Origin of the sequence: Serratia sp. JSRIV004 (genome assembly GCF_019968705.1) — a bacterium.
Taxonomy (GTDB): domain Bacteria; phylum Pseudomonadota; class Gammaproteobacteria; order Enterobacterales; family Enterobacteriaceae; genus Chania; species Chania fonticola_B.
Window position 1 is genome coordinate 5,168,308 of record NZ_CP074140.1, and the last position, 229,986, is coordinate 5,398,293.

The window sequence follows — 229,986 nt, forward strand, 5'->3', positions numbered from 1 at the left end:
CAAGAGGGTAATATCATGAGTGAGATAGCATCATCCGCCAATAAAAGCCCCGGGCGTATTTTTTACTGGGTAGAACGTATCGGTAATAAAATCCCCAATCCCTTCCTGTTATTCGTTTATTTAATCGTGGTGTTAATGCTCGCCACCGCGCTCATTTCCTGGTTGGGTCTGGTGGTGAAAAACCCGGCTACCGGGGAGATGATCCAGGTAAAAAATCTGCTGAGCGTGGAGGGAATACAATGGATCCTCCCCAACATCATCCACAACTTCAGCGGATTTGCGCCATTGGGGGCGATCCTGGCGCTGGTGATCGGTGCCGGTCTGGCGGAAAAGGTCGGCCTGTTGCAGGCGCTGATGTACAAAATGGCCTCACACGTCAGCGCCGGCTACGCCAGCTATATGGTGCTGTTTATCGCCTTCTTCAGCCATATTTCCTCCGATGCCGCACTGGTGGTAATGCCGCCGCTGGGGGCGTTGATCTTCCTGGCCGTCGGGCGTAATCCCATTGCCGGGCTACTGGCGGCGATCGCCGGTGTCGGCTCGGGGTTTACCGCCAACCTGCTGATTGTCACCACCGATGTGCTGCTTTCCGGCATCAGTACCGAAGCGGCCAAAGCGGTTGACGGCGCAATCCACGTCAGCGTGATCGACAACTGGTACTTTATGGCCACCTCGGTGATCGTCCTGACCATTACCGGCGCGTTGCTAACGGATAAGTTTATCGAGCCACGGCTACCAAAATGGCAAGGCACCGCCGAAGACAAGCTAGAGGTGCTCACTCCATTACAAAACCGTGGCCTGATGATGAGCGGGATCGCCGCGCTGGTATTTATCGCCGTGATGGCAGCGCTGGTGGTGCCGGAGGGTGCCCCGCTGCGCGATCCGCAAACCGGCTCGGTGATCCCCTCGCCCTTTATTAAAGGCATTGTGCCGATCATCATCCTGTTCTTCTTCACCGTCGCCATCACTTACGGCGTCGTCACCAAGACCATCCGCCGCCCGGACGATATCCCCAACCAGCTGGTGGAGCCGATGAAGAACATGGCGGGCTTTATCGTCATGGTGTTCCCGCTGTCGCAGTTTGTAGCGTTCTTCAACTGGAGCAACATGGGCAAGTTTATGGCCATCGGCCTGACGGATCTGCTGGAGGCGGCCGGAATGAGCGGTGCTCCTGCGTTCCTCGGCCTGATGTTCCTGTCTGCCTTCCTGTGCATGTTTATTGCCAGCGGCTCCGCCATCTGGTCGATCCTGGCCCCGATCTTCGTGCCGATGTTTATGCTGTTGGGCTTTCACCCGGCCTTCGCCCAGATGATTTTCCGCATCGCAGACTCATCCGTGCTGCCGCTGGCACCGATGTCGCCATTCCTGCCGCTATTCCTTGGCTTTCTGCAACGCTACCTGAAAGACGCCAAACTCGGCACCTACTACGTGCTGATCATGCCCTATCCGCTGGTGTTCTTCGCCGTCTGGACCCTGCTGCTGGTGGTGTGGTACATGCTGGGGCTGCCTATCGGGCCTGGGGTCTACCCGAAAATGGGGTAAACCAATGCCGAAAAAATTGTGCTCAATACCCCGTCTTTTGGCGTAAGCTGAACCGATTATCCCCGCCGGATGCTTGCCAGCCGGTGGGGACACTTATTTCAATGCGCTAAGGGCCTGCTATGAGTCGTGAAATCAACAAAGATACGCAGCTGTGTATGTCACTGGCCGGTCGGCCAGGCAATTTCGGCACCCGTTTCCACAACTATCTGTATCAGGAACTGGATCTGAACTTCATCTACAAGGCGTTCACCACCAAAGATATTCAGGCAGCGGTCGGCGGCGTGCGCGCTTTGGGTATTCGCGGCTGTGCGGTTTCCATGCCGTTCAAGGAGAGCTGTATTCCGTTCCTTGATGAGCTGGATGCATCGGCCACGGCCATTGAGTCAGTCAATACCATCGTCAACGACGACGGCTTCCTGCGGGCCTATAACACCGACTATATCGCCATCGCCAAACTGCTGGCGAAATACCAGATCCCCCCGGCCACCTCGTTTGCCCTGCGTGGTAGCGGCGGTATGGCCAAAGCGGTGACCGCCGCCCTGCGCGATGCAGGGTTCAAGAACGGCCATATCATTGCGCGCAACCCACAGGCGGGCCAGGCGCTGGCAGCGCAGTATGGTTATCAGTGGCTGCCAGAAGTGGGCGATTTACAGGTTGAGATGGTGATTAACGTCACGCCGATCGGCATGGCGGGCGGTAGCGAAGCCAAGCAGTTGGCCTTTGAACCAGCCACCATTCAGGCTGCCAAGATCGCTTTCGACGTGGTTGCACTGCCAGCAGAAACCCCGCTGATCCGCTATGCACGGGAGCAGGGTTTGCAGGTGGTGACCGGTGCAGAAGTGATCGCTTTACAGGCTTTGGAGCAGTTTGTGTTGTACACCGGCGTGCGTCCTTCCGATGAGCAAATCTCTCGCGCTGCGGCACATGCTCGTGGCTAATGGTATCCCCTCACCAGAGGGGATACGTCATACCAGCAGCGATTAGAACGACAGGGTCAGGCCCGCGTAATAGGCCCGGCCCGGTTCGTTGTAGGTCGAAGCCCCTTCATTTTCACGGTAGATCTGCTTGTCGAACAGGTTGGTGACGCCGGTTTTCAGGCTCAGATCCTTCATCAGATCGTAATTGACGCCAATGCCCACCACCGAATAAGCCCCGACTTCCTGAGTGGAAAGCGTGCCGGCTTCGTTACGGATCTCCGCATATTCGCGCGGCTTTTGCCGACCATACATCGTCCAATTCAGGTTGGTGGAGAGCTTATCGGTGACCTGATAATCCAGCAGGGTATTCACCGTATACTTGGGGATCACCGACAGAGGATTACCGGTATCCTTGTTTTCGGAGGTGATCATATAGGTCGCGTTGGTGCGCCAGGTGAGCATGTCCTCAACCAATGGCACCACCAGGTTACCCTCCAACCCTTCGACCAGCGCTTTACCGCCGTTTTCCCAACGCAAGATGTTGTAACCGTTAGAGGCATAGCCAACAATCTCGGTGCCCGCCACGATCTTGTTTTTATAGTCGTTGCGGAAATAGGTGATGCCTGCATCGTAACCTGCCCAGGTAAATTCCAGGCCGATCTCTTTGTTAACGCTGGTTTCCGGATCCAGATCGTTATTCCCCAGCAGATAGCAGCTGCCTGAAACTATGTCCTTCGGGCACCCGTTACCACGGGTGGATAACAGATAGCCTTCGCTGGACTGGTATAGGTTTGGCGCTTTAAAGGCTCGGGCAATACCGGCCTTCAGTTTGAAATACTCGCCAAGCTCCTGCGAAATGTTCAGGCTTGGGCTCCAGTTAGCGCCATATTTATTGTGATAGTCGAAGCGCAGCCCAGGGATCACAAAGGTTCCCGCCAGCGGCTCGATGTTATCCTCAAAATAAAGTGAACTGATGTCGGCGCTATTTTTAGCGCTGCGCTCGGAGGGATCGCCAGAGACGCCGCCGATGATGATGCCACTGGAGTCGGTCATCTGCATGGATGCCGGATCGTTGAGCTTTTCACGGTTCCACTCGGCACCCAGCGTGACGTTCTGCTCAAACAGCAGATCCAGCGGGATATTCAGCTCACCGCCGGTGCGATAATTCTCCAGCCGGCTGGTGTTGTAAGTATCGTCGTTGATCATCCCCTCGATGCGGCCAGTTGTGCCCTCCGCCAGACGGGTATTGTTGGTTTTCTCATAGTTAAAGTTCAGCCGGGATTGGCCCCAGTCCCAGATGCCATTATGGGTAATGCCGTAGCTCTGACGATACAGGCGGTTAGTTTCCTGGCCGTACAGCGAAGCCACCAGACCGCCTGGGCTGAGATTGCCATTGCTGTATTGGGTATCGCCCGCGTAGATATTGCCTTGGCGGCTGTAGGCATAGTCAAAGTCGAGGATCTGCTGCGGGTCTATTCTCCAGGAGAGTGAGGCATTGATATCTTTGTTTCTGACGCCTTCACGCCCTGCGGCATAGGAACCGTTCTGCTGGGTGTTGATGTCATAGGCATCGGCATCGGTTTTATTGAGGTTACCGAACAGGCGCATGGTCAGCACGTCACTGACCAGCGGGCCGCTTAAACTGAAGTTGGCGCGGTTGGTCGCCCCTTCCTTGCTGTTTTCAGGCTGGTTGGTAAACAGCGAAAGCGTGCCATGCCAATCTTTGGTTGGGCGTTTGGTAATGATATTAACTACTCCGCCAGCTGCACCCGAACCATAGCGGGCTGCCGCCGGGCCACGTAACACCTCAATGCGTTCAACCATTTCTGCGGGTACCCAGTTGGTATCGCCACGAGTATCCCTTTCGCCACGCCAACTATAACGCACTGAATCACGTGAGGTTGCCGGGACACCGTCGATCAGGATCAAGGTGTTTTCCGGCCCCATTCCCCTTATATCAATCTGCCGATTATTACCTCGGCTACCGCTAGCGCTGTTGCCGGTAAGGTTGACGCCTGGCATTCTGCGGATAATGTCGGAGAGGTCGTTGACCGGTGGCGTTTTGCGTATATCCTCGGCGGTGATAATCGAAACCCCGGGCTGTTGTTTCAGTTCTTCCGCCGCGGTGGCACGCACCACCATGGTCTCGCTGTCTTCTGCTGGCACCTCCTCTGCCGCCATCCCACCGCTACTGAAAAGCCCCGCCAACAAGATCGCACAAGGTCGCAGTCTGCTGTTGTTAGGTATAACCATCGTAATAATCCCTTTTATTTAAAGTAGATAATAATAATTGTAACCATTTTTGTAATTGCGAATTGTAATGATAATTATTACCACTTAAACGCAGGAAAGCGTAAATTCACAATTTCTCCATACTTCTGGCGGGTTATTTTTTAAGCGGAAGAATGGCAAATATGGCTATCGAGGGTTATGCAACAGGCGGCACATCAGGGAGCAGCGAGGATAGCTGGCAAAGCCAACACTTGTCAGTTTTGTGTCAGTTACGGCACAACTGAGAATCATTATCATTCACTGAGTTGCTCACTGGAAACGAATATCATTCTCAATACTGTATATAAACACATATACAGAGCTCAACCTAATTGTGAACAAGAAGAGGAACTCATATGATTGATGAAATTGTTGGCTACGATCCCTACAGTTGGAATAATGGAGTAGCTCCAGAACCGGGACTAGCATGGGACGGTGGCGCTTGGGGGTTGGCCTACAACAGGTATTGACTCTGGCGATCTAATGATTGTTTGGCCTGCAGGAGATAACTCAGTATCTGACCAAACCAAGGAGTTATTAGACAATAATATTTGCCTGCGCTGCGGACAGAAAAACTGTCCCTATATAAAGAATGGAAAAGATTATAAAGAGCTCAGAAGTGCATTGAGCAAAGGTAATATGCCTTTAGCCAAAAAAGTATACATGACTCGATTTGCTCAATTTGGTGGAATGAATAAGGGCACATTTAAAGAGGCACTTAAAAAACAAAAGGAGGCAAAGGCCAAAGCAGAAAAAGCGTTTTTGCTAAACATTTCTACCATTGTTTCCAGCTCAGCAGAAGGGATCAGTAAACGTTTGGGTAAAAATTACCAACTTGCTGCTGATGAAATTGCCAATAACATTAAAAATTTCCAAGGAAAGAGAATAAGAAACTTTAATGATGCAATGGCATCTTTAAATAAAATTATGTCAACCCCTGGTATGAAAATCAACAAAGGAGACAGAGATGCTATTATTCATGCCTGGAGGTATACGAATGTTAACGACATGGCAAACAAGCTCAGTAATTTTGGCCGATTCTTTAAAGTCGCAGATCTGGTGATTAAGGCTGAGAAAATACGCGAAAAAAGTATAGAGGGCTACGAATCTGGGAATTGGAAGCCACTGATGTTAGAGGTTGAGGGCATGGTGTTGAGTGGGGTAGCGTCTAGTGTTGCCTTGGCAATAGTGACTGGAATACTCTCTTTATTTTCAATGTCTGTATTACCAGTAATAGCCGCCATCCTGGTAATTAGCATTGCGTCATCTTTTATTGACGCGTCACTTGCCGAAACACTGAACAATAAAATCATAGAGTTATTAAATTGATATAAAGCCCGGCACTCTTATCGTCGGGTTGCGTACTCTGATGGGAACCTCACCAAAAACCATAGGAAAAGTGAAGTAAATAAATATATCCCAGTAAAAGTAATCACGTAATAGACAAAAAGAAAATAATCATTAGAAGATAAGAATTTAAGCAGTCTGTTTCCATGTGATACATCAAGTGAGCAAAAAATAAACATATAAATATATATAGCGTAAACGATAGAGAAGAGAAAAAATCTGACTATTATCGAATACAAACCGACACCACTAAGCTTAAGCCTTAGATGACTTCTGTATTTAATGACAAAGTAAAAGGCAAAAAATAACGCTAACTTGCAATACAATCCTAAGACTGAACTTAATAAAATATTATCAGAGGATATATTTATCGGGTGAATTTTAGTTATCTCAACGCCAAGTTCAAATAGTTGGGCAGTTGGGTTTAATTTAAAGTAACAGAAAAGTAAAAACAAGGGACATAGCCCAACAGCTAATGTCATAAACAGTTTTCGCTCAGCGATACCGCTTTCCCCTTCCCGCATCACGCCCCCAAATTTTGCAATTAATACTAATTATTCTCTATACCATTCTTGAATACACTCAATTGATAAAGAGTATCATTATCAATTGTAACATGCCAGAATTTCTGCAAGAAATGTTCAATGCCGGAATACCACAGGCACCATTCAGGCTATTGAAGCGCAATCACTGAGTAGCGTAGGAATTTTCAGGTTGGTATCTAGATAAGACAAAGGGGCTAAACAGCCCCTTCAGATGTTTTTAACAGCGGTGTTAAGCGTTACTTGGCCACACCTTCCATTCCCACCAGCCCCACTTTCAGGTAGCCGGCTTTGCGTAGCGTATCCATCACGCTCATCAGCGTTTCATAATCTACGGTCTTGTCCGCCTGGAAAAAGATGGTGGTTTCTTTATTCGCCTGCGTACGTTGATCCAGCACCGCCGTCAGCTGTTCCGCCGTCACCGGCTCATCGCCCACGTACAGCTGCTTGTCTGCCTTCACCGACAGGAACACCGGTTTTTCCGGACGCGGCTGCGGTTTAGCGGAAGAAGCTGGCAGATCGACACGAATATCTACCGTTGCCAGCGGCGCAGCCACCATAAAGATGATCAACAGCACCAGCATGACGTCGATAAACGGCGTCACGTTGATTTCATGCAGTTCGCCGCTGTCGTCCAGATCTTCATTTAAGCGCATCGCCATAACTCACCCCACCCGCAGTTGGTGCGCATGCTGCGAACGTTTGGCATCGGCCGAGGCCGCCAGATCCAGATCGCGGCCCAACAGCAGCAGCACCTGTGCCGCCACATCGCCCACCTGAGCACGGTGGCCGCCGATGACACGAGCAAAGATGTTGTAGATCACTACCGCAGGGATTGCTGCAACCAGACCGAGCGCAGTGGCCAGCAAGGCTTCCGCAATCCCCGGGGCAACGACCGCCAGGTTAGTGGTTTGCGAATGGGCAATGCCGATAAAGCTGTTCATGATGCCCCATACGGTACCAAACAGGCCGACAAACGGTGAAATGGCGCCGATGGTGGCCAGGAAGCCATTGCCGCGCCCCAACTGACGCCCGTAGGCCGCTACACGGCGTTCCAGACGGAAACCGGTACGCTCTTTAATACCGTTATTGTCGTTAGAGGCCGCCGACAGTTCCAGTTCGTTCTGCGCGTCTTGCAGCAGCACCGCAGTGATGCTCTCTTGTGAGAAATCTTGCGCCAGTTCGGAGGCATCGTCCAGCGAACGCACGTCGGCCAGCGCCAACTGCTCACGGCGCAGACGGCGCTTGGAACGAAACAGCTCGCTGCCTTTGGCAAACAGAATGGTCCAGGTGACAATTGACGCCAGCACCAAGCCAATCATCACGATTTTCACCACGATGTCGGCGTGCTGATACATGCCCCAGACGGAAAGGTCCATGCCGCGCGTTTCAGGCGGTTGGATGGTCGGTTCAGGATTAACCGGGGTGATATTTTCCGGGGTACCCGCCACTGGGGTTACCGCTGTTGGTGTGGCCGGTGTCGTTGCCGCGCCAACGCTTTCAGCGACTGCTGGTGCAGTGGCCGGTGCCGCCTGAGCGTTGCCCGCCAACCCCACCACCAATACCAGTGAGGCGATCACACTGCGCCCCAATGCGCCCCATTGCCCACGGCCTGCGCCCTGAGCACTTTGATTTGTCATTTTGCCAGCCGTTTTCACGCTGTGCCTCCACCCATTTCAACATTGAAGGAAGAATTCAGCGTGCGATCATATCAAACCAATCAGGGATTGATAGTAGTTATCATTATTATTTGAAGAATTACGCATCGACGAGCAAAAAATGATACAACCCCAGTCACTATCAGGGTTTGCGCGTCGTTTGGCATAACATTGCCCCCCCATAATGCTAACAAAATCATCACTCAAAATGCTGCTTTTTACCCCAACAGGCCTCAAACGGTGTGAATAGCTCAGCCATCACTGCGGGAAAACGTCTGCAAGCGAGGCATGCATTCCCCTACGTAAGGGCTAGATAAAATCACACAGCAAGGTACAAGGTTTTACGGCGTTTTTACTTGGCCATACCGACGGTCGCCTGTACTTTTTCCGAGTTTTACGGCCTTTACCACATTTTCTATGCTCTGTTTAATGTCCGCTTAAGCTAATAGCGGTACACTATATGGTGCTCAAGGGCCTCACCGCCGTGTGTGGCCTATATTTACCGGTGAGCATGGCTATAACAGCACGGTAGCCTATAGAAAGTCAGCCCAGGCACCCCAGGATAAAGAATGGATGTATTAAGAGAAATTGTTCACGCACTGTGGACGCAAGACTTTACTGCACTTGCCGATCCCAGCGTGATTTGGGTGGTTTATGCCGTCCTTTTTACCACCTTGTTTTTGGAAAACGGTTTGTTGCCCGCTTCCTTCCTGCCCGGAGATAGCTTACTGCTGTTGGCCGGTGCCTTGATCGCCAAAGGCGTGATGAACTTTATCCCCACGCTGATTATTCTGACGGTCGCCGCCAGCCTTGGCTGTTGGCTCAGCTATCTGCAAGGGCGATGGCTTGGCCATACCTCGGTGGTGAAAGGCTGGTTGCTACAGCTACCAGCGCAATACCACCAGCGTGCGCACATGCTGTTTAACCGCCACGGCTTGGTCGCTTTGCTGATTGGCCGTTTCCTGGCGTTTGTACGCACCCTGTTGCCTACCATGGCCGGTATCTCGGGCCTCAATAGCGCCCGTTTTCAAATCTTTAACTGGCTCAGCGGCTTGCTGTGGGTAGGCTCGGTAGTCACGCTAGGCTATGCCTTTAGCCAAATCCCACTGGTGAAACGCCACGAAGATCAGGTGATGGCCGGGCTGATGATCCTGCCGATGGTGCTGTTGGTCGTTGGGCTGCTGGGCGTGATGCTGGTCGTTTGGCGTAAAAAACGCGCTTCCTGAATCGGGTGGCGGTTTTGCCCACCGCCACGGTAACCAATATCAAGATGCCTCTTACACCTGCTTATAAAGTTGGGCGCAGATAAAATCTACAAATACGCGGATCTTTGGTGATAGATGCCGACTTGAAGGCCAGAGCGCCCAAAAGAGCCCTTGCTCCTTGGTGTGAGCATCAAGCAACGTCTCAAGATCGCCCATGGCCAACGCCTCCTTGACTAAAAAATCAGGCATGTAAGCAATGCCATACCCGTCAATGGTCGCCATCAGCATTGCCTCCATGTTATTCAACGTCAGGGAAGAATTTAGGCGCAACCGGGTTATTTCGGGGTCTGCCGTTAATGTCCAGTCCATGATTTTACCTGTCGTGACAAAACGGTAACGAAGGCAATCGTGCAACTCCAGATCGGGCAATTTCTCAGGTCGCCCTTTACGTTGCAGATAAGCAGGGGCGGCACAAAGAACAAAACGGAAAGGCCCAAGCCTACGCGACATCAGCCGCGAGTCCACAAGGTCACCGCTTCGTATCACCACATCAAACCCATCATCGATGAGATCAACAAGTTGATCGTTGAAATCCAACTCTAACTCAACTTCCGGGTAGGCTTTGCGAAAGTCAGGCATTATTGGTAACAGAAAGCGGTACCCGATAGTGGGCAGACTGACCCGCAAGCGACCTCGGGGAGCTTGAACCGCATGCGACAGCATAGCCTCAGCGTCCTGTAAGTCATCAAGGATTTTCCGGCATCGTTCGTAGAACATTTCGCCTTCAACAGTGAGGCTAACCTTACGGGTACTACGCTGAAACAAGCGAACGTTCAGAGAGGCCTCCAGCCTCGCAACATTCTTTCCAACCGCCGTCGCGGAAATGCCTATGGCACGTGCGGCAGAGACGAAGCTCAACGATTCTGCGGTTTTCACGAACGAGAGGATGCCGGTGAGACTCTCCATATGATTAAGACCTTTTTGTTCATTATAAGAGGAGTTTTAACCCATTTATTCAACATTACGACCTCTATAGATTTAGTTTCCCAGATTGCTATAAAAATGAGGGATTACGCAATGGGTAACAATTCCAAAGGCCGTTACTACGTTCTAGGCGCTATTTGCCTAGCCGCTCTGGTATTACCGCTGAGCTTCACCGGGGGTGCCGTCGCTACCCCAACCATCAGCAAGGTTTTCAACGCCGGCCCATCTGCCCAAGCCTGGGTAACCAACGCATTCATGTTGAGTTTCGGTAGCCTACTTATGGCCGCCGGAACACTTTCAGACATTTACGGACGTAAACGCTTATTCACCTGGGGCCTTCTGCTATTCCTCATCGTAAGCTTACTTCTGGCCAGTGCTACCAGCATTGTCTGGCTGGATATATTGCGGGCAGTTCAAGGGATAGCCGCTGCAGCAGCGCTCGCTAGCGGTTCGGCCGCTTTGGCGCAAGAGTTTGAAGGATACGATAGAACCCGAGCCTTTAGCCTGCTGGGAACGACCTTTGGCCTAGGCTTGGCATTTGGCCCAATGATTGCTGGTGCGCTGATTGAACAGTTCGGCTGGCGCTCGATCTTCATTACCACCGCAATACTCGCTGCAACGGCGCTCATCACCTCCGTTTCACAGATGCACGAAAGTAAGAATCAGCAGGCTCAAAAGCTGGATCTCCCCGGTTTGGCGAGTTTTTCAGCGATGCTCGTACTTTTCACCACCGGGATCATCCTCGCCCCACAAGCGGGATGGGGTTCATCGTTGATCGTGGGCATACTTATCAGCGCGCTGACTTGCCTGATAGCGTTCGTGGTTATTGAGCTACGCTCAAAGGAGCCGATGCTCGAACTCAGCCTGCTCAGGCACCCACGTTTCATCGGTGTCCAGATACTTCCTTTAGGAACCTGCTATTGCTACATCGTTCTGATAGTGCTGCTGCCATTCAGGCTGATCGGCGTTGAAGGCGTTTCCCCCATCCAAAGTGGCCTGGTCATGCTGGCACTTTCGACGCCAATGCTGGTGGTGCCATTACTGGCCGCTTGGTTAACCCGTTGGATCACTGCTGGAACCCTCTCTGGCGTCGGTTTTCTGCTGGCAGCCTCAGGGCTGTACATCCTCAGTCGCGTCCCCATTGGCGATCATCTGCAGCTAATCTTGTCCATGCTGATCATCGGTATAGGAACAAGTTTTCCCTGGGGACTGATGGATGGGCTAGCGGTAAGTGTGGTGCCCAAAGAACAAGCGGGCATGGCGGCTGGAGTTTTTAACACGACCCGTGTAGCAGGTGAAGGCATGGCTCTTGCGATCTCCATTGCCATGCTCATAACCCTGGTCAACAGCAGCCTCCTTCGTCTGCAACCGCAGAGTAATAATAGCGAGCTTGTCCAACGCCTGGTTATGGGGGATATGAGCCTCTCTCAAAACCTAGACCCTGCTCTGGTAATGGCCGCATACCAGGAAGGCTTTAGCGCCCTAATGTTGATACTCACGCTCTTTACTATTATTTCAGCTGGCGCGGCATTCTTTTTGCTGAGCCGAAAGGCGCGGCTATAGCGCCATCCTCGCGGGCAGGTGGCTGACCAGCGCATCCACCGCCAGCCGCACTTTCAAGGGTAAATGCGGCGTAAGCGGCCAGACGGCATGCACCTCAAAGTCTTTCCCCGGTACCTCCCCCAATACCTGCTGCAATCGGCCTTCCAGCAAGGCATCACGGATTAGCCAGCATGGCAGCCAGGCAATGCCAAACCCGGCCACCGCCGCGTCGGCAATCGCCTGCAGATCGTCCATCAACAAACGGGGTTTAGGCATCACTTCTCGCATTGTTCCGTCTGCCTGCGGGATCAACCAGCTACGTATCATTGCGGCGTAGCGATAAGCGATGGCATCGTGCTGGGGCAGTTCCTCAATGCTGTCTGGGGCACCACAGCGAGCCAGATAATCCGGCGAGGCGCATAGGGTCATACGGTTATCCCCTAGCCTTCTAGCCACCAGCCCGGCACTGTCTGGCAATGGGCCGTTACGCACCGCCAGATCGAATCCTTCCTCGGCCACATCCACCACCCGATCGCTGAATGACAGATCGAGTTCCAATCCTGGATGCTCACGCGCCAACGCGGTAAGCACCGGCGCGATACACAGGCGGCCAATCAGCACTGGCATCGAGACCCGCAACCGACCACTGACCTGCCGCTTACCGCTTTCCAGCAGGTTCTCTGCGACGCGGATCTCCTCCAACGCCCGTAAACAACGCTCATAGAACAGCGCGCCATCGTCAGTCAGATTCAGGCTGCGGGTGGTGCGGTGAAACAACCGCACGCCCAGCCGTTGTTCCAGCCGGGCGATAGTTTTACCCACCGCCGAACGGGAAAGATGCAGCCTGTTGGCCGCCAGCGCAAAGCTGCCCGCCTCCACCACGCTGACCAATACCGAGATACCGCTTAATCGGTCGCTCATTTTTTGTAGCCTTTAAGAGAACAAAGTGGTAATGCTGTTGAAATTGTAGAGGAAACCATATTTTTTACATGATAATCAATTGATTAGAATGCCCCCCCTACGCAGCGAAACTGTGGATCGGTGGATCGGTGGATCGCAGCCACTTATCCATTCTTGAATAGTTGACTGCAAATATAATCAACAAATACCCGAATCTTTGGTGATAGATGCCGGCTAGAGGGCCAGACCGCCCAAAAAACCCCCTGGTCCTTAGTATAAGCATCAAATAACGTTTCTAGCTCACCTCTAGCCAACATGTCTTTAACCAGAAAATCAGGCATGTAAGCAATGCCATGTCCGTCAATGGTCGCCATCAGCATTGCCTCCATGTTATTCAATGTCAGGGATGAGTTTAGGCGCAACCGGGTTATTTCCGGGTCTGCTGTTAATGTCCAGTCCATGATTTTACCTGTCGTGACAAAACGGTAACGAAGACAATCGTGCAACTCAAGATCGGACAACTTCCCTGGTCGTCCTTTACGTTTCAGATAATCAGGGGCAGCACAAAGAACAAAACGAAAAGGCCCAAGCCTACGCGACATCAGCCGCGAGTCCACAAGGTCACCGCTTCGTATCACCACATCAAAACCATCATCGATAAGATCAACGAGTTGATCGTTGAAATCCAACTCTAACTCAACTTCTGGGTAGGCTTTGCGAAAGTTAGGCATCATTGGTAACAGAAAACGGTACCCGATTGTAGGAAGACTGACCCGTAAACGACCTCGGGGAGCCTGAACCGCATGCGAAAGCATGGCTTCAGCTTCCTGCAGATCATCAAGGATTTTCCGGCATCGTTCGTAGAACATTTCCCCTTCCACAGTAAGGCTAACCTTACGAGTACTACGCTGAAACAAGCGGACGTTAAGAGACCCTTCAAGCCTCGCAACATTCTTTCCTACCGCCGTTGCGGAAATGCCTATAGCGCGTGCGGCAGAGACAAAGCTCAACGATTCTGCCGCTTTCACAAACGATAGGATGCTGGTGAGACTCTCCATATGATTAAGACCTTTTTGTTCATTATAAGAGGAGTTTTAACCCATTTATTCAACATTACGACCTCTATAGATTTAGTTTCCCAGATTGCTATAAAAATGAGGGATTACGCAATGGGTAACAATTCCAAAGGCCGTTACTACGTTCTAGGCGCTATTTGCCTAGCCGCTCTGGTATTACCGCTGAGCTTCACCGGGGGTGCCGTCGCTACCCCAACCATAAGTAAGGTTTTCAATGCTAGCCCATCTGCCCAAGCATGGGTAACCAACGCGTTCATGTTAAGCTTCGGAAGCCTACTCATGGCCGCCGGAACACTTTCAGACATTTACGGACGTAAACGCTTATTCACCAGGGGCCTTCTGCTATTCCTCATCGTCAGCTTACTTCTGGCGATTACCACCAGTATTGTCTGGCTTGATATATTGCGGACCGTTCAGGGGGTAGCTGCTGCTGCTACACTTGCTAGCGGTTCGGCCGCTCTGGCGCAAGAGTTTGAAGGATACGATAGAACCCGAGCCTTTAGCCTGCTGGGAACGACCTTTGGCCTAGGCCTGGCATTTGGCCCAATGATTGCTGGTGCGCTGATTGAACAGTTCGGCTGGCGCTCGATCTTCATTACCACCGCAATACTCGCCGCAACAGCGCTGATCGCCGCCGTTTCACAAATGCACGAAAGCAAGGATCCGCAGGCTAAGAAACTGGACCTTCCCGGTTTGGCGAGTTTTTCAGCGATGCTCGTGCTTTTCACCACCGCAATCATCCTCTCACCACAAACTGGATGGAAGTCCTCGTTGATCTTGGGATTATTTATCAGCGCACTGGCTTGCCTGATAGCATTCGTAGTTATTGAGCTACGCTCAAAGGAGCCGATGCTCGAACTCAGCCTGCTCATGCACCCACGTTTCATCGGTGTCCAGATACTTCCTTTAGGAACCTGCTATTGCTACATCGTCCTGATAGTTCTGCTGCCATTCAGGCTAATAGGAGTTGAAGGTATTTCCCCCATGCAAAGTGGTCTGGTCATGCTGGCACTTTCAACACCGATACTGGTAGTACCGTTACTAGCCGCATGGTTAACCCGCTGGATCTCTGCTGGAACCCTTTCTGGCGTCGGTTTTCTGCTGGCAGCCACAGGACTGTATATCCTCAGTCGAGTACCCATTGGCGATCACCTGCAGTTGATTTTGGCCATGCTGATCATCGGCATCGGAACAGGTTTTCCCTGGGGGCTGATGGATGGGCTAGCGGTAAGCATAGTACCCAAAGAACAAGCGGGCATGGCTGCTGGAGTTTTTAACACCACTCGTGTCGCTGGCGAAGGTATTGCACTTGCAATCTCCATTGCCATGCTAACTACCCTAGTCAATAACAGACTTATTCACCTACAACCGCAAAATGATAATGGCGAGCTGGTCCAACGCTTGGTCATGGGAGATATGAGCCTCTCTCAAAACCTAGACCATACGCTTGTCATTGCCGCTTATCAGGAAGGATTCTGTAATCTACTGCTAATGCTGATCATTTTTACCATCATATCAGCTGGTGCAGCATTCTTCTTTCTGGGCCACTCTCATACAATTACCGTTTCACAAGTACAAAGAAAAACTCCGCCCACATCTGACACAGACAGGGGCTGAGACGAGTATGGCTTCTAAATCAAGCATCGAACTTTCTCCTTTAATTCTGACAGGGCTGGCCTTGATTTGTGGCCTGTCCGTCACAAACGTTTATTTCAACAAAGCACTGCTTCCTGTATTTGCCGATACCATGAGGATAAGGTTACTGAAGTCAGTTGGATAGCCACAGCTTCCCAACTAGGCTACGCACTCGGCATATTAATGATCGTTCCACAGGGAGACGGCTTCAACCCGCATCGGCTTTGCCGGGTCTTGATCTTCTGGACTACACTAATGGCAGCCATAGTCTTATTTAGCATGTTACACCTCCCCCCAAAAAAAGCCCTAATAACTGTAAGGCATCTACACTACTCATTTCCCCACTTCTTCTCACCTTACATTTTGACATTCCTCCCTACGGGAGAATATACGCATGCACATAATCATCAAACGTCATGACCTGCTCCCCGTTGATTAATACACCGCGATGTTAGTAATGTCTTCATAAGCCACATGAGGACATGCCCATGAAGAAGCGTTTTTCCGACGAACAGATCATCAGTATCCTCCGCGAGGCTGAAGCCGGGGTTTCTGCCCGTGAGCTCTGCCGTAAGCACGCCATTTCCGACGCCACCTTTTACACCTGGCGTAAGAAGTATGGCGGTATGGAGGTGCCCGAGGTTAAGCGCCTGAAGTCGCTTGAGGAAGAGAACGCCAGGCTCAAGAAGCTGCTTGCCGAAGCCATGCTGGATAAGGAGGCGCTTCAGGTGGCTCTGGGGCAAAAGTACTGACGACAGGCCAGAAGCGGGAAGCCGTGGTGTTGATGTGTGATGCGACCGGTCTGTCGCAACGTCGTGCCTGCAGGCTTACAGGTTTGTCCCTGTCGACCTGCCGTTATGAGGCTCAGCGTCCGGCTGCTGATGCACATTTATCAGGGCGTATTACTGAGTTAGCGCTTGAACGCAGACGTTTTGGTTATCGGCGCATCTGGCAGTTGCTGCGTAGGGAGGGCCTTCACGTCAATCACAAGCGGGTATACCGTATTTACCACCTTAATGGACTGAGCGTAAAATGCAGACGACGCCGTAAAGGGCTGGCGACCGAACGGTTTCCGCTTCTGCGCCCGGATGCGCCGAACCTTACATGGTCGATGGATTTTGTTATGGACGCACTGGCCAACGGTCGCAGGATCAAGTGCCTGACCTATGTGGATGATTTCACGAAGGAGTGTCTGACGATCACCACTGCTTTCGGTATTTCAGGTGTTCAGGTCACGCGTATTCTGGACAGCATCGCGTTGTTTCGGGGCTATCCGACGACAATAAGAACCGATCAGGGCCCGGAATTTACCTGTCGCGCGCTCGATCAATGGGCCTTTGAGCATGGTGTGGAACTACGGCTTATCCAGCCAGGTAAGCCAACGCAGAACGGATTTATTGAGAGTTTTAACGGACGCTTTCGCGATGAGTGCCTGAATGAACACTGGTTCAGGGATATTATTCATGCCCGGAAAACGATTAATGACTGGCGGCAGGATTATAACGAGTGCCGTCCCCATTCATCGCTGGATTACCAGACACCAGCTGAATTCGCAACGGACTGGCGAAACAGGAAATATGAAGAAAAACCAACCGACATTACTAACTGAAGGTTGTATCTAATCCTGGGGGCAGGTCTGTCTTCCTCCTCATCCCATAATATAGTGATATCAAATCTATAACACCCAACTTATAGTTATTACTCTTTGGAAAAAAAATCTCAAATGACATCATTCATTATGAAATATACTTAAAAAAGTAAGATTAAAATCCAACTTAAAATTAAAAAACCTAGCCGTCATAGTGAGAATACAACCACTAAGACTGACTCTTAAATCGATACATAACAGAATGATAATCATGATTCATTATTCACATGACGAATATAATATAACCAAAAATGCATTCCTAAAAACATTACAAACACATCAAGAACCACTAAATAAACAACAACCTACAGAGATGAAAAATGGAAAGAATAGCTTTAGCCTCAAAAGACCTAACCTCCCTATTTTCTAGTACCAATACCTGTATAGAAAACGACTCTACGCTCAGAAAACATTATGTGATAGTAGGTAACAGAATAAAGGAACAATGCAACAGTGATATGTTTATCTCAGCCGCAACAGCAGAGTCCATTGCTCATTCATATCGTTCACCTTTGACGCTGTACATTGGTCAAGGTCTCAACGATGAACAACTTACCCATTTATATGGCTCATCACAGCTAAAACAGATACATGTTGATTTGGTACCGGAACAGAGACCACAAAGAGCATCATTGAGAGAAACGCACAAACATGAAAACTATAATGTTGCTATTTCGAAAGTGTTCGATAATGGCAACGGCACCTATTCTTCCGCTTTGATGATAGACGATATCAACGCAGAGCTTAGTGATCATCTGACTGGTCAACATATCTCGGGAATGATGATCGTCGAAGCAGCCAGGCAAATGGCTATTGCCACCGCAGAACAATTTTACGTCAATCCATTGGCTCGCAAGAAAGTCAACTTTCTCACAAACAGGATGAACGTTACTTACCATGATTTGATGCTTCCCGTTCAGACAGAAATCCTATGTATTCCAGTCATTTTAAAACGTTCCGGCCCGATCAACTTTCGATTTACCGTCAACATCCACTTCAGACAGAGGAACAAAATATTGGCAACGCTCGAATTCGATACATCAGTAATAGATGCTCGTTATTTCCACCTGAAAGAAATGCAACTTCTGCACCGCTGTATCAATTTATTGAGTTAATAATAAGGAAACGCCCTATGAAGTCACATATTCTAAAAATCATCTACACCGCAATCGAACATGAGAACAATAGCCTAGCTCATCCTATAGACCTGGCAACTGGCGAGGAAACTTCCCTCTATGGTCTTAAAGGCTATCTCGACTCGATAAGCTTGGTATCTATCGTTGTGGATGTGGAAGCCATGTTGGAAAAACAACTCGGCATCAGTATTATTCTAGTGAATGACAGTGCCATGTCCGCAGCAAATAGTCCATTCGCTACAGTAGGCTCATTCGCCAATTATATCAGCAAGCGCTGTGCTGAGGCTAACCATGCAATTTAAACCGATCACACTGATCACTGGCGCACGCAAGGGTATTGGCAGACACCTCGCACAACACTACCTATCCCTCGGACATCGTGTCATCGGTTGCAGCAGGCAACCAAGCGATCTTGAAATTCCCGGTTATGAACACTTTATAGTAGATGTCGCAAATGAAGCCTCCGTGTTAGAGATGATTAGCAAAGTACGCCAGCAATACGAATACCTGGACAATTTGATCAACAACGCCGGTATTGCCAGTATGAACCACTCTCTGCTCACACCTTATAGCACGGCCAAACTGCTCGTTCAGACTAATTTTCTAGGTACTTTCCTACTTAGTCGTGAAGCAGCCAAGCTGATGAAAGGTAATAAACAGGGAAGAATCGTTAATTTATCCACCGTAGCCAAGCCTCTCAAGCTTGAAGGAGAAGCGCTATACGCAGCATCAAAAGCTGCCGTTGAAACACTAACCACAGTGATGGCCAAAGAGCTTGCCAGCTACAGGATAACAGTCAATGCTGTGGGACCAACACCGATCGACACCGATCTAACTCGGGCTATCCCTGCGGCAAAAATGAAGTCCCTGATCGAACGGCAATCCATAAAACGTTACGGAACCTTCGACGATGTTAATCACGTTATCGATTTCTTCCTATCAGCCCAAAGTAACTTCATCACCGGCCAGATCATTTATCTGGGTGGACTCTAAAACTTGGCTATACCAATGGTTTAACTTATCAGGAGATATAAACATGGACAAACTCGCCCTTAAAAAAGAATTAGCTGCACTTCTTGAACTGCACGAATCGAAACTCGACGACGCACTCCTACTGCAAGCACTAGTTAACTGGGACTCCCTGACAAAAATCACTCTACTAGGCATATTGAACGATCAGTCCGGCTTAACATTATCCCCAGATATTCTCGACGAAGTGCAAACCCTCGGCGAATTATACGAGGCTATTTCCCGCAGTATGCCTGAACCTATGTGAGTGTTTACGATGATCTCCATCCTTCATGGTCTTTCCATCCGTGCGGTATCTTCTGCCCTACCCACCCGGAGGCTAACACTTGATGACTTCTCTGCCTTGTTCGGTGCAAGGGAGTGTGCGCGTATAACTAAAAGCACCGGTATCAACAGCGTTCGAATAGCTGGTGATCTGACCAGCGTCGATCTTGCTGCGGCTGCGACACATAATCTGTTCAGTAATGCGGATATTGATCCCAATAGCATCGATGCACTGGTTTTAGTGACCCAAACCCCTGACTCACTAATGCCAGCAAGTAGTGCTCTGTTGGCGGCTCGTCTGAGGTTGAAGAAAAACATCGCCGCCTTCGATCTTAACTTCGGTTGCTCTGGTTACGTTTACGGTCTTTATCAGGCAGCCATGTTGGTTTCGGCTGGTGGCTGTCGAAGAGTTCTATTGTGCACCAGTGACGTTATCAGCAAGCTACTAAGGCCCCATCACCATCACGTAAGAATGGTCTTTGGTGATGCGGCTAGTGCCACCTTAGTAGAAGCGGGCTCACACAGCTTCAGTTTTTCGTTTAGCACCGATGGAAAAGGGGCTGCGTATCTGAATACCCCACTGAATTATCTGGTAGAAAGTTCCTGCAGCGCCGAGATCGGCAGCTTGTTTATGGACGGGGCACAAGTGATGAATTTCGCCTTGGAGAAAGTGCCTGCAGCCATACTCGGCTTCCTGGAGGAGCTCCAGATCGATGCCAACAGCGTACCATTCTTTCTCCTACATCAAGCCAATGCTTTTATGTTGCAGTATCTGGGAAAAAAACTCGGTATCGCCCAAGAACGTATTCCTTGGCAAGTGGCAGAAACCGGCAATACCGGCCCGTCCTCGATCCCTGTATTGCTCTCAACAGCACCACATGCACAGCAGTTATGCCGCGACAACCTAGTTACCTGCGGTTTCGGGGTTGGGCTCTCCATTGGAGTTGCTCATATATCCCTGAGCAACACCCAGCTCATTCCCCCTTTGGATCTGGATCAACCTCAAACACAAGGAAAAAACGCATGAACATTCAGGCAATCTGGTTCGACTTCGGTGGTGTGTTATCTCCATCTATCGACGAGCTCTATCGAGTCTACGAAGGTAAAACCGGGATCAGTCGCCAACAGATGGAAGCAGCCATGCACGAAGTCGCTCATCCGTTAGGTGTTCAGTTCCAGGCACCTATTGAACTAGCCCTGATGACCCAAGTGGAATGGGGGCGGGCGATGAGTGAAGCACTCAAAAAGCTTTATCCAGACATAAACATCAGCCGCTGTGATTTCGATAACCACGGCGAACAGTGGTTCGCAGGCCACGAAGTCAACATACACATGTTTAACTTATTCCATGAAGTCAAGAGCAAAGGGATCAAGGCTGCCATCCTCACTAATAATGTTGTCGAGTGGGAAGCATCGTGGAGACGAATGGTCGGACTGGACAGCGTTGCCGATTGTATCGTTGACTCCTGTAAGGTCGGCCTTCGTAAACCCGATCCGCGTATATTCGTTCTAGCTGCTGAGTGCCTGGGGCTCCCCCGCGAAAGCTGTGTGCTGATCGATGATGTAGAAGAGAACTGCGAAGCTGCACGTTCGGTTGGTTGGCAAGCTATTCATTTCGTCGACAACATTGAGACTCGAGACGCAGTTCGCCTGTTGCTCAACTCGCCGCAGGCTACTAACCAGGTAGGTAAAAACCATGAACTCTAACAACTATCCCCATGTCACAGATATTCCCAACTTGGATGCAGTGCCTTACTACCAGGTCATCGAAAGCAATCATGATATTCAGCAAATACAACTTCCAAGTGGACATATTGCAACACATCTGACCACCTATGACGATTGCCGGAAGTTCCTTGCCGACCCCAGCATTAGCAGAACATTGTGCAACGTTGAGGGCGGCCCAACCTTCTTGCCTGGCCCAACCCAGCCGGAGCTCTTACTTAATCTCGACAACCCAGCTCATATGCGCTCACGTGCAACAGTTACCCGCACCTTCAGCAAACGCAGTGTAGAAAATCTTAGACAGCACGTTCAGCAGACCACGCGCAAAAACATTCAACTTATGCGTAGTGAACAATTGCCTGCTGATCTGTTCGCTTCCGTGCTCGAAGACCTAACCTCGTCAACAGTCTGTAACATCTTAGGAATCCCTTTGCAGGATCGCGAAATTTTTCGCCCCTGGAGCCAGATCATCCAAACGGCTCCAGCAGACGATATTGCTGGTATCGAAGTGGCTGTTAAGGCAAGTTCCAATTATTTGATGGATTTCGTACAGGGGCGCCGAAATGCTGAACCTGATGGTTTCATCCAGCAGTATGTCAACCATCGTTCAAGTATTCGTGACCCTCTGAGCGACGAAGAGTTCGTCGGAGTCCTATCGGGTATTCTCTTGGGTGGCGACCACAATGCCCTATGTGTAATGACCAAGTCTATCTACACGCTACTTTGTGCGCCATCCCTATGGGATTACGCTAAAAACAACCGGGAACTGATACCTACGCTAATCGAAGAACTCATCCGACTTATTCCAATCGGCAGGCTATCGACATTTCCCCGGATCACCACATGTACTGTAGAAACCAGCCGTGGGGAAATTCCCGCAGGTACCTGCGTCTACGCAAATGTATTTCTAGCCAACCGAGATCCGTCAGTCTTCACCTCACCGCTTTTAATCAATCCCCAGCGGCAAGACAAAGCTAAACATATCCAGTTCGGTCATGGGATCCACGGCTGCATGGGGCCTGCCCTGGCGCGCCTAGAGATTTCCATCGTACTGGCAACCTTGATAGAAGAACTGCCGGGTCTCGAACTTAGCCAGTCACCGGAGACACTAGACTGGATCAACGGCACTGTCCTCAGACGGCCGAATGAACTGCCGATACGCTTTTGAGCACACCATATAAAAGGAGTATTTAGATGAATATCAAACCATTGATTGCCAATCTTGACGTTTTTACGAACAATCCATTCCTAAATACCGAAACACATACTTATAGCTATGCAGATCTCAAGAAGGAAGTCCTACGTCAACTAAACTATCTGAAGGAGAATGAAGTGGCACAGCATAGCACGGTGTTCATCCAAGGAGATTTTTCACTCTCCAGCATAGCCTTATTCCTTGCCCTGTATCAAAACGACAACGTAATTGCACTGAACACTGCGGCCAACGAACAGGAAATGGCAAACAAGATCGCCGTGGCGCAGGCACAATACCTGATTGATACTGAGACGGCTCAGATTATACGTTACCCAATGAGCACACAGGAAAACCCATTGATGGAATCGCTTAAAGCCTGCGGGCATGCTGGCCTGATTTTATTCAGCAGTGGAACCACGAGCGAACCTAAAGCGATGCTTCATGACCTGAGCCGTCTAGTAGAAAGCTACCAACATAAGCGCCCACGCCGTCTGAGTATCTTCTTATTCTTACTTTTCGACCATATTGGCGGGATCAATACCCTGCTCAATATTCTCTCGATAGGTGGGACTGCAACCATCGCCAGAATCAAGAGCCCGGATGTTGTTGCTAGTCTCATTGAAAAATATCGCATCACAGTCCTGCCGACATCACCGACCTTCCTTAACCTGATGCTCATCAGTAATGTATTCATCCATTACGATCTTGGTGCGCTGCGTATGATCACCTATGGGACTGAGCCTATGCCGGAAAGTCTGCTCGTCACTCTTCGTGCATACCTGCCCCATGTCAAGTTCCTGCAAACTTTCGGCACTAGTGAAACCGGTATCATGAACACCGACTCCCTGTCATCCGATAGCCTGTTTATGCGCTTTCAAGAAGGTGATACGGAATACCGGATCGTTGACGGTGAGTTGTGGTTGCGCAGCGGCACACAGATTATGGGCTATCTGAACTACAGTATGGATAACTTCACCAAAGATGGCTGGTTCAAGACCGGAGATCTGGTCGAAATCAATGCGGATGGCTACCTAAAGATACTTGGCAGGAGTAAGGAAATTATCAACGTCGGTGGTGAGAAGGTTTATCCCGCTGAGGTCGAGTCGGTACTAATGCAACATCCCCAAGTGAAGGACTGTAAGGCCTATGGTGAACAAAACGGGTTGACAGGACAGTTCGTTGCCGCCGAGGTGGTGCTAGACGCTGATTACGGCGAAACCTCAAACGACGTTCTCCGTGCCATACGACAATTCTGCCGTGAGCATATGGACAACTACAAGGTTCCGATCAGGCTCAAGATCGTCGAAGCAATACGATATTCCTCACGTTATAAGAAACTGCTAATCGCTTCTTGATACTGTAGCAACGCCTGCAGACCAGACTCAGTTGGCGTTGCTCATCAAACCGTTTTCCCCTAGAAAATCGATAAAAGCGCGCGTCTTCGGTGACAGTAACCGACTAGGAGACCAAACGACCCAAAAGTTGCCAGCGAGGCTAAGTTCCGGAATGACTAGCATCAATTCAGTACTGTCTAAGTATTCTTGGATCACAAAGTCAGGTAGATAAGCCAGCCCCATGGCATTACGACAGGCGGCTAACACCGCGTCAACACTATTCATGACCATTGCTGACTCCAGATTGACCCGAACTCGCTCACCATTCGATTCGAGGATCCAAGGTTGAAGCTTTCCACTCGAGGGAAGTTTATAAGCAATACCCTTATGACTGTTCAGATCTTGCAAGTTTTGAGCTGTGCCATATATACATAAATACTCTGGTGCTGCACATAGAACGAATTTGAAAGTACCGATTTTCTTAGCTACTAGACTAGAATCCGGTAATGTTCCACTACGAATGACCACATCGAACCCTTCATCCACTACATCAACCATTCGGTCACTAAAATCCAGATCGAGTTCTATTTCTGGATAGCGACTGCAAAACTCACGCATGCTTCCGGTTATTAGACGATATCCCACTGCTGGTAGGCTTACACGTAACACACCTTTAGGGCGGGCCTTCGAATTAGCCAAAGCGGCTTCAGCATCCTCTAATTGTTGTAACAGAGAACGGCAACGACCGAAGAAGTCCAAGCCCTCACTGGTCAAACTAATCTGTCTTGTGCTTCGGTGGAAAAGACGCACCCCAATGCGTTCCTCCAATCGACTAACGCTCTTACCCACTGCAGAAGGTGATATACCTAATGTTCTACCAGCTAAAGTGAAACTATTATTTTCGGCTGCACGAACAAATGCTATTAGCCCACTCAGATTATCCATGTCAACGCGATCTCCTTGAGATTAAAAAATAAAAAACACAAACCTATAACTTTAATATCATCACATAAAACCGTTTGTTTTTTTAAGTAATACTATACCAATTACACGCTGATTTTTTCCCATTTAGCCACATAGTCACACTGCAATTATATAAGTAATCAATAAACCCCTTCAATTAATATAAATCTACTATACAATTAGTGCATGAATACGGAAAAATGCTTTCGCGTTCAAAGGGTATCGATAATTCGACGTAGCTCATTGAGAAACAAGCAATAGGCATATTTCTGATAAGAGTTACTTAGAAATTAAGCTAAACCGTGAGTTATACCAAAGTATTCAATCTTATTCTTTGTAGCCTTTCAGAACACAATCTTGGGAAAAATTATCGCCACTGGTGATTTTAAATCAACGTTATTATCTGTGAATATCTTCAACCCATCAGGAGCACCACATGGCCGATACCATGCAACGTTGGACGATGAACGCCGTGGCGCTGAACTACCGCGATAAGATGGTGATAGAAGGCACCATGCCGTTGGATCTGCCGCTGCCGTTTACCCCTGCCTCGGATATGGCTGGCGTGGTAGACGCGGTGGGAAGCGGCAGCACGCGTTTTCGCCCTGGCGATCGGGTGATCTCTACCTTTAGCCCAGACTGGATCGACGGAAAACCTGACGGTGATGCCCGCACTCCGCCTTATCGTGCATCAGGCGGTACTTATCAAGGGATGCTGGCGGAATACGTGGTGGTTGATGAGAGCTGGCTGAGTGCGTCACCTACTACATTAGACGATGCCCAAGCCAGTACCCTGCCCTGCGCCGGGCTGACGGCCTGGTTCGCCTTGGTAGAACGCGGCCATTTGCGTGCTGGTGAATCGGTATTGGTGCAAGGCACCGGTGGTGTTGCCCTGTTCGCGCTACAGATTGCCAAAGCCCACGGAGCGCAGGTCTTTATCACCTCCGGCAGCGAAGAGAAACTGCTACGTGCCAAGGCGTTAGGGGCCGATCACGGCATTCATCGCCTGCAAGGGGATTGGGTGGAGTCGATCTATCAACTGACGCAGGATCGCGGTATCGATCATATTGTCGAAACCGTGGGTGGCAGCAATCTGCTCAACTCCCTACGTGCGGTGGCGATCCACGGGCGTATTTCCGTGATCGGCATGCTGGAAGGCGCGGAGATCGCCATCCCCGCAGGCCTGCTGTTGCTGAAGTCGCCACAGATCCAGGGGATTGCCGTCGGCCATCGCCGCGCATTGGAAGATCTGGTTCGCGCCGTCGACGCCAACGGCATCAAGCCCGTCATCGACCAGCGTTACCGTTTCGATCAGCTACACGCGGCGCTCGATCACCTAGATCGCGGTCCGTTCGGCAAAATCGTCCTGACGCGCTAACCCTGCATGATGGCGCTATTGTCCCGCAGCCGGGCGATTTCATCGCTCGGCGTAATGCCAAACAGCCGCTTAAACTCGCGGCTGAACTGCGAAGCGCTCTCGTAGCCCACGCGGATCGCCGCCGTGCTGGCCTTAAGACCGTCATGCAGCATCAGCAAACGCGCCTTGTGCAGACGATACGACTTCACATATTGCAGCGGCGAGGTGTTGGTCACCGCCTTAAAGTTATGGTGAAACGCCGACACGCTCATGTTCACTTCATACGCCAACTGTTCGACGTTGAGGTTCTCGGCATACTGGTTCTCAATCCGCCGTAACGCCTTGGCGATCTGGCTGAAATGGGTATGCCGGTTAACCAGCTCCTGCAACGAAGCACCGCAGCTGCCACGCAGCACGTAATAAAGCAGCTCACGCACGATTTGTGGCCCCAGCACCCGCGCATCCAACGGTTTCTCCATCACGTCCAACAGACGTTCGGTGGCGCACAGCATTTCATCGCTAAGCACCGAGAGGTTAACGCCGCAGCTTTCACCCCTAGGCTGCATCAGGTAATCGTCATCACCGATATCGATCAGCAGATCCTGAAGCATCTGGGTGTCGATATTGACCGCCAGCCCCACCAGCGGCTGTTCCGGGCTGGCAAAGGTTTCACACTCAAACGGCAGCGACACCGTCATCAGCAGGTAATTGCGCGGATCGTACTGAAACACCTTGCTGCCACAGTAGCCCACCTTATGACCCTGAAAGATGATGACAATGCCTGGCTCATACATCACCGGCTGACGCGGGTAATATTCGTCGGAATACAGCACCTTCACCATGGGTACGGGCGTTGGGCTATAGCCTTTGGTAGTGGCAAAGCGCATCGCCTGGCGCGCCATACGGCTACGTAGTTCAACGTTCTCCATCAGCAAGCCCCTCTGGTCGTCTGAATAATTCGACACGGATAATAACCATAAACATGCATTTTCTACAGTGTAGTGTAGGAATAGGCAAGACACCGACAGGAATGTGCATTGTGCGATCGTGCCAGGTTGCCGACAATAGACCCCAGTTATTTTGCGCCGTTGGCGCTTCCCTGACCCGAAAAGAGAATACGATAATGCAAAACTTCATCCTCCATACCCCAACCAAAATCCTGTTCGGTAAAAACCAGATTGCCGAATTAGGCAAACAAATCCCGGCAGACGCCCGCATCCTGATCACCTACGGCGGTGGCAGCGTGAAGAACAACGGCGTGCTGGATCAGGTCTATGCCGCGCTGGCTGGCCGCAACGTGCAGGAGTTCTCCGGTATCGAGCCTAACCCGACCTATGAAACCCTGATGAAAGCGGTGGAAGTCGTGCGGGCAGAAAAGATCGACTTCCTGCTGGCGGTCGGCGGCGGTTCAGTGGTTGATGGCACCAAATTCATCGCGGCAGCGGCCGACTACCAGGCCGATCGCGATCCTTGGCATATCCTGAAAACCGTGGGCAGCGAGATCGTCAGCGCAGTACCGATGGGTTGCGTACTGACCTTGCCAGCGACCGGCTCCGAGTCCAACAGCGGCGCGGTGATCACCCGTAAGAGCAGCGGCGACAAACAGCACTTCTTCTCCCCGCTGGTGCAGCCTCTGTTCGCCGTGCTCGATCCGGTGGTGACTTATTCGTTACCACCGCGCCAGATCGCCAACGGCGTAGTGGACGCCTTTGTCCACACCATTGAGCAATACCTGACTTACCCGGTCGATGCCAAGGTGCAGGATCGCTTTGCCGAAGGCCTGCTGTTAACGCTGCTGGAAGATGGCCCACGTGCGCTGGCCGAACCGGAAAACTATGCGGTACGTGCCAACGTGATGTGGAGTGCCACCATGGCGCTGAACGGCCTGATCGGTGCCGGTGTGCCGCAAGACTGGGCAACGCATATGCTCGGCCATGAGCTGACCGCCATGCACGGTCTGGATCATGCGCAAACCCTGGCCGTCGTCCTGCCTGCCTTGCTGGTAGAGAAAAAAGCCCAGAAGCGCGAAAAACTGCTGCAGTACGCCGATCGCGTCTGGGGTCTGCGTGAGGGTTCCGAAGAAAGCCGTATCGACGGCGCGATTGCCGCCACCCGTGCCTTCTTTGAGCAAATGGGCGTGCCAACCCGCTTGTCTGATTATCAACTCGACGGTAGCTCCATCCCTGCGCTGCTCGACAAGTTGCACCAGCACGGCATGACCGCTCTGGGCGAGCATGGGGACATTACGCTGGAAGTCAGCCAACGCATTTATCAAGCGGCACGCTAATTGCTGGCGCACGATTTCATCGCAACATCACAGTTTCCTGCTAGGCTTTAGTTTCTACTTACCGTGCCCGACCGATCATCGGGCACGGTTGTGCGCCTTGTCCGCGCTTTCGATCGCATCGCATAACATCGTCTCGTTAACTCATGGGAGAATTTTATGGCGAACCAATCCAGCTCCGTATCTGACAATAGCATTCGTGCCTGGGCCGCGCCCGGCCAGGGACAGCCGCTTGAACCCTTTACCTTCGACGCCGGTGCATTAGGCGACGAAGAAATTGAAGTTGCTATCGACTACTGTGGCGTCTGCCACTCCGACCTCTCCATGCTCAATAATGAATGGGGCATGACCCACTATCCGTTCGTGCCCGGCCATGAGGTGGTGGGCAAAGTCACCAAGCTCGGTGCCCATGCGCAGAACAAAGGGCTGAAGATTGGCCAGGTGGTGGGCGTTGGCTGGAACCGCGGCAGTTGTATGCACTGCCACCCCTGTATGTCTGGCGATCAGCATCTGTGCAACGAGGTACAACCTACCATCATTGGTCGCCACGGCGGTTTTGCCGATCGCATCCGCAGCCACTGGGCCTGGGCGATCCCACTGCCGGAAGGCGTTGACGTGACCAGCGCCGGGCCGCTGTTCTGCGGCGGGATCACGGTGTTCAACCCGCTATTGCAGTACGCTGTCCGCCCGACACAGCGCGTTGGCGTGGTCGGTATCGGCGGCCTGGGCCACATGGCGATCCGCTTTATGCATGCCTGGGGCTGTGAAGTCACCGCCTTCACCTCGTCCAACAGCAAACGTGACGAAGCGCTTTCGTTGGGTGCACACCGCGTGGTGGCCAGCAATGACGGCGCCGCATTACAGGCCATCGCCAATCAGCTCGACTTTATTCTGGTCACCGCCAGCGCCTCTTTAGATTGGGATGCCTTTATCGGCACCTTGGCCCCGAAAGGCCGCCTGCACTTCGTTGGGGCGATCCCCGACCCGGTGCCGGTTCAGGTATTCTCGTTTATCAGCAAACAGGCTGAACTTTCCGCTTCACCTACCGGTGCCCCTTCACGCCTGGCCGATATGCTGGCGTTCTGCGCCCGGCATGGCATTGAGCCGCAGGTGGAGCATTTCCCATTGAGCAAGGTCAACGATGCCATCGCGCATCTTGAAGCGGGCAAGGCCCGTTATCGTATCGTACTGGATATGCACGCTTGAGCTCGCAAACTCGGCAAGCGCTGAGGTGGCGAACTAAAATTCATGTAAGCAGGCTTTGGCCTGAAAGCAGTCATAAGGAGATAGCGCATGCAACCCATCATCAAACTCCACGATGGTAATCTGATGCCGCAGTTGGGACTCGGCGTATGGCAAGCCAGCATTGAAGAAACTACGCAGGCCGTCACCAAGGCGCTGGAAGTCGGCTATCGCTCCATCGACACCGCCGCGATTTACAAAAACGAGGAAGGGGTGGGTGCCGCGCTGCAAGCCACCGCGATCCCACGTGAAGAGCTGTTTATCACCACCAAGCTGTGGAACGACGATCAGGGCGATCCGCAGGCAGCACTGGAAACCAGCCTGAAAAAGCTGAAGCTGGATTACGTCGATCTCTACCTGATCCACTGGCCGAAACCGGCACAGGATCGGTATGTCGAAGCCTGGCGCGGCTTGATCAAACTGCGTGAGCAAGGGCTGGTGAAAAGCATCGGCGTCTGTAACTTCCACACGCCACATCTGCAACGCCTGTTGGATGAAACCAGCGTCGCGCCGGTGATCAACCAGATCGAACTGCACCCGCTGCTGCAACAGCGCCAGCTGCGGGCCTGGAACGCGACTCATCACATAGCCACCGAATCCTGGAGCCCATTGGCGCAAGGGGGTGAAGGCGTCTTCGATCAACCTCTGATCAAGAAGCTGGCGGAGAAGTACAACAAGACGCCAGCACAGATCGTCGTGCGCTGGCATCTGGACAGCGGCCTGATCGTGATCCCGAAATCGGTGACGCCCGCGCGCATTCGTGAAAACTTTGAGGTGTTTGATTTCAAACTGGATAAGGACGAACTGGGCGAAATCACCAAGCTGGATATCGGTAACCGCCTGGGGCCGGATCCAGACTCTCTGTAAACATCACGGGGTCGCACTGTCGGCCCTGTTGCTTTATTGTTGGCAGCCTCTCGCGTTAATTGGCTTTTAACCCAAGATCTTATCGGTCACTGGCGCTATGATATGGCGCAGCGATCCGATCACAGCAGCTTGGAGTTTCATGACCTTCTCTTTCTCATCTTTGCCGCGCCTGACCATGGTGTTAATGCTGTTGGTGCTGGCAGGCTGTTCCAGTAAGCACCAGCGTACTAGCCACGATCCTCACGCCTATGACGATGAAATCGAAGACGCGGCCGACGAGTATGATGTCGATGAAAAGCTGATCGCCGCCATTATTCAGGTAGAGTCCGGCTTTAACCCCAAGGCTGTCAGCCCTTCCAACGCCATCGGCCTGATGCAGCTCAAGGCGAATACCGCCGGTTGTGATGCCTACCGCTTTAAAGGCAAACGCGGCTGCCCGGATGATGACGATCTGTTGGATCCAGAAACCAATATCGATCTGGGGGCAGCCTATATCGGTGCGCTGCAACAGCAGCAACTGAAGTGGATTGACGATCCGGTGACCCGCCGCTATGCCACTGAAGTGGCCTATGCCAACGGCGCAGGAGCCTTGCTACGTACCTTCTCCAGCGATCGCAAAAAAGCCATCAGAATGATCAACAACCTGTCACCCGAGGCCTTTCACTGGCATGTGCGCCAGTACCATCCCTCACCGCAGGCACCGCGCTATATGCTGAAGGTCGAGGCGGCGTATAACAGTTTGTAGCCTGGCAATAGCTAGCTCCATAGAGTCTTTCCTGAAAGGGATAATAAAATAATATCCTCACCAAGGGATAATTTATGGAATATCCCCTAGAGGGGATAAAAGAGAGGGAGCCACTTGGGCTCCCTGCTCTATCAGGCCTTACCGTTGCGGATAGGCTTGCGCGGTGGCTTGTTGGACGGCGTGCGCTGGCGGGTAATGTCCGTGTGCTTGGTCAACGCCGGGCGGGTATGCCGCTGTAAGCGCTTGGCCTCGCGCTGCTCGTCAATGCTCGGTGCTGGCACCAGGCATTCGCGACGGCCACCAATCAGGTGCTTCATCCCCATCTCTTCCAACGCGGTGCGGATCAGCGGCCAGTTGAGCGGATCGTGATAGCGCAACAATGCCTTATGCAGGCGGCGCTGGCGATCGCCCTTCGGAATAAACACGTCTTCGCTCTTATACCCCACCTTACCCAACGGGTTCTTGCCGCTGTAATACATGGTGGTGGAGTTCGCCATTGGCGACGGGTAGAAGTTCTGTACCTGATCGAGACGGAAACGGTTTTTCTTCAGCCACAGGGCCAGATTCACCATGTCCTCATCGCGGGTACCCGGATGCGAGGAGATGAAATAAGGGATCAGATACTGCTCTTTACCTGCCTGTTTGGAATACTGATCGAACAGCTGCTTGAAGCGATCGTAGCTGCCCATCCCCGGCTTCATCATCTTGGACAATGGCCCGGTTTCGGTATGCTCCGGCGCGATCTTCAGATAGCCGCCCACGTGATGGGTCGCCAGTTCCTTGATATAGCGCGGATCTTCAACCGCCAGATCGTAACGCACCCCGGAGGCGATCAGGATCTTCTTGATCCCTTCCAGCTCACGGGCGCGGCGGTAAAGTTTGATGGTCGGCTCATGGTTGGTATCCATATAGGTACAGATTTCCGGATACACACAGGAGGCGCGACGGCAGGTTTGCTCGGCACGAGGGTTGGTACAGCGCAACATATACATGTTGGCCGTTGGACCACCCAGATCGGAGATCACCCCGGTAAAGCCCGGCACCTTGTCGCGGATCTCTTCGATTTCACGCACGATCGAGTCTTCCGAACGGCTTTGAATAATGCGCCCTTCATGCTCGGTGATTGAACAGAACGAACAGCCGCCGTAGCAGCCACGCATAATGTTCACCGAGAAACGGATCATATCGTAGGCCGGGATACGCTCTTCGCCATAGGATGGGTGCGGCACACGCTGGTACGGCAGGGCAAACACGCTGTCCATTTCCGGCGTGGTGAGCGGGATCGCCGGTGGGTTGATCCACACGTAGCGGTCGCCGTGTTTTTGCATCAACGCACGCGCGCAGCCCGGGTTGGTTTCATGGTGCAGGATGCGCGAAGTATGGGCATACAGCACCTTGTCCGCCTTTACCTTCTCAAAGGAAGGCAGCAACACATAGGTTTTTTCCCACGGTTTGGGTTTGGCGGCACGCACGGTGACGGGTTTTGCCTCTGGCTCTGGCGTGCTGCCATCGGCACAGGGCAAATCTTCACCGTAAGGATTAGGGATTGGCTCGATGCGGCCCGGTTTGTCCAGGCGAGTAGAATCCACCCCGCTCCAGCCCGGCATGGCCCCTTTACGCATCACGGCGGTGTTACGGATATCGTGGATGTCCTGAATTTTTTCACCCGCCGCCAGGCGATGCGCCAACTCCACCAGCGGGCGTTCGCCGTTGCCGTAGATCAGCATATCGGCCTTGGAATCCACCAGCACCGAACGGCGCACGGTATCCGACCAGTAATCATAATGGGCAATACGGCGCAGGCTGGCTTCGATACCGCCCAGGATGACCGGAACATCTTTATAGGCTTCTCTACAGCGTTGGCTATAGACCAGCGTCGCGCGATCCGGGCGTTTGCCACCCACGTTACCGGCGGTGTAGGCATCGTCATGACGCAGCTTACGATCGGCGGTATAGCGGTTGATCATCGAATCCATATTGCCGGCGGTCACACCAAAGAACAGGTTCGGTTTGCCCAAACGCATAAAGTCTTCTTTGTTGCTCCAGTCCGGCTGGGCAATGATCCCCACGCGGAAGCCCTGAGCCTCCAGCATGCGGCCCACAATCGCCATGCCAAAGCTTGGGTGATCGACGTAAGCATCCCCGCTGATCACAATCACATCGCAGCTATCCCAGCCTAATTGGTCCATCTCCTCACGCGACATCGGTAAAAACGGCGCGGGGCCAAAACATTCGGCCCAATAAGGCTCATAGGAGAACAATTCACGTTCGGGTTGGATCAGGCTGGTAGTGCTCATTCGGGTGCTCTTGTGCAGGTTAATTTATCGCCGGGCGGCGATTATACGCACTCGCCGCCAAAAGAGCATGGTTATTTCTCAGATTACTCAGCTTTTGACCTCAAACTCGTACACATCGCTGCGGCACAGCGTTTCGCTGAACTCCAGCACTTCGCCCTGAACGTTGCGGCTGATCTGGACAATGCGTAACAGCGGCGTGCCGCTTTGCACATTGAGCAAGCTGGCGTTTTCATCATTGCTGGCAACCGCTTTCAATAAAAAATGCCTGCCCTCTGGCACAATCCCTCGCGACTTCCATAGTGCATACAGCGAGTGTTCCAGCTCTTCGGGATCGGGCAAAAAACGGGTCGGGATATAGGTGGTCTCCAACGATACCGGATTGCCATCCATCAACCGCAGGCGGCGTAGCTTGACCACGATACTGTCGCTTGCCAACTCCAGCGCCTTGGCTACCTCACTGGGTGCCTTTATGCAGGAACGCAACAGCCATTGGTTGCTGACGCTGCTGCCACTGCGCAAAACCTGCGCGGTAAAGCCGCTATCCTGATTGAGGGAATAACCGATGTGCATGGCCACTCGAGTACCAATGCCCTGTTGGCGTGAGACCAGCGCTTGTTCCTCCAGCAACCTCATCGCCTTACTGACCGTAACGCGTGACAAATCCAATGCTTCAGCCAACACGCGTTCCGGCGGTAAAAAATCGCCGACGCCCAGCACACGCTGCTTGATGGCAATTTCCAGGGAATTCGCCAGTTGGATGTAACGTGGTGCCGCCGCTGCCTGTGAAAGCTGCTGACGCAGCCAGGCAATAAAATCATTCATCGGACCCACCTCTGATTTGTTCGCATTCCTCAACCGCCTCGTTTTTACCATATTTGTCACATTCAGGGTAATTACACCATGCGCACTTGCATTGGACTTAGATTGGAGTCACATTTTTCGACTATTGGACTTTAATTGGATCCATTTTACGACTAACATTAGCAACACTGATGTTTTACATCGGTTAGCACCAACACCAGGGAACACCCATATAAATGAAAAATATAAAAAATCCTCACCACGCCATACTCGGGGCGCTCTATGGGCAAGCCGTAGGCGATGCGATGGGGATGCCGTCAGAACTGTGGCCTTTACAACAGGTTAGTGATTATTTTGGTTGGATCACCAGCTTCCTGCCTGGCCCGGCAGAAAATATTGCAGCAAACGGCTTTATCGCCGGGGAATACACGGACGACACCCAGCAGGCCGTGGCCTTGATGGATGCGCTCTTGGCCGCCGAGGGCCGGGTCGAGCCGGAACGTATTGCTCACCACATCATGCTGTGGGCAGAACGGATCGGAGCCTTTGAGAAAAATATCCTCGGCCCCAGCTCCAAAGCCGCGCTGTTGGCGTTCCGCGCCGGTACACCGGTGGCAGAGATCGCCGCTAACGGCGTGACCAATGGAGCGGCCATGCGTATAGCTCCGTTAGGTTGCCTGCTGCCAAGTAGCGATTTGCCAGCCTTTATCACAGCGGTAAGGCTGTCTTGCAGCCCGACCCACAAGTCGGATATCGCCGTGGCTGGCGCTTTTGCCATTGCCTGGGCCGTTAGCCGGGCTGTCGAAGGCGCGGATTGGGCCACCATCAAGCAAGAACTGCCTGCACATGTGGAGCAGGTGCAACAGCAACATATCACCACCTTCAGCCCTTCGCTCAGTCGCCGTCTGGTTTGGGCGCTGGAGTTCACCGCTAACCTGGGCCATCTGCCGGATAGCGAAGCATTGGCGGAGCTTTATCATACCGTCGGTGCCGGGATGGACACTATCGAGTCGATCCCAATGGCATTAGCGTTGGTTGAACTGGCAGACACCGATCCGCAACGTTGTGCGATCCTGGCGGCCAATCTGGGTGGAGATACCGATACCATTGGCGCCATGGCAACGGCGATCTGCGGAGCCTTACGCGGCATAGCCGCCTTCCCGGCGGAGTGGATTGCCACGATCAATAGCGCCAATCAAATAGATTTTGAGCCCTACGCGGCCGCTCTCCTCAGGCTGCGCAAACAGGAATAAATCGCACCATGAGTGAAATCAACCGCAGTGAGACATGGAAAGTAGAAAGCACGGGGATCGATCGCGTGCCGGATGCAGAGCAGACCGGTAAACCGCTCGAGCTGTTCTGGATATGGTCTGCCGCCAACATCGGTATTCTCGGCGTGGTGTACGGGGCAATTATTGTCGCGTTCGGCCTGTCCTTTATCCAGTCAATCCTGGCCGCATTGGTCGGCGTAGCCAGTTTTGCTTTGGTAGGCTACACCAGCTTCGCCGGGAAACGTGGCCGCACCTCTACTTTGACCTTATCGCGGGTGATTTTTGGCCTGAAGGGCAACATCGCGCCCACCACCTTCAGTTGGATCAACCTGATGGGTTGGGAAGCAGTGAACGTCATCACCGGCACGCTCACCCTGGCCGCGCTGTTCCAGGCCATAGGCCTGAGTGAAAGCCACTCCCTTACCGCTTTCAGCCTGTTGCTGTTTGGTGGCTTGACCATCGTAGTCAGCCTGCTGGGCCAGAACACGGTAGTCTGGATGCAGAGCTGGTTCAGCCGGATATTCGGCACCATGACGCTGATTGTGGTGCTATATATCGTCTTCACCACCGAATGGGGCAAAGTGCTGTCACTGCCTTCCGGCAGTTGGTTGACCGGCTTCCTGCCCGCCGTTTCGGTGATCGCCGCCGGTACCGGGATCAGTTGGGCCATTGCCGGGGCCGATTACAGCCGTTATCAAAGGCCAGAATCTTCAGATAAAAGCATCTTTGCCGCCGTGGTGGGCGGTGCCTGCCTGCCCCTGATCCTGCTAATGTTCACCGGCATTCTGCTTTCGGTACAGCTGCCGGATCTGGCCAGCGCCGCCAACCCGATTGCGTTAATCGGTTCGGTGCTGCCAAAGTGGATGGCTATCCCTTATCTGCTGGCTGCGACCGCCGGTATCGTCACTATTGCCGTGCTCAGTCTCTACTCCGCCAGCCTTAACCTGCTAACGCTAGGCGTGAAGGTGAAACAGTCTCTGGCCGTCTCCATTGACGCCGTGGTCATCCTTGGCATCGCCATCTATGTGCTGTTTATCTCTGGCGACTTTATGGGGCCATTTATCTCTTTCCTGGTGTTCTGCGGGGTATTCCTTGCCGCCTGGGAAGCCATTTTCATTCTCGATTATGCTAAAGTGCGCCGTCATCATGGTTACGACGGTAATGCCCTGTACGGCCTGAACGGCCAGAACCGCGGCGTGCGTAAGGTGCCACTATTCTGCTGGTTCCTCGGCGCCTTGTGCGGGCTGCTGGTGACCAAAACCGGCTTTATCGATGGCCCATTGGCAAAAGGCCTGTTCGCTGATTCCAGCCTGGGGCTGTTCGTTTCCTTCCTGGTCAGCCTGGTTGCCTATGGCCTCTATCTGGCAAGCAACAAAGGACATCAATGAGTGAATTTGTCGCAGTAAAACCTATTCTGGTGGTAGGCGGAGCCGTGGGAGACGTGGTCCTCACGCTGCCAAAGCTGCCGGTCAGCGGTGAAGATATCGAAGCGCAGCCGCAAGAGCGTCAGATTGGCGGTTGTGCCTTCAACGTAGCGCGGGCACTACGCCGCCTGGATGTCCCCGTGATTAACGGTATGCCGGTGGGCAACGGAGACTGGGGAGCGGCCATCGAAGCCGCCATGCAGGAGCTGGATTTGCCGGTGCTGTTACGCCATGGCCAGTTAGATAATGGGTGGTGCCTGGCGTTGGTGGAACCCAACGGTGAACGTACTTTTGTTACCGTGACCGGTTGTGAAGCCCATTGGAATAAGGCGCAGCTGGCTACCCTACCGCTAACGCCGGAAACGGTGGTCTATGCCAACGGCTATGAACTGGTGGGGGAACCTGGTGAAGCACTGCGCGACTGGCTTACCCGCTTGCCGTTCGATCAATGGCGGCTGCTGGATCCCGGCCCACGCGTCGGTCAACTGGGTGAAGAGTTTTTCGCCATGCTTAGCGACAGCCACACCTTGCTCACCCTCAACCGCGACGAAGTTGCGATCTTGTGTGGGGAAGGTGATGCTGTCAGCGCTGCGCAACGTTATGCCACAGCGCATAACATTACCCTGATCTGCCGGTTGGATCGTGACGGTGCCTGGGTCTGTGATGGCCGCAATGAGCCGCAGCATGTGCCCGTTTACCCGGTTGACGTCGTCGATACCATCGGTGCGGGGGATGCCCACTGCGCGGGTGTGCTAGCCGGGCTTTCCGCTGGCCTGCCGCTGGTACAAGCCGTCGATCTTGCCAACCGCGTGGCCGCCTGCGTGGTGGCCAGCCGTGGTGCATCCGGAGCACCAGACTGGCAACAGCTGCAACAGCGTTTTCCTGCCTGATATCACAGGGGCTGAACTCAGCCCCTGTGTTTTACCTTAATGCGCCTTCTGTAGCTCGCCGTTCATCTCTTCCGGCCGATGTTGGTAGTTGAAAGACAGGGCAAAAATCACCCCCAGCACCAGCGTATAGGCGGCAAACACCAGCCAGATACTCTGCCAATCTTTCACCCCGTTATGGGTGAAGAAGTCCACAACCTCGCCGCTGGCAATGGCTCCAACGTAAGCCCCTGCACCGTTAACCATGGTCATAAACAGCCCCTGAGCGCTGGCACGAATGCGGTGGTCGGTCTCTTTCTCCACAAAGATGGCACCGGAAATATTGAAGAAATCAAACGCGCAGCCGTAAACGATCATTGAAAGCAGGAGCAGCAGGAAGCCGAACCCGGCAGGCGTACCATAGGCCAGGAACAGGAAACGCAGCGTCCAGGCTGCCATGCTGATCAGCATCACCTGCTTGATGCCGTATCTACGCAGGAAGAACGGGATGGTGAGGATGAAAAACACCTCAGAGATTTGCGACAGGGAGAGCAGCACCGAAGGATAGCGCACGCTCAGGCTGTCCTGATACAGCGGGTTAAGAGAGAAATCGTGCAGGAACGGGTTGCCGAAGGTATTGGTGATTTGCAGCGCCGCCCCCAACAACATGGCAAACAGGAAGAATACCGCCATGCGCTTTTGCTTGAACAGCACGAACGCATCCAGCCCCAACAGGCTGACCCAGCTTTGCGAGCGTTTCACCTTGTTGGTCGGGCAATTTGGCAACGTCAGGGAGTAGACCGCCAGCAGCAGCGACACCGCGGAAGCCAGATACAGCTGCATATTGCTCAATTCAATGCGGCTAAAGCTGATCAACCACATCGCCAGAATAAAGCCCACGGTGCCATAAACCCGCACCGGTGGGAAATCCTTGACCGTATCAAAACCGTGCTTTTCCAGACAGAAGTAAGAAATGGCGTTGGAAAGCGCCATGGTGGGCATATAGACCATCGCGTTGAACAGCATGACCCAGAACATCACCATCGGCTGATCGACCTGTGCGGCGTAGTACAACGCCACCGCCCCCAGCAGATGACAAAGGCCATACAGACGGTTGGCCTTGATCCAGCGATCGGCAATGATCCCTGCCAGGCTTGGCATGATCAGCGCGGCGATCCCTTTCGAACTGTACACCATGCCTACCTGCGCCCCGCTGAAGTGCAGGGTGTTGATCATGTAGGATCCCAACGTCACCAACCAGGCGCCCCAGATAAAGAACTGGAGAAAAATCATCACCTTCAATCGTGTTTTTATTGCCATTACCATCACCTATTGTTGTGATTTACGCGGCAAGGTAGGGCTTGCCGCGGGGTAGTCGGATGGAAATAAGAATTACAGCGTTTTGAAGAACTCACGGATCAGGCGCATAAAGTCGTCTGCCGCCAGCGCAGCGCAGCTCAGCGTCTGCTCATGGGAAAGCGGCGTATCGGATAACCCTTCGGCATAGTTGGTCATCGCCGAGACCACCAGCACCTTCAGGCCGCAGTGCCGGGCCGAAAGCACTTCTGGCACGATCGACATCCCCACTACGTCGCAGCCCAGCGTCTGCATCATGCGGATCTCGGCCGGGGTTTCAAAGTTCGGGCCGGTGTAGGCGGCAAACACCCCTTCAGCCAGTGGGATACCGGCCTTGGCCGCTACCGCCGCCAGCTGCGCACGCAGGTCACGATCGTAGGCGTTAGCCAGGCTGAAGAAGCGTGGGCCAAAACGCTCGTCGTTGGCCCCCACCAGCGGGGATTCCGGCATAAAGTTGATGTGGTCGGTCAGCGCCACCAGGCTACCCGGAGCTACCGATTTACGCAGTGAGCCAGCAGCATTGGTCGCCAACAGGAATTCGCAGCCCAGCAGTTTGAAGGTGCGCACGGCAGTGGTCATCACCTGCATGCCACGGCCCTCATAGAAATGCCCGCGCCCTTTCATGCACAGTACCGGCACGCCTTCCAGCCAGCCCGCCACCAATTGCCCTGCGTGGCCCACTACGCCGCTCACCGGGAAACCTGGTAATTCGGTATAGTCGATGGTTACGGCGTCGGTCATTACGTCTGCCAGCGCCCCCAGTCCCGATCCCAGAATCAGTGCGGCGCGGGGTTGAAAGCCTGGTAGTCTGGTCCGCAGCACATCGGCACAAGAAAAAGCATCGTCTTGATTAAACATAGTATTCTCTTCTGTAGGGGAATAATTTAATTCCCATAGTAGAGAGCGACGGCGGGTGGCGACCAATACATTGTTGCCCGCTGATTTATTCCGTTTACCTATAAATACCCCGCATCGGGAGGCCCGAACAACCATGAAAAAGCCACTACCCGACCCTAGCCGGATCAATTTTCGCCTGCTGCACTATTTCCGCGTAGTGGCAGAGGAGATGAACTTTACCCAGGCCGCACAGCGGCTGAACATGTCCCAACCGCCGCTCAGCAAACATATCAAAGAGCTGGAAAACCAGTTGGGGGTGGAACTGTTCAAACGCACCACCCGCTCCATGGCGCTGACGCAGGCTGGACGCACGCTGTTCCATAACGTCGAAACGTTGCTGGATCAGGCGGGCAATGCACTCAATCAGGTACAGCAACTGGGCCGTGGCGAGGCCGGCCATATGGTGATTGGCATGGTAGGCACTTCGGTCTGGGGCGGTTTGATCCCGGCACTGAAACGCTTTACCGGGCAGGAAGAGAAGGTCACCTGGACGTTGAATGAGCAAACGCCTAGCCAGCAGATCGTCTCATTGCAGAAGCGACATATCGATATCGGGGTCTGGCGTGAGGCAAAACAACAGGCCCTGCCGGGGCTGGCCTGTCAATTATTGGCGCGGGAGAAGATCTCGGTGGTGCTGCCGGAGGGGCATCCACTGGCAACGGGGGAGGAAATCCAACTCCCCGCCCTGAAGCATGACAAATTTATCGTGCTGCCGCCCAACGAGGCCAGCCTGGGGCTGTATCTGCACAACCTGTGTCTGCAACATGGCTTTGCGCCAGACATCGTCCATCAGGTCAATGAACCGCAAACCTTGATGGCGCTGGTGGCGGAAGGCTTTGGCATTACGTTACTGCCGGATAGCTACGGGCGCATACCGTGGCCCGGCGTGCGTTTCTGCCCGTTGCAGGCGGCCCCTTCGGCGGATCTGTATGCGATCTACCACGCCGAAAGTGCCACACCGGTGGTGAAGGCGTTCCTGAAAATGCTGCGAACGCCCGGGGCTGTTTAAGCGGAAGCCTGGACCACAAACTGGCCGGTCGAACCGCGATCGGCCATTTCCAACGTCTGGCTGTAGAACAGGAACGGGAAGTGCTCCGAGGAAACCTGGTTGAAGTACACCAGCAGCTCCACGTCACCGTCGACCCAGACGGTATCCTTCCAGCCGCGATCTTCCGCCATCGGCTGCGCGCCATTGACGCGTTTCACCAGGAACTGCACGCCCTGAATGTGGAACGCCTGCGGCGTATCGGCATGAATGGTCCAACGCTCCCAGGTGCCCTGCATCGTTTGTACGTCGATGCGGTTCATATCCCAGATGGCCCCGTTGATGCCAGCCATCTTGTCTCCCAGACGGAATTCACGCGAGCGGCTGACGTTACCATCCAGCAGTTGATCCGCCAGCAGGCGCATTGGCAGATTGTCGGTGACCAACGGCAACAGGCCCGTCGGTTTCAACGTCAGTACCTGGGTGGAAACCAGCATGCTGGAAGGTTCAAACAGACCGCGCAAACGATCCATGATCCCTGCTGCTTCACCGGCGGTGAGGGTCACTTCGGCCCCCTGCGACATGTCGATCAGCACTTCGCGGCGCTCACCTGGAGCCAGAGAAAGTTGTTGTACCGCAACCGGTGCAGGCAAGAATCCCTGATCGCTGGCGATCACGTTGATCGGCCGCCCGTCGCTCAACTGCAACGAATAGCGCCGTGAGTTCGAGGCGTTCAGCAGGCGCAGGCGAACCCAGCCACGTGAGACTTCGATAAACGGGTTCTGCACGCCGTTGACCAACAGCGTATCGCCAATAAAGCCCCCCTGCGCCGGAGGATCGTATTCCGGCGTACCGAAGTTATCCAGGCGCTTGTCCTGAATGATCAGCGGGAAATCATCGACGCCGTAATGGTTCGGCAGCGGCAGGTTCTTACTGATTTCATCCTCGACCAGCCATAGGCCAGCCAGGCCGTTGTAAACGTGTGGTGCCATACGGTTCGGCGTGTTGGCGTGATACCAGCAGGTGGCCGCCGCCTGACGAATAGGGATCACCGGCGACCAGTCAACGTTGGGCGACATCATGCGCGGCGCACCGCCCATCAGGGTACCTGGCACCTGCAACCCGCTGATGGTCATCGATACCGGCTCGGGCAGGCGGTTGCTGTAGATCAGTTTGACATCGTCGCCGTTGTAGACCCGCACCGTCGGCCCCAGATACATGCCGTTGACGCCCCAGACGGATGCTTTACGGTTGTCCATAAAGGCCCAATGGGCACGTTGCAGGGTTAAAAACAGCGGCTGGCCACGGCGGGATTCCAGCAGTGGCGGGATCGGTAACGGAGTTGGCATCCCGCTCGCTTCGGCCCTCAGCGGCACGGTTCCTGCGCATAGCGCCAAGCCCGATGCCTGAATAAACTGACGTCGACTGAGTGACATATCTTCTCCATGAAAACAAAGCTGAACCGTGTGCAAAGCCCCGCTAAAGCGGGGCATAAACGGCATGAGGCCGTATGAAAATAGCTAACTGCGTTCTATTATTTTTTGGCGGCGTCTAGCTTGGCGACTTCCGCATCCAACTGGTCAATCTTCGCCTTCATCAGCTCGCGACAATGGGCCGCCAGCTCACGCACCTGTTCTTTACTGTAATGACTGGTATCGACAGGTTCCAGCATCTCCACAATCACATGGCCGTTGTTCCAACGGTTCAGCTTGATCTTGTCGGTAGAAGAAACACAGATCGGCACAATCGGCACACCGGCAGCGATCGCCGCGTGGAACGCACCGGTTTTAAACGGCAGTAAACCACGGCCACGGCTGCGGGTTCCTTCCGGGAACATCCAGATCGAGATGTCCTGTTTCTTGAAGGCATCTACTACCTGAGCAATGGTGCCATGGGCTTTAGCGCGGTTATCCCGGTCGATCAGCAGGTTACCGGTCAACCAGTAAAGCTGGCCGAAAAACGGGATCCACACCAGGCTTTTTTTGCCCACGGTCACGGTGCGTGGCTGTACCGCATTAGAAACCGTCACCATGTCGTAGTTGTTCTGATGGTTGGCAATGTAAATACATTTGCCGTTGTTGTCCGCGCCAGTAGGCTTACGGAGTTCAACCTTGATGCCGAACACTGTCGACAGGCGGCCGAACAGATGGCCAAAGGTCGCTACATGGCGGGGGTTACGCGGGCTGAACAAGCAGTAAAGCGAACCGAAAAAACTCACCAACAGGCAATAGACCGTGACAATGATCGCACGTAATATCAATAACATAACAACCTCATTAGCACACTGCCAACCCGGCCGCTGAACGGCAGGGAAGATTTCTTTTTGTATGAGGAGCGCAGGCTGAAGAACGCGCGGCGCTTCTAAGTTCTCTATTTTCCCGCCAGCCAGCGATCGGCACAATAAATTTATAGCCGGAAAAATTAACTCACTTAAAAAAAAAAGATCAGGATAAAAAAGCCCTGAACGGGTACGGGCGCAGCATGCAGCGCCCCTACGTAAGAATACCTGCGATCGCTTGGGCGCAGTTTATTGCGCCCAAGCAGGGTATATCACCGCTTTACTCTTCGCTATCACCCAACGATTCGCGCTCTGGCATATCCACCTCAACCCGATCGATACGCTGCAGGCCACGTGGCAACAACGTGCCCTTACGGCCACGCTCGGCGCGGAATTTCTGCAGATCTTCCGGGCGCAGTTTCAGCTTGCGCTTGCCTACGTGCAGGGTGATCGAGGTCTGCGGCGGCAGTACGAACAGCCAGGCCAGTTTATCTTCCCCACTGGCAGCCTGCGCCGACGGTATCGAGATAATCTTGTTGCCCTTACCCTTCGACAGCTGTGGCAGATCGGCGACCGGGAACATCAGCATGCGGCCAGCGGTGCTGATAGACAGCAGCATATCGTCGCTGCCGTGAATTTCCATCGGCGGCAGTGCCTTGGCGTTGTCCGGCAGGGTGATCATCACCTTACCGGCGCGGTTACGTGCAACCAGATCGTTAAAGGTACACACGAAGCCGTAGCCAGCATCGGAAGCCATCAGCAGTTTCTGATCGTCCGCAGCCATCAGCACCTGCTCGATGGTGGCACCTGGCGGTGGCGTCAGCTTACCGGTTAACGGTTCACCTTGGCCACGTGCCGAAGGCAACGTCAGCGGATCAAGCGCGTAGCTGCGGCCAGTCGAGTCGATGAACACCACCGGCTGGTTAGTCTTGCCGCGTGCGGCGGCAAGGAAGCTATCTCCGGCCTTGTAACTCAGGCCGCTCGGATCGATATCGTGGCCCTTGGCGCTACGCACCCAGCCCATTTGCGACAGCACAATCGTCACCGGCTCGGAAGGCACAAAATCGTGCTCGCTCATGGCCTTGGCTTCTTCACGTTCGGTCAACGGTGAGCGACGATCGTCGCCATAAGCCTGCGCATCGGCCTGGATTTCTTTCTTGATCAGGTTGTTCAGCTTGCGCTCGGAAGCCAGCAACGCCTGCAGATGATCGCGCTCTTTTGCCAGCTCATCCTGCTCGCCGCGGATCTTCACTTCTTCCAGCTTGGCCAAATGGCGCAGCTTCAGCTCGAGGATCGCTTCGGCCTGGGTATCGGAGAGGCCAAACCGCTGCATCAACACCGGCTTTGGCTCATCTTCGCTGCGAATGATGTGGATCACTTCGTCGATATTGAGGAACGCGACCAGCAAACCTTCCAGGATGTGCAGCCGTTTGAGCACTTTTTCCAGGCGATAATTCAGGCGGCGGCGCACCGTATCCCGGCGGAAAACCAGCCATTCGGCAAGGATCTCCACCAGCCCTTTGACCTGCGGGCGGTTGTCCAGACCGATCATGTTCATGTTGATGCGGTAGCTGCGTTCCAGATCGGTGGTGGCAAACAGATGGTTCATCACCTGTTCCAGATCGATACGGTTCGAGCGCGGTACGATCACCAGACGGGTCGGGTTCTCGTGGTCGGACTCATCGCGCAGGTCTTCCACCATCGGCAGCTTTTTAGCACGCATCTGACTGGCGATTTGCTCCAGCACTTTGGCACCGGAAACCTGGTGCGGCAAGGCGGTGATCACCGCGCTGCCGTCTTCTTTCTTCCAGATGGCACGCATGCGTACCGAGCCACGGCCATTCTGGTAAATTTTGCGGATCTCTTCACGCGGGGTAATAATTTCCGCTTCCGTCGGGAAGTCCGGCCCCTGCACAAACTCCAGCAAATCGTCGAGCGATGAGCCTGGTTTGTCGATCAGGGCTACTGCCGCGGCGGCAATTTCACGCACGTTATGCGGTGGAATATCCGTTGCCATCCCTACCGCGATACCGGTTGTCCCGTTGAGCAGGATGTTCGGCAGGCGTGCAGGCAGCATCTTCGGTTCTTGCATGGTGCCGTCGAAGTTGGGCACCCAATCCGTGGTGCCCTGGCCCAGCTCGCCCAGCAGCACTTCGGCGTATTTCGACAGGCGCGATTCGGTATAACGCATCGCGGCGAAAGATTTAGGGTCATCCGGTGCCCCCCAGTTCCCTTGGCCATCTACCAGCGGGTAGCGGTAAGAGAAGGGTTGCGCCATCAGCACCATAGCTTCATAACAGGCGCTATCGCCATGCGGATGATATTTACCCAATACGTCACCGACGGTACGGGCAGATTTTTTGAATTTGGCGTTGTTGCTAAGCCCCAGCTCCGACATGGCATAGATAATGCGGCGCTGTACCGGCTTTAAACCATCGCCGATATACGGCAGCGCCCGATCCATGATGACGTACATGGAATAGTTCAGATAGGCGTTTTCAGTGAATGTGTGCAGCGGTAGACGCTCAACACCGTCATGAGTCAGTTCGCTCATTACTCAGATATCCTCAGACGACAAAGGGTCGATTCTGCCCGCGATAGTAACTCATCTGCGGGGTGGCTGTCACAGATGCTGCGTGGATCGGCCATTGATGCTGGCGATCTCCCCGGTTTATGCGAAATTTTGCCATCAGTGGCTGCCTTTCTTGACTCACAGTCAACACTGTTGTGCGCTAGATCGCATTTTTCCCTGCTGCAAGAAGGATTACACTCCGTTTCAACGATATGCCTTACGGCCATCACATTCTACATTCTGACAGGAACCCAGTATCCATGAGCAACATCCTGATTATTAACGCCAAGAAGCAATTCGGCCACTCCAACGGTGAGTTGAACCAGACCCTGAGCGACGTAGCGGAAAGTTTCCTGCGCGATGCCAAGCACGATGTACAGGTCACCGTAGTCGATGACGGCTATGATATCGACGCCGAAGTGCAGAAATACCTGTGGGCCGATACGGTGATTTACCAGATGCCAGGCTGGTGGATGGGCGAGCCCTGGATCCTGAAAAAATACCTCGACGAAGTGTTCACCGCTGGCCACGGCAGCCTGTATGCCAGCGACGGCCGCACCCGTTCCGATGCCAGCAAAAAATACGGTTCTGGCGGGCTGATCCAAGGCAAGACCTACATGCTGAGCCTGACCTGGAATGCCCCGTTGGAAGCCTTTACCGACCCTGACCAGTTCTTCCACGGCGTGGGCGTAGACGGCGTTTATCTGCACTTCCACAAGGCCAACCAGTTCCTCGGAATGGAAGCACTGCCGACCTTTATCTGTAACGATGTGATTAAACAACCGGATATCGCCAGCGATATCGCACGTTTGCGCGCACATCTGGGCGAAGTGTTTGCTTAACTGTGATGGGTTTTATAAATCATACCGTTAACCAGTGAGGCCGTCATGATCACCGTAATTGCAGAAATCAGAACCAGACCGGGTCATCGTGAAAGCGTATTACAAGCGATTGAAAAGCTGTTACCAGCGGTGTTGGCGGAAGAAGGCTGCGGCGGCTATCAGCCAATGATCGACGCCGACACCCAGGCACCGTGGCAGAAGCGTTCGCCGGATTCCATCTTTATGTTGGAGAAGTGGCAGAGTCAGGCGCATCTGGAACAGCACCTGCAGATGGATCACATGCTCAAGCACCGTGAAACCATCAAGGACAGCGTGCTGGACACAACCATTTACGTGCTGGATAACGCCTGACTCACATCTGTGCATCGGTGATATGCGCGCTGACATAGTCCAGAAAACAGGTGATCCGTGCGGCCAACTGGGCATTGCGATAATACACCGCGTTAATCGGCTGGCGGACATCCAACGTTTCTGCCGCCAGCAACTGAACCAGACGCCCTTTCCGCTGATCTTCCCGCGTCATAAAATCGGCCAATTGGGCAATCCCTTCCCCGCGTAGCGCCAGTTGCCGCAGCGTTTCGCCGCTGGAGGCCGATAGCGTTGGGGTAATGGCAAAGCGCTCCGCCTGCCGATGGCGCAACGGCCACAGATTGAGCGACTCGGGCTGCGTAAAGCCCAGCAGGCTATGGTGGTTAAGCTCTTCGACACTCTGCGGTGCTCCAAAGCGGGCAATATAGTCCGGGCTGGCAAGGATGCGTAACCGGCTGGCCCCCAGCAGGCGCGCGTGAATGGTGGAGTCTCGCAATGCGCCAATACGAATGGCGATATCGGTGCGCTTCTCCAACAGATCGATAATCAGGTTATCGGTGTTCAGTTCCAGCTCAATCTGTGGGAAACGTTGGCGGAAACCGGCGACCAGCGGCACGATCACATGTTCCATAAAGGGCGCGGCAGCGTTGACGCGCAGCCTGCCCGCCGGGTTCAGACGGCGTAACGCCATCTGCTCTTCGGCATGTTCCACCGAGTTGATAATTTCCCGCGCATGGGCCAGAAAGCTCTGCCCCTCTTCGGTCAATTCCAGACGACGTGTGGTGCGGCGCAGTAAGGTGGTATCGAGTTTTTTTTCCAGACGGCTCAGCGCTCGGCTGATGCCAGAGGTGGTTTGGCCAAGCTGCTCGGCGGCGGCGGTGATAGAGCCGCTATCGATTACGGAGGTATAGGCCAAGAGTTCTTCGAGGGTAATTTTCATGCATTCCGCCCAGGGTTATCGGGCGCAGCACGCAGTGCGCCAGGGATGGCACAATGTAAAAACTTGGGGCCGCGGTTGCGGCCCCACAGGCATCAGACTGAAAGCTCGGCGGTATCGCCCTTGTCTTGCAGCCAGTTGCGGCGGTCTTCCGAACGCTTCTTCGCCAACAGCATGTCCATAATGGCCATGGTCTGATCGGTATTCTCGTCATCGATGGTCAACTGCACCAGACGGCGAGTGTTGGGATCGAGCGTCGTTTCACGCAGTTGCAGCGGGTTCATCTCACCCAGCCCTTTAAAGCGCTGTACGTTCGGCTTGCCCTTCTTACGCTTCAACTGCTCAAGCACGCCGGCTTTCTCTTCCTCGTCGAGGGCGTAATAGACTTCTTTACCCAGGTCGATACGGTATAGCGGTGGCATCGCAACGTGCACATGGCCACCCTTTACCAGCGAACGGAAGTGGCGAACAAACAGCGCACACAGCAGCGTGGCGATGTGCAGGCCGTCGGAGTCCGCATCCGCCAGGATACAGATTTTGCCGTAGCGCAGTTGGCTGAGATCTTCGCTGTCGGGATCGATGCCGATCGCTACCGAGATATCATGCACTTCCTGCGAAGCCAGCACTTCGTCTGAGGAAACTTCCCAGGTATTGAGGATCTTGCCCTTCAGCGGCATGATCGCCTGATATTCGCGATCGCGCGCCTGCTTGGCCGAGCCGCCCGCCGAGTCCCCTTCCACCAGGAACAGTTCGGTCATGCTCAGGTCCTGCGAGGTGCAGTCCGCCAGCTTGCCCGGTAACGCAGGCCCGCTGGTCAGCTTCTTACGCACCACCTTCTTCGCCGCACGCAGGCGACGTTGAGCGCTGGAGATCGCCAGTTCGGCCAGTTGCTCGGCCGCCTGGACGTTCTGATTCAGCCACAGGCTGAAGGCATCTTTCACCACGCCGGAAACAAACGCCGCGCACTGACGGGAAGAGAGCCGCTCTTTGGTCTGGCCCGCGAATTGCGGATCCTGCATTTTCACCGACAACACGTAGGCACAGCGATCCCAGATATCTTCCGCAGACAGCTTCACGCCGCGCGGCAGGATATTGCGGAATTCACAGAACTCGCGCATCGCATCCAGCAGCCCTTGGCGCAGGCCGTTGACGTGCGTGCCGCCCTGCATGGTGGGGATCAGGTTGACGTAGCTCTCCGTCAGCAGTTCCCCGCCCTCCGGCAGCCACAGCAGCGCCCAGTCCACCGCTTCGGTATCACCGGCAAAATTGCCGACAAACGCCTTTTCCGGCAGGGTGATCAGGCCGTTCACCGCTTCCATCAGGTAATCAGTCAGGCCGTCCTGGTAGCACCAGCGCTGCTCGGTATTGTTCAGCTTGTCGATAAAGTAGATTTCAACGCCGGGGCACAGCACCGCTTTGGCTTTCAGCAGGTGTGACAGGCGGGAAACCGAGAAGCGCGGGCTGTCGAAGAACTGCTCGTCAGGCCAGAAGTGAATGCTGGTGCCGGTGTTGCGTTTGCCGCAGCTACCGGTCACCGCCAAATCCTGCACCTTGTCGCCGTTCTCAAAAGCGATGCTATAGACGTTACCGTCGCGCTTGACGTTGACTTCCACCCGTTTGGACAGGGCGTTAACCACCGAAATCCCCACGCCGTGCAGGCCGCCGGAGAACTGGTAGTTCTTGTTGGAGAATTTACCGCCCGCGTGCAGACGACACATGATCAACTCAACCGCCGGTACGCCTTCTTCAGGGTGGATATCCACCGGCATACCGCGGCCGTCGTCGATCACTTCCAGTGACTGATCGGCGTGCAGGATCACGTCGATACGCTTGGCATGGCCCGCCAACGCTTCATCGACGCTGTTATCTATCACCTCTTGACCGAGGTGGTTCGGACGCGTCGTGTCGGTATACATACCGGGACGACGGCGCACTGGTTCTAGACCGCTGAGTACTTCAATGGCATCAGCGTTATAGCTGGATTGAGTCATCGTTGATTATTTTTTCGTGGTTGAGGGAAGGTGCCGAAATCGCCCGCTGCCTGTTCAGTATATCTGTGATAGCTGAAGTTGCTGCGGCGTCATAGCCCTAAAAAATCCACAATCTGGGGGAAGTAGTGCTCGAAACCGACGAAAGCGTGGTTTCCGCCCGACTCCACCGTTTGCCGGCAGGCGGTGTAATAAGCCACTGCCTGACCGTAATCGAGAATTTCATCGCCCGTTTGCTGTAGCAACCAGATTAAATCCGGCGACTCCAAGGGATCGACCTGCATCACTTTCAGATCATAAACGTGGCGTGACTCTAACACATATTGCTGCCCGGTGTAGGGGTTCTCGTTGCTTCCCAGATAGTCGATCAGCAGCTCATACGGCTTCACCGCAGGGTTTACCACTACCGCTGGCAACGCAAAACACTGCGATAACCAGGTGGCATAATAACCGCCCAACGAGGAGCCTACCACGCCCATCGTCTGGCCTGCCCGCGCCATCACCAAATCTTCCAGCATTTCCGCCGCCTCCGCCGGGTAAGGCGGCAACTGCGGTACCAGCATGTCGATATGGGGATGATGTTCCGCCAGCCAGGCTTTGAAAGCCGTGGCCTTGGCCGAAAGCGGCGAGCTGTTGAAACCGTGCAGGTAAAGTAAGGTTGAAGGCATCAGTAGCCGTCCGAATCCATGTCGGGGCGGAAGTCATCGTTTTCCAGCCGGAATACCTGGGTTTCCACCCGGCCATCCGGCAACAGGTCAAGATAGCGCCAACCTGGGGAAACGTCGTCGATGGTAAAATTGGTGCAGTGCGGCTTGAATTGCACGCAGGTGGACGGCGTAGCCAACAGCCGACGCCCGTGCCAGCCCAGATCCAATTCCTGGTGGATATGCCCGCACAGCAGGGTATTCACTTTCGGATAGCGCCACAGCACGGCCGCCAGCGTATGCGGGTTACGCAGACTGTGTTGATCCAGCCAGGTGCAGCCGGAAGGCAACGGATGGTGATGCAGTAACAGCAGCGTGTAGCGCTCTGGATGAGCTTCCAGACAACGTTCCATCCACTCCAGCTGGTATTCACTCAGCTCGCCGTGCGGCACGCCAAACACCTGGCTATCCAGCAATAGCACCTGCCAGTTGTCCCCCAGCAGCACCTGCTTGGAAGGTGAGATACCGGCTGCGGCCAACGCATCTACCATCGCAGGCTGAAAATCGTGGTTCCCCGGCAGCCAGACACAGGGCGCGGGCAAACGGGTGATACCATCGGCAAAGTGCCGGTATGCCGCCTGGGAGTGATCCTGCGCCAGATCGCCGGTTGCCACGATCAGGTCGCACTCACGCTGCTGCGCGATCACCGCATCCAGCACCGCGTGATAGCTGGCATAGGTATTGATGCCGAGCAAGGTCTCACTCTTGCCAGCAAACAGGTGGGTATCTGTTATTTGTAAGATCCTGACCTTGGCCCCACTCGCCACGGGCAGTCTAAACAGGCTTTCCAAATGGTGTCCTTTGTTATCTCCGTCGACCTAACAAGCCGGAACCGCCATTGCTCCATGCGCTAAACAGTAGCGCAACCAATCAGCAAGAAACTGGTTAATTTGATGCTTTTCGTCGCGTTGATGCAACTTTTTGTTCGGATAATCATAACGCGCTTTAAACCGATAGATCTGCTGACTGGAACACACTTCCGCAACCATCGCGTCGTGGTACAGCCGCACCGTCATCGCGGGCAGGCTCCAGTAGCTGACCGCAGGCGCAGTCTGTTCAATCTGCACCAGCGTGGTGTAACGGGTAGATTCAACAATAGTCAGACGATAATGGGCGCCATTCACCTGATAAGTGACGGTTTCATCAACTTCGTCGTTACGCGGCATCAAACGCCGCAATTGCGCGAAGTTGGTTTCACACAATCTCATCATTTCGGGGAAGTCAGGGGTATAGCGCTTTTGCATTTAGTTGGCCCATTCTGCTTTAAGCGATTCATGGTGCAACGCCAGCCACTGCAATGCAATCACTGATGCGGCATTATCAATCGCGCCTTCTTCAACCCAGCGGTAAGCCTGTTCGCGGCTGACCACGTGGACACGGATATCTTCATGCTCTTCGGGCAATCCGTGGATCCCTTCGGCCGTCAGGGCATCAACCTCACCGACCATAATAGACAGACGTTCGCTGGTGCCACCAGGGCTGGCCAGATAGCTCAGCACCGGCTTGCAGCGCCCGACCACCACGCCAGCCTCTTCCAACGCTTCGCGGCGGCACACGTCCTCAACGCTTTCTCCCGTTTCGATCATACCCGCAACCATTTCCAGCAGCCAAGGGGAAGCTGAGCTATCGATGGCCGGGATCCGCAGTTGTTCAACCAGCACCACTTCGTCCCTGATGGGATCATAGGGTAGCAACACCGCCGCATGACCGCGCTCAAAAACCTCGCGAGTGACCTCACCGCTCATCTCACCGTTGAACAGACGATGGCGAAAGCGATATAAGTCGAGTGAAAAAAAACCACGGTATCGTGTCTCTCGTGCAATAATTTCTACATCATTTTTGTCGAAAGTAACGGGTGAAGGTTGCGAGCGGTTCATCTACGAATTCTCCTGTGTGATTATGCCGGCAAAATAAAGGGATTTGATGACAGAAACGGCGGGATTATCTTCACCCGCTTTGTGTTAGATTGTGAACCATGATATCAGGTAGCGCCGATGCAAATAGCCCAGTGTCAGTAAACGTAGCGTACACCAAGGTAAAAGTTCTGTGAGATGGCACATTAAGCCACCCTCAGCGCTCGGCAGACTCTGCTAGAATTGGCAACTATTCGTCTATCGTCAGCGCTAACATAGCAATATTGCTGCACAACAAGGAATGCAAATGAAGAAACTGCTCCCCCTTCTTATTGGTCTGAGCCTCGCAGGCTTCAGCACCATGAGCCAGGCAGAGAACCTGTTGCAGGTTTACAAACAGGCCAGGGAAAGTAACCCGGATCTGCGTAAAACCGCTGCCGATCGTGATGCGGCGTTTGAAAAAATCAACGAAGCACGCAGCCCGTTGCTGCCGCAGCTTGGCTTATCTGCTGGTTATACCTATAACAACGGCTTCCGCGATGCCAATGGGCTTAACAGCAATACCACCCAAGGCTCGCTCGCGCTGACCCAGACTATCTTTGATATGTCCAAATGGCGCGCGCTGACGCTGCAGGAAAAGACCGCCGGTATTACCGATGTCACTTTCCAGACGTCATCCCAGAAATTGATCCTGGATACGGCCACCGCCTATTTCAACGTACTGCAGGCGATCGACGCCCTGTCCTATACCCAGGCGAATAAACAAGCGGTCTACCGTACCCTGGATCAGACCACCCAACGTTTTAACGTGGGCCTGGTTGCCATTACCGACGTGCAGAACGCCCGTGCCAACTACGATACCGTATTGGCCAACGAAGTGACTGCCCGTAACAACCTGGATAACGCGGTAGAATCGTTACGCCAAATTACCGGCACCTTCTACCCGGAACTGGCCTCGCTGGATACCAACAAGTTCAGCACCAAGCGCCCGGATGCCGTCAACAGCCTGTTGAAAGAAGCGGAAAGCCGCAACCTGAGCCTGCTGTCTGCCCGCCTGAACCAGGATCTGGCCCGTGAGCAGATCAGATCGGCACAAACCGGCTATATGCCAACGGTTGATTTAAATGCTTCTACCGGGATCACCAATTCCAAATACAGCGGTTCCAGAGCTAACACAGGGACCAGTGGCAACGACTCGATTAATGGCCAGAACCAGGTCGGCATCAGCGTTAGCGTGCCGCTGTACAACGGCGGCGTAACCAACTCACGGGTAGAACAGGCGCAGTACAACTTCGTCGGTGCCAGTGAGCAGTTGGAAAGCGCCCACCGCAGCGTGGTGCAAACCGTGCGTTCCTCCTTCAACAACGTTTCTGCGTCCATCAGCAGCATCAGCGCTTATAAACAAGCGGTGGTTTCTGCCCAGAGTTCTCTGGATGCGACCGAAGCCGGTTACGAAGTAGGTACCCGTACCATCGTTGACGTGCTGGATGCGACAACCACGCTGTATAACGCCAAGCAACAGCTTTCCAATGCGCGTTATTCTTACCTGATCAACCAGCTGAACATCAAATCGGCGCTCGGCACGCTGAACGAAAACGATCTGATGATGCTTAACGGAACACTAGGCAAGCCAATCTCCACCGCGCCAGATGTGGTAGCCCCCCCAACAGCGGCGCAAGATGCCTATGTTGACGGTTCCAGCACCACTCGGCCAACGGCTAGCAGATAACCTGCTCCAGCTTTGAGCTACCGAATAACGGGGCCCGGCATTTGCCGCGCTCCGTTTTTTTATCCAATAATCCCGCATCTGCCCCTCACCTCACAGCCTCTCTAAACAGGTTAATGTTATGATTGGCTCCCTATTGGGGTTTATCTGCTGAACGGGATCTGATGGACAACGCTTCACTCTGGCAACGGTTGATCACCGAAGGCGCGTTACCGCCACAGCTGCGCCCCTCCCCGGCCATTTATGCCTCCTGGCTACGCTGCAGCCATCTGATGCAACCCGCCGTGTGGAAAGCCCCACATCGCGCCCTGGGCACTACCTTCGACTCTATCTGCCGGCGTAAGGATGATTTCATTACGCTCGGCCAGGCGGCGTTGGAAGATGCTTGGGAATATATGGAGCAGCGCCAATGCGTGTTGCTGATCCTCGATGAAAGCGGCTGCACGCTGTGGCAATGCGGCGACAAGGCGACCGGCGAGCAACTGCTCGAACTGGGTTTTGCGCCCGGTGCTTATTGGGCAGAAGGCGATATCGGCACCAATGCCCCTTCCCTGGCCGCATCCGAGGGCCATCCGGTACAGATCCATAGCGATGAACACGTGCGCCAGGCGCTGCATGGCTGGTCATTCTGCGCCGCACCGGTACATGACAATAGCGGCCGCCAGCGTGGTATGTTGGCTTTGGGTTGCCAGTTGGCCGATTGCAATGCGGGCGATCTTTCCCTGATCCTGGCGATCGCCCGAGAGATCGGCAATGCCCTGAACGCCGACGGCTTGCTGGCCGAATCCAATCGCCATCTCAATCAGCTCAACGGGCTACTGGACAGCGTAGACGACGGCGTTATGGCCTGGGATCACCGGGGTTATCTGCAATATATCAACCCGCGCGCCGCCACTATGCTCAAGCTGCATGAACAGCAGAGCCAAGGCAAACCACTGGCACAGTTGCTGACGTTACCGGCCTTGCTTAACCGCGCCATCAGCCAACGCCAGCCGTTACAGCATGTGGAAGTCACCTTTGAAAGCCAGGGCCAGTTTATCGCCGCGCTGCTCACCCTCAAACCGATATTGGACGGTGAGCACTGTAGCTTCATCGCCTTGCTGCATCCCTTGGAAAGGCTGCATCAATACGTCAGTAGCCAGATCGGCCGGGTCAGCCACACCTTCGAACAGATGCCTTCAGGCACCCAGGAAATGCGCCGCCTGATCCGCTATGGCCAGCAGGCGGCGAAGGGGCATCACCCGATTTTGCTGTGCGGTGAAGAAGGTGTGGGGAAAGAGCTGCTCAGCCAGGCCATCCACAATGCCAGCGAACGTGCCGCCGGGCCTTATATCGCCTTGAACTGCCAGTTGCTGCCCGAGGCACAAGGGTTGAAGGAGTTACTCGGCAGTGATGCCAACGAAGAACAGGCGGGCCAGCTCAGCAAGTTCGAACTGGCCAACGGCGGCACGCTGCATCTTGAACAGGTCGAATACCTGCCGCTGGCCATGCAGTCCGCCCTGTTGCAGGTGCTAAAAACCGGCGTGGTAATGCGTATGAATTCCAGCCGCGTGATCCCGGTGAACGTGCGGGTGATCGCTACCAGCGCCGCCAACCTGGCACTGCTGGTGCAACAGAATCGTTTTCGTCGCCAGTTGTTCTATAGCCTGCAGGCCTTCGAAATCCAAATTCCGCCGCTACGCCAGCGCCTCAGTGACATCCCTTTGCTGGTTCAGCACCATCTGCGCGCTCTGGAGCAACACTTCCAGTGCCGCTTCCGGGTAGACGACGAGGTAATGACCCAGCTTGGTCTGTACCTGTGGCCGGGTAACGATCTGGAACTGAAAGGAGTGATAGAGCGCGCCGCGATGATTTGCCACGGCCATCATATTCAACTGGCCGATCTGCCCTCTCACTTGCTCAGTCATCAGCCGCTAGTGGAAAGCGACACTCAACCAGCCATGCCGCTGCTGACGCTGGCGGAAATGGAGGTGCAGGCGATTATCCGCGTGGCCAACGTCAGCCACGGGCAGCTTAACGAGATGGCGCAGCTGCTGGGTATCAGCCGCACCACGCTGTGGCGTAAAGTCAAACAGTTGAATATCGATATCAGCCAGTTCAAGCTGCGGGGTTAATGGCTGAGTTGTAAGGTGCCACGTGCCGCATCCAGCATCGCTTTCTGGCCGTTGCGGGTCTTGCTCATACATTCGCTCATGCCGACCACCATCGGGATCCCCATCGCCTTGGCCAGGATCGCGGTATGCGACAAGGCGTTGCCGCCGCTCAGGCAAATACCGAGTACCATGCGCCGATCGAGCATCACGACGTCGGAAGGCATCAGCTCATCCATCACCAGGATCGCAGGCTCATTGAGCACGATCGCCGGGATAGGCTGCCGTGCCAGATGGCTCAGCGTACGGCGCAGCATGTCACGTACGTCCAGTTCCCGCGCCTGCAAATACTCATCATCCAGCGCCCGATAATCGTCGGCAATCTGCTCCAGTTCCTGCCGCCACGCCTGTTCCGCGCTGCATTGCTGTTGGGCGATACGGGTAAAGGCGGCCTGTTGCAGGTCGGGATCGTCTAGCAGCATGCTGTGCGCACCGAAGATCGCCGCCTGCGGTTTGCCGATCAGATTGCCTGTGCGATCCGCCAGCTTGTTCAGATCGTCTAACGTCTGCTGTAATGCGATACGCAGGCGCTGCTGTTCATTGAGCACGTCATCGGCCCCTAGCTGGCGTTCTTCCGTTTGCGGCCAGAAGCTCGACACCTGGAATATCGGACCACTGCTGACGCTTTCCTCCACGGGAATACCGTGCAGTGAAGGCAATTGCTGCTCAGATACGGTTTCGCCAAAGTGCTGCTCTGCCAACGCCTTGAACGCTGCCAGGGCCTCATCGGCCTGTGCACCATCGGCAATCAGGCGGATAGTGTCACCGTGGCGAACCTGCAACAAAGCCAATTGATTCAGGCTGCGTGGGTTGGCGCATTGGCCATGCTTTTCCAGCACCAGTTCCGCTGCAAAAGGAGCCAGAGCCTCTGCCAGACGCGCCGCCGGGCGAGCGTGCAACCCGTGCGGATTCTGTACCGTCCAACTCAGGCTTTTCCCCTGGCTCAGCGGTAAATTCAGTGGCTTGCTGGCGGGTATCTCCTCACCAAGCTGTGCCTGCTTGACCTGCAAGGCTCCTTGCGCCTCTGCCAGTACCTGCTCCAGGCTACCGCCCGCGTTAGCCGCTACGACCGCGGCCAGCGTGCCTTCCACCAACGGTGCCGCACACAGTACCACCTTGGCCGCCACCTCTGGGTCGAGCAGCTCAAGCGCGGTTTCCGCACTCAATAATGCGCTGCCGAGATCCATCAGCACCACGATCCCCGCTCCGTCCGCCACGGATTCGATCGCTTCCATCACTTTCACCGCATCGGTGCCGATCGGGTGGAGCTCATCATCGACCCCCGCCGCCAGCACCAGTTTGCACCCCTCGCCGCGCATCATCTGGCGGGCGAGTTGCTCAACACCCTGCGCCAGTTGTGCACTGTGCGAAACCACAACGATGTTGATCATCCTGCCTCCTCGACCACTTGGGCCAGCGTTTGTATCATCAGCATGACGGAGGTTGCGCCCGGATCCTGATGGCCGATACTGCGTTCGCCCAAATAGCTGGCTCGCCCTTTACGGGCCTGCATCACAATGGTGGCCTGTGCGGCCTGCTCCGCCCGAACGGCGGCCTGTTGTAGCGCCTGGGTCACGCTGAGCTGCTGATGTAGCGACTCGCCCAGGCTTGCAACGACCGGCCCCCAGACATCACACATGGTTTTATCGCCCGGTTCTGCCTTGCCGCGCATCGCTACGCCTTCCGCGCCTTCCTGGATCACCTGCTTCAATTCCGCCAGATCCAGGCTCTGCTTGGCATTGGCCGCCTGAGCCGCACGGATGAAGAAGGTGCCGAATAGTGGACCACTGGCACCGCCAACGCTGGAAAGTAGCGTCATACCGGTGTTCTTGAGAATAAAGCCGATGTCCTTATCCGCCACCGAAGGCAGCTTTTCTACCACCTTGCTAAAGCCACGGTTCATATTCAGGCCGTGGTCGCCATCACCAATATCGCTATCCAACTGAGTCAAGAAATCGCGTTCGCGGGTAAAGACCTCACCACAACGCATCAACCACTCAACGACCTGCTGTTTGCTTAATGTCATGATCCCTCCTCAGCCCCAACGCAGCGCTGGCGTGTTCACCGGCGCATCCCACAGCGATAACAACTCGTCATCCACTTGCAGCAAGGTGATGGAAACCCCCTGCATATCCAATGCGGTGCAGTATGATCCCACCAGGTTACGCTCGATCACGATCCCGGCTGCGGCGCAACGCTGCGCCAAACGGTGGTAAACCCCGTACAGTTCGGAAAGCGGCGTCGCCCCAAGGTTATTGACCAGCGCAATCACCCGATCGCCCTGCGTCAAAGCTCGTTTGCTCTGGCTCTCTTCACGCCACTCCCCCTGCTGACGATCCCAAACGCGGATCGAGCGCTGGTAATCACCGTGATCGATCAGGGTATGGAACATGTCATCTACCGTTTGATCGAGGGTGGTGAACGTCCGCCGTTCGATCCCCGGTTCGCCGTGGATGCCAACGCCGAACTCCATCTCGTTATCCGCCAAAGTAAACGACGGTTTACCTGCCGCAGGCACGGTGCAAGCGCCCAGAGCAATCCCTAGCGAGTGGCCTTGGTTGTTGATTTTGTGCCCCAGCGTGACCAGTGCGTCCAGATCAAAGCCCCGTACCGCTGCCGCGCCGAGCAGTTTTTCCATCAGCACCGTGTTGGCAACCCCACGTCGGCCAGCGGTAAATAGGCTGTCTTTCACCGCCACGTCATCATCCACCAGCACCGTTGCCACTGGCACGCCGCTGTCATGCAGCAATTCGGTCGCCGTTTCAAAGTTGAGGATGTCACCGGTGTAGTTCTTGATAATCAGCAATACCCCGGCACCGCCGTCGATGGCCTGGCCGCAGTCGTACATTTTATCCGGCGTCGGCGAGGTGAAAATCTCCCCTGGGCAAGCACCATCCAGCATTCCCTCGCCCACGAAGCCACAGTGCATCGGCTCATGGCCGCTACCACCGCCTGACAGGATCGCCACTTTGTCTGGGATCGGCCCCGCCGTGCGGGTCACAAACACCGGATCCTGATGCACCCGCAGTTCCGGGTGAGCGGCAGCCATGCCGAGTAGTTGTTCATTGAGTACCGAATCGACCTGATTGATTAGCTTTTTCACGGTTAATTCCTCTGTAGGAAACAGCGGGCGCGCTAACCGCGCCCGATGATTTATACGCGTTGCAACCAGGCGCTGCCCAGTTTATCCGCCGTCAGGATGGCCGCCTGTACGCTTTCCGGCGTCACGCTAAACGGCATGTTGTGGATGGTTTCACCCTTGGCACAGCTGGCCTCTGCCACCTTGCCGATTTTTTCTGTCAGTTCACCGGTAATGCCCATTTGCGCCAGGGTAATCGGCAGCCCGACCTGCTGGCAGAAGTTCAACACCGTTTCAATCTGCGCCATTGGGCTGTTTTGCAGCACCAGTTGAGACAGGGTGCCGAACGCCACTTTTTCCCCGTGATACAGATGATGGCACTCTTCCAGCACGGTAAAACCGTTGTGTATGGCGTGCGCCGCCGCCAGGCCGCTGCTTTCAAAACCGATACCGCTCAAATAGGTGTTAGCTTCAATGATGCGCTCCACCGCTTCGGTAACCACACCAGACTCCGCCGCCAGCTTGGCCTTAACCCCTTCAGCCAATAGCGTTTCATAGCATAGACGTGCCAGATTGAGCGCCGCCAGCGTAGACTTGCCGCCCGCCATGCTGGTGGCCTGGGCATCGAAACAGGCCTGAGCTTCAAAATAGGTGGAGAGCGCGTCACCCATACCCGCCACCAGCAGGCGTACCGGCGCTTTGGCGATAATCGCGCTGTCCATCACCACCATATTCGGGTTGGCGGGGTATATCAGGTATTCTTCAAACTCGCCGCTTTCGCTGTAGATCACCGACAACGCGCTGGTAGGCGCATCCGTCGAAGCAATGGTCGGCATCAACACCACCGGTACATGCTGGTAATAGGCGATCGCCTTGGCGGTATCCAGCGTTTTACCACCACCGATACCGATCACACCTTTGCAGCCGTGGCTTTTCAGCTCCCGACCAAGGCGGTCGATTTCCTTGCGGCAGCATTCGCCATTAAACGTACCAGCGTGATACTTCACCCCGTGCTGATGCAGGCTGCCCATCACAGTATCGCCCGCCAGTTTCATGACGAAATCGTCGGCGATCACAAAGTAATGATCGGCAAGGGCTTTGGCATATTCGCCCACTGAGGCCGACGCATTGGCACCTTGGATGTATTTGCTTGGGGATTGAATGATTCTCAACATAACTGACTCCTTGTAGGGACGTTAACCCAGTAACGTTCAGATTTCAGAGGATGATATCGACGTATTATTCTGTTGCTGACTATACGACCTGCCGACTGCTTGGCGAGTAAGGAAAAAAACGTTACATAATGGAACGTAGCTTCGGACAAAACGTTCCATTATGTAACGCTTTTGCTGCAGTTATGCTCCGTAAAGCGAACTGGCGCACACCGTAACGTATAAGTGCGTAAAGAGTGGATCCTGCGGGTGTTTCAGCTTTAATTTTGAGCATCTTTCCCCTATCCTATCGACCACTACTGGGCAAGGGCGAATACAGCCCGCATGATGGGATAGATATCGATGAAACGGACCAAAAACATCAACAAAGACACCTTCCGCAAATCCTGGAGCAGCTACCGTGTTGCTCCCGTAGCTTTGGCGATCAGCGCAGTGTTTATGCTGGCCGGCTGCGAACAGGCGGATGAGACGGTTTCCCTGTATAAAAATGCCGACGATTGTTCAACCTCCAACCCATCGATGAGCGAGCAGTGCACCACCGCGTATAACAACGCGCTGAAGGAAGCGGAAAAAACCGCGCCTAAATACGCCACTCGTGAAGACTGCGTCGCCGAATTCGGTGAAGCGCAATGTACTCAGGCTCCAGCACAGGCTGGCATGGCCGCAGAATCACAAAGCAGCGGCAGCATGTGGATGCCGCTGATGGCGGGCTACATGATGGGCCGCATGATGGGTGGCGGGGGCTACGCTCAACAGCCGCTGTTTACCTCTAAAAACGCCGCCAGCCCGGCAAACGGCAAGTTTGTTGACGCCAGTGGTAAAAGCTATGGCCCGGCAACCGCAGGCGGCCGCTCCATGACGGTACCTAAAACCGCCATGGCACCTAAACCAGCGGTGACCAATACCGTTACCCGTGGTGGCTTCGGTGAATCCGTGGCCAAACAGACCAGCATGCAGCGCAGCAGCGCCACTTCCAGCAGCTCACGCAGCATGGGTGGTTAATGCATGAAACGCGTTGCGATTAGCGAGCGCCCAGATTGGCGCGAAAAAGCCACCGAATTTGGTTTCGCCTTTCACACCATGTACGGCGAACCTTACTGGTGTGAAGATGCCTATTACCAATTCACATTGGCGCAGATCGAAGAGATTGAAGATGCCACCGCCGAGCTGCACCAGATGTGCCTGAAGGTGGTAGATAAGGTGGTCAATAGCGATCAACTGATGACCAAATTCTGCATCCCCAAGCACACCTGGGAATTTGTTCGCAGCTCCTGGCGCACTAATCAGCCTTCGCTGTATTCACGCCTCGATCTGGCCTATGACGGCATCAATCCGCCCAAACTGTTGGAAAATAACGCCGATACGCCAACCTCACTGTATGAGGCAGCATTTTTCCAATGGTTGTGGCTGGAAGATCAGATCAATGCCGGCAAGCTGGATCCCGCCGCGGACCAGTACAACAGCCTGCAAGAAAAACTGATTGAGCGTTTCGCCGATCTGCAAGCCAACCACGGCTTTGGCCTGCTGCATCTGGCCTGCTGCCAAGACAGCGAGGAAGATCGCGGTACGGTGCAATATCTGCAAGATTGCGCGCTGGAAGCGGGCCTGCCGACCGAATTCCTGTATATGGAAGAGATTGGCCTTGGCGAGAAAGGCCAGTTCACCGATCTGCAAAATCAGGTGATCGGCAACCTGTTCAAGCTCTATCCGTGGGAATTTATGCTGCGCGAGATGTTCTCCACCAAGCTGGAAGACGCTGGCGTACGCTGGCTGGAACCAGCCTGGAAGAGCATTATCTCCAACAAGGCTCTGCTGCCGCTGTTGTGGGAAATGTTCCCGGATCATCCAAACCTGCTGCCAGCCTACTTTGCCGAGGACGATCACCCGCAGATGGATCATTACGTCACCAAGCCGCTGTTCTCACGCGAGGGTGCCAACATCCAGATCGTCCAGAACGGTCAGGAAGTGGCGCGCGTAGATGGGCCATATGGTGAAGAAGGCATGATTGTGCAGCAGTTCCATCCGTTGCCACAGTTTGAGGGCAGCTATACGCTGATCGGCAGCTGGCTGGTCAACGATCAGCCTTGCGGTATTGGCCTGCGTGAAGATCGCGAGTTGATCACCCAGGATCTGTCGCGCTTCTATCCGCATATTATTCTTGGTTAATCCGTAGGATCGAACCTATTCGATCGTAGAGGCGCGAATTTTTCGCGCCTTTTTTATTCAACCAACCTGCACCGAAAGCATACTCAACGCGGCCATTTCAATCCCATCGATTGGCACCGAAATCGGCTCTTTACCATCCCAGCCGCCCAATACATACAGCAACGGCAGATAATGCTCTGGTGTCGGGTTCGACAACGCTGCGCCTTCATGCTGCATAAAATTCACCAGCGGGTGATGTTCGCCCTGATAGTCCAGGTTATCACGTACGTACTGGTTGAATGACTCCGCCCAAGGATACGGGCTGGTGTCACCCTGCCATTTCACCATGCGCAGGTTATGCACCACGTTGCCGCTGGCCACGATCATGATCCCCCGATCGCGCAGCGCCGCCAGCTTACGGCCCAGCTCAAAATGGTATTCCGCTGGCTGAGTCCCATCGATGCTCAGCTGCACCACCGGGATATCGGCTTGCGGATACATCTTGATCAGCACGCCCCAGCTACCGTGATCCAACCCCCACTCACTGGTATCGGCCATCACCTGCGCCGGGGCCAACAGGCTTTGCAGCTCTGCCGCCAGCTCCGGTGAACCCGGTGCCGGGTACTGCGTATCAAACAGCGCCTGCGGGAAGCCGCCAAAGTCGTGAATGGTTTTTGGATGTTCCATCGCCGTCACTGCCGTCCCACGAGTGTACCAGTGGGCAGACACAGCAACGATCGCCTTTGGCCGTGGCAATTGCTCACCCAACGCACGCCAGGCCTGGGTATAGCGGTTATCTTCCAGCACGTTCATCGGGCTTCCGTGGCCAAGAAAGAGTGCAGGCATACGAGAGGTGGTCATAAAATATCCTTGGTTAGCGTGACAAGTGTTCTGCTGACTACATTACGCTGTTTACCCAACCAAGGCAGCCGGATAACCCTGATGGTGATCGTCAAGAAATTTGAATGGCTGGAGCGATTGAAACCATCAGCCAAATCCACTCGATTTATACCTTGGCTCTGTTAGTATCGGAAATGGGTATATTTTCATTAGCATACAAGGAGAATGCATGTCTGTACCGCTGATCCTGACCTTGTTAGCCGGGGGCGCTACCTTTGTCGGTGCCCTGCTCGGCATTATTGGCCAGAAGCCCTCCAACCGCCTGCTGGCGTTTGCGCTCGGCTTTGCCGCAGGGATTATGCTGTTAATTTCATTGATGGAAATGCTGCCCGCTGCGCTGCACACCGTCGGCATGTCGCCCATGCTTGGCTACGGCATGTTTATGCTCGGGCTGTTAGGTTACTTTGCGCTGGATCGCATGCTGCCACACCAGCATCCGCAAGACCTGGTGCAAAAGCCCATCAAGCCCCATAACCTGAAACGCACCGCAATGCTGCTGACGCTCGGCATCAGCCTGCACAACTTCCCGGAAGGGATTGCTACCTTTGTCACCGCCAGCGCCGATCTGGAACTGGGGATGGGCATTGCGCTCGCGGTCGCCATCCACAATATTCCAGAAGGATTGGCGGTCGCCGGGCCGGTGTATGCGGCAACCGGCTCCAAAACCAAGGCGCTGCTGTGGTCTGGTATTTCCGGCATGGCAGAAATTCTGGGGGGCGTACTGGCCTTCCTAGTGCTCGGCCCGATGGTTTCACCGGTGGTGATGGCGTCGATTATGGCTGCGGTGGCCGGGATTATGGTGGCGCTGTCGGTAGATGAATTAATGCCGTTGGCCAAAGAGATCGATCCACACAATAATCCAAGCTATGGCGTGCTGTGCGGCATGGCGGTGATGGGATTTAGCCTGACGCTGTTGCAAAGCGGCGGCATCGGATAAAGAATTTTAAGCACAAAAAAGCCGCTTCATCAGCGGCTTTTTCATTTCAGTCAGCGACTCAGCTGGCTTTCTTTTCGTGCGACTGGCGATAGGCCACCAGATCTTCGATAGTCAGCACCACCATGTCATGCTGCTTGGCAAAGGTGATCACTTCTGGCGCATGCGCCATGCTGCCGTCATCGTTAGTCAGCTCGCACAGCACGCCAGCGGGTTTGAAACCGGCCATTGAGACCAGATCGATGGTCGCTTCGGTGTGGCCACGGCGGTTCAATACGCCACCAGGCTGAGCACGCAGCGGGAACACGTGGCCTGGGCGGTTCAAATCGCTCGGCTTGGCACCGTCTGCAATGGCCGCACGGATGGTCGTCAGGCGATCGCTAGCCGATACGCCAGTGGTCACGCCCTGCGCCGCTTCAATCGTCACGGTAAAGGCAGTCTGGAACTGGCTGGAGTTGTTGGTGACCATCATCGGCAGCTCAAGCTGCTGGCGACGATCTTCAGTGATACACAGGCAAACAATGCCGCTACCGTGGCGAATGGTCAGCGCCATCTGTTCAACGGTCATGGTTTCTGCGGCGAAGATCATGTCACCTTCGTTTTCACGGTTTTCATCATCAAGCACCATCACACCGCGCCCGTTGCGCAGTGCATCAAGAGCGCGTTCAACGCGTTCTTCCGGCGTGCCGAAATCTGAAAGTAGAGTCTGATTCATGGTAAAAAACCTCATTAAAATTATGGATTACCAGAACCAGGGCGATCTTGAGGAGTGGCTATGCCAATAGCCAAAAAAATAACGCAAGCGGGGCATACGCCCGACAGGTGTCGTTACTCTCTCCCATCCGGACTATAACCGTCGGCCCCGGAATTACACCGGATCTGCTGACCTCTAACCCACTCCTGAGAGATAGGCTGAGCGCTCGCGGGCTTTCACCGTGAATGGTGATTTACCGCCGGTGGGGACTTGCACCCCGCCCTGAGAATAAGCATCTCGACTATAACCCCATCGCTTTAGTGTTTCAAGCCATCCGGTCGCGTAATGAGGGATCGCGCAGCAAACACGGTAATGGTTTATCCGGCGAGCAACTCGCATTACACTAGGCATCTGCCACCAAATATCAGAAAGGGAAACGCCATGATTGACCCGAAAAAAATTGAACAGATCGCACGCCAGGTCCAAGAGTCGATGCCTAAAGGCGTACGTGAATTCGGGGAAGACGTTGAGAAAAAAATCCGCCAGGTACTGCAAGCGCAGTTGACCCGTCTGGATCTGGTTAACCGCGAAGAATTTGACGTGCAGACTCAAGTCCTGCTGCGCACCCGCGAGAAGCTGGCATTGCTGGAACAGCGCCTGACTGAATTGGAAGGCAAGCTGGATACCGCACCGGTAGCCAAGCCAGCAGACGAATAAGTTTATTGTAAGGGGCGCATCAATGCGCCCTTATTGCTTGGAGACCACCGCCGGCGTTTTACGCGGCAGCACCAGCCAAATCAGCACCAACATCGCCAGCGCATACAGGCTTTTCCAGCCGATAATCACTAGTAACAACAAGCACAAAGCGGATCCGACGATCGCCATCAGCCGCGAACGCCCCTGCAAGATCCGCCAACCCGCCAACATACACAGCAGATAAATCAGCACAAAAATACCATTGGCATACACCAGCAACGTATCCAGCGGCAGCTTCAGGGTATAGATCAGCAAAGTGAACAGCAGGCAGCAACCTACCACTGCGCTCAATGCATTGACCGGCACCTGACCCGCAGAGAGTTTGGCTAAGCCGCTAGCAGGCTTTTCCTGGGCCTGTGACCAGACCAGGCGGGCAAAGCTCTGGGTGTAGATATTCACGCTGGCAAAACAGGCCAGATAGCCGATGATGCAGGCGATCCACAGCGCATGTTCGCCAAACAGTTGCACCACAATCCCCGGCAACGAAGCGGCCGCCGCCTGATGTTCGCCGTAAGCATGGAAGTGCAGCACCGCTACGGTACAGCCCCAATAGACCGCCCCCGCCACCAACAGCCCGAGCATTAACGCGCGCGGAAAGTCCCGCTCTGGATGGCGAAACTCGGTCGCCAGATGAGCAAAAGCCTCCAGCCCAACAAAGCACCAGAACATCACCGCCAACGCGTGGAACATATTAGGAGGAGAAATATCGCTGACCGCAGGCCATGGGATTTGGGATGGGGTAATGCCGCCTTGCCACCAGATAGCCCCCACCAGAGCTATCACCAGAAGGGCAATCAAGGTCTGAATATTGGCACTGGAACCGGCGCTGCGTGTGCCAAGCAGCCAAATCACCACCAGCGTAACAATTTGCACCAGCAACAGGCCGTTGGCATCCCAACCAAAGGTGGCCTGCCAGAATCCTGCGGCGATTTGTAATGCGGCAGGCAAGCCAACGGGGATCACAGAGAGGAACAGCCAAGCGGTTACCTTTGCCATGCGTGGCCCAAAAGCCAGGCCGACAAAATGCGCGGCACCACCGGCGCTGGGGAAATGGCGGCCCAACGCCGCAAAAGCGATGGCGATTGGGAATACCAGCACAATCAGTATTGGCCAGGCCCACAGGCTGTCGCCCCCCGCCACCTGCGCCGCCAATGCCGGAACGGCAAAGACCCCGGTACCCAGCAGTGAAGTGGACAATAGCCCAACGCCCTGCGCTAAACTCAGCTCCTGCTTAAGTCCACTCACTGCAAACCACCCTGTTTACCCGTCGTCTTTTTCGGGCGCAGTGCTCAGCGCCCCTACAGTCAAAAAATATTAACCGCGCCCATCCTTGATGGCCTTGATGATGTTGGTGGTGGATAACCCATCTTCAAAGTTCAGTACCCGCACATCGCCACCGTTGGCCCAGACTTCAGCACTGCCAGCAATCTCATGCGGCTGGTAGTCACCGCCCTTCACCAGTAGATCTGGCAGAACTTCGGCGATCAGGCGTTGCGGCGTATCTTCTTCAAACGGCACTACCCAATCCACGGCTCCCAGCGCGCCCAACACCACCATACGGTTTTCCAACAGGTTAACCGGGCGGGTTTCCCCTTTCAGGCGTTTGGTTGACGCATCGCTGTTCACCGCCACGATCAGGCGATCGCCCAATTTGCGCGCATTCGCCAGGTACGAGACATGGCCTGCGTGCAGAATGTCGAAGATGCCGTTGGTCATCACCACTTTCTCGCCGCGTTGGCGCGCCTGCGCTACCGCTTTTTTCAGCTCGGCTTCTGTCATTACACCAAAGCCGGTTTCGGCGCGGCCACGAATGGCGTTTTCCAGCTCGACTGGCGAGACGGTCGAGGTGCCCAACTTACCCACCACCACACCGGCGGCGGCGTTAGCCAGGAAGCAGGACTCTTCCAGAGTATTACCCGCCGCCAGGGCGGTGGCCAGCACACCGATCACCGTATCACCGGCACCGGTCACGTCGAACACTTCCTGCGCCTGGGTTGGCAGATGCAACGGCTCACGGCCCGGTTGCAGCAACGTCATCCCCTGCTCGGAACGGGTGATCAGCAGTGCAGACAGTTCAAAGTCCGCCACCAGCTTCATCCCACGTGTCACCAGCTCTTCTTCACTTTGACAATGACCGACCACGGCTTCAAATTCGGACAGGTTTGGGGTCAGCAGCGTGGCACCGCGGTAACGTTCAAAATCGGTGCCTTTCGGGTCGATCAGTACCGGAACCTTCGCCGCACGCGCCAATGCGATCATGCCTTGCACCTTGCTCAGCGCGCCCTTGGCGTAATCCGACAGTACCAGTGCGCCAATCTGCGGCAATGCCTGCTGGATACGCTCCATGATCGGCTGCGGATCGACGTTGGAGAAACCTTCCTCGAAGTCCAGGCGGATCAGCTGTTGGTTACGGGAAAGTACGCGCAGCTTGGTGATAGTTGGGTGCGTAGGGACCGAGACAAAGTCACAGCGCACGTTAACTTCGTTGAGCTTGGCGCTCAGCGCACGCGCCGCGTCGTCGATCCCCGTCAGGCCCACCAGGCGCGAATTGGCCCCTAACGAGGCGATGTTCATCGCGACGTTAGCCGCACCACCGGGACGCTCTTCGATGGTTTCAACCTTGACCACCGGCACCGGCGCTTCCGGTGAAATACGGCTGGTCGGCCCATACCAATAGCGATCCAACATGACGTCACCAACCACCAACACACCGGCGCGGCGAAAATCAGGTAGTGTAACTTTCATCCGATAACTCCAAACAAGTCATAAAAATAAATTCGGCAGATATTAGCATAATAGCCCGCAATACCCGTAAAAACTGCCTACCAGCTCAATGCTTAGGCAAACAATACGTCTCCCTCAGCCCAGCCATTTGCTCCAACTGGCGCGCACCTGCTCACGCTCGGCAGCAAACAGCTCGCTGCTGACTTTGCTGGAGTGTTCCTGTAACGCCAGATGGTGGATCTCATCACGCATGGTGACATAAGCCTGGGTCAACGCCTGGGCCTCGTCTTCCGGCATGATGTCGTAATTAGCCATCAGCTCAAAGATACGCACGTTATCCGACCAACGCGTCAGGCGCGGTTCGCCCGCGGCATAACCTAAGACCAGGTATTGGGCAATAAATTCGATATCGGTGATCCCGCCTTCGTCCGCTTTGATATCAAACAGATCGCGCTGTTTGCTGCCCAGATGGTTGCGCATTTTCTCGCGCATTTCACGCACCTCCTGCTGCAGCTTGTTCACTTCACGCGGTTTGCACAAAATTTCGCGGCGGATCGCATCGAACTGCTGATGCAGCGCCGGATCGCCATACACGATGCGCGCCCGCACCAGAGCCTGATGCTCCCAGGTCCAGGCTTCGTTACGCTGATAATCGGCAAAGGCTTCGACGGTGCTGACCAGCATCCCGGCAGCTCCGGAAGGACGCAGACGGGCATCCACCTCATAGAGAATGCCGGAAGAGGTGCGGGTGCTGAACAAATGCATCACCCGCTGCGCCAGGCGCAGATAGAACTGACGGCCATCGATGCAGCGATCGCCATCCGTCATGACGTCTGGTGGACAATCCAGCAGGAACACCAGGTCTAGATCCGAGCTATAGCCCAGTTCCCAGCCCCCCAGCTTACCGTAGCCGATCACCGCGAACCCTAACCCCTCCCGCTCATGTAGATGAGTCGGCTGACCGTAGCGCGCGACCATGTCTTTCCACGCCTGCTGCACCACCGCATCAATGATCGCCTCGGCCAGATAGGTTAAGTGATCGCTCACTTTCATCACCGGCAGCACCTCGGCGATATCCGCAGCGGCAATGCGCAAGTGTTGTGCCTGCTTGAACTGCCGCAACGCTTCCAACTGCTGTTCTTCATCGTCTTCCGGCACCCGCAGGCGGTATTGGCGCAGTTCGCTACGATAGGCATCCGGAGCCACCGGTTGGTACAGCGTGGCCGGATCCAACAGCTCGTCGAGCAACAGTGGGTAACGCGCCAGTTGGCTGGCCACCATCGGGGATGCGGCACAAAGGCGGATCAGGTGGCTGAGAGCGGCATGGTATTCCACCAGCAGCTCGAGGTAGGTGGTGCGGGTCACGATGCTTAGCAACAGCTGGGTCAGGCGCGTCAGAGCCGTGGCCGCGTCCACGCGCGAACACACTTCGGCCAGCAAGCGTGGCATCAGTTGATCCAGCACGTCACGGCCACGCGGGCCAATGGTGCGTTTGTCCACGTCGTGGCGGAAGTCGGCGATGGAACGCAGCATCTGCCGCCGCGCCTCTTCGTCCAGATGGGGCGTCAGTGGCTCTAGCTCGCTCTCATCCAACGCATCCTGCCACAGGCTGTGGTAATGCTGGTAGTTGGGATCTTCGCCTACGTCTGGGCTATCGTCGCCGATCAGGTCATCAAATACCGTACGGACCTGGCGCATGTGCTCGTCCAGCACCATCATCAACGACGGCCAGTCCGGCTGGTCCATTCCCCAGGCCAGTCGCGCCTGATCCAGCTCGTCCTGCGGCAGGGTCTGGGTCTGCTGGTCGGCAATCGCCTGCAACAGATTCTCCAGCCGCCGCAGGAACAGATAGCCGTCACTCAGCTCTGCGACCTGCTGCGCGGTCAACAACCCCAGTTCACCCACCGCCTGCAACGTCGGCAGCAGTGATCGCCCCTGCAAACTGGGCTCACGCCCACCACGGATCAGTTGGAAGACCTGGGTGATAAATTCGATTTCGCGGATGCCACCGGCACCCAGCTTGATGTTGTCCTTCAGCCCCCGCCGCCGCACTTCGCGGGCAATCATGCCCTTCATATTACGCAGCGACTGGATCACGCTGAAATCGATATAGCGACGGAACACGAATGGCCGCAATGTCTTACGCAGCTCCTGGCTGTAGGCATCTTCATGCCCCCCCATCAGGCGCGCCTTGACCATCGCGTAGCGTTCCCAATCGCGCCCCTGCTCCTGATAATAATCTTCCAGCGCGGCAAAGCTCATCACCAGCGGGCCGCTATCGCCAAACGGCCGCAGACGCATATCGACGCGGTAGACAAAGCCGTCGATGGTTTGCTGATCCAACGCTTTGATCAGCCGTTGCCCCAGGCGGGTAAAGAATTGGGCGTTATCCAGCTCACGCCGCCCGCCTTGGGTGTGGCCGTTTTCCGGATAGGCAAAGATCAGATCGATATCAGAGGAGAAGTTCAGTTCACCACCGCCGAGTTTGCCCATCCCCAGGATCAGCAAAGGCTGCGGCACGCCATCGGCATTGCAAGGCGTGCCCCACTCGCGGCAACAGGTTTGATAGAGCCAGTCACGAGCGCTGACGATCAGCGTTTCTGCCAGAGCACTCAGCTGTTGTAGCGTTTCTTGCGTGGTACATAGCTGCTGAGCCTGCGCCCAGGCAATACGCACCAGGCTCTCACGGCGAAACAGGCGCAGCACGCGCATTAGCTGCGCTTCGTCCTGCACCTCTTCAAGCTCATCCTGCAACCAGGCGGCATAGTGCTGCCACTCATCGGCCACCGGCGGCTGCTGGCGTAACGTTACCAACCATTCAGGATGGCCGAGCAACATGTCGCTGACAAAATCACTCGACGCCAGAACGCTTTGTTCTGCGGCGCTGAGCATTAACTCCGCGCCCTGAGTTTCCTGAAATCGCTGCACGATGTTCTGTGCCTGAAGCTGTAACGCAGCAGAGAGTGGCAACATAGTGAATGACCCGTTCTATGGCCTGCAGCCGGCAGGCCCGCTGGAGTTAACGAACCGCGCCGTTTAACCAGAATGGCGCATGGGATAATGCCTGTTTGCGGCTGGCTTCGTACCAACCCTGACGACGCTCGGCAATGGCTGATTGCAGTTCGCGCCAACTGTCGATATACGGCCCGGTTTCGCTATCCGGATAGGCACCAGAAAGCAGGATAAACGCCAGCACCTGGCGCGTCAGGCGTGGCAGTTGCTCTTGATATTCATCTTCATTCAGGGTGCGCGTAAAGGCTTCTTTCAGCTCTGCGGCGCTACGGCCCAGCATGATATCGCTAAAACGCTTGAATGAACCATCCAGCTTAGCCTGCGATTTGGCATCGATAAACGGCCGCCATGCGCCGGTGATCAACCACGATGTGAGTGCCAACTTACATTGCAGATACTCCGTGCCGTAGCACAGCTCCTGCGGCTGGGTGGTTTTATCCACCAGCAAAGGCTCCAAAGCCGTCAGCCGAGCGCGCAGATCGGTGCTTGCCTTGCGCGGAACCAAGCCGCCAAAGATCACCAGCGCCTGGCGGATCAGACCGATGGCTTCCATTACCGCACGGCGTGCCTGCTTGTCGCCACGCAGCCACAGCTCTTCGTGATACTGCCAATGGCTCAGCGCCAGCTCGAAAGCGGCAACCATGCCTTGTTCTACCGTGGACTTAGGTGCAGGCTTCATCACGCTTAATGGGCGTAACTCACGTTCGGCATTGCCCTGCGCCAGATGATAGCCCCGAGCCGCTTTACTGAGGCTACCCTGGCGTAAACCACCCTGTTCCGCCAATGCGGCTGCCAATGCCAGCAAATCAGCAGTCTCACCGCTTTTCAGCTCCAGTTCCAGCTCGCATAACGGTTCAGCGAGGTCACCCGCGCGCACTTCACCCTGGTCGAGGCCAATCTCAATCTCGCTTGCGCCGTAAGTGACCACCCACTTTTCACGCACAAAGTCAGTACGGAACAGCGGCTGCAACGCCTTTTGCAACGGGGCCAGCTTGCAGCCCTCCGGCCAGATATCCGCCGGGAATTTTTTCAGCGCCAGCGCGGGTTTGGCGATGGCGACGTTAAATTCCGGCCGCTGGTGCAGCCCCCCCACAACCGAACCGGCGGTTTTGATGGTCATTTCATAGCTATCGTCAAAACCGCGAATACGCAGGCCCATATCATGGTTGCGCAGGAAGTTGTCGGCGGTTTCATAGTAGATATTGGTCAGCTTCTGCGGCGCAGAATGCTGATTAGGCCAGGCGGCAATCCGCTCCGGTAGGCTGGCAATCGCTGCGGGGGAAACAATAAACTTCAGTTCTATTTCAACGCTCATAGTTCTTTTACACCAATAGGTTAGGCATTCGCGTGAGTCTTCACGGCGGCGGAGTCTGCCGGCCGCACTCAGCCCGACGACGCACAGTGAGAGTATCTTACCGCGATTCCCCCTGACTTGACTCTGCCAACTGCAGAAAAAACCTGTTACGTTATAGAATGCTGCGCAACTGACGGGATTTAGCATAGTAAGATAGTTCCCATTCCGGTTTTGGCGTTGCGCCGTCAGACTGAACGCTCTACTATCGTTCCATAAATCCACGCAGAAACGATGACATAATGCAGAAATTACGCCTGATTTGCCTTGCCGTGCTAAGTTTTAGCATCACTTGGGGCGCACATGCCGAAGATAAACGCTATATCTCCGATGAATTAAATACTTATGTCCATAGCGGCCCAGGTAACCAATACCGTATCGTCGGCACCTTGAATGCCGGTGAAGAAGTCACGCTGTTGAGCGTCAATGACAGCACCAGCTACGGCCAGATCCGCGATTCCAAAGGACGCAGCGTCTGGATCCCGCTGGATCAGCTGAGCCAGACGCCAAGCCTGCGCACCCAGGTGCCAGAGCTGGAACAGCAGGTGAAAACCCTGACCGACAAGCTGGCCAATATTGATAATAGCTGGAACCAGCGCACCGCCGAAATGCAGCAGAAAGTGGCCGCCAGCGATAGCACCATCAGCGGCCTGCAGCAGGAAAACCAGGATCTGAAAAATCAGCTGGTTGTGGCGCAGAAGAAGGTGAACGCGGTGAATCTGCAACTTGATGACAAACAGCGCACCATTATTCTGCAATGGTTCATGTACGGCGGCGGCGTTGCCGGCGTTGGTTTGCTGCTCGGCCTGCTGTTGCCGCACCTGATCCCACGCCGCAAGAATAACCGCTGGATGAACTGATTGCTGTTCCGCCAGTTTAAGCGCCTACGGGCGCTTTTTTATTGCCTGACGCATCCGCTGCCCAATTGATGTAATCTGATCAAACGAGCTATTGATAGGAGTTAAACCGTGAAAATTTACCTGGTCGGCGGTGCCGTCCGTGACACCCTGCTTAACTTACCGGTAGTGGATCACGACTGGGTGGTGGTCGGCGCAACGCCTGCCGATCTGCTGGCTCTTGGCTATCAGCAGGTAGGTAAAGACTTCCCGGTATTCCTCAACCCGCAAACTCATGAGGAGTATGCGCTGGCCCGCACCGAACGTAAATCCGGCCAGGGTTACACCGGATTTACCTGCTACGCCGCCCCGGACGTGACGCTGGAAGAGGATCTGCTGCGGCGCGATCTCACCATCAACGCCATGGCGCGGGGTGATGATGGAGTACTGGTTGACCCCTATAACGGCAAGGCCGATCTCGACGCCCGCCTGTTGCGCCATGTCTCCGACGCTTTTGGCGAAGATCCGCTGCGAGTGTTACGCGTGGCGCGTTTTGCCGCCCGCTTTGCCTCCCTGGGTTTTACCGTTGCCCCTGAAACCAGCGCGCTGATGCAGCAGATGGCCGAAAGCGGTGAACTGGCCACCCTGACGGCGGAGCGCGTGTGGAAAGAGACCGAGAAGGCATTACAGAGCCAGAGCCCGCAGGTGTATTTCCAGGTGCTTCGCGACTGCGGAGCGTTGAAAGTGCTGTTCCCGGAAATCGACGCCCTGTTTGGCGTGCCAGCCCCAGAGAAATGGCACCCGGAAATTGATACTGGCGTACACACGCTGATGACGCTGGCGATTGCCACCCAGCTCAGCCCCGAGGTAGATATCCGCTTCTCGGCGCTGTGCCACGATCTCGGGAAAGGCATCACGCCGCAAGAACTCTGGCCACACCACTATGGCCATGGCCCTGCGGGCGTCAGGCTGGTAGAGAAGCTTTGCCAACGGCTGCGTGTTCCTAATCCAGTACGTGAGCTGGCGAAGCTGGTGGCGGAGTACCACGACCTGATCCACACGGCCAATAAACTGCGGCCAGAAACGCTGTTAAAACTGTTTGATGCCATCGACGTGTGGCGTAAACCGCAGCGGCTGGAGCAGATGATCCTCACCAGCGAAGCCGATGCCCGCGGGCGTACCGGTTTTGAAAACAACCCTTATCCGCAGGGCGATTACCTGCGCCAGGCCTATCAGGTCGCCAACGCGGTTTCGGTCAAAGAAGTGGTGGAAAGTGGCCTGCAAGGGCTGGCGATCCGCGACGAGGTCAAACGCCGCCGTCAGCAGGCGTTGGCGGACTGGAAGAAACAGCAAGAACCTCAGCCTTAGGTAAAACGGGCGCGGTATGCGCCCCTACCTACCCCTCCAGCACCAACGAATCACGGCTGATTTCAGCGATACTTTTCGCCCCCGTGAGCGTCATCGCTACGCACATCTCTTTTTTGATCAATGCGAGCAGATTTTCTACCCCAGCCTGGCCCGCTGTCGCCAGCGCATAGAGATAAGCACGCCCAAGCAACACACTGTCCGCCCCAAGCGCGATCATGCGCACCACGTCTAATCCGCTACGTATCCCGCTGTCTGCCAGGATGGTGATATCCCCTTTCACCGCATCGGCAATCATCGGCAACGCACGAGCAGAAGAAAGCACCCCATCCAGTTGGCGACCACCGTGGTTGGAAACCACAATCCCGTCAGCACCAAAACGCACGGCATCACGTGCATCGTCGGCGTCGAGAATGCCCTTTATCACCATCGGTCCCTGCCAGAAATCACGGATCCATTCCAAATCACTCCATGAAATCGAAGGGTCAAAGTTGGCCCCCAGCCACCCGATATAATCTGCTAGTCCGGTGGGCTTTCCGAGGTAAGCGGAAATATTGCCCAGATCGTGCGGGCGCCCATTCAGGCCAACATCCCACGCCCAGGCAGGATGGGTAACGGCTTGCCAATAGCGCCGCTGGGCGGCATAGGGGCCACTCATTGCCGAATGTGCATCGCGGTAACGGGCGCCTGGTGTCGGCATATCCACGGTGAAGACCAAGGTGGTACAGCCCGCGGCTTTCGCCCGCTCCAAGGCATTACGCATGAATCCGCGATCTTTCAACACATACAGCTGGAACCACATGGGCCGCTTGATGGCCGGCGCCACCTCTTCGATTGGGCACACCGATACGGTGGAAAGCGTAAACGGAATGCCTTGTTGTTCTGCGGCCCTTGCAGCCTGCACCTCCCCACGGCGGGCATACATGCCACATAACCCTACCGGGCCAAGGACAACAGGCATGGCCAAAGTTTCGTTAAACAGTTTGGTTTCCAGGCTGAGCGCCGACATGTTCTTAAGAACACGCTGCCTCAATGCGACCTGAGCCAGATCTTCCACGTTACGCCGTAAAGTGTGTTCGGCATAAGCGCCGCCATCAATGTAGTGAAACAGAAACGGCGGCAGTTTACGTTGTGCCGCAGCGCGATAATCCGTGGCTGCTGAGATAATCATCAAACGATCTCCCTTTGTTACGGTGAATTGTCATCAGGAAGGCGGGTTATACGCGCCTGCCTGGCCTCATCTTCATGCAGATTTTTAATGGTGGAATGCACGAATCCCAGGTGAGATTTGGCCGCTTTACCCGCCCGTTCAGGATCGCCTGCCAGGATCGCCAGCAGCAGTTCCTCGTGCTGTTCAGTCAGCCGGGTGAAAATCGTCGGCTGGGTGTACATACGCTGGCGGCTATGCATGACGGAGGTGCGCATTAAATCGAAAAAGCCGCGCATGGTTTGCAGCAACACCACGTTGTGTGAAGCCTCGGCAATCGCCAAATGGAAGCGCACATCCGCCTGAGCGGCAAGTTCAGGATGATCGCTCTCCTGAAGCGCTAACATGGCGTCAAAGCAAGCCTGTAGCTTCTCTTTGTCTGCGGCGGTGGCGCGCATTGCCGCGTGCCAGGCGGTGCTGGCCTCAATGGCATGGCGAGCTTCCAGAATGTCATAGCGATAGTCAGGATCGTCGGCAACCAAGGTTCTCAGCGGTTCCACGATGCATTGCTCCGACCAGGGGGAAAGCTCGTCGCAGACATAGGTTCCGCCGCCACGTCGGCTGATAAGCGTTTTTTCACCAATCAGCTTTTGAATCGCCTCACGTAAAGAGGAACGCGAGACGCCCAACTCGTTGGCCAACTGGCGCTCGGCGGGCAAGCGCATCCCCATTTCCAGTTGGCGTTCACGGATCATCACCTTGATACGCTCAACCAAACGATCGGCCGAGCGGAGTGGATCAGTAGGTTGAAGATTTACAGTCATGGGATCATCCAGGTTAGCCAGTAAGCCTGAAGCGTAGTAATAACTCCCACCATACAGGTGAAGATCAGGCTGTGTTTTACCGTAAAGCGGAACAGGTCAGACTCTTTCCCCACCAACCCCACGGCGGCACAGGCAATCGCGATAGACTGTGGTGAAATCATTTTGCCTGTGACTCCGCCGGTGGTGTTAGCCGCAACCAACAGCACATCCGAAACGCCAATCTGCTGGGCGGTGGTGGCCTGCAGAGCGGCAAACAACGCGTTGGACGAAGTGTCTGAGCCGGTCAGGAACACGCCCAACCAGCCAAGGAACGGTGAGAAAAAGGTGAACGCGCTGCCGGTATGCGCCAATGCCAGTGCCAAGGTTGCCGACAGGCCGGAATAGTTGGAAATAAAGGCAAAGGCTAACACCATGCCAATGGAATAAATGGGCAACATCAACGCCTTTAGCGTTTCAGCCAGCGTGGTGAGCGCGTCTTTGGGCTTCATGCGCAGGTAAATCACAGAGGCGATCGCAGCAACCATAATGGCGGTGCCGGTGGCAGAGAACCAGTCAAGTTTGAAAACGGCGACATAAGGCGTGATGTTTGCCACCACCGGCGGCATTTTGGCCACCAGCTTATCCAGAAAAGGCACCGGAATAGAGAACACCCACTCGTACAGCGCACCACCTTGCGCGAACAACGCTTTAAACGGCGGGATGCTCCACAGGGTGACCGTAGCGGTCAGGAAAATAAACGGCATCCAGGCGCGAATAATCTGCCCTAAACCATAGTGCTGCTGCACCAGCTTTTGGTCGGCGACGGCCCCCTCGGCATTATCAAAGCGGAACAGGCGTTTTGGCTGCCAAACCCGCAGAAACAGCGTCAGGCATACCAGTGAAACCAGCGAGGAGATGATGTCTGGCAACTCTGGCCCAAGAAAGTTGGAGCTGAGATACTGCGCCAAGGCAAAGCTGCCCCCCGCCACGACCACCGCAGGCCAGGTTTCTTTAATGCCGCGCCAACCGTCCATAATCGCCATGATCCAGAACAGCACGATAATCGTCAGGAACGGCAATTGGCGCCCGACCATCTGCCCAATTGCAAAGCTGTCCAACCCGGTCACCTGGCCCGCAACGATAATCGGGATACCCATAGCGCCGAAAGCCACCGGTGCAGTGTTGACGATCAGGCAAAGCCCTGCGGCATACAACGGATTGAACCCCAGCCCAACCAACAAGGCGGCGGTAATGGCTACCGGTGCGCCAAACCCGGCGGCACCTTCCAAAAAGGCACCAAAACAGAAGCCAACGATCAGCATCTGTAAACGTTGGTCGGGGGTGATAGAGAGAATGGAAGAGCGGATGATGTCAAACTGCCCGGTTTTCACCGAAATCTGGTAGACAAATACTGCGGCAATAATGATCCAGGCTATCGGCCACAGCCCATAGAAAAAACCATAAACCACCGCAGCGAGCGCTCGATCGATGGGCATCCGGTAGAGGAATAACGCCACCAGCAAAGCTATACCAACGGTTAACGTTGCTGCAATATGCCCCTTGAGCTTCAGTTTAATCAACGCCAAGAAAAAAAACGCAATGGGCAGCGCCGCGACCGCACTTGATAGCCAGATATTACCAATGGGATCATAAACTTGTTGCCAGACTTCCATGTAGATAACTCCCGCGATTATTTACATACTCCTCCGCTTAATGGGTCGTACTAACAGGGCGAAGTCATATGATTGATAACCGATAGTTAACTTACTGTTAAAAACATGCAATGTGTCTGTTTGGGTTTTTGCCGTTTATGTGCCAGAGGTTCACATTTTTCCGGCATTGGTCGGACCAAAAGTGGGGAGAAGGGGGGCTAAATGAGCAAGATTAAGCAGCACCATTATTTGGGGACCCCTCGCGCTATCGCCTTTTTAAATATGTGTATGATGTGGTGCAGACAACAGCAGGAGTACATACATGACAGTAAATAATAGACTTATTAACAATATGGGTATTAACCTTAACGCCAGCTTTGCTGCCAAACTACATAATCACGCAACGAAAAAATGGCAGGAAGAAAACAAGGGAACTCTCGAGGCATTAAATCGTTTTCATGATGAACACGGCTGTTTCAGCGATGAGTACAGAACGTTTTAACAATGCAATTCACCGTCTACTGCAAAAACGGCAATAGATTTCCTCATTGATGGAATTTGAAGCCACTGGTAGCGACCAATCGAATGCGCCAACACAAGTAATATGAACATAGTGGGCCAAGAGCCCACTATTGGAGAAGAGAAAACGTTCGAGTTGGTGCCAGGATTAATGAATAAACACCATGTAGACCGCCGCCGCGACGATAAAGCGGTAGATGGCGAAAGGCACAAACGAGATACGCTTGATCAACTGCAGGAAGGTCTTGATGGCGATTAGTGCTACCACAAACGCGGTAGCGAAACCGACGGCAAACATCGGCAGGTCACTGAGCGTCAGGAAGTGCAGGCTCTTGTACAGATCCAGACCGCTGGCCCCGATCATCATTGGCACTGCCAGAATAAAGGAGAACTCCGAGGCCGCAAAACGGCTCACGCCCACCAGCATGCCCCCCGAAATGGTAGAGCCGGAACGGGAAAAGCCAGGCCACAGCGCCAGACACTGGAAGCAACCGATCAAAAAGGCCTGCCGATAGGTAATATCATCCAGCCCGACCGCGCTTGGTTTTTTCGGTTTCAGCCATTCGGCGGCCAACAGCAACAGGCCCCCGACCACTAACGCATACATCACGTTTTTCGGTTCAAATAGCGATTTGATCATATCGTGGAGCAGCAACCCCAGCGCTACCGCCGGGATCATCGCCAGCAGGATATGGCCCAACTTCAATTGCCCTGCCGTCTGCCCTTCATGAGGAACAGGTTTGCCACCAAAGTGAATGCCGATCAGGCCAAACAGACGGCGCCAGAACACCACTACCACCGCCAGGATCGAACCCAGTTGGATAATAACTTCGAAGGTTTTCGCCTTATCGCCGGTAAAACCCAGTAACTCACCAACGATAATCATGTGCCCGGTAGAGGAAACCGGCAGGAACTCTGTCAGCCCTTCGACTACCCCAAGCACGAATGCCACAAACAATGAATGCATGTCCGCCATCAGACCACTACCCCATTTCAAATTTAACGCTATTAAAGGTACGAGCACAAAAAAGCGGCAGTGTTCAATACCTTGCCGCTTAAACAATTCTAGTTACAGACCAGCATATCGGTCTTTAGTTGCATATTGGTGACAACTTGTCAGGCTGGGCGCTGACCGCGTTCGATGATCACCCCAACCCGGCTGGCGTGCGCGACTGCACCCGGCTTGCTGACCTTAATACGGACCCAGGGAGATTTAAAGCGCCGTAGCAAAATTTCGGATACCTCCTCTGCTACCCGCTCCACCAACGCAAAACGATTGGGCTGCACATGCTGAATGACCGCATCGCTGATATCGGCATAGCTCAGGCAATCATTCACATCATCGCTGGCGGCTGCCTGGCGGTTGTCCCACGCCATTTCGATATCGAACACCAGCTTTTGCGCAATGGTTTGTTCCCAATCATAAACGCCAATGGTGGTGATCACGGTAAGCTCTTCAATAAATACGATATCCATCACGTCATTCTCAGTTTTTGGCCTTGCCGGATACCACTTCCGACGGAATATGCGTATTATCCATAGATGTTGCGAGTAAAACGACCATTATTAGACGGAACCGCGTTATGAGTGCTACCGCGCTTGGCATGATTATCTTCGCGTATCTGTGTGGCTCAATTTCCAGCGCGATCCTGGTTTGCCGGATCGCCAGGCTACCGGATCCGCGTGAACATGGATCGGGAAATCCAGGGGCGACTAACGTCCTGCGTATCGGCGGCCGCCTGGCGGCGGCTACGGTGTTGGTGTTCGATATACTAAAAGGGATGCTGCCAGTCTGGTTGGCCTATGCGTTCAACGTCCCACCGCTGTATCTGGGCCTGACGGCAATCGCCGCCTGTCTTGGGCATATCTACCCGGTGTTCTTCCACTTCCGTGGGGGCAAGGGCGTGGCAACGGCGTTCGGTGCCATTGCGCCGATCGGCTGGGATCTCACTGGCCTGATGACCGGCACCTGGCTGTTGACCGTGCTGCTGAGCGGCTATTCCTCGCTCGGGGCGATCGTCAGCGCGCTGATTGCACCGTTCTATGTCTGGTGGTTCAAACCGCAGTTTACCTTCCCGGTAGCAATGCTCTCTTGCCTGATCCTGATGCGCCATCACGACAATATCCAGCGCCTATGGCGCGGCCAGGAAGGGAAAATCTGGGGTAAGTTCCGCAAGAAGAAAGACGGTGTTTTAGAACAGGAAGAACACAAAGAAGAATGATTGAAAGGCCGGAAATTCCGGCCCTTGGCTTTTACACCGCAGGCAGCTCTGCCAGCGGCCAACGTGGGCGTACGGTAACGCCCAACTCCGGGTTACCCCCGTTTTTCATTCGAACCATCCCAGCATAAGCGATCATGGCCCCATTGTCGGTGCAGAATTCCGGGCGGGCATAGAACACTTCGCCACCGCGTTTTTTCATTAGGTCTGCCAGCTTGCTGCGCAACGTGCGGTTGGCACTGACGCCACCGGCCATCACCAGGCGTTTAAACCCGGTCTGCTCCAGCGCGCGTTTGCATTTGATCGCCAGCGTATCCACCACCGCATCTTCAAAAGCACGGGCAATATCGGCACGGGTTTGATCGTCGTTGCCGTTAGAGCGGATGGTATTGGCGGCAAAGGTCTTCAGGCCGGAGAAACTGAAATCCAGCCCTGGGCGATCGGTCATTGGGCGTGGGAAGGTAAAACGCCCTTCAGTGCCCTGCTGCGCCATTTTCGACAGCATCGGCCCGCCGGGATAATCCAGCCCTAACAGCTTGGCCGTTTTGTCGAACGCTTCGCCTGCGGCGTCGTCAACCGACTCCCCCAGCAAAGTATATTCACCGATCCCGGTCACGCTGATCAGTTGGGTATGGCCGCCAGACACCAGCAGTGCCACAAACGGAAACTCCGGAGGGTTGTCTTCCAGCATCGGTGCCAGCAAGTGGCCTTCCATATGATGCACCGGCACCGCAGGCACGCCCCAGGCAAACGCCAACGCGCGGCCAATGGTTGCCCCAACCAACAAGGCCCCCACCAGACCCGGCCCGGCGGTATACGCCACGCCATCGATATCGGTAGGCTTCAGGTTCGCCTCTTTCAGTGCGGCCTGGATCAGCGGCACTGTCTTGCGCACGTGATCGCGGGAAGCCAGTTCTGGCACCACACCGCCGTAATCGGCATGCAGTTTCACCTGGCTGTAGAGTTGGTTGGCTAACAAACCGGCTTGATCGTCATACACTGCAATACCGGTTTCATCGCAGGACGTTTCTATACCCAATACGCGCATTACATTTCCCATCATTCACGTGCGGCCGCCAGTTTATCACAATCAACGCCATTTACCGCCAGCCTGCAGCACCCTGGCCGCGATGGTGCGCTATGTCGATGATTCACAAGGTTGCCCGCCGGGTGATTAAAAACGAGCAATTTTTTCTGATTAGTCTATAATCGGCGGCCGATGCATAATTGCGCGAGTTTGCCGGAACGCGGCGTGTTTCAATTTGCTATGGTGCTTTACAAAGCAGCATCCATTGAAGTAAAATTCCGCACCATTTTGAAAAGGCTGGCGCTTGGCCAGCAGCAAACCGAATTCTATTGAGGTGAGAGGCACATGCCGGTAATTAAAGTACGTGAAAACGAGCCATTTGACGTTGCACTGCGTCGTTTCAAGCGTTCCTGCGAAAAAGCGGGTGTTTTGGCTGAAGTTCGTCGTCGTGAGTTCTATGAAAAACCGACTACCGAACGTAAACGCGCTAAAGCTTCTGCAGTAAAACGCCACGCGAAGAAACTGGCTCGCGAAAACGCACGCCGCACTCGTCTGTATTAATCCTTCGGGGGTAACCCCACCGCGTGATTTTTTTCTTTTTCAAGAACACGCAGACCGAGTAGTTGCATACGAAGGCCGTGCTTTCCGAAAGGAATGCGCGGCTTGTTCTCGTTTATAGGCAATCGTAACAGGGGCTTATGGCTGGACGAATTCCGCGTGTATTTATCAATGACTTGCTGGCTCGCACCGACATCGTCGATCTGATCGACGCCCGGGTAAAGCTTAAAAAGCAGGGCAAAAACTATCACGCGTGCTGTCCGTTCCACCACGAAAAAACGCCTTCATTCACCGTTAATGGCGACAAACAGTTTTATCACTGTTTTGGTTGTGGAGCGCACGGTAACGCCGTCGACTTCCTGATGAATTACGACAGACTCGAGTTTGTCGAAACCATCGAGGAACTGGCCACCATGCACGGGCTGGAAGTGCCTTACGAGGCAGGCACCGGACCGACGCCAATCGAACGCCATCAGCGTCAAAGCCTATATCAACTGATGGAACAGCTCAGCGCGTTCTATCAACAGTCACTGCATCAATCCAACGGGACGCAGGCGCGCAACTACCTGCAACAGCGCGGATTGAGTGACGACGTTATCCGCCATTTCGCCATCGGCTTTGCACCTGCCGGTTGGGATAATGCGTTAAAACGTTTCGGGCGTGATACCGACAGCCGGGCAGCACTGAACGATGCCGGAATGTTGGTGACTAACGATCAAGGGCGCACTTACGATCGCTTCCGCGAGCGTGTGATGTTCCCCATCCGCGACAAACGCGGGCGGGTAATCGCTTTTGGTGGACGCGTACTGGGCGACGGTATGCCCAAGTACCTGAACTCGCCGGAAACCGAAGTATTCCACAAGGGCCGTCAGTTGTACGGCCTGTATGAAGCACAGCAGAGCCACGCCAACCCGCAACGTTTGCTGGTGGTCGAAGGCTATATGGACGTGGTGGCGTTAGCGCAATATGGCATTGATTATGCCGTTGCCTCACTCGGAACCTCGACAACGGCTGAACATATTCAGCTGCTGTTCCGCGCTACCGATAACGTTGTCTGCTGTTACGACGGCGACAGGGCTGGCCGTGAAGCCGCCTGGCGCGCGTTAGAAACCGCACTGCCCTATCTGAACGACGGGCGCCAGTTACGGTTTATGTTTTTGCCAGACGGTGAAGACCCGGACACCCTGGTCCGTAAAGAAGGCAAAGACGCCTTCGAACAGCGAATGGAGCTGGCGCAGCCGCTTTCCACTTTCCTGTTCGAAACGTTGATGCCACAGGTCGACCTGAGCAGCCCGGATGGCCGTGCTAAACTGAGTACCTTGGCGCTACCGCTGATCACTCAGGTGCCGGGCGAGACATTACGTCTCTACCTGCGCCAACAACTAGGCAGCAAACTGGGCCTGCTGGACGATAGCCAGCTCGACAAGCTGATGCCCAAACAGGCGGAAAATGCGAATACTTATCAGGCGCCCCAGCTAAAACGCACAACCATGCGTATACTGATAGGATTACTGGTGCAAAATCCGCGTTTGGCTACACTTATCCCTTCTCTGGAAGGGCTCGAGCAAACTAAACAGGCGGGTTTACCGCTATTTGTTGAACTGGTGCAGACCTGTTTAGCGCAGCCGGGCCTGACTACCGGCCAGTTGTTGGAGCTGTACCGAGATAACAAATTGAGCCAGCAGCTTGAAACCTTGGCGACATGGAACCATATGATCGTTGAGGAACAAGTTGAGCAACACTTTTTAGATACTCTGACGAATCTCTATGACTCGGTGCTGGAAAAACGTCAGGAAGATTTGATCGCACGTGACAGAACGCATGGCCTGAATGCAGACGAACGCAAGGAACTCTGGTCATTACAACTGGCATTGGCGAAGAAAGACTGAATACCAAACGGCTTAAGTGCCGATAAATGCGAGGGCAGAGCCCTGCAATATGCCGCCACAGTGGGCCGCGGCAACAACAAAAACGCCCCAAATGCTATTGTTGGCGGTTTCGCCGACCGACACCAACCCAAATACTCTGAAGTGTGGATACCGTCTTATGGAGCAAAACCCGCAGTCACAGCTTAAACTTCTTGTCCAACGTGGTAAGGAGCAAGGCTATCTGACCTATGCTGAGGTCAATGACCATCTGCCGGAAGATATCGTCGACTCCGATCAGATCGAAGACATCATCCAGATGATTAACGACATGGGCATCCAGGTGATGGAAGAAGCACCGGACGCCGATGACCTGCTGCTGGCTGAAAATACCAACAGCACAGACGAAGATGCGGAAGAAGCTGCCGCTCAGGTGCTGTCCAGCGTAGAATCTGAAATCGGGCGTACCACTGACCCAGTGCGCATGTACATGCGTGAAATGGGTACCGTTGAATTGCTGACGCGTGAAGGCGAAATCGACATCGCCAAGCGTATCGAAGACGGCATCAACCAGGTGCAGTGCTCGGTTGCTGAGTACCCTGAAGCCATCACCTATCTGCTGGAGCAGTACGATCGTGTCGAGGCTGGCGAAGCACGCCTGTCCGATCTGATCACCGGCTTCGTCGATCCTAACGCGGAAGAAGACATCGCCCCTACCGCTACTCACATCGGTTCTGAATTAACCACCGAAGAGCAGGACGACGACGACAAAGACGAAGATGAAGAAGACGAAGCTGAAGACGACAACAGCATCGATCCTGAACTGGCGCGCCAGAAGTTTACCGATCTGCGCGATCAGTACGAAGCCACTCGTCTGGTTATCAAAAAGAACGGCCGCAGCCACGCCAGCGCAGCAGAAGAGATCCTGAAGCTGTCTGAAGTGTTCAAGCAGTTCCGCCTGGTGCCAAAACAGTTCGACTTCCTGGTCAACAGTATGCGTACCATGATGGATCGCGTTCGTACGCAAGAACGTATCATCATGAAGCTGTGCGTTGAGCAGTGCAAAATGCCGAAGAAAAACTTCGTCACCCTGTTCGCCGGCAACGAAACCAGCGACACCTGGTTCGCAGCGGCACTGGCAATGGGTAAACCCTGGTCAGAGAAGCTGAAAGACGTTAATGAAGATGTTCAGCGCAGCCTGCAAAAACTGCGTCAGATCGAAGAAGAAACCGGCCTGACCATCGAGCAGGTGAAAGACATCAACCGTCGTATGTCGATCGGTGAAGCAAAAGCCCGCCGCGCGAAGAAAGAGATGGTTGAAGCCAACTTGCGTCTGGTTATCTCGATCGCCAAAAAATACACCAACCGTGGCCTGCAGTTCCTGGATCTGATCCAGGAAGGCAACATCGGCTTGATGAAAGCGGTAGACAAGTTTGAATACCGTCGTGGCTACAAGTTCTCGACTTACGCCACCTGGTGGATCCGTCAGGCTATCACCCGCTCTATCGCCGACCAGGCACGTACCATCCGTATTCCTGTGCATATGATTGAGACAATCAACAAGCTCAACCGTATTTCGCGCCAGATGCTGCAAGAGATGGGCCGTGAGCCAACGCCGGAAGAGCTGGCCGAGCGTATGCTGATGCCAGAAGACAAAATCCGTAAGGTACTGAAGATCGCCAAAGAGCCGATCTCCATGGAAACGCCGATTGGTGATGATGAAGATTCACATCTGGGCGACTTCATCGAGGATACCACCCTCGAGCTGCCACTGGATTCTGCTACTTCTGAAAGCCTGCGTTCTGCCACGCATGACGTCCTGGCTGGCCTGACCGCACGTGAAGCGAAGGTGCTGCGTATGCGTTTCGGTATCGATATGAACACTGACCACACGCTGGAAGAAGTGGGCAAACAGTTCGACGTTACCCGTGAGCGTATTCGTCAGATCGAAGCCAAAGCGTTGCGTAAACTGCGCCACCCAAGCCGTTCAGAAGTGCTGCGTAGCTTCCTGGATGACTAAGGTTTAACAACCTCGTAAGAACCCCGGCTCGCCGGGGTTTTTTTATGCCTTATTTTAACGCCAGGAATAGCTCGCGGTAACTCTCGGTAAGCTGCTCCAGCGTGGCACGATTCAATCCACTGGGATTAGGCAATACCCACACCTCGGTTTTACCCAGCATCATCTCCTGACGCCCCCAAGCGGCATTTCGCACGCCAAACGCACTGCTGAACGCCTGTTTCCCCAGAATTGCCAAAGCTCGCGGTTGGTAACGCAGAATTTTTTCTTTGAGCACCTCACCGCCACCGCGCAGTTCATCACGTGAAAGTTCGCTGGCCGCCACCGTTGGCCGCGCGACCAGAGCGGTGATCCCACAACCGTTATCTTGCAGCTGTAGCCACTGTTCCGGTGCCAGCTGGCGATCGGTGAAGCCCGCCTGATGGATCACCTTCCAGAAACGGTTACTGCCATTGGCAAAAGGATAGCCCTGATGGGCAGAGGAAAGGCCAGGATTGATGCCGCAGAACACCACCTGCAGGTTTGGCGCCAAGAGTTCCATGAGTATCACCAGTCCGTTAAAAGGAATTAACCGCGGTTATCGCAAAATCTGCCTGCAATTACAACAGGCTAGAACTGTGCATAAAAACATCATATGGTTTTATGGGTGTAGACCTGCATCCCATGATTACCGTATAATCACGCCGCCTGGCCCCTTAGCTCAGTTGGTTAGAGCAGGCGACTCATAATCGCTTGGTCACTGGTTCAAGTCCAGTAGGGGCCACCAAATTTTAGCTTTAAATTCATATGATTAAGCCACTTCTGACGAAGTGGCTTTTTTGTATCTGCGAACAAGTGGCAACAAAATGGCGGCGGGCTTTTTGCTGTCGTTACAGCAGCTCATTCCCCACTTGAATACAGCGCAGAATTACAATGCTAGCGCAAAAAATACCGACCAAACGCAGCCTCGCAAGCCGTTACACTTGGGCAAATAGTTCAAATGACACACTGACCCCAGCCTAAAACCTCGTCTTTTTCAACGCCAGTAAATACAACAACTGTTTCACCACAAAAGCACTCAACAAGAAAATAACCAAGATCAGCGCGGCTGACATTGCAGGCAACTTAAAATAGAGGGTATAGGCCAGCGTCACGCCAATAGCCGAATCTATCTGATCGCCGAAGATAAAAAAGGCACGGTTGCGAACCGGCAGCGTGCCCGGTGGAATGCCCAACTTTCTTTTCATCCATGAGTTAGGCAACTCCGGCAAAATATAACCCAATCCGGCAAGCAGTCCTGCAAGGCAGCACTCCTCAATCAGTATCGGTAATATTTCCTGTGGTGAATGAAGCTGACCAATGGGGAGCCATAAAAGAGCAAACAGTGCGGTTAACAGAGGAACCAGCAGCAACCCACGCCAGGTTTTATTCGCACCAAAGCAGGAAACCGCCAAAGGAACATTCAAAACCGAAAAGTAGTTATACCTAACAATTATCATATGGGTACAGCCTCCCAATATGACGGGGATCATCAGATACCACGCATATAACATGTCATACCACATAGAAGCCTCTGAAATGGAGTAAAGCGAAGCTGAAGGCACCAGACAGGGTAATCAAGATAATGATGCTCAGATGTTTAAACTTATAAAACGGCCGCCGCCACAGCATGGCTATGCTAAACAACAACAGCGCAACGCTGAGCAGCAGATAACCTGGCAGCGGTGGTAGCACCAGGCGCAGCAGCAAATAGGCTCCAAGGATAAACAGGCTCCAGAATACCGGCATACCGGGGTAAGAAAGCCCGCTGCTTCCTTCTATATTACCGACGTCATTAAACACCGAAAGCCGGATAGAACCACAGGCCATCATCAACAGTAAAAATAGCGACCAGTAACCATCAAAGCCTGAAAGATAGAACACTACTGCGGGTGAAATCAGGTAGATCAACTGATCCATAAACCCATCAAGATAGCGGCCAAAGGCGCGAACCAGCTTATTACGGCGAGCCCAGATGCCATCAAGTGCATCCACCAGCATGGCGAGAAACAACCAGGCAACCGATAAAAATAATTGTTTGTGCAGGGCGCAACCCATTGCAACTGCGCTAAAAAGTAGCCCAACCAGCGTAATGCAATCGGCGGAATTTAAACGTATCAGGAAAGGAGACTTATTCATAAAGACGCCCTGTTCAACCTACATACCTTCAAAGCATTTTTTGCCAGTAAACGTTTCAACTTCAGACGGTTAATTTTGCTGTTATGCCGAACGTCAACAGGCATCTCCGATAATTGGTACACTTGGGTGACGTCTATAAGCTGTAGCTCTGCCAGAATTGCCGATAACTCTTGCGGTAGGCTGGTGCATTGCAGGATCAGGGCCGCATTGCCTTGCGGATGAGCAACCAAAGCACAACGTTCTATTTCCTTGAGGTCATTAAGCCTTTTTTCAATAATATAGGGGTGAATTACCCGGTATTGATCAATGGCAATGCTGTCATTAACTCTGCCTAGTAGCCATATTTGCCCCCCCTCATCGAAGTACCCCACATCCCCGGTACAGTGCCAAATGCCGCCCTGTTTACGCGGAATTTTGTACCGCCGGGTTGCCTGCGGATTATCAATATATTCAGACAATACATGAGGGCCAGCTACCAGGATCTCACCAATATCTCCGGGAATGGGTGGCTTCAGCGTACCTGATTCTCCGTTAGGCATGATGTCCCGCAGACAGATTTCAGCAACCTTGATCGGCTTGCCGACCAGGTAGCCATCATGCTGCGACCAACGTTCCGTTAAGGTTTGTATATCGACACAGGCAATCGGCTCTGCTTCCGTTGAGCCATAAATCACCATCTGCTGCGCCAAAGGAAAAACCTGCAGGCAGCTCTGATAAAGAGCTTTACTGCCCGGAGCACCACCAATAATGATTTGGCGCACCTTGGAAAAGGTCAGCCGCCGTGCCTGAGCATAACCAATGATTTTCTGCATATAGGCAGGCGCACCACTGATGCGCGTGACACCAAAGTGGCCAATTTGTTGAATAACATCAGCAGGATTAACGCAAGCCGGTCTGGCGAAGTCAAAGTAGGGCAGAATGCTCTGTTGCCCCATGCTCAACGTCTGCAAAACAAGCACGGGAAAACTAAATAAATCAATATCATGATCTGTTGTAAGCATCAGGCTTTCGAGGGCGCGCTGTTGCTCCATCAGGCTACCATGAGTACGATTTGCCCCTTTGGGGATCCCGGTAGTACCCGAAGTAAAGGTAATCAGCCCGGTGGCATCTGGTGTCAGCGATTGACAGATAAAACCGCCATCCGGCGCATTAACGCTGACCTGTAGTTGCTGCATACCCAGCACCGGGTGGCCAACCACAAATCGCTTTAACCACCAAAGCTCGGGGATCAGCGGCCACCACTTGCCAGTTGTTGCTACAGTAATGATAGCTTTGGGCCGACAGTGCCTCAGCGTCGCCCGAAACTGCGCTCTAGTGAGCCCCCTCTCCGGCATAACGGCAACAATCCCTATTCCCAGCATAGCCATCAGCAAAGGATAGAGGTACAGGCCAGGGGGGATCAGCAACACCAGACGATCGCCACGGGTAAAACCGGACTGGATCAGCTGGCGCTGAAAATGTCCTGCCAGATTGATAAAGTCCCGATAGGTCAGAGTGGAATACTCGCCGTTGGATAGCGGAACATTGAGCGCGACCCTGTCGGGATAGCGTTCAGCAGACTGAACGATGAGCTGACAAAGGTTCATCAGAATAGCTCCTTGCCATACAGTGCGTAGTCGTGATGACGCCGATCGGTTCCTCTAAACAGCGATTTGGCCATGAGCAGGCTGGCGTTATCATCACGCATCATCGCCCCACCCGCGCGGGGATAATGTTGGCTAGTATATTGAAGATACTGACCACACAGATGGCCAAGCACACCAGTACGCCGATAGCGGGGATCTATCGCTACGGTTTTCCACAAATTGGCCTCTGCTTTACCGTCCCGATAGACCGGAAGCACCATGGACAAACCGGCAATCTCTCCATCCGTGGTTTGAGCCAACATAGATGAATGGGGGCAAAAGCGCCGGATAAAGTGTTCACCACAACGTTGCTGAAACTCATCCCACTTTAGCGGGGTGTAAGCGAAGCCATCACCAAACAGACGATCGGTAAATGCAAACACTCGGCGTTGCTCTCGCATCCATAAAGCCGGAGTCAGCGGACGACTTTCGATATCTATGGGGAGCTTTTTCATCCGCAGGTATCGCTGTGACCAGTTATCCGCCGCCAAACTGGCATCATCGAAAGTCGAGAGATAGCGGTGCTTAACGCTGAACCCTAACTGTTCCAGTAAAGTGCCATAGTAAGGCGGATTGTAGGGCTCCCCAGTGAAAGCCCCCTTTTCAAACTGATTCAGGCGAATGCGGTACTGACCAAAAGTGGAAAAATTGATCGGCCCGTACAGCTGAGTAATACCGTACTTTTTTACCCACACCGCCAGGGCGTTGAACAGGTGTTGATTGCAGGACAAGTCGTTAATGCTTTCCCAGAAACCAAAAAACGCCACCTTCTGTCCTTCAACCAAATAAGGGGGGAGAAAACCCACCAGGCGAGCCTTTCCCGGTATAGTGCCAGTCCACGCCTTACCTTGTTCAAACCATGAGTTTTCCTGGCTGAACTGCTGTTTGAGCGATGCTTGATCTTCTCCCGGCCAGAGAGGATCGTGGCGATAGATTTGCTGCGGGAGAGACAGAAACGCCTCGGATAACTGCTGGCTGGGCCGCCATTCAGAGACGTTAATCATGGTAGAACCTCCTCCGAGTCTACACATGCGTCCTTTTTAAACGGCTCCAGCCGTGTCACCGTACCTGCCCCACCATCCATACGCACATACTCACCGTCGCGTATCAAGCGGGTGATATTGGGAATGCCGACAATGGCGGGGATCCCCATCTCCCTTGCCACCACGGCAGAGTGGGACAACGTAGATCCCCTTTCTATCAACAACCCGCCTGCCGTTGGGAACAGCGGCGCCCAACCGGGATCGGTCCGCTCGGTACAAAGGATCTGCCCAGACAGTGACATCTCATCTTCGGGAGATTTGATTAAGCGTACGCTGGCCTCCACGATCCCGGGATAGCAGCCGATACCCTGCAGTTGATTTTCATCTGATGGGAGTGTTTCCACCTGGTAAGGGTTGGCAAAGTCATGCTTCTGAAACAGGGAGCCATGACAACAGATGTGATGGGCCAGCTCTTCCGCTTCATAGCTGGCATATTCCCCTTGGCGGGCTCCAACCAGCGGTTTTAACTGGGTTTGAACGGCGGTTCCTTCATAGCCACTATAGATCTCATCCAGCGTGAGATAAAAGATGTCACGGGCCTGAGAGAGAATGCCTTCCTGAGCATACTGTCGGCCAAGCTGATTAAACAGATCGCGATAAATCCCGAGCAACCTGGTACGGGTAAAGCGCATATTTTCCCGATGACGGATAGCCTGACGAAGCCTGGCCAGATGACGTTTAAACTGCCGCATGCGACGCGTGCCCAGCTCGTACTCCACGATGCTAAAAGCACGCTTTTCCGCTTCGCTGCGTAATCCCCGTTCTCTGGCAGCCAGTGATTCTGGCGTTAAGTCGTCCAGCGTCAGATAGTTTTTCAGGATGGTAAACAGAAAGCGGGGATCATAACGAAGCGTTAAGGTTTCCAGCTTCATTTCGCCCATGGTGCGGTCGCCATATTTATCGATATAGCCAATACACTGCCGGTGGAAATGAGCGTCTTGGGTCTTGAGCTGGTTTAGCAGCGTGGCGCCCTGCCCCTGTTCAATAAGTTTACGCAAGGCGGGTTTAGAGCGGACGTACTGGCACATGACCAACAGTTCTTTGGTCGGCTGAGTACTTTCAATACCCTCTTCTCCAGAGAGTAAATCCCCCATCAGGGCAGCAGTTTTTTCACCTCCCGCAGCAGCCAAAGTACGGTATACCCGCCCGTTGTACATCATGACGTAAAAGTCATTGAGGATCGGCGTAGTCCAGCGCCGTAGCAAGTGTGTATCCAGATACCTAAGCAGTTCTGTCAGTTGGTTCGCCGTGAGCGTATGCAGGCGGTCGCGCGGAATGTTTGCCGTGAGGGTCCTGAACTGCTGTAAAAACTGTTCAACGTGGTTATCCATATTGCGAAACGAAGCCAGCAGGCGGACCAAAGCCTTCACCATGCCCGGCAGTTTGGCCGCTTTCTCCCACAGGGTGAACTGCCTGGATTGGACAAAATCCACCTGTTCCGTCAGCCCCATCATCCGTTCCATATCCTGCTTGTTGGTTTTGAATGATGGCAGTATCAGCAAGCAGCGATACCAGTTATTGATATTGTAATAAACCCGCCCCTTAATCAGCCCCAGCATGTTATCTAACATGTCCTGAGACTGGCTAACTTGCTTATCAGAACAGCCAAGAATACGCATAGTTTGCTCATATACCGTCGCATAGGCGGCTCTGGCAAACGAGAACGTCAACGGCGTGGTTACCCCACAATAGGATTCCTGAATATTGGCGTTGTTAAATACCAGACAGCGGTCAACCGGTTCGGCGACTTTCGGCAGGCGGGTAATCGGACGGGTTTGTAAAATATAGAGCAACTGGTCTTTAATGGTCCACTCAATATCCTGCGGGCAACCGCAGTGGCGGGCAATGCTATTGCCTATATCCCGTAACGCATAAATTTGTACATCGGTGAGCGTTTCGGCCCACTGGCTGGCTTGATCAATATGCTGAGTGACCGTACCCCGCTGACGGGTTTTATCAAACACTAACGCAACGCGCTTTTCGACAATACGGCGCTCAATCTCATCCTTGAACAGATGGACACTAAACTCATCCGTATCACATTCACCAGAAACCACCCCTTCACCGACACCCCAGGCTGAGGAGATCAATCCATGCTGGCGGCTCCCTGTCACCGGATTTGCAGTAAACATCACGCCGGAAACCTCACCGTCCACCATTTTCTGAATAATGACGGCACTGCGGATATTATCCACAGGTATTCCCCTGTGCAGCCGATATTGCAGTGCCCGGGTATTAAAAGCAGAAGCCATCACGGCACAAATGCTTGCGCTAATCGCTTCAACCCCCTGCTGGAACAGATAGCTGTCCATCTGTCCGGCAAAAGAGGCATTATCCGCATCTTCACCAATGGCTGACGAACGAACAGAAAAGAAAGTATCGGGATAGTCCGCCAACAGTGCCGACAGGGGTTTTCGTAGACCCGCAGGCAACTGTGCCTGCTGTATCCGTTGCCGCAACGGGGTGGCAAGCTCTTCCAGTGCCTCAAAGGTGATATCCGCTGTGACGGTGGTTAACCGCTGCACCATTTCGGCAGTAACCGGATCCTGAGTGACCAGTTGAGTAAGGATATCGCTTGGCACCACCCACCATTCTGGTACGGGATACTGTTCCAACGATAACCATAAAAGATTTTCGGCTTTTCCACCCAATTGATCCTGAGTTAATTGTACTGCCTGATGCTGAGAGTATAAGTTTGTCATAGAGTCCATTTGAGCGATCCGATCGGGTCAGTTGCCCAACAGAAGAACCGCTGAGTAAACTGACCAATCTTGCACGCCTCTCCTTGGCTAAAATGAATTAAGTGGTGCTATGAGCTCGTGTCAGTTCAATAAGTTTGCGCAGGGTCTGCATAGCTCTATCGATAAACGGATAGGGGCTGACGTGGTGTGCCATTAAATAGAATGGAATACGCCGTAGCCAAAAATCATGCAGCGCCAGCACATAACCTCTCTGCCACTGAATGGCATCAACAGCGCTTTGGCTATGGTGCTCTAACTGCTGGCGATGAAATTCGAGGTAGTGCGCCACCGTCTCAGCGCTAATATCTGCCTGCTGCGTGAAAACCAACAGCTCGACCAGATCCCGCTGAGGCAGGTGCAGCGTGGCCAGTTCCCAATCCCAGCAGCACAGTTCCAGCCTCTCATCACACTGCCGGAAGGCAATATTGCGCGGATTAAAATCGTTATGTACCAGCGTGCGTGGCATCTGCTCTATTTCGCTGCACCAGATTTCTATGCTGGCTATCCATGACAAGAAATAGTCATGCTCTGACGGGGTAAAGTAGTGGGCTACGTTTTGGGCCATAAAACCCGCAAATGCCTGTAACAGGGGACGTTGCGCCAGAGTGTTCTCTTTGCCCTGCAGGCAGATTTCAGGGAATTGCTGTAACAGCGCACCCTCCTGCCCCAGCCAAACGGCATGGATTTCTGCAATACCCGCGATGGCCACTTCAATATGGCGGGGTTGCCATAAGCCGATGCCGTTGGTGGAATCCATCAGCACTAAATCGTGGAGGTGCTCTTCAATCAAGGCATAGGTGCGCGTTTTGTCATCACGAATAACGCCATAAACCTTTGGCATATACCGCGTCAGGCGTGGATCATGCTGATTCATTACCGCCACTTCGCGGCTGTGGGTGTTAACAAACTCTATCAGGTGTATCGCATCTGAAAGAGCCTGAAGCAGAGCCGGTGAACACTTCCCGGCAAAAAACTTCATCATGGTGAAGATGTCTTGATCCAGAGGCTTGAGCTTCAACATCACCGGAATATCCTGCCGTGCCGCATTGGTCAAAGTACCGGGAAACAGCCCCATCAGCCTGTACGAATGTTGGGCGCTGAGGGTGGTCAACAGACTGTATTTTTCGTCTGAACCTGCCGATATAGCCGCGGATACCGGCAGTTTACTGCCCCAGACCGGGTTATAGGATGCGGAGTGGAAGAAAGCGAGATTGAGCTCCGCCAATGTGGTGGGAGCGGCGGCAAGGTGTGGGCGGTTGCGCCCCAGCTTCTCATGGGATTTGGCAAATTCATCTGCCGCGATAGCGGACAGCGTGGAAATATCCAGGGCAAGGCAATAGCTGGCAATAATTTCCGCCAGCTTGCTGGTACCGTCCGGCCCGCTACAGCCTAACATGTTCAAACATTCACGCTGATGAGGGAGATAAGTGCCGCCGCCAACGGTACCTATGACCAGAGAAGGCAATGTGATGCTGCAATAAAGCGCCCCCTCGTTGTTCAGCTCCATGCGTAAATGAGCGACGGAAGATTCATGGATGCAGGCAATATCCTGCCCCAGGGCAGTAAACAGTGCCGCAATGACATTAGCAACGTTGATATTCATACCGACCATACCGGCGGCTATGGCGCCTTCCACAGCATGGTGGTAAGCATTAACTAACTGAACAGGAGTGACCCGCAGGATGGATTGACACACTCTGGCACTCAGGTACACCTCGGCAATCACCCGCGTACCCCGGCCGTGGATCAGCGACTGATAAGAGACTTTCTTATCGCTGGATAAATTACCATCGATCATAAAGTGATGAGGCTTAAGGTCCGTGGTCGTCGCCAGCTTCTCCTGGATCCACCGGCAGACATGCCAGGTACAGGTTGTCGTCATATTCTGCCCGGCGGCAGCACCTGTTTCATAGATAAAGTGTAGGTGTACACTGCGCCCGATAATCTGAGGTGTTAAGGCCACCAACTGCGCATAACGAGAGTGGCTGGAAATTTCGCTGCGTAACTCATCGAGATAGTTGACTACCCAATGACTGAACTCCAGCGCCTCTGTCACACTGAGAAATTCAAAGTGTGGCACACGCATCATACGCTGGCCCAGCACCCTGGCCGTGGCACCACCAGAACGGGTAATCGCCGTGGCGCCCCGTGAAATAGAAGCGATCAATGCCCCTTCCGTTGTCGCAAACGGGGCGTAGAACAGCCCCTGAGCGTGCAGCCCGTTGATTTGCAGCGGGCCACCAATACCTACAGGGACTTCTACCGAGCCAATAAACCCTTCAATGTTGTTGGATAGCGCGGTGGCATCAAACGAGTTCTGGGCAACCTTATCCAGCGAACACTGCATGTGCTTTGACAGATAGGCTAAACGCTGCTGCCGGGCTTTTTCCGTATAGGTATACAGATGACGTGGTGACAGACCTTTTATCGACATGATAATATCCTTAAATATCAAACGATTACGGCAGTAAAAATCGTTATTGCACACACCAGATAACCAACGGCCAGGTAGAGACCAACAATGGCTTCATTGCGCTTTCGGTTGCGAATACAGGGGTGATGTAAAAACGTAACGAGCTGATACAGGGTTAAAATATAGAAAATCACTAACGGGATCAGGGATAAGAAAGGAACATTCCCGATAGTCGCCATAATCAACCCTAGCTGGATGAGCAGCATCACAGAAATCAGTATGATCAGAATGATGAAAATGGTTTTTATCCCATAGATTGAGGAGTAGGTAGGGATCTCTTGCCGATCTTCATCCGGGCCTTTAAATTTACGAGTGATTTCGAAAATAAATCCCGCAGTAAAAGAGAGAAGCATCAATATTTGCATCGGAGCACTGAGCGTAACGCCAGGAACCGCTATATTGGCCAGCCACCAGATGATTAAAGGCATCACCAACATATGGGAGATGGCATAACAGGTCAGATATTGATTGAGCCACTGACCAATAAAGAACTCTTTACCCATCAGGCAGGTCCAGGCGAATAGCAGTACCCACGCCAAGGTCGCCCCAGCGATACCCCCATCAATGGCCATACTGGCGAAGAGCTGTAGTGCAATACAACCTGCACCGACAAATTTAAGATGTTTGAGCGTGATCAATCCCCGTTGAAGTACCCGCTGAGGATGATGCTCACAATCGATGAGATAATCCTTATGTTCGTCAAAAACTCGCAACAGCAGAAAATAGGACCAGGATAGTAGGCAGCCTATAATAATATTCCATGAGAAAATCACTTCCCTCTTTTCTGAACTGGCCGCCACGGCATACGCGACAATAAACAGCAGAACAAAGAAGGGGGCATTAGGCAGAGGAAAACGTTCGTGTATCCATAGCATAAAGCGCCGTACCAGCGGCTTTTCATATAATCCATTATCTTTCATAAATCACTTCCATCGGGTTTTGAAATCGTGATAGCGGTATTAGTTAATCTAGAGTGCGGTGATAGAAATAGAGGCCGAGGAGCATAAATCCGCAGGTGAATCCGATCAGCGGCCAAACATCTGCCCCCATCTCAAAGATGGTGTTGCCTTTCAGGATCACGCCACGGGCCAGCCGGAGAAAATAGGTCATAGGTAAAAAATAGCCAATAACCTGCGCCCACTCTGGCATCCCCCGGAATGGGAACATAAACCCGGTCAACAACACCGAAGGTAAAAAATAGAAAAAAGTGAGCTGCATTGACTGTAACTGGTTTTTAGCAAAGGCAGACAGCGCAATACCCACCGCCAGACTAGAGACGATAAACAGTAAGATAGCGATAAACAGCGAGAACAGATCCCCCAGGATCGGCACATTAAACAGGTAAACGATCATCAAACAGATCACAACGGACTGAAGCCCGCCAATCATCACATAGGGCGTAATTTTTCCGGTCATCACCTCTAAGGGCATCGCAGGGGTCGCCAATAGGCTCTCCATCGTGCCGTTTTCGCTTTCTCGGGCAATGGCAAGGCCAGCCATCAGTACCAGCGTCATAGTCAGAACAATGCCCAATAATCCGGGGACAATATTGTATTGAGTGTTCCCTTCGGGGTTAAACAGCCGATGCTGACGCACATCAATAGAAACCCGTGATGCCGCTGGCTTTAGCGCTTCAGGCAAATTTCTGTTTAACACCCGTTCCGACAGCATATTCGCGGCTATCAGCGGTTGAATAATGGCTACCGGATCGGTGGCATCAGCCTCAATCAACATACTGGCTTTTTCACCGCGCAATAATTTATGACTAAAGTCAGAGGGGAAATTAATAACAAACTGTACTTTTCCCTGTGCCAACGCCTCTGCCGCTTGTTGCTCCGTGGCCCATTCCGTTTGAAAAGAGAAATAACCGGAATTATGTAGTGCATACAACATACTGCGACTCATTACGCTTTTGTCCGCATCAATAACCGCAGTAGGCAAGCGGTGAGGATCGGTATTAATGGCGTAGCCAAACATAATAACCTGCATCAGAGGAAGGATAATCAGCATCCCGGCGCTCAACTCATCGCGCCGTAGCTCCTGTAATTCTTTGACGACAATTCCCCACCAGCGGGTTATAGAAAATAGAGGCATGGGTTAATTCCTGACAGCGGTACTTTGTTGGTGCTGTTTAATTAAGCGGGCAAAAATATCCTCTAGCCCGGTATCCACCTGAGCCAGACGATAATCCTGATGAAATCGAGCCAACGACTGCTTAAGCAACAAGGGATCACTACCGGTGACGTGCAGCACATTGCCCAACAGAGTGGTATGTTCAACGCCAGGCAGCGGTATCAATTGTTGTTCCAGACGGCTGAGCTTTTCCCCACGCACCGCCCAGGTGATAAGCCGCTGCTGCTTAATCACCTCATCCACACTGCCCTGGACCAGTAGGTTGCCGTAGGCGATATAGGCAATCTGATGGCAGCGTTCCGCTTCGTCCATATAGTGAGTGCTAACCAAAATTGTCACGCCGCTGTCTGCCAAGCGATGCAATATTTGCCAAAACTCCTGCCGGGCGTTAGGGTCAACCCCTGCGGTGGGTTCATCCAGCAACAAAAGTTTCGGGTTATGCAGCAGGCTGGCGGAGAGTGCCAACCGCTGCTTCCAACCGCCGGATAGCCGTTTAGCCAATTGATGACGGTGATCCTGTAAACCCATTTGTTGCAGGATCTCCTCAACTTTTTTCTCCCGCTGGGGGATGGTTTGCAGCCGGGCGATGAAGCGCAGATTTTCTTGCACCGTCAAGTTTTCCCACAGGGAGAAATGCTGAGTCATATAGCCCACATGCTGTTTGATCGTGTCCTTTTCACGGTAGAGATCAAAACCCAGGCAGTGGCCGGTGCCAGAATCAGGCGTCAACAGGCCGCACAACATACGAATGGAGGTCGTTTTACCGCTGCCGTTAGGGCCGAGAAAACCACAAATCTTGCCGGTATTAATTTCCAGAGAAAGATCGTTGACCACGTGGCGATCGCCAAAATACTTATTCATATTCTGGACACTGATAGCCAACCTGCTCATGATGAAAGATCCACCGTTACCGGCATTCCGGGATGTAAATCCCCCGCCAGACTTTGGGTGGCTTTAGCTTCGATAAGGAAGATCAGCTTTTCTCTTCGCTCATTGCTGTAGATGACAGGCGGAGTGTACTCCGCCTCGGCAGAGAGATAATCAATGGTTGCCGCAACCGGTACTGAACCAGGCTGTAGAATAACTTTAATTTCTTTTCCGACGTTTACCTGAGGTAGCAGTGCAGCAGAGATAAAAAAGCGGATTTTATGCTTACCCGGCGGTAGCAGGCTAACGACGGGGCTCCCTGCTGGAACCCACTCCCCGACCTGATAAAAAGTGTCAAATACTTGTGCGTTTACCAAGGAAGCGCGTGTCATTTGATCCAGTGCCCACTTGCTTTGATTAAGCACCGACTTTGCCGCTTCAATACGGGCTGTTTGAGCCCGTTGTTGAGCATCGCGGGCGGGGAGTTCATCAGCGGAAAGGCGATTTTGTAACTCCTCAACTACCGCTGCTTTTTGATTATAGTCCGAGCGGTAGGTTTCCAGTTCAAACTCAGAAATAGCCCCGCGTTTTGCCTGCTTTTCATTACGTGCCAGTTTTGAATGGGCGAGCCGCGTTGCAATAATGGCACCGTTGAGCTGGGCTCGCAAAACATCTAATTCCGTTTTTCTTCTACCAGACTGTAAATCAACAAGCGTGGATTGTTCTATATCTAACTGATGTTGCGCCTGTAAGTAGCGCTGGGTTTCACGTTCATTATCCAAAGCAAACAATAAAGCATCAGAGTGAATTCGATCGCCTTTTTTGACATGGAGTTTTTTTAGCACACCAGAGGCTGGGGCAGCAATATACATAAAGTCCCCCTCGACATACCCCTGGATCAACAGATCATTCTTATTATCACAGGCAGAAAGCAACCACGACAATAGAGTGCACACTATTATTTTTTTAAATCTAATAGCGATAGTCAACAACAAATAGAGCATCAGGGAATTATCCTTTTCCATAACACCATAATAATTAAGCAGTAAAACCAAACTATTTTACATACTCGAGCTATTCCCCCGTTAAACAACTGGTCGAGGCCGCGTCCTAAATGCAGTATACGATGTCAGGGTGCAGACTGCTTATATCAATTCACCAGCAATGAATAGAGTGCCAAGAATAACCATGTTATCCATGTCGGTCAACATTATTAGTTAATGAAATTATTATCGATTACGGACAGTCCAATATCCACCACCTGGAGATTCCGAATACATGAGAATTAATTAGAATACTCTTTAAATCAGGAGTCAGTTACTTTAATCAATGGCAGGTTATTAATTTTCAGTGGTTTTATTAGGGTGTTTAGCTATTAGTACCGAAATAAAAATGCCCATACATCAATATATATCAGACCCAACTGAGGTAAAACTGATCCTACCTACGAACAATGGGCACCATCTTTACAGGATAGCGCCTTAGCCTATAGGGCGCTTCTATATCTATAAATGCACAAGGGGCAACGCCACCGCGTCACCCCTTGTTTTCTATCCTAACAGCCAGCAATCACTTGCCCTATTGCGGCTTCTGCTGAACCTCTTTCCACAACTTCAGCGCCAGCAACACCAATCCCCCCGCCCCCACAACCAGCAGCAGCCAGAGCAGGCCTTTCTTCCACATACTGGCCTCTTCTGCGGCATCTACCGCGCTCAAGCGTTCGGTGCCGCCCAGGGTCACTTGGGATTGCAACCCAGCTTCTGGCAACGCATCGGCATCTATCGTTTTACGCAGCTCTGCCGGGATCAGGCTATCTAAAGGGATCGCCTGAGGCTGGGCGGCTTTATTTCCCCACGCCAGCAGGAATGGCGTGGTTCCCTGGGCATTGAATATCAAAGTTTGGCTATCGCGCTGTGCCGAGACTTCTGGCAGTGAATCGCCCCATTGCTGGTTGATGCCTTTCAAACGAATACCCTGCACCAGCAAGCCGTTCAGCGGGATTGCCTCTGCGGTGCGGCCATTCACCGAGAACACCACCTGCTTGGTCAGAGGGTGCCAATTGTCACTTGCTGCGCTGCGGTAATCGATCTCGAGCGGCAATACCGTATTGCTCTGCGTCGGCCGAATGCTGATATTGTTCAAGGGTTGAGGATTCGGCCAGCTATATTCCGCCTCACTGGCCGAAATGGCTTTTTGGTTGAAGGTCAGGCCGATCCTTTGCTGTTCGGTGTGTCTGGACGCCGCAATCCCCTGCACTGACTGGATCTTCAAATCAGGGGCCGTTTTGGCATCGTTGAACACCAATAGCAGATAACGAGGTCTGGCATAGTCATCAAGATCGATGGTATCCAACAGCAACCGATCGCTGCCAGAGACCAGATCCATCAAGGGCACATCCTCAGCGCTGCTCGACCAGTCTTTTAAATCGCGGCTAGAAAACAGGCTAACGCGGGTCTGCCAATTCTCGGGCAGACGCTCCCAGGCCAGTTTTAACTGGGTCAGTCGGGGATAGTTGCCCTCATGCTGCGGGATCTCCAGCAGATAGGTGTTCCCCATTGGCTGGTCGCTATCCACAGGCAAGGTAACTTCAACACCACCTGCGGATTTTAACGAAATCACCTGTTGTTCCTGATTAGTGACCCTTTTACCCTTCATCGGGAACAGGCGCAGAGGGAAAGTCTGGCTATTGTCCTGAGTAGTGACGTTCGCGGCCAATGCAAAGGGGACGGCCTGCCCCTGATTGTTGAACACCCGCACATCGCGCAGATCCGGCCAAACGCTCTCGGTATACACTGCCTCAGGCAGTTCAATACGGAAAAATGGCGCGCTGCCTTCAGTGGTTAGCGAGATGCCATAGGCGAAATCTTGCGGTTTTTCAGCCACCGGCTCCGCATTGGCCGCACCGGCCAGACAAAGCGACCCCAGCAGCAACCAGTTATTCAGTTTTACTTTCATACATTCCCTCGTTCGCTTGCCACATTGGGTTCCTTACCGCGCACCGCTTTGGGTGGCAATGGGGAAAAATATCCCACGATCAACACCAGTATCGCCACGCCGATAAACGCGATGGCACGAGCCAATCCCCCACCCCGGGCGCTATCAACCAGCATCAGCTTAACAATGACGATTCCGAGCAACGCCGCACCGCCAAACCAGACCTCACGCTGCCCACGGCGAGTTGACAACACCATGACGATCAGCGCTATCAGCATCCACAGCAAAGCGAAGGTGGTCTGCACCAGGCGGGAGCCCCAGAGCGTATCAACCCGCCAGGCAATATCGGCGTAATAGGCCAGTGCACGCAGGACCGCCCCATTGCCCCACCAGAACAGCATCGCGAGGGTAAACAGCGGTAGCGCCTGTTTCAGCAATGCAGCAAACTGCGGGTATTCCCGCCGGACAAACAGCCCCAGAGTCACCAGTGCCAAGAGTGCAAAACCAGCCCCCTCTTCCAACGGGTTCAACAGTGGTAAATAACGCCAGCCTATACTGACCCCATCGAACACGTTGCCTACCAGCAACAGCAGCAAAGCCAACGCCGCCAATGGGGCCAAGGCAATCGCACCATACAGCTGACGATGTTCGGCAAACGGCCAGCATCCTTTGCGCAGCGCACCATGTGTAGCCAAGATGATCAGGGAGAGGAAGCCCATTTGCAGGCCCAATTGCCATTCATCCATGCCCCACGGCAAGCGCATCGTGCGCCAAAAGACTTCATAACCCAGCGCAAACACCACCATCCAGAACAGAGACAGGTGTAATCCTTGCTGCAGGCGCAGTAACGGCAGGGAGCCCGCTTCGAGCTTCAGCAGCCAGTACGCCACCGGCAAGGCCAGTAACCAGACCAGATTCGGCCAGCCGAAGGACAATAAAGAATCAAAGTCGACCAATTGGAACAACAGCATGGCCAACATACCCGGCCACAGTAGCCAAATGCTATAACCTAGTTCGAGCCAGGCCAGCCTTTGTGCCACCCAACGCCACAGCACTACGGATAGCGTCAACAAGACCAACGCCAGGAAAGCCCCGTAGCCATAATCAAGCGGCAATCGCCCGGCAAAACCGAGCAGGCAAACCAGCCAGAGCAGGATGCCGCCAGCCAGGAAGGAGCGGCTGACAACCAGCCTGAATGCAGCCTCGCTCTCCAGATCGCGCCAGAGGAATGCCACCGCTAGCCAAGTTAATGCCAGTACGGCGAACACCAGCGTGAAGGAGAGCGTCGTCATTCCAGCGCCAAGAGCCACCAGGGCGGAAGCCAAGGCCAGCACCAGCAGGCCAGAACCGCTGAGGCTCATGCGGATTTGCTTTTGCTCACGACCAAGCCACAGAATGCCCAGCCCTTCCAGCGCCCAAGCCATGGATGTCCACTCAGCAGACAGTGCCAATGGGATAGCCAGCGTAGTGAACACCCCGCCTAGTGCCAAACCGGAAACCGCCAACATGCGGCCCAGGGATGGGTAGCGCTTCAATGCGGCCCAGGCCAGTAACAGGTAAGCCAAACCGAAGCCCAGCGCCGAGAACGCCGGGCCAAACTCCCACTGGCGAACGATCAGATACTGCATGCCGAAACCGATTAACGGTGGGCCAAACAGCAGCGCGCCATCGATAATCTTCTCGCCAGGCAACTGTGCACGTAGAGTCAACGCCAGGCATAGCACGCCAAAAATCACGATATTGGCAATCAGGAACAGCTGGCAGCCCAGGTAGTATTCCGGCAGGTAGTTGTTTACTCCCCACAGCCCAGCGACGCCAAAGGAAAAAACAAAGCCCAGCAGGTTAAGTGGCCGCCATGGCTGCCAGACGCTGATCGCCAGAATGCCCAGCGAGAGCAGCAGATAATAGGAGAATAGCGCGATATAACTGCCGCCACCGGTGGACAACAGCAAAGGTGAAAGATAGCCGCCAATGCTGGCAAGCATCGCCAGGCTGAGGGCACGCTGCAATACGGCCAAGCCCACGCTGGCGGCGCAGATCACCAGCATCAGGCCAAATGCCAGCATATGTGGCAACAGTTGATAAAGCCGGAAGGCACCAAATACGGTGATATAGAGCGCGCCAACCGCGCCCCCTTGCAGGATCAGGGCATACATCGTCTGTTTAACACGCAGACGCCAGCCAAACCACAGTAAAACGCCGCTAGCTACCGCCGCGCCCATTAACCTGAACTCAATAGGCAGCATGTCACGTTCAACAGTGTATTTCATCAGGTAGGCCAAACCGAAGAACAGCAGCAAGACACCCAGCTTCGCCAGCGGATTACCTTGCATAAACCAGCCCACCAGCCCGCTGAGCAGGTCGTTTTTCGGTTGCTGTGGTTTATCAATGGCAGGTCTATCAGCAATAGGCGGGCGAGGAATGGTTGTTACTGATGCGGCTGGTTTTGGAACTGCGGGCTCCCAGGCGGATTTAACCGGTGGAGGCACGGCTATTTCAGCAGTTGGCTGCACGGCAGACTGTTGGGCAGCATGCGCAGCAAAGTCATGCGTTGTCTTCGCAGCCACAGGTGGCACCTGGGGAGTTGGCGTTGGCGGCGGCCGTGATCTCCCGGTTTCCTCGAAGCGGAGATCATCCACCTGTTTCTGCAACTGGGTGATGGTCAGTGTCAGTTGGGCAATTTCCCGCTGGTTGCGGTTGCCACGGCCGAGCGATACCACCACAGAAATAGGTAATACCACCAGGCACAGGAACAACGCCAAACCAGCGATAAATATCAATCCATCCATGGTGCACCTTTAGATCATTTATCGTGGCATCAGTCTTACACCAAAACATAACCGCCGACAATGGATTGATACTGCCAACCCGGCTCAGTCCAATAAAATACCGTTAGCTTGGCGACTGTTCTTCGGCTGATTCAGGCTGGTTTTTTCTGAGCCGTGGATATTTCCATAGCCAGCGCCCGCTGACCATACGCCAATAGAAGAAGACTCCGCGAACGGCCCAGTCCAAGAACATCCCCAGCCAGACCCCCACTACGCCCATGCCCAGCACGATGCCCAGGATATAACCGGCGACTACTCGGCAGCCCCACATACCCAACATCGTCACCCACATGGCAAATCGGACATCACGCGCGCCCTTCAGCCCAGCGGGTAACACCCAGGACGCGGCCCAGATCGGCATAAACGCGGCATTGAGCCAAATCAGGATTTTGACCACCTCTTTAACATCGTCTTCCTGGGTATAAAATGAGGCAAACAGCCCCGCAAAGGGAGCGGTTCCCCAGGCAATCACCGTCAGGCCAATCGTTGCCAGCCAAAAGACGTGCTTCATCTGCCGTTCGGCCTGAGCAATTTGCCCTTTCCCCAGACGCTTGCCGACGATAATGGTCGAAGCAGATCCCAAGGCATTCCCCGGCAGGTTAATCAGGGCCGCGATAGAGAAAGCGATAAAGTTACCGGCGATGACGTTGGTCCCCATCCCGGCGACAAACATTTGTGTCAGCAGTTTGCCAGCGTTGAACAGTACCGATTCGATACTGGCGGGAATACCAATCCCCAGCACCTCACGCAGGATGCTGCTGTTGAGTGGCGTAAAATAGCTTTTGAGCGTAATACGCAGCGCCGGATTAAAGCCCACCGCCAGAACAGTAATAATGGCGATCGCGCCAATATAGCGGGCAATCGTCAGCCCCAGCCCCGCGCCAACAAAACCCAGGCCTTGCCAGCTAAATACCCCATAAATCAGCGTACTGCTGATGAGGATGTTGAGGATATTCATGCCGCCATTGATCAGCAGCGGGATCTTGGTGTTGCCCGCCCCACGCAGGGCACCGCTACCAATCAGGGCGATGGCGGCTGCCGGGTAGCTCCAGACGGTGGTTTGCAGATAAGAGAGTGCCAGCGCTTTGACTTCGGGCGTGGCTTCACCGGCGATCACGTTAATGATCTGTTGCCCGGCCAAATGGATCCCAACCGCCAGCAGCACCGCCAGCACGGTCATTAATACCAGCGACTGGCGTGCAGCCGCCCGCGCTCGTTTACGATCGCGAGTGCCAAGGCTAAAGGCCACCACCACCGTGGTACCCAGATCCACCGCCGCGAAAAAGGCCATGATGACCATGTTGAAACTGTCTGCCAGGCCAACACCCGCCATCGACTCTTTGCCGAGCCAGCTCACCAGGAAGGTGCTGAGCACCCCCATCAGCAGTACGCAGGTGTTCTCTAGAAAGATCGGAACTGCCAGTGGCGTGATCTCCCGCCAAAAAAGCACCCGATAGCTTTTTCGCTTGGCATACCAATGCGTCTTGGCAACGTGCTGGGGCAGTAGCCCGTGTAAGTTCAAGATTGGCCTGTAGCAAGGAAGTGAAACATCGTTTCAAATGATGGGTTATCAACGCTTACTCTGCAAGCGTTTTCTTCTCACTATACGTTGCCAAAGATGACTGCGACTCAGAGAAAAACATCCTGCTATTGGTTTAACACTTATCCCGTAACCAAACCAAATAACGCCCCTATCCCCGAGGACACCCCCATGGCCAGTGCACTCCAGAAAGTAATACGCATCACTCCAGGGCCGATGGGTGCACCGCCCACTTTGGCCGAAACGCCCCCAAGTACTGCCAGTGAGATCAATGCTGAGCAGGCAATGGCGGGGATGGCCCATTCCGTTGTCGCGATGGCCGCTACACATAGCGGTAATATTGCCCCGGCAGCAAAACTCAACGCTGAAGCCCACGCGGCCTGTAAAGGACGCGCGGTGGTGATTTCTGAGATCCCCAGTTCATCACGCGCATGGGCGCCTAGCGCATCATGGTGCATCAGTTTTTCTGCCACTTGTTTAGCCAGAGCCAAATCAAGCCCCCGATGGACATAAATCGAGGTTAACTCGCGGTATTCCCCCTGAAAATCGCTATTCAGCTCAGCTTGCTCTTCAGCCAGCGCGGCCTTTTCAGTATCAGCCTGGGAAGACACTGAAACATACTCACCGGTTGCCATCGACATCGCACCAGCCACCAAACCCGCCACCCCGGTCAAGAGCAAACTTTGCTGAGTGACGTTAGCCGACGCTACGCCCAACAGCAGACTGGCGGTAGACACTATCCCGTCATTAGCCCCGAGAACGGCAGCCCGCAGCCAGCCTATTTTTTCCATGCTGTGTCGTTCCCGGTGCATTTTGTTTCCCTTTATGGACCCGTAGTCTCAAAGTTTATCGAGTCGTTGTTGAATGTCCTGATGGCGGCCTTTATCGGCTAATTCTCTGCCTGGACGGGCCGGAGCCGCCAGTGCTTTCTGTAAGTAGAGCTTGCCCTGTGCCTTATGCCCTTGATCTATCAGAAAGTCACCGTAGAAATAGTTGGGATCGATACCCGTTGGATTAATCTGTAAAGCCTGTTTCAACAACAGCTCAGCCTGCTTGTCATCACCAAAACCAATCGGCCAGCCAGGAACCTGATAATAGAGGGCGCCTAGACTGGTATAGGCGGAGCCGTCCAGCGCCTTGGCATCCAACTTTATTGCCAGTTCCAGCTTCATTTTCGCCTGTTTGGCCAGTTCCAAAGCCCCCAGCCCCCCCTTCTCACCGGCCCAACTACTCTTGACGATCGCAGACCAGATCAGCAGATCTGCGCGTGAACCGTTAGCTGAACTGGCTTTATCCGCAACGGCGCTAAGTTGCTCCAGACAGCTTTCTTTCTGTTTCGCCGCCACCTGATACTGGCAAACCGCCCATTGGTTCTGAATATCGGCCAAATCACTCTGGGCAATAGCGGTTGTACTACCAAAGAGCGTCAACACCAACAATAACTTTTTCATCGTGAGTCCTTCTTCTCAAGGGCAGCTTTGGCATGGCGGGCAATAATATGCCGCTGTTTAGCCAGCGCTTTATCGACCACTGCGGGGAACAGTGCATTCAGTTTGACAAAGAACCGCTCTGGCCACCCCAGCCATCGTCGTTTTATCTGTTTGTTCAGCGCAACAATCACCTCATCAGCGACCCTTTCAGCGCTGTCACTTTTGGTGCCTAATTCAGCATTCATGGCATTAACAGCCGCAGAGTTAAGCGTGGTTTGTGTCGCCCGGGGGGCAAAATAGAGCACGTTAATCGATGAGCCGGCAAGTTCCCTGCAGAGAGCTTCACTGAAGCCACGCAAAGCAAACTTGCTAGCGCAATACACGCTATAGCCAGCATAACCAATACTGCCAAAGCTGGAACCGATATTCATAATGATGCCGGGTCGGTCTATATAAGGTAGCAAAGCCCGGGTCAGTAATATTGGAGCCTGAATATTTATGGCTAACTGCTGTATTATTTGTTGTTCGCTTTGATCCTCAAGCCAGGCAAAATGATTGGCGCCGGCATTATTGATCAGGATATCAATATTCTGCTGTTGGAAAAGTAGCTCAACTTGCTTTGTCAATTGCGTAAAATCGCCAAGATCGGCGATCCAAACCTGATGATTTTCCGGGTGAGGCAATGTATTAACCAGCGTGGTGAGCGCCGTTTCATTACGCCCATGTAATATCAGACAAGCCCCCTGCTTTGCCAAAGCATGAGCCAGTGCCTGGCCAATACCACCGCTGGCACCGGTAAGCAAAATACGGCTGTTGTTGAGCCTCATTGCGCTGGCTCCATCAGCCCACGCAGCATGTCGCCATAAAGTTGGTAGACCACTTTGGCAGTATGGATAATCGCGGCACGATCTTCACTTTTTTCCACCTGGTCCATTAATGATGCAAAAAAGGCCAGATGTTCTTTGTCCAGTTCACCATGCGAGCTGAGATAGCTCATGGCTTTCTCCGGTAATCCCAGGCCCTGCTTGAGCTGCTCGGCAACGGTGGTGGCAATGGCGACGCTGGTGCCCTCAAGGACATGTACCATACCGAAAATACCCATCGGGTTGAGGCGAGAGACGTGGTCGTAGAGGAATGCAATCATCAACTCGATTGCCAATACCGGCTGACCATGACGAACCGCCTCGGCATCTCCGCCGCACGTCCTGATATCATTTAATATCCATTCCTGATGGCCATACTCTTCATCAATATATTCGGCAATGGCTCCGCGAACCCATTCATACTCTGAGTTCATCCGGCCCCCCGCAGTCATCAATAAAGGCACGGTATGGCTGACGTGATAAAAAGCCTGTGTCAAAAAGGCGATATACATTTCAGCATTAATATTTCCGCAGCGGCAAGCCTCTATGACCGGGGCGGAAAGGAGCTTCTCTCTGTCCACCGCCGTCTCTCGCTGTAATAATTGATAAAAACTCATAGGGTATCTCCCGCGATTAACTGATGAATACGTGTGTGATAGGTGGACAGAATCTGCTGTCTTTTCGGACGTCCATTAGTGGTTAATAAACCGTTTTCAACCGTTAACTGTGCCAAAAAATAATGATGGATCCGTGCATAATCAGGTAGCCTCCCATTAAGTTGGCATAGCTGATCGGCAAGGCTACTTTCATAACCGGGTGTCACTTGGATCAGCGCAACATTTACGGGTAATCCATCACCAAAGATGACCATGCGGGATATTGCCGGAAAAAGCTGCGCTTCCGCCTCAATCCATTCCGGTGAAAAATTGCGGCCAAAGGCGGTGATCTGAATATTCTTTTTGCGGCCAGTGATATGAAGGAAGCCTTGGGCATCAAAATGACCGAGATCGCCGGTTGCCACCGGGGGTTTTGCAGCGGGTTCCCCCAGATATCCCAGCATTGTCGCGCCAGAAATCAAGATCTCCCCATCCGGTGCGATGGCTATCTGGCAGTGCGGTAGTGGTTCACCCACCGAGCCAGGCAAAGCGCGCCCCGGCGCATTGAGAGCAACAACCGAGCCGCATTCTGATAAGCCATACCCTTCAAAAACCGGCAAACCCAACTGGTGCGATTTAACCACTATATCCGCAGCAACTTTTCCCCCGCCGACGGCGACAAAACGCAGGCTCTCCGCAAGCCCTGGGTTCTGGGTGCATAACATGACGAATAGACGCAGCAATTCAGGCACCAATACCAGGCTGTGCGGCCGCCATTGTGCAATGGCTTGGGCCAGGATCTGAGCGGAGAACTGGCTAGATCCTGTCAGTCCCACTTCAGCCAGCGAGGGGATACGGCTGCATACGCCACTGAGCAACGGAACATAGAGCCCGGTAATGTTTTCAAGCAAGGTCGACAGTGGCAGCAAGGTCAGATGCTGCTGTATGTTTGCCGCAGCAACCCGCTCGGCAAGCGCCAGGCTGACCTGCATCAAATGCTCCTGACTCAGACATACCCCTTTGGGATGCCCGGTGGTCCCTGATGTATAGGTGATTTTGGCCGTATTAGCGGGTAATTCAGCAACAGAGAGTGGCTGCCGACGTTGCAAAGGGTAATCAAGGAAAGGGATCGTTATCCACCCTTGCCGGGCAGGCCCAATCAAGGCATCGGCACCGCTACTTTCCAGCAACCAGTCTTGCTGTTCAGCACTGAAAAAAACGGGCACCGGTATAATGACAATATTGGCTAACAGGCAAGCCAGATCGATCATGGCCCACTCCAGGCCATTATTCAAAAAAAGGGCCAGCCGCGATATTTTCTCATTACTGAGTTGCTCAGCCAGAGAGGTGGTTTGCCGCAATAAATCAGCGTAACTGATGCTGTGCTGACTATCACATAACGCAGGGCGAGAACCATCTGTCACCGCAATGTGTTCAATACGCTCAAAAAGGATCATAGCTGCACGCTCATTTGCACGGGAAATATATCCGGCATGGGGCCAAACAATGAAAGCAATAAGCTGGTTTCACTCAGAATTTGGCGGCCTTGTTTAAGATCGCCAACCATGACGCAGGGCTGCCCCTGATAATATTCTCCCCAGGCCTGAGCATCCTCACCCATTCGATCCGGCAATGCAGGGGCCAGTTCCAGAGGGGTCAGGTGCAACCGGTGGAAGATATTTCTCAACTTTTTGGTCCCGGTAAATGCCACATAGTCGAGTTGGTTTTCGCAGAGTAGCCGACAAATTGCCGCAAACATGATCCGGGCATTTCCAGATTCAGAGCAGGCAAAGTTTCCTATTTCAACCAGGCGGTTACGTGGCAAGATTGTTCCCGTCTGAGTGGCGACCACCTCTTCAATCGGCGCATCCAGATAACGCTCAAGGTACAGCGGCGCATTATCAGCACGGTTCAGACCGCAGGCACCAACCAGAACGCCGTCAGCGCGGTACATACCTAACAGGTAAGGCAGAAAGTGAGGAATGAGCGCATTAAACTGCCGACCGTATTCGTGCTGTATATAAGCCTGCAATAAGGCCCTATGGTCATGATCCTCAGCAAACGACAGCTGGTACGGTGCCTGGATATGTATACTCATAATCGCGCCCCTCTGACTGATAATGAGCAGTGTAGCGATATAAGCTTAAGAAAGAGTTAAGGCAATGAGAGCACAGACCGCTATTTAAAAAGCCCGTGGCCATCAAGCAACATGGCTGTCTTACACGCTATTTCCCTTCCCTGTCTTCCTCAGGTAGTATCACCATAAGCTGTATAAAAAAACAGGTAATTATATGCAACCTTTACTGCTGCAATCCGTCAAAATTGCCCATGATCAATTCCGTGGTGAAACCATCACCAACGGCAAGTTTCTGAACTGCGATTTCTCCGGCACCGATCTGACCGATACCCAGTTTATCGGCTGCGTTTTCTATGACGAAGAGACCCAACTCGGCTGCAACTTCAGCCGCGCGGTGTTGAAAGATGCCAGCTTTAAAAGCTGCGATCTCTCGCTGGCCGATTTCAGAAATGCCCAGGCCCTCGGCCTGGAGATCCGCGAATGCAAGGCACAGGGGGCCGATTTTCGTGGCGCAAGCTTCATGAACATGATTTCTCAGCGCAGCTATTTTTGCAGCGCCTTTATCATCAAAAGCAATCTGAGCTACAGCAATTTCTCCAAGGCGGTACTGGAGAAATGTGAGCTGTGGGAAAACCGCTGGAGTGGCGCTAACGTGCTGGGTGCCAGCTTTATTGGCTCCGATCTGTCCGGCGGGGAGTTCAACCAGTTTGACTGGCGGGCCGCCACCTTCAACCACTGCAATCTGACCGGCGCAGAGCTGGGGGAGATGGATATCCGCCAGGTTGATCTGGAGGGGGTACAGCTGGATAGTCAGCAGGTCGTTGGGCTAATCGATCGGCTGGGGATAATCCTGGTCAGTGATGATTGACGAATAGGTCATTGAATAGCACTTTTAAAGGTGCTATTGTCGATATTCCAAACAGGAGATCACCATGGCCTTTCAAATTTTAACCACTATCGCTGCCAGCATCACCGACCTGAAAAAGAACCCGATGGGAACCGTTGCAGACGGAGAAGGTGAAGCGGTTGCCATCCTGAATCGTAACGAACCGGCTTTCTACTGCGTGCCCCCTGAGCTGTATGCATACTATCGGGAGCTTGCCGAAGATGCAGAATTAAACCGTATTGCAGATGAACGCATGGAAGATGCGGAGTTTGTGAGCGTAGATCTTAATGACTTATAAGCTCAAATTTGAAAAGCGCGCACTGAAGGAATGGGAAAAGCTAGGTTATCCCGTTCGGGAACAACTGAAAAAGAAGCTGGCCGAGCGTTTAGAAAACCCGCATGTGCCGGCATCCCGCCTAAGTGGCCGCCCGAACCGTTACAAAATCAAACTGCGCTCATCAGGCTATCGGTTGGTTTATGAAGTACGTGATAATGAAATTGTTCTATTGGTGATCGCCGTTGGAAAACGAGCTGGGGAGGAAGTCTATTTTGCTGCCGATAAGCGATAGAATTAATCACTGAGTATCCCCTTCACAAATCAACAAAACCGGCTTGAAAGCCAATTAAGGTATTACTAGGCCTAATACGCCATTACGCTTAATCATTGGCCATCGCCTTGATTTTATTACGCCGTTCGCCAATGATCCCAAATACCTTTCCCATCCCCAAGGATCCGTATGAACTCATCGGCCACTGTTCTCTACACTGATAGCAACTTTTTCAGCCCCTATGCCATGTCGACCTTTGTGGCGCTCACGGAGAAAGGCATGCCGTTTACCGTCAAGCCGGTAGATCTCTCACTGGGAGAACAGCAAAGCCAGGCCTACGGCAGCCTGTCGTTAACGCTGCGGGTGCCGACGTTGGTGATGGGCAGCTTCCAGCTTTCCGAGTCTTCCGCCATTGAGGAATATTTGGAAGAACTCCACCCAGCCCATCCGCTCTACCCGCGTGACATCAAACAGCGCGCCAAAGCCCGTGAGATCCAGGCATGGTTACGTAGCGATCTTTTACCGCTGCGGGCCGAACGCCCAACCGAGGTGATTTTCAGCGCGGTCAAATTTGCCCCATTGAGTGCAGATGCCCAACGGGCAACCAACAAACTGCTGACTGCGGCGGAAAAGTTACTGAGCCATGGCCAGGATCATCTGTTCCAGGAATGGTGCATCGCCGATACCGACCTGGCCCTGATGCTCAACCGGCTGGTGATGCATGGCGATCAGGTACCGGAACCGCTGCGCCACTATGCACAAAAACAGTGGCAGCGCCCATCGGTGCAGGCGTGGTTGGCATTACCAGAGAAAATGCGGAGCTAAAAAAACCGGCGGCCACGACGCCGCCGTTCTCAACGGTGAGAAACATCACTTCTTGCTCGGAGGAAGCGCTCCCCAGCGTAGGCCACCGGGGAGCGTTCAAGTCTTGAGGGTTAACAGCTCACGTCAATGCACAGATATTTCAGTTCCAGATATTCTTCAATACCGTAGCGAGAGCCTTCGCGCCCCAGCCCAGATTGTTTGATACCGCCGAAAGGCGCTACCTCGTTGGAGATCAAACCGGTATTGATACCCACCATGCCGTATTCCAACGCCTCTGGCACCCGCCATTGACGAGCGGCGTTTTGCGTAAACAGGTAAGCGGCCAGGCCAAATTCGGTATCGTTGGCCATCGCGATAGCTTCCGCTTCGTCATGGAAACGGAACAGCGGCGCAACCGGGCCAAAGGTTTCTTCTTTGGCAAAGCGCATCTGCTGGGTCACCCCAGTAACCACCGTCGGCTGGAAGAAAGTACGGCCCAACGCATGCGGCTGCCCACCGGTCGCGATCTGCGCGCCTTTGATCAGCGCATCATCAATGTGGCTCTGCACTTTCTCTATCGCGGCCTCATCGATCAGCGGCCCCTGCGTCGTCCCTTCTTGTGTGCCATCACCGACTTTCAGTTGCTCAACCGCGGCCACCAGCTTATCCACCAGGCGATCGTAGATGCCGTCCTGAACGTAAATACGGTTGGCGCAAACGCAGGTCTGCCCGCTGTTGCGGAACTTGGAGGCCATAATACCGGCAACGGCCGCGTCCAGATTGGCATCGTCAAACACGATCACCGGAGCGTTGCCGCCCAGTTCCAGCGAAAGCTTTTTAATGGTTGGCGCACATTGGGCCATCAGGATGCGCCCAACCTCGGTCGAGCCGGTAAAACTCAGCTTGCGCACTACCGGGCTGTCACACAGCACTTTACCCACCTGTGCGGCTTCGCCGGTTACCACTTGCAATACGCCTGCGGGAATACCGGCATCCTGCGCCAGTTTGGCCAGTGCCAATGCGGTCAGCGGCGTTTGCTCAGCCGGTTTGACGATCATGGTGCAGCCTGCGGCCAGCGCAGGAGCCGCCTTACGGGTGATCATCGCTGCCGGGAAGTTCCACGGCGTGATCGCCGCGCAGACACCGATCGGCTGTTTCACCACCACCAGACGTTGCGAAGCCTGTGGGGCCTGTAATACGGCACCGTCGACACGCTTGGCCTCTTCGGCGAACCAGGTAATAAATGAGGCGGCATAGGCCACTTCGCCACGCGCTTCCGCCAGCGATTTACCCTGCTCAGCGGTCATCAGCTGCGCCAGATCTTCCTGTGCCGCCATGATTTTATCAGCCCAGGCCAGCAGCAATACGGAACGCTGCTTGGCGGTCTGTTGCTTCCAGCCGATTTGTGCCTGCTGTGCGGCGTTAATTGCCTGCTGGGTTTCCTCTGCGCTCACCAGAGGCACCGTTGTCAGCTCCACACCGTTGGCCGGGTTGATCACGGCTTCACGTTTGCCGCTGCGGGCATCGCACCACTCGCCGTTAATCAGGCATTGGCTACGCAGCAGATCGGGATTTTGCAGTTTCATGGATATTGCTCCTTATTGGGCCAGCGCGCGGGAAAGGATTGCCAGCGCCTGGTTAAACTGGGCATCAGGAATGGTCAGCGGGTACAGGAAACGGATCACGTTACCGTTCACCCCACAGCTGAGTAGCAACAGTCCTTCTTCCTGGGCTTTTTGCTGTACCTGACGGGTAAACTCCGGCGACGGTTTACCGGTTGCCGGGTCGTTGAATTCTACTGCCACCATGGAACCCAGCGCGCGAATATCCACAATCGCCGGGCAGTGGCTGCGTGCCTGTTGCAGCACTTCCACCAAATGTTGCCCCAAACGCTGGGAGCGTTGGCACAGCTGTTCTTCTTCAATCACGTCCAAGACCGCCAGAGCGGCAGCAACGGCTAATGGGTTACCGGCGTAGGTACCGCCAAGGCCACCAGGTGCGGGGGCATCCATCACGTCAGCACGGCCCGCCACGGCAGACAACGGCATACCGCCAGCCAGGCTCTTCGCCATGGTGATCAGGTCCGGTTTCACCGCATAGTGGTCCATTGCAAACAGCTTGCCGGTACGGGCAAAGCCGGTTTGCACTTCATCGGCGATCAGCAGGATACCGTGTTGGTCACACAGCGTACGCAGCGCCTGCATGAATTCTGCCGGAGCCACGTTAAAGCCCCCTTCCCCCTGCACCGGCTCCAGCACTATCGCGGCAACCTGCTTGGGATCGATATCGGCTTTAAAGATGCGCTCCAGGCTGTTCATGGCATCTTCGGTGCTGACGCCATACAGCGCATTCGGATACTGGCCATGGTACACGGAGCCAGGGAACGGGCCAAAGCCCAACTTGTAAGGGGCCACTTTGCCCGTCAGCGCCATGGTCATATAGGTACGGCCATGGAATCCGCCGCCGAAGGTGATCAGGCCTGGACGCCCGGTGTATGCGCGGGCGATCTTCACCGCATTTTCTACCGCTTCTGCACCGGTGGTGAAGAAGGCGGTTTTACAGGTGCCTTCGATTGGAGCACGTTGGTTGATACGCTCTGCCAGCGAAATATAGCTCTCATAAGGCACGATCTGGTATGCCGTATGGGTAAACGCCTGCAGTTGCTTTTCAATGGCGGCGATCACCTTGGGATGACGGTGGCCGGTATTGAGCACCGCAATGCCTGAGGCAAAGTCGATCACCTCATTGCCTTCTACATCCCACAGGGTGGCATTTTCTGCACGCTCGGCGTAAAAACCACACATCACGCCAATCCCTCTTGGGGTAGCGGCCAGACGACGTTGATTCAGTTCTGCGTTTTTCATGCTGTTCTCTCCGGGCGGGACCAGTTATCGGTTTTGTTCACAAACGTGAAACATTGCGTTTATTTACACCTGATGTGGCCCTATAATCGAGTGCCAGTTACGATTAATTGAGGGATCCAATTGCGCTCATTGAGTGGTGACCTGCTGCTGCAACGCCTCGGCGAGCAGCCCGATGATAAACTGCACAAGCGGTTATACAATGCCATTCGTACCAGTATTCTGGACGGTAGCCTGCCCCCTTCCAGCCGCCTGCTGGCCTCACGCGATCTGGCACAAGAGCTGGGTCTCTCACGTAATACGGTTTTAACCGTTTATGAACAATTGCTGGCGGAAGGATATGTGTTTTCGCGCCAGGGAAGTGGAACCTTCGTCGCAGAAACGGTACCCGACAGCTGTTTATCCACCGCCAGCCAGCCGATTGGCGGTGACGGCGAGCCACGGCGTGCCGAGCTGTCACAACGTGGCACCACGCTACTGCAACACGCCAGCGCCAGCCCTAAACAGTGGGGAGCCTTTCTCCCCGGCGTCCCCGACGTGAATGCATTCCCGCATCACATCTTCAGCAAACTCCAGGCTCGTATCAGCCGCCGCCCAACCTCACAGCGTTTGACTTACAGCAACCAGGGCGGCAGCCCGGAGCTGCGGCATGCGCTGGTGGACTATCTGCGGGTGTCACGTTCGGTGCGCTGCTCGCCGGAACAGATCCTGATCACCGAAGGCATTCATCAGGCGATCGATCTGGTCACTCGCATGCTGTGTAATCCAGGAGATGACGCCTGGATCGAGGAACCCGGTTATTGGGGGATCCGCAATATCCTGCGCATGAACGGCGTCAATATCTGCCCTTGGGCGGTGGATGAAGCCGGGATGGTACCACCAGAACAACCGGCAGCCTTGCCACGGCTGATTTTTGTCACTCCTTCGCATCAATACCCGTTGGGATCGGTGATGAGCCTGGCACGTCGGCAACGGCTGCTGGCTTTGGCCCGTGCGGCTGGCGGCTGGATCGTGGAAGATGATTATGACAGCGAATTCCGCTTCTCAGGCCAACCGATCCCGGCCCTGCAGGGGTTGGAAGCCGATGCGCCGGTGATCTACATTGGCACCTTCAGCAAAACGCTCTATCCGGCCCTGCGGCTAGGTTATGTAGTGCTTCCCAAGCCATTGATGGACGAGTTAAAAACGGCTCACGCCGAGCTTTATCGTGGTGGCCATTTGATCATCCAGGCGGCGCTGGCGCAGTTTATTCAGGAAGGCCACTATACGGCACATATCCGCCGCATGCGGTTATTGTATGCCAAACGGCGCGGGTTCCTTACCGCGTTGATTGAACAGCATCTGGGTAAGCAGGCGTTGAGCGAGTTCAACAGCAACGCTGGGCTGCATCTGGTGCTCAACCTGCCAAATGATGCCGACGATGTCGCCATCGCTGCGGCAGCCAATGAACGTGGAGTGCTGGTAAGAGCATTGTCACGATATTACATGCTACCAAATGCGCGACGCGGGCTGCTAATGGGCTTTGCCTGCGTGCCCGAAGAGCAGATGGCAGCGGCGTTTGACGTGTTGTTGGAGTGTATAGGTCCCTCACCCTAACCCTCTCCCACAGGGAGAGGGAACCGATCGAGTGGGCTGAAAGTATCGTGATCCTTCATGAGCACCGGCTGATTCGCCTTGGTTGAAGGGACATTCGCGTTTGCTGAGATTGCCTATTTACTGCCAAAAGAGCAGGGACTAACAGCTCCCTCTCCCTGTGGGAGAGGGTTGGGGTGAGGGGCATCAATCCAGCAGATCGCCGATATCATCCTGGGTGGATGGGGGATCCTGACGCATCCCCTTGGTCAGCCACAGCAGATAAATAAAGCCGGCAAACAGCCAGGTGAAGCCCACTTTCAGCGCTTCGGGATCCAGGTTGACCCACAGCCACACCGACATACCGAAGCCAATCAGCGGCAGCAGGCCGTATTTGAACATCGCGTTCAGCCCACGGCGTTTTTGGTTAATCAGGAAGTGTTTGATCACGCTGAGGTTAACGAAGGTAAATGCCCCCAGTGCGCCAAAGCTGATCATCGACACTACCATGCTCAAATCCATCCACAGCGCCAACAGCGAGATGATGGCAACAAACACGATCGCGCGCCACGGAGTGCGGAAACGAGGGTGCAGATGGTAGAACACTTTGCGCGGCAACACGCCTTCACGCCCCATGGCGTAGAAAATACGTGAGACGCCGGTTTGCGCAGACATGGAGGAGGCATACACCCCAGTGAGGTAAGTGGCCATAAAGAAGTTGTACATCCACTTGCCACCCACGTGCTCCGAAATAATCAGGCTGGCGGTGTCCTGATGCGGGATCAGCGATTGCCAGTCAGGATAGGCCAGATGCGCGGCGTAGGAGACGGCAACAAAGATGCCACCGGCACAGATCACGGTGATCAGGATCGCGCGCGGCAGAGTACGTTTGGCGTCGGCGGCCTCTTCGGCCATGGTGGCAATAGCGTCAAAACCCAGGAAGGCCAGGCACAGCACCGCAGCCCCGGCGATCAGACCAGAGAAGTCACCAGCATCCACCAACAGCGGTTTCATCAATGACGCCGGGCTGAGATCGGCCTCGCTAAATGCCAGTACAATAAACAGCACGATGAACACCATCTGCAAGGCAATCAGCGTGAAGTTCACCGAGCTAAGCAGGCGCACGCCCAGAATATTCAGCGCGCTGACGCTGGCAATGGAGCCAAGAATAAACACGTAAGCAGGGATCGACGGGAATGCCTCGTGCAAGAAGATACCTAAAACCAGATAGTTAAGCATTGGCAGGAACAGATAATCGAGGATCTGCGCCCAACCTACCAGGAAACCGGTTTTACCACCAAAACTGCGCTGTACGTAGGAATAGGCCGAACCTGCCAACGGCATGGCGTTGGTCATCCGGCAATAGCTCAGGGCGGTAAACAGGATGGTCACGATGGTAACCAGATAAGCGATGGGTAAGTGGCCCTGGCTTAACACGGTAACCTGACCGTAGGTGGTAAACACGCCCAGTGGCACCATATAGGCAAGGCCAAACGCAACCAGGGCGGGGGTTTTAAGAACTCGTTGCAACCGAATGTTTTGCGGCATTACCGTATCATCTCCTGGCGCAGCTCAGCGCTATTCAGGGCCAATCCCAATAGGCTATTTGATTCGCTGCGGTAAAAACAAGGGGACGGATTCTGGCACAAGTTAGGCTGCCGGGGAAGCTAACAATCCGCTTTCAGAAAACCAGGTGGCAATAGGTAAAGAACTGGGGCATAACCCGTTGATTTATTGTTTGCAGGATGAGGAAAAGCGGTAAAAATTCCCCTTCATGGCAATGTTGCCGAATTTGTCGAGGCGCTGCATGCAACGCCTCCAGGTAAAAATGACCGCTTAATTCACATTGCTATCAGGATTGATAGCTGATCTTCCCACCCACCAACGTCCGCTCGATGCGGGTTTGGTACAGTTTCTCTGCCGGTTGCTCAAACAGATTATGGTGCAGGACGATCGCATCAGCAAATTTGCCCACTTCCAGCGAACCAATATACTGCTCTTTGGCGATCATATAGGCCGCATCGATGGTGGCTGCGCGCAGCGTTTCGATCAGGGTCAGATCGCGATCGTTGTCCAGGCGTGGCCCGGCAGGATTACCTTCGCTATCCCAGGCCCGGCGGGTCATCCCCACCTGCAGGTTATACCACTCATCCAGGCGATCGATTGGCCAGTCGCTGCCATAGGCCAGCCGCGCACCGGCATCCAGGAAGCGTGCCGCGGGCTCCAGGTGAGGGAAACGGGCTTCACCCAGCATCTCGCGCTCTTCATCGATCAGCACGCCCGGTAAACCGGCCCACTGGAACGAAAGCACTGCCGTTGCCGCCAAAGAGGCAAAACGCGCATACTGATGCGGCGCAACCAGTTCGTTATGGGCCAACCCTGGGCGGATATCCTTGCCCGGGCAGGCCGCGCGCATCAGCTCAACCGCATCCAGCACCTGCTCGATTGCGCCATCGCCGACCGTGTGGGTATGCGGATGCAGCCCAGCGCGGCCACACTCGACGATCAGCGCGTTCAGCACCGGCGTGGTGAAGTAGAGATCGCCATAACGCTCACTCTTGGCTTCCCCATGATGTTCACGGTAAGGCTCCAACAGCGCCGCCGTCATGGTCGGTGGCTGCAACACTCCGTCGACGAACAGTTTGAGATGGCCAACAGAGATCCCGGCCTGCGGTGTCCAAGGCTGGCTGCTCCACTGTTCGGCAAAGGCGACAACTTCCTGCACCGCACGGGCAGCGTCTTCCGGCCCTTGTACGCTGTCTGGCGTGACTTCTTTGGCCCCCAGCACGCGTAAGGTCAGCTCACCGCGATCGCGCAGTACGGCGAAAGCCTCCAGTTGCTCCGCAAATACGCGGGTGTCCATCACCGTGGTTACGCCCTGCTCATGCAGTACCTGCTGCACATGAGCCGCCACCTGCACGTTCTGTTCCGCCGTGCCGGAAGGAATGCTGTCGAAGGCGCGCATGGCCGGAGCATCTTCCAGGATCCCGGTCAGTTGACCATCGGCATCGCGGGCGATCTTGCCATCTGGCGGCACTGGCGTATTTTCATCAATGCCCAACATCTCCAACGCACGGCTGTTAGCCGCCAGCGTGTGGCAATCGTTAGCAAACAACGCTACCGGGCGGCGGGTGTTCAGAGAGTCCAGCAGAGCACGACTCATGTCCGCCCCCACCGGGATCATCGCCTGACGCTGCCAGGCGCGCACCGTCAGCCATTCGTCATCGCCAGCCGGATATTTATCCAGATGGTCCTGTATATGCTGCAAGGTCTGCTCTACCGTCAGCGCCGCATAGTGCAGGCTGCATCCCTTAAGCTGTTTGCCCCCCCAGAATGGGTGCATATGGCTGTCGATCAGGCCCGGCATCATCATTTTACCGTGCAGATCGATGCGTTCGGTGGTGGGTGTCGCCAGCGCAAGCACCTGCTCATCAGTCCCTACCGCAAGAATGTATCCCTGCCCTATCGCCAACGCACTACAAACACGATTTTCCGCATCTGCGGTGAAGATAGTGCCGTTGTAATAAATTACCTCGGCTGCTGTTGCCACTGGAGTCATAGTCATTGTCTCGAAACCTCACAAAATGACCTTAAGTATACCAAAAACTCCCCAGCTTGGCCCCTCAGGCGGGGTTACATTGCTTGAAAGCACCAACCCGCTGCCGACCAAGACAAGCGATGGGTCAATCGCAGCGCCTGTAAGAAGTCCTCATCGTGCGACACCACCAGCATCGCACCAGGAAACTCCGCCAAGGCCGCTTCAATTGCCTGCGATGAGGCCAGATCCAAATGGTTGGTCGGTTCATCCAGCAGCAGGAGTTGCGCAGGCTCATGCCGCCACAGCACACAGGCCAGCGCCGCTTTCAACCGCTCTCCACCACTCAATGCCGCCAACGGCAGCGTGACCCGGTCGGCATTCAGTTGCAGCTGCGCCAGTTGGCTACGCAATACTCCTTCGGCCAGCGGGGTATCCTGTAAACCCAGATGATCGACCACCGAACGCGTCAGATCGAGCTGGGACAGGTTTTGATCGAGATAGGCCAGCGATACCGAGCAATGGCAGTAACCAGCGCTGGCAGCCAGTTGCCCCAGGATCACCTTCAACAGCGTGGATTTGCCACAACCGTTCGGGCCGGTGATGGCGACGCGCATCGGGCCATCCATCCGCCAGTCGAGCGGCGGTAAGCTGACAAACGGCAGCTGTAACTGTTCCAGTACCAGCACCTGCTTACCTGCAGCCACCGTGCTGCCCGGTAAAGTCAGCATCACCGGGTTATCCTCTTCAACCCGTTCCCTCGCCTCGCGCACCGCTTCATCCAGTGTGTTCTTTTGCCCCTGATGCTGTTTACGCAAGGTACCCATCGTGTCGCGCGCAGCCCCTTTGAGGGCCGCTTTTTCAAAAGAGGCGATATTCAGCGAGTCCACGGTTCTCAGCGTACGGGCGGAGTGGCGCTGGTAATTGTCATGTTCTTTCTGCTGGCGGGCGCGGACGCGCCGTCTTTCCAACGCCGCATGTTCCAGTTGGGCACGCGCCGCCTGTTGCTCTTGCTCCCGCAGCCGATGGTATTCGTGATAATTGCCGCCGTAGCTGCGCAGTGCTTCGGGAGTCAGTTCGACGATCCGCTGCATCCGTGCCAGCAGTTGCCGATCGTGGCTGGCAATCAACAGGCCACCACGCCACTGCGCCAATTGCTGATACAGCCATTCGCGGCCCGTGCTATCGAGGTGATTGGTCGGTTCGTCCAGCAACAGGAAATCGGCCCCCGACATTAACGCACCACACAAAGCCGCACGCATACGCTCGCCGCCACTCAGCGCTCCGGCTGGCCGTTGCGGGTCAAAATCAGGCAATCTAGCCGCCGCAAAAACCGTGCTCAGGCGATCCCCCAGATCCCACTGGCCCTCAAGACGATCGATATCGTCCAGCCGTGGGCAACCTTGCTCAAGACGGGCCTGGGCGGCAAACACCTCGCCGTAGCCCAGCAGCGTAGCCAGGGTTGTCTGTTCGGTGAAGTGCGGCTGCTGCGCCACATAGGCAAAGGTTGCCTGCGTTTCAATATGGCCTGAGGCGGGTTGATCCAGCCCGGCAATCAGACGTAGCAGGCGAGTTTTTCCCACGCCGTTACGCCCCACCAGGCCACAGTGCTGCTGTTCAACGGCCAGATTAAGCGGGCCAAACAGCGTTTCGCCATTGGCAAACTGACAGGTTAATTGATGTAAAACGAAATAAGGGGACTGCGCAAAATGAGCCATAAACACTCCTGTATGAAATCAAAACATCCCCATACGGCACGGGCGTGCTCGGTATAGGGCCAGATATCAGCAGGTGTGGTTGTTCATTTTCGGTAATGGCTCCGCAGAGAGAAAAGGGATAAAGCGAGCCGATGTTAGCCGATCTTTTATACCGATTGCAAACATGAGGTCTATCACATTCAGCACATCCGCGTTTCCCAAGTGCGCCAACAACGGCTAGATTTATCTCATCCGACCACTTGAGTGGTCGTCAAAACTATAACGATAAATATTGTGGAGACTGCAATGCGTGCTTACCCCAACCTGCTTGCGCCGCTGGATCTCGGCTTCACTACCCTGAAAAACCGGGTGCTGATGGGATCGATGCACACCGGCCTGGAAGAACTGCCTGATGGCCCCGAGCGTATGGCGGCATTCTATGCCGAGCGGGCCGCTGCCGGTGTCGCCCTGATCGTGACCGGCGGTATTGCCCCTAATGAGAAAGGCGTGGTGTATCGTGGAGCATCGGTTCTGAACCAGCCACAGCAGGTTGCCCATCACCGAATTGTGACTGAGGCAGTCCATCAGGCTGGGGGCAAGATTGCCCTGCAAATCCTGCATACCGGGCGCTATAGCTATCAGCCACAGCCGGTAGCCCCTTCTGCGCTGCAAGCACCGATTAACCCATTCAGCCCAGCAGCACTTACCCATCAAGAGGTCGAACAGACTATTGCCGACTTCGCCAACTGCGCGGCTTTGGCTCAGCAGGCTGGCTATGACGGCGTGGAAGTCATGGGGTCTGAGGGCTACCTGATTAACCAGTTCCTGGTCTCGCGCACCAACCAGCGCACCGACCAATGGGGCGGAAGCTTCAGCAACCGCATGCGTTTCGCCGTGGAAATTGTGCGGGCCGTGCGCGAGGCAACCGGGCCAGAATTTATTCTGATCTACCGCCTGTCGATGCTCGATCTGGTGGAGGATGGCTCCAGCTGGCAGGAGATCGAACAGCTTGCCGTGGCGATTGAACAGGCTGGCGCAACGCTGATCAACACCGGCATCGGCTGGCACGAAGCACGTATTCCCACCATCGCCACCATGGTGCCGCGCGCCGGGTTCAGTTGGGTGACGCGCAAGCTGATGGGCAAAGTGAAGATCCCGCTGATCACCACCAACCGCATCAACGATCCGGCGGTGGCGGAACAGGTGTTGGCCGATGGTTGTGCCGACATGGTGTCCATGGCACGCCCGTTCCTGGCGGATGCGGCGTTCGTGCAGAAGGCCGCAGAAGGCCGTGCGGACGAAATCAACACCTGCATCGGCTGCAATCAGGCCTGTCTGGATCAGATTTTCGATCACAAGCTCACTTCCTGCCTGGTCAACCCTCGCGCCTGTCGCGAAACCGAAATGCCATTGATCGCCACGGCAACGCCTAAAAAATTGGCCGTGGTGGGGGCCGGGCCAGCCGGGTTGGCGTTTGCCACCACCGCCGCCAGCCGTGGGCATCAGGTAACCCTGTTTGACGCCGCCGAGCAGATCGGTGGCCAATTCAATATCGCCAAGCAAATCCCCGGCAAGGAGGAGTTTCACCAGACGTTGCGCTATTTCCGCCGTCAGTTGGCGCTCAATGAAGTGGAGCTGAAGCTGGGGCAGCAGGTGCAACCGCAGGATCTGGCGGATTTCGATGAGGTGATCCTGGCCTGTGGCATCGTGCCGCGTATGCCAGCCATTGCGGGCATCGAGCACGCCAAGGTGGTGAACTATCTCGATGTTTTACGCGATAAAAAGCCGGTTGGGCAACGGGTCGCCATCATCGGGGCCGGGGGAATTGGCTTCGACGTCGCCGAATACCTTAGCCAGCACGGCACCTCCAGTAGCCTGGATCCGGCAGCGTTTAACCGCGAATGGGGGATCGATTCGCAGCTCGAGCAGCGCGGGGGCCTCAGCCCTCAAGGGCCGGAAGTGCCAGCCTCACCACGCCAGATATTCCTGTTGCAACGCAAAACCAGCAAGGTAGGTGAAGGGCTGGGTAAAACCACCGGTTGGATCCATCGCACCAGCCTGGCGGTACGTGGCGTGAAAATGCTCAATAGCGTGAGCTATCAACGCATTGACGATGAAGGGCTGCATATCCTGCGCGCCGAGCAGGAAAGCTGCTTGCCGGTGGATACGGTGGTGATTTGTGCTGGGCAGGAACCGCGCCGTGAATTGCAGCAACCGCTGCTGGAGATGGGGAAAACGGTGCATCTGATTGGCGGTGCCGACGTGGCCGCCGAGCTGGATGCCCGCCGCGCTATCGATCAGGGCACGCGGTTGGCAATCGCTCTGTAACCCATTGATTAGACGGGCGCAGTATAATGCTGCGCCCCTACATCAATAGCGCGCGCCAGACTTGACCGCTTTGAGGATCAAGAACTTCTGGTTGGAGGCCACGGTGGTGCAGTTGCCGAATAAACGCCTCAGCTTCTGGTAGTAATCCAGATGGCGGTTGCCCACGATCCACAGCTCACCACCTACTTGCAGGCAGCGCTTGGCGTCGCAGAACATCTGCCAGGCGGTGTGATCGGTGATCGCATGCTGCTGATGGAACGGTGGATTGCACAGTACCGCCTGCAGGCTTTCACGCTCAATGCCCGCCAGCGAGTTGTTCACTTCAAACTGACAGCGATCCATCTCTTGCGGCAGGTTGTGTTCCACGTTCAGTTCACTGGACGCCACCGCCATGTAAGACTCATCGACGAAGGTCATCTGCGCTTGCGGGTTCTGCACCAAGGCACGCATCCCGATAATACCGTTGCCACAGCCGAGATCGACAATGTGGCCCTGCAAATCCTTCGGCAGATTTTCCAGGAACAGGCGTGCACCAATATCCAGGCTACCGCGTGAGAACACGTTGGCATGGTTGTGGATCAGCCAGTCCGTGCCGTCGAGCAGCCAGTCGGTGGTTTCCGGCGCTGCCGGTGGCACGATGTCAGCGACCTGGCAATAAATCAGGCGGGCCTTTTTCCAGGCCAGGCTGGTGCGGGTTGGGCCTAGCACCCGCTCAAACACTTGCATGGTCGAGGTATGCACGTCACGCGCTTTGGCACCCGCCACGATCAGCGTATCGGGTGCCACCACGTCACGCAGGGCACGTAATTGCTGCTCCAGCAGCGCCAGCGCTTTCGGGATGCGGATCAATACCACCGCCGGGTTGGCAGGCAGTTCGGCCAGGCTGTCTTGCAAGGTGACCTGCTCAACATCGAGCTCATTGAGCTTGAGGTTATGGCGCGTCGCCAACTGGCTCATGTATGAATCGCTGATGCTGTAAGGCTTATAACCATGCAGAGCACAAGCCAACGTGCCAAAGTTGTCGTTGAAAATCAGTACCGGGCGTTCACCGATATCGACATTTTCCAACTGTTGCAGCAGATATTCGTCCGCCGCTTCCCACGCCTGCAGCTGGGTGGCTTCTTCCTGTTGGGGATAACGCTCCAGCTCAAGTTGCTGTGTTCCCAGATCGAGTTGGCTCATTGCCCCTCCTGAATGATAAATTTGGGCTGTTTATCCCCTAAAAACGCTCGGCAGTAAAATGTTTTTTGGGATTAATTACCCTTTAAGGGATTTGAGCAAGAAAACGTCATACAATGCTCACCCCGGTTTACCACTGAATACTGAATAACATGTCTGAACTGAGCTACCTGCAAGGCTACCCCGATCATCTGCAAATGCAGGTGCAACAACTCATCCAGCAACAGCGTCTGGGCGAGGTTTTGTTGCAACGCTATCCGCAGGTTCATGGCTGCACCACCGACAAATCGCTTTATCAGTTTACCGTCGATCTGAAAAATCAGTATCTGCGTAATGCTCAACCGCTGAGCAAGGTGGCCTACGACAGCAAAATCCAGGTGATGAAGCACGCCTTGGGGCTGCATACCGCCATTTCCCGGGTGCAAGGTGGCAAGCTGAAGGCCAAAGCCGAGATCCGCGTGGCGACGGTGTTTAAAAACGCCCCAGAGCCTTTCCTGCGCATGATCGTGGTCCACGAGTTGGCGCACCTGAAAGAGAAAGACCACAACAAGGCGTTTTACAGCCTGTGCTGCCATATGGAACCCAGCTATCACCAGTTGGAGTTTGATACCCGTCTGTATCTGACTCATCTCTCATTATTCGGTGAACTCTATGAATAATCAGCCTTTTTAAGCAAATATTCGCCTAATCTTTGCGGCGTGATAATCTGGTCCCCTGAGCTATCTTCCTGTGGAAACTGGAGTCACCCATGATTCGCTTTGCTGTTGTCGGCACCAACTGGATCACCGAACGTTTTATCGATGCGGCTCACGAAAGCGGCAAGATGAGGCTGACCGCCATCTATTCGCGTAAGCTCGAACAAGCGCAGGCCTTTGGCGCCAACTATCCGGTCGAACACTTCTTTGACTCGCTGGAAGCGCTGGCGCAATCCGACGTGATTGATGCGGTATATATTGCCAGCCCCAACTCTCTGCACTGCCAACAATCTCTGCTATTCCTCAGCCATAAAAAACACGTGATTTGCGAGAAGCCGCTGGCGTCAAATCTGCGCGAAGTGGAACAACTGGTGGCCTGCGCACGGGAACATCAGGTAGTGCTGTTTGAAGCGTTCAAAAGCGCCCACTTGCCCAATTTTCTTATCCTGCAACAGGCATTGCCGAAGATTGGCAAACTGCGTAAGGCATTTATCAACTATTGCCAATACTCCTCTCGCTATCCCCGTTACCTGGCCGGTGAAAATCCAAACACCTTCAATCCACACTTTTCCAACGGCTCGATCATGGACATTGGCTATTACTGCGTGGCCAGCACCGTGGCGCTGTTTGGTGCACCGCAGTCGGTATTGGCTAGCGCAACATTGCTCGATACCGGGGTCGATGCCCACGGCAGCGTGTGCCTGAACTATGGTGACTTTGACGTGGTGATCAGCCATTCCAAGGTCAGCAACTCTGACATTCCGAGTGAGATCCAGGGCGAAGAAGGTACGCTGGTGATCGAAAAAATCTCCGAAGCCCAAGGCGTGGTGCTGACGCCGCGCGGTGAAAATAGCCAGGTGCTGACCCAGCCACAACACATCAATACCATGCTGTATGAAGCGCAAGTGTTTGCCGAACTGGTGGAAAAACGGCAGGTCGAGCATGAGGGCCTGGAAAATTCCCTGATCGTCGCCAGCCTGCTGACGGAGATCCGCCGCCAGACCGGCGTAGTGTTCCCCGCTGACGGAGAATGAGATGAAACCGCTGTTGTTGATGCAAACCGGTGATGCACCGCAGATGATCCAGCAGGAGCAGGCCAACTTTGAGCAGATGTTCATGCGACAGGGGAATATCGCCGCAGATCGAGTACATATCGTGCACGTTCTCGCCGGCGAGACGCCATTGCCTCCGGAAGATTACTGCGGCGTGGTGATCACCGGTTCAGCCGCGATGGTGACCGAACGGCTTCCCTGGAGCGAACGGGCGGCAGAATGGTTGCGCCAGGCAATGCAAATCAATCTGCCGATCTTTGGCGTGTGCTACGGCCACCAGCTTCTGGCTTATGCGCTGGGCGGCGAGGTGGGCTACCACCCGCAGGGCATGGAGGTTGGCACTCTCGAGATCGAATTATTACCCGCTGCCCGCTCGGATAAACGTCTTGCCACCCTGCCTGCACGCTTCAACGTGAACCTGATCCATGCGCAAAGCGTACTAACGCCGCCGCCAGGGGCTGAAGTGCTGGCCCGCTCGCAACAGGACGCCTGCCAAATCCTGCGTTACGGCGATAACGCTCTGACCACCCAGTTCCACCCGGAGTTTAACGGGGCGATCATGCAGCGCTACCTGAGCTGGCTCAGCGAGTTGGAACCGGCCAAACAGCAAATTTATCAGCTTAAACAACAACAGGTTAGCGATACCCCGTTCAGCCAGTTGTTGCTGCAGGACTTTGTCGCCAGCCTCGGGGCCCAGCAGCCGTTGGCCGGGCTCGGTTGAGGTTAGTCACCATAATCTGTTATCCGGGGCGCTAGACGCCCCGCGATTATTTGGCAAATAGCCATAAACGCCAAATGTTATGACGATCACACAAATGTAAACAGCATGTTATCAATCATTGATCCATGCAGGTAATTTCATCTTCTCCCCTTTCCAAGATCCCCCGTTTACTGAATACTGGCATGGCAAACATACTTAGTTACAGATATGACGATAAGTTGCCCGGCCACGTTTCAGCCGAGGCGCAGCAATCTGTACATCACATTCTCAGGGAGCGGAAACGCAAGCGCATCATGAATAAACTATTACGACGCATCACTCAGGGCAGCCTGGTTAAACAAATATTGATCGGCCTGGTAGCGGGCATTGTGGTGGCACTGGTTTCGCCAGCCGCAGCAGCAGCCGTTGGCCTGCTCGGCTCGCTGTTCGTTGGCGCGCTGAAGGCGGTGGCACCGCTGCTGGTACTGGTGTTGGTCATGGCCTCCATTGCCAACCATAAGCAGGGCCAAAAAACCAATATCCGCCCCATCCTGTTCCTCTACCTGCTGGGTACCTTTGCCGCCGCGCTGACCGCCGTGGTGATCAGCTTTATTTTCCCCTCAACGCTGGCGCTGGCCGTGGGCACCACCGACATCAATCCGCCGGGTGGCATCGTTGAAGTGCTCAAAGGCTTGCTGATGAGCGTGGTGGCGAACCCATTCCATGCGCTGATCAACGCCAACTATATCGGCATCCTGGCCTGGGCCGTGGGTCTGGGGCTGGCGCTGCGCCATGCCTCTGATAACACCAAATCGTTAATCACCGATATGTCCCATGCCGTGACTATGGTGGTTCGTGCGGTGATCCGCTTTGCGCCGCTGGGTATCTTTGGCCTGGTGGCATCGACCCTGGCCGATACCGGCTTCAGCGCACTGTGGGGCTATGCTCAACTACTGTTCGTGCTGATCGGCTGTATGCTGCTGGTGGCGTTGGTGCTGAACCCGCTGATCGTTTACTGGAAGATCCGCCGTAATCCTTATCCACTGGTGTTCACCTGCCTGCGCGAAAGCGGCGTTACCGCCTTCTTTACCCGCAGCTCCGCAGCCAACATTCCGGTGAATATGGAACTGAGCAGAAAGCTGAATCTGAACGAAGATACCTATTCGGTTTCTATTCCGTTAGGGGCGACCATCAACATGGCCGGTGCCGCGATCACCATCACCGTGTTGACGCTGGCGGCGGTTCATACGCTGGGCATTCCTGTAGATGTGCCGACTGCACTGCTGCTGAGCGTGGTTGCGGCGATCTGCGCCTGTGGGGCTTCCGGCGTGGCCGGTGGTTCACTGCTGTTGATCCCGCTGGCTTGCAACATGTTCGGTATTCCCAATGAAATTGCAATGCAGGTCGTTGCCGTCGGCTTTATCATCGGCGTACTGCAGGACTCGGCTGAAACCGCGCTCAACTCCTCCACCGACGTGCTGTTTACCGCAGCAGCCTGTCAGGCAGAAGACCAGCGTTTGGCCAATGAAGATCCGCTGAAAATTCGCTAAGTCCCCTCACCCCAACCCTCTCCCACAGGGAGAGGGAGCTGTTAGTCCCTGCTCTTTTGCAAGTAGAAAGGCAATCTCAGCAAACTCGATCCCCCCTCATCCAATGAGTCACTACAATTTCAAATCCACTCGATCGGTCCCCTTGTGCGAAAGGGAACTGATAGCCCCTACTATTTCAACTCCAGGAGTAAGAACAAGAAAGGCAAGGTAGTACTCAAAGCAATCAACGAACTCGATCGGTTCCCTCTCCCTGTGGGAGAGGGTTAGGGTGAGGGGTCTGGCACTCTTCATCAGACGCCTTTTTTTCGACCGCAAAAGGATCGATGCCGCGCAGTTGCAGGCGGCGGAAGCGGATAATGTTGAAACCGTTCATCAGCAGGAAACTGCCTTCAATCAGCGAACCCCCGATCGAGCCAAGCCAGATGTTGTGGGTGACCCAACAGGCCGTTGAGCACCACATTACGCAGCGGGTGGTCAAACCCCGGGTGCGGAACAACGCCCAGGTGCTGACGGTCGTACCGCAGATCGGGAGTATTTCGATCCAGTGGTGAAAACGGGATAAACCGATAATGAGCGTGAGGGAGATAAAGATCCACATCACCCATAGGCTGCGAGTCTTCATCGAAACCAGGTTGCGGCAGGCGCTAAGCAGTGCGCTACTCCCTGCGGCATTCGCCCCCATCAGGATAAAGTGAATGCCGATAATCAGGCTGTAGCCCGACAGCTGCAGTTTGAAACGCTGGTCATCGCGATTAAAAAAGCTGGTGATACCGACCAAAAAAGCCAGCACGCCAACAGACTGCGCAAACCAATAAAACGTCATTAGGGAGATCCTGGGGCGGTAGTAGCAAGGCGTTTAAAACAAAACGCCGTTTTATGCTACTCCCGCCGGCTAGGCTTTACAACGTGACACCGCTTTTAAAGATCGCCAACTCGCGGAAATCATTCACTTCATTACGCGCCGGTGCCCCATCGGCAATGTCCACGATCAGATCGACAAACTGCTCCAGCATCTGCACCATCGGCAAGCCGTGGATCAGGCGGCCTGCGTCAAAATCGATCCAGTGCGGCTTCTTCGCTGCCAGCTCCGAGTTGGTCGCCAGCTTCACCGTTGGCACAAAGCCACCGTAAGGCGTCCCCCGCCCGGTGCTGAACAGCACCATATGGCACCCGGCTCCCGCCAGCGCGCTGGTAGCGACCGCATCATTGCCCGGCGCACTCAGCAGGTTCAGCCCCGGCAGACGCAGGCGTTCACCGTATTTCAACACGTCCACCACCTGGCTCTGCCCGGCTTTTTGGGTACAGCCCAGAGATTTCTCTTCTAACGTGGTGATGCCACCCGCCTTGTTGCCCGGCGAAGGGTTCTCGTAAATCGGTTGGTTGTGGGCAATAAAATACTGTTTGAAGTCGTTGACCATGCTGACGGTTTTTTCAAAGGTCTCTTCATCACGGCAGCGGCTCATCAGAATGCGCTCGGCACCAAACATTTCCGGTACTTCGGTCAGCACCGTGGTGCCGCCGTTGGCAATCACATAATCCGAGAAGCAGCCCAATAACGGGTTAGCCGTGATCCCCGATAAACCGTCCGATCCCCCACATTCCAGGCCAAACTTCAGCTCGCTGAGTTTTCCCAGCTGGCGACGATCGTCGCGCATAATCTGGTATAACGCATGCAAATGTGCCAATCCGTCGGCAACTTCATCATCCTGTTGCTGGCAGACCATAAAGCGTACGCGCTGCTCATCAAACTCACCCAGGGTACTGCGGAAGGCATCCACCTGGTTGTTCTCACAGCCCAGGCCAATCACCAGAACCGCACCCGCATTAGGGTGACGCACCATATTTTGCAGCATGGTACGGGTATTTTCATGATCCTGCCCGAGCTGTGAGCAGCCGAAGGGGTGGCTGAACAGATGCACGCCGTCGATCCCTTCTGCTTCCCCGGTTTCCTTCAGAAAACGCTGCAGGATCTGACGGGCGATGCCGTTTACACAGCCCACGGTCGGGATGATCCACAGTTCGTTGCGGATCCCTACCTCACCGTTGCTGCGGCGGTAAATCTGTACGTCACGATCTGCCGCCTGCGCCGGTAAGGTCTGGAACTCCGGTTGATACTGGTAGCTATCGAGATCGCTCAGGTTGGTTTTGGCATTTTGCGAATGAATATGTTCGCCCGCAGCAATGGCCTCCAGCGCATAACCGATCGGCAAGCCATACTTGACGATCATCTCACCGGCAGCGATCGGTTCAAGGGCAAACTTGTGCCCCCGAGCAACGTCTTGCGCCAGTGTGATCGCCTGCCCTTCCCAGACAGGCTGGTCACCAGCCGCCAAATCACACAGTGCAACCGCCACATTATCTTTTGCATGGATTTTTATGATGCTTTGCATAAACCAACCTCGAGCTGTAACTACGCTAATTCGATAGCAAAATAGTGTTTGGCATTATCGAAGCAGATGTTTTTCACCATCTCACCCAGCAACGCAATATCCGCCGGTGCTTCGCCATCTTCCACCCAGCGGCCAATCATCTGGCACAGGATACGGCGGAAGTATTCGTGACGCGTGTAGGAAAGGAAGCTGCGGCTGTCGGTCAGCATGCCCACAAAGCGGCTAAGTAGCCCAAGCTGCGCCAACTGCGTCATCTGGCGCTGCATGCCGTCTTTCTGATCGTTAAACCACCAGCCTGAACCAAACTGGATCTTGCCCGGCGTACCTTCCCCCTGGAAGTTGCCGACCATGGTGCCGATCACTTCGTTATCCCGTGGGTTCAGGCAGTAAAGAATGGTCTTCGGCAACGCCCCCTGCTTGGCTTGAGCATCCAGCAGGCGCGACAGTGATTCGGCTACCGGCTGATCGTTAATGGAATCGAAGCCAATATCCGGGCCGATAGTAGTGAACATCCGGCTATTGTTATTACGCAATGCGCCGATGTGGTATTGCTGCACCCATTCGCGGCGCTGATATTCAGCAGCCAGGAACAGCAGGACGGCGGTCTTGAACTGGGCTACCTGCTGTGGCGTTGGCAACTCTCCGCTGAGGCGCTGGGCCAGGATCTTGTCTAGCGTTGCCTCATCGGCCTCGCCGTACATCACCACGTCTAACGCGTGATCCGAAACCTTGCAACCCTGAGCGGCAAAGTGATCCAGGCGTTTTTTCAACGCATCGCACAAATCGCTGAAGCGGCTGATGGACGTGTCTGCGGCGGCTTCCAGCTGTCGCATATAGTCATTAAACCCGGCGGCTTCAATATTGAAGGCCTTGTCTGGGCGCCAGCTTGGCAATACTTTGATATCGAAGCTGCTGTCGGCGGCGATGGCTTGATGGTGGCGCAGATCGTCGATCGGATCGTCGGTGGTGCCCACCATTTTCACCTTCATCTGTTTCATGATGCCGCGAGCGCTGAAAGCTTCCTGCGAAAGCAGTTCATTACCACGCTGCCAGATTTCATCTGCGGTAGTCGGGGAGAGTAGCTTACCGGTGATGCCAAACGGACGGCGCAGTTCCAGGTGTGTCCAGTGATACAGCGGGTTGCCAATGGTATGTGGCACCGTTGCCGCCCAGGCATCAAATTTTTCCCGGTCAGAAGCATCGCCGGTACACAGGCGTTCAGCCACGCCGTTGGTACGCATCGCGCGCCACTTATAGTGGTCGCCCTTCAGCCAGATATCGTACATGTTTTTAAAACGAGTGTTTTCGGCAATCTGTTGCGGTGGCAAATGGCAGTGATAGTCGAAAATAGGCTGATCCGCTGCATAGTCATGATATAGGCGGCGGGCAAATTCACTGTCTAACAAGAAATCATCGCTCAAAAACGTGGCCATAGTGGGTTCCTCACCTTTTATCCTGGCTAACCTTGCTGTCAACTTTCTGAAAGTTATCACACCAATTTATCGTAGAGTCTAGCTAAATTTCACCTGGGTTAACCCATCATGAGGGCTTCCAAATGCCTATTCAAACAACCCCCTATTAAATCAATGCCATATGATGCCAAGCATTATCACTTAAAAAAATAATGGTTTTTGTGATATCACTCAACTTTTAAATCTGTATGACAAGTTATCTTCTCGCCACCCTGCTACTGGTTTATAACCACAGATTAATGGCAACGCGCAGGGCGGCGTCGGTAAGCGGAATACCGGCAACCAGATGAAAGGGAATCACCACCATGACCGCCACGGGCTTGCCGGTGGCCGAAATATTAAGACTGGGAGAGATTTGGGATGCGTAAAATTAAAGGCTTACGCTGGTATATGATCGGCCTGGTGACTATCGGCACCGTGCTCGGTTATCTGACCCGCAATGCGATGTCCGTCGCCGCCCCCTCGCTGGAAGGTTCACTGGGGATCACGACCCAACAGTATTCCTATATTGTTGCCGCCTATTCAGCCTGCTATACCCTGATGCAGCCCGTTGCAGGCTATATCCTCGACGTGCTAGGCACTAAAATCGGCTATGCGATGTTTGCCATCCTGTGGGCCATCTTCTGTATGGGTACCGCGCTGGCCAACAGCTGGGTCGGTCTGGCGATGGCCCGTGGTGCGGTCGGTATGGCCGAAGCGGCGATGATCCCTGCCGGGCTGAAAGCCAGTAGCGAATGGTTCCCGGCCAAAGAGCGCTCCATCGCGGTGGGTTACTTTAACGTCGGCTCCTCGGTGGGCGCGATGCTAGCTCCCCCGTTGGTGGTCTGGGCGATTGTGGCACATAGCTGGGAAATGGCGTTTATCATTACCGGTGTCCTGAGCCTGATCTGGGCCATCTGCTGGCTGATCTTCTATAAACACCCGAAAGACCAGAAGAAACTCAGTTCCGAAGAACGCAGCTACATTCTGGATGGTCAGGAAGCGCACCACCAGACCAGCAATGCCAAGAAGATGTCCGCCTGGCAGATCCTGCGTAATCGCCAGTTCTGGGGTATTGCGTTACCGCGTTTCCTGGCAGAGCCCGCCTGGGGGACCTTCAACGCCTGGATCCCGCTGTTCATGTTCAAGGCTTACGGCTTTAACCTGAAAGAAATTGCCATGTTCGCCTGGATGCCGATGCTGTTCGCCGATTTCGGCTGCATCCTGGGTGGCTATCTGCCGCCATTCTTCCAAAAGCATTTCGGCGTCAACCTGATCGTCTCACGCAAACTGGTGGTCACCCTGGGCGCTGTACTAATGATTGGCCCAGGCATGATCGGCTTGTTCACCAGCCCTTATGTCGCCATCGCCTTACTGTGCATCGGGGGCTTTGCCCACCAGGCACTGTCCGGCGCGCTGATCACCCTGTCGTCGGACGTCTTTGGCCGCAACGAAGTCGCTACCGCCAACGGGCTGACAGGTATGGCTGCATGGACGGCGAGCACCATGTTCGCTCTGGTGGTCGGCGCATTGGCTGACACCATAGGCTTCAGTCCGCTGTTCGCCGCCCTGTCGGTGTTCGATATTCTGGCCGCCATCGTGATCTGGACCGTGCTGCAAAACAAGCCGGTTTCCGAGCTGGAACAGGAGCGATTACAAACGGCAAATGCCAGCAGTTAACCCCCACAGCCCGGCCTTTGTGCCGGGCTTTTCGCATCTGACTCGCTAGCAGCCACAACGGATAAGTGGTATAACAGGTCCTATGGCATCACGCCCTTCTACCACCGAGTATTCACTATGGAATTCACTGAAACCAGACGCCTTTATCAGCAATTGGCCGCCGAACTAAAACGGCGCATTGAGGGCGGGGTCTACCCTGTCGGTGAGAAACTGCCAGCCGAGCGTTATATCGCAGAAGAGATGAACGTTAGCCGCACCGTGGTGCGTGAGGCGATCATCATGCTGGAGGTAGAAGGTTACGTAGAAGTGCGCAAAGGCTCGGGCATCCATGTGATCTCCAACCAGCAGAAGCACCTGGTGGTACCGGGCGAAAGCCTCGAATTCGCTACGTCTGGGCCTTTTGAACTGCTACAGGCCCGCCAGTTGATCGAAAGTAACATCGCCGAGTTCGCCGCCACCCAGGTGACCAAGCAGGATATCGTCCAACTGATGGAGATCCAGGAGCAAGCGCGCAAAGAGGATCGCTTCCGCGATTCGCAGTGGGATCTCAAATTCCATGTGCAGGTCGCGCTGGCGACCCAGAATACCGCCATGGCCACCATAGTGGAAAAAATGTGGGCTCAGCGTGTCAGCAACCCTTACTGGATCAAACTGCACGAACACATCGATGAGCGTTCCATTGCCAGCTGGTGCGACGATCACGATGAGATCCTTAAAGCGCTGATACGTAAAGATCCTCACGGTGCCAAACTGGCCATGTGGCAACATCTGGAAAATACCAAGCAGATGCTGTTCAATGCCACCACCGACGATTTCGAATACAACGCCGATCGCTACCTGTTTGCCGAGAATCCGGTGATCCATTTGGATAACATGGCCACCCCCACCAAATAGGATTTTGGCGTCAAGAAATCGTACCGAATGTCAGGTATTGTAAAAACGGCTGAATCGATCCCGGTACAGCCGCCCACTGCGCGATATTTCCCCAGCGACCGCGTAGATTTCCCTGTTGCCAATCGTGCTATTTTGGTAGAGTTAGCCCACTTTTTTATCGACTGACTTTGGGGTGGAACGCGAATACATGCGCTGGTTGTTTGCCATGCTTATTGCTCTTTCCTGCTGGACCGGTTCGGTCTCCGGCCCAAAGCTCTATGCAGCACAAACCACAGCCTTAGCCTCCGCGTTAAATGCTCAGGCATTACTTGATGAGCATGTGGTTTCCCCCTACGATCAGGATTACCGTCCGCACAGTGAACTCCGCCGCAAGCCCCTCAGCAAACTACTGCTGTCTTTGCCCCGGATGCATTCCTACCCCAGCTCGTTGCAGGCCCCGTCCCAGTCGGTTCCGGCCTATACTTTAGCAACGGATCTGGGCTACCGCCTGTGGCCTCAACCGCAGGCAGATAACCCAGCCCCTAACCGGTTGCGGCAGGTCAATTGGACGCTGAACTTCCCGCAGCAGCAAAGCAGGCTCGGGGGTTGGAAAGAAAGCAACATACTTTACCGTGGCTCGCTAACGTATCACTCATGATCCGGTGTCGCCCCATTAGAACCAAAGAATAAAGCAACACCGTTCATCATCTTCAGCAGCCAGGGCCTCCGCGAGCTTACCGCCCCCAGCCGCTGAACGAAAATAACAATGACGTTTTTAGGAACACCGGATGGATATCATTAAGCAACTATTGGATGCCTTATGGCAGCAAGACTTTGAAACGCTGGCCAACCCCTCGTTGGTCTGGACGCTGTACGTCTTGCTGTTTATGATTTTATTTCTGGAAAATGGCCTGCTGCCCGCCGCCTTCCTGCCGGGTGATAGCCTGCTGATCCTGGTCGGCGTCCTGGTCGCCAAAGGCACCATGAATTTCCCGGTAACCATTCTTATCCTGACCACCGCAGCCAGCCTGGGGTGCTGGGTTAGCTACATACAAGGCCGATGGCTAGGCAATACGCCTACGGTACAGGGTTGGCTAGCTCATCTACCGGCCCATTACCATCAGCGTGCCCACCAGTTGTTCCACCGTCATGGCCTGTCGGCCCTGCTGGTTGGCCGTTTCCTGGCTTTCGTCCGTACGCTGTTGCCTACCATTGCCGGGTTGTCTGGTTTGAGCAACGCACGCTTCCAGTTCTTTAACTGGATGAGCGGCCTGCTGTGGGTTCTGATCCTGGTATCGGTCGGTTTTGCCCTCGGGAAAACCCCGATGTTCCGCAAGTATGAAGACCAGTTGATGTTCGGCCTGATGATGCTGCCACTGGTGCTATTGGTCGCCGGGCTAGTCGGTTCTCTGGTAGTACTGTGGCGTAAAAAGCGCGCCGACCGTGCAGGGAAAGACGCGTGATAGCCAAACGCCCCCGCTGGCAATACGCACTGCTGCTTTCATTGCTATTGCTGGCATTGGCCGCCGTGCTGGCGCCATACATTTTACGTACGGAAAACGAGCTGCGTATTCATGCGGCTCAGCAGGGTCTATCGTTGCCAGATGGTTTTTACGTCTATCAGCGCCTGGATGAACGCGGTATCCGCATCAAAAGCATTACGCCTGAGGGCGATGGCCTTGTGATCCGTCTGGATTCCCCTGAGCAACAGTTGCTGGCCCGCGAAGCCCTGGAAAACATCCTGCCCCCCGGTTATACCATTGCCCTGAACGAGTCTCCTTTCCCCGGCCGCTGGGTGCGTAAATTTGCACGTACGCCACTTGATCTGGGATAATCCCTTCACATTGCAGGGATTGCCTTAGCGGGCGCAGCATACAGCGCCCCTTCACATTGAGCCGAATGAGAAATACCGGCAGTCTCAACTTTTGGGGTTCTACGCAATTTATGACTATGCTGTTTGTCTGCATGGGTCAGCCGCGTAGGCCACCTATCGCACTGTCCCTTGGGCAGCAGGAAACCGGGAGCATCCTTGTTATCTCCCAGCATTAAGGAATTGAAATCATGAAATTACGCCACACTTTGTTACTGGCTATTCCCCTGTTCACTTTTTCTGCGCTTTCACAGGCAGCGGCCGAGACTTGTGCCAGCAAAGCCCAGGAGATCCAGACCCAGATCGATTATGCCACTAAACACGGCAACAGCCACCGCGTGGCAGGCCTGCAAAAAGCCCTGAGCGAAGTACAAACCCACTGCACCGAGTCCGGTTTACAAGCCGATCGCCAGAAGAAGATTGCTGATAAGCAGGAGAAAGTGGCCGAGCGTGAGCAGGAGCTGAAAGAGGCTCAGGAAACCGGCAAGGCAGATAAAATCGCCAACAAACAGAGAAAGCTGGCAGAAGCTCAGGCTGAGCTGAAAGCCGCGCAGGCCGAATAATTTTTTATATTAGCGGATTTATCGCTAAGAGCCCCATCTGGCGGGATTTTACCAGCCTATAATGACATTGGTTAGTGATATCCACCGGGGATAAGCCCTTTGCTTAAGTGAATAAATCCGCTATGTTAAAAGTCTGTCGAAGTTAATGTTAAGGAGTTATCGAAATGGCACATGATTCACATGCAGAAAATTTACGCGCTGAACTGAAGTCCCTGGCCGATACGCTGGAAGAAGTGCTGAACTCTTCCACCGATAAACCTAAAGCTGAACTGGACAAACTGCGCTCCAAAGCAGAAGGCGCACTGAAAGAAACCCGTGCCCGTCTGAGCGATGCTGGTGACAAACTGGCTCACCAAACCAAGCAGATGGCTGGCCAGGCCGATGATTACGTGCGTGAAAACCCGTGGACCGGTATCGGTATCGGCGCCGCGGTTGGCGTGGTGTTAGGCGTTCTGCTCGCGCGCCGCTGATTATGGCAGAGCAGCCGCAAACGCGCGCTCAGGGCCCCGGTAAAGGGGTCCTGGATATCGCCCAACGGATTGTCACCATTATGGTCGGCATGGTGGAAACCCGGGTGCGTCTGGCCGTTATCGAGCTGGAAGAGGAGAAAGCCAACCTCATTCAGTTGCTGATGATGGCGGGGCTTACCCTGCTGTTTACCGCATTCGGCCTGATGAGCCTGTTAATCCTCATCTTCTGGGCCATCGACCCCGCTTATCGCCTGATGGCGTTGGGCACCACTACCGCCGTTCTGCTGTTCCTGGCCGTTGTGGGGCTTGTCTGGACACTGTCCAAGGCTCGCCGTTCGACACTGTTAGGGGCAACACGTCAGCAATTGGAACTCGACCGTGCTGAACTGGAGGAGAAACATGAATCGCCGCCAGTACCGTGAACGCAGAAAAGAGCAACTCATCCGGCAGATCCAGCAACAACGTCTGGATCTGGCCGCCAACAAAAGCCAGTGGCTGCAAAAGACCGAATCCTTTGATCGCAGCTGGCAGACCTTATATGGGCTGCGTAAATATATGGCTATTGGCTCCAGCGTGATTGCGCTGTACGGCATACGCCATCCTAGCAAATTGATCCGCTGGTCACGGCGGGCGCTCAGCGTCTGGGGCACCGTTCGTCTGATCCGTAACACCCTTCCCAAAAAATAACCGCGCCGTAACAGGTTCAATTATCCCGTTGGTAATCCCTTTTATTTACGTGGATTTTATCCAAGCATGCCTTAACAATCGTTAATTAAATGATTTATAACTACTTTTATCGATTTTTTAATATTCAGATTTTTTGAAAAAATACGACAGTTTTACTTGCTAACAACCCGCAGCATTCCCGTCTAACATTCACTCCATCAACCGGACATGGCGGCTACAGGCCCCCTGGCGGTACCAATGCCAAGATTGGCAAGCAACAACACTTTTTGGAGTTAATGATGAAGAAATTAGAAGATGCAGGTTTGCTGGTTGCTCGTATTCTGATGCCAATCCTGTTTATCGTTGCAGGTTACGGCAAAATGGGTGATGCCTATGCTGGCACCCAACAATACATGCAGTCGATGGGCGTACCTGGCTTCTTGTTGCCACTGACCATCCTGCTGGAGTTCGGCGGTGGCCTGGCAATCCTGTTCGGCTTCCTGACCCGTACCGTGGCGCTGTTCACGGCCGGTTTCACCATTCTGACCGCTCTGCTGTTCCACACCAACTTTGCCGAAGGCGTGAACCAGCTGATGTTTATGAAAAACCTGACCATTGCCGGTGGCTTCATCGTGCTGGCGGTTGCAGGCCCTGGTGGCTTCAGCATTGACCGCATTTTGAACAAAAAGTGGTAAGCTTATAGTATCGACGAAAGGCTCGGCTCAACGCCGGGCCTTTTGACTTTTTCTCTCAGACACATTGGAGGATCTCATGGGACAACTCGTTGATGGCGTTTGGCAAGACACCTGGTATGACACCAAATCCACCGGGGGCCGTTTCAAACGTTCAACCTCTCAGTTTCGCAATTGGGTCACGCCGGACGGCGCGGCGGGAGAACATGGCAAGGCAGGTTTTAAAGCCGAGCAAGATCGCTACCATCTGTACGTTTCCCTGGCTTGCCCTTGGGCACATCGTACTCTGCTGATGCGCAAGCTAAAGGGAGTGGAGCAAATCATTCCGATTTCCGTGGTACATCCATTGATGTTGGAAAACGGCTGGACCTTCGGCCAGGATTTCCCTGCTGCAACCGGTGATGCGCTGTATCACTCCGATTTTCTTTATCAGCTCTATCTACGGGCCGATCCGCAGTACAGTGGCCGCGTTACCGTGCCAGTGCTGTGGGATAAACAGCAACAGACCATCGTCAGCAATGAGTCTGCCGATATCATCCGCATGTTCAACAGCGCTTTCGACGCCGTCGGCGCACGAGCTGGAGATTACTATCCGGCAGAGCTGCGTGAAAAGATCGATTCGCTCAACGGCTGGATTTACGATTCGGTGAACAACGGGGTGTACAAGGCCGGTTTTGCTACCAGCCAGGAGGCCTATGACGAAGCGGTGAACGGCGTGTTTGCCTCTTTGGAGCAGTTGGAGCAGATCCTCGGCCAGCACCGTTATCTGACCGGCGATCGACTTACCGAGGCCGATCTCCGCCTGTGGACTACACTGATCCGTTTCGATCCGGTCTACGTCACTCATTTCAAATGCGACCAGCGCCGCATCAGCGACTATCTCAACCTGTACGGCTTCCTGCGCGATATCTACCAGATGCCGGGGATTGCCGAAACGGTGGATATGGCGCATATCCGCAACCACTATTATCGCAGCCATGCCACCATCAACCCCCACGGGATCATTTCGATCGGCCCCGCGCAGGATCTGGATGAACCCCACGGGCGCGATGTACGTTTTGGTTGATTGCAGATTGCTGCGAGTCAGGGGAGCCGGCAATCGCAGTTCCCCTGACTCACACAAGGCGAAAATGCGAAGAAGTTACTGATTCTCCTCGCGTGCAAACAGACGCGGGATTTCGCGTAGGAACCAGGATTTAGCCTCGCCCATACTGTCGCGCCGCCAGGCCATGATAATGTCTGCCTCACGGCTATATTCCGGCCCCACCACGCGTAAACGCCCCTGCTCGATATCCTTCTCCACCATCTGATAAGGCATGGTGGCAACCCCCAGCCCAGCCAGCAAAGCGCGGCGCTTATCTTCGATGGTGCTCACCGTCAGGCGCTGCTGTTTATCCAGCAATTGCACCGTCAACACTGGCCGCTCCCGCGCGGTATCCGCCACCGCAATGCCACGGTATTTCACCCGCGTCAGCTCCGACAGCGGCTCCGGCTCCAGGTGGATCGGATGTTCCGGTGCGGCAACGTACACGCTCATCACCTTATACAGCTTGCGGGTGTTGATTTCAGAAGAGGCGCGAAAGTGCATATCCGGCGCAATAACGATATCGGCCCGCCCTTGCTCCAGCCGCTCCCATGCCCCGGCCAACACTTCTGTAAAAATCGAAACCTGAGTATTGGCTTTCAGCGCCAGCTTATCGACCAAAGGGAACAGCTTATAGGCAGGAGATAGCGCTTCGCTGACGATGGTGAGATGGGTTTCCCACCCCCGCGCCAATGCTTCTGCATCTGTCGTCAGCTTGTCCGCCGCCTCGAGCAGTACGCGGCCACGCTCAAGCAGCATGCGACCAACGTTGGTAAATTTGGTGCGATGCCCAGATCGGTCAAACAGCACCACATCCAGTTCTTCTTCCAATTTTTGCATGGTGTAGCTGAGCGCCGAAGGCACTCGCCCCAGTTCATCGGCGGCGGCGGCAAAGCTGCCACGGCGGTCGATCGCATCCATAACCCTAAGCGCTTCAAGCGTTAACGCCCGATCTCTGGCCATCGAAACTCTCTATCAGGAAATTTGAATATACCGACCAGATTAACTGGCTAACAATCCGCCGTCCAGATGCTTACCATCAAGAGATTGAATTTAGAGAGCCGATTGCCATGATCACATGCAGAACAGCACAACAATGCGGGCAAGCTGACTTTGGTTGGCTGCAGGCTCGTTATACCTTTTCCTTTGGCCACTACTTCGATCCCAAGCTGATGGGCTATGCGTCGCTGCGGGTACTGAACCAAGAGGTATTAGCACCGGGTGCCGCCTTCCAGCCACGCACCTATCCCAACGTAGATATCCTGAATCTGATCCTGCAAGGTGAAGCCGAATACCGGGACAGCGACGGCAATACCGTACGCGCGGGTGCAGGAGAGGCGTTATTGCTGGCTACGCAACCGGGGCTTAGCTATAGCGAACAGAACGTCAGCAGCAGCACGCCACTGACCCGGATGCAGCTGTGGCTGGATGCCTGTCCGGAGCGCAGTAACGAACGTGTGCAGCGTTTGAGCCTGCCAGATCAGCCCTATACGCTACTGGCCTCACCAGATGGTGCCCAAGGCAGCCTGCAACTGCGCCAACAGGTCTGGATACATCATTTGAACTTACCGGCGGGAGCACAGCAGACGCTTACTCTGCATGGGCCACGAGCCTATCTGCAATCGATCCACGGTACCGTTGAGGTCAATGGCGACCATCACCAGAGCCAGCGCCTGACCTGTGGAGACGGTGCGTTTATCCGCGAGGAAAACCGTCTCACCATCCAGGCCGAAGCGCCGCTACGTGCGCTGCTGATTGATTTGCCGGTGTAGGGTACAGATAAAGAAAAACCCCGCGCGACTCTCGTCACGCGGGGTTATCTGTATAGAGGGAGCTGACCGGTAAGCCGGGTTCTGTCGTGGACAGTCATTCCTCTAGGCCAGCAATCGCTCACTGGCTCAAGCAGCCTACCCGGGTTCAGTACGGGCCGTACCATGTGAACCCCTATTTGGCCTTGCTCCGGGTGGAGTTTACCGTGCCACGGACTGTTGCCAGCCGCGCGGTGCGCTCTTACCGCACCCTTTCACCCTTACCTGATCCCGCTTGCGCGGGCCATCGGCGGTTTGCTCTCTGTTGCACTAGTCGTAGGCTTGCGCCTCCCAGGCGTTACCTGGCACCCTGCCCTATGGAGCCCGGACTTTCCTCCCCTCCATCTGTCTCCCCCGAAGAGGACGGCAATGAAGCGGCGACTGTCTGGTCAACTCCGGCGCGGATAGTAGCGTTGCTGCGCCAGCAGGTCAACCGCTTTACTGTTCCTGCTGCTCTAGAGCATGTTTATACAGCGCATTTTTCTTCACGCCGTGGATCTCTGCGGTTAACGCCGCCGCCTTTTTCAACGGCAGCTCTTTTTGCAGCAGAGCCAGGGTACGCAGCGCTTCGAGCGGCAAATCGTCCTCCTGCGCCTTGTGCCCTTCCACAATCAGCACCATCTCCCCCCGCCGGCGCATCTCATCTTCCAGCACCCAGGCCAGCAGTTCCCCCACCGGGGCACCGTGAATCGATTCCCAGGTTTTGGTCAGTTCACGCGCCAGCACCACGTAGCGCTGTGGCCCCCACACGGTGACCATGTCCTGCAAACTTTCCAGCAAACGGTGGGTTGATTCGTAGAAAATCAGCGTTCGCGGTTCCTCTGCCAGCGCCAGCAGGGTATCCTTACGGCCTTTGGTTTTGGCTGGCAGGAAGCCTTCGTAGCAGAAACGATCGGAAGCCACACCGGCGGCACACAACGCGGTGGTGGCAGCACAGGCGCCCGGCAGCGGCACGACGCGGATCCCCGCTTCACGGCAACGGCGCACCAGGTGATAACCCGGATCGTTAATCAGTGGCGTGCCTGCGTCACTCACCAATGCTATGCTTTGGCCTTCCTGCAGTTTTGCCAGCAGTTGGTCCGCCTTCTGCTGTTCGTTATGGTCGTGCAGCGCAAACAACCGCGCGCTAATAGCAAAGTGTTGCAGCAGCAACCCGGTATGGCGCGTATCTTCCGCCGCAATCAGATCGACGCTTTTCAGTACCTCTATGGCCCGATGAGTCATATCCCCCAGATTACCGATGGGGGTGGGCACCACGTACAGTGTCGATGCAGAAATAGCTGATTGTTGGTGTTGATTCATTGTTTCATCCGGATTGCCGATTTAATATTGAGCATCTTGAAAAAAACATCACTGGATACAGTATGCTTTCCTCAACATTCCTTCGTACCAAAGCAGGGCGATTAGTACCTGTTGTACTGGCAGCCTTGCTGTTAGCTGGTTGTCCAAGTCAGGTTCCACAAACTCCGCCCTCAAATATCCAGGACGAAGCCAGTGCCAACTCTGATTACTATCTGCAGCAGTTGCAGCAAAGCAGCGATGATAACAAGGCTGACTGGCAATTACTTGCGATTCGCGCATTAACTCGCGAAGGCAAACTGCCACAGGCCAACGAGCAACTGAGCACCCTGCCGCAAAACCTGACGAGTACACAGCAGCTTGAGCGCCAACTATTAAGCGCAGAACTGCAGGTGGCCAACAAGAATTTGAGCGCAGCCCGCGATGCGCTGAATAACATCGACAGCAGCGCGCTGTCACCAAATCAACTGGTTCGCCTGTATCAGGCGCAGATCGCGGCAAATCAGGGCCAAGCCTCACTGCCGCTGATCCGTGCCTATATTGCCCAGGAGCCGTTACTAAGCGGCCAGGCTCATCAGGATAACCTGGATAAAACCTGGCAAACGCTGCTTGGCCTGAAGCCGGCCGACATGAACAGCCTGGTGATTAACGCCAACGAAAACGTGCTGCAAGGTTGGCTGGATCTGTTACGAGTCTATCAGGACAACCGTCAGGATCCCGATCTGCTGAAGGCCGGGATCAAAGACTGGCAGAACCGCTATCCGCAAAATCCGGCGGCGAAAAGCCTGCCAACGCAGTTGAATCAGGTGCTGAATTTCACCCAGGCTTCGACTTCGCATATCGCCCTGCTGCTGCCGCTGAACGGCCAGGCCAAGGTGTTTGCCGATGCGATCCAGCAGGGCTTTAACGCTGCGCAAAGTGGCATCGCACTCACTGCGCCCGTTCAGGCAATGCAGCCGACCAATAACCCTGACCAGACCGCGGCAGCAACGCCAGACAATGCCAACGGTGCCGTAAGCACTTCAGCCCCTGCGGCGGATACAACTCAGGTAGCCGCAGTACAACCCGCTACTCCTGCTCCGGTACCCGTCACTCCAGCCCCGGCAACCGGCGGGCAGGTGAAGGTCTACGACACCACCAGTCAGCCTCTGCCAGCGTTGTTGGCTCAAGCCCAGCAGGATGGCGCTACCCTGGTCGTGGGCCCGCTATTGAAGGCCGAAGTCGATCAACTCGCCACTACCTCGACGACGTTGAACGTGTTGGCACTCAACCAGCCTGAGCAACCGAAGGACAGCCCGAATATCTGTTACTTCGCCCTGTCACCGGAAGATGAAGCCCGTGACGCCGCCCGCCATATCTGGGAACAGCAAAAACGCCAGCCGTTACTGCTGCTGCCACGCGGCTCGTTTGGCGATCGCATTGCCAAAGCCTTCACCGAAGAGTGGCAGAAACTCGGCGGCCAGACCGTGCTGCAGCAAGGGATCGGTTCTGCCGGTGAGCTACGCCAGATGGTCAACAGCGGCGGCATTCGCATGAGCGGCACCCCGGTGGCCTCACAGGCTCCGGCGCAGCAGTCGGTGACTATCGCTGGTCTGACTATTCCAGCGCCACCAAGCGATATCCCGGCCTCTACCGGCGGTGGCGTGGACTCGGTGTATATTGTCGCCACGCAGGACCAGCTGACGCTGATCAAGCCGATGATCGACATGACCACCAGCTCTCGTAGCAAACCTGCCATGTTTGCCAGTTCACGCAGCTATCAGGCCGGTGCTGGCCCGGACTTCCGTCTGGAAATGGAAGGCCTGCAATTCAGTGATATTCCTCTGCTGGCAGGGGCCAATCCACAGTTGCAGCAGCAAGCCACCGCCAAATTCCGTAACGACTATTCCCTGGTGCGCCTCTACGCCATGGGGATGGATGCCTGGACATTGGCCAACCACTTTGCTCAAATGCGCCAGTTGCCAGGATTCCAGATTTCAGGCACCACCGGTGTGCTGACATCTTCACCTAACTGTGTGATCACCAGGAAACTGACTTGGCTGCAATACCGCCAGGGCTCGGTCGTTCCGGTCTCCTGAGTCAACGCGCCAAGGGGGCGGGCTATGAGTTCCAGGCCCGCCAATACCTGGAGCGCGCGGGGCTTACCTTCACCGCCGCCAACGTGGTGGTACGTGGGGGTGAGCTCGATCTCATCATGCGTGATGGTCAAACCTGGGTATTCGTCGAAGTCCGCTACCGACGCAACGCCGCCTTTGGTGACGCAGCGGCCAGCGTGACTTACCGCAAGCAACGGCGATTGCTGCATGCCGCCGCCGTTTGGCTGGCAGGGCGAGGAGCCAGTTTTGACACATCATCTTGCCGTTTTGATGTTTTAGCCATTACCGGTAGCCAGTTAGAATGGATACCCAATGCCTTCAATGCGGATTAAACCCTGTTGACCGGTGTATGCCGGCCCTTTGACCTAGTGGATTAAAACAACGTGCTGGATAGAATCAAAGTCTGTTTTACCGAGAGTATCCAAACCCAGATTGCGGCGGCGGAAGCCTTACCTGACGCGATATCCCGTGCCGCGATGACCCTGGTTCAATCGTTATTGAACGGCAACAAGATCCTGTGCTGTGGCAACGGCACTTCGGCGGCTAACGCTCAGCATTTTGCCGCCTGCATGATCAACCGCTTTGAAACCGAACGCCCCAGCCTGCCCGCGATCGCGCTAAACGCCGATAACGTGGTGCTGACCGCCATCGGCAACGATCGTCTGCATGATGAAATGTATGCCAAACAGGTGCGGGCACTCGGCCACACCGGTGACGTACTGCTGGCGATTTCCACCCGCGGCAATAGCCGTGATATTGTAAAAGCGGTCGAAGCTGCGGTAACGCGTGATATGACCATTGTTGCGCTTACCGGCTACGATGGCGGAGAGTTGGCGGGTTTACTCGGCCAGCAGGATGTGGAGATACGTATCCCCTCTCACCGCAGTGCACGCATTCAGGAGATGCATATGCTTACCGTCAATTGCCTATGCGACCTGATTGATAACACATTGTTCCCCCACCAGGACGATTAAAGGAACTGAGATGAAGCTAAGAGCCACATTTGCAGTGCTGTTCAGCGCCCTACTGTTGCAGGGTTGCGTCGCGGGCGTTGTCGTTGGCAGCGCCGCGGTTGCCACCAAAACGGCGACCGATCCACGCACCGTAGGCACACAGGTCGATGACGGCACGTTGGAAGCCCGGGTCGAAAATGCCATCAGCAAAGATCAGCAACTGAAGAAAGAAGCCCGTGTCGTAGCCACCGCCTATCAGGGCAAAGTGCTGCTGACCGGCCAGGCTCCTACCACCGAGCTCGCCAGCCGGGCGAAACAGATCGCACTTGGCGTCGATGGTGCCGCTGAGGTGTATAACGAAATTCGCCAGGGCACGCCGGTCAGCCTGGGCACCGCCTCTTCCGATACCTGGATCACCACCAAGGTGCGTTCGCAGATCCTGACCAGCGATACCGTCAAATCTTCAAACGTGAAGGTCACTACCGAAAATGGCGAAGTGTTCTTGCTAGGTTTGGTGACACAGCAGGAAGGCCAGTCTGCGGCGCAGATCGCCAGCCAGGTTAGCGGCGTGAAGCACGTGACAACGGCGTTTACCTACGTTAAATAATCTCGTGAGTCGGGTCTTGGGGTGATCCAGATACCCCATAGACCCTGTATCACGATCACTTCAGATCGTTCGCCTTGAGAAATCCTTCGCCACCCAACTGGCGCATCTGACGCATAATCCACTGTTGGCGCTGGATCACGTACCCCGAAGGGGCACCGGCCTTGAAACGATGTGGATTAGGCAGCACCGCCGCCAGCAGGGCCGCTTCCGAGGCCGTCAGACGGCTTGCCGGCTTGTGGAAAAAGTGCTGAGCCGCCGCTTCCACGCCAAAGATACCGTCACCAAACTCGACGATATTCAAGTACACCGTCAAAATACGCCGTTTGGTCCATACCAGCTCAATACCTGCCGTTAGCCCAGCCTCCAGCCCCTTGCGCAGCCAGCTGCGCCCATCCCACAAAAACAGGTTCTTTGCCGTTTGCTGGGAAAGGGTAGAAGCACCACGGATGCGCGTTGGCCGTTTTTCATTATGGCTGATCGCCTTTTCAATAGCCGCCACGTCAAACCCCCAGTGATCGGGGAATTTCTGATCCTCTGCCGCCATCACCGCCAGCGCCATCGAGGGGGCAATATCGTCCATCGCTACCCAGTCGGAATGCGCCACATAGCCGAAATCCCCACTCAGCCAGGCACCGAGCTGCCGCTCCACCATCACCGCAGAAAACGGCACCGGCAGAAAAGCGAATAGAATGATCCCCACCAGCCACAGGCCAATAACCGCAAGAACGCCTCGTTTAAACCAAAACCACAGGCGAACAATCCACGATTTACGAGAAAACCTTATCATTCCACCAGATCCAGCACTCGTGACACCAGCTTATCAATTCCCTGCGCTGCCTCGCCGATCGACTGGGCCAACATGTAGGCCGGGGTCGTGACAACCTTGTTTTCAATATCAACTACGATGTCATCTACCGGGCAGATCACCGGCTCACCGCCCATAGCATCAATCACTTCCCCCAGATCGGGATCGTTACCAATGGTCAATCGCAACGGTTGATCGAGAACTTTCGGCAACAGCGTGGGCGCAATGCACATCAAACCCATTGGTTTGTTTCTCTTATGCATTTCCAGAATAAGCTTAGACAAATCGGGATCCACTGAACATTCCGCCCCTTGCGTGGCAAAGCTGCTCAAATTCTTCGCCGCACCAAATCCACCGGGCACAATCAGGGCATCCAACTGCTCGGCATCGGCCTGTGAAAGCGCCTGAATTTTGCCACGAGCGATGCGCGCCGACTCCAGCAAAACGTTGCGACTCTCTGGCATTTCTTCGCCGGATAAATGATTAATAACATGTAGTTGTGCCTTATCCGGTGCAAAGCAGACCGCTTGCGCACCGGCACGATCCAGAGCCAGCAAGGTGAGCACCGCCTCATGGATTTCTGCCCCGTCATAAACACCACAACCACTCAGCACTACAGCGACCTGTTTCATCGACATTCTCCCAGCCAGGACCGCCGGCAAAGGCAGGCCCAGAGGCGACAAATACTAACTACATCACATATTTTAATGATTCTTCTAACAAGAGCGCTTACATTTGCTATGTTGTTCGCTGTATGATGTATACGAATTTCGTACCACCTGCTCTACCAGAACGCTAAAAACCAATACGCAGGTTAATGATTTCCCTGGTGTTGGCGCAATATTCGCGCACCCCGGCCTCGGCTGGGGTCATTTTTTTTCAGCGTTCTCTACCCAAGCTCGCAGCACCGCCACGTCATTGCGCCACTCCTGCTTCAGCTCATCGACCCATTCTTGCACGTTGTCTTGCCAGGCTGGTAACGTTGGCGTCTGGATCTGCTGGGCCAGCTGTTGCAGATGTTTTAGCCCGACGGAGCCAGCGGCACCCTTGATTTTGTGCCCTTCTTCGGTGATCCCTTTCTCGTCCTTCGCGGTCATGTTGGAATCCAGCACCGCCAGATACCCCGGCATAACCTGTTCAAACATCGCCAGGCTCTGATGGATCAGCTGCGGCCCCACCAGATCCATGTACTGCTCCAGCATTGCGGTATCCAACAACGATTCATTAATCTGCATCGACTTTTGCTCCGTTTTCTTTGTGGTATGTTGGGGTTGATGATCCCAGTAATGTTTGATCATCTTGGTCAAGGCCGGTACCGACAACGGCTTACTCAGCACATCGTCCATGCCCGCTTCAAGATACTCTTTCTTGTCTTTCAGGACATTAGCTGTCAACGCAATCAGCGGCGGCAACGAGCGGCCCGCATAACGCTCGCGCAGCTCACGGGCGATATCCAGCCCGCTCATGTCCGGCAATTGAATATCCAACAGAGCCAGATCGAACTCGTCCGGGTCGAACATGGCTAACGCATCGCTGCCGTTCATGGCTACCGCAACGCTGTTACCCAGCTTCTCCAACACCGAACGCGCCACGATCACGTTCAGTTCGATATCTTCCACCAGCAGGATATGCAACGCCGGTAGCGGCATTTCTTCCACCGCCTGGACCTCATTGACCACTTCGTCCACCGCTGGCGCCTTGATGGTCAAGGTGAAGCAAGAACCGTGCCCTTGTGCGCTGTTTACCGTGATATCTCCGCCCATACTCTGCGCCAGCCGTTTGGAGACCGCCAGACCGATCCCGGTGCCGGTCGCCGGACGCCCGCCGTTCTGGTCTTTGACCTGATAATACATGGCGAAAATCTTGTCTTGCTCATCCTGCGGGATCCCCATGCCTGAGTCTTCAACCTCAAACACGATCTGTTCCTGCTCTTCGCGCCTGACGCGCACCACGATCTGGCCTTGCTGGGTGAATTTCACCGCGTTGCCGATCAGGTTCCACAGGATCTGACGCAGGCGTGTGCCGTCCGTGATGATTTTCTCCGGTAGCGGTAACTCGGGCTCCATCACGAACTGCAGCCCTTTCGGCTGTACCAGCAGGCCGGAGAGGTTCTCCAGATCCGCCAGGAAGCCGGTAAAGTCGACCGGCTGATTGTCCAACTGGACCTTACGCCGCTCGAGTTTATCCATCTCGATGATGTCGTTGAAAATATTACCCAGGGTGATGGCACTGACGTGGATGGTTTTCAAATACTTCAGTTGCTCATCGTTCAGTTCGGTATCGAGCAGAATACGGCTCAGGCCGACGATGCCATTAAGCGGCGTACGAAGCTCGTGGCTGATCGTTGAGATAAAGGTAGTCTTCTCCCTGCTGGCGTTCTCCAGCGCGTCCTGATAGCGCTTACGCTCGGTTATATCGCGGCCAAAGCCCATCAGCCCGTGACGTTTGCCCACGCGGTCGTAAAACGGCACCTTGCGCAGTTCAAAACAGGCCTTGCGACCGTCTGGGTACACCAACCATTGTTCATAGGTCAGGGAGACGTTATGGCGGAATACTTTCTCATCGGTTTCGATGACTTTTTCGGCGATCTCTTTGCTGTAGACATCAAAGGGGGTCAGGCCGATCAGCTGTTTTTCACTCTTGCCGGTCAGCAGTTCCATCGCCCGGTTGCAGCCGGAAAACTCTTTTTCTTCGTTGCGGTAGTAAACCAGATCGGGGGAGGCATCGAGGAAAGAGCGTAGCAATGCTGATTGTTGGCCCAACTCCACCTGCGCCTGTTCGCGCTGCTCCATCTCTTCGGTCAGCTTATCCATCACCTGTTGGCGATCTTGCTCCGCCTTGATACGGTCGGCAATTTCCTGATTGAGCTGGCTGATGTTCTCTTGCATCTGCTGGTTCAGCGCGAGATCGCGATTGCGCATCTCCTCAAGCTTATCCACCAGCCGAGCCAGGCGCTGGCGCGACTCTTCCAGTTGCTCTACCACCACCGAAAGGAAATAAACCGCCCACGGCGTGATCAGTAGACCGAAGAAGATGGAGCGCACCACGTCGATGCTTTCCACTTCACCACGCAACAGCATGGTGACCGCCATCTGCACCACCATCGCCAGTATCACCAGCGCTGAAGCCAGCAACAGTGAAAAGCGCACCAGCCCCAGTTTTACCATCAAATCAACGTAGTACTGGGCTAACACCCGGATTTGCTTCATGAGCCATTCCCAACAGACATAATCTCTCAAATCATACCGTAAAATGCGGTTAAGATAAGAAACCTTACTGTGAACTGTGGGAATGGTTGCAATTCGCAACCTGAGAACAGGGTTTTAAGGCTGGTATTGCTGGCCTACTGCCAAAGCCGAACCCTGACCACCATGCCGCTGAAGATAGCCGCCGACGGCCTGCATGCCGTTCCAACGGTTTTCGCACCATAATGGTGCCAACAGGGTGGGCCGACGGGCGCTGGCCGAGATGCGGTGGTAGATAATCTCCTTCGGCGTATGGCGGATCATTTCCCCGGCGCTGAATGCGTAATCTTCCAGCGACAGCTCGGGCAAACGCCCCGCCTGCCAGGCTCGCGCCATGGTACTACCGGTGACAATGTGCAGCGGGTGCAGCTTGATGCCGTCTACCCCGCTCTCAGCCACCGCTTGCAGCGTAGCCAGATGATGTTGATGAGTCTCACCGGGCAGGCCAACGATCAGGTGGCTGCATACCTTCAGGCCGCGCTCCCGCGCCAGGCGGCTGGTCTGCTGGTAACAGGAGAAATTGTGGCCACGGTTGATGCGCTTTAGTGTTTTATCGTGCGCCGTTTGCAGCCCCAGCTCCAGCCACACCTCGAAGCCCTGCTCACGGTAGCCTGCCAGCAGATCGAGCGCCGCTTCCGGCACACAGTCTGGCCGGGTGCCGACACAGATACCCACCATCTCGGCCTGCGTCAGCGCCTGCCGATACATGTTGGCCAACAGTTCGACTTCGGCATAAGTGCTGGTATAGGCCTGGAAATAGGCCAGATAGCGCTTGGCCCGGTTAACCTTCTGCGCCTGAATGGCCAGTTGCTCCGCAATGCTTTGCTGCTGCATCTGTTCATCGGCAAAAGAGGCCACGTTGCAGAAAGTGCAGCCACCGCGCCCCAGCGTGCCGTCGCGGTTCGGGCAGCTAAACCCACCGTGCAGCGTGAGTTTGTGGATCTTCTCCCCATAACGGCGCTGAAGATCGCTACCAAACATATTGACTAATTGCGGCAACTGCATAATCTTGGTGTCTCTCTGTGTTTGAAGGCCGTTATGCTAATAAGAAACGGCTTTTCCCGCGATGACAGGGATCAACGCTTTTCCCCAAAGGCCGCCGTAGGCATAACTATTCATTATTAGTGCAAATAAAATCATTTTTATCTCGATGAAAGTTTCTAATCCTCAGCGCACTGTTAACAGCTTTATGACAAAGCGGTGAAAAATAGTTATAAACAACAATAAATATAAATTTACCAGAATAAAACTCTGGCATTGCCGCCAGCACTAGCATGGTGCAGAGATTCAGGCATTGCACTATAGTGAGACAGCTCACATTTTTGCGGCACTCCCCCTGCCTTTCCATCGAGCCAAAACCGTCTGAAAAAACTTATTTTTCATCATCATAAACCTCATGCAAGCCATCAAAATCCCTGTTAAGCCCATATTTGACCTGCGTATTCTTTCTCGCTAAGTTGGAGGTCCGCTGGAAGCTTTCTGGACGGGCAAACGTCTCGTCATAATTATGCAGTAATTTAAGACTCCCTCTTAAAACAAGTCATTTACCACTTGTGAGAACCGTCACGAGAGGCCATTGATGGAGGGCGGAAAAGCAGATTGGCGATATTAACCTTGCTGATTGGACTTCTGCCTGAAATTGAGCAGGCCCTTCGCAGTGGGTTGTAAGAGTCACACAGAGCCTGGGGAGGTTCACTGATATGCTGTACGATAAATCCCATGAGAGGGACAACTGTGGTTTCGGCCTGATCGCCCACATAGAAGGCGAACCTAGCCACAAAGTGGTGAGGACCGCTATTCACGCACTGGCCCGCATGCAACACCGTGGTGCAATTCTTGCTGACGGCAAGACTGGCGACGGTTGCGGCCTGTTATTGCAAAAGCCCGATCGCTTTTTCCGCATGGTGGCGGAAGAGCGCGGCTGGCGTTTAGCCAAGAACTACGCCGTTGGCATGATGTTCCTCAGCCAGAACGAAGAGGAAGCCCGTGCCAGCCGCCGCATTGTTGAAGAAGAGCTGCAGAACGAAACGCTGTCGATCGTCGGCTGGCGCGAAGTTCCTACCAACCCGGACGTTCTGGGTGAGATCGCCCTCTCTTCCCTGCCGCGTATTGAACAGATTTTCGTGAACGCCCCTGCGGGCTGGCGTCCACGCGATATGGAGCGCCGCCTGTTTGTAGCCCGTCGCCGTATCGAGAAGCGCGTCCAGGATGACAGCTTCTATGTGTGCAGTTTCTCCAACCTGGTGACGATCTACAAAGGTCTGTGCATGCCAGCCGATCTGCCACGCTTCTATCTGGATCTGGCCGACCTGCGGCTGGAATCGGCCATCTGCCTGTTCCACCAGCGCTTCTCAACCAATACCGTGCCGCGCTGGCCTTTGGCACAGCCGTTCCGCTATCTGGCGCACAACGGTGAGATCAACACCATCACCGGTAACCGCCAGTGGGCACGTGCCCGTACCTACAAGTTCCAGACCCCGCTGATCCCGGATTTGCAGGCCGCTGCGCCTTTCGTTAACGAAACCGGCTCCGACTCCAGCTCACTGGATAATATGCTGGAACTGTTGCTGGCAGGCGGTATGGATCTGATCCGTGCCATGCGTTTGCTGGTGCCACCGGCCTGGCAGAACAACCCGGATATGGACACCGATCTGCGCGCTTTCTTTGACTTCAACTCGATGCACATGGAGCCGTGGGACGGCCCGGCAGGCATCGTGATGTCCGATGGCCGCTACGCCGCCTGTAACCTGGACCGTAACGGTCTGCGTCCGGCGCGCTACGTCATCACCAAAGACAAGCTGATCACCTGTGCCTCAGAAGTCGGCATCTGGGATTACCAGCCGGATGAAGTCATCGAAAAAGGCCGCGTCGGGCCAGGCGAGCTGATGGTGATCGACACCCGCAGCGGCAAGATCCTGCACTCAGCTGAAACCGACAACGATCTGAAAAGCCGCCACCCGTATAAAGAGTGGATGGAGAAGAACGTTAAGCGTCTGGTGCCGTTCGAAGACCTGCCAGAAGATCAGGTGGGCAGCCGCGAGCTGGATGACGCCACGCTGGAAACCTACCAGAAGCAGTTCGGCTACAGTAGCGAAGAGCTGGACCAGGTGATCCGCGTACTGGGCGAGATCGGCCAGGAAGCCACCGGTTCGATGGGTGACGATACCCCGTTCGCCGTGCTTTCCAGCCGTCCACGCATCATTTATGACTACTTCCGCCAGCAGTTCGCTCAGGTCACCAACCCGCCGATCGATCCGCTGCGTGAAGCCCACGTCATGTCTCTGGCCACCAGCATCGGCCGCGAGATGAACGTATTCTGCGAAGCCGAAGGCCAGGCGCATCGTCTGAGCTTCAAATCGCCGATCCTTCTGTATTCAGACTTCAAGCAGCTCACTACGCTGGAAGGCGAATATTATCGTGCCGACACGCTCGATCTGACCTTCGATCCGGCGGAGCAGGATCTGGAACAGACCATCCATGCCCTGTGCAATGAAGCGGAACGTAAAGTCCGTGACGGCGCAGTGTTGCTGGTACTGTCCGATCGTGCCATCAGCAACCAGCGCCTGCCGGTGCCGGCGCCAATGGCGGTGGGGGCAATCCAGACCCGCCTGGTGGACAAAAACCTGCGCTGTGATGCCAACATCATCGTTGAAACCGCCAGCGCCCGCGACCCGCATCACTTCGCCGTGTTGCTGGGCTTTGGTGCCACCGCCATCTACCCGTATCTGGCCTACGAAACGCTGGCCAAGCTGGTCGACAGCCAGGCGATCGACAAGAAATACCGCGACGTGATGCTGAACTACCGTAACGGCATCAATAAAGGGCTGTACAAGATCATGTCCAAAATGGGCATCTCGACTATCGCCTCTTACCGCTGTTCCAAACTGTTTGAAGCCGTTGGCCTGCACCGTGACCTGTCCGATCTCTGCTTCCAGGGCGTGGTCAGCCGCATCGGCGGTGCCAGCTTCAGCGACTTCCAGCAGGATCTGCAAAACCTGTCCAAACGCGCCTGGCTGAAACGCAAGCCGCTGGATCAAGGTGGCCTGCTGAAGTTCGTCCACAACGGCGAGTACCATGCGTATAACCCAGACGTGGTGAACTCGCTGCAAAAAGCGGTGCACAGCGGTGAATACAGCGATTACCAGGCTTATGCCAAGCTGGTGAACGAGCGCCCGATTGCTACATTGCGCGACCTGCTGGCGATCACCCCGAAAGGCGCGCCGATCCCGGTCGATCAGGTTGAGCCCGCCGAATCACTGTTCAAACGCTTCGATACCGCCGCCATGTCCATCGGGGCACTCAGCCCGGAGGCTCATGAGTCGCTGGCGATTGCCATGAACAGCCTGGGCGGTTTCTCCAACTCCGGTGAAGGCGGTGAAGATCCGGCGCGCTACGGCACCAACAAGGTGTCCCGGATCAAGCAGGTGGCCTCTGGCCGCTTCGGCGTGACGCCAGCCTATCTGGTGAACGCCGACGTGATCCAGATTAAGGTCGCCCAAGGTGCCAAGCCGGGTGAAGGCGGTCAGTTGCCTGGCGATAAGGTCACGCCGTATATCGCCAAACTGCGTTATTCGGTGCCGGGCGTGACCCTGATCTCACCTCCGCCGCATCACGATATCTATTCGATTGAAGATTTGGCACAGCTGATTTTCGATCTGAAACAGGTGAACCCGAAGGCAATGATTTCGGTGAAGCTGGTTTCCGAGCCGGGCGTGGGCACCATTGCCACCGGCGTAGCGAAAGCCTATGCCGATCTGATCACCATTGCCGGTTACGACGGTGGCACCGGTGCAAGCCCATTATCTTCAGTTAAATATGCTGGCTGCCCATGGGAGCTTGGCCTGGTAGAAACCCAGCAGGCACTGGTGGCCAACGGCCTGCGCCACAAGATCCGCCTGCAGGTGGATGGTGGCCTGAAAACCGGCGTGGACATTGTCAAAGCAGCCATTCTGGGTGCAGAGAGCTTTGGCTTCGGCACCGGCCCGATGGTGGCGCTGGGCTGTAAATACCTGCGTATCTGCCACTTGAACAACTGCGCGACCGGCGTAGCAACTCAAGATGAAAAACTGCGCCGCGATCACTATCACGGCCTGCCAGAGCGCGTGACCAACTACTTCCAGTTTATCGCTCGGGAAACCCGCGAGATCATGGCTACGCTCGGCGTCAGCCAACTGGTCGATCTGATTGGCCGCACCGAGTTCCTGACCGAGCTCGACGGGATCTCCGCCAAGCAGAACAAGCTGGACCTGTCTCCATTGCTGAAAACTGCCACACCGCACGCGGGTAAAGCCCTGCACTGCACCGAAAGCAGCAACCCACCGTTCGATCAGGGCGTGCTGAACAAGGAGCTGATGGCACAGGCGCAACCGCATATTGAGGCCAAGCACAGCAAGACCTTCTATTTCGATATCCGTAACACCGATCGTTCCGTCGGCGCGACCTTGTCAGGGGCTATTGCCACGCTGCACGGCGACCAAGGGATGGCCGCCGATCCGATCAAGGCGCATTTCTCCGGTACTGCAGGCCAGAGCTTCGGCGTGTGGAATGCCGGCGGCGTTGAGCTGACCCTGACCGGCGATGCTAACGACTATGTCGGTAAAGGGATGGCCGGTGGCCGTATCGCCGTGCGTCCTCCGGTGGGCTCTGCCTTCCGCAGCCACGAAGCCAGCATCATCGGCAACACCTGCTTGTACGGCGCAACCGGTGGCAAGCTATTCGCTGCAGGCCGTGCCGGGGAGCGTTTCGCCGTGCGTAACTCCGGGGCAATTACCGTGGTTGAAGGCATTGGCGATAACGGCTGTGAATACATGACCGGTGGCATCGTCTGCGTCTTGGGCAAGACCGGCATCAACTTTGGTGCGGGTATGACCGGCGGCTTCGCCTATGTACTGGATGAAGATGGCGAGTTCCGCAAACGCGTCAACCCGGAACTGGTGGAAGTGCTGGACGTCGATCAACTGGCGATCCATGAAGAGCACCTGCGCGGTTTGATCACCGAACACGTGCAGTTGACCGGTTCATCACGGGCAGAAGAGATCTTGGCTAACTGGCCGGTTTGGGCGCCGAAGTTTGCGCTGGTCAAACCGAAGTCCAGTGATGTCAAAGCATTGTTGGGTCACCGTAGTCGTTCCGCAGCCGAGCTGCGGGTTCAGGCGCAGTAAGGGGTCATTGAATGAGTCAGAACGTTTATCAATTTATCGACCTGCAGCGCGTTGATCCGCCAAAAAAACCGCTGAAGATCCGCAAAATTGAGTTTGTAGAGATCTATGAACCCTTTTCGGAAACCCAGGCGAAATCGCAAGCCGACCGTTGTCTGTCCTGTGGCAACCCCTATTGCGAATGGAAATGCCCGGTTCACAACTATATTCCGAACTGGCTGAAGCTGGCGAATGAAGGCCGCATCATGGAGGCGGCGGATCTGGCACACCAGACCAACAGCCTGCCGGAAGTGTGTGGCCGCGTTTGTCCGCAAGATCGCCTGTGCGAAGGTTCCTGTACCCTGAACGACGAGTTTGGCGCGGTGACCATCGGCAATATCGAGCGTTACATCAGCGATAAAGCCATCGAGATGGGCTGGAAGCCGGATATGTCCCACGTGCACCCAACCGGTAAGCGGGTAGCCGTTATTGGCGCTGGCCCGGCGGGCCTGGCCTGTGCGGACGTATTGACCCGTAACGGCGTCAAAGCGGTGGTTTACGATCGTCATCCAGAGATCGGAGGTTTGCTGACCTTCGGCATCCCGGCCTTTAAGCTGGAAAAAGAGGTGATGGTAAAACGCCGTGGCATCTTCAGCGAGATGGGTATCGAGTTCCAACTCAATACCGAGGTCGGCAAAGACATCACCATGGATGCGCTATTGAGCGAATACGATGCGGTGTTCCTCGGCGTAGGTACCTACCAATCAATGCGTGGTGGATTGGAGAACGAAGATGCACCTGGCGTGTACGATGCGCTGCCGTTCCTGATCGCCAACACCAAGCAGCTGATGGGCTACCAACCAGAACAACACGAGCCGTATGTCAGCATGGAAGGCAAGCGTGTGGTCGTGCTGGGCGGTGGTGACACCGCCATGGACTGCGTACGCACCTCCATTCGTCAGGGCGCGACTCAGGTCATCTGTGCCTATCGCCGGGATGAAGCGAACATGCCGGGTTCCAAACGCGAAGTGAAGAATGCGCGTGAGGAAGGGGTCGAGTTCCAGTTCAACCTACAGCCGTTGAGCATTGAGCTTAACAGCGCGGGGCGCGTTGCTGGCGTCAAGATGGTGCGCACTCAGTTGGGTGCCCCGGATGCCAATGGCCGCCAGGTTGCCGAACAGGTACCTGGATCCGAGCACGTGATCGACGCCGATGCGGTGGTGATGGCCTTTGGCTTCCGCCCACACCAGATGGACTGGTTGGCCGCGCACGATGTGCAGTTGGACAAGCAGGGCCGCATCGTCGCACCGGAATCGGTCGATAACGCCTTCCAGACCAGCAATCCGAAAATCTTCGCTGGTGGCGATGCGGTTCGCGGTTCCGATCTGGTGGTTACCGCGATTGCCGAAGGGCGCAAAGCTGCCGAAGGCATCATGTGTTATCTGGAAGTGTGATTTAAACCTCTACGTTCTCCCAAAGGGTCGGCTTGCCGGCCCTTTGCTTTTACCTTCCAGATAACCAACTTGCCGATCGACAGACAATAAAAAAGGCGCAACCTGAGTTGCACCTTTTTCCCTGCCTGCCGTAGCTTACTTCACGACACGCAACGCCGGACGTCCACCACCGCGTGGCGGCTGAGGCGGTTCATCATCAGGGCCGTTATCGTCTTCCAAGCTATCCTGACGATCGCTATCAACCACTGACATCAGGCTACCCGTAGGGCTAGACACCTCTTCCAGCCCTTCGAAAGCCCCTTCATCTTCATACTTGGCTTCCGGTTCAAACAGGGTACCAGCCCCGTTCTCCCGCGCATAAATCGCCAGCACGGCCGCCATTGGCACCAGCACCTGACGAGGAACGCCACCAAAGCGCGCGTTGAAGGTCACTTCGTCGTCGCCCAATTGCAGGTTGCCTACGGCACGCGGAGCAATGTTCAGCACAATCTGACCATCGCGTGCAAATTCCATCGGAACCTGCACGTCTGGGCGCATCACGTCCACGACCAGATGCGGAGTCAGTTGGTTATCCAACAGCCAGTCATAGAATGCCCGCAAAAGATAAGGACGGCGCGGGGTCATCTGAGACATATCCATGATGCTTAGCCCCGAGTCTGCAGGCGCATTTCGCGCTCGGCTTCGGTCAGAGAGGCCAGGAATGCATCACGCTCGAAGACACGGGTCATGTAACCTTTCAGTTCTTTGGAGCCAGCACCGCTCAGTTCGATACCCAGCTGCGGCAAACGCCACAGTAGCGGGGCCAGGTAGCAGTCTACCAGGCTGAACTCTTCGCTCATGAAATACGGGGTCTGGCCGAAGATTGGCGCAATCGCCAGCAGTTCTTCGCGCAGTTGGCGGCGTGCTGATTCAGCTTCCTGGCCGCTGCTCTGCTCGATTTTGTACATCAGCGTGTACCAGTTTCTCTCGATACGCAGCATCATCAGACGGCTTTCACCGCGTGCCACCGGATACACCGGCATCAACGGCGGGTGAGGGAAACGCTCATCAAGGTATTCCATGATGATACGGGATTCATACAGCGTCAGCTCGCGATCGACCAACGTCGGTACCGTTTGGTATGGGTTGAGGTCGATCAGATCCTGCGGCAGATTATCGGGTTCTACCTGCTCGATCTCGACGCTGACGCCCTTTTCCGCCAGTACGATACGTACTTGATGGCTAAAGATGTCGGTCGGGCCAGAGAACAGCGTCATTACCGAACGTTTGTTGGCAGCGACAGCCATGAAAACCTCCAAGTTATCTAGAAAATACGGCGAATAGCCAAAATATCCATCACTCCACGAGCCATTGCGTTGTTGCCGCCTGGCTACGACGTGAAATTGATTGGGTATCTCAGGCTGCTATCCTGAATAATCGTGACCGCAAGCCCGCAGCTCACAGATAAACCTTAGGTCTGGAAAACGGCCTCGGAGGTAGACTGACAGCACTGCACGGCGAACAGGCGCAAAAGTGGGTGATAGTTTACCAGATTTTGACTGTTTTGTGGTGGCTATGCGTTGATTTATCACCTAGCCCACTGATTTTAATAAAGTTTAATCTGATTGCAGGCATAAAAAAACCCGCCGAAGAGGCGGGTTTTTCGCGTAAATCGTCCTGCCGAAGCAGAAAAAATTAACGCTTGGAGAACTGCGGACGGCGACGTGCTTTACGCAGACCGACTTTCTTACGCTCAACTTTACGCGCGTCACGAGTGACGAAGCCAGCTTTACGCAATTCACCACGCAGAGTCTCGTCGTACTCCATCAGTGCACGGGTGATACCGTGACGGATAGCGCCAGCTTGACCAGAGATGCCACCACCTTTAACGGTGATGTACAAATCGAATTTGCCAACCATGTCGGTCAGTTCCAGCGGTTGACGAACTACCATGCGGGCAGTTTCGCGACCGAAGTACTGTTCCAGGCTACGCTGGTTAATAACGATGTTACCACTGCCCGGCTTGATAAAAACGCGAGCGGCGGAGCTTTTGCGGCGACCAGTGCCGTAGTATTGATTTTCAGCCATTGCCTATAATCCCGATTAGATGTCAAGAACTTGCGGTTGCTGTGCCGCGTGAGTGTGCTCGGTGCCCGCGTAAACTTTCAGTTTACGGAACATTGCACGACCCAACGGACCCTTTGGCAGCATGCCTTTAACCGCGATTTCAATCACGCGCTCAGGACGGCGGGCAATCATCTCTTCAAAGGTCGCTTGCTTGATACCACCGATGTGGCCGGTGTGGTGGTAATACACCTTGTCTGTACGCTTGTTGCCGGTTACAGCAACTTTTTCTGCGTTCAGAACGATGATGTAGTCACCGGTATCAACGTGCGGGGTGTATTCCGCTTTATGCTTGCCGCGCAGACGACGAGCCAGTTCAGTAGCGAGACGGCCTAAAGTTTTACCGTCTGCATCAACAACATACCAGTCACGTTTTACGGTTTCTGGTTTAGCTGTAAAAGTTTTCATTAGAAAGCTTACCCAATAATTTAGTTACACGTAGGTGTTCACCCAACGCTCGAAAACAGTTGAGGCTCACACGACCATACAAGTCCAGCAAACCTACCCCTTCGAATAGCCATTGCCGGCACTATACAAAGTTTTGGGAAAAAAACTTTGTTGTAACGTGGGGTCGCAAGATTATAGAGAAGTCGCTCACAAAGGTCGACCTGTTTTTACCGGGAAAACGGATTTAGCGCAGGGGACCGATTTGGCAACGATAATCGGGGGCGAAACTGGGCCTGAAAGCCAGGCCCGAACGCCGTTTACGGCAGATGAGGCAGCTTCAGATACTCCTCGCTCTGCATCTCCTGCAGGCGGGACAGGCAACGCTGAAACTCGAACTTCAGCTGTTCACCCTGGTAGATCTCGAACATCGAGGCTTCGGCGGCGATCACCAGTTTGACATGGCGCTCGTAGAATTCGTCCACCAGCGCCAGGAAGCGGCGGGCGGTATTTTCCTTCAGCGGCCCCATAATGCGCACATTATACAGCATCACGCTGTGATAGAGGCGTGACAACGCGATGTAATCCAGTTGGCTACGCGGCTCTTCACACAGGGTATGAAAATCGATCGCCAATACCCCTTCCACCGCGCGCAAGGTGGGCATTGGCCGGTGATTGATTTGCAGCACCGGAGCTTCTTCCCCGGCGTGGCCCGCCAGCTTGAGGAAGATGTGGTCCATCGTGTCCTGCGTTTGCTGGTTGAGCGGGGTCAGATACAGATGGGCCTGCGTCAGGGTACGCAAGCGATAATCGATGCCTGCATCCACGTTCATCACGTCGCAATACTCGTTGATCAAATCGATCGCCGGTAGGAAGCGTGCGCGTTGCAGCCCGTTACGATACAGATTGTCCGGAATAATGTTAGAGGTAGCCACCAGCGTAATACCGCGAGCGAACAGCGCCTGCAACAGCGTTGCCAGCAGCATGGCGTCGGTAATGTCGGAGACAAAGAACTCGTCAAAACACAGCACGTCCGTTTGCGCCTTGAAGCCGTCTGCGACGATCTCCAGCGGGTTTTCCTGCCCTTGCAGCTCCGTCAGCTCTTCGTGCACCCGCAGCATAAAGCGGTGAAAGTGCAGCCGCAGTTTGCGATCGCCGGGCAGGCTGTGGAAAAACAGGTCCATCAGCCAGGTTTTACCCCGGCCAACGCCGCCCCACATATACAGCCCCTGCACCGGCCGCTGCGTGGTGGTTTCCTCACTCTTACCTAACCAACGGCTAAGCAGGTTACGACGCTTGCCAGCGTTAGCGGCGGCAGGAGCCGGGAGCTGCTGCAACGCCTGATAGATCTGATCCAACTGCGTGACGGCCTGGCGCTGAACCGCATCGGCCTGATATTCCCCCGCATCCAGCGCCTGCTGGTAGCGTGATAACGGTGACTGTGCCTGCATGTATTCGCAATCCCTAACAACGCTGAGAATTTATTTATCCAATTTTCGCGGCGGATGGCAGCCGCTTAGCACCCTGATCGCCACATTTATCGGCGTTGTACCCCAAGAAAACCCCTGCAAACTGCAGGTATTGGCTTATCAGGATTCCACTCGGACAAGGTTAACGGTTATAGTGGATATTATTAAGTGAAAAATCCCTGCGGAACAACGAAGTCAAAATAGGAGTCATCATGACCTGGGAGTATGCGCTGATTGGTTTGGTGGTCGGTATCGTGATCGGTGCGGTAGCGATGCGTTTTGGTAACAGTAAATTACGTCAGCAACAGGTGCTGCAAAACGAACTGGATAAAAGCAAAACCGAGCTTGAAGAGTACCGTCAGGAGCTGGTTGGCCATTTTGCCCGCAGTGCTGAACTGCTGGATAACATGGCGCGCGACTATCGTCAGCTGTATCAGCATATGGCGAAAAGCTCCAACAACCTGCTGCCGGATCTGCCGATGCAGGACAACCCGTTCCGCTATCGTCTGACCGAAGCGGAAGCGGATAACGATCAGGCGCCAGTGGAAATGCCACGTGATTACTCCGAAGGGGCCTCCGGCCTGCTGCGCGGCGCTCCACGCGGTAACTGATTCCCCGTTATACTGACCCGTGGGGCGATCCCACGGGTTGTTCACTTTGTTCGTCCCTAATTCCCCGCCCTGACCATGCTTACTCTTGACGATTAAGTGAACTTTTCGCGTAAATTCATTGTCCTAGACTACACAAATGGTATTGCTATGGCAGTATCGTAAAAAATTTCACCGGCAGATTTTGAGAGAGCTATAACCAATGATGAAAAGATCTTTAATTCTTAGTGCATTAGCAATGAGCATTAGCCTGGCATTTGCCTCCGTCCCGGCAGCCAACGCAGCCATGCCGGCCGCCGTTGCGGGTGAATCGCTGCCGAGCCTGGCACCCATGCTGGAAAAAGTGCTGCCCGCCGTGGTTAGCGTGCGTGTAGAAGGCACCCAGGTACAACGCCAGCCACAGCTGCCAGAGCAGTTTAAATTCTTCTTTGGCCCGAACATGCCTACACCGAAAGAAAGCACTCGCCCGTTTGAAGGGCTGGGTTCCGGTGTGATTATCGACGCGGCGAAGGGCTACATCCTTACCAACAACCACGTCATCAACAACGCCGACAAGATCAGCGTGCAGCTCAATGATGGCCGCGAATATGACGCCAAGCTGATTGGCCGCGACGAACAGTCTGACATTGCCCTGCTGCAGGTCAGCGATGTCAAAAACCTGACGGCGGTAAAAATCGCCGATTCCGACAAGCTGCGTGTTGGTGACTTCGCCGTAGCCGTCGGTAACCCGTTCGGCCTTGGTCAGACGGCAACCTCCGGCATCATCTCCGCACTGGGCCGTAGCGGCCTGAGCCTGGAAGGGTTGGAAAACTTCATCCAGACCGATGCCTCCATCAACCGTGGCAACTCCGGCGGCGCGCTGGTGAACCTGAACGGTGAGCTGATCGGTATCAACACCGCGATCCTGGCACCGGGCGGCGGCAACATCGGTATCGGCTTCGCCATTCCAAGTAACATGGCACAGAGCCTGAGCAAGCAGCTGATTGAGTTTGGTGAAGTGAAGCGCGGCCTGCTGGGCATCAAAGGCAGTGAAATGACCGCCGATATGGCGAAAGCATTCAATACGGATGCCCAACGCGGAGCCTTTATCAGTGAAGTAATGCCAAAATCCGCCGCAGCCAAAGCCGGGATCAAAGCCGGCGATATTCTGGTCTCCCTGGATGGCAAGCCGATCAGCAGCTTTGCCGAGCTGCGTGCCAAAGTGGGTACCACCGCACCGGGCACTACCGTTAAAATAGGCCTGCTGCGTGAAGGCAAACCCATGGACGTTGCCGTCACCCTGGATAACAGCGAAAGCGTATCAACCAATGCCGAAACGCTGTCGCCTGCGCTGCAAGGTGCCTCCCTCACCAACGGTGCGCTGCCAAACGGTGATAAAGGCGTGAAGATCGACAAGGTGGATAAAGGCACTCCGGCGGCGCAGTTTGGCCTGCAGAAAGGGGATGTGATCATCGGCGTCAACCGTCAGCGCGTTGAAAACATCAACGCACTGCGTAAACTGCTAGAAGCTAAACCGGCGGTGATGGCGTTGAACATCGTACGTGGCGACGAAAACATTTATCTGTTGCTGCGTTAATTTGTTGCGAAACCGGGCGCGTCAGCATACTGCGCCCGGTTAACTCGTGCTATCCTCCGTTCATCTTCCTCAACACTAACTAAAACTCTATGTTTGCTAAGCTCTTGCGTTCTATTGTTATTGGTTTGGTCGTTGCCGGTATACTGCTGGCTGCCCTGCCCGTATTGCGTTCTACCAATAACATATTCGCCAGCAAATCTGAGAATACCAGCGATCAAACGCCGGCCAGCTATAACACCGGCGTGCGCCGGGCTGCCCCTGCCGTCGTCAACATCTACAACCGCAACATCAGCGGCGCGACCAACGTGCTCTCCCTGGGTTCCGGTGTGATCATGAACGATCGCGGCTACATCATTACCAACCGCCACGTAATCAAAGATGCACAACAGATCACCGTCGTACTGCAAGATGGCCGCCGCTATGAGGCATTATTGGTCGGCTCCGATAGCCTGACCGACCTGGCCGTGCTGAAAATCGATCCGGGCAACTTGCCAGTGATCCCAATTAATACCGCACGCCCCGCACGCATCGGTGATGTGGCGCTGGCGATCGGTAACCCGTACAACCTTGGGCAAACCGTTACCCAGGGTATTATCAGCGCTACCGGGCGTATCAGCCTGAGTACCACCGGGCGCCAAACCTTCCTGCAAACCGATGCTTCCATCAACCGGGGTAACTCCGGCGGTGCGCTGGTTAACTCCCTGGGTGAGCTGATGGGCATCAACACGCTGACCTACGACAAGATCACCGATGGCGAAACGCCAGAGGGGCTAGGCTTTGCCATCCCGGTAGAACTGGCGACCAAGATCATGGATAAGCTGATCCGTGATGGCCGGGTGATCCGCGGCTACTTTGGTATTCAGGGCAAAGAGATTATCCCGGTGCGCACCTCGGCGACCGGCATCGATCGCCTGCAGGGGATCATCGTGACCGAAATTACCCCTAACGGCCCGGCCGCCAATGCGGGGTTCCGTATTAATGACATTATCATTAACGTCGATAACAAACCGGCGGTGTCGGTATTAGAGACGATGGATCAGGTGGCGGAGATCCGCCCTGGAACGGAGATCCCGGTGGTGGTGCTACGCGATGGGCAACGCATTACGCTGCATATGGCGGTGGGTGAGTTCCCAGAGGATAATAATTAGTCAGCAAAAAGCCCGGCGAGCCGGGCTTTATTCGCACAAACAGGCTAAAATTCTCGATTACTCGCCTTTCACACGTTCAATATTGGCACCCAGCGCACGCAGTTTGTCTTCAATGCGCTCGTAGCCACGGTCGATGTGATAAATACGATCCACCACCGTTACGCCTTCGGCAATACAACCTGCCAATACCAGGCTGGCAGAGGCTCGCAGATCGGTCGCCATCACCTGTGCACCAGAAAGTTGCTCTACGCCGTGGCAAATCACGGTGTTGCTCTCGATTTCCGCGTGTGCGCCCATACGGATCAGCTCAGGCACGTGCATAAAGCGGTTTTCGAAGATCGTCTCGGTGATCACACCGGTCCCTTCCGCTACCAGGTTCAACAGGCTGAACTGCGCCTGCATATCGGTTGGGAAACCAGGGTGTGGAGCCGTACGCAGGGTTACCGCTTTCGGGCGTTTGCCATGCATGTCCAGGCTGATCCAGTCTTCACCCACTTCGATATCGGCCCCTGCTTCACGCAGTTTGGCCAACACCGCATCCAGCGTATCTGGACGGGTATTGCGGCACAGCACCTTGCCACCGGAAACGGCAGCGGCAACCAGGAAGGTACCGGTTTCGATACGGTCTGGCAGCACACGGTAAACCCCGCCACCCAGGCGCTCAACGCCTTCGATGGTGATCCGGTCCGTGCCCGCGCCGCTGATTTTGGCACCCAGCGTGTTGAGGAAGTTGGCGGTATCGACGATTTCCGGCTCACGTGCCGCGTTCTCGATGATAGTGGTACCGGTCGCCAGGGTTGCAGCACTCATGATGGTGACGGTTGCGCCTACGCTGACCTTATCCATCACGATATGTGCGCCCTTCAGGCGCCCTTCCACAGAGGCCTTGACGTAGCCCTCTTCCAGTTTGATTTCCGCACCCAGCTGCTCCAGGCCGGTAATGTGCAGGTCAACCGGACGTGCGCCAATGGCACAACCACCTGGCAGTGATACCTGGCCACGGCCAAAGCGCGCTACCAGTGGCCCCAATGCCCAAATGGAGGCACGCATGGTTTTCACCAGATCGTAGGGAGCACAAAACTCGTTCACGCCGCTGGCATCAACATAGACCGAGCCATTACGCTCGATCTTGGTACCTAACTGGCTGAGCAGTTTGATGGTGGTGTCAATGTCCTTCAGCTTCGGGACGTTTTGCAGTTCGACAGGCTCTTCCGCCAACAAGGCGGCAAACAGGATCGGCAGGGCGGCGTTTTTCGCCCCGGAAATGGTCACTTCACCGCTAAGACGGGTCCGGCCATGCACACGAAATTTATCCATTTAACTACTCTCTGTTATCTGTTCTGAGCTGCCTGCCCGCTGGGCAAACAGCCTTAAAATCCGTTGAGTTTGCGATCCCGCTGCCACTCTTCTGGGGTATATGCCTTGATCGACAAAGCATGAATGCGGTTGTCCGCGATGTATTCCATCAGCGGCGCATAGACGGCTTGCTGTTTCTTGACGCGGCTCATGGTGGCGAACAGTTCACCCACGGCGATCACCTGAAAATGGCTGCCATCGCCGGTCACATGCGCTTCTTCCAGTGCCAGCGCCTTCATCAGCACGTCTTTAATTTCGCTATTTTCCATAGTATCCAATTCTGCATCGAAGGATCATAGTCACCAGTGGCGACTTCTTGGCGTCTATCTTAGTGGAATCCGCCGCTTTCTTAAACCAAAGAAAAAGCCCCCGAGTAACAGGGGCCTTTAACTGATTTTTTCCGGTCAACCCGCCGAAAATGTGGCTAACTAGCGGTTTCGACAGGCATTATTGCTGACAAATTGTAGAGCGTGATCAGCGTTTGCAACCGTTCTGTGATACCGGAAATTTTTATCTCAATTCCCTGCTGGCGCCGTTGCTCACGTAAATGCAGCAGCAGGGCCAGGCCGGCAGAGTCCACGCGCTGCAGTTGAGCCACATCAATCACGGTTTTGTCTGCCAACAGCGTCTCACGTTGCTGCCACAGCGGCAATAACGTCTCACGATCCAGCTCGCCGCTCAGCACCAGCGTTTGCTGTTGTGATGTCCAACTCAGCGCTGCGACCATCAGTTTTTCTGATCCAGAGTGATTGGCTGTTTGGCGGCCGCTTGCAGCTGCTGGGTCAAACCGTCTACGCCTTTGAGGCGCAGAGTCGATGCCCACTCATTCTGCTTGGTGGTGATCATGCTGACGCCTTCGGCAATCATGTCATACGCCTGCCAGTGACCGGTTTTGCTGTTCTTACGCCATTGGAAATCCAGACGCACCGGCGGGCGCCCCCCTTTATCGATGATGGTCACGCGGATCGCGATGATATCGGCATTGCCTAGCGGCTGCTCCGGTTCGATCTGATAGGTCTGGCCCTGGTACATGGCTAACGCCTGGCCATACGCCTGCTCCAGATAAGCCTGGAAGGCGGCGAAGTAAGCTTCGCGCTGGGCTGGCGTGGCGTCTTTGTAGTAACGGCCCAGCACCAACGCACCCGCGTATTTCACCTGCACGAACGGCATCAGCTCTTCATGCACGATGGTGCGCAGGTAGTTGGGATCCTGCTTGATTTTTGGCTGCTCACTTTTCAGGCGGGTGAAGGTTTTCTGCGCAGCGTCTTGCATCAGGCTGTATGGGTTAGTCTGATCGACCGCATTAGCCAGCGGTGCAACCACCAGCAGGGCAACCATTAAAAAACGTTTAAACATGCAGGTTTCCTCGATTAATGACTTGTAGCGGAATGCGCAGCGGCATCCGGAACTGATGTAGGTGCTGCTGCAGCGTCTGGTGAGTTCGGGCTATCCTGACCACCGCTCTTATAGAGGAACTGGCCGATCAAGTCTTCCAGCACCATGGCTGATTTGGTGTCCTGAATGGTCCCACCATCCTTAAGGATAGTCGTGCCCATCTCGGGATCTTCAAAACCGACATTCAGCGCCAGATACTGTTCACCCAGCAGGCCGGAGGTGCGGATCGCCAGCGAACTGGTGTCCGGGATCTGGTTGTATTGTTGCTGGATATCCAACGCCACGCGTGGCGTGTAGGTCTTCGGGTCGAGCGAGATAGCTGCAACCCGACCAATCATCACCCCACCAATCTTCACCGGTGAACGCGCTTTCAAACCACCGATATTATCGAAGGTGGCGTAGATACGGTAAGTCGGTTCATTACCGATCGATTTAATATTGGCCACCTGGAGGCAGAGGAAGATGATGGCGCACAGCGCAATCAGCATAAACGCCCCAACCCAGATTTCACTCTTCTTCGTTTGCATCACATCAATTCCCAAACATCAGTGCAGTCAGCACGAAATCCAATCCCAACACAGCCAGTGACGAATGTACCACGGTCCTTGTCGTTGCCTGACTAATCCCTTCAGAGGTCGGTACGGCATCGTAACCATTGAAGATCGCAATCCAGCTAACGGTAATGGCAAACACCACGCTCTTGATCAGGCAGTTAAGTAAATCCTGACGCCATTCAACGGCCCCTTGCATCGCCGACCAGAAGAAACCACTGTCGATCCCCTTCCAGTCCACGCCAACAATCGCGCCGCCCCAGATGCCGATGGCCACGAAAATAATCGTCAGCAGCGGCATGCTGATAAGACCGGCCCAGAAACGTGGGGCAACAATACGCCGCAGCGGATCGATAGCCATCATTTCCAGGCTGGAAAGCTGCTCAGTGGCCTTCATCAGACCGATTTCGGCCGTCAGAGCCGAACCGGCGCGGCCAGCGAACAGCAGAGCGGTCACTACCGGCCCCAGCTCACGCAGCAATGACAACGCCACCATCATGCCCAGGCTGGCCTCGGCACTGTAGGTGGTGAGGACGATGTAACCTTGCAACCCCAACACCATGCCGATAAACAAGCCGGAAACCATGATGATCAGCAGCGACTGAACGCCCACGCTGTGTAGCTGTTTGAGCAGTAGCGGCCATTGTTTACGCGGCTCCGGGCGCCCGATCAGCGCGTGGAACAGCATCAGCCCGGCGCGTCCAAAGGCTGCGCTGGTGTTGATGCCACGGCGTCCTAACGACGCTAACGCCTTTAAAAACATGAGGTTATTTACTCCCTTCCCCTAAAAGCTCTGTCTGATAATCACCGGCCGGGTAACGGAACGGTACCGGCCCATCGGCAATACCATCCAGAAACTGACGCACTCGCGCATCAGGATTGTTCTGTAATTGCGTTGCCGAGCCTTCGGCAATCACATGGTGATCCGCCACAATATAGGCGTAATCCGCGATACTCAAGACTTCTGGCACATCATGGGATACCACGATGCAGGTGATCCCGAGCGCGTTATTCAGCTCATCGATCAGCTTGACCAGCACGCCCATGGTGATCGGATCCTGGCCAACGAAAGGTTCGTCGAACATGATCAATGTCGGATCTAACGCGATAGCACGCGCCAAGGCCGCTCGCCGTGCCATACCGCCAGAAAGTTCGTTCGGCATCAGATCTGCCGCGCCGCGTAGCCCTACGGCTTCCAGCTTCATCAGCACCGTGCTGCGCAGGATCGGCTCCGGCAGGCGGCTGTGTTCACGCAGCGGGTAGGCCACGTTCTCAAATACCGTCAGATCGGTGAACAGCGCTCCCGACTGAAACAGCATGCTCATCTTCTTGCGTGACTCATACAACTGATGGCGCGACAGCGCCGGGATGTTGTCCCCATCAAACCAGATCTCACCGCAGTCTGGGGTCAACTGGCCACCTATCAGGCGTAACAGCGTGGTTTTACCAATGCCGGACGGCCCCATGATGGCCGTCACTTTGCCACGGGGAACCGTCAGGTTGATGTCTTCGAATATCAGCCGATCGCCGCGAGAGAAGCTCATGCCGCGCACTTCGACCAGATTATCTGCCTTCTGGTGCATGTTTATTGATCCTGTACAGGCTATTTTTTTGCCAAATCATCCGTGATGGTAAAGCAATAGGGGCGATACGTCCCATTTTTACCGAAACTTACCCTCAATGCGCTACCAATGATGCCATAGGTTTTACTTTTAGGCTCCAGACGGTCAAAATTAGGAAATAACGCAAAAAAACAAAATTCAGACCGATGACAACGTGGCAATGCTACCGAGGGCGATGCATGCAACGCCCCTACCTAGCGAATGCGTAAAGATTTGTCACCGTCTTAGAGTTCGATCTTTAACCGGGAAATTCGTTGTTTTGCACAACGTAGGGTAAGCAAGCTGGCCGATGATGGTCTTTAACCAACGAACCGGGATGATACCCCAATATAGGACCCTGAATGTTTCTCGCGATAGTGCTGTTGATCGTTGGTTTATTTTTACTGGTGTATGGGGCGGATAGATTAGTTTATGGTGCGGCGGTGATTAGCCGTTCGCTGGGGGTTCCCCCGTTGATTATCGGCATGACGATAGTCGGTATCGGCACGTCACTGCCAGAATTGATCGTATCGGTCACCGCCGCCCTTAATGGGCAGACCAACCTGGCGGTGGGCAACGTGATTGGCTCCAACATCACCAATATTTTACTGATCCTGGGGGTGGCGGCCCTGATCCATCCGCTGTCGGTTCGCTCCGAAGTGTTACGGCGTGAACTGCCGCTGATGCTGGGGGTTATCCTGTTGTGCGGCTATGTGCTGATGGATAACACCCTGAGCCGCTTCGATGGCGTACTGCTGCTGTTGGCCGCCACCGGTTTTATTCTGCTGATGCTGAAAATCGCCAGGCTGGCGCAACGTGAAGGCAACGACAGCCTGACGGTGGAGCAACTCGCCGAACTGCCGCAGGACAGCAGCAACACCGTGGCCATTCTCTGGCTGGTGCTGGCCTTCATTATTCTGCCGCTGTCATCAAGGATGATCATCGATAACGCTTCGGTGATTGCCCACTACTTTGGCCTGAGTGAACTGGTGGTTGGCCTGACGATCATCGCCATCGGCACCAGCCTGCCCGAACTGGCCACCTCGATCGCCGGAGCACTAAAAGGCGAAGATGATATGGCGGTAGGGAATATCATCGGCTCGACGATTTTTAACACGGTGATCGTGCTGGGCGTCCCTGCCCTGCTATCGCCGGGCAGTATCGATCCCGCAGCCTTCCAGCGCGATTACTGGGTCATGCTGGCGGCCGGTATCCTGCTTGCTGCCCTGTGTATTGGCCGCAAACATCGTATCGGTCATCTGGCAGGAGCTCTGTTATTATGTGGCTTTATTGCGTATCTTGCAGTGCTGTTCTTTAACCCTTTCAGTACGTTCGGCTAACCGTTGAGAATGAGTATGTCATCTAACCAGTTGCAACCGGGCTTTGACTTTCAGCAGGCCGGCAAAGAAGTGCTTCAGATTGAGCGTGATGGCCTGGCCCAGCTCGATCAGTACATCAATGCCGATTTTACCCGGGCATGTGAAGCGATCGCCGGATGCTGCGGTAAAGTCGTGGTCATGGGCATGGGAAAGTCCGGCCATATCGGCTGCAAAATTGCCGCTACGCTGGCCAGTACCGGAACCCCAGCGTTCTTCGTGCATCCGGCGGAAGCCAGCCACGGCGACTTGGGCATGGTGTCGGCGCAGGACATCGTGCTGGCGATCTCCAACTCCGGTGAGTCGAACGAAATTCTGGCGCTGATCCCGGTGTTGAAACGTCAGCAGATCCCACTGATTTGCATGACCAACAACCCGGAAAGCTCGATGGGCAAGGCGGCAGACGTACATCTGTGCATCAAGGTACCGCAGGAGGCTTGCCCGCTGGGTTTGGCCCCTACCACCAGCACCACCGCCACCTTGGTCATGGGCGATGCATTAGCCGTAGCGCTGCTGAAGGCCCGGGGCTTCACCCCGGAAGATTTCGCCCTGTCCCACCCAGGTGGAGCTTTGGGCCGCCGCCTGCTGCTGCGCGTTAGTGATATCATGCACAGCGGCGATGAAATCCCGCACGTCAGCCCCGAAGCCTCGCTGCGCGACGCGCTGCTGGAGATCACCCGTAAAAACCTGGGCATGACGGTGATCTGCGACGATCTGATGAAGATCGCCGGTATTTTTACCGACGGTGACTTACGCCGGGTGTTCGATATGGGCATCGATCTGAATAATGCCAACATCACCGACGTCATGACGCTAGGCGGTATCCGGGTGCGCCCGAATCTGCTGGCAGTCGATGCGCTCAATCTGATGCAGCAACGCCATATCACCGCCGTGCTGGTTGCCGATGGCGACCAATTGCTGGGTGTGGTACATATGCATGACATGCTGCGCGCTGGCGTCGTTTAATGAAAGGAACGAACTGCATGAGTCTGGTTGAAACCTGTTACGGGCCGGTAGCTGAAGAAGTCATGGTCCGCGCCGGGAAAATCCGCCTGTTGATTTGTGATGTCGACGGCGTGCTGTCAGATGGCCTGATCTACATGGGCAATAACGGTGAAGAGCTGAAAGCCTTCAACGTCCGTGACGGCTACGGCATCCGCTGCCTGAAAACCTCGGGTATCGAGGTGGCCATCATCACCGGGCGTTCGGCCAAACTGCTGGAAGACCGGGCAAAAACGTTGGATATCACCCATCTGTATCAAGGGCAGTCCGATAAGCTTTTGGCCTTCCGTGAACTGTTGGATAAACTGTCCCTGATGCCAGATGAAATCGCCTACATCGGCGACGATCTGATCGACTGGCCGGTCATGGCCGAAGTCGGTCTGGCCGTCGCGGTGGCCGATGCGCATCCATTATTGTTACCTCGCGCCCATTATGTCACCCGTATCAACGGTGGTCGTGGTGCGGTGCGCGAGCTGTGCGACCTGATCCTGCTGGCGCAAAACAAGCTGGAGGACGCCAAAGGGCTGTCAATATGAGTAAAACCAAACTTTGGATCACCCTCTTGCTGACCGTGATCGCGCTGGCGCTGATTGGCTGGAACATGGCCGATTTCAGCGATGACGACAATTCGGTACCGGTCAACAACCAAGACCCGACCTATCAGAGCCAGCATACCGTGACCGTGGTATACAATCCGGCCGGGCAGCTAAGCTATAAGCTGGTGGCAGAAGAGGTTAAATATTACACCGCTGATGAGTTAAGCTGGTTCACCCAGCCGGTGATGACGCTGTTTGATGAGCATGCCGTGGCCACCTGGTCAATACGCGCCGATCGCGCCAAGCTGACCAAAAACCGCATGCTGTATCTGTACGGCCACGTAGAGGTGAACAGTTTGACAACCACCTCACAGCTGGAAAAAATTAAAACCGATAATGCCCAGATTAATCTGGTCACCCAGGACGTTTCTTCCGATGATGAAGTCACCCTGTTCGGCACGAATTTCACCTCTAACGGCATGAAAATGCGTGGTAATCTGCGGAACAAAACCGCTGAGCTGATTGATAAGGTCAAGACCAACTATGAAATTCAGAACCAAAAGCCAACTCCGTAATCTGTTGATCGTCAGCCTCGTTTTGACCGCCAGCTCCCCCGCATTGGCGTTGAAATCCGACTCTGACCAACCGGTAAGTATCGACTCGCTGAAACAGTCGCTGGATATGCAGAGCAACGTCAGCACCTTTACCGACAACGTGGTGATCAAGCAGGGCACCATCGAGATCAAGGCCGATAAGGTCGTGGTCACGCGCCCGGGTGGCGATCAGAATAAAACCTATATTGAAGCGTTCGGCAATCCGGTAACCTTCTACCAGATGCAGGACAACGGCAAGCCGGTGAAAGGCCATGCGCAGAAAGTTCGTTACGACGTCGCGCCGCAGCTGATCACCCTCACTGGCAACGCCTATCTGGAACAGCTCGATAGCAACGTGAAGGGCGACCGTATTACCTATCTGGTGCCACAACAGCAGATGCAGGCGTTCAGCGATAAAGGCAAACGCGTGACCACGGTTCTGGTGCCATCACAGTTGCAAGACAAAAACGGTCAAAAGAAGAGTAACTAATTACTTATGGCAACACTCATCGCAGAAAACCTGGCGAAAGCCTACAAAGGCCGCAAAGTCGTTGAAGACGTGAGCCTGAAAGTGAAATCTGGCGAGATCGTCGGCCTGCTGGGGCCAAACGGTGCCGGTAAGACCACCACTTTCTACATGGTGGTCGGCATCGTTCAGCGCGACGCCGGGCGCATCGTGATCGATGACGAAGATATCAGTATCCTGCCGCTGCACGCCCGCGCACGCCGCGGTATCGGTTACCTGCCGCAGGAAGCCTCTATCTTCCGCCGCCTGAGTGTTTACGACAACCTGATGGCGGTGCTGGAGATCCGCAACGATCTCACCAGTGAGCAACGCAACGATCGAGCTATCGAGCTGCTGGAAGAGTTTCATATCTCCCACCTGCGTGACAACCTGGGCCAATCGCTTTCCGGTGGTGAACGCCGCCGCGTGGAGATTGCCCGTGCGTTGGCCGCCAACCCGAAATTTATCCTGCTGGATGAACCTTTCGCCGGGGTTGACCCGATTTCCGTTATCGATATCAAGAAAATCATCGAGCACCTGCGCGACAGCGGCCTTGGCGTGCTGATCACCGATCATAACGTGCGCGAGACGCTGGACGTGTGCGAACGTGCCTATATCGTCAGCCAGGGCAAGCTGATTGCCCACGGCACGCCGGACGCCATCCTGGCCGATGAGCAGGTGAAACGCGTTTATCTGGGCGAAGAGTTCCGCCTGTAGGTTCCAGCGGCAGGCCAACAGGCCGCCGTTAACGGAAGTAGCAGAAGATTATGAAGCAAGGTTTGCAACTCAGGCTCAGCCAGCAACTGGCCATGACCCCCCAACTTCAGCAGGCGATCCGCCTGTTGCAGCTGTCCACGCTTGAGCTCCAGCAGGAGATCCAACTGGCGCTAGAGAGCAACCCGCTGCTTGAACAGACCGAAGACCAGCACGAAGAGATCGACACCAAAGAAAGCGTCGAGACCGAAGGGCTAGACACCCGCGAAGCGCTGGAACAGAAGGACATGCCCGAAGAGCTGCCTTTGGATGCCACCTGGGATGAGATCTATACCGCGGGCACCCCGTCCGGCACCGGTACCGACTATGGCGATGACGAACTGCCGGTCTATCAGGGCGAAACCACGCAAACGCTGCAGGACTACCTGATGTGGCAAGTGGATCTGACACCGTTCTCTGACACCGATGCCGCCATCGCCACCTCGATCGTCGACGCCGTCGATGACACCGGCTATCTCACCGTACCGCTGGAAGACATTCTGGAGAGCATGGGTGACGATAACGTGACGATGGACGAGGTCGAAGCGGTATTGAAGCGCGTACAGCGTTTTGATCCGGTCGGCGTCGCGGCGCGCGATCTGCGTGACTGCCTGCTGATCCAGCTTTCCCAGTATGCCAAAGACACGCCCTATCTGGCGGAGGCCCGCCTGATCGTCAGCGAGCATCTGGATTTGCTGGCCAACCATGACTTTCGCAGCCTGATGCGAACAACTCGCTTAAAAGAAGATACACTGAAAGAAGCGATGGTGTTGATCCACTCGCTCGATCCGCGCCCTGGGCAGTCGATCAATACCGGTGAATCCGAGTATGTGATCCCGGACGTGCTGGTGCGCAAGGTGCAGGACAAGTGGGTGGTAGAGCTTAATGCAGACAGCATCCCACGGCTGAAAATCAACCAGCAATATGCGGCACTGGGCAACACGGTGCGCAACGATGCCGACGGCCAGTATATCCGCAGCAATTTGCAGGAAGCGAAGTGGCTGATCAAGAGCCTGGAAAGCCGGAACGACACGCTGCTCAAGGTGACCCGCTGTATTGTCGAACAGCAGGAGGCGTTCTTTGAACAGGGTGCAGAATTTATGAAGCCCATGGTGCTGGCGGATATCGCCCAGGCCGTGGAAATGCATGAATCGACAATCTCACGCGTGACGACGCAGAAATTCCTGCACAGCCCGCGTGGTATTTTCGAATTGAAGTATTTCTTCTCCAGCCATGTGAATACCGACAGCGGTGGCGAAGCCTCCTCTACGGCGATCCGGGCGTTAGTGAAGAAATTGATCGCGGCGGAAAACCCTGCCAAACCGCTTAGCGACAGCAAGCTGACCACCATGCTTTCCGATCAGGGGATCATGGTGGCGCGGCGCACCGTTGCCAAGTACCGAGAGTCTTTGTCCATCCCGCCGTCCAACCAGCGTAAACAGTTGGTTTGACCTCTATAGAGAAGGAAGACATTATGCAGCTCAACATTACCGGACACCACGTCGAAGTCACCGAACCAATGCGTGAGTTCGTCAACACCAAGTTTGCCAAACTCGAGCAGTATTTTGACCGCATTAACCAGGTATATGTCGTACTCAGTGTGGAAAAAGTGCAGCAGATTGCGGAAGCAACGGTGCATGTGAATGGGGGCGAGTTGCACGCCACCTCGGAAAAAGAAGATATGTATGCCGCAATTGACTGCCTGATCGACAAACTGGCGCGTCAATTGAACAAACATAAAGACAAACTAAAGCAACACTGACATTCTGGGCCGTTATGCGATGCGTAATGGCCCACATCGTAGTCGCATTGGCTACACGGCAACCCTCGGCGCAGCACCTGTATAGGTATGCGCCGATAAGCCATCAGGGTTAAACAGGCGAAAAACCGTTTCATGAAGGTTATCAGCGCAAGCCTGCTTTCCAATGGTAAAGCAGGCTTGCAATAAAGCGACAGGACGCGGTTTTAAGTGAAGATGAGATGAACAACGAAATAATGCAATTAAGCTCGGTGTTAAACATCGAGTGCACCAGAAGCTCGGTACACTGCACCAGCAAGAAACGGGCTTTGGAAATTATCAGCGAGCTGGCGGCCAAGCAGCTCAACCTACCTTCGCAGGTGGTGTTTGACGCAGTACTCACCCGGGAACGTATGGGCAGTACCGGTATCGGCAACGGTATCGCGATCCCACACGGCAAACTGGAAGAGGACACTTTGCGGGCCGTTGGCGTGTTTATCCGCCTTGAGCAACCTATCGCCTTTGATGCCATTGATAATCAACCGGTCGATCTGCTGTTCGCCTTGCTGGTACCGGCCGATCAATGTAAAACTCACTTGCATACGCTGTCGCTGGTTGCCAAACGACTGGCCGACAAAACCGTGTGCCGCCGCCTGCGCGCAGCGCTGAGCGACGAAGAGCTGTATCAGATCATCACCGAGTAACCAGCGGCTGGCGTGACTTTCCGCCATGAAAACGCTACTGTTTTACTTACGATATATCCGGGCCGTGGCCCGGATAATAGATCCTAACGGTGGCGATGAGCGCCATTGAGATGCCAGGGGAGTTACCACATGGTGCTGATGATTGTCAGCGGCCGTTCCGGTTCGGGGAAATCCGTCGCCTTGCGGGCGTTGGAAGACATGGGTTTTTACTGCGTTGATAACCTGCCCGTGGTGTTGTTGCCACAGCTGGCCCAGACGCTGGCCGAACGTAATAGCTCCGCTGCGGTAAGCATCGACGTCCGTAACATGCCGGAATCGCCGGAAGTGTTTGAATATGCAATGACCCAGCTGCCGGAGAGCTTCACGCCGCAGCTGCTGTTCCTTGATGCCGATCGCAACACCCTGATCCGCCGCTACAGCGACACCCGTCGCCTGCATCCTCTCTCTGCCAAGAACCTGTCGCTGGAAAGCGCGATCGATGAAGAAAGCGATCTGCTTGAGCCACTGCGTTCCCGTGCCGATCTGATTATCGATACCTCGGAAATGTCGGTGCACGAGTTGGCGGAAATGCTGCGTACCCGTCTGTTGGGCAAACGCGAACGCGAGCTGACGATGGTGTTCGAATCCTTCGGCTTCAAGCACGGCATTCCTATCGATGCCGATTACGTGTTTGACGTACGCTTCCTGCCAAACCCGCACTGGGACCCTAAACTGCGCCCGATGACCGGCCTGGATAAGCCCGTGGCCTCGTTCCTCGATCGCCATACCGAAGTGCACAACTTCATCTACCAGACTCGTAGCTATCTGGAACAGTGGCTGCCGATGCTGGAGACCAACAATCGCAGCTATCTGACCGTCGCCATTGGCTGTACCGGCGGTAAGCACCGTTCGGTGTACGTGGCTGAACAGTTGGCGGATTATTTCCGTTCACGCGGCAAGAACGTGCAATCCCGTCACCGCACACTGGAAAAGCGTAAACAACAATGACGGTCAAGCAGACGGTTGAGATCAAGAACAAGCTGGGCATGCACGCCCGCCCGGCTATGAAGCTGTTTGAGCTGGTGCAGAGTTTTGACGCCGAAGTGCTGCTGCGTAATGACAGCGGCACCGAAGCGGAAGCCAGCAGCGTGATCGCGCTGCTGATGCTGGATTCCGCCCAGGGCCGCCAGATCGAAATTGAAGCCACCGGGCCGCAGGAAGAACAGGCACTGGCAGCGGTGATTGAGCTGTTTAATTCAGGCTTCGACGAAGATTAACGGGAGCGGAGATCCTCCGCCCCTAAAAAAACAACGGCAATCAGTATCTGACCATCACCGATTTCAACTCGGTATAATGCTCGATAAACGCGCTGCCGAACTCTCTGCCCATCCCCGACGATTTCACCCCACCGAATGGCAACGCCGGATCGAGGAAGGTGTGCATATTGATCCACAAGGTGCCCACTTCAATCCGCGGGATCATGCGCATCGCCTTGCTGAGATCGTTGGTCCACAGGCTGGCGGCCAGGCCATAAGGCGAATCGTTGATCATGGCGATCATCTGCTCTTCATCCTCATAGGCCAGGAAAGTGCCCACCGGGCCAAAGGTCTCCTCACGCATTAACGCATCATGCGGCCCATTAGCGCGGATCGCCGTCGGCGCAACAAAGAAGCCTGGACCTGCCAACGCCTGACCGCCGCAGACGATCTGGCTGCCATCAGTCCGTGCCTTGTCAAACAGCGCCAGTACCTTGCGGTAATGTGCCTCGTTGGCCAATGGCCCCACTTCGGTACTCTCATCCAGCGGTGAGCCCACCTTCATGGCCGCCAAGCGCTGCGTCAGCTTTGCCAGTACCTCATCGATATGGCTGGCAGGCAGGTAGAAACGCTCTGCTGCGGCACAGATTTGACCTTGGTTCAGGTAGCCCGCCTCGATAATACCGTCGACCATCTTGTCGACCGAGACGTCCGCCAGAAACGCGGCGGCATTCTTACCCCCCAGTTCCAGCGTGGTACGCACAATCCCTTGCTCCATCGCCGCTTTCCCCACCGCGATCCCGGTAGGCACCGAGCCGGTGAAGGTCACTTTGGCACAGCGCGGATGGGCGATAAGCATAGGGCCAAGGCGTGCGCCTGAACCGTTGATCACGTTGAGTGCACCAACCGGGATGCCCGCCTCCGTTGCCAATTCCGCCACCCGCAGCATGGTTAGCGGCGTATACTCACTCGGCTTGAGCACTACCGTACAGCCACAGGTGAGCGCCGCAGCCAGCTTCCAGATGGCGATCATGATCGAGAAGTTCCACGGAATGATGCCGACCACCACGCCCAACGGCTCACGCCGGGTGAATGCGCTGTATTGCTCCCCCTGGAAGGAAGGCAATGAAACGTTCAACGTTTCCCCGCTGATTTTGCTCGACCAACCGGCAAAGTAGCGCAGGAACTGCGAGGCCATATCGATTTCCAGCCCGCGAGACAGCTGAATGGTTTTGCCGGAACACAGGCTTTCCAGCTGCGCCAGTTCCTCACGATGGGTTTGCAGCAGATCGGCCAGGCGCGTCAGGCAGTTGCCCCGCTCCAAAGGGGAAACCTGTGCCCAGCTACCGTGGAAAGCGTCAAAGGCCGCCTGCATCGCCGCGTCAACTTCAGCCTGGCCGCCTTCATTCACCTGCGCGATGGCCAGCCCGGTTGCCGGGTTAACCACCGCAAACCTTTCTACGCCTGCTCCAGCCACAGCTTGGCCGTGAATGTAATGGCCCTGCTGGCGGTCCAGAAAGGCCGTGACCTGTGGCAACAGTGTGATATCCGTCATCGTATCGCCCTCCTTGCGGGTTAGCCTTCGACAATCGCCAGATAGTGCTTCACAAAACGATCGGAGGTGATTTCCCAGCGCACCGGGGTGCCCTTCTCAACAAACCAGGAATCTCCGGCCTGATACTTTACCGACTCGCCGGTGTTCTCATTGGTCAGCGTTGCCGTGCCTTCCCATACCGTGGCATGTTCCGCAAACGGGTATTCCATCACGAAGGTGCCACGGGTACAGCTGAAGATACCGCAGTTGAGGTTGTCCGTTGGCGCGCCAAAAATCATCGCCACGCCGACGTTGGGTTCACCGGCGACCACCGTGGCCCCCAGGTTGCTGACGCTGCCAATTTGTTGCAGTTCTGGTAGCGCTTGCTTAAGCAGTAATGGTTTCATGATTTTTTCCTGTTAGATTAGTGGTCAGAATTAACGACGCCCCTTCCAGTAGCCGGAAGTCTGGTGCCAAACCTTGCCCGCGGTGGTCATCACACGGCGCAGCTTGTCTTTGCCAAAAATATCCACGTGCGGGATCGAACTCATCAGGTCATAGCGATCGGATCCCTCACTCATTCCTTCCGCCAACACCTTGCAAACGATATGGCTCGGTGTCACCCCAAAGCCGGAATAGCCCTGCACGTAAAACACGTTATCGTGCTGCGGTAGGGTGCCGATCTGCGGGAACAGGTTGGCGCTGCAACACAGCGGCCCGCCCCAGGCCAGGTCGATCTTCACGTCCTTCAGATACGGGAAAACTTTCAGCATCAGGTTACGGTTCCAGGCCTTCAGGTCTGAAGGAATATACTCGACCAGCCGGGTAGCGCTGCCGAACAACAGGCGGTTCTCGTTAGTGACGCGGTAATAGTCGATCACCGGCCGGATATCGCTGTAAGCCCCGCGGATCGGACTGATCTGGCGGATCAGCTCATCAGACAGCGGTTCTGTCGCCAACTGGAAGGCGTAGGTATTGATGGTCTTTTTGTAGATAAAGGGATCCATGCCGTTGAGGAAGCCGTTGCAGGCCCACAGCATCTTGTTGGCGCGTACCGATCCCATGGCGGTGCGCACGGTAATACGCGGGCCGTATTCCACATTCAGTACGTTGCTGTTTTCGAAGATTTTCACCCCGTAACCACTCAGCGCCTGCGCCTCTCCCAATAGCAGGTTGAGAGAATGAACGTGGCCACCCCCCATGTGTTTCAGCGCACAGGTATAAGCATCAGACCCCACCACCTGCTTCACTTCGGAGCCGGTATAGAGCTCGATCTCTTCATCCGGTGAGACCGCTTTGAATTCTTTGAGCCAGGAACGCAGGGTCTTTTCCTGCCTGGCGTTGCTGCCGAGGTAGCCATAACCAAAGCAGAAATCGGCGTCGATGGCGTACTTCTTAATCCGCTCGCGGATAATCCCGGCACCGAGATTGCTGATCTTGAAGATGGTTTCTAACCCTGCCGGACCAACGTGGCGTTTGATCTTCTCCAGATCGTGGCCGATCCCGGCCATCACCTGACCACCGTTGCGACCCGTTCCGCCGTAGCCCAGATGGCGGCCCTCCAGAATAGCGATATTGGTGATGCCTTTTTCCGCCAGTTCCAGCGCAGTGTTAATGCCGGAGAAGCCACCGCCGATGATCACCACGTCAACATCCAGATCCTCTTCCAGCGTGGGGAAGCGCAGATCGTATTTCTTGGTCGCCGCGTAGTAGGTTAACGATTCGATTTGATTATTCATTGCTGCACTCCCTTTACCCATTGCCTTAGCCTGGATTATCAGCAGAGCATGGACGGGCGGCTATGTCCCTTTAGGGATATTCGCAACAGTTTTTTAACATTATGCCGTACGGCGCAGGGGTGCACTCAAGAACAGGCTGAACAACTCAGCCTGAGAGCCAATATTCAGCTTGCCGTAAATATTCTTGCGATGATTTTTTACCGTACCCAGGCTGATAAACAGCCGTTCGGCGATCTGCTGCGATCCGTTGCCGCTCAGGATCAGATCGACGATCTCACGTTCACGCGGGCTTAACGCATAGCGCGCCTGGGCTGCGCTATCTAGCAGCGGGGCAGAGGGAGTGGGCACATTAGCCGCGACCACCACTTCCCCATGCAGCCGTGCCACGCTTTTTACCAGCGTCAACGCGCCACGCAGGTCAGCCAGTTGGGGATAACGCACGCCGACCGTTTGCCGGGCCGAGCCAAAAAATATGCCTAGTCCGCGTTCCGGCGTCAGTTGCAGCAACACGCCAGCCTCGTCGTGCCAGCCGGTTTTACGGTAAAAGTTACGGTAGTAATCCGTCTGGTAAAAACCACAGGGAGCCAGTTGCCGCAGCGTAAACACATCGCCATGGCCGCCGCCGTTCAGCGCCTGGTAAAAGGGATCTTCAAGGTAAGCACCCTGCTGGTAAATCTGGTTTACCGCATCGCTGTTTTCTTTCTCGGTTTTCATCAGGCAGCGCGGTGCCTGACCATATTCGAAGGCATAGACGATGGCATTATCAAAGGCGAAAAAGCCCTCTAGATAACCCAGCAGGCTGGCATAGAATTGGCGGGTAGCGACTGCGTCGATCACCGCCGATAATCTTTCGACCTGAATACTCATTTCGCCCCCACAATCATTAATAAATTAACAATCAACCTTTCCCAACGAATCAGCGACCGATATTGGGCCAATAGGCTATAAAAAGCATTCAATTGGCCAGAATGCAAGGGTATTACTGTTTACATGTTAATCAAATCACAAGTTGGGTCCTTACAACGATTACCCACACAATCCGAGTTGGTTAATATCTTAACAATTTCGTGTTATACGGAGGAAAAGCGTTGGTTTGCCCAGGTAGGCTGAACTATGCTGTGGTTCCAATGCCCAAATGCGCCAAGGAGAGAGCATGACCACTAGTCTGATGATCGCCAACCGGCAGGCCTGGTTTGGCAAGGGCAGCATCCAGCACCTGATCCCACTGCTCCAGGCAGAGCCGCAAACCACGCTGCTGTTCACCTGCCGATCGTTCCTTAACGGTACCCTCTATGCTGAACTGGCCCCGGTGCTGACGCCGTTGCTGGTAGGCAAAGAAATTGTCGCCCATGAGGCCTCCCCGCAAGAAATCGACCAATGGGTAGCACGCTGGCGAGGCCAGGTGCAAAGAGTGGTAGCCATCGGCGGAGGTAGCGTGCTGGATGCCGCCAAGGCGTTCGCTGCCCTGATCCAACACCCGCTGCCAACCCTGCGTTACATGGAAAAAGTGGGTGACAGCAAAATCAGTGGCGCAACGCTGCCGTTGATTGCCATCCCCACCACCGCAGGTACCGGTAGCGAAGTAACCCAAAACGCAGTGATCACCGATACTCAGGTCACCAAGGTGAAAGCCTCTTTGCGGCATAATAACTTTGTGCCACAGGTGGCGATCCTCGATCCTGACCTGCTGAAAGGAGCGCCAGACCATGTACTGGCCTATTGCGCTATCGATGCCTTTACTCATCTGTTTGAAGCCTACCTTTCCAAGACGGCCAGCAGCCTGTCGCGCGAGATGTCGTTGAGTGGCATCCATCATTTCCTTTGCGCCTGGCCGGTTCTGAAACAGAGCGATGAGGCCCGCGAAGCGATTATGCAGGCTTCCTACCTGGGTGGCCTGACGCTGAGTATGGCGGGCCTGGGTGTGATCCACGGCATCGCGGGCGAGATTGGGGCATTGCGTGATTACCACCACGGCCAAGTGTGCGGCCGCCTGCTGCTGCCGTTCCTTGAATTGCTGGGGGAAAGCGAGCAGCCGCAACAACGTGCATTAATGACCGAACTGGCCCTGCGGCTATTCCCTGAAGAGCAGGACAGCCCGGCGCGCTTTTTGATCGACTTTATCACGCGCCACGCCATCGCCCCGTTCTGGCAGGACGAGCTATCCCTTAGCCAGGCGGAACTGGCCATCGTACTGGAGAAGTCCAACAGCAAGAATTCCTGGCTCAGCTACACTAGCGAGCAACGGAGATTAATGATCGATGGGGCGTTCTTGATTGAATGATAATATAATCAGCACTATAGGATCGCGGGAGCACAACAATGAGTTTGGTTGACTGGATTTTAGGCGGTATCGCCCTGGGGCTGATCGTCGGCGCGCTGATGAAGATATTCGGCAAGAAGAAAGACGATTAATACGGTGCTCCCCCTCTGCATTCAGAGGGGGAAGCCGTTAAATGCGGCTCAGGCAGTCCAACGCCACCGCTTTGAAGCTGTCGAAATTGTCACTGCCCAGCAGGCGGGTCATCGAACGTTCGCGCACAAAGGTGACGAACAGATCGTAGATCGCCATCGCTTCCTCGTAATCGTTTTTGCTGATCGCCAGCAAGAAAATGACGTGTGCCACCTCACCTTCTCCCCACGGGATACCCTGCGGTGCCAGCAGCGTGACCACCACTGTCTTTTTCGCCAACAGCCCCAAAGAGTGCGGCAGAGCAATCCCCTCCCCCAGCAAGGTAGAAACGATGGCCTCCCGCTCAACGACCGAAGGGTAAAAATCACTGCCTACATAGCCTTCCTGCTCCAACTGAGCGCAAACTTTGCTAAACAGCTGCTCCTGCGTTAGCGGCTCGTTGACGATCATAAAGTGGTTGGCATCAAAGAATTTTTCCAACATATACGGCTTGGTGCGATCGACCAGCACCAGCTTGCCCAACTGTTCTAGCTGATACTCCGTTGGGAACGGCGACATCACGACGACCGGCTTATTCTTCTCGCTGATGCGCGCATTGGAAATGATAAAATCTTCGTCGATACTGGCGAGAATTTCGTAATCACGCAGCGAAACGATGCGTGTTACCACCAATTGCGGATACTTGCGCGCAATCTGCGCCTGGATCATCCGCACCGTAGAGTTACCGGTATCGCACACCAGCATCACCTGCGGATGGCGCTCATAACCAATGTTGTAGTGCCGCTCCAGGCCGACGCCAATATGCAGCACCAGGTAGCCGATTTCGTTCTCGCTCAGGGTATAAGGCGTGTGTTTACCCCAGCTCGAGACCGCCGCCAGCGTCACATCATAGGCCATCGGATAATGCTGCTTGATATTGGCCAACAGCGGGTTCGGGATATTGATCTGGTATTTCACCCGGGTGATCATGGTTTTGATATGGGTGAGCAGATCGGCCCGCAGCTGCTTGTCGTTCTGCAGGTTGTAGTTATAGTGCGAGTTAATGTAGGACAGGATGTAATCCACCAGCGCCTCTTCGTCATCGGCGTTGATTTTGGTCGGCTGCACTTCCTGTACTCTTCTGGCAGCAATGTTGACCCGCAAATAGGCCTCTTCCGCCGCCGCAATCTCTTTACCCGTGGCCTTGCTCAGTTCACCCGCCAGCCAGGTTGACGCTTTGCGCACCGCATCATCACCATCTTCCGCGTCAAAATCCTGCAACGGATAGCCGTCCGTGATGCGCCGCAGCGCCACGGCACAGTAGAAGATCAGATATTGCTCGCCCTCATCGGTCAGACGAATGGCATATTGCGACAGCAGTGGGTGCAGCAACCCGGCAAAGGTCAATACCTGCGGCTGATGAAGGATGTCATTGTTCAGCAATGGATTTTCCGCATCCGCCAGATGCAGTTGAAACAGCAGATCGGTCAGGCAGGAGCGGATCGCCATTTCCGTACCAAACAGCTTCATACCATAGCGCGGCTTGGTTTCGATGGTTAACTGGTAATGCGCCAGGCGCTCTCTCACCTCAGCCATGTCGTTTTGCAGCGTACCTCGGCTGACAAACCATTCATCGGCCAGATCTTCCAGCTTCATCGAGAAGGCTGAGGTCAAAAAGCGAATCAACAGATAATGCACCCGCTCCTGCGCACTGCGCGGCGTAGCGTGCTGTTTACGTTCCCGATGCTGGAGTGCGCTAAACCGGGCCTCATCATCAACCTGCAGGCGATATCCGGCCCCGCGGCTGTGGACAAACTGCGCACCATAACTCTCCAGGATATCGTTCAGCGCGGTGATATCAGCGCGTACCGTGCGGGTAGACACGGCAAAACGCTTTGCCAGCTCGTCCTGCGGCAAGGTTTCAGACTGCAAAGCATCGAACAGCGATGCCAAACGTGGGTAGGGAAATCTCACCATTCTCTTTCCGTTATGAACGTGCCCGCCTGAGGGGGCTGGCGGGCAACTGGTTACTTCGCAGCTGGCAAGAACACCATTTGTGAAGGGCTGCCCACCGGGGTGTAGCCTTCAACAAAACTGAGCTTGCCGCTGAGCTGGTCTACGCTAAAGCGGGTTACGTTATCGCTACGCTGATTCATGGCATACAGATAACGGCCACTCGGATCCAAAGTGATAGTGCGCGGATAGTCGCCTCGCGTCCAGGTCTCTGCCACCGGTTTCAGTTCGCCCTCGCCGCTTACGCTGAACTGCGCAATGCTGTTGTGCAGACGATTGGCAACATACAGATTTTTACCATCCGCAGCCAAGGCCATGCCAGCGGCAAAGCTGGTCCCCTTATAATCGGCAGGCAGGGTTGAAACTGCATGTAACTGTTTCAGCGTCCCATTTTGGCTATCAAAGCGGTAGCTGGTTAGTGTAGATGCTTCCTCGTTGATTAGTAGGACAATTTTACCATTTGGATGAAATATGAAGTGGCGCGGGCCAGCTCCGGCGGAAGAGGCGGCGATCCACGGCGGATCGTTTGGCGTCAGCTTGCCGCTGGCGGCATCGAAACGCCACTGGTAGATACGATCCAGCCCCAGATCGGTAGAGAACACGAACTTGCCGCTCGGATCGCTGGCGATCATATGCGCATGCGGGCCATTGTGATCGCTGATGGCAAAGCTGCCTTCCACCGCGGCGGCAGGTTTGGCCGCACCCGCAGGGCCAACATCTTGTTGCACAGAACTGGCGGCTCCCAACTTGCCTTCGCTGTCGATCGGGAACGCCGCAACGCTGCCGCTGACATAGTTAGCCACCAGCAGATGACGGCCATCCGGCGTCAGAGAAAGGTAAACCGGCCCCGCGCCTTGTGAATCCACCTGATTAAGCGGCGTCAGGCTGCCGTCCTGAGGGTTGATACGATAGGCGACAATGCCCCCGTGCTGGGTGCCATTAAAATCTGCCACCTCGCTGGCAACGTACAGCGTCTGTCCTTTGGCATCGGTGACCAGTTGGGCCGGATTAGGCAGGCTGCTGACCAATGTCTTGGCACTCAGCGCCCCGGTTTTCGCATCCACCTGCATGCGATAAACTCCCTCACCGTTCGGGTTATAGGTACCAATATAGGCAAAATGAGACGACGTGGGTTTCATTGCATCCTCAGCATGTAACGCCGGGCTGGCGATAGCCAACAACGCCAGGGACAGCGCGCTCCACAGCGGAGCGATTCGTAATTTCGAAGCCTGCCAGTTTCGCATAGTTATCCTTTTGACCGATAGATAGGGACAAAAAGATGCCCCTCACCCTAACCCTCTCCCGAAGGGAGAGGGGACCGTACGTGCCACAACTTAACTCCAGTATCCAACCGCCACATCAAATCGAACATGCCACTGCTTTACACCACACCTGACCACAACTCCGTACCAGCTCCCTCTCCCGAAAGATGAGGGGACAGAACGTGCCACAACTTAACTCCAGTATCCAACCGCCACACCTAACTACAACACCGTCCCCCCCCTCAAGGTAGTTAAACAAGCTACAGACTCACTCCTGCACCTGATAACAGCTCCAGACAGCTCCCTCTCCCAAAGGGGACCGAACGTGCCACAACTTAACCTCAGTATCCAACCGCCACACCTAACCACAACACCGTCCCCCCCCTCAAGAGAGTTAAACAAGCTACAGACTCACTCCTGCACCTGATAACAGCTCCGGACAGCTCCCTCTCCATGTGGGAGAGGGTTGGGGTGAGGGGCCGCGGATTTACCCCACCAGCCGCTTGGTGATCTCCAGCAGCGTTTTGACATCTTGCGGGCGAGTATCACCACTGGTGGAATCAATAATGGAACTGTAGATATGCGGGATCACCTGCTTCACACCGGCTTTCAACGCAATCTCCAGGATCGGCTCGAAGTTTTCCAGATCGATGCCCCCAGTCGGCTCCAGCATAAAGTCATGCTCGGCACAGGCTTTCGCCACGTACTCATATTCGTCCTGATGCTTCAGGCCGCCCATCGGGAAATACTTAATCGAGCTGCCGCCCATGTCTTTCAACAACGCAATCGCGGTCTCTACCGGCACTATGCCATCCGCTGCCTGAGCACTCAGTGGCCCGGTGGAAATCTTCACCCAGCCCACGCGACCGGTTGGGGAGACCAGGCCGTTCACCACGGTATGGTTTTGCTTCAGCAATGCACGGCTGGCACCGACGCCGGTGAATACCTGGTTCACATGCTGGGGTTGGACATGCTCGGAGATCAGGCTGACCATATTCGACTGCTTGGGATCGCCAGCTCCCAGGCCCACGGAAAGCGCGTTCTCGATCAGGCGTGCATAACGCGACATATCCGCCACGGCACTCTCAACGTCTGGATAGTTTTTGGAAAGAACGCCCACCAGCACGTGCCCCTGCGCCGCATTATAGATGTCCTGCGCGTTGGCTTTTGAACCAGCCAGTACGTTGAGGCAAACGCGGTCTTTATAGTAATTAGGCTTCAGCTTCATGCTTGGTTCTCCGTAAACAGATTTTTAATACAGGTAAAGACGGTCATCAGCTGCTGCTCGTTCACGCTGCGGACATCCACCTCAATCTTGCCTTCGTTGGCCTTGTAGCCACGGAAATAGATGGCGATATCACCGGTTTTCAGCCGCTGGACGATTTCCACAGTCGACATCCCCAACACCGCTTCATCAAAGGTGATTTCAACGCGGGCAATATCGCGCCCTGCGCTGTCCCAGACGGTTTTGGCACTGATGCCATTCAGGGTATTCAGTTGGCTGATAAACGGTGTCATGCGCTCTACCATTTGCGCACCGGTGGTTTTCTCCGACGTCAGGTAGCTTTCAATCGCCTGCGTCAGGCCGAGGATGCCCTCTTTACCCACCTTCATCGCCCGGCCAATACCGCCTGACTGCTGCTTCACCCACTCTACGTATTGCTTCTTGCCGATCACCAGCCCGCTGGTTGGCCCTTCAATAGCCTTGGCACCGCTGTAGATCACCAGATCGGCCCCCATCTGGTAGTAACACATCAGATCTTCTTCGGCAGCGGCATCGACGATCAGCGGCAGGTTATGCTTACGTGCCACCACGGCAGCCTGTTCGACGGAGAGAATGCTTTTCTGCACGCAGTGGTGAGACTTGACGTACAGGATGGCCGCGGTCTGCGGGGTGATGCAGGCTTCAATCTGTTCAGGGGAACATTCGTTGGCATAACCTGCTTCCACCACCTTACCGCCGCCAAGGGCGACCATGGTATCCACCGGCGCACCAAAGTTGACGTTATGGCCACGCGGCAACACGATCTCACGCGGCTCGTTCACCGTAGCGGAATGCAGGTTGACCAACAGGTTGGCGTTGTCCTTGACGATCACCGCCGCCACCGACTGGGCAATACCGGCAGAAGCGCAGGAAACAATCACCGCGTCTTCCACATTCAGCAGGCCAGCAATATAGGCGCCGGTCTTGTTGACCAGATCCTTGATTTCAAAGTAATGATTCAGGCCGTAATCCACGGCGTCAATCACCTCCTGGCGTGGCGTAGAAACGCCGAGAATGGTCATGCGGCCGGAAGTATTGATCACCTGCTTTAAGTTATATTTTTCATAGACTGAAGACATGAGCGGCTTTCCCTTGTTCGGTTAATAGGATTTCCCCGGCCACCACGGCGGCCAGCGGCACCAACAGTTGTTCGCCATTCACGGACTCCCCTTCGGCGTCGGCAAACACCTGCGGCCCCTGGCGGAGATCAAAAATGGTCAGGTCGGCATCAAAGCCGGGTTTCAGCTGCCCCTTGCTAGTCAGGCGCAACGCCGCAGCGGCATTTTCCGTTACGCAGCCAATGACCTGCGCCAGAGAAAGCCCAACGGTAAAGAATTTGGACATCACCGTCGCCAGGCTGTGCACTGGGCCAGCCAGACGGTTGCGACAGTAGATATCGGAACTGATGGTGTGTGGGAAGATCCCCAGCGCGATGGCCTGACGGGCAACCTCAAAGCTGAAGCTGGCCGAACCGTGGCCCACATCAAGCAGCACGCCACGTTTTAACGCACGTTGGATCGACTCGCGCAGCGTACCTGCCGGGGTCAGAATGCGGTTCGGTTTACCGTTGTAGCAGTGAGTGATGATGTCGCCCTGGGTCAGCAGATCGGCGATCTCGTCCAGATCCGGCGGGTTATTGCCGATGTGTACCATCAGCGGCAGTTGCTGGTTTTCCTGCTGGATCTCTTTGGCCAACACCAACGGTTTGGTGCCGTTCTGGCCCACGACGCTGCTGCTCATGCGCGCCTTGATACCAATGACAAACCCCGGCTTGCCGTCGATGGCCTGTTTGACCTGCTGCTTATTGATATCCGCCATATCAGCCAGTTCATTCTGCCTTAGCAGACCGATACGCGAGATATTGAGGAAGGCAAAGACGTTGGTTTTGGCGCTGCGCGTCAGGGCATAGAATTCATCGATATCGTCAGTGCCGGTGCTGCCAGCATCCACCACCGAGGTGACGCCGCTGCTCACGCCCACCAGGTCCGGGTCGTCATGATAAATCGGTGAAGAGGGATAACAGTGTACGTGAGAGTCGATCCAGCCAGCGCTCAGGCGGTAGTTCCCCGCCAGATCCAGTTGTTTGTGGGCACGGGCATCAGCCGCCAACTGCCCGACGACGGCAATCTTGCCCGCCTCAATAGCCACATCGGCCAGGGTGTCGTCCACCAGCCTGGCGCGCCGGATGATTAGGTCATACATACTTCGCTACTCCTTGCCAAACCCTGGGCGGTTGACCCAGGGCTTGGGACTTGATTAAGAAATGGCTACCGGGAAGAATGCCCCCAAGATCATGGCCCCCAGGATCGCGCCGCCGGTGATCGGCTTGCCCCAGATGTAGAACAGCAGCGCACCCAGCAGGGAACCCAGGCCGATCGGGATCGAAGCGGCCATGGCAGACAGGATGATCAACGGCCCAAGGAAACGCCCGGAAGAGTTACCTGCCCCCATCATCACGTCCGCCCCGTAGGTGGAGTCGCTCTGGCTGATGGTAAATTTACGCGCCAGGATAATCAGGTAACCAATCGCCAGGCCAATGACCAGGCCAGTAACCAGCGAGGCGGCAAAGTTGGCTACCGGGAAGACAATCCCCGCCCCCAGCAACAGCGCAGGAACACCCAGGCCAACCCCGGTCTGGATCGCCCCGCCAATATCCAGGATCCCCACCAGAGAACCTTCGATAATGCGGGCAAACAGGAAGCTGGCACCGAACGCCGCCACCGCACCGTAAACTCCGGTGTCCATCCCAGCACGCAGCATGGAAACGAAGGCCACTTCGTTAAACGCGCCTATGCCATACAGGTAATACATGTGTGTCCCGGCAAACACGCCGGACGAGAGCAGGCCAACAAAAATCGGGAACGACCAGTCGGCATACCAGAAGCCTTTGTCTGCTTGTGCTTCCATCATTCAGCTCCTTATTTTCCGCTCAGGGTGTTATGAATGGCATCCAGCCAGCCAGGCACGCCCAGGCTGAAGGATTCGAGAACTTTCATATCAAAGCCGCGGAAGAAGCCGCTCAGCACGAACAGCAGCACAATCGCCACCATCATGATCTTGGTGACTTTATTCCAGCCGCTTTCTTCAACGCCCTTGCCAATCAGGATACCCAGCACCAGACCCGGTACGGCGTTACCCATGATCAGCTGTGCCAGACCACCGAAGATGGTGCCCCAGAAGCCAGAACGTTTGCCCGCTTCGATCGCCGCCAGCCAGAAAATCACCGGCATGACGGTGTTCACCAGCAGGTTGGCCGCTGGAACCAACACTTTGATGGCCGTGACCTGCAAGGCTGCTGGCACTGCCGAAGCGGTGGTGTTAAGGAAGGCCACGACCAAAATGCCGATAATGCCGCAAGCGATGGCCATCTTTTTTGGATCGTGCATGGTTTCCGCGACGTTGCGGTTTTTGATCATCAGGGCTGCAGCGCCCCAGTTAGGAATAATGCGATGGTCAACGTCCTGCGTGAAGGCACCCGCCGCCACTGAAGACGCCCAGGCATTGAAGAAGAAGCCCAGACCAAATGAGAAATGAGAAGCCGGATCGCCTTCGCAGGAGTTCAGCTCACCCAAGGTACGGAACGCTCCCATACCCTGCGTCGTCGGTGCGTGGAACATACGTGCAGCACCGGCCCCTACACCGACGCCAACCAGCCCGCCGATAATAATCGACTTAAATAAGATGATTAAAAACATCAGAATATCCTTCTTATGTCATGCCCAGTGGATCCCAAGACGCAGCCATAGCGGCTATAGCTTGAAACACGACGGATATAACGTTTTTATTTCTGGGTGAAGACCACCTTTTCGGTATTGATGATCGTCACGTTCACGGTTATTTCTAATGAAACGGCATAGCTTTTTCTTTCACGCGCCAGGAAGAAGAAAAGAAATTTTTCTTTGGTGGTTCTCTCTTCCGCCTTTACTATTTTGACATCCTGCGGTTCGATACGCAGCAGAACATTATTGGTGGATTTTAAAATCACGCCCTGTACATTGGCTAATGCACCGGCAAAGGCTTTAGCTTTACTATCGCCTTTGCCCTCCACGTTAACCGAGGTAGTATAAGTTTCTTTCATTACGGATTGCCGTATTTTTTGACATAAGCTTCCACTAGCCGCTGGCCTAATTCTTCTTTATCCATAAAGCCAAAGCCTAATACATTGCAGCCTTCGTTAATTGCCGTCACGCCTTCTTCGATAGAACGCATACCATATCTGGATTTATAACCATATTTGGTTTGTGCGGTGATCGCTCCAGCGCCACCGCTGCCGCAGAAGGAAATGCCCAGTTGCGCATTCTCTGCTTTCATCACGTCACCCAGCTTCATATCCGCAGCCATGCCAGGGATCACAATCACCTTGGCACCTGCATTTTCAACGCCTTGGCCCACTTTCTGGCCTTTACCCAGCCGATCGCCGATCACTACGGTAATTTGTCCCATGGGGTTTTTCTCCTGAATAATTTTAATCAATTAAACGTTATTGGTCGTTATCTTTAGCCACTTCAAAATGAACCGAAAGCAGATACGCCTCTTCAATCGGTAACGTGGCAAACTTATTTACCACTCGCTCTGCCAGTTGCATCGATCCGGCAGAAATTTCATCAAACAGTGATTTATCAACTTCCGGCAAGGGCTCACCTGTTATTGAGCGCAACACCATCGCGCGGATATGGGATTCCAACATTTGTTGTTGCACCGCATTGGTGTAAATATTCTCTTCACCCAACATGGCGGTAATATCGGCCAACAATTGAGTGGTAATCGCTGCGGCCTCACTGATGTCAGTCTGTTCCCTGTTACTTACCGAAGCAGTTCCGTCATTCACTTTGCAGTCACCTCTGGATCCAGCTATTTATCCGTTAACGGTAAAGCGCTTTACCTTTACCCGCTTTCTTTGATGTCTTTACCCTAACCCTTGGGGCATTGCTTGTGTAGCGCGTTTTTTTCCAGTTCGAACTGGAAATTAAGTGACGCCAAGGGATCCATTTCGCAAAATCGGGGGTTTTTACGCTAAGTAAATGAGATTGCAAAAAGAGTTTGCAACGCAGAGTTGCCAGTTGGCAGCGCGGCGCAAAAAACTTCGTGATCGAGATCTCTTTCTTTTCCGGCCCTAACAGCCTACTATCAGTAGGACAAACCGACATTTTTCACACCCCCGCGCCCAAAGGTGCGGGGGTGTTGCTTTTGTGTTGTTTTCCGAATTTATGGCGCAGAAAGGGCGCCCTTTGATTGGACTGGAGAGTGGAATGACCAAACCAACCATTACCATTAATGAGCTGGATGCGGAACGCCTGGATGCGCTACTGGCACAGCCAGCCTTTGCCAATACTGACGTCGCCGCCGCGCTGAACGCTGAACTGGATCGCGCTGACATTGTGCCGGCATCGCAGATCCCTGCACACGTCGTCACCATGAACAGCCGCGTACGTTTTCGCGATCTGCATACTTCAGAAGAACATGTGCGCACGCTGGTTTACCCCGCCTCTCTCAAAGACAGCGCTGAACAGCTGTCGGTGATGGCACCACTGGGTGCAGCACTGCTGGGAATGCACGTGGGTAAACAGATCAATTGGCAATTGCCAAACGGCGAAGAAGCCCGCATTGAAGTGTTGGAATTGCTGTATCAACCTGAGGCTGCGGGCGAGTATCACCGCTAAGTCAGGTTTCCGGGCGGCCATTCAGCCGCCCTTTTTGTCAACGCTACGTTGATTGCCGCAGTACGCTTAACGGAATTTCTTGTGATTGGCATCGCGGGTTTGCTTGAAGCCCTGCGCCACTTTACGCGCGTCCTCCAGTTTGCCCTGATTCGCCAGCGCCATTGACTGATCGATCTGCCCGATCAGCGTCGCCAGCCCTTGACGAAACTCCTTCATCTCCGGGCTGTCTGGCGCTTTGTTTTCCAACTTCGGCGGTGTGCCTTTCTGGGCATCCGTAGCCGCAGCACGCATATTCTGCAGGCTCTGCTTGAAGGTATCGGTGGAGTCGGTTTTCAATACAATTTTGTAATTGGCGGCCAGGGTATCCATGTCATCGGCCAGTTCGGCTGCCATCACCCATGAACTGGCTCCCAGCAGCGTCAGTGCTGCCAACACTTTCAATGTCTTCTTCATGCTCACCTTCCCGTTATTGTTTTAGTTAACCCGTTATAAACATAGGCATGGAACGGTAAAACCGATAGCTGATATTTGTAAGGAAGGTTGAAGCGGAGGAGTGGGGAGGTGCGTCTCAGCCCTCTCCCACAAGGAAAGAGGACCGATCGAGTTCATTGATTGCTCTGCGTAATACCTTGCTTTCTTTGTTCTTACTCCCGACTTTCCGAAGCAGTAAGGACCAACCACATACTCTGGACAGCTCCCTCTCCCTGTGGGAGAGGGTTGGAGTGAGGGGGGATTACTGCCCTGCGATCTTCATTTCCGGCAGCAGCACGGAACCGCACTGGATATTGCTGCGCAGTTCGATATCGCTGCCGATGCTGACGATATTGCGCAGCATATCTTTCAGATTGCCGGCAATGGTGATCTCGCTGACCGGATACTGGATCTCACCATTTTCTACCCAGAAGCCAGAAGCTCCGCGTGAGTAATCGCCGGTAATCCCGCTGACGCCCTGCCCCATCAGCTCAGTGACCACCAGACCGGTGCCCAACTGTTTGAGCATGCCCGCAAAGTCATCGCCCTGACCGGCAATGCGCCAGTTATGGATCCCGCCCGCATGACCGGTGCTATGCAGCCCCAATTTACGCGCGGCGTAGCTAGTCAGCAGCCAGGTTTCCAGCACGCCGTCTTTGACGATGTCGCGGCGCTGGGTGCGTACGCCTTCACTGTCGAACGGCGTAGAGGCCAGCCCTTTCAACAAGTGCGGATGTTCTTCAATGGTCATCCACTCCGGCAGGATCTGTTTACCCAACGAATCCAGCAGGAAGGTGGATTTGCGATAAACGCTGCTGCCGCTGATAGCCCCAACCAGGTGGCCAAACAGACCGGTAGCCACTTCTGAGGCGAACAGCACCGGCGCTTTCATGGTTGACAGCTTGCGTGGGGAAAGACGCGCCAGCGTGCGGCGGGCGCATTCCTGACCAACCCACTCAGGGCTGGCCATATCGCCCATAGCCCGACCAATGGTGTAGGCATAATCCCGCTCCATATCGCCATCATGTTCGGCGATCACACAGCTGGAGAGCGAGTGACGACTGGAGCAATAGCTTTGCAGCATGCCGTGGCTGTTGCCGAAGACCTTGATACCGTAATGGCTGTTGAAGCTGCCGCCTTCGGTATTGGTAATCCGCTTGTCGGCCGCCAGCGAAGCCTGTTCGGCACGGGCTGCCAGCTCGATACCACGTTCGGCATCCAGCTCGGTGGGGTGGAACAGGTCCAGATCCGGCGCGTCAAACGCCAGCAGATCTTTTTCCGCCGGGCCAGCATGGGGATCTGGTGAAGTGTAACGAGCAATATCCAGCGCCGCCTGAACGGTACGGGCAATGGCATCTGGATTAAGATCGGTGGAAGAGGCACTGCCTTTGCGGTTTTGATAATAGACGGTAATACCTAACGCGCCGTCGCTGTTGAATTCGACGTTCTCCACCTCACCGAAGCGGGTGCTGACGCTGATACCGGTGGTTTTGCTCACGGCAACTTCTGCCGCATCGGAACCGGCGCGTGCCAGCTCCAGCGCCTGTGAAACGGCGTTTTCCAGCGCTTTGCGCTGCTCTGCAACTTGGGTGACTACTTTCATCAATCGGCCATAGTTAATCAGAAAATCGTTGAGAAAAGTGCCGTGTCGGCATGGTTTTGCGCGCAATAACGCGCCAAAATAATTTCAGGCTGCGCCCGCTGGCCACAGCCCGATGTACTTTTGAGTCTAACAGGAACCGCGTGGAATTTCGCATAAAGCCGGCAACCTGTTAGGATTAGCCTCTTTTTAACGGAGCCTACCATGAACAAACAGCCTGAAGACTGGCTCGACGAAGTCCCGGAGAACGAAAACGAGGACGATGACGAGATTATCTGGGTCAGTAAAAGTGAAATTAAACGTGATGCCGAAGCGCTGAAAGACCTGGGAACCGAACTGGTTGAACTGGGTAAAAACGCCTTGGAACGCATCCCGCTGGATGAAGATCTGCGTGCCGCCATCGAACTGGCGCAAAAGATCAAGAAAGAAGGCCGCCGCCGCCAGATCCAACTGATCGGTAAAATGCTGCGTGCTCGCGATGTCGAACCGATCCAGACCGCGCTCGACAAGTTGAAGAACCGCCATAACCAACAGGTTTCGCTGTTCCACAAGCTGGAAGCGCTGCGCGATCGTCTGGTAGCTGAAGGTGATGACGCGATCCCGTCCGTGCTGGATCTGTATCCACAAGCCGATCGCCAACAGTTGCGTGCCCTGATACGTAATGCGCAGAAAGAGCAGGCCGCTAACAAGCCGCCAAAATCATTCCGCCAAATCTTCCAGTACTTGCGAGAGCTGGCAGAGGCACAACAGTGATCGTCAGCGGCATCGCTGCGGGATGGACCCCGTTCATCCCCGCTGATGCGTCGCTGCGCTGCTCGTTTCACGGATATTGAACCGCAGGTTGCCCTCCAGCTCCTCCTCCGCTTCTTCAAACAACAGAATAATGGCACCAAAGCGGCGTTTGCTGCGGGCGTTGAGATTGAGAAATTCAATCTCGACCGGCAGGCTGATGTCGCCGGTCACCACGTCCCACAGCGCGTCCAGGTTGGCGCCAAATCCTTCACCCAGTGCAAACCGCTCGGCAAAGTGGCGATAGAACGCTGGCAAGTCCGCTATCTGGTTAAAATCGAAATCTATTTTCCCCATCGGCTCACTCCATCCGCATGAAGTTCTTATAATGGTCGCGCGTGACATAAATCAGACCGTCACTAGAATACAACAGCCGATCGGCACCGCGTCGGCCGCATTGGTAGTTGATATCCGCTTCGCGCCATACCCGGTTGTTGGCGGTCGGTAATTGCCCTTCACGGTTGGAAAAACGGTCGCCGCCAATGGCCTTGCCCGGCAATACCTTGCACAGATTACCGTCACGCGCATCCCAACCCTGCTCACGAGCCTGCTTTTTGGTGATGTAGTAATCAGGCAGACGCTGGTGCTGTTGCACATAGCTGACCACTCGCTGCTGCTGCGTCAGTTGTTCAATGCTCTCTGCCGCCGGGGTCGAATCATTGGTCAGAGCCCGATCGCCATCCCCCTGCAGCGCACTAAACCCCGCCACCAGCAAAGCAATCAGCATCGCAATAAGCGTACGTTTATTCATACTGTCCCTGCATATATAGCAAAAATTAATGAATCAAAGATGACCAAGATGTAACCATTTCGCATCCAAAAGGCCTGACGCTCGAGCAAAAACCGCAATTGATACGGAATTATTATGGTTTGTAAGGCCTTCCTGCATGCATTTTAGCCCCCGTAGTCGGGGGACGTAAACCATGCAGTATAGCCTTTGACGGGAAAGTGAAAATATCAATCAATCAGCGCGTGACGGTAGCGATGCAGCATATCGGCCAGGCGTTTTACCGGCCCGGTGACGCTAAGCGGAGCGAGGTTATCCACCAGCTTTTGTTGATATTCATTCATCTCTTTGAGTAACCGATCGTAGTAGTAAGCCCGCTTCACATCGTTCTTGGCGGTGACCACGTGGTCGGCGGTGCTGCGGATCTGCTTGTGGAACACCGAAAGCTCTTCCCGCTCCGGGATCTCGGTCATCTGCATCCGCTGGTGGGCAATAATCAGGTTGAGCGCCAGCCGGTATTTGGCAATGTCGTTCGGGAACATCATCAGCAGCTGGTTCAGGCGCTGATAGAGCGCAGGCAGATGGTTTTCCTTACGGCGCGCCGCCTTGGTGGTCAACGCCGAAACGGCGCTGCTGACCAACTGATTCATCAACGTGCGGCCGGTGCGCTCACGTGAGGTATCACGGATCAGGAACAGCACGATCATCGCCACAAAGCAGCCGATAATCTGGCCGATGGCGCTGTCGATAAACGAGGAGACATGGAAACTCATCGGATTGCTTAACACGATGATGTTAATAGTACTCGCCAGGGTGCCTAGCGATCCCAAACGGCGTTTCTGCACTTCGATCCCTATGACAAAGGACATGATGCCCAGGCTCAGACACAACAAGAACATGCTTTGCTGGGTTTCCGGCAGAATAAACATATAAAACAGCGCACCGAGCGGCAACGCCACCAGCACGCCCAGCAGAAAGTCGAGCGCCATCATTTTTGGATTTGGCGTACGCATCGCCAATGCGGTCACGACGGCGATCATCACCATACAGCCGCTGCCGGACGTCCAGCCGGTCCACAGCCAGAACAGGCAGCCTATTGAGGTCGCCGCCCAGGCTCGCAGCCCGTTGATCATGGCATGGTGGCCTTCCGCCGACGGCCTCTTCACCACCACTTCCCCGGCCAGTATCTCGTTTTCTACCGCGTTGATGCCGCTGTTGGTATGCACGCCTTTTGCCACCAGCAGATAGCGCGTCGCTGCGCCCACCCAGCCAGTGACCGTTTGCAGATGTTCATCGCTACGGTTGGTTGCCAGCACCTGGCGCACCAGCTTCAGGCGTTTATGCACTTCCTGCGCGGTTTCCGCTGGAACCATCAGCAGCTCGCGGATATTTTCCTTCACCGCATCCGGGTGATTGAGCAAAATCAGGTAGGTTTCACAGGCCTGGGTGATCAACGTCAGCGAAAGCGTATGTAACGCATGCAAGCGGCTGTTAACCCGCTGCCAACGCGATGATTCCAACATCAGGTTGCTGCGCATCCCGTTGATGGCGGTGGTGCTTTTAACCAGATCGCTCCAGGCGCGGTCGATATCTTCCTTGCCGGCATCGCTGATACACATTTGCATCAGCTTGTACTGCCCCACCAGCAGTTGATCCACCGCACGATCGATATCCTGTTTGATCGAACGCGGGGAAAACAGCAGGTCGGCCAGTACCGCACTGAGAATACCGAGCACGATCTCGCTACAGCGCTCTACGGCGAACTGTGGCGCGTCCAACAGTGAGGTTGTGGTGTTTGTAGTGGCTGCGGAGGTGACGATGATAATCAGCGCCGTGTAGCCCGCCAGCCCCCAGGCATAAGAGTTTTCGACCTTCACCAGCGAGGAGATCCAAGTACAGACTCCCAGCCAGACGCAGCAAAGCATCAGCATCACCACCGGCGCACGGGCACAGGTAACGATAATCAGCAAGCCGACAAAGCAGCCGATAAAGGTGCCGATAATACGCAGCCAGCCACGATAGCGGATCGCGCCAGAGAAAGGTTCCCCCCCGGCGGCAAAGGCCGGGCCGGCAGCCACAATGGCCGCTGTCAGCACCGACCAGCGCGGGGTTTCCAGATTGAGGTTAAAACCGACAAACAGGGCGAAGACGATCGCAAAGCTGAGCTTGCAGGCAAACCGCAGCCGCAGAAAGGTTGGGCTGTTCATTAGCCGAACTCACGCAACCGATGCATCAGCCGGATAAACGGCGAGCCGCTGTCGATGCTACGATCGTTCTTGCCGGTTATGACCACGGTCGCGGTGGTACCCGCCGGGTAAGAGTGTTGCTGATCTTTCTCATCAAGGATGATTTTCACCGGCACGCGCTGTGCCAGACGCACCCACTCCAGATTGCTGTCGATCGACGCCAGCCCCTTGCTGTTTGGGGTACTGCTGCTGTTATTCACCGCCGCGGCCAGGCTATCGACGGTGCCGTGCATAATGCGGTTGCTGCCCAGCGGGGTGATCTCGGCACGATCGCCTTTGCTCAACCCTTCAAGCTTGGTTTCTTCCAGATAGGCGATGACATAGAAACTGTTTTTCTTCACCAGCGCCACCGCCGTAGAACCACGGGTGATAAATTCCCCTGCGTGGACGTTCAGGTTGGTGACCCAACCGTCTGCTGGCGCACGCACCGTGGTCCGTTCCAGATCCAACTGCGCCAGATCGCGCACGGCGATCGCCTTGGCCAACTGATGCTGCACGGTTTGCAGCACGTTATTGGATTGGTCGATCTCTTCTTGTGACATCGCCTGGATCCCCAAGCGCACACGGCGGCCCGCTTCACGCTTCTTCTCGGCCGCCAGCGTCTGATAATAGGCCACATCGGCGTTGGCTTCGGCCAGTGCCTGTTGGTAACGTGGCTGGTCGATCACCATCAGGATCTGGCCCTGTTTCACCAACTGGTTGTCGGTGATCGGCACGTCGGTCAGCAAACCGCTGACATCTGGAGCAATCGCCACCACGTCGGCGGTGAATTTGGCATCACGCGTCCAAGGCGATTCGGTGTAAAACGCCCACGCCTTGAACACGGCAATGGCCGCCAACAGAACCAGCAGCAAGGTGATGGCAATGCGGAGTATTTTTAATGACAGAGTTTTCACAGCAGCCTCAAACGAAAAGACACGAAATCAGATAAAACAAACAGCAATACAGCGCGGTATTGAACAACGCCGGATGCCAGACAAAATCGTAAATCCCGGTCGGCTGCAACAGGCGGCGTATGACGAAGAACAGGGCCAACGACGCTAACAGCTCAAAAAATACCGGTGGGAACGACAGTCCAAAAATGACCATAACCGGAAGCAAACTCATCACTTTATCCTTAATTGTTTACTACACCGGGGGTTTTCCCTGCTGATTTCACATTCCATTTACATTCTAGCGCACGGACGCCAAACGTTATGATCTGGTAGTTGACCAGGCCATAAACCTGAAAAAGGGTTAAGCTAACAGCAGGCTTCCGCGAGAGGGAATGTATGGATAACCGGAGGGATCTTGCGGCCACGGCAGTAAACCGCGGCATAGCTGACCACGCTCAAGCGTTCAGAAGATCTTTACACCCGACGCGTTATATTAGCCTGCTTACTATCAACTCATCTATAATCTGTGATCTAAATCACTTTTAAGCCAGAGTGAACAATGGAAAGACTAAAACGGATGTCCGTGTTTGCCAAAGTCGTTGAATGTGGGTCATTTACCGCGGCAGCACGCCAGCTCGACATGAGCGTTTCATCCATCAGCCAGACAGTGTCCAAACTGGAAAATGATCTACAGGTGAAGCTGCTTAACCGCAGCACGCGCAGTATCGGCCTGACCGAAGCGGGTAAAATCTACTATCAGGGCTGCCGCCGCATGTTGCAGGAAGCCGCCGAGGTTCATGAGCAGCTTTATGCGCTGAACAATACGCCCATAGGCACGCTGCGCATCGGCAGTTCCTCCACCATGGCGCAAAACGTTCTGGCGACCATGACCGCCGATATGCTGCAAGAGTATCCAGGCTTAACGGTTAATCTGGTCACCGGCATTCCAGCCCCGGATCTGATTGCCGACGGCCTGGACGTAGTGATCCGCACCGGCGAACTGCAGGATTCCAGCCTGTTTTCCAAACGCCTGGGTTCGATGCCGATGGTGGTCTGCGCCGCCAAAAGCTACCTGACTCAACATGGAACACCGCAAAAACCGTCGGATATGGTGAATTTTTCCTGGTTGGAATACAGCGTACGGCCCGACAGTGAGTTTGAATTGATGGCTCCCGAAGGCATCAGTACGCGTATTTCCCCGCAGGGGCGCTTCGTGACCAACGATTCACAAACCATGATCCGTTGGCTCAAGGCCGGGGCCGGGATTGCCTATGCGCCACTGATGTGGGTCATCGAAGAGATCAAACGCGGCGAGATTGAGATCCTGTTCAAGCGCTACCATTCAGAACCCCGTCCGGTTTACGCACTGTACACCGAGAAGGACAAGCTGCCGCTCAAGGTGCAGGTGTGTATCAATTACCTGACGGAATACTTTAAACGCGTGGCGGAAGTGTATCAGGGCTATCGTTGAGGCTCCCCTTTATCCCTGGAGTTCACTCCAGGGTAATAAGTTTGCTCTAGCTGATATATAGCGTTTACTGCTATAAAAGCGGTCACTCATTTTATTAATGCTAATTATCGAAAGTATTTCCCTTCATTTGATTCTCATTCTCTACTGAGAACTCTGCTGTATTCACTCGGCTTTACCGATCGGTTATGCGGAAACTTCCGCCATAGTTGTGGGTAATAAACCACCGCGATAATTGTTTGAAGCATATCCTGCCAATCTAACCAAAATGCCCATTCTGCTACCGCTTTCGCGTGCTTGCTTACGCCCCTGCGGGTGTGATTTATTGATGAATTGGCGCAGGTGCGCCCAATTATCATTATCGCCATAAATAATAAAAACCAGGCTTCATTATTCATTATAGGAATCACCATGGAAAAGATCTCACGTACGCACGTGGTATATGCCATGTCGCGCGATAACGCCCCTGTGGCCACCGTTGCCAGCGGCAGCGACGTTTGTTTTGAAACCTGTGACTGCTTCGAAGATCAAATCGCCTCTGAACAGGCCACCTTCACCGAACTGGACTGGAGCCGCATCAACCCGGCTACCGGGCCGGTTTACGTGCAGGATGCGAACCCCGGCGATGTGTTACGGGTAGAGATTAAACGTATTACCCCAACCAGCCATCAGGCAGTCATGGTCACCGCTCCAGGCCTGGGCGTCATTGGCGATGAGCTGCAACAGCCACAGATCCGCACCGTGCCGCTGGAAGACGGCTTCGCCCTGCTGCCTGGCGGCGTGCGTTGGCCGTTAAAACCAATGATCGGCGTAATTGGCGTCGCCCCAGCCGAAGATCCGATCCCCTGCGGCACTCCAGATGCCCACGGCGGCAACATGGACTGCAAAATCATCACCGAAGGCTGCACGCTGTGGCTGCCGGTTAACGTTCCCGGTGCGCTGTTTGCGCTCGGCGATCTGCATGCCGCAATGGGCGATGGTGAAGTCTCGGTATGCGGGCTGGAAATTCCCGGCGAAGTGGTGGTGAACCTGAGCGTAGTCAAAAACCGCGCGCTGCCCACCCCGATGATGAGCACCATTGATACGCTCTATACCCTGGCATCCGCCAAAACGCTGGACGAAGCGGCCGAATTGGCAACCCGCAATATGGCACACTTCGTGGCGGACTATAGCCAGGTCTCGCTGGCCGACGCCATCAATCTGCTGAGCATCACTGGCGATCTGCAAATCTGTCAGGTGGTCGATCCGCTGAAAACCTGCCGTTTCGCGCTGCCACGCAGCGTTGCCGAGCAGTTAAACCTCCAGTTGGATTAGGGATAGCGCCATGTCTGTAGAACAATTTGGTTATAAGCAGGAACTGCACCGTACCCTCACCCTTAAAGATCTGGTGATCTACGGCATGATCTTTATGGTGCCGATCGCGCCGTTTGGCGTGTTTGGCTACGTGTGGGAAGGCGCACAGGGCATGGTGGCGTTGGCCTATCTGATCGGTATGGTGGCGATGTTCTTCACCGCCATGAGCTACTGGTCAATGTCCCGTGCTTTCCCGGTTTCCGGCTCGGTCTATGCCTATGCCCAGCGCGGCATCCATGAAACTGTCGGCTTCTTTGCCGGTTGGCTGATCCTGCTCGATTACATCCTGGTGCCGTCGTTGCTGTATATCGTCAGCGCGGCGGCGCTCGGCCCGATCCTGCCAGAAGTACCCGCCTGGGTGTGGATCGTGACCTTTATCGTGATCAACAGTGCGATCAACCTGGTGGGGATCCAGTTCACCGCCAAGGCTAACCGCTACATCCTGGTGGCGGAGATCGTGATCCTGACCATCTTTGTGGTAATGGGCCTGACGGCACTGTATTCCGGCGAAGGTTCCGGTGGCCTGACGCTGAACCCGCTCTACAACGCCGAGAAATTCAGCCTGCCGCTGGTGATGGGTGCGGTATCTATCGCGGTGCTGTCATTCCTGGGCTTTGACGGTATTTCGACGCTGTCCGAAGAGAGTAAAGGCGGGGCCGATGCCGTGGGGAAAGCCTCGTTGTATGCACTGCTGTTGGTAGGGTCGCTGTTTATTCTGCAAACCTGGATTGCCGCCGATCTGGCTGCGGGCCAAAACTTCACTAACCTGGATACCGCGTTCTACGATACCGCCAATCTGGCGGGCGGTTCCTGGTTAAAGCAGGCGACCATCTGGGCGACGGCGCTCTCCTGGGGGATTGCCAATGCGTTAGTCGCGCAGGCCGCCATCTCCCGCATTCTGTTCGCCATGGGGCGAGACCGCCAATTGCCGAAGATCCTGGCCAAGGTACATCCACGCTTTAAAACCCCTTACGTCAGCACCCTGCTGGTCGCGGTGATCTCCCTCGGTTCCGGGCTGTACTTCAACGGCAGCATCGACAACCTGAGCCGGTTGGTCAACTTCGGGGCGCTGATGGGCTTTTTGATCTTGCACCTGTCGGTGATTAACCACTACATCATCCGCCAGAAGTCCAAGGCCTGGGTAAAACACCTGCTGTTCCCACTGATCGGCCTGTCGATCATCGCCTTTGTACTGTACGAGATGGATATCGAAGCCAAAATCCTCGGCCTTAGCTGGCTGGCGATCGGCATCGTGTATTACTTTGTGCTGCGCGTAGTGCTGAAGAGAGAGCCGGTGCTGAAGCTGGAAGACTAAGCCAGCAATCTGCCCCTTCTGGGGCAGATTTATCCAATCCTTTGATGACGTTAACAAAACGGCCCGCTGGTCATACCCCTCTACCCGCCGCTAGGTTATGCTCGCAAAAAACCTGCATCAGGAACAATCATGAAGAAAATCATACTGGACTGCGATCCTGGGCATGACGATGCGATCGCGATGCTAATGGCATGGGGCAACCCAGATATTGAACTGCTGGCCGTCACCACCGTCGTCGGTAACCAGACGCTGGAGAAGGTCACGCGCAATGCGCTGGCCGTGGCGCGCATTGCCAACATCACCGGCGTGCCCTTTGCCGCTGGCTGCCCGCGGCCGCTGGTACGGCAAATTGAAGTCGCCCCCGACATCCACGGCGAATCGGGACTCGATGGTCCCGTTTTACCGGAACCCACTCTGCAATTGGCCGATATCCATGCCGTCGACCTGATCATTGATACCATCATGGCACACCCACCAGGCACCGTAACGCTGGTGCCCACCGCAGGCCTGACCAACATCGCCATGGCGGTGCGCAAGGAACCCCGTATTGCCACACGCGTGAAGGAAGTGGTGCTGATGGGGGGCGGTTACCACGTGGGTAACTGGAGCGCAGTGGCTGAATTCAATATCAAAATCGATCCGGAAGCCGCGCATATCGTGTTCAACGAACCCTGGCCGTTAACCATGGTTGGGCTGGATCTGACGCATCAGGCGCTGGCCACGCCAGAAGTTAGCGCGCGCATCGCCGCTATTGGCACCGGCCCTGCGAAATTTGTCGTCGAACTGCTCGAGTTCTTCGGCCATATGTATAAGCAGGCGCAGGGTTTCACTTCGCCACCGGTACACGATCCCTGCGCGGTCGCCTATGTGATCAACCCCAACGTGATGACGGTGCGTAAGGTGCCCATCGATATTGAGCTGACCGGTACCCTGACGCTGGGGATGACGGTCGCGGACTTCCGCTTCCCGGCCCCGGCGGATTGCCATACTCAGGTGGCAGTGAAGCTTGATGAAACCGCCTTTTGGGATCTGATTGTGGATGCGTTGGAAAGAATTGGTGAAGTTGAGGTTTGAGGCACGGTTGGGAGTAAAGTGTCGTGCAAACGCCCGACACTTCATTCAAGTCGGCATTATGCGTAGTATATTGAAAGTGTTCTTTGTTATCGGATGTCTCTCATGGCTTACTCTATCGGCGAATTTGCCCGGCTTTGCGGAATAAACGCAACCACATTGCGCGCCTGGCAGCGTCGTTACGGCCTGCTTAAACCGATGCGCACCGATGGTGGACATCGCCAGTACAGCGATGATGATGTCCAGCAGGCGCTCAAAATTCTCGACTGGGTAAAAAAAGGGGTAACCATCAGCCAGGTAAAACCCCTGCTCGCGCGCCCGGCAGAAGGTCCGACAAACAACTGGCTTACTCTGCAAGAAAAAATGCTGCAGTTGCTCAAAGAGGGAAAAATTGAATCGCTGCGCCAGCAGATTTACGTTTCTGGCCGCGAATATCCTCGCCCGGAGTTGGTCACGGAATTGCTGCGCCCGCTGCGCGGTAAATTCTCTGCCAATATTCCGGCGATGATGACCCTGCGCGAGATCCTGGATGGCATTATCATTTCCTATACCTCATTTTGCCTCGAAAGGGACAAAAAAGCGGCAGGGGATAACTATCTGATCACCGGCTGGTACCTGTCAGACCCGTGTGAAATCTGGCTGGAAGCCCTCAAGCGTACTGGTCAAGGACAGCACATTGATGTCCTTCCCGTTCCGCCTGCCAGTCTGGCTCCAGAGCTATTTCCTGAACGAAAATGGCTGCTGGTCATGACAGGTAAACTCACCCCCACCCGCAAACAACAGATTGAACTGTGGCAACAACAGGTGATGTCTCTTGAGGTCATTACTCTTTGACGTTGTGCTTGCGTTAATTATCACAAAAGGTTGAATATTTATTTTTCACCAGGATGCTACCTTTTTCCTGTTTGTTTAACCCCTACAGGAAATCATGATGAAAAAAGCTACCGGTCTTATTCTGCTAACCTCTCTGGCAATGGCTCCTGCCGCATTCAGTGCCCCTGCTGGCACGCTGAGCGTCCATATTCTGAACCAGCAGACAGGGATCCCCTCGCCGAATGTCACCGTCACGCTTGAAAAAGAGCAGCAAAACAGCTGGGTCACGCTGGCTAGCGGTAAAACGGACGAAGACGGGCGTATCAAATCTCTATATCCACAGGACCAGGATATGCTGCCGGGAATTTACAAAGTGACCTTCAAAACCGGTGACTATTTCCACCAACAGCAGCAAACGTCGTTCTTCCCGGAGATCCCGGTGATGTTCACCGTCACCAAGACCAATGAAAAACTGCACATCCCCTTGCTGTTAAGCCAGTATGGATACTCTACCTACAGAGGAAGTTGAAGATAAAGCCAGCTCATGTTGCACAGTTAACAGCATGAGCTGGCAAACTTAATACGTTGAAGCGAATGAGAAAATAATTATCACCTCGCCAAAGTTGGACAAACTACAATAATTGTGTAAGTTTTAACTATGCAATAACGCTAGGTTGTTCACTCTCAGGTGAGACTCATGAGCTCTATGCCATCCATCATCAACCGGTTTGTTGATTACTACAGCAAGCTGGATAACCAGCCGCCATCTGCGTTGGCGGAGATCTATCATGCTGATGCCAGTCTGAGCGACCCGTTTGGTGAGCATCAGGGTCTTTTGGCGATCCAGCGTTACTTCACTCATCTATTGGCCAACGTAAAGCATTGCCGCTTTACCATCGACTCCCCCCTCTGCGAAGGCCATCGTTTTGCCGTAACTTGGGCAATGCATTGGTCTCACCCACGGATTTCAAGGGGAGAAACACTAGTCCTCGCAGGATGCTCAATTGTTGATGTGCAGGACAACCTGATTATTCGCCAGCGCGATTACTACGATGCCGGGGAGATGATCTACGAACATCTTCCCCTTCTTGGCTGGGCGGTGCGAAGTGTAAAAAGGAGAATCCGCTCATGATGACCGTCCTCATCACCGGCGCAAGCTCCGGCATTGGTGCCGGGCTCGCGAAGTCCTGGGCCGATGACGGCTGCCAAGTCATTGCCTGCGGGCGAGACAGGGCCAGGCTGGAAGCACTGCAACAGTACAGCCCGAATATCACGTTACGCGTGTTCGATATGACGGACAGGGAGGCCTGCCGTCTGGCGCTTGCAGATTGCACTGCCGACCTGACCGTTCTTTGTGCGGGAACCTGCGAATACCTGGATCAGGGTGTGGTGGATGCCGCTCTGGTGGAACGTGTGATGAGTACCAACTTCCAGGGGCCAGTGAACTGTCTGGCCGCACTTCAGACCCAGCTCCTTCCAGGAAGTCGCGTAGCGCTGGTCAGCTCGATGGCGCACTGGCTGCCGTTCCCACGAGCAGAGGCGTATGGCGCGTCAAAAGCCGCCCTCACCTGGTTTGCCAATAGTCTGCGCCTTGACTGGGAGCCCAAAGGTATTGCCGTCACGGTTGTCTCACCGGGCTTTGTAGACACGCCGCTTACCCGTAAAAATGATTTTGCCATGCCCGGCCAGGTGAGCGTCGACGATGCCGTGAAGGCGATCCGTCGCGGGCTGGCGAAAGGGAAAAAACACATCGCCTTTCCCACCGGATTCAGCCTGGTCATGAAGCTGCTTTCAGGGCTCCCCAATTTTCTTCAGCGCAGGCTGTTGCGCAGGATGGTTCGCTCATGAACATCGCCATTATCGGCAGCGGTATTGCAGGACTCACCTGTGCCTGGCGGCTGGCCGGGCATCATCAGGTCACGCTTTTCGAAGCGGAACCCACGGTGGGTGGTCATACCGCCACGGTGGATGTCAGCACGCCGCAGGGGACGTATGCCATCGATACCGGGTTTATCGTCTACAATGACCGTACCTATCCGCGCTTTATGGGCCTGCTCAGCGAGCTGGGCATCAGCGGGCAAAAAACGCAGATGAGCTTCTCCGTGCATAATCCGCAAAGCGGGCTTGAGTATAACGGCCACACCCTCACCTCGCTGTTTGCACAGCGTCGTAACCTGGTTAATCCGGCGTTCTGGGGGCTGCTGCGAGATATTGTTCGCTTCAACCGCCTGGCAAAAGAGGCGTTGGCAGGCGACGTTAACGAAAACGCCACGCTGGAGACTTTTCTCGAACAGCACGGCTTCAGCGCGTTTTTCGCGCGTCATTATATCCTGCCGATGGGGGCCGCCATCTGGTCCTCGTCACTGCAGGAGATGCGCCGCTTCCCGCTTCCGCTGTTTTTGCGCTTCTTTGAGCATCACGGCCTGCTGGACGTTACCCACCGTCCGCAGTGGTATGTGGTGCCCGGCGGTTCTCGCGAGTACGTCCGCGCCATTTTGGCCCAGTTGGGGGACCGCCTGACCCTGCACCTCAACGCTCCGGTGCAGCAGGTCATCCGCCACAACGGCGGCGTTGAAATCCAGCTTGCGCAGTCGAATCACTCGTTCGACCAGGTGATCTTCGCCTGCCATTCCTCACAGGCGCTGGCGATGCTTGCTCATCCTACTCCTGCAGAAAGCGAGGTTCTGGGCGATATTGGCTGGCAGCATAACGAGGTGGTTTTGCACAGCGATCCACGCTGGCTACCGGTGCGCGAGCGTGCCTGGGCAAGCTGGAACTATCGCCTGAGCGAACGGGACCAGGCCAGCGCCTGCGTCACCTACAACATGAATATCTTACAAGGGTTACCTGAGGGTAGCCCCCTGTTCTGCGTCACCCTGAACCCGGAAACGCCGGTAGACGATCGCTACGTCTGGAAACGCTTTGTCTACGAGCACCCGATGTTTAACCCGCAAAGCTGGCGCGCCCAGTCGCGCCGCGGCGAGATTAACGGCCACCAACGGAGCTGGTTCTGCGGAGCTTACTGGTACAACGGTTTTCACGAGGATGGGGTACGCAGCGCGTTGGACGTGGTGAAAGGGATCGCTGCAGGGGAGGACCTGTAAGATGAACAGCTGCCTTTACCAGGGTGTGTTACGCCATCGTCGCTTCCAGCCGAAATCACACCATTTTCGCTATAACGTGTTTATGGCCTGGATCGATCTGGACGAGCTGGATGCGCTGCCGTCGGCGGGTATCCGCCGTAATCGATTTGCCGCGGCCGCCTTCCATGATGCGGATTACCCACTCGGCACACCGCTTAAAGAGAACGCCCTCGACCGGCTGCAAACTCTGACCGGGGAACGTCCCGATGGCCGCGTCATGCTCCTGACCCAGCTTCGTTATTTCGGCTTCCATTTTAATCCGATCAATCTCTACTACTGCTATGACAGTACGGGCATGCTGCGCTGGGTTCTGGCCGAAGTGCGCAACACCCCGTGGAACGAGCGCCATTACTATGCGGTGGATGGCCAGGCGGCTCGCCCGCAGCCGAAAGCCTTCCATGTCTCCCCGTTTAATCCGATGGATATGGTCTATCACTGGCGCTTCAACGCCCCCGGTAAAACGCTGCATATGCATATCGAAAATCATCAGGAGTCGAAGGTGTTCGACGCCACGCTCGCGCTTCGCCGTGAGCACCTAACGCGCGCAACCTTGAGATCGATATTGCTGCGCATACCGATGATGACCCTGAAAACCGTCCTGGCAATTTACTGGCAAGCGTTACGGCTGTGGCTTAAACGCGTGCCGTTGTACAACCATCCCGTCAGAAGGAGTTAGCGCTCATGACCGATCCTGCCTTTGCGCTTGAATCCGATATCCCTCGTAACGCCCGTATCGCGCGCTGGCTACTCTTTCGTTTGCTGAGCGGTATCCGCGAGGGCTCGCTCACCGTGCGTGAAGGACAGCAGACCCTCCATTTTGGCGATGAGTCCTCTGCGCTGCGTGCTGAAGTGCAGATCCTCGCGCCGGGTGTTTACTGGCGTCTGCTCACCGGCGGCAGCCTCGCCGCGGCCGAATCCTGGATGGAGGGTGAGTGGGAGACGCATCAGTTAACCCCGCTTTTGCAGATCCTGGCCCTCAACGGCAAGATACTGGGAAGGCTGGAAAGTGGCTTTCGCCTGCTGGGCAATCCTATGGAGCGGCTTCGCCACTGGACGCGGCGTAACTACCGCAAACAGGCGCGGGAAAACATCTCCGCCCATTACGACCTGGGTAACGAATTCTATGCGCACTTTCTCGACGAAGAGCTGCTCTACTCCAGCGCGCTGTTCACCGCCGACGACCAGGCTCTCTCTCAAGCCCAGCAGGCAAAAATGGCGCGCCTGTGCGAACAACTGGCGTTGACCGCAAGCGATCACCTGCTGGAAATCGGCACCGGCTGGGGGGCTATGGCGGAATACGCCGCTCGTCACTACGGCTGCCGCGTCACTACCACGACGCTGTCGCAGGAGCAGTACACCTGGGCTACAGAGCGGATTGCCCGCGCGGGATTACAGGACAGAGTTCAGGTTCTACTGTGCGACTACCGCGACCTGACCGGTGAATTCGACAAACTGGTATCGGTTGAGATGATTGAAGCCGTGGGTAAACGCTACCTGCCGGATTTCTTCCGAACCTGTCAGGCGCGCCTGCGCCCGGGCGGCAAAATGGCGATTCAGGCCATCACCATTCAGGATCAGCGCTACCGCGACTACAGCAAAAGCGTCGATTTTATCCAGCGTTACATCTTCCCCGGCGGGTTCCTACCGAGCATCACGGCAATGAGTGAACTGATGACGCGTCACACCGATTTTGTCGTCCGTAATCTGTTCGATATGGGGCCAGACTACGCCCGCACGCTGGCTCACTGGCGGCAGCGTTTTCTGCACGCCTGGCAGGACATTGAAAAGCTCGGTTTCGATGAAAGGTTCCGCCGTATGTGGCTCTACTACTTTGGCTACTGCGAAGCCGGTTTTAACGCACGCACCATCAGCGTGGTGCAACTGACCGCAGAGCGCGTATGAACCGCTCTGTGCAGGTCGTGCTGATGGCTCTCGCGTTCGATCTCTATTGGACGCTGGTAGTGTTGTTTCGCGAACGCGGCCTGTTTCTGTGGCTCGCCCTGGCGATCCTGGCCTGTCTGATGCTGTCGCCTGCACACCGTGTTTATGCCCTGCTGCTGGCCGCGGCGGGCTGCGGTCTGGATGCCCTCTGGGTGCTGACGGGGCAGATCGGCTTTAACAGTGACGCACTGCTGCCCCTGTGGATGATGGCGCTGTGGCTGATGTTTGCTACCGTCTGGACCCACTTGATCCTCACGACCACGCTGCCGCGATGGATGCTGGCTTTGCTGGCAACCGCTGGCGGTCCCGTAGCGTATGTGATTGGTGAACGTCTGGGCGCCATGACTTTCCGGGAGCCGACCTTTATCGTCGTCAGTTGGATGGCACTGGGTTGGCTGGTTCTGATGCTGTTGTTCCATATTCTGACGGGGAGGCGACATTGAGAACCTCTTTACTGATGCTGCTGTGGTTGGCGGCCATCGCGCCCGTCGCCCATGCCGCCGACTGGTTAAGCTGGCGCAAAGTGGGTGATGCCAGCCTGACATGGGGGCCGTTTACCGTTTATACCTCCCAACTGAGCACGCCGGACGGTCGGTATCACGGGCCGGAACAGGATCAGGCGCTGATTATTACCTACAAACGCGACATCGATCGTGACCAGTTGGTCGAAGCCACCCGTGACCAGTGGCAGGCTCAGGGGATCATGGAGCGAGAACCACAGAGCGAAGCCTGGCTGCGCATGCTGCAGTCACTCTGGCCGGACGTCACGCCCGGCTCACAGCTTACCTTTGTTGTTAAGGGTAAGCAGGGGCAGTTCTGGTATCGCGCCTCAGGGGCAGAAAAAAGCTTTACCCCGCTCGGCCCCAGCCAGTCTGCCGCCTTCAGTACAAACTTTCTGGCCATCTGGCTCGATCCACGCACGCAATATCCCGAACTGCGTCAGCAGTTGCTCGGAGGTGAAAAATGAAACGCATTCTGACACTTGGCCTGGCGCTGATGATGCTTCTGGTGGGTTGTAGCACAGACATCAGCGACTACCGGCATCAACAACCGCCGCTCGATATCTTCCACTACTTCCAGGGGAAAACCGAGGCATGGGGTATGGTACAGGACCGCAGCGGAAAACAGCTGCGCCGCTTCCACGTGGAAATCAGTGGCAACGTCATCGGCGACACGCTGACGCTAAATGAACACTTTGTCTATGACGATGGCGAGAAACAGCAACGGGTGTGGCATATCCGGCGCGTCGGCACCAATCGCTACGAAGGCACCGCAGGCGATATTGAAGGTGTGGCCAGCGGCGTGGCAGAAGGCAACGCCTTTAACTGGCGTTACAGCATGAACGTGAAAGCCAATGGCAGTACCTGGCTACTTCACTTTGATGACTGGATGTATCTGCAAGATGACATACATCTTTTTAATAAAACAGAGATGAAGAAGTTCGGCATCACCGTCGGCCAGGTAACGCTTTTCTTCACCCGAAAAGAACAGTAAGAGGATCGCGATATGAATAAGCAACCCGTCATTGGGATCAGCGGATGTTTAACCGGCGCGACCGTTCGGTTTGACGGCGGACATAAACGCATGGGCTTTGTCATGGACGGGCTGGCGCAGTGGGTGACCTTCAAACCCGTCTGCCCGGAGATGGCCATCGGACTGCCCTCTCCTCGTCCGGCACTACGCCTGGTTCAGACCGCCGAAGGGGATTTCCGGATGCACTTCAGCCAAGCGCCGCACGACGATGTGACGGAGAAAATGACCGCATTCACGGATTCCTATCTCTCACGTCTGGACGAACTGTCGGGCTTTATCGTCTGCGCCAAATCGCCGAGCTGCGGTATGGAACGCGTACGGTTGTACGATGAAAAGGGCAATCGCGGGCGTAAAGAGGGCGTAGGCATCTTTACCAGAGCGCTGTTGGAGAAATACCCGTGGTTACCGGTAGAAGAAGATGGCCGCCTGCACGACCCGGTGCTGCGGGAAAACTTTGTCGAGCGCATCTTCGCCCTGCACGAGTTGAACACCCTGAAGGCCAACGGCCTCACCCGCCATGCGCTGCTGGACTTCCACAGCCGGTACAAACTCCAGTTGCTGGCGCACCACCAAGCTGGCTACCGAGAAATTGGCCCCTTTGTCGCCTCGTTGCATGAGTGGGAAGACCTGGATGCATTCTTCGTGGCTTATCGCGAAAAACTGATGACGATCTTGAAAAAACCCGCCTCGCGCAAGAACCACACCAACGTGCTGATGCACATTCAGGGGTACTTTCGTAACCAGCTGAACTCGCGTCAGCGCGGCGAGCTGAATGACGTGATCCTCCATTATCGCGAGGGGCTGCTGCCAATACTCGCGCCTTTGACGCTGCTGAAGCATTACCTGGGCGAATACCCAGACAGCTACCTGCTGACGCAAAAATACTTTGACCCCTATCCGCATAATTTGGCTTTGCGGCTAATGGTTAATTAAGTGCGTATGATTCGTGGCCGAACTGCTCGATTTTTTCGGCCATAGGTTTTTCGTTGGCTCAGGGGAGGCTCTTTTCCGCCAGTGTAGGATCCTTGTGCGGTTACCTATGTGATCCATCCCAACGTGATGGCGGTGCGTAAGGTGCCGATGGGGATTGGCCCGAACGTCATCTTTTTATGCATCTGCATAAAAGCAAAACCCCTTACTCACCTTTTTCACCATAATTTTTATCATTTTCGATAACATTTGCTAACCAGCTCGTCATAACATCGATTTTTTTGTCCTCCCAGGGTTGGCATTTTATACAAAGCGTCAGCCCTGTTGGCCGAAGAAAGATGTGAAATTTTGCGCATTCTTGCACCGTTGCCTTTCCCTATACTCACCACCATCAGTAAATGTCGGTGAAGGGGCAACCTATGCAGCAGGCAAAAATCACACACCTCTATCAGAGTTTACAGCAGAGCGTTAACCGCCGGGCTGAGCATACCGCCCTGTTCTTTGAAGGCCATAAATACAGTTATAATCAGTTAAATCATAACGTTAATTTATCTTCCGCCTGCCTGAAAGAAAGTTTTAACCTCGTCAAAGGCGATGTGATCGTCTTGGCCTTGGGTAACCGGCCTGAATTCTGCTCGCTGTTTTATGCAGCAATGGCGCTGGGGATTATCGTGGTGCCGTTAAGCACCAAGTTAAAATCGCAAGACAGCCATATCATCCTGTCCAGTGTTAATGCCAAGGCGGTTTTTTACGATCCCAACAGCCAGCCGTGGATGGCGACGCTGGAACCCGTGAAGCAAAGCCATGTGGTGTCGCTGGCCGATTGGCAACTGATGCTCAGTAATGCAGATGACCAAAAGGTGATCCAACCCGTAGAGCCTGCCGCCATCGTAGCGGATGACATTGCCGCAATTATTTATACTTCCGGCACCACTGGCTCACCGAAAGGAGCAGCGCTCACTCACGGTAACTTTATTGCGGCTATCACGGCTTACCAACAGGCTCTCAAGTTAACCGAGCAAGACAGCGCCATCTTGCCGATCCCTATCTGCCATATTACCGGCCTGTCAGCTTTACTCTGCCTGTTTATTCACCTTGGCGGTACGTTGCATTTGCAGCAAAGATTCAATGCAGAAGAGATTTTGAAAACCGTCAGCAGCCATAACATTACCTTCCTGCATGGTTCGCCAACGGTGTTTATCCTACTGTTGCAAGAAGCGGAAAAGTATCCACAGGTGGGCAACTACGCCAGCTTGCGGATGATCGCTTGCGGTGCCGGGCATTTGAACGTGGGCATTATCGAAAGGCTCGCGCAGTTGTTCCCAGCCACGGAAATCAGGCCGATCTATGGGCTGACAGAAACCTCTTCACCGGCCAGCATTTTCCCGGTCGATGTACGCAGCAGCGATAAGATAGGCAGTTCTGGCTTACCCATTCCCGGCCTAAGCTGCCAAATTCGCGACGATAATCACCAGGTGCTTGCTGCCGGTGAGATTGGTCATCTATGGCTGAAAGGGCCAGTGGTGATGAGCCAGTACTGGAAGAACCCGGCGGCCAATCAGCAGTTCTTCCACGACGGCTGGTTTTATACCGGCGATATAGCCTGCCTCGATCAGGATAACTACCTGTATATCAAAGATCGCAGCAAGGACATGATCAACCGCGGTGGTGAAAAAATATACTGCATTGAAGTGGAAAACCTGATCTCGAATTACCCTGGCGTCAAGGAAATTGCCATAGTTCCCAGCAGCAGCGAAATCTACGGAGAAGAAGCCGTCGCTTTTATTGTGGCGCACCGGAATAAACCCTTGGTGAGCGATAATATCACTCATTGGCTCTCCAATAAAATTGCCAAATTTAAAATACCCTCAAAGATCGTCTTTACAGCAGAATTACCGAAAAATGCCAATGGCAAAATAGACAAATTAGCTTTACGACAAAAATTGACACCACCAATATAAAAACAAGCGTTATCCAATAAACGCGCCAACGTCAGGAAACCTAAAGCGCAATCATTAAAATAATAGAGCACCTGTACCTCTAACAATACAGAACAGCTCTGCCCTGTTTAATCGCCTCATCATGAGGAGGAGTCCTTATTATGTCAAATCGACCGTTAGATATTGCATCGAAAAGCCAGGCGGCAATAACGAATGCAAAAATATATAAACACCTGATGCCGTTACTGATCATTGTTTATATCATCAGCTTTATTGACAGAACCAATATCGGCATTGCCCGAGCCTCGATGTCCATCGATCTTGGGCTTTCCGCTACCGCCTATGGGTTGGGAGCAGGTCTGTTCTTTCTGACTTATTCCACCATGGAGATCCCCAGCAATCTGATCATGGCGCGGGTCGGGGCCCGCTTCTGGATCACCCGCATCATGTTCACCTGGGGGGTGATTTCCGCCGGTATGGCCTTCGTCACCGGTCCCACCTCTTTCTATGTCATGCGCCTGTTACTAGGGGCGGCAGAAGCCGGATTGTACCCCGGTATCATCCTGTACCTTACCTACTGGTTTGGCCGTGAAGATCGCGCCAGAGCCGTCGGCATGTTCCTGCTCGGTGTCTGTATCGCCAATATTGTCGGGGCGCCATTGGGCGGCGCATTGCTGATGCTGGATGGCCTGGGTGGACTGCACGGCTGGCAATGGATGTTTATCATAGAAGGGCTCCCGGCAGTGCTGCTGGCGTTTTATGTGTATGCCGTACTACCCAATAAGCCCCGCGATGCCAAATGGCTGACCAAAACCGACATTGAGTATATTGAAAACAAGCTGGCCGCGGAGCAACCGGTTGGGGTGGATAAGAACCAGAAGTTTTCCTTTAAAACGGCGTTTACCAATAAAACTTTCATGCTGATCGTGGCGATTTATTTCACCCATCAGATTTCGGTCTACAGCCTGACCTATTTCCTGCCAAGCATTATTAACAGCTACGGCAAAATGAGCACCTTGATGCTCGGCCTGTTAACTGCCATTCCGTGGATCGCGGCAGCCTTGGGTGGCTTCTTCCTGCCCAAATATGCCAATACCGCCTCTCGTTCACGCATCATGCTGGTGTCCGGCTTTATGTCGATGGCCGTCGGTTTCCTGATTGGCGTGCTGGGTGGCCCAGTATTAGGGCTGATCGGCTTCTGTATCGGTGCCTCGATGTTCTTCGTCGTGCAATCCATCATCTTTACCTACCCGGCCACGCTGATGAGCGGCCCTATGCTCGCTGGTGGGCTGGGATTACTGGCTTGCCTTGGCATCACCGGCGGGTTCTTCGGGCCATATGTGTTCGGTCTCCTGGAGGATAGAACGGGGTCACCTAGTGCAGGCCTGTGGTTTGCCATCGTGCTGCAGACCCTTGCCATCATCGGGGCTGCGAGGGTGAAACAACCCGCAGGCAGTAAAGATAAACCGGCCAATCAATGCCCCCCGGCAGCAATGAATAGCGTGATTGAGAAATAAAGCCTAAACGCGGTGCCATGGTGCACCGCCGCACAGACGTAAGGTAGCAATGATGAGAAATAAAGTCATTTCGGCTCAGCAGGCCGCAGAGTTAGTGAATAACGGCTCGACCCTGTGCACCATCGGCATGACATTGATCGGGGCCGCGGAGTCGATCTTGAAGGCCCTGGAAAATCGCTTTCTTGCAACAGGGGCACCGCACGGGCTGACCTATATTCACTCTGCGGGGCAGTCGAATCGTGAGCGCGGCAATCAGCATTTTACTCCCCCAGGGATGGTAAAACGCATTATTGGTTCGCACTGGGGGCTGGCACCCAAGTGGATGGAAAAGATTGCCGCCAACGAGGTTGAAGCCTTCTGTTTACCGCAGGGGCAGATTGTCCATCTGTATACAGCCATGGCGGCAGGTCAGGCCGGGTATCTGTCCAAAGTGGGGCTGGGTACCTTTATCGATCCCCGCCTGGAAGGCGGCAAAATGAATGCGTTGACCCGCTCCCTGCCAGATTTGGTGGAAGTGGTCAGCCTGCGCGAGGAGGAATATCTGTTCTATCCGGCACTCCCGCTGGATACGGTGATCATTCGTGGCACTACGGCGGATACCGCTGGCAACCTCACCTGTGAGGAAGAGGCCATGAAGCTGGAGATCCTGCAGGCGGTACTGGCGGCGAAACGCTTTGGTGGCAAGGTGATAGCCCAGGTGAAAAATCTGGCGGAAAAAGGGAGTCTGCACCCAAAACAGATCGTGGTGCCGGGGAATTTTATTGATGCCATTGTGGTATGTGAAGACCCCGAGCAAGACCACCGTCAGACCTCCTCCTGGTTCTATGACCCGGCCTATTGCGGCAACCTGGTGACTCCTGCCAGCGAAGTGGAAACGCTGCCGCTGAACATCCGCAAGGTGATTGGCCGCCGCGCTTGCCAATTCCTATCCCCGGACTGTGTGATCAATCTGGGCACCGGTATTCCCAACGATGTTATTGGCACCATCATCCATGAAGAGGGGGTGAGCGAAGCGGTCACCATCACCGTTGAATCAGGTATCTACGGCGGCGTACAGGCCGGTGGCGTTGATTTTGGCATCGGTAAAAACCTGACCGCAATGATTAACCATCAGGAACAGATGCTGTATTACAACGGGGCCGGTGTGGATATTACTTATATGGGTGCAGGCGAGATGGACGCCAACGGGCATATCAACGCCACCCGCATGGGGGACCGCTGTACCGGGGCGGGAGGGTTTATCGATATAACCCAAAATGCACACCACGTGGTGTTTTGCTCCACCTTTACCGCCAAGGGGTTGGAGGTGGCATTCCAGCAAGGGCAATTAACCATCCTGCAGGAAGGCTCGGTTAAAAAACTGGTACGGTCGATTAACCAGATTTCCTATAACGGCGAAATAGCCCGCCAGAAAAAACAAAAAATGCATTTGGTGACTGAACGAGCAGTATTTGAACTGACGGCGCAGGGCCCGATGCTGATAGAAATCGCCCCCGGCGTCGATCTTGAGCGGGACATCCTGCAACAAATGGAATTTATGCCACTTATTTCCCCCTCATTAAAACAAATGGACGCGGCACTATTTTGTGACGCCCCTTTTGGCCTGAAGGAAATGCTGGCCAGGCAGTAAAAACATATTTGTTATCTCTGCGCTAATTCAGCGTGGTCAGGAATTAAAATAATAAGGAGTACCCTATGTGTTTAACGAATAAAGTAGCTATCGTCACCGGGGCCAGCCGTGGTCTTGGGCGAGGCATTGCCCAGGTATTGGCTGAGAAAGGGGCCGCGATAGTCATTTGTGATGTCGACCAGGAAGGTGGCAATAAAACTGCCGCCGAATTGGTGAGCGCGGGCCATAAAGCCATTTTCATCGCCTGTAATATTGCCAACCGCGAAGAGGTTAACCAGTTATTTATTGCGGCTGAGCAGCAGCTGGGGCCGATAGATATTCTGGTCAATAACGCCGGGATTAACCGTGATGCCATGTTACACAAGCTAACGGAAGAGAATTGGGATCTGGTGATGGATATCAACCTGAAAGGAACCTTCCACTGCATGCAAGAAGCCGCCGTGCGGATGCGCGAGCGTGCCAGCGGGCGGATCATCAATATCTCGTCGGCCAGCTGGTTAGGCAATGTTGGGCAAGCCAACTATGCCGCTTCAAAAGCCGGGGTGATCGGCCTGACCAAAACGGCCTGCCGGGAGCTGGCAAAAAAAGGGGTTACCGTTAACGCCATCTGCCCAGGATTTATCGAAACCGATATGACTCGTGGGGTGCCGGAAAAAGTCTGGGACATCATGATCGGCAAAATTCCCGCAGGTTTCGCTGGCGATCCGGTTGATGTCGGCCATTGCGTCGCCTTCCTGGCTTCCGACGAGGCACGCTATATCAATGGCGAAGTGATCAACGTCGGCGGCGGCATGGTGCTGTAAGGAGAATAGAATGAAAAATGCAAATGACATTGTCGTCGTCAGCGGCGTACGCACGGCGATCGGTACCATGGGCGGTAGCTTTAAAGATACGCACCAGCATGATTTGGGCGCAGCGGTGATCCGTGAGGCCGTGGCCCGTACCGGGCTGCAACCCGCACAAATTGATGAAGTGGTGGTAGGTAACGTAGGGCAAATCGCGGAGAGTGGTTTTATCGCCCGTATTTGTCAGCTGCGCGCGGGGTTACCGAACGAAACAACGTCCTATTCGGTGAACCGCCAGTGCGGTTCGGGTCTGCAAGCGATTGTCGATTGCATGCTGGAACTGCAAACCGGTAACGCCGAGATCACCGTCGCCTGTGGGACAGAGAATATGACCCAACTGCCCCACTATATTCGCAAGGCTCGTTATGGTTATCGCCTTGGGCACGGAGAATTGGAAGATGGCATTGTCTCTATCTTGACCTGGCCGGAAGGACCTTATCACAACGGTATGACCGCCGAGTTCGTCGCGGAACGTTTTAACATCAGCCGTGAGGCGATGGACGAGTTTGCCTGGTGCAGTCAGCAAAAAGCCTTGGCAGCCATCAAAGAGGGGCATTTTACCTCGCAAATCCTGCCGCTGGAGGTTCGTGAAGGCAAGAACAGCCGTCTGTTTGCCATCGATGAACACCCAAGGGATACGCCGAAAGAAAAGTATGCGCAGTTGAAGCCGGCGTTTAAAAAAGACGGCACGGTCACAGCAGCAACGTCATCAGGTATCAATGATGGAGCAGCCGCACTGGTTGTCACTACCCGTGCCAACGCGGAAAAACTGGGGCTACCCATCCGGATGGTGATCCGAGGCTGGGCAGTGGCAGGTTGTGAGGCAGAAATCATGGGCTTTGGCCCGGCACCGGCAACTCGTAAACTGATGCAAAAGTTGAATATGTCGGTGCACGATATCGACCTTATCGAGCTTAATGAGGCCTTTGCCGCCCAATCATTGGCGGTGATTAACGATCTGGAGTTGGATCCGGCGAAAGTGAACGTCAACGGGGGAGCCATTGCGCTGGGGCATCCTGTTGGGGCCAGCGGTGCCATCATCGCTGTAAAACTGATGTATGAGATGGAGCGCCGTGGCGTCAATAGCGGTTTAGCCACCATGTGTATCGGTGGAGGGCAAGGGATCTCTATGCTGTTTGAGCGGGAAAGGTAGTCTCTTAAGTTAGCGCAATAGATATTTCCGACCCTCTGACAAAGAGAGGGTCGGATGGCAAACATCGGCTTACGCATTGAGTTACCTGAATTGTATTATGTTTACTACGTAGTTCGGTTGACGGGTCAATAAGCTTACCGTGAAATTGGCAAGAAACATTCGATATTATATTTATCCCCCCTCACTACAATAGAGGTTTTATATCATAAAGGTATGAGTATGCTGATCACCTTAGAGCTGGCTAATACCATTGTGAAACGAGCGATGAGTATTATCCATTATAATGTTAATGTTATTGACCATCAGGGCGTAATTATCGCTTCGGGCGAACCACATAGGATCGGTGAACGGCATGAAGTGGCATTTGAGGTGATAAAGAGCCGCCAGCGGATGACGATAGAAAATGCTCAGCAGGCGGCCAGGTACCGAAATGTGCAACCCGGTATCAATCATCCGATTATCGTGGATGATCAGGTAGTTATGGTGATAGGTATCAGTGGCAATCCTGCCGCGATTGCGCGTTATGCCGAGCTGGCGATTCTGGCGGCGGAGCTGTTGATCAAACAGTCTTTAGCTATCCGGGAAATGAACTGGCAATACCGCATAAGAGATCTGTTGCTAAAACAGTATCTTGAAGTGGGCGATACTGACAAAGGTAAGGAAATACTTCACCAGTTGGTACAGCAAGAGATCGACCTGTCACAACCCCTGTTGCCGGTATTGATCAATATTGAAACCGGCGGGCATTTATTGGGGCAAACCATCGATCACATCCTCAATAAACTCTCACATATTTTAAAATCCCAACGGGTAATATTGCTCAGCAATGATGAGATCCTGTTAATTATCACCGCGATCGAACAGACCGAAGCCACGGTTAAAGCTATGAACGCCTTTATGGAAACTCAGCTGAGCCATTACACTATTGGCATTGGGGTAGAGTCTGGCTCTGCCGGGATTTTCCGCCAATCAGTATTTATGATCAAAGAGATGATAGAACATGCTCGGGAGTCGTTACCACAACCGCGGGTCATTAACGGCCAGCAATTTGCCTTCAGCGGGTTGTTGAATGAAGCCAGCAGCAGCTCATTTACCCTTTATTTCAAACAGAGAATCGATAAATTACTGATGCTGAGCACGGGTCAAATGCTGCTCAACACGTTAAGTACCTATATCGCACACAATGCCGAACTGGCAAACGCTGCGCGGGAACTTGGGGTACATCGCAACACGCTCACCTACCGGCTTAACCAGATAAAAGAAGCGACGTCGTTGGATCCCTTTAATTTCAAGGAACTTAGCCAACTGATGATTGCACTTTACTATCATCAAGGGAGCCCGCTGTCTAATGCGGCGGCTGTCACCAACGATCTCCAATGATGTGTTGGAGAGGTTGCTACGATCCAGACTCACCCTCTTTGTCAGAAAACGTCATGATTCATCCAGCCAATCGCACAGTAAAATTCAGTATATTCATTAAGTTATGGAGTGATATTATGACTGAATGACTAGCTGTTATCACCATTCTGGCCGTCATCAGCCCAGGGCCGTCATTTCATGGTTAACAAACAAAGTAAGGGTTAAAGATGGAAATAAGCTGGCAGGCATTGAAAGGCAACGTCCTCAGCGCGCAGCAGTTGCATGATATTCTGGCGCTGCGCATGGCGGTGTTTGTCGTCGAGCAGACGTGCCCGTTTCAGGATATTGATGGACAGGATTTGCTTAATAGCACCCTTCACGTTGCCGGATACAGCGACGGTAAGCTTATCGCCTACGCGAGAGTGCTGCACGTGGATGATTCTCCGGATGCGGCCAAAATCACGCGAGTGATTGTTGATGATTCCGTCAGGGGTCAGAAGCTGGGGGTCAGGCTGATGGAAAAAACGATGTCCTTAATCCTCGGCGATGCACCAGGCAAGGCGATAAAGCTCTCGGCACAATCTCACCTCGTCAAATTCTATGAAGGATTCGGTTTCAAAACGGTATCCGGCGAATACCTTGATGATGGCATACCCCATAAGGATATGGAGTATACGGAGGCGTAATCCAGGTAGAAGGGACAGAAGTCCAGACCACTCAACTTCTGTTCCCCCGCAGTTAAACTGGCTGCGTTGCCTCTTCTGCAGCAATCGCGGCCTGGACATGGGAGCGAGATCCAATCCGTTCCATGAACGACATCAGTACTGGCCAGTCTTTGATCTCGATATTGAAAAACGGCAACCATTTCAGAACGGTGAACAGATACACATCTGCTAGACCAAAGGTCCCAATCAGGTAGTTCTGTTTCGATAGGATCTGACCCAGATAGTTAAATCGTTTAAATAGCTTTTGTTTGAAAATGGCCTTAGTGGTCTCTGGAATATCATCGTTGAACAAAGGTGCACAACCGCTATGGATCTCAGATGAAATAAAGTTCAGCCATTCCTGTAGACGAACCCGTTCCCAACTACCATTGCTCGGTGCCAGCGTGTTGTCAGGGACAAGATCGACCAAGTACTGCACGATGGCAGGCCCTTCGGTCAGCACATTGCCATTATCTAACTCTAAAGCTGCCACGTACCCTTTAGGGTTAATGTCTAAAAAGCTGCGCCCATCAGCAGTTTGCTTAGTCTTGTTGTTAACCCGAATCAACTCAAAATCGAGGCCTAATTCACGCAATACAATATGTGGGGACAATGAGCAAGTCATTGGGGCAAAGTACAGTTTCATGTAATCTCCTTTCTAACTGGGTAACGACTACTACTCCCCGAACGTGTCGCTTTTCCAGATTCGTAGAGCTTGTGTAGGCATATTGGCAAACCGCTACCCTTTGGTAAAATTACAATTCTGTACCTCCATCATTAGCTATTCTTATGTCGGCACAAGCGGCTTTGTTTCGGCGCCGCGTATCGTCATAGGGATATTCAAACCCAGGGTCGACTTCCTGATTTCATTTAGCAAGGTTTGTGCAGAAGGCGAGTTTTGACCGGTCTGCGAGCAGACCAAACCAAATTCGCGGTAGATTGGCTTACTGAGTTCAAATACCCGCATACCTCGGCGATCTAAGGGCAAAGTCGAGGCAGGAACGATCGAGATGCCCATACCTTCGCCGATCAACGCGAACGCAGTAGTCCAGTCACGCACCGTGATCTTTATATCCTTCAGTGCCAATCCTTCTCGTTCTACCAGCGACTGCCCGTTAAGATAACAGCCACCAGTAGCGAGAATGAAAGGTTCCTCAACCAACTCCCTAAGCGAGACGGTACTGAGCGAGGATCTTCTGGCTAGCTTATGAGTCACTGGAACTACGGCTACCCAAGTGTCCCGCCCTAGCGACAGCGCCTGACGCTTCTCATCAGGATTCATCACCACGCCCAGATCGATGCTGTCGCTGGCTAGCCACTGCTCTACCTCCTCGTCGGTTCCTTCCAGGGAAACGATTTCAACACTGGGATGCATGCGGCTGAAAGTCTGAAGTAAATCTGGCAGAAAGGACGCGAACACGGAGGGGAAACTAGCCAACTTAATTCGGCCCAAATGGCACCCGCGAGAGATATCTACCAGGTTCTGTATCGACTCAAATTCACTCAGCATCCGCCGCGCCCGCTCGATAATCTGCTCTCCTATCGCCGTCACGGTAGTCTCACGTCGATCTCGGACAAATACCTTAACTCCGAGGCTCTCCTCCATTTGGGTCAGAGCCTGGCTGGCACCCGATTGGGTAATGCCATAACGCTCAGCTGCGCGGGACACATTTTTCGAGTCAGCGACCGCAACCAACAAGCGCCAATGCATCAGATTCATCATTTCAGTAGCCCCTCTTATGCTTATGAAATCGATATTTAATTATGCGCGGC

At 54.6% G+C, this 229,986-nt stretch carries 215 protein-coding genes, 1 tRNA gene, 1 other RNA gene and 1 riboswitch; of the genes, 107 read left to right on the plus strand and 110 right to left on the minus strand.

Translation table 11 applies throughout. The features are described 5' to 3' along the window. Positions 1–15 precede the first annotated feature (15 nt). Complete coding sequence (abgT, locus tag KGP21_RS24555; protein ID WP_021806831.1) at positions 16–1,542, plus strand: p-aminobenzoyl-glutamate transporter; 1,527 nt, start codon at positions 16–18, stop codon at positions 1,540–1,542. Positions 1,543–1,661: 119 nt separating this feature from the next. Further along, positions 1,662–2,480, plus strand: coding sequence for a shikimate 5-dehydrogenase (locus KGP21_RS24560; RefSeq protein WP_223500396.1), 819 nt, complete (start codon positions 1,662–1,664; stop codon positions 2,478–2,480). Positions 2,481–2,522: 42 nt separating this feature from the next. Here KGP21_RS24560 and KGP21_RS24565 read toward each other — a convergent pair whose 3' ends face one another. Beyond that, positions 2,523–4,712, minus strand: a complete 2,190-nt coding sequence (locus KGP21_RS24565; protein WP_223500397.1) for a TonB-dependent siderophore receptor — start codon at positions 4,710–4,712, stop codon at positions 2,523–2,525. Between the two features lie 501 nt (positions 4,713–5,213). Between KGP21_RS24565 and KGP21_RS24570 the strand changes: the two genes are divergently transcribed. Next, a complete protein-coding gene (locus KGP21_RS24570) occupies positions 5,214–6,059 on the plus strand; it encodes a colicin-like pore-forming protein (RefSeq protein ID WP_223500399.1) in 846 nt (281 codons plus the stop codon). Positions 6,060–6,076: 17 nt separating this feature from the next. On the opposite strand, the gene cui is transcribed toward KGP21_RS24570, so the two are convergent. The 3 genes from cui to exbB form a co-directional block, all read right to left on the minus strand. Further along, the gene (cui, locus tag KGP21_RS29815; RefSeq protein ID WP_218520282.1) at positions 6,077–6,601 is read right to left on the minus strand and encodes a colicin immunity protein Cui; all 525 of its coding nucleotides are present in this window, start codon (positions 6,599–6,601) and stop codon (positions 6,077–6,079) included. Positions 6,602–6,858: 257 nt separating this feature from the next. Then, positions 6,859–7,281: a TonB system transport protein ExbD gene (gene exbD / locus KGP21_RS24580; RefSeq protein ID WP_021179543.1), complete on the minus strand. Its 423-nt coding sequence runs from the start codon at positions 7,279–7,281 to the stop codon at positions 6,859–6,861. 3 nt (positions 7,282–7,284) lie between these two features. Next, complete coding sequence (gene exbB, locus KGP21_RS24585; protein ID WP_081050685.1) at positions 7,285–8,277, minus strand: tol-pal system-associated acyl-CoA thioesterase; 993 nt, start codon at positions 8,275–8,277, stop codon at positions 7,285–7,287. A gap of 569 nt (positions 8,278–8,846) precedes the next feature. On the opposite strand from exbB, the gene KGP21_RS24590 reads away from it, so the two are divergent. After that, complete coding sequence (locus tag KGP21_RS24590) at positions 8,847–9,503, plus strand: DedA family protein (RefSeq protein WP_021806837.1); 657 nt, start codon at positions 8,847–8,849, stop codon at positions 9,501–9,503. A gap of 51 nt (positions 9,504–9,554) precedes the next feature. Here KGP21_RS24590 and KGP21_RS24595 read toward each other — a convergent pair whose 3' ends face one another. Further along, complete coding sequence (locus KGP21_RS24595) at positions 9,555–10,448, minus strand: LysR family transcriptional regulator (protein WP_021806838.1); 894 nt, start codon at positions 10,446–10,448, stop codon at positions 9,555–9,557. Between KGP21_RS24595 and KGP21_RS24600 the strand changes: the two genes are divergently transcribed. Continuing rightward, complete coding sequence (locus KGP21_RS24600) at positions 10,449–12,029, plus strand: MFS transporter (RefSeq protein WP_223500401.1); 1,581 nt, start codon at positions 10,449–10,451, stop codon at positions 12,027–12,029. On the opposite strand, the gene KGP21_RS24605 is transcribed toward KGP21_RS24600, so the two are convergent. Then, positions 12,024–12,929, minus strand: a complete 906-nt coding sequence (locus tag KGP21_RS24605; RefSeq protein ID WP_179248494.1) for a LysR family transcriptional regulator — start codon at positions 12,927–12,929, stop codon at positions 12,024–12,026. The genes KGP21_RS24600 and KGP21_RS24605 overlap by 6 nt on opposite strands. 143 nt (positions 12,930–13,072) lie before the next feature. Further along, positions 13,073–13,966 (minus strand): LysR family transcriptional regulator, encoded by an 894-nt coding sequence (locus KGP21_RS24610; protein ID WP_223536389.1) that lies wholly within the window; start codon positions 13,964–13,966, stop codon positions 13,073–13,075. On the opposite strand from KGP21_RS24610, the gene KGP21_RS24615 reads away from it, so the two are divergent. From KGP21_RS24615 to KGP21_RS24660, 10 genes are all read left to right on the plus strand, one after another. Next, entirely contained in the window at positions 13,967–15,601 is a 1,635-nt protein-coding gene (locus tag KGP21_RS24615; RefSeq protein ID WP_223536392.1) for an MFS transporter, read from the plus strand. It abuts the gene before it with no gap. 506 nt (positions 15,602–16,107) lie between these two features. Beyond that, a protein-coding gene (locus KGP21_RS24620; RefSeq protein ID WP_223536395.1) for an IS3 family transposase occupies positions 16,108–17,228 on the plus strand; the annotation gives its coding sequence in 2 pieces (ribosomal slippage) (positions 16,108–16,360 and positions 16,360–17,228; 1,122 coding nt in all). A gap of 359 nt (positions 17,229–17,587) precedes the next feature. Next, on the plus strand, positions 17,588–18,382 hold the full coding sequence (locus KGP21_RS24625) for an AfsA-related hotdog domain-containing protein (RefSeq protein ID WP_223536398.1): 795 nt from the start codon (positions 17,588–17,590) through the stop codon (positions 18,380–18,382). Positions 18,383–18,399: 17 nt separating this feature from the next. Further along, positions 18,400–18,705, plus strand: a complete 306-nt coding sequence (locus KGP21_RS24630) for a hypothetical protein (protein ID WP_223536400.1) — start codon at positions 18,400–18,402, stop codon at positions 18,703–18,705. Further along, positions 18,695–19,396: an SDR family NAD(P)-dependent oxidoreductase gene (locus KGP21_RS24635; protein WP_059201817.1), complete on the plus strand. Its 702-nt coding sequence runs from the start codon at positions 18,695–18,697 to the stop codon at positions 19,394–19,396. Before KGP21_RS24630 ends, KGP21_RS24635 begins: the two co-directional genes overlap by 11 nt. Before the next feature lie 43 nt (positions 19,397–19,439). Beyond that, the gene (locus KGP21_RS24640) at positions 19,440–19,679 is read left to right on the plus strand and encodes a phosphopantetheine-binding protein (protein ID WP_223536403.1); all 240 of its coding nucleotides are present in this window, start codon (positions 19,440–19,442) and stop codon (positions 19,677–19,679) included. Between the two features lie 9 nt (positions 19,680–19,688). Continuing rightward, on the plus strand, positions 19,689–20,723 hold the full coding sequence (locus KGP21_RS24645; protein WP_223538545.1) for a 3-oxoacyl-ACP synthase III family protein: 1,035 nt from the start codon (positions 19,689–19,691) through the stop codon (positions 20,721–20,723). Continuing rightward, entirely contained in the window at positions 20,720–21,403 is a 684-nt protein-coding gene (locus KGP21_RS24650) for an HAD family phosphatase (RefSeq protein WP_223536405.1), read from the plus strand. Before KGP21_RS24645 ends, KGP21_RS24650 begins: the two co-directional genes overlap by 4 nt. Further along, positions 21,393–22,589 (plus strand): cytochrome P450, encoded by a 1,197-nt coding sequence (locus KGP21_RS24655; protein WP_059201821.1) that lies wholly within the window; start codon positions 21,393–21,395, stop codon positions 22,587–22,589. The genes KGP21_RS24650 and KGP21_RS24655 overlap by 11 nt, the downstream gene beginning before the upstream one ends. Before the next feature lie 26 nt (positions 22,590–22,615). Continuing rightward, complete coding sequence (locus KGP21_RS24660) at positions 22,616–23,971, plus strand: fatty acid--CoA ligase family protein (RefSeq protein ID WP_223536407.1); 1,356 nt, start codon at positions 22,616–22,618, stop codon at positions 23,969–23,971. 27 nt (positions 23,972–23,998) lie between these two features. Here KGP21_RS24660 and KGP21_RS24665 read toward each other — a convergent pair whose 3' ends face one another. Next, positions 23,999–24,895, minus strand: a complete 897-nt coding sequence (locus KGP21_RS24665) for a LysR substrate-binding domain-containing protein (RefSeq protein WP_059201823.1) — start codon at positions 24,893–24,895, stop codon at positions 23,999–24,001. Between the two features lie 454 nt (positions 24,896–25,349). Here KGP21_RS24665 and KGP21_RS24670 point away from each other — a divergent pair, with 454 nt between their 5' ends. Beyond that, a complete protein-coding gene (locus KGP21_RS24670; protein ID WP_223536409.1) occupies positions 25,350–26,291 on the plus strand; it encodes an NAD(P)-dependent alcohol dehydrogenase in 942 nt (313 codons plus the stop codon). On the opposite strand, the gene KGP21_RS24675 is transcribed toward KGP21_RS24670, so the two are convergent. Next, positions 26,288–27,172: an AraC family transcriptional regulator gene (locus KGP21_RS24675; RefSeq protein ID WP_223538546.1), complete on the minus strand. Its 885-nt coding sequence runs from the start codon at positions 27,170–27,172 to the stop codon at positions 26,288–26,290. The two genes, KGP21_RS24670 and KGP21_RS24675, sit on opposite strands and share 4 nt — an antisense overlap. A 221-nt stretch (positions 27,173–27,393) precedes the next feature. On the opposite strand from KGP21_RS24675, the gene yqhD reads away from it, so the two are divergent. From yqhD to KGP21_RS24695, 4 genes are all read left to right on the plus strand, one after another. Further along, the gene (gene yqhD, locus KGP21_RS24680; protein ID WP_094983147.1) at positions 27,394–28,557 is read left to right on the plus strand and encodes an alcohol dehydrogenase; all 1,164 of its coding nucleotides are present in this window, start codon (positions 27,394–27,396) and stop codon (positions 28,555–28,557) included. A 156-nt stretch (positions 28,558–28,713) separates the two neighbouring features. After that, a complete protein-coding gene (locus KGP21_RS24685) occupies positions 28,714–29,760 on the plus strand; it encodes an NAD(P)-dependent alcohol dehydrogenase (protein WP_223536411.1) in 1,047 nt (348 codons plus the stop codon). 87 nt (positions 29,761–29,847) lie between these two features. Continuing rightward, on the plus strand, positions 29,848–30,663 hold the full coding sequence (gene dkgA, locus KGP21_RS24690; RefSeq protein ID WP_021806845.1) for a 2,5-didehydrogluconate reductase DkgA: 816 nt from the start codon (positions 29,848–29,850) through the stop codon (positions 30,661–30,663). Between the two features lie 139 nt (positions 30,664–30,802). Beyond that, the gene (locus tag KGP21_RS24695; RefSeq protein WP_021806846.1) at positions 30,803–31,408 is read left to right on the plus strand and encodes a transglycosylase SLT domain-containing protein; all 606 of its coding nucleotides are present in this window, start codon (positions 30,803–30,805) and stop codon (positions 31,406–31,408) included. A 131-nt stretch (positions 31,409–31,539) separates the two neighbouring features. Here KGP21_RS24695 and KGP21_RS24700 read toward each other — a convergent pair whose 3' ends face one another. After that, the gene (locus tag KGP21_RS24700; RefSeq protein ID WP_021179531.1) at positions 31,540–33,705 is read right to left on the minus strand and encodes a YgiQ family radical SAM protein; all 2,166 of its coding nucleotides are present in this window, start codon (positions 33,703–33,705) and stop codon (positions 31,540–31,542) included. An 87-nt stretch (positions 33,706–33,792) separates the two neighbouring features. Next, the gene (locus tag KGP21_RS24705) at positions 33,793–34,527 is read right to left on the minus strand and encodes a GntR family transcriptional regulator (RefSeq protein WP_021179530.1); all 735 of its coding nucleotides are present in this window, start codon (positions 34,525–34,527) and stop codon (positions 33,793–33,795) included. 215 nt (positions 34,528–34,742) lie between these two features. On the opposite strand from KGP21_RS24705, the gene KGP21_RS24710 reads away from it, so the two are divergent. From KGP21_RS24710 to KGP21_RS24720, 3 genes are read left to right on the plus strand one after another with little or no spacing between them, the layout of a single operon-like run. Next, positions 34,743–35,759 carry an ADP-ribosylglycohydrolase family protein gene (locus KGP21_RS24710; RefSeq protein WP_179251952.1) on the plus strand — a complete coding sequence of 339 codons (1,017 nt, stop codon included), beginning with the start codon at positions 34,743–34,745 and terminating at the stop codon, positions 35,757–35,759. An 8-nt stretch (positions 35,760–35,767) separates the two neighbouring features. Then, complete coding sequence (locus tag KGP21_RS24715) at positions 35,768–37,165, plus strand: cytosine permease (RefSeq protein ID WP_223536413.1); 1,398 nt, start codon at positions 35,768–35,770, stop codon at positions 37,163–37,165. After that, positions 37,162–38,091, plus strand: a complete 930-nt coding sequence (locus tag KGP21_RS24720; protein ID WP_179251953.1) for a PfkB family carbohydrate kinase — start codon at positions 37,162–37,164, stop codon at positions 38,089–38,091. The genes KGP21_RS24715 and KGP21_RS24720 overlap by 4 nt, the downstream gene beginning before the upstream one ends. A gap of 36 nt (positions 38,092–38,127) precedes the next feature. Here the strand turns inward: KGP21_RS24720 and KGP21_RS24725 are convergent, their stop codons facing one another. Further along, a complete protein-coding gene (locus KGP21_RS24725) occupies positions 38,128–39,387 on the minus strand; it encodes a nucleoside permease (RefSeq protein ID WP_059201831.1) in 1,260 nt (419 codons plus the stop codon). A 72-nt stretch (positions 39,388–39,459) separates the two neighbouring features. Next, complete coding sequence (gene xapA, locus KGP21_RS24730) at positions 39,460–40,281, minus strand: xanthosine phosphorylase (RefSeq protein WP_024529143.1); 822 nt, start codon at positions 40,279–40,281, stop codon at positions 39,460–39,462. Between the two features lie 133 nt (positions 40,282–40,414). Here xapA and KGP21_RS24735 point away from each other — a divergent pair, with 133 nt between their 5' ends. After that, a complete protein-coding gene (locus KGP21_RS24735; RefSeq protein ID WP_021179524.1) occupies positions 40,415–41,329 on the plus strand; it encodes a LysR family transcriptional regulator in 915 nt (304 codons plus the stop codon). Here KGP21_RS24735 and ftsP read toward each other — a convergent pair. The 3 genes from ftsP to parC form a co-directional block, all read right to left on the minus strand. Beyond that, a complete protein-coding gene (gene ftsP / locus KGP21_RS24740) occupies positions 41,326–42,741 on the minus strand; it encodes a cell division protein FtsP (RefSeq protein ID WP_021179523.1) in 1,416 nt (471 codons plus the stop codon). The two genes, KGP21_RS24735 and ftsP, sit on opposite strands and share 4 nt — an antisense overlap. Positions 42,742–42,839: 98 nt before the next feature. Next, positions 42,840–43,571, minus strand: a complete 732-nt coding sequence (locus KGP21_RS24745; RefSeq protein ID WP_021806853.1) for a 1-acylglycerol-3-phosphate O-acyltransferase — start codon at positions 43,569–43,571, stop codon at positions 42,840–42,842. 292 nt (positions 43,572–43,863) lie between these two features. Next, positions 43,864–46,137: a DNA topoisomerase IV subunit A gene (gene parC, locus KGP21_RS24750; protein ID WP_059201832.1), complete on the minus strand. Its 2,274-nt coding sequence runs from the start codon at positions 46,135–46,137 to the stop codon at positions 43,864–43,866. A gap of 278 nt (positions 46,138–46,415) precedes the next feature. On the opposite strand from parC, the gene KGP21_RS24755 reads away from it, so the two are divergent. Next, complete coding sequence (locus tag KGP21_RS24755; protein WP_059201833.1) at positions 46,416–46,997, plus strand: NAD(P)H-dependent oxidoreductase; 582 nt, start codon at positions 46,416–46,418, stop codon at positions 46,995–46,997. A gap of 45 nt (positions 46,998–47,042) precedes the next feature. Beyond that, entirely contained in the window at positions 47,043–47,348 is a 306-nt protein-coding gene (locus KGP21_RS24760; protein WP_021179519.1) for a putative quinol monooxygenase, read from the plus strand. A 1-nt stretch (position 47,349) separates the two neighbouring features. Here the strand turns inward: KGP21_RS24760 and KGP21_RS24765 are convergent, their stop codons facing one another. The 6 genes from KGP21_RS24765 to nudF all read right to left on the minus strand — a co-directional run bounded on the left by KGP21_RS24765 (position 47,350) and on the right by nudF (position 52,812). Further along, the gene (locus KGP21_RS24765) at positions 47,350–48,246 is read right to left on the minus strand and encodes a LysR family transcriptional regulator (RefSeq protein ID WP_209529841.1); all 897 of its coding nucleotides are present in this window, start codon (positions 48,244–48,246) and stop codon (positions 47,350–47,352) included. Between the two features lie 92 nt (positions 48,247–48,338). After that, a complete protein-coding gene (gene parE, locus KGP21_RS24770; RefSeq protein ID WP_021179517.1) occupies positions 48,339–50,234 on the minus strand; it encodes a DNA topoisomerase IV subunit B in 1,896 nt (631 codons plus the stop codon). Positions 50,235–50,323: 89 nt separating this feature from the next. Beyond that, on the minus strand, positions 50,324–50,899 hold the full coding sequence (gene yqiA / locus KGP21_RS24775) for an esterase YqiA (RefSeq protein ID WP_021806858.1): 576 nt from the start codon (positions 50,897–50,899) through the stop codon (positions 50,324–50,326). Further along, entirely contained in the window at positions 50,899–51,726 is an 828-nt protein-coding gene (gene cpdA, locus KGP21_RS24780; RefSeq protein WP_021806859.1) for a 3',5'-cyclic-AMP phosphodiesterase, read from the minus strand. The genes yqiA and cpdA overlap by 1 nt, the downstream gene beginning before the upstream one ends. A 27-nt stretch (positions 51,727–51,753) precedes the next feature. After that, positions 51,754–52,179 (minus strand): DUF1249 family protein, encoded by a 426-nt coding sequence (locus tag KGP21_RS24785; RefSeq protein ID WP_021179514.1) that lies wholly within the window; start codon positions 52,177–52,179, stop codon positions 51,754–51,756. Beyond that, entirely contained in the window at positions 52,180–52,812 is a 633-nt protein-coding gene (gene nudF / locus KGP21_RS24790) for an ADP-ribose diphosphatase (RefSeq protein WP_021806860.1), read from the minus strand. Between the two features lie 283 nt (positions 52,813–53,095). Between nudF and tolC the strand changes: the two genes are divergently transcribed. Together tolC and dhaR are read left to right on the plus strand one after the other, a co-directional pair. Beyond that, positions 53,096–54,517 (plus strand): outer membrane channel protein TolC, encoded by a 1,422-nt coding sequence (gene tolC, locus KGP21_RS24795; RefSeq protein WP_209529839.1) that lies wholly within the window; start codon positions 53,096–53,098, stop codon positions 54,515–54,517. Between the two features lie 161 nt (positions 54,518–54,678). Then, positions 54,679–56,628, plus strand: coding sequence for a dihydroxyacetone kinase operon transcriptional regulator DhaR (gene dhaR, locus KGP21_RS24800; RefSeq protein ID WP_115159740.1), 1,950 nt, complete (start codon positions 54,679–54,681; stop codon positions 56,626–56,628). Here the strand turns inward: dhaR and dhaM are convergent. From dhaM to KGP21_RS24820, 4 genes are read right to left on the minus strand one after another with little or no spacing between them, the layout of a single operon-like run. Then, positions 56,625–58,055, minus strand: a complete 1,431-nt coding sequence (gene dhaM / locus KGP21_RS24805; RefSeq protein WP_094983154.1) for a dihydroxyacetone kinase phosphoryl donor subunit DhaM — start codon at positions 58,053–58,055, stop codon at positions 56,625–56,627. The two genes, dhaR and dhaM, sit on opposite strands and share 4 nt — an antisense overlap. Continuing rightward, complete coding sequence (gene dhaL / locus KGP21_RS24810) at positions 58,052–58,690, minus strand: dihydroxyacetone kinase subunit DhaL (RefSeq protein ID WP_021806862.1); 639 nt, start codon at positions 58,688–58,690, stop codon at positions 58,052–58,054. The genes dhaM and dhaL overlap by 4 nt, the downstream gene beginning before the upstream one ends. Before the next feature lie 9 nt (positions 58,691–58,699). Beyond that, the gene (gene dhaK, locus KGP21_RS24815; RefSeq protein ID WP_021806863.1) at positions 58,700–59,767 is read right to left on the minus strand and encodes a dihydroxyacetone kinase subunit DhaK; all 1,068 of its coding nucleotides are present in this window, start codon (positions 59,765–59,767) and stop codon (positions 58,700–58,702) included. Between the two features lie 50 nt (positions 59,768–59,817). Next, positions 59,818–60,918 carry a glycerol dehydrogenase gene (locus KGP21_RS24820; protein ID WP_209529835.1) on the minus strand — a complete coding sequence of 367 codons (1,101 nt, stop codon included), beginning with the start codon at positions 60,916–60,918 and terminating at the stop codon, positions 59,818–59,820. 339 nt (positions 60,919–61,257) lie between these two features. On the opposite strand from KGP21_RS24820, the gene KGP21_RS24825 reads away from it, so the two are divergent. Further along, complete coding sequence (locus KGP21_RS24825; RefSeq protein WP_209529833.1) at positions 61,258–61,917, plus strand: DUF1190 family protein; 660 nt, start codon at positions 61,258–61,260, stop codon at positions 61,915–61,917. 3 nt (positions 61,918–61,920) lie between these two features. Further along, positions 61,921–63,081, plus strand: a complete 1,161-nt coding sequence (locus tag KGP21_RS24830) for a glutathionylspermidine synthase family protein (RefSeq protein ID WP_021806865.1) — start codon at positions 61,921–61,923, stop codon at positions 63,079–63,081. Positions 63,082–63,138: 57 nt separating this feature from the next. On the opposite strand, the gene ygiD is transcribed toward KGP21_RS24830, so the two are convergent. Next, on the minus strand, positions 63,139–63,921 hold the full coding sequence (ygiD, locus tag KGP21_RS24835) for a 4,5-DOPA dioxygenase extradiol (RefSeq protein WP_059201847.1): 783 nt from the start codon (positions 63,919–63,921) through the stop codon (positions 63,139–63,141). A 208-nt stretch (positions 63,922–64,129) separates the two neighbouring features. Between ygiD and zupT the strand changes: the two genes are divergently transcribed. Continuing rightward, complete coding sequence (gene zupT, locus KGP21_RS24840) at positions 64,130–64,897, plus strand: zinc transporter ZupT (protein WP_021806868.1); 768 nt, start codon at positions 64,130–64,132, stop codon at positions 64,895–64,897. Between the two features lie 58 nt (positions 64,898–64,955). Here the strand turns inward: zupT and ribB are convergent, their stop codons facing one another. Continuing rightward, on the minus strand, positions 64,956–65,609 hold the full coding sequence (ribB, locus tag KGP21_RS24845; RefSeq protein WP_021179502.1) for a 3,4-dihydroxy-2-butanone-4-phosphate synthase: 654 nt from the start codon (positions 65,607–65,609) through the stop codon (positions 64,956–64,958). A 111-nt stretch (positions 65,610–65,720) separates the two neighbouring features. Beyond that, positions 65,721–65,882: riboswitch (FMN riboswitch) on the minus strand. 147 nt (positions 65,883–66,029) lie between these two features. Here ribB and KGP21_RS24850 point away from each other — a divergent pair. Next, positions 66,030–66,305: an accessory factor UbiK family protein gene (locus tag KGP21_RS24850; RefSeq protein WP_021806869.1), complete on the plus strand. Its 276-nt coding sequence runs from the start codon at positions 66,030–66,032 to the stop codon at positions 66,303–66,305. 30 nt (positions 66,306–66,335) lie between these two features. Here the strand turns inward: KGP21_RS24850 and yjeH are convergent, their stop codons facing one another. The 4 genes from yjeH to KGP21_RS24870 form a co-directional block, all read right to left on the minus strand. Next, positions 66,336–67,589, minus strand: coding sequence for an L-methionine/branched-chain amino acid transporter (gene yjeH, locus KGP21_RS24855; RefSeq protein WP_059201850.1), 1,254 nt, complete (start codon positions 67,587–67,589; stop codon positions 66,336–66,338). Between the two features lie 69 nt (positions 67,590–67,658). Beyond that, positions 67,659–69,089, minus strand: a complete 1,431-nt coding sequence (gene hldE, locus KGP21_RS24860) for a bifunctional D-glycero-beta-D-manno-heptose-7-phosphate kinase/D-glycero-beta-D-manno-heptose 1-phosphate adenylyltransferase HldE (protein ID WP_021179499.1) — start codon at positions 69,087–69,089, stop codon at positions 67,659–67,661. Positions 69,090–69,203: 114 nt separating this feature from the next. Continuing rightward, complete coding sequence (gene glnE / locus KGP21_RS24865) at positions 69,204–72,041, minus strand: bifunctional [glutamate--ammonia ligase]-adenylyl-L-tyrosine phosphorylase/[glutamate--ammonia-ligase] adenylyltransferase (protein ID WP_115159744.1); 2,838 nt, start codon at positions 72,039–72,041, stop codon at positions 69,204–69,206. Between the two features lie 46 nt (positions 72,042–72,087). Next, positions 72,088–73,395: an inorganic triphosphatase gene (locus KGP21_RS24870; RefSeq protein WP_161739836.1), complete on the minus strand. Its 1,308-nt coding sequence runs from the start codon at positions 73,393–73,395 to the stop codon at positions 72,088–72,090. A gap of 278 nt (positions 73,396–73,673) precedes the next feature. Between KGP21_RS24870 and KGP21_RS24875 the strand changes: the two genes are divergently transcribed. Next, positions 73,674–74,291: a TIGR04211 family SH3 domain-containing protein gene (locus KGP21_RS24875; protein ID WP_021179496.1), complete on the plus strand. Its 618-nt coding sequence runs from the start codon at positions 73,674–73,676 to the stop codon at positions 74,289–74,291. 108 nt (positions 74,292–74,399) lie between these two features. Further along, positions 74,400–75,635, plus strand: a complete 1,236-nt coding sequence (locus tag KGP21_RS24880; protein ID WP_179253954.1) for a multifunctional CCA addition/repair protein — start codon at positions 74,400–74,402, stop codon at positions 75,633–75,635. Between the two features lie 28 nt (positions 75,636–75,663). On the opposite strand, the gene lldD is transcribed toward KGP21_RS24880, so the two are convergent. From lldD to lldP, 3 genes are read right to left on the minus strand one after another with little or no spacing between them, the layout of a single operon-like run. Further along, positions 75,664–76,803, minus strand: a complete 1,140-nt coding sequence (gene lldD, locus KGP21_RS24885; protein WP_021806874.1) for an FMN-dependent L-lactate dehydrogenase LldD — start codon at positions 76,801–76,803, stop codon at positions 75,664–75,666. Between the two features lie 17 nt (positions 76,804–76,820). After that, positions 76,821–77,603: a transcriptional regulator LldR gene (gene lldR / locus KGP21_RS24890; RefSeq protein WP_021806875.1), complete on the minus strand. Its 783-nt coding sequence runs from the start codon at positions 77,601–77,603 to the stop codon at positions 76,821–76,823. After that, positions 77,600–79,255, minus strand: a complete 1,656-nt coding sequence (lldP, locus tag KGP21_RS24895) for an L-lactate permease (protein WP_223536416.1) — start codon at positions 79,253–79,255, stop codon at positions 77,600–77,602. The genes lldR and lldP overlap by 4 nt, the downstream gene beginning before the upstream one ends. Positions 79,256–79,586: 331 nt before the next feature. On the opposite strand from lldP, the gene KGP21_RS24900 reads away from it, so the two are divergent. After that, a complete protein-coding gene (locus KGP21_RS24900; protein ID WP_371822721.1) occupies positions 79,587–79,736 on the plus strand; it encodes a type II toxin-antitoxin system CcdA family antitoxin in 150 nt (49 codons plus the stop codon). 165 nt (positions 79,737–79,901) lie between these two features. On the opposite strand, the gene bacA is transcribed toward KGP21_RS24900, so the two are convergent. Together bacA and folB are read right to left on the minus strand one after the other, a co-directional pair. Further along, on the minus strand, positions 79,902–80,729 hold the full coding sequence (bacA, locus tag KGP21_RS24905) for an undecaprenyl-diphosphate phosphatase (protein ID WP_021179489.1): 828 nt from the start codon (positions 80,727–80,729) through the stop codon (positions 79,902–79,904). A gap of 140 nt (positions 80,730–80,869) precedes the next feature. Continuing rightward, on the minus strand, positions 80,870–81,229 hold the full coding sequence (gene folB / locus KGP21_RS24910) for a bifunctional dihydroneopterin aldolase/7,8-dihydroneopterin epimerase (RefSeq protein WP_021806879.1): 360 nt from the start codon (positions 81,227–81,229) through the stop codon (positions 80,870–80,872). 107 nt (positions 81,230–81,336) lie between these two features. Here folB and plsY point away from each other — a divergent pair, with 107 nt between their 5' ends. Next, positions 81,337–81,975 carry a glycerol-3-phosphate 1-O-acyltransferase PlsY gene (gene plsY, locus KGP21_RS24915; protein WP_021179487.1) on the plus strand — a complete coding sequence of 213 codons (639 nt, stop codon included), beginning with the start codon at positions 81,337–81,339 and terminating at the stop codon, positions 81,973–81,975. Positions 81,976–82,006: 31 nt separating this feature from the next. On the opposite strand, the gene tsaD is transcribed toward plsY, so the two are convergent. After that, complete coding sequence (gene tsaD, locus KGP21_RS24920; protein WP_223538547.1) at positions 82,007–83,020, minus strand: tRNA (adenosine(37)-N6)-threonylcarbamoyltransferase complex transferase subunit TsaD; 1,014 nt, start codon at positions 83,018–83,020, stop codon at positions 82,007–82,009. A gap of 324 nt (positions 83,021–83,344) precedes the next feature. On the opposite strand from tsaD, the gene rpsU reads away from it, so the two are divergent. The 3 genes from rpsU to rpoD all read left to right on the plus strand — a co-directional run bounded on the left by rpsU (position 83,345) and on the right by rpoD (position 87,442). Next, entirely contained in the window at positions 83,345–83,560 is a 216-nt protein-coding gene (gene rpsU / locus KGP21_RS24925) for a 30S ribosomal protein S21 (protein WP_001144069.1), read from the plus strand. A gap of 137 nt (positions 83,561–83,697) precedes the next feature. Next, on the plus strand, positions 83,698–85,446 hold the full coding sequence (dnaG, locus tag KGP21_RS24930; protein ID WP_021179484.1) for a DNA primase: 1,749 nt from the start codon (positions 83,698–83,700) through the stop codon (positions 85,444–85,446). A 157-nt stretch (positions 85,447–85,603) separates the two neighbouring features. Beyond that, on the plus strand, positions 85,604–87,442 hold the full coding sequence (gene rpoD, locus KGP21_RS24935) for an RNA polymerase sigma factor RpoD (protein ID WP_021179483.1): 1,839 nt from the start codon (positions 85,604–85,606) through the stop codon (positions 87,440–87,442). A gap of 49 nt (positions 87,443–87,491) precedes the next feature. Here rpoD and mug read toward each other — a convergent pair whose 3' ends face one another. Continuing rightward, positions 87,492–87,980, minus strand: a complete 489-nt coding sequence (gene mug, locus KGP21_RS24940; RefSeq protein ID WP_074031204.1) for a G/U mismatch-specific DNA glycosylase — start codon at positions 87,978–87,980, stop codon at positions 87,492–87,494. 148 nt (positions 87,981–88,128) lie between these two features. On the opposite strand from mug, the gene KGP21_RS24945 reads away from it, so the two are divergent. Further along, positions 88,129–88,205: transfer RNA gene (locus KGP21_RS24945), tRNA-Ile, on the plus strand. A gap of 232 nt (positions 88,206–88,437) precedes the next feature. On the opposite strand, the gene KGP21_RS24950 is transcribed toward KGP21_RS24945, so the two are convergent. The 19 genes from KGP21_RS24950 to KGP21_RS25040 form a co-directional block, all read right to left on the minus strand. Next, positions 88,438–88,983 carry a CDP-archaeol synthase gene (locus KGP21_RS24950; protein WP_037376221.1) on the minus strand — a complete coding sequence of 182 codons (546 nt, stop codon included), beginning with the start codon at positions 88,981–88,983 and terminating at the stop codon, positions 88,438–88,440. Then, positions 88,973–89,596, minus strand: coding sequence for a CDP-alcohol phosphatidyltransferase family protein (locus KGP21_RS24955; protein WP_209523682.1), 624 nt, complete (start codon positions 89,594–89,596; stop codon positions 88,973–88,975). Before KGP21_RS24955 ends, KGP21_RS24950 begins: the two co-directional genes overlap by 11 nt. Continuing rightward, positions 89,593–91,182 (minus strand): AMP-binding protein, encoded by a 1,590-nt coding sequence (locus KGP21_RS24960; protein ID WP_223536418.1) that lies wholly within the window; start codon positions 91,180–91,182, stop codon positions 89,593–89,595. The genes KGP21_RS24955 and KGP21_RS24960 overlap by 4 nt, the downstream gene beginning before the upstream one ends. Then, positions 91,182–92,225, minus strand: a complete 1,044-nt coding sequence (locus KGP21_RS24965; protein ID WP_021806904.1) for a hypothetical protein — start codon at positions 92,223–92,225, stop codon at positions 91,182–91,184. Before KGP21_RS24965 ends, KGP21_RS24960 begins: the two co-directional genes overlap by 1 nt. Continuing rightward, complete coding sequence (locus tag KGP21_RS24970) at positions 92,222–94,966, minus strand: phosphoenolpyruvate synthase (protein WP_245398480.1); 2,745 nt, start codon at positions 94,964–94,966, stop codon at positions 92,222–92,224. Before KGP21_RS24970 ends, KGP21_RS24965 begins: the two co-directional genes overlap by 4 nt. Positions 94,967–95,063: 97 nt before the next feature. After that, a complete protein-coding gene (locus tag KGP21_RS24975; protein WP_223536423.1) occupies positions 95,064–97,439 on the minus strand; it encodes a phosphotransferase in 2,376 nt (791 codons plus the stop codon). 17 nt (positions 97,440–97,456) lie between these two features. Continuing rightward, positions 97,457–98,398 carry a UbiA family prenyltransferase gene (locus KGP21_RS24980; RefSeq protein ID WP_021806907.1) on the minus strand — a complete coding sequence of 314 codons (942 nt, stop codon included), beginning with the start codon at positions 98,396–98,398 and terminating at the stop codon, positions 97,457–97,459. Positions 98,399–98,441: 43 nt separating this feature from the next. After that, positions 98,442–99,572 (minus strand): ABC transporter permease, encoded by a 1,131-nt coding sequence (locus KGP21_RS24985; protein ID WP_179248514.1) that lies wholly within the window; start codon positions 99,570–99,572, stop codon positions 98,442–98,444. Positions 99,573–99,575: 3 nt separating this feature from the next. Then, positions 99,576–100,502, minus strand: a complete 927-nt coding sequence (locus KGP21_RS24990; protein ID WP_021806909.1) for an ABC transporter ATP-binding protein — start codon at positions 100,500–100,502, stop codon at positions 99,576–99,578. After that, positions 100,499–101,503, minus strand: coding sequence for an HlyD family secretion protein (locus KGP21_RS24995; RefSeq protein WP_179248516.1), 1,005 nt, complete (start codon positions 101,501–101,503; stop codon positions 100,499–100,501). The genes KGP21_RS24990 and KGP21_RS24995 overlap by 4 nt, the downstream gene beginning before the upstream one ends. 553 nt (positions 101,504–102,056) lie before the next feature. Continuing rightward, the gene (locus tag KGP21_RS25000) at positions 102,057–103,433 is read right to left on the minus strand and encodes a DUF3999 family protein (RefSeq protein ID WP_021806911.1); all 1,377 of its coding nucleotides are present in this window, start codon (positions 103,431–103,433) and stop codon (positions 102,057–102,059) included. Next, a complete protein-coding gene (locus KGP21_RS25005) occupies positions 103,430–106,201 on the minus strand; it encodes a DUF2339 domain-containing protein (protein ID WP_223536426.1) in 2,772 nt (923 codons plus the stop codon). Before KGP21_RS25005 ends, KGP21_RS25000 begins: the two co-directional genes overlap by 4 nt. A gap of 103 nt (positions 106,202–106,304) precedes the next feature. Continuing rightward, positions 106,305–107,762: an EmmdR/YeeO family multidrug/toxin efflux MATE transporter gene (locus KGP21_RS25010; RefSeq protein WP_223536428.1), complete on the minus strand. Its 1,458-nt coding sequence runs from the start codon at positions 107,760–107,762 to the stop codon at positions 106,305–106,307. 140 nt (positions 107,763–107,902) lie between these two features. Further along, positions 107,903–108,592 carry a VIT family protein gene (locus tag KGP21_RS25015; RefSeq protein ID WP_223536431.1) on the minus strand — a complete coding sequence of 230 codons (690 nt, stop codon included), beginning with the start codon at positions 108,590–108,592 and terminating at the stop codon, positions 107,903–107,905. 27 nt (positions 108,593–108,619) lie between these two features. Further along, a complete protein-coding gene (locus KGP21_RS25020; RefSeq protein WP_021180628.1) occupies positions 108,620–109,231 on the minus strand; it encodes a hypothetical protein in 612 nt (203 codons plus the stop codon). Then, entirely contained in the window at positions 109,228–110,037 is an 810-nt protein-coding gene (locus KGP21_RS25025; RefSeq protein ID WP_094983166.1) for an SDR family oxidoreductase, read from the minus strand. The genes KGP21_RS25020 and KGP21_RS25025 overlap by 4 nt, the downstream gene beginning before the upstream one ends. Continuing rightward, positions 110,034–110,690 (minus strand): TenA family transcriptional regulator, encoded by a 657-nt coding sequence (locus KGP21_RS25030; protein ID WP_021180630.1) that lies wholly within the window; start codon positions 110,688–110,690, stop codon positions 110,034–110,036. Before KGP21_RS25030 ends, KGP21_RS25025 begins: the two co-directional genes overlap by 4 nt. Continuing rightward, entirely contained in the window at positions 110,687–112,126 is a 1,440-nt protein-coding gene (locus tag KGP21_RS25035) for an AMP-dependent synthetase/ligase (RefSeq protein WP_094983167.1), read from the minus strand. Before KGP21_RS25035 ends, KGP21_RS25030 begins: the two co-directional genes overlap by 4 nt. Then, complete coding sequence (locus tag KGP21_RS25040; protein WP_021806917.1) at positions 112,123–112,767, minus strand: thermostable hemolysin; 645 nt, start codon at positions 112,765–112,767, stop codon at positions 112,123–112,125. The genes KGP21_RS25035 and KGP21_RS25040 overlap by 4 nt, the downstream gene beginning before the upstream one ends. Positions 112,768–112,960: 193 nt before the next feature. On the opposite strand from KGP21_RS25040, the gene KGP21_RS25045 reads away from it, so the two are divergent. From KGP21_RS25045 to yfcF, 4 genes are all read left to right on the plus strand, one after another. Further along, positions 112,961–113,614 (plus strand): Qnr family pentapeptide repeat protein, encoded by a 654-nt coding sequence (locus KGP21_RS25045; protein WP_223536434.1) that lies wholly within the window; start codon positions 112,961–112,963, stop codon positions 113,612–113,614. 64 nt (positions 113,615–113,678) lie between these two features. After that, the gene (locus KGP21_RS25050) at positions 113,679–113,930 is read left to right on the plus strand and encodes a type II toxin-antitoxin system Phd/YefM family antitoxin (protein ID WP_021806919.1); all 252 of its coding nucleotides are present in this window, start codon (positions 113,679–113,681) and stop codon (positions 113,928–113,930) included. Next, positions 113,920–114,201, plus strand: a complete 282-nt coding sequence (locus tag KGP21_RS25055) for a type II toxin-antitoxin system RelE/ParE family toxin (RefSeq protein ID WP_021806920.1) — start codon at positions 113,920–113,922, stop codon at positions 114,199–114,201. The genes KGP21_RS25050 and KGP21_RS25055 overlap by 11 nt, the downstream gene beginning before the upstream one ends. A gap of 168 nt (positions 114,202–114,369) precedes the next feature. Continuing rightward, a complete protein-coding gene (gene yfcF / locus KGP21_RS25060; protein ID WP_218520259.1) occupies positions 114,370–115,005 on the plus strand; it encodes a glutathione transferase in 636 nt (211 codons plus the stop codon). 110 nt (positions 115,006–115,115) lie between these two features. On the opposite strand, the gene KGP21_RS25065 is transcribed toward yfcF, so the two are convergent. Continuing rightward, positions 115,116–116,570 (minus strand): NAD-dependent succinate-semialdehyde dehydrogenase, encoded by a 1,455-nt coding sequence (locus KGP21_RS25065; protein WP_021180637.1) that lies wholly within the window; start codon positions 116,568–116,570, stop codon positions 115,116–115,118. A 12-nt stretch (positions 116,571–116,582) separates the two neighbouring features. Further along, the gene (locus KGP21_RS25070) at positions 116,583–117,848 is read right to left on the minus strand and encodes a 4-aminobutyrate--2-oxoglutarate transaminase (protein WP_166733462.1); all 1,266 of its coding nucleotides are present in this window, start codon (positions 117,846–117,848) and stop codon (positions 116,583–116,585) included. Positions 117,849–117,968: 120 nt separating this feature from the next. Here KGP21_RS25070 and KGP21_RS25075 point away from each other — a divergent pair, with 120 nt between their 5' ends. Further along, entirely contained in the window at positions 117,969–119,441 is a 1,473-nt protein-coding gene (locus tag KGP21_RS25075) for a PLP-dependent aminotransferase family protein (protein WP_021806923.1), read from the plus strand. A 183-nt stretch (positions 119,442–119,624) separates the two neighbouring features. On the opposite strand, the gene KGP21_RS25080 is transcribed toward KGP21_RS25075, so the two are convergent. The 3 genes from KGP21_RS25080 to KGP21_RS25090 all read right to left on the minus strand — a co-directional run bounded on the left by KGP21_RS25080 (position 119,625) and on the right by KGP21_RS25090 (position 124,670). Beyond that, the gene (locus tag KGP21_RS25080) at positions 119,625–120,965 is read right to left on the minus strand and encodes an APC family permease (RefSeq protein ID WP_115160009.1); all 1,341 of its coding nucleotides are present in this window, start codon (positions 120,963–120,965) and stop codon (positions 119,625–119,627) included. Positions 120,966–121,269: 304 nt separating this feature from the next. Continuing rightward, positions 121,270–122,976 (minus strand): amidohydrolase, encoded by a 1,707-nt coding sequence (locus tag KGP21_RS25085; protein WP_037376323.1) that lies wholly within the window; start codon positions 122,974–122,976, stop codon positions 121,270–121,272. Between the two features lie 74 nt (positions 122,977–123,050). Next, complete coding sequence (locus KGP21_RS25090) at positions 123,051–124,670, minus strand: ABC-F family ATP-binding cassette domain-containing protein (protein ID WP_223500417.1); 1,620 nt, start codon at positions 124,668–124,670, stop codon at positions 123,051–123,053. Between the two features lie 285 nt (positions 124,671–124,955). On the opposite strand from KGP21_RS25090, the gene KGP21_RS25095 reads away from it, so the two are divergent. Continuing rightward, positions 124,956–126,977 carry an NADPH-dependent 2,4-dienoyl-CoA reductase gene (locus KGP21_RS25095; RefSeq protein WP_223536437.1) on the plus strand — a complete coding sequence of 674 codons (2,022 nt, stop codon included), beginning with the start codon at positions 124,956–124,958 and terminating at the stop codon, positions 126,975–126,977. 42 nt (positions 126,978–127,019) lie between these two features. On the opposite strand, the gene rlmG is transcribed toward KGP21_RS25095, so the two are convergent. Further along, the gene (gene rlmG, locus KGP21_RS25100) at positions 127,020–128,159 is read right to left on the minus strand and encodes a 23S rRNA (guanine(1835)-N(2))-methyltransferase RlmG (RefSeq protein WP_059201899.1); all 1,140 of its coding nucleotides are present in this window, start codon (positions 128,157–128,159) and stop codon (positions 127,020–127,022) included. A 149-nt stretch (positions 128,160–128,308) separates the two neighbouring features. On the opposite strand from rlmG, the gene KGP21_RS25105 reads away from it, so the two are divergent. The 4 genes from KGP21_RS25105 (at position 128,309) to sstT (ending at position 132,153) form a co-directional block, all read left to right on the plus strand. Then, positions 128,309–128,815, plus strand: coding sequence for a M48 family metallopeptidase (locus tag KGP21_RS25105; RefSeq protein WP_021806929.1), 507 nt, complete (start codon positions 128,309–128,311; stop codon positions 128,813–128,815). A gap of 89 nt (positions 128,816–128,904) precedes the next feature. Next, complete coding sequence (locus tag KGP21_RS25110; RefSeq protein ID WP_021806930.1) at positions 128,905–129,885, plus strand: Gfo/Idh/MocA family protein; 981 nt, start codon at positions 128,905–128,907, stop codon at positions 129,883–129,885. A gap of 1 nt (position 129,886) precedes the next feature. Then, the gene (locus KGP21_RS25115; protein WP_223536440.1) at positions 129,887–130,624 is read left to right on the plus strand and encodes a glutamine amidotransferase; all 738 of its coding nucleotides are present in this window, start codon (positions 129,887–129,889) and stop codon (positions 130,622–130,624) included. 293 nt (positions 130,625–130,917) lie between these two features. Beyond that, complete coding sequence (gene sstT, locus KGP21_RS25120) at positions 130,918–132,153, plus strand: serine/threonine transporter SstT (RefSeq protein ID WP_021806931.1); 1,236 nt, start codon at positions 130,918–130,920, stop codon at positions 132,151–132,153. Between the two features lie 223 nt (positions 132,154–132,376). Here the strand turns inward: sstT and KGP21_RS25125 are convergent, their stop codons facing one another. From KGP21_RS25125 to uxaC, 3 genes are all read right to left on the minus strand, one after another. Beyond that, complete coding sequence (locus tag KGP21_RS25125; protein WP_021806932.1) at positions 132,377–132,976, minus strand: YgjV family protein; 600 nt, start codon at positions 132,974–132,976, stop codon at positions 132,377–132,379. Positions 132,977–133,052: 76 nt separating this feature from the next. Next, positions 133,053–134,543, minus strand: a complete 1,491-nt coding sequence (locus KGP21_RS25130; protein WP_223536442.1) for a UxaA family hydrolase — start codon at positions 134,541–134,543, stop codon at positions 133,053–133,055. Positions 134,544–134,563: 20 nt separating this feature from the next. Further along, complete coding sequence (gene uxaC, locus KGP21_RS25135; RefSeq protein ID WP_223536444.1) at positions 134,564–135,976, minus strand: glucuronate isomerase; 1,413 nt, start codon at positions 135,974–135,976, stop codon at positions 134,564–134,566. A 399-nt stretch (positions 135,977–136,375) separates the two neighbouring features. Between uxaC and KGP21_RS25140 the strand changes: the two genes are divergently transcribed. The 11 genes from KGP21_RS25140 (at position 136,376) to KGP21_RS25190 (ending at position 143,874) form a co-directional block, all read left to right on the plus strand. Continuing rightward, positions 136,376–137,674 carry an MFS transporter gene (locus tag KGP21_RS25140; RefSeq protein WP_021180651.1) on the plus strand — a complete coding sequence of 433 codons (1,299 nt, stop codon included), beginning with the start codon at positions 136,376–136,378 and terminating at the stop codon, positions 137,672–137,674. A gap of 117 nt (positions 137,675–137,791) precedes the next feature. Beyond that, on the plus strand, positions 137,792–138,568 hold the full coding sequence (exuR, locus tag KGP21_RS25145; protein WP_021806934.1) for a transcriptional regulator ExuR: 777 nt from the start codon (positions 137,792–137,794) through the stop codon (positions 138,566–138,568). Between the two features lie 187 nt (positions 138,569–138,755). Further along, positions 138,756–139,205, plus strand: coding sequence for a hypothetical protein (locus KGP21_RS25150; RefSeq protein ID WP_094983177.1), 450 nt, complete (start codon positions 138,756–138,758; stop codon positions 139,203–139,205). A gap of 130 nt (positions 139,206–139,335) precedes the next feature. Further along, positions 139,336–140,010 carry a DedA family protein gene (locus KGP21_RS25155; RefSeq protein ID WP_021180653.1) on the plus strand — a complete coding sequence of 225 codons (675 nt, stop codon included), beginning with the start codon at positions 139,336–139,338 and terminating at the stop codon, positions 140,008–140,010. Then, on the plus strand, positions 140,010–140,381 hold the full coding sequence (mzrA, locus tag KGP21_RS25160; protein WP_037376329.1) for an EnvZ/OmpR regulon moderator MzrA: 372 nt from the start codon (positions 140,010–140,012) through the stop codon (positions 140,379–140,381). The genes KGP21_RS25155 and mzrA overlap by 1 nt, the downstream gene beginning before the upstream one ends. Before the next feature lie 227 nt (positions 140,382–140,608). After that, on the plus strand, positions 140,609–140,980 hold the full coding sequence (locus KGP21_RS25165) for a DUF1090 domain-containing protein (RefSeq protein WP_021806937.1): 372 nt from the start codon (positions 140,609–140,611) through the stop codon (positions 140,978–140,980). A gap of 164 nt (positions 140,981–141,144) precedes the next feature. Next, positions 141,145–141,450, plus strand: coding sequence for a YqjD family protein (locus KGP21_RS25170; protein ID WP_021180656.1), 306 nt, complete (start codon positions 141,145–141,147; stop codon positions 141,448–141,450). A gap of 2 nt (positions 141,451–141,452) precedes the next feature. Then, positions 141,453–141,872 (plus strand): phage holin family protein, encoded by a 420-nt coding sequence (locus KGP21_RS25175; protein WP_021180657.1) that lies wholly within the window; start codon positions 141,453–141,455, stop codon positions 141,870–141,872. Next, entirely contained in the window at positions 141,850–142,137 is a 288-nt protein-coding gene (locus tag KGP21_RS25180) for a YqjK-like family protein (protein ID WP_021180658.1), read from the plus strand. The genes KGP21_RS25175 and KGP21_RS25180 overlap by 23 nt, the downstream gene beginning before the upstream one ends. 278 nt (positions 142,138–142,415) lie before the next feature. Then, positions 142,416–142,811, plus strand: coding sequence for a DoxX family protein (locus tag KGP21_RS25185; RefSeq protein ID WP_024528174.1), 396 nt, complete (start codon positions 142,416–142,418; stop codon positions 142,809–142,811). Between the two features lie 76 nt (positions 142,812–142,887). After that, positions 142,888–143,874, plus strand: coding sequence for a glutathione S-transferase family protein (locus KGP21_RS25190; RefSeq protein ID WP_218520250.1), 987 nt, complete (start codon positions 142,888–142,890; stop codon positions 143,872–143,874). Between the two features lie 75 nt (positions 143,875–143,949). Here KGP21_RS25190 and KGP21_RS25195 read toward each other — a convergent pair whose 3' ends face one another. Then, the gene (locus KGP21_RS25195) at positions 143,950–144,855 is read right to left on the minus strand and encodes a LysR family transcriptional regulator (protein WP_021180661.1); all 906 of its coding nucleotides are present in this window, start codon (positions 144,853–144,855) and stop codon (positions 143,950–143,952) included. A gap of 107 nt (positions 144,856–144,962) precedes the next feature. Between KGP21_RS25195 and KGP21_RS25200 the strand changes: the two genes are divergently transcribed. Further along, positions 144,963–145,664, plus strand: a complete 702-nt coding sequence (locus KGP21_RS25200) for a pirin family protein (protein ID WP_059198975.1) — start codon at positions 144,963–144,965, stop codon at positions 145,662–145,664. Positions 145,665–145,718: 54 nt separating this feature from the next. Here KGP21_RS25200 and rnpB read toward each other — a convergent pair. After that, an RNA gene (gene rnpB, locus KGP21_RS25205) (RNase P RNA component class A) lies at positions 145,719–146,097 on the minus strand. Positions 146,098–146,138: 41 nt separating this feature from the next. Then, positions 146,139–147,002, minus strand: a complete 864-nt coding sequence (gene rsmI, locus KGP21_RS25210; RefSeq protein ID WP_021180663.1) for a 16S rRNA (cytidine(1402)-2'-O)-methyltransferase — start codon at positions 147,000–147,002, stop codon at positions 146,139–146,141. Between the two features lie 62 nt (positions 147,003–147,064). On the opposite strand from rsmI, the gene KGP21_RS25215 reads away from it, so the two are divergent. The 4 genes from KGP21_RS25215 to dolP are packed head-to-tail and all read left to right on the plus strand — an operon-like array spanning position 147,065 to position 150,655. Continuing rightward, the gene (locus tag KGP21_RS25215; RefSeq protein ID WP_059198976.1) at positions 147,065–149,077 is read left to right on the plus strand and encodes a penicillin-binding protein activator; all 2,013 of its coding nucleotides are present in this window, start codon (positions 147,065–147,067) and stop codon (positions 149,075–149,077) included. After that, positions 149,074–149,427 carry a YraN family protein gene (locus KGP21_RS25220; RefSeq protein ID WP_172414006.1) on the plus strand — a complete coding sequence of 118 codons (354 nt, stop codon included), beginning with the start codon at positions 149,074–149,076 and terminating at the stop codon, positions 149,425–149,427. Before KGP21_RS25215 ends, KGP21_RS25220 begins: the two co-directional genes overlap by 4 nt. 51 nt (positions 149,428–149,478) lie before the next feature. Further along, the gene (gene diaA / locus KGP21_RS25225; RefSeq protein ID WP_021806942.1) at positions 149,479–150,069 is read left to right on the plus strand and encodes a DnaA initiator-associating protein DiaA; all 591 of its coding nucleotides are present in this window, start codon (positions 149,479–149,481) and stop codon (positions 150,067–150,069) included. A gap of 10 nt (positions 150,070–150,079) precedes the next feature. Then, entirely contained in the window at positions 150,080–150,655 is a 576-nt protein-coding gene (gene dolP, locus KGP21_RS25230) for a division/outer membrane stress-associated lipid-binding lipoprotein (protein WP_021180667.1), read from the plus strand. Between the two features lie 55 nt (positions 150,656–150,710). Here dolP and mtgA read toward each other — a convergent pair whose 3' ends face one another. The 4 genes from mtgA to KGP21_RS25250 all read right to left on the minus strand — a co-directional run bounded on the left by mtgA (position 150,711) and on the right by KGP21_RS25250 (position 155,710). Continuing rightward, positions 150,711–151,442 carry a monofunctional biosynthetic peptidoglycan transglycosylase gene (gene mtgA / locus KGP21_RS25235; RefSeq protein ID WP_071682622.1) on the minus strand — a complete coding sequence of 244 codons (732 nt, stop codon included), beginning with the start codon at positions 151,440–151,442 and terminating at the stop codon, positions 150,711–150,713. Beyond that, positions 151,439–152,092, minus strand: coding sequence for an isoprenoid biosynthesis glyoxalase ElbB (elbB, locus tag KGP21_RS25240; RefSeq protein ID WP_021806944.1), 654 nt, complete (start codon positions 152,090–152,092; stop codon positions 151,439–151,441). The genes mtgA and elbB overlap by 4 nt, the downstream gene beginning before the upstream one ends. A gap of 237 nt (positions 152,093–152,329) precedes the next feature. After that, on the minus strand, positions 152,330–154,669 hold the full coding sequence (arcB, locus tag KGP21_RS25245) for an aerobic respiration two-component sensor histidine kinase ArcB (RefSeq protein WP_021806945.1): 2,340 nt from the start codon (positions 154,667–154,669) through the stop codon (positions 152,330–152,332). Positions 154,670–154,783: 114 nt separating this feature from the next. Beyond that, on the minus strand, positions 154,784–155,710 hold the full coding sequence (locus tag KGP21_RS25250) for a TIGR01212 family radical SAM protein (RefSeq protein WP_021806946.1): 927 nt from the start codon (positions 155,708–155,710) through the stop codon (positions 154,784–154,786). A 695-nt stretch (positions 155,711–156,405) separates the two neighbouring features. Between KGP21_RS25250 and gltB the strand changes: the two genes are divergently transcribed. Both gltB and KGP21_RS25260 read left to right on the plus strand, forming a co-directional pair. Next, positions 156,406–160,866, plus strand: coding sequence for a glutamate synthase large subunit (gene gltB / locus KGP21_RS25255; RefSeq protein WP_021806947.1), 4,461 nt, complete (start codon positions 156,406–156,408; stop codon positions 160,864–160,866). An 11-nt stretch (positions 160,867–160,877) separates the two neighbouring features. After that, complete coding sequence (locus KGP21_RS25260; RefSeq protein WP_021806948.1) at positions 160,878–162,296, plus strand: glutamate synthase small subunit; 1,419 nt, start codon at positions 160,878–160,880, stop codon at positions 162,294–162,296. A 135-nt stretch (positions 162,297–162,431) separates the two neighbouring features. Here the strand turns inward: KGP21_RS25260 and sspB are convergent, their stop codons facing one another. From sspB to zapE, 5 genes are all read right to left on the minus strand, one after another. Beyond that, the gene (sspB, locus tag KGP21_RS25265; RefSeq protein ID WP_037376229.1) at positions 162,432–162,935 is read right to left on the minus strand and encodes a ClpXP protease specificity-enhancing factor; all 504 of its coding nucleotides are present in this window, start codon (positions 162,933–162,935) and stop codon (positions 162,432–162,434) included. A 5-nt stretch (positions 162,936–162,940) separates the two neighbouring features. Beyond that, the gene (gene sspA, locus KGP21_RS25270; RefSeq protein WP_021180676.1) at positions 162,941–163,582 is read right to left on the minus strand and encodes a stringent starvation protein SspA; all 642 of its coding nucleotides are present in this window, start codon (positions 163,580–163,582) and stop codon (positions 162,941–162,943) included. A gap of 388 nt (positions 163,583–163,970) precedes the next feature. Next, positions 163,971–164,363 carry a 30S ribosomal protein S9 gene (gene rpsI / locus KGP21_RS25275; RefSeq protein ID WP_021180677.1) on the minus strand — a complete coding sequence of 131 codons (393 nt, stop codon included), beginning with the start codon at positions 164,361–164,363 and terminating at the stop codon, positions 163,971–163,973. A 15-nt stretch (positions 164,364–164,378) separates the two neighbouring features. Continuing rightward, positions 164,379–164,807: a 50S ribosomal protein L13 gene (rplM, locus tag KGP21_RS25280; RefSeq protein ID WP_021180678.1), complete on the minus strand. Its 429-nt coding sequence runs from the start codon at positions 164,805–164,807 to the stop codon at positions 164,379–164,381. Between the two features lie 296 nt (positions 164,808–165,103). Beyond that, a complete protein-coding gene (gene zapE / locus KGP21_RS25285) occupies positions 165,104–166,234 on the minus strand; it encodes a cell division protein ZapE (RefSeq protein ID WP_021180679.1) in 1,131 nt (376 codons plus the stop codon). A 230-nt stretch (positions 166,235–166,464) separates the two neighbouring features. Here zapE and zapG point away from each other — a divergent pair, with 230 nt between their 5' ends. The 3 genes from zapG (at position 166,465) to degS (ending at position 169,584) form a co-directional block, all read left to right on the plus strand. After that, positions 166,465–166,863 (plus strand): Z-ring associated protein ZapG, encoded by a 399-nt coding sequence (gene zapG, locus KGP21_RS25290; RefSeq protein ID WP_021180680.1) that lies wholly within the window; start codon positions 166,465–166,467, stop codon positions 166,861–166,863. Between the two features lie 199 nt (positions 166,864–167,062). Further along, positions 167,063–168,436, plus strand: a complete 1,374-nt coding sequence (gene degQ, locus KGP21_RS25295) for a serine endoprotease DegQ (RefSeq protein WP_021180681.1) — start codon at positions 167,063–167,065, stop codon at positions 168,434–168,436. Between the two features lie 89 nt (positions 168,437–168,525). Then, positions 168,526–169,584, plus strand: coding sequence for an outer membrane-stress sensor serine endopeptidase DegS (gene degS / locus KGP21_RS25300; protein ID WP_021806951.1), 1,059 nt, complete (start codon positions 168,526–168,528; stop codon positions 169,582–169,584). A 57-nt stretch (positions 169,585–169,641) separates the two neighbouring features. Here degS and murA read toward each other — a convergent pair whose 3' ends face one another. From murA to mlaF, 7 genes are all read right to left on the minus strand, one after another. Beyond that, positions 169,642–170,901 carry a UDP-N-acetylglucosamine 1-carboxyvinyltransferase gene (gene murA, locus KGP21_RS25305; protein ID WP_021180688.1) on the minus strand — a complete coding sequence of 420 codons (1,260 nt, stop codon included), beginning with the start codon at positions 170,899–170,901 and terminating at the stop codon, positions 169,642–169,644. A gap of 53 nt (positions 170,902–170,954) precedes the next feature. Further along, complete coding sequence (ibaG, locus tag KGP21_RS25310) at positions 170,955–171,209, minus strand: BolA family iron metabolism protein IbaG (protein WP_021180689.1); 255 nt, start codon at positions 171,207–171,209, stop codon at positions 170,955–170,957. Between the two features lie 155 nt (positions 171,210–171,364). Further along, on the minus strand, positions 171,365–171,667 hold the full coding sequence (gene mlaB / locus KGP21_RS25315; protein WP_021806952.1) for a lipid asymmetry maintenance protein MlaB: 303 nt from the start codon (positions 171,665–171,667) through the stop codon (positions 171,365–171,367). Then, positions 171,667–172,296: a phospholipid-binding protein MlaC gene (gene mlaC / locus KGP21_RS25320; RefSeq protein ID WP_021806953.1), complete on the minus strand. Its 630-nt coding sequence runs from the start codon at positions 172,294–172,296 to the stop codon at positions 171,667–171,669. Before mlaC ends, mlaB begins: the two co-directional genes overlap by 1 nt. Positions 172,297–172,310: 14 nt before the next feature. Then, entirely contained in the window at positions 172,311–172,862 is a 552-nt protein-coding gene (gene mlaD / locus KGP21_RS25325) for an outer membrane lipid asymmetry maintenance protein MlaD (protein WP_021806954.1), read from the minus strand. Positions 172,863–172,866: 4 nt separating this feature from the next. Continuing rightward, positions 172,867–173,649: a lipid asymmetry maintenance ABC transporter permease subunit MlaE gene (gene mlaE, locus KGP21_RS25330; protein WP_021806955.1), complete on the minus strand. Its 783-nt coding sequence runs from the start codon at positions 173,647–173,649 to the stop codon at positions 172,867–172,869. A 4-nt stretch (positions 173,650–173,653) separates the two neighbouring features. Next, positions 173,654–174,469, minus strand: coding sequence for a phospholipid ABC transporter ATP-binding protein MlaF (gene mlaF / locus KGP21_RS25335; RefSeq protein ID WP_021180694.1), 816 nt, complete (start codon positions 174,467–174,469; stop codon positions 173,654–173,656). 380 nt (positions 174,470–174,849) lie between these two features. On the opposite strand from mlaF, the gene KGP21_RS25340 reads away from it, so the two are divergent. From KGP21_RS25340 to npr, 11 genes are all read left to right on the plus strand, one after another. Beyond that, a complete protein-coding gene (locus KGP21_RS25340) occupies positions 174,850–175,827 on the plus strand; it encodes a calcium/sodium antiporter (protein ID WP_021806956.1) in 978 nt (325 codons plus the stop codon). Positions 175,828–175,842: 15 nt separating this feature from the next. Then, a complete protein-coding gene (gene kdsD / locus KGP21_RS25345; RefSeq protein WP_071682633.1) occupies positions 175,843–176,829 on the plus strand; it encodes an arabinose-5-phosphate isomerase KdsD in 987 nt (328 codons plus the stop codon). A gap of 17 nt (positions 176,830–176,846) precedes the next feature. After that, positions 176,847–177,401 carry a 3-deoxy-manno-octulosonate-8-phosphatase KdsC gene (gene kdsC, locus KGP21_RS25350; protein WP_021180697.1) on the plus strand — a complete coding sequence of 185 codons (555 nt, stop codon included), beginning with the start codon at positions 176,847–176,849 and terminating at the stop codon, positions 177,399–177,401. Further along, the gene (gene lptC / locus KGP21_RS25355) at positions 177,398–177,976 is read left to right on the plus strand and encodes an LPS export ABC transporter periplasmic protein LptC (protein ID WP_021806958.1); all 579 of its coding nucleotides are present in this window, start codon (positions 177,398–177,400) and stop codon (positions 177,974–177,976) included. Before kdsC ends, lptC begins: the two co-directional genes overlap by 4 nt. Then, entirely contained in the window at positions 177,945–178,484 is a 540-nt protein-coding gene (gene lptA, locus KGP21_RS25360; protein ID WP_021180699.1) for a lipopolysaccharide ABC transporter substrate-binding protein LptA, read from the plus strand. The genes lptC and lptA overlap by 32 nt, the downstream gene beginning before the upstream one ends. A gap of 6 nt (positions 178,485–178,490) precedes the next feature. Then, positions 178,491–179,216, plus strand: coding sequence for an LPS export ABC transporter ATP-binding protein (gene lptB / locus KGP21_RS25365; RefSeq protein WP_021806959.1), 726 nt, complete (start codon positions 178,491–178,493; stop codon positions 179,214–179,216). A 50-nt stretch (positions 179,217–179,266) separates the two neighbouring features. Then, on the plus strand, positions 179,267–180,703 hold the full coding sequence (gene rpoN / locus KGP21_RS25370; RefSeq protein ID WP_021180701.1) for an RNA polymerase factor sigma-54: 1,437 nt from the start codon (positions 179,267–179,269) through the stop codon (positions 180,701–180,703). A gap of 23 nt (positions 180,704–180,726) precedes the next feature. Next, entirely contained in the window at positions 180,727–181,014 is a 288-nt protein-coding gene (hpf, locus tag KGP21_RS25375) for a ribosome hibernation promoting factor (RefSeq protein ID WP_021180702.1), read from the plus strand. A 218-nt stretch (positions 181,015–181,232) separates the two neighbouring features. Then, entirely contained in the window at positions 181,233–181,694 is a 462-nt protein-coding gene (ptsN, locus tag KGP21_RS25380; RefSeq protein ID WP_024483720.1) for a PTS IIA-like nitrogen regulatory protein PtsN, read from the plus strand. Between the two features lie 129 nt (positions 181,695–181,823). After that, positions 181,824–182,681 (plus strand): RNase adapter RapZ, encoded by an 858-nt coding sequence (gene rapZ, locus KGP21_RS25385; protein ID WP_021180704.1) that lies wholly within the window; start codon positions 181,824–181,826, stop codon positions 182,679–182,681. Then, positions 182,678–182,950, plus strand: a complete 273-nt coding sequence (gene npr / locus KGP21_RS25390; RefSeq protein WP_021180705.1) for a PTS phosphocarrier protein NPr — start codon at positions 182,678–182,680, stop codon at positions 182,948–182,950. The genes rapZ and npr overlap by 4 nt, the downstream gene beginning before the upstream one ends. Before the next feature lie 40 nt (positions 182,951–182,990). Here the strand turns inward: npr and KGP21_RS25395 are convergent, their stop codons facing one another. The 4 genes from KGP21_RS25395 to KGP21_RS25410 form a co-directional block, all read right to left on the minus strand. After that, positions 182,991–184,484: an aldehyde dehydrogenase family protein gene (locus KGP21_RS25395; RefSeq protein WP_223536446.1), complete on the minus strand. Its 1,494-nt coding sequence runs from the start codon at positions 184,482–184,484 to the stop codon at positions 182,991–182,993. A 20-nt stretch (positions 184,485–184,504) separates the two neighbouring features. Then, complete coding sequence (locus KGP21_RS25400; RefSeq protein WP_218520244.1) at positions 184,505–184,870, minus strand: cupin domain-containing protein; 366 nt, start codon at positions 184,868–184,870, stop codon at positions 184,505–184,507. A gap of 30 nt (positions 184,871–184,900) precedes the next feature. Then, a complete protein-coding gene (locus KGP21_RS25405; RefSeq protein ID WP_021806964.1) occupies positions 184,901–186,202 on the minus strand; it encodes an FAD-binding oxidoreductase in 1,302 nt (433 codons plus the stop codon). 99 nt (positions 186,203–186,301) lie between these two features. Further along, a complete protein-coding gene (locus KGP21_RS25410; protein ID WP_021806965.1) occupies positions 186,302–187,069 on the minus strand; it encodes a response regulator transcription factor in 768 nt (255 codons plus the stop codon). 286 nt (positions 187,070–187,355) lie between these two features. Between KGP21_RS25410 and KGP21_RS25415 the strand changes: the two genes are divergently transcribed. After that, the gene (locus KGP21_RS25415; RefSeq protein WP_021806966.1) at positions 187,356–188,483 is read left to right on the plus strand and encodes an iron-containing alcohol dehydrogenase; all 1,128 of its coding nucleotides are present in this window, start codon (positions 187,356–187,358) and stop codon (positions 188,481–188,483) included. A gap of 168 nt (positions 188,484–188,651) precedes the next feature. Here the strand turns inward: KGP21_RS25415 and KGP21_RS25420 are convergent, their stop codons facing one another. From KGP21_RS25420 to KGP21_RS25465, 10 genes are all read right to left on the minus strand, one after another. Further along, entirely contained in the window at positions 188,652–190,568 is a 1,917-nt protein-coding gene (locus KGP21_RS25420) for a transcription antiterminator (protein ID WP_223536449.1), read from the minus strand. Between the two features lie 50 nt (positions 190,569–190,618). Further along, complete coding sequence (locus KGP21_RS25425; protein ID WP_021806969.1) at positions 190,619–191,848, minus strand: lactonase family protein; 1,230 nt, start codon at positions 191,846–191,848, stop codon at positions 190,619–190,621. A 505-nt stretch (positions 191,849–192,353) separates the two neighbouring features. After that, on the minus strand, positions 192,354–193,094 hold the full coding sequence (locus tag KGP21_RS25430; RefSeq protein ID WP_166733489.1) for a KDGP aldolase family protein: 741 nt from the start codon (positions 193,092–193,094) through the stop codon (positions 192,354–192,356). Continuing rightward, complete coding sequence (locus KGP21_RS25435; protein WP_024483728.1) at positions 193,091–194,209, minus strand: DgaE family pyridoxal phosphate-dependent ammonia lyase; 1,119 nt, start codon at positions 194,207–194,209, stop codon at positions 193,091–193,093. The genes KGP21_RS25430 and KGP21_RS25435 overlap by 4 nt, the downstream gene beginning before the upstream one ends. Further along, positions 194,193–195,332 (minus strand): amidohydrolase/deacetylase family metallohydrolase, encoded by a 1,140-nt coding sequence (locus KGP21_RS25440; protein WP_223536452.1) that lies wholly within the window; start codon positions 195,330–195,332, stop codon positions 194,193–194,195. Before KGP21_RS25440 ends, KGP21_RS25435 begins: the two co-directional genes overlap by 17 nt. 54 nt (positions 195,333–195,386) lie before the next feature. Then, positions 195,387–196,037: a DUF4310 family protein gene (locus KGP21_RS25445; RefSeq protein ID WP_037376237.1), complete on the minus strand. Its 651-nt coding sequence runs from the start codon at positions 196,035–196,037 to the stop codon at positions 195,387–195,389. Positions 196,038–196,048: 11 nt separating this feature from the next. Next, positions 196,049–196,825, minus strand: a complete 777-nt coding sequence (locus tag KGP21_RS25450) for a DUF4311 domain-containing protein (protein ID WP_021180718.1) — start codon at positions 196,823–196,825, stop codon at positions 196,049–196,051. A gap of 86 nt (positions 196,826–196,911) precedes the next feature. Next, complete coding sequence (locus tag KGP21_RS25455; protein ID WP_021180719.1) at positions 196,912–197,208, minus strand: DUF4312 family protein; 297 nt, start codon at positions 197,206–197,208, stop codon at positions 196,912–196,914. Further along, positions 197,208–197,573 carry a glycine-rich SFCGS family protein gene (locus KGP21_RS25460; protein WP_021180720.1) on the minus strand — a complete coding sequence of 122 codons (366 nt, stop codon included), beginning with the start codon at positions 197,571–197,573 and terminating at the stop codon, positions 197,208–197,210. The genes KGP21_RS25455 and KGP21_RS25460 overlap by 1 nt, the downstream gene beginning before the upstream one ends. A 37-nt stretch (positions 197,574–197,610) precedes the next feature. Continuing rightward, entirely contained in the window at positions 197,611–197,913 is a 303-nt protein-coding gene (locus KGP21_RS25465) for a glycine dehydrogenase (protein ID WP_370572534.1), read from the minus strand. Between the two features lie 466 nt (positions 197,914–198,379). Here KGP21_RS25465 and rnk point away from each other — a divergent pair, with 466 nt between their 5' ends. Next, positions 198,380–198,790, plus strand: coding sequence for a nucleoside diphosphate kinase regulator (gene rnk, locus KGP21_RS25470; RefSeq protein WP_021180723.1), 411 nt, complete (start codon positions 198,380–198,382; stop codon positions 198,788–198,790). Positions 198,791–198,856: 66 nt separating this feature from the next. Here rnk and cybC read toward each other — a convergent pair whose 3' ends face one another. Together cybC and pmbA are read right to left on the minus strand one after the other, a co-directional pair. Continuing rightward, entirely contained in the window at positions 198,857–199,243 is a 387-nt protein-coding gene (gene cybC / locus KGP21_RS25475) for a cytochrome b562 (protein ID WP_094981506.1), read from the minus strand. Between the two features lie 280 nt (positions 199,244–199,523). Continuing rightward, entirely contained in the window at positions 199,524–200,864 is a 1,341-nt protein-coding gene (gene pmbA, locus KGP21_RS25480) for a metalloprotease PmbA (protein ID WP_021806975.1), read from the minus strand. 201 nt (positions 200,865–201,065) lie between these two features. Between pmbA and yjgA the strand changes: the two genes are divergently transcribed. Continuing rightward, positions 201,066–201,614: a ribosome biogenesis factor YjgA gene (yjgA, locus tag KGP21_RS25485; RefSeq protein ID WP_021180727.1), complete on the plus strand. Its 549-nt coding sequence runs from the start codon at positions 201,066–201,068 to the stop codon at positions 201,612–201,614. Positions 201,615–201,647: 33 nt separating this feature from the next. Here yjgA and KGP21_RS25490 read toward each other — a convergent pair whose 3' ends face one another. The 5 genes from KGP21_RS25490 to aaeX all read right to left on the minus strand — a co-directional run bounded on the left by KGP21_RS25490 (position 201,648) and on the right by aaeX (position 205,730). Continuing rightward, positions 201,648–201,947, minus strand: coding sequence for a barstar family protein (locus KGP21_RS25490; protein WP_223536455.1), 300 nt, complete (start codon positions 201,945–201,947; stop codon positions 201,648–201,650). Between the two features lie 4 nt (positions 201,948–201,951). Then, positions 201,952–202,401 (minus strand): ribonuclease, encoded by a 450-nt coding sequence (locus KGP21_RS25495; protein WP_021806977.1) that lies wholly within the window; start codon positions 202,399–202,401, stop codon positions 201,952–201,954. A 206-nt stretch (positions 202,402–202,607) separates the two neighbouring features. Next, positions 202,608–204,584 carry a p-hydroxybenzoic acid efflux pump subunit AaeB gene (aaeB, locus tag KGP21_RS25500; RefSeq protein ID WP_223536458.1) on the minus strand — a complete coding sequence of 659 codons (1,977 nt, stop codon included), beginning with the start codon at positions 204,582–204,584 and terminating at the stop codon, positions 202,608–202,610. Then, positions 204,584–205,519: a p-hydroxybenzoic acid efflux pump subunit AaeA gene (gene aaeA, locus KGP21_RS25505; RefSeq protein ID WP_021806979.1), complete on the minus strand. Its 936-nt coding sequence runs from the start codon at positions 205,517–205,519 to the stop codon at positions 204,584–204,586. The genes aaeB and aaeA overlap by 1 nt, the downstream gene beginning before the upstream one ends. A gap of 7 nt (positions 205,520–205,526) precedes the next feature. After that, on the minus strand, positions 205,527–205,730 hold the full coding sequence (gene aaeX, locus KGP21_RS25510) for a p-hydroxybenzoic acid efflux pump operon protein AaeX (protein WP_021180732.1): 204 nt from the start codon (positions 205,728–205,730) through the stop codon (positions 205,527–205,529). Positions 205,731–206,057: 327 nt separating this feature from the next. Between aaeX and aaeR the strand changes: the two genes are divergently transcribed. Beyond that, positions 206,058–206,969: an HTH-type transcriptional activator AaeR gene (aaeR, locus tag KGP21_RS25515; RefSeq protein ID WP_037376242.1), complete on the plus strand. Its 912-nt coding sequence runs from the start codon at positions 206,058–206,060 to the stop codon at positions 206,967–206,969. Between the two features lie 134 nt (positions 206,970–207,103). Here aaeR and KGP21_RS25520 read toward each other — a convergent pair whose 3' ends face one another. Further along, entirely contained in the window at positions 207,104–207,364 is a 261-nt protein-coding gene (locus KGP21_RS25520; protein ID WP_223498534.1) for a hypothetical protein, read from the minus strand. Positions 207,365–207,377: 13 nt separating this feature from the next. Here KGP21_RS25520 and KGP21_RS25525 point away from each other — a divergent pair, with 13 nt between their 5' ends. From KGP21_RS25525 to KGP21_RS25625, 21 genes are all read left to right on the plus strand, one after another. Continuing rightward, positions 207,378–208,280 carry an acetamidase/formamidase family protein gene (locus KGP21_RS25525; protein WP_209529551.1) on the plus strand — a complete coding sequence of 301 codons (903 nt, stop codon included), beginning with the start codon at positions 207,378–207,380 and terminating at the stop codon, positions 208,278–208,280. A gap of 10 nt (positions 208,281–208,290) precedes the next feature. Then, complete coding sequence (locus tag KGP21_RS25530; RefSeq protein ID WP_021806982.1) at positions 208,291–209,634, plus strand: APC family permease; 1,344 nt, start codon at positions 208,291–208,293, stop codon at positions 209,632–209,634. Between the two features lie 129 nt (positions 209,635–209,763). Continuing rightward, positions 209,764–210,708 (plus strand): nucleoside hydrolase, encoded by a 945-nt coding sequence (locus tag KGP21_RS25535; RefSeq protein ID WP_223536461.1) that lies wholly within the window; start codon positions 209,764–209,766, stop codon positions 210,706–210,708. Between the two features lie 102 nt (positions 210,709–210,810). Further along, complete coding sequence (locus KGP21_RS25540) at positions 210,811–211,539, plus strand: MerR family transcriptional regulator (RefSeq protein WP_021806984.1); 729 nt, start codon at positions 210,811–210,813, stop codon at positions 211,537–211,539. A gap of 97 nt (positions 211,540–211,636) precedes the next feature. Further along, entirely contained in the window at positions 211,637–212,047 is a 411-nt protein-coding gene (uraH, locus tag KGP21_RS25545) for a hydroxyisourate hydrolase (RefSeq protein ID WP_037376255.1), read from the plus strand. Between the two features lie 168 nt (positions 212,048–212,215). After that, a complete protein-coding gene (locus KGP21_RS25550) occupies positions 212,216–212,650 on the plus strand; it encodes a nuclear transport factor 2 family protein (RefSeq protein WP_166733495.1) in 435 nt (144 codons plus the stop codon). Then, positions 212,647–213,366: an SDR family NAD(P)-dependent oxidoreductase gene (locus KGP21_RS25555; protein ID WP_179248543.1), complete on the plus strand. Its 720-nt coding sequence runs from the start codon at positions 212,647–212,649 to the stop codon at positions 213,364–213,366. Before KGP21_RS25550 ends, KGP21_RS25555 begins: the two co-directional genes overlap by 4 nt. Further along, positions 213,363–214,622: an NAD(P)/FAD-dependent oxidoreductase gene (locus KGP21_RS25560; protein WP_071681512.1), complete on the plus strand. Its 1,260-nt coding sequence runs from the start codon at positions 213,363–213,365 to the stop codon at positions 214,620–214,622. Before KGP21_RS25555 ends, KGP21_RS25560 begins: the two co-directional genes overlap by 4 nt. A 1-nt stretch (position 214,623) precedes the next feature. Beyond that, positions 214,624–215,337, plus strand: a complete 714-nt coding sequence (locus KGP21_RS25565; protein ID WP_021806989.1) for a DUF1365 domain-containing protein — start codon at positions 214,624–214,626, stop codon at positions 215,335–215,337. Positions 215,338–215,342: 5 nt separating this feature from the next. Beyond that, positions 215,343–216,563 (plus strand): cyclopropane-fatty-acyl-phospholipid synthase family protein, encoded by a 1,221-nt coding sequence (locus KGP21_RS25570; RefSeq protein WP_209529556.1) that lies wholly within the window; start codon positions 215,343–215,345, stop codon positions 216,561–216,563. After that, a complete protein-coding gene (locus KGP21_RS25575; RefSeq protein WP_037376257.1) occupies positions 216,560–217,045 on the plus strand; it encodes a DUF2878 domain-containing protein in 486 nt (161 codons plus the stop codon). Before KGP21_RS25570 ends, KGP21_RS25575 begins: the two co-directional genes overlap by 4 nt. 14 nt (positions 217,046–217,059) lie before the next feature. After that, the gene (locus tag KGP21_RS25580) at positions 217,060–217,569 is read left to right on the plus strand and encodes a hypothetical protein (RefSeq protein WP_371824871.1); all 510 of its coding nucleotides are present in this window, start codon (positions 217,060–217,062) and stop codon (positions 217,567–217,569) included. Then, positions 217,566–218,096, plus strand: coding sequence for a DUF3833 domain-containing protein (locus KGP21_RS25585; RefSeq protein ID WP_179252890.1), 531 nt, complete (start codon positions 217,566–217,568; stop codon positions 218,094–218,096). The genes KGP21_RS25580 and KGP21_RS25585 overlap by 4 nt, the downstream gene beginning before the upstream one ends. Positions 218,097–218,108: 12 nt before the next feature. Beyond that, on the plus strand, positions 218,109–219,068 hold the full coding sequence (locus KGP21_RS25590; RefSeq protein ID WP_021806994.1) for a DUF523 and DUF1722 domain-containing protein: 960 nt from the start codon (positions 218,109–218,111) through the stop codon (positions 219,066–219,068). A gap of 416 nt (positions 219,069–219,484) precedes the next feature. Continuing rightward, the gene (locus KGP21_RS25595; RefSeq protein ID WP_223536463.1) at positions 219,485–221,026 is read left to right on the plus strand and encodes a class I adenylate-forming enzyme family protein; all 1,542 of its coding nucleotides are present in this window, start codon (positions 219,485–219,487) and stop codon (positions 221,024–221,026) included. A gap of 140 nt (positions 221,027–221,166) precedes the next feature. Then, positions 221,167–222,522, plus strand: a complete 1,356-nt coding sequence (locus KGP21_RS25600; RefSeq protein ID WP_209529563.1) for an MFS transporter — start codon at positions 221,167–221,169, stop codon at positions 222,520–222,522. 52 nt (positions 222,523–222,574) lie between these two features. Further along, positions 222,575–224,152 carry an acyl CoA:acetate/3-ketoacid CoA transferase gene (locus KGP21_RS25605; protein ID WP_223498537.1) on the plus strand — a complete coding sequence of 526 codons (1,578 nt, stop codon included), beginning with the start codon at positions 222,575–222,577 and terminating at the stop codon, positions 224,150–224,152. Between the two features lie 65 nt (positions 224,153–224,217). After that, positions 224,218–224,955 carry a 3-oxoacyl-ACP reductase FabG gene (fabG, locus tag KGP21_RS25610; protein WP_115159778.1) on the plus strand — a complete coding sequence of 246 codons (738 nt, stop codon included), beginning with the start codon at positions 224,218–224,220 and terminating at the stop codon, positions 224,953–224,955. 10 nt (positions 224,956–224,965) lie between these two features. Beyond that, the gene (locus KGP21_RS25615; protein ID WP_223536466.1) at positions 224,966–226,150 is read left to right on the plus strand and encodes a thiolase family protein; all 1,185 of its coding nucleotides are present in this window, start codon (positions 224,966–224,968) and stop codon (positions 226,148–226,150) included. Between the two features lie 219 nt (positions 226,151–226,369). Beyond that, positions 226,370–227,530: a sugar diacid recognition domain-containing protein gene (locus tag KGP21_RS25620; RefSeq protein WP_021807001.1), complete on the plus strand. Its 1,161-nt coding sequence runs from the start codon at positions 226,370–226,372 to the stop codon at positions 227,528–227,530. Positions 227,531–227,736: 206 nt separating this feature from the next. Next, positions 227,737–228,195: a GNAT family N-acetyltransferase gene (locus KGP21_RS25625; protein ID WP_094981522.1), complete on the plus strand. Its 459-nt coding sequence runs from the start codon at positions 227,737–227,739 to the stop codon at positions 228,193–228,195. A 52-nt stretch (positions 228,196–228,247) separates the two neighbouring features. Here KGP21_RS25625 and gstA read toward each other — a convergent pair whose 3' ends face one another. Beyond that, positions 228,248–228,859 (minus strand): glutathione transferase GstA, encoded by a 612-nt coding sequence (gstA, locus tag KGP21_RS25630; protein ID WP_021807003.1) that lies wholly within the window; start codon positions 228,857–228,859, stop codon positions 228,248–228,250. Positions 228,860–229,000: 141 nt separating this feature from the next. Then, a complete protein-coding gene (locus tag KGP21_RS25635; RefSeq protein ID WP_021807004.1) occupies positions 229,001–229,936 on the minus strand; it encodes a LysR family transcriptional regulator in 936 nt (311 codons plus the stop codon). Positions 229,937–229,986 lie beyond the last annotated feature (50 nt).

Excerpts from the sequence above, each read along its gene's own strand:
- mtgA (WP_071682622.1), bottom strand. The coding sequence starts at position 151,442 with ATGATAAGGTTTTCTCGTAAATCGTGGATTGTTCGCCTGTGGTTTTGG.
- rsmI (WP_021180663.1), bottom strand. The coding sequence starts at position 147,002 with ATGAATCAACACCAACAATCAGCTATTTCTGCATCGACACTGTACGTG.
- KGP21_RS25400 (WP_218520244.1), bottom strand. The coding sequence starts at position 184,870 with ATGAAACCATTACTGCTTAAGCAAGCGCTACCAGAACTGCAACAAATT.
- KGP21_RS24695 (WP_021806846.1), top strand. The coding sequence starts at position 30,803 with ATGACCTTCTCTTTCTCATCTTTGCCGCGCCTGACCATGGTGTTAATG.
- KGP21_RS25080 (WP_115160009.1), bottom strand. The coding sequence starts at position 120,965 with ATGCCGCAAAACATTCGGTTGCAACGAGTTCTTAAAACCCCCGCCCTG.
- KGP21_RS25020 (WP_021180628.1), bottom strand. The coding sequence starts at position 109,231 with ATGAAAAAGTTATTGTTGGTGTTGACGCTCTTTGGTAGTACAACCGCT.
- KGP21_RS25070 (WP_166733462.1), bottom strand. The coding sequence starts at position 117,848 with ATGAAAAACGCAGAACTGAATCAACGTCGTCTGGCCGCTACCCCAAGA.
- rlmG (WP_059201899.1), bottom strand. The coding sequence starts at position 128,159 with ATGAGCCAACTCGATCTGGGAACACAGCAACTTGAGCTGGAGCGTTAT.
- KGP21_RS24610 (WP_223536389.1), bottom strand. The coding sequence starts at position 13,966 with ATGGAGAGTCTCACCAGCATCCTATCGTTTGTGAAAGCGGCAGAATCG.
- rpoD (WP_021179483.1), top strand. The coding sequence starts at position 85,604 with ATGGAGCAAAACCCGCAGTCACAGCTTAAACTTCTTGTCCAACGTGGT.
- KGP21_RS25560 (WP_071681512.1), top strand. The coding sequence starts at position 213,363 with ATGAACATCGCCATTATCGGCAGCGGTATTGCAGGACTCACCTGTGCC.
- KGP21_RS24650 (WP_223536405.1), top strand. The coding sequence starts at position 20,720 with ATGAACATTCAGGCAATCTGGTTCGACTTCGGTGGTGTGTTATCTCCA.
- lldD (WP_021806874.1), bottom strand. The coding sequence starts at position 76,803 with ATGATTATCTCAGCAGCCACGGATTATCGCGCTGCGGCACAACGTAAA.
- KGP21_RS25005 (WP_223536426.1), bottom strand. The coding sequence starts at position 106,201 with ATGGATGGATTGATATTTATCGCTGGTTTGGCGTTGTTCCTGTGCCTG.
- gstA (WP_021807003.1), bottom strand. The coding sequence starts at position 228,859 with ATGAAACTGTACTTTGCCCCAATGACTTGCTCATTGTCCCCACATATT.
- KGP21_RS24955 (WP_209523682.1), bottom strand. The coding sequence starts at position 89,596 with ATGAATAAGTCTCCTTTCCTGATACGTTTAAATTCCGCCGATTGCATT.
- ibaG (WP_021180689.1), bottom strand. The coding sequence starts at position 171,209 with ATGGAAAATAGCGAAATTAAAGACGTGCTGATGAAGGCGCTGGCACTG.
- parE (WP_021179517.1), bottom strand. The coding sequence starts at position 50,234 with ATGACTCAATCCAGCTATAACGCTGATGCCATTGAAGTACTCAGCGGT.
- kdsD (WP_071682633.1), top strand. The coding sequence starts at position 175,843 with ATGTCATCTAACCAGTTGCAACCGGGCTTTGACTTTCAGCAGGCCGGC.
- KGP21_RS24645 (WP_223538545.1), top strand. The coding sequence starts at position 19,689 with ATGATCTCCATCCTTCATGGTCTTTCCATCCGTGCGGTATCTTCTGCC.
- yqhD (WP_094983147.1), top strand. The coding sequence starts at position 27,394 with ATGCAAAACTTCATCCTCCATACCCCAACCAAAATCCTGTTCGGTAAA.
- KGP21_RS24605 (WP_179248494.1), bottom strand. The coding sequence starts at position 12,929 with ATGAGCGACCGATTAAGCGGTATCTCGGTATTGGTCAGCGTGGTGGAG.
- KGP21_RS24745 (WP_021806853.1), bottom strand. The coding sequence starts at position 43,571 with ATGTTATTGATATTACGTGCGATCATTGTCACGGTCTATTGCCTGTTG.
- KGP21_RS24685 (WP_223536411.1), top strand. The coding sequence starts at position 28,714 with ATGGCGAACCAATCCAGCTCCGTATCTGACAATAGCATTCGTGCCTGG.
- KGP21_RS24960 (WP_223536418.1), bottom strand. The coding sequence starts at position 91,182 with ATGAACCTTTGTCAGCTCATCGTTCAGTCTGCTGAACGCTATCCCGAC.
- uraH (WP_037376255.1), top strand. The coding sequence starts at position 211,637 with ATGAAAAAAGCTACCGGTCTTATTCTGCTAACCTCTCTGGCAATGGCT.
- KGP21_RS24595 (WP_021806838.1), bottom strand. The coding sequence starts at position 10,448 with ATGGAGAGTCTCACCGGCATCCTCTCGTTCGTGAAAACCGCAGAATCG.
- rpsU (WP_001144069.1), top strand. The coding sequence starts at position 83,345 with ATGCCGGTAATTAAAGTACGTGAAAACGAGCCATTTGACGTTGCACTG.
- KGP21_RS24705 (WP_021179530.1), bottom strand. The coding sequence starts at position 34,527 with ATGAATGATTTTATTGCCTGGCTGCGTCAGCAGCTTTCACAGGCAGCG.
- bacA (WP_021179489.1), bottom strand. The coding sequence starts at position 80,729 with ATGGCGGACATGCATTCATTGTTTGTGGCATTCGTGCTTGGGGTAGTC.
- KGP21_RS24875 (WP_021179496.1), top strand. The coding sequence starts at position 73,674 with ATGCAGAAATTACGCCTGATTTGCCTTGCCGTGCTAAGTTTTAGCATC.
- dnaG (WP_021179484.1), top strand. The coding sequence starts at position 83,698 with ATGGCTGGACGAATTCCGCGTGTATTTATCAATGACTTGCTGGCTCGC.
- KGP21_RS25000 (WP_021806911.1), bottom strand. The coding sequence starts at position 103,433 with ATGAAAGTAAAACTGAATAACTGGTTGCTGCTGGGGTCGCTTTGTCTG.
- mlaB (WP_021806952.1), bottom strand. The coding sequence starts at position 171,667 with ATGGTCGCAGCGCTGAGTTGGACATCACAACAGCAAACGCTGGTGCTG.
- KGP21_RS24995 (WP_179248516.1), bottom strand. The coding sequence starts at position 101,503 with ATGGAAAAGGATAATTCCCTGATGCTCTATTTGTTGTTGACTATCGCT.
- rnk (WP_021180723.1), top strand. The coding sequence starts at position 198,380 with ATGACCAAACCAACCATTACCATTAATGAGCTGGATGCGGAACGCCTG.
- KGP21_RS24825 (WP_209529833.1), top strand. The coding sequence starts at position 61,258 with ATGAAACGGACCAAAAACATCAACAAAGACACCTTCCGCAAATCCTGG.
- KGP21_RS24660 (WP_223536407.1), top strand. The coding sequence starts at position 22,616 with ATGAATATCAAACCATTGATTGCCAATCTTGACGTTTTTACGAACAAT.
- exuR (WP_021806934.1), top strand. The coding sequence starts at position 137,792 with ATGGAATTCACTGAAACCAGACGCCTTTATCAGCAATTGGCCGCCGAA.
- KGP21_RS25455 (WP_021180719.1), bottom strand. The coding sequence starts at position 197,208 with ATGAAAGAAACTTATACTACCTCGGTTAACGTGGAGGGCAAAGGCGAT.
- KGP21_RS25065 (WP_021180637.1), bottom strand. The coding sequence starts at position 116,570 with ATGAAACTGCAAAATCCCGATCTGCTGCGTAGCCAATGCCTGATTAAC.
- yqiA (WP_021806858.1), bottom strand. The coding sequence starts at position 50,899 with ATGCCTTCAACCTTACTTTACCTGCACGGTTTCAACAGCTCGCCGCTT.
- KGP21_RS24725 (WP_059201831.1), bottom strand. The coding sequence starts at position 39,387 with ATGGCAATAAAAACACGATTGAAGGTGATGATTTTTCTCCAGTTCTTT.
- KGP21_RS25490 (WP_223536455.1), bottom strand. The coding sequence starts at position 201,947 with ATGGGGAAAATAGATTTCGATTTTAACCAGATAGCGGACTTGCCAGCG.
- rapZ (WP_021180704.1), top strand. The coding sequence starts at position 181,824 with ATGGTGCTGATGATTGTCAGCGGCCGTTCCGGTTCGGGGAAATCCGTC.
- abgT (WP_021806831.1), top strand. The coding sequence starts at position 16 with ATGAGTGAGATAGCATCATCCGCCAATAAAAGCCCCGGGCGTATTTTT.
- glnE (WP_115159744.1), bottom strand. The coding sequence starts at position 72,041 with ATGTTGCCACTCTCTGCTGCGTTACAGCTTCAGGCACAGAACATCGTG.
- ygiD (WP_059201847.1), bottom strand. The coding sequence starts at position 63,921 with ATGACCACCTCTCGTATGCCTGCACTCTTTCTTGGCCACGGAAGCCCG.
- KGP21_RS25425 (WP_021806969.1), bottom strand. The coding sequence starts at position 191,848 with ATGCGAAACTGGCAGGCTTCGAAATTACGAATCGCTCCGCTGTGGAGC.
- KGP21_RS25340 (WP_021806956.1), top strand. The coding sequence starts at position 174,850 with ATGTTTCTCGCGATAGTGCTGTTGATCGTTGGTTTATTTTTACTGGTG.
- KGP21_RS25175 (WP_021180657.1), top strand. The coding sequence starts at position 141,453 with ATGGCAGAGCAGCCGCAAACGCGCGCTCAGGGCCCCGGTAAAGGGGTC.
- KGP21_RS25565 (WP_021806989.1), top strand. The coding sequence starts at position 214,624 with ATGAACAGCTGCCTTTACCAGGGTGTGTTACGCCATCGTCGCTTCCAG.
- KGP21_RS24665 (WP_059201823.1), bottom strand. The coding sequence starts at position 24,895 with ATGGATAATCTGAGTGGGCTAATAGCATTTGTTCGTGCAGCCGAAAAT.
- pmbA (WP_021806975.1), bottom strand. The coding sequence starts at position 200,864 with ATGAAAGTAGTCACCCAAGTTGCAGAGCAGCGCAAAGCGCTGGAAAAC.
- KGP21_RS24675 (WP_223538546.1), bottom strand. The coding sequence starts at position 27,172 with ATGGCGCGCCAGGCGATGCGCTTTGCCACTACCAAAGGCTATAGCCCA.
- KGP21_RS25435 (WP_024483728.1), bottom strand. The coding sequence starts at position 194,209 with ATGTCTTCAGTCTATGAAAAATATAACTTAAAGCAGGTGATCAATACT.
- lptC (WP_021806958.1), top strand. The coding sequence starts at position 177,398 with ATGAGTAAAACCAAACTTTGGATCACCCTCTTGCTGACCGTGATCGCG.
- KGP21_RS25125 (WP_021806932.1), bottom strand. The coding sequence starts at position 132,976 with ATGACGTTTTATTGGTTTGCGCAGTCTGTTGGCGTGCTGGCTTTTTTG.
- KGP21_RS25150 (WP_094983177.1), top strand. The coding sequence starts at position 138,756 with ATGCGCTGGTTGTTTGCCATGCTTATTGCTCTTTCCTGCTGGACCGGT.
- aaeR (WP_037376242.1), top strand. The coding sequence starts at position 206,058 with ATGGAAAGACTAAAACGGATGTCCGTGTTTGCCAAAGTCGTTGAATGT.
- KGP21_RS24670 (WP_223536409.1), top strand. The coding sequence starts at position 25,350 with ATGGCCGATACCATGCAACGTTGGACGATGAACGCCGTGGCGCTGAAC.
- KGP21_RS25195 (WP_021180661.1), bottom strand. The coding sequence starts at position 144,855 with ATGGCCAGAGATCGGGCGTTAACGCTTGAAGCGCTTAGGGTTATGGAT.
- KGP21_RS24715 (WP_223536413.1), top strand. The coding sequence starts at position 35,768 with ATGAGTGAAATCAACCGCAGTGAGACATGGAAAGTAGAAAGCACGGGG.
- KGP21_RS24710 (WP_179251952.1), top strand. The coding sequence starts at position 34,743 with ATGAAAAATATAAAAAATCCTCACCACGCCATACTCGGGGCGCTCTAT.
- folB (WP_021806879.1), bottom strand. The coding sequence starts at position 81,229 with ATGGATATCGTATTTATTGAAGAGCTTACCGTGATCACCACCATTGGC.
- KGP21_RS25090 (WP_223500417.1), bottom strand. The coding sequence starts at position 124,670 with ATGGCTCATTTTGCGCAGTCCCCTTATTTCGTTTTACATCAATTAACC.
- KGP21_RS25015 (WP_223536431.1), bottom strand. The coding sequence starts at position 108,592 with ATGCACCGGGAACGACACAGCATGGAAAAAATAGGCTGGCTGCGGGCT.
- mlaC (WP_021806953.1), bottom strand. The coding sequence starts at position 172,296 with ATGTTTAAACGTTTTTTAATGGTTGCCCTGCTGGTGGTTGCACCGCTG.
- zapG (WP_021180680.1), top strand. The coding sequence starts at position 166,465 with ATGACCTGGGAGTATGCGCTGATTGGTTTGGTGGTCGGTATCGTGATC.
- KGP21_RS25035 (WP_094983167.1), bottom strand. The coding sequence starts at position 112,126 with ATGATCCTTTTTGAGCGTATTGAACACATTGCGGTGACAGATGGTTCT.
- plsY (WP_021179487.1), top strand. The coding sequence starts at position 81,337 with ATGAGTGCTACCGCGCTTGGCATGATTATCTTCGCGTATCTGTGTGGC.
- KGP21_RS25450 (WP_021180718.1), bottom strand. The coding sequence starts at position 196,825 with ATGTTTTTAATCATCTTATTTAAGTCGATTATTATCGGCGGGCTGGTT.
- dhaM (WP_094983154.1), bottom strand. The coding sequence starts at position 58,055 with ATGATCAACATCGTTGTGGTTTCGCACAGTGCACAACTGGCGCAGGGT.
- KGP21_RS25085 (WP_037376323.1), bottom strand. The coding sequence starts at position 122,976 with ATGACTCCAGTGGCAACAGCAGCCGAGGTAATTTATTACAACGGCACT.
- KGP21_RS24760 (WP_021179519.1), top strand. The coding sequence starts at position 47,043 with ATGATCACCGTAATTGCAGAAATCAGAACCAGACCGGGTCATCGTGAA.
- fabG (WP_115159778.1), top strand. The coding sequence starts at position 224,218 with ATGTGTTTAACGAATAAAGTAGCTATCGTCACCGGGGCCAGCCGTGGT.
- KGP21_RS25615 (WP_223536466.1), top strand. The coding sequence starts at position 224,966 with ATGAAAAATGCAAATGACATTGTCGTCGTCAGCGGCGTACGCACGGCG.
- KGP21_RS25395 (WP_223536446.1), bottom strand. The coding sequence starts at position 184,484 with ATGACGGATATCACACTGTTGCCACAGGTCACGGCCTTTCTGGACCGC.
- KGP21_RS24975 (WP_223536423.1), bottom strand. The coding sequence starts at position 97,439 with ATGTCGATAAAAGGTCTGTCACCACGTCATCTGTATACCTATACGGAA.
- KGP21_RS25460 (WP_021180720.1), bottom strand. The coding sequence starts at position 197,573 with ATGGGACAAATTACCGTAGTGATCGGCGATCGGCTGGGTAAAGGCCAG.
- sspA (WP_021180676.1), bottom strand. The coding sequence starts at position 163,582 with ATGGCTGTCGCTGCCAACAAACGTTCGGTAATGACGCTGTTCTCTGGC.
- KGP21_RS25625 (WP_094981522.1), top strand. The coding sequence starts at position 227,737 with ATGGAAATAAGCTGGCAGGCATTGAAAGGCAACGTCCTCAGCGCGCAG.
- mlaD (WP_021806954.1), bottom strand. The coding sequence starts at position 172,862 with ATGCAAACGAAGAAGAGTGAAATCTGGGTTGGGGCGTTTATGCTGATT.
- zupT (WP_021806868.1), top strand. The coding sequence starts at position 64,130 with ATGTCTGTACCGCTGATCCTGACCTTGTTAGCCGGGGGCGCTACCTTT.
- KGP21_RS25215 (WP_059198976.1), top strand. The coding sequence starts at position 147,065 with ATGCTTTCCTCAACATTCCTTCGTACCAAAGCAGGGCGATTAGTACCT.
- KGP21_RS24950 (WP_037376221.1), bottom strand. The coding sequence starts at position 88,983 with ATGTGGTATGACATGTTATATGCGTGGTATCTGATGATCCCCGTCATA.
- KGP21_RS25170 (WP_021180656.1), top strand. The coding sequence starts at position 141,145 with ATGGCACATGATTCACATGCAGAAAATTTACGCGCTGAACTGAAGTCC.
- KGP21_RS25045 (WP_223536434.1), top strand. The coding sequence starts at position 112,961 with ATGCAACCTTTACTGCTGCAATCCGTCAAAATTGCCCATGATCAATTC.
- KGP21_RS25525 (WP_209529551.1), top strand. The coding sequence starts at position 207,378 with ATGGAAAAGATCTCACGTACGCACGTGGTATATGCCATGTCGCGCGAT.
- KGP21_RS25180 (WP_021180658.1), top strand. The coding sequence starts at position 141,850 with ATGAATCGCCGCCAGTACCGTGAACGCAGAAAAGAGCAACTCATCCGG.
- KGP21_RS25540 (WP_021806984.1), top strand. The coding sequence starts at position 210,811 with ATGGCTTACTCTATCGGCGAATTTGCCCGGCTTTGCGGAATAAACGCA.
- KGP21_RS24560 (WP_223500396.1), top strand. The coding sequence starts at position 1,662 with ATGAGTCGTGAAATCAACAAAGATACGCAGCTGTGTATGTCACTGGCC.
- aaeB (WP_223536458.1), bottom strand. The coding sequence starts at position 204,584 with ATGAACAGCCCAACCTTTCTGCGGCTGCGGTTTGCCTGCAAGCTCAGC.
- KGP21_RS25260 (WP_021806948.1), top strand. The coding sequence starts at position 160,878 with ATGAGTCAGAACGTTTATCAATTTATCGACCTGCAGCGCGTTGATCCG.
- KGP21_RS25250 (WP_021806946.1), bottom strand. The coding sequence starts at position 155,710 with ATGCAGTTGCCGCAATTAGTCAATATGTTTGGTAGCGATCTTCAGCGC.
- kdsC (WP_021180697.1), top strand. The coding sequence starts at position 176,847 with ATGAGTCTGGTTGAAACCTGTTACGGGCCGGTAGCTGAAGAAGTCATG.
- lptA (WP_021180699.1), top strand. The coding sequence starts at position 177,945 with ATGAAATTCAGAACCAAAAGCCAACTCCGTAATCTGTTGATCGTCAGC.
- degQ (WP_021180681.1), top strand. The coding sequence starts at position 167,063 with ATGATGAAAAGATCTTTAATTCTTAGTGCATTAGCAATGAGCATTAGC.
- KGP21_RS24625 (WP_223536398.1), top strand. The coding sequence starts at position 17,588 with ATGGAAAGAATAGCTTTAGCCTCAAAAGACCTAACCTCCCTATTTTCT.
- mlaF (WP_021180694.1), bottom strand. The coding sequence starts at position 174,469 with ATGCACCAGAAGGCAGATAATCTGGTCGAAGTGCGCGGCATGAGCTTC.
- KGP21_RS24635 (WP_059201817.1), top strand. The coding sequence starts at position 18,695 with ATGCAATTTAAACCGATCACACTGATCACTGGCGCACGCAAGGGTATT.
- gltB (WP_021806947.1), top strand. The coding sequence starts at position 156,406 with ATGCTGTACGATAAATCCCATGAGAGGGACAACTGTGGTTTCGGCCTG.
- KGP21_RS25580 (WP_371824871.1), top strand. The coding sequence starts at position 217,060 with ATGCTGCTGTGGTTGGCGGCCATCGCGCCCGTCGCCCATGCCGCCGAC.
- KGP21_RS25635 (WP_021807004.1), bottom strand. The coding sequence starts at position 229,936 with ATGATGAATCTGATGCATTGGCGCTTGTTGGTTGCGGTCGCTGACTCG.
- KGP21_RS25605 (WP_223498537.1), top strand. The coding sequence starts at position 222,575 with ATGAGAAATAAAGTCATTTCGGCTCAGCAGGCCGCAGAGTTAGTGAAT.
- KGP21_RS25040 (WP_021806917.1), bottom strand. The coding sequence starts at position 112,767 with ATGAGTATACATATCCAGGCACCGTACCAGCTGTCGTTTGCTGAGGAT.
- yjgA (WP_021180727.1), top strand. The coding sequence starts at position 201,066 with ATGAACAAACAGCCTGAAGACTGGCTCGACGAAGTCCCGGAGAACGAA.
- KGP21_RS24630 (WP_223536400.1), top strand. The coding sequence starts at position 18,400 with ATGAAGTCACATATTCTAAAAATCATCTACACCGCAATCGAACATGAG.
- KGP21_RS25190 (WP_218520250.1), top strand. The coding sequence starts at position 142,888 with ATGGGACAACTCGTTGATGGCGTTTGGCAAGACACCTGGTATGACACC.
- lldR (WP_021806875.1), bottom strand. The coding sequence starts at position 77,603 with ATGACTGTAAATCTTCAACCTACTGATCCACTCCGCTCGGCCGATCGT.
- KGP21_RS24590 (WP_021806837.1), top strand. The coding sequence starts at position 8,847 with ATGGATGTATTAAGAGAAATTGTTCACGCACTGTGGACGCAAGACTTT.
- ptsN (WP_024483720.1), top strand. The coding sequence starts at position 181,233 with ATGAACAACGAAATAATGCAATTAAGCTCGGTGTTAAACATCGAGTGC.
- KGP21_RS24570 (WP_223500399.1), top strand. The coding sequence starts at position 5,214 with ATGATTGTTTGGCCTGCAGGAGATAACTCAGTATCTGACCAAACCAAG.
- KGP21_RS24980 (WP_021806907.1), bottom strand. The coding sequence starts at position 98,398 with ATGAAAGATAATGGATTATATGAAAAGCCGCTGGTACGGCGCTTTATG.
- KGP21_RS25105 (WP_021806929.1), top strand. The coding sequence starts at position 128,309 with ATGTCTGAACTGAGCTACCTGCAAGGCTACCCCGATCATCTGCAAATG.
- KGP21_RS25530 (WP_021806982.1), top strand. The coding sequence starts at position 208,291 with ATGTCTGTAGAACAATTTGGTTATAAGCAGGAACTGCACCGTACCCTC.
- nudF (WP_021806860.1), bottom strand. The coding sequence starts at position 52,812 with ATGAACCGCTCGCAACCTTCACCCGTTACTTTCGACAAAAATGATGTA.
- hpf (WP_021180702.1), top strand. The coding sequence starts at position 180,727 with ATGCAGCTCAACATTACCGGACACCACGTCGAAGTCACCGAACCAATG.
- cui (WP_218520282.1), bottom strand. The coding sequence starts at position 6,601 with ATGCGGGAAGGGGAAAGCGGTATCGCTGAGCGAAAACTGTTTATGACA.
- ribB (WP_021179502.1), bottom strand. The coding sequence starts at position 65,609 with ATGAATCAGACTCTACTTTCAGATTTCGGCACGCCGGAAGAACGCGTT.
- KGP21_RS25140 (WP_021180651.1), top strand. The coding sequence starts at position 136,376 with ATGCGTAAAATTAAAGGCTTACGCTGGTATATGATCGGCCTGGTGACT.
- npr (WP_021180705.1), top strand. The coding sequence starts at position 182,678 with ATGACGGTCAAGCAGACGGTTGAGATCAAGAACAAGCTGGGCATGCAC.
- murA (WP_021180688.1), bottom strand. The coding sequence starts at position 170,901 with ATGGATAAATTTCGTGTGCATGGCCGGACCCGTCTTAGCGGTGAAGTG.
- lptB (WP_021806959.1), top strand. The coding sequence starts at position 178,491 with ATGGCAACACTCATCGCAGAAAACCTGGCGAAAGCCTACAAAGGCCGC.
- KGP21_RS24720 (WP_179251953.1), top strand. The coding sequence starts at position 37,162 with ATGAGTGAATTTGTCGCAGTAAAACCTATTCTGGTGGTAGGCGGAGCC.
- dolP (WP_021180667.1), top strand. The coding sequence starts at position 150,080 with ATGAAGCTAAGAGCCACATTTGCAGTGCTGTTCAGCGCCCTACTGTTG.
- KGP21_RS25110 (WP_021806930.1), top strand. The coding sequence starts at position 128,905 with ATGATTCGCTTTGCTGTTGTCGGCACCAACTGGATCACCGAACGTTTT.
- KGP21_RS25055 (WP_021806920.1), top strand. The coding sequence starts at position 113,920 with ATGACTTATAAGCTCAAATTTGAAAAGCGCGCACTGAAGGAATGGGAA.
- KGP21_RS25115 (WP_223536440.1), top strand. The coding sequence starts at position 129,887 with ATGAAACCGCTGTTGTTGATGCAAACCGGTGATGCACCGCAGATGATC.
- rpsI (WP_021180677.1), bottom strand. The coding sequence starts at position 164,363 with ATGGCTGAAAATCAATACTACGGCACTGGTCGCCGCAAAAGCTCCGCC.
- dhaL (WP_021806862.1), bottom strand. The coding sequence starts at position 58,690 with ATGACATTAAGCAAACAGCAGGTCGTTGAGTGGTTGATGCGTTGTGGT.
- KGP21_RS24785 (WP_021179514.1), bottom strand. The coding sequence starts at position 52,179 with ATGCAAAAGCGCTATACCCCTGACTTCCCCGAAATGATGAGATTGTGT.
- KGP21_RS25595 (WP_223536463.1), top strand. The coding sequence starts at position 219,485 with ATGCAGCAGGCAAAAATCACACACCTCTATCAGAGTTTACAGCAGAGC.
- KGP21_RS25520 (WP_223498534.1), bottom strand. The coding sequence starts at position 207,364 with ATGAATAATGAAGCCTGGTTTTTATTATTTATGGCGATAATGATAATT.
- KGP21_RS24990 (WP_021806909.1), bottom strand. The coding sequence starts at position 100,502 with ATGAGCAGGTTGGCTATCAGTGTCCAGAATATGAATAAGTATTTTGGC.
- sspB (WP_037376229.1), bottom strand. The coding sequence starts at position 162,935 with ATGGATATGTCTCAGATGACCCCGCGCCGTCCTTATCTTTTGCGGGCA.
- KGP21_RS24655 (WP_059201821.1), top strand. The coding sequence starts at position 21,393 with ATGAACTCTAACAACTATCCCCATGTCACAGATATTCCCAACTTGGAT.
- mlaE (WP_021806955.1), bottom strand. The coding sequence starts at position 173,649 with ATGTTTTTAAAGGCGTTAGCGTCGTTAGGACGCCGTGGCATCAACACC.
- KGP21_RS24970 (WP_245398480.1), bottom strand. The coding sequence starts at position 94,966 with ATGACAAACTTATACTCTCAGCATCAGGCAGTACAATTAACTCAGGAT.
- cybC (WP_094981506.1), bottom strand. The coding sequence starts at position 199,243 with ATGAAGAAGACATTGAAAGTGTTGGCAGCACTGACGCTGCTGGGAGCC.
- KGP21_RS25095 (WP_223536437.1), top strand. The coding sequence starts at position 124,956 with ATGCGTGCTTACCCCAACCTGCTTGCGCCGCTGGATCTCGGCTTCACT.
- xapA (WP_024529143.1), bottom strand. The coding sequence starts at position 40,281 with ATGTTTAATCAAGACGATGCTTTTTCTTGTGCCGATGTGCTGCGGACC.
- KGP21_RS24870 (WP_161739836.1), bottom strand. The coding sequence starts at position 73,395 with ATGAGCGTTGAAATAGAACTGAAGTTTATTGTTTCCCCCGCAGCGATT.
- KGP21_RS25430 (WP_166733489.1), bottom strand. The coding sequence starts at position 193,094 with ATGAAGCTGAAGCCTAATTACTATAAAGACCGCGTTTGCCTCAACGTA.
- degS (WP_021806951.1), top strand. The coding sequence starts at position 168,526 with ATGTTTGCTAAGCTCTTGCGTTCTATTGTTATTGGTTTGGTCGTTGCC.
- KGP21_RS25445 (WP_037376237.1), bottom strand. The coding sequence starts at position 196,037 with ATGGAAGCACAAGCAGACAAAGGCTTCTGGTATGCCGACTGGTCGTTC.
- KGP21_RS24755 (WP_059201833.1), top strand. The coding sequence starts at position 46,416 with ATGAGCAACATCCTGATTATTAACGCCAAGAAGCAATTCGGCCACTCC.
- KGP21_RS25555 (WP_179248543.1), top strand. The coding sequence starts at position 212,647 with ATGATGACCGTCCTCATCACCGGCGCAAGCTCCGGCATTGGTGCCGGG.
- KGP21_RS24735 (WP_021179524.1), top strand. The coding sequence starts at position 40,415 with ATGAAAAAGCCACTACCCGACCCTAGCCGGATCAATTTTCGCCTGCTG.
- KGP21_RS25200 (WP_059198975.1), top strand. The coding sequence starts at position 144,963 with ATGATCACATGCAGAACAGCACAACAATGCGGGCAAGCTGACTTTGGT.
- rplM (WP_021180678.1), bottom strand. The coding sequence starts at position 164,807 with ATGAAAACTTTTACAGCTAAACCAGAAACCGTAAAACGTGACTGGTAT.
- exbD (WP_021179543.1), bottom strand. The coding sequence starts at position 7,281 with ATGGCGATGCGCTTAAATGAAGATCTGGACGACAGCGGCGAACTGCAT.
- arcB (WP_021806945.1), bottom strand. The coding sequence starts at position 154,669 with ATGAAGCAAATCCGGGTGTTAGCCCAGTACTACGTTGATTTGATGGTA.
- KGP21_RS24640 (WP_223536403.1), top strand. The coding sequence starts at position 19,440 with ATGGACAAACTCGCCCTTAAAAAAGAATTAGCTGCACTTCTTGAACTG.
- KGP21_RS24765 (WP_209529841.1), bottom strand. The coding sequence starts at position 48,246 with ATGAAAATTACCCTCGAAGAACTCTTGGCCTATACCTCCGTAATCGAT.
- zapE (WP_021180679.1), bottom strand. The coding sequence starts at position 166,234 with ATGCAGGCACAGTCACCGTTATCACGCTACCAGCAGGCGCTGGATGCG.
- KGP21_RS25030 (WP_021180630.1), bottom strand. The coding sequence starts at position 110,690 with ATGAGTTTTTATCAATTATTACAGCGAGAGACGGCGGTGGACAGAGAG.
- KGP21_RS25600 (WP_209529563.1), top strand. The coding sequence starts at position 221,167 with ATGTCAAATCGACCGTTAGATATTGCATCGAAAAGCCAGGCGGCAATA.
- KGP21_RS25420 (WP_223536449.1), bottom strand. The coding sequence starts at position 190,568 with ATGGTGAGATTTCCCTACCCACGTTTGGCATCGCTGTTCGATGCTTTG.
- KGP21_RS25185 (WP_024528174.1), top strand. The coding sequence starts at position 142,416 with ATGAAGAAATTAGAAGATGCAGGTTTGCTGGTTGCTCGTATTCTGATG.
- uxaC (WP_223536444.1), bottom strand. The coding sequence starts at position 135,976 with ATGGCCACGTTTTTGAGCGATGATTTCTTGTTAGACAGTGAATTTGCC.
- ftsP (WP_021179523.1), bottom strand. The coding sequence starts at position 42,741 with ATGTCACTCAGTCGACGTCAGTTTATTCAGGCATCGGGCTTGGCGCTA.
- dkgA (WP_021806845.1), top strand. The coding sequence starts at position 29,848 with ATGCAACCCATCATCAAACTCCACGATGGTAATCTGATGCCGCAGTTG.
- KGP21_RS25415 (WP_021806966.1), top strand. The coding sequence starts at position 187,356 with ATGACCACTAGTCTGATGATCGCCAACCGGCAGGCCTGGTTTGGCAAG.
- KGP21_RS25590 (WP_021806994.1), top strand. The coding sequence starts at position 218,109 with ATGAATAAGCAACCCGTCATTGGGATCAGCGGATGTTTAACCGGCGCG.
- mug (WP_074031204.1), bottom strand. The coding sequence starts at position 87,980 with ATGGAACTCTTGGCGCCAAACCTGCAGGTGGTGTTCTGCGGCATCAAT.
- KGP21_RS24830 (WP_021806865.1), top strand. The coding sequence starts at position 61,921 with ATGAAACGCGTTGCGATTAGCGAGCGCCCAGATTGGCGCGAAAAAGCC.
- tsaD (WP_223538547.1), bottom strand. The coding sequence starts at position 83,020 with ATGCGCGTATTGGGTATAGAAACGTCCTGCGATGAAACCGGTATTGCA.
- aaeX (WP_021180732.1), bottom strand. The coding sequence starts at position 205,730 with ATGAGTTTGCTTCCGGTTATGGTCATTTTTGGACTGTCGTTCCCACCG.
- KGP21_RS25410 (WP_021806965.1), bottom strand. The coding sequence starts at position 187,069 with ATGAGTATTCAGGTCGAAAGATTATCGGCGGTGATCGACGCAGTCGCT.
- KGP21_RS25155 (WP_021180653.1), top strand. The coding sequence starts at position 139,336 with ATGGATATCATTAAGCAACTATTGGATGCCTTATGGCAGCAAGACTTT.
- KGP21_RS25495 (WP_021806977.1), bottom strand. The coding sequence starts at position 202,401 with ATGAATAAACGTACGCTTATTGCGATGCTGATTGCTTTGCTGGTGGCG.
- hldE (WP_021179499.1), bottom strand. The coding sequence starts at position 69,089 with ATGAAAGTTACACTACCTGATTTTCGCCGCGCCGGTGTGTTGGTGGTT.
- KGP21_RS25585 (WP_179252890.1), top strand. The coding sequence starts at position 217,566 with ATGAAACGCATTCTGACACTTGGCCTGGCGCTGATGATGCTTCTGGTG.
- KGP21_RS25440 (WP_223536452.1), bottom strand. The coding sequence starts at position 195,332 with ATGTATGACCTAATCATCCGGCGCGCCAGGCTGGTGGACGACACCCTG.
- KGP21_RS25535 (WP_223536461.1), top strand. The coding sequence starts at position 209,764 with ATGAAGAAAATCATACTGGACTGCGATCCTGGGCATGACGATGCGATC.
- elbB (WP_021806944.1), bottom strand. The coding sequence starts at position 152,092 with ATGAAACAGGTCGCTGTAGTGCTGAGTGGTTGTGGTGTTTATGACGGG.
- KGP21_RS24615 (WP_223536392.1), top strand. The coding sequence starts at position 13,967 with ATGATTAAGACCTTTTTGTTCATTATAAGAGGAGTTTTAACCCATTTA.
- lldP (WP_223536416.1), bottom strand. The coding sequence starts at position 79,255 with ATGGAAGTCTGGCAACAAGTTTATGATCCCATTGGTAATATCTGGCTA.
- KGP21_RS25550 (WP_166733495.1), top strand. The coding sequence starts at position 212,216 with ATGAGCTCTATGCCATCCATCATCAACCGGTTTGTTGATTACTACAGC.
- rpoN (WP_021180701.1), top strand. The coding sequence starts at position 179,267 with ATGAAGCAAGGTTTGCAACTCAGGCTCAGCCAGCAACTGGCCATGACC.
- KGP21_RS25570 (WP_209529556.1), top strand. The coding sequence starts at position 215,343 with ATGACCGATCCTGCCTTTGCGCTTGAATCCGATATCCCTCGTAACGCC.
- KGP21_RS24565 (WP_223500397.1), bottom strand. The coding sequence starts at position 4,712 with ATGGTTATACCTAACAACAGCAGACTGCGACCTTGTGCGATCTTGTTG.
- KGP21_RS25405 (WP_021806964.1), bottom strand. The coding sequence starts at position 186,202 with ATGAATAATCAAATCGAATCGTTAACCTACTACGCGGCGACCAAGAAA.
- KGP21_RS24850 (WP_021806869.1), top strand. The coding sequence starts at position 66,030 with ATGATTGACCCGAAAAAAATTGAACAGATCGCACGCCAGGTCCAAGAG.
- sstT (WP_021806931.1), top strand. The coding sequence starts at position 130,918 with ATGAATAAACTATTACGACGCATCACTCAGGGCAGCCTGGTTAAACAA.
- KGP21_RS25025 (WP_094983166.1), bottom strand. The coding sequence starts at position 110,037 with ATGAGGCTCAACAACAGCCGTATTTTGCTTACCGGTGCCAGCGGTGGT.
- tolC (WP_209529839.1), top strand. The coding sequence starts at position 53,096 with ATGAAGAAACTGCTCCCCCTTCTTATTGGTCTGAGCCTCGCAGGCTTC.
- KGP21_RS25620 (WP_021807001.1), top strand. The coding sequence starts at position 226,370 with ATGCTGATCACCTTAGAGCTGGCTAATACCATTGTGAAACGAGCGATG.
- parC (WP_059201832.1), bottom strand. The coding sequence starts at position 46,137 with ATGAGCGAACTGACTCATGACGGTGTTGAGCGTCTACCGCTGCACACA.
- KGP21_RS24820 (WP_209529835.1), bottom strand. The coding sequence starts at position 60,918 with ATGTTGAGAATCATTCAATCCCCAAGCAAATACATCCAAGGTGCCAAT.
- KGP21_RS24700 (WP_021179531.1), bottom strand. The coding sequence starts at position 33,705 with ATGAGCACTACCAGCCTGATCCAACCCGAACGTGAATTGTTCTCCTAT.
- KGP21_RS25165 (WP_021806937.1), top strand. The coding sequence starts at position 140,609 with ATGAAATTACGCCACACTTTGTTACTGGCTATTCCCCTGTTCACTTTT.
- KGP21_RS24600 (WP_223500401.1), top strand. The coding sequence starts at position 10,449 with ATGATTAAGACCTTTTTGTTCATTATAAGAGGAGTTTTAACCCATTTA.
- yfcF (WP_218520259.1), top strand. The coding sequence starts at position 114,370 with ATGAACTCATCGGCCACTGTTCTCTACACTGATAGCAACTTTTTCAGC.
- KGP21_RS24900 (WP_371822721.1), top strand. The coding sequence starts at position 79,587 with ATGGGTATTAACCTTAACGCCAGCTTTGCTGCCAAACTACATAATCAC.
- KGP21_RS25575 (WP_037376257.1), top strand. The coding sequence starts at position 216,560 with ATGAACCGCTCTGTGCAGGTCGTGCTGATGGCTCTCGCGTTCGATCTC.
- dhaR (WP_115159740.1), top strand. The coding sequence starts at position 54,679 with ATGGACAACGCTTCACTCTGGCAACGGTTGATCACCGAAGGCGCGTTA.
- KGP21_RS24985 (WP_179248514.1), bottom strand. The coding sequence starts at position 99,572 with ATGCCTCTATTTTCTATAACCCGCTGGTGGGGAATTGTCGTCAAAGAA.
- KGP21_RS25050 (WP_021806919.1), top strand. The coding sequence starts at position 113,679 with ATGGCCTTTCAAATTTTAACCACTATCGCTGCCAGCATCACCGACCTG.
- KGP21_RS25130 (WP_223536442.1), bottom strand. The coding sequence starts at position 134,543 with ATGCAAAGCATCATAAAAATCCATGCAAAAGATAATGTGGCGGTTGCA.
- KGP21_RS24965 (WP_021806904.1), bottom strand. The coding sequence starts at position 92,225 with ATGATTAACGTCTCTGAATGGCGGCCCAGCCAGCAGTTATCCGAGGCG.